The 230,686-nt window shown below is 44.3% G+C and carries 198 protein-coding genes, 9 tRNA genes, 5 rRNA genes, 1 other RNA gene, 1 riboswitch and 1 other annotated feature (2 of these 215 running past the window's edge); of the genes, 131 read left to right on the forward strand and 82 right to left on the reverse strand.

The window, feature by feature from the left end:
- From ACY8D0_RS08065 to tadA, 11 genes are all read right to left on the reverse strand, one after another.
- Positions 1-646, reverse strand: a 23S ribosomal RNA gene (locus ACY8D0_RS08065) (it extends 2,292 nt beyond the left edge of the window).
- Between the two features lie 84 nt (positions 647-730).
- Positions 731-806: transfer RNA gene (locus tag ACY8D0_RS08070), tRNA-Ala, on the reverse strand.
- Positions 807-823: 17 nt separating this feature from the next.
- A tRNA-Ile gene (locus ACY8D0_RS08075) sits at positions 824-900 on the reverse strand.
- A gap of 93 nt (positions 901-993) precedes the next feature.
- Positions 994-2,544, reverse strand: a 16S ribosomal RNA gene (locus tag ACY8D0_RS08080).
- Together the 16S and 23S rRNA genes with 2 tRNA genes alongside form the textbook arrangement of a ribosomal RNA operon.
- A 271-nt stretch (positions 2,545-2,815) precedes the next feature.
- A complete protein-coding gene (locus tag ACY8D0_RS08085) occupies positions 2,816-3,079 on the reverse strand; it encodes a pro-sigmaK processing inhibitor BofA family protein (protein ID WP_462410017.1) in 264 nt (87 codons plus the stop codon).
- 135 nt (positions 3,080-3,214) lie between these two features.
- On the reverse strand, positions 3,215-3,433 hold the full coding sequence (locus ACY8D0_RS08090) for a YaaL family protein (protein ID WP_462410018.1): 219 nt from the start codon (positions 3,431-3,433) through the stop codon (positions 3,215-3,217).
- 28 nt (positions 3,434-3,461) lie between these two features.
- Entirely contained in the window at positions 3,462-4,058 is a 597-nt protein-coding gene (gene recR / locus ACY8D0_RS08095) for a recombination mediator RecR (protein ID WP_462410019.1), read from the reverse strand.
- Between the two features lie 88 nt (positions 4,059-4,146).
- Positions 4,147-4,461 (reverse strand): YbaB/EbfC family nucleoid-associated protein, encoded by a 315-nt coding sequence (locus tag ACY8D0_RS08100; protein WP_462411323.1) that lies wholly within the window; start codon positions 4,459-4,461, stop codon positions 4,147-4,149.
- 65 nt (positions 4,462-4,526) lie between these two features.
- Entirely contained in the window at positions 4,527-6,218 is a 1,692-nt protein-coding gene (gene dnaX / locus ACY8D0_RS08105) for a DNA polymerase III subunit gamma/tau (RefSeq protein ID WP_462410020.1), read from the reverse strand.
- Positions 6,219-6,356: 138 nt separating this feature from the next.
- Positions 6,357-6,621, reverse strand: an RNA gene (ffs, locus tag ACY8D0_RS08110) — signal recognition particle sRNA large type.
- Between the two features lie 84 nt (positions 6,622-6,705).
- Positions 6,706-7,215: a tRNA adenosine(34) deaminase TadA gene (gene tadA / locus ACY8D0_RS08115; protein ID WP_462410021.1), complete on the reverse strand. Its 510-nt coding sequence runs from the start codon at positions 7,213-7,215 to the stop codon at positions 6,706-6,708.
- 255 nt (positions 7,216-7,470) lie between these two features.
- Here tadA and ACY8D0_RS08120 point away from each other — a divergent pair, with 255 nt between their 5' ends.
- The 3 genes from ACY8D0_RS08120 (at position 7,471) to ACY8D0_RS08130 (ending at position 10,330) form a co-directional block, all read left to right on the forward strand.
- Positions 7,471-8,754, forward strand: a complete 1,284-nt coding sequence (locus ACY8D0_RS08120) for a glycoside hydrolase family 18 protein (protein WP_462410022.1) — start codon at positions 7,471-7,473, stop codon at positions 8,752-8,754.
- Between the two features lie 217 nt (positions 8,755-8,971).
- Positions 8,972-9,619 carry a deoxynucleoside kinase gene (locus ACY8D0_RS08125; RefSeq protein WP_462410023.1) on the forward strand — a complete coding sequence of 216 codons (648 nt, stop codon included), beginning with the start codon at positions 8,972-8,974 and terminating at the stop codon, positions 9,617-9,619.
- A 15-nt stretch (positions 9,620-9,634) separates the two neighbouring features.
- A complete protein-coding gene (locus ACY8D0_RS08130; protein WP_462410024.1) occupies positions 9,635-10,330 on the forward strand; it encodes a deoxynucleoside kinase in 696 nt (231 codons plus the stop codon).
- A 102-nt stretch (positions 10,331-10,432) separates the two neighbouring features.
- On the opposite strand, the gene ACY8D0_RS08135 is transcribed toward ACY8D0_RS08130, so the two are convergent.
- The 6 genes from ACY8D0_RS08135 to guaB all read right to left on the reverse strand — a co-directional run bounded on the left by ACY8D0_RS08135 (position 10,433) and on the right by guaB (position 17,209).
- A tRNA-Ser gene (locus ACY8D0_RS08135) sits at positions 10,433-10,525 on the reverse strand.
- Between the two features lie 95 nt (positions 10,526-10,620).
- Positions 10,621-11,901, reverse strand: a complete 1,281-nt coding sequence (gene serS, locus ACY8D0_RS08140; protein WP_462410025.1) for a serine--tRNA ligase — start codon at positions 11,899-11,901, stop codon at positions 10,621-10,623.
- Positions 11,902-12,136: 235 nt separating this feature from the next.
- Positions 12,137-12,361 (reverse strand) — a binding site (T-box leader).
- Positions 12,362-12,427: 66 nt separating this feature from the next.
- On the reverse strand, positions 12,428-13,018 hold the full coding sequence (gene pdxT, locus ACY8D0_RS08145) for a pyridoxal 5'-phosphate synthase glutaminase subunit PdxT (RefSeq protein ID WP_462410026.1): 591 nt from the start codon (positions 13,016-13,018) through the stop codon (positions 12,428-12,430).
- A 99-nt stretch (positions 13,019-13,117) separates the two neighbouring features.
- Entirely contained in the window at positions 13,118-13,999 is an 882-nt protein-coding gene (gene pdxS, locus ACY8D0_RS08150) for a pyridoxal 5'-phosphate synthase lyase subunit PdxS (RefSeq protein WP_462410027.1), read from the reverse strand.
- Positions 14,000-14,164: 165 nt separating this feature from the next.
- Positions 14,165-15,529, reverse strand: a complete 1,365-nt coding sequence (locus tag ACY8D0_RS08155; RefSeq protein WP_462410028.1) for a D-alanyl-D-alanine carboxypeptidase family protein — start codon at positions 15,527-15,529, stop codon at positions 14,165-14,167.
- Between the two features lie 207 nt (positions 15,530-15,736).
- Entirely contained in the window at positions 15,737-17,209 is a 1,473-nt protein-coding gene (gene guaB / locus ACY8D0_RS08160; RefSeq protein ID WP_462410029.1) for an IMP dehydrogenase, read from the reverse strand.
- A gap of 107 nt (positions 17,210-17,316) precedes the next feature.
- Here guaB and ACY8D0_RS08165 point away from each other — a divergent pair, with 107 nt between their 5' ends.
- Complete coding sequence (locus ACY8D0_RS08165; RefSeq protein WP_462411324.1) at positions 17,317-18,261, forward strand: YaaC family protein; 945 nt, start codon at positions 17,317-17,319, stop codon at positions 18,259-18,261.
- Between the two features lie 278 nt (positions 18,262-18,539).
- Here the strand turns inward: ACY8D0_RS08165 and rrf are convergent.
- The 12 genes from rrf to dnaA form a co-directional block, all read right to left on the reverse strand.
- Positions 18,540-18,656 (reverse strand): 5S ribosomal RNA (rrf, locus tag ACY8D0_RS08170).
- A gap of 83 nt (positions 18,657-18,739) precedes the next feature.
- Positions 18,740-21,677: ribosomal RNA gene (locus ACY8D0_RS08175) — 23S ribosomal RNA — on the reverse strand.
- Positions 21,678-21,761: 84 nt separating this feature from the next.
- Positions 21,762-21,837, reverse strand: a tRNA-Ala gene (locus tag ACY8D0_RS08180).
- Between the two features lie 17 nt (positions 21,838-21,854).
- Positions 21,855-21,931 (reverse strand) — tRNA-Ile (locus ACY8D0_RS08185).
- A 93-nt stretch (positions 21,932-22,024) separates the two neighbouring features.
- Positions 22,025-23,575, reverse strand: a 16S ribosomal RNA gene (locus tag ACY8D0_RS08190).
- Positions 23,576-23,819: 244 nt separating this feature from the next.
- Entirely contained in the window at positions 23,820-26,345 is a 2,526-nt protein-coding gene (gene gyrA / locus ACY8D0_RS08195; RefSeq protein WP_462410030.1) for a DNA gyrase subunit A, read from the reverse strand.
- A 90-nt stretch (positions 26,346-26,435) separates the two neighbouring features.
- Positions 26,436-28,358 (reverse strand): DNA topoisomerase (ATP-hydrolyzing) subunit B, encoded by a 1,923-nt coding sequence (gene gyrB / locus ACY8D0_RS08200; protein WP_462410031.1) that lies wholly within the window; start codon positions 28,356-28,358, stop codon positions 26,436-26,438.
- Positions 28,359-28,415: 57 nt separating this feature from the next.
- Complete coding sequence (remB, locus tag ACY8D0_RS08205) at positions 28,416-28,664, reverse strand: extracellular matrix regulator RemB (protein ID WP_462410032.1); 249 nt, start codon at positions 28,662-28,664, stop codon at positions 28,416-28,418.
- 13 nt (positions 28,665-28,677) lie between these two features.
- Complete coding sequence (gene recF / locus ACY8D0_RS08210) at positions 28,678-29,796, reverse strand: DNA replication/repair protein RecF (protein WP_462410033.1); 1,119 nt, start codon at positions 29,794-29,796, stop codon at positions 28,678-28,680.
- A gap of 18 nt (positions 29,797-29,814) precedes the next feature.
- Entirely contained in the window at positions 29,815-30,030 is a 216-nt protein-coding gene (gene yaaA / locus ACY8D0_RS08215) for a S4 domain-containing protein YaaA (RefSeq protein WP_462410034.1), read from the reverse strand.
- Positions 30,031-30,156: 126 nt separating this feature from the next.
- Positions 30,157-31,293 carry a DNA polymerase III subunit beta gene (dnaN, locus tag ACY8D0_RS08220; RefSeq protein ID WP_462410035.1) on the reverse strand — a complete coding sequence of 379 codons (1,137 nt, stop codon included), beginning with the start codon at positions 31,291-31,293 and terminating at the stop codon, positions 30,157-30,159.
- A 196-nt stretch (positions 31,294-31,489) separates the two neighbouring features.
- Complete coding sequence (dnaA, locus tag ACY8D0_RS08225; protein ID WP_462410036.1) at positions 31,490-32,836, reverse strand: chromosomal replication initiator protein DnaA; 1,347 nt, start codon at positions 32,834-32,836, stop codon at positions 31,490-31,492.
- A 935-nt stretch (positions 32,837-33,771) separates the two neighbouring features.
- Between dnaA and rpmH the strand changes: the two genes are divergently transcribed.
- From rpmH to ACY8D0_RS08280, 11 genes are all read left to right on the forward strand, one after another.
- Positions 33,772-33,906 (forward strand): 50S ribosomal protein L34, encoded by a 135-nt coding sequence (gene rpmH / locus ACY8D0_RS08230; RefSeq protein ID WP_063255153.1) that lies wholly within the window; start codon positions 33,772-33,774, stop codon positions 33,904-33,906.
- A 141-nt stretch (positions 33,907-34,047) separates the two neighbouring features.
- Positions 34,048-34,398 (forward strand): ribonuclease P protein component, encoded by a 351-nt coding sequence (gene rnpA / locus ACY8D0_RS08235; RefSeq protein WP_462410037.1) that lies wholly within the window; start codon positions 34,048-34,050, stop codon positions 34,396-34,398.
- Between the two features lie 121 nt (positions 34,399-34,519).
- Positions 34,520-35,296 (forward strand): YidC family membrane integrase SpoIIIJ, encoded by a 777-nt coding sequence (gene spoIIIJ / locus ACY8D0_RS08240; protein ID WP_462410038.1) that lies wholly within the window; start codon positions 34,520-34,522, stop codon positions 35,294-35,296.
- The gene (jag, locus tag ACY8D0_RS08245; protein ID WP_462410039.1) at positions 35,293-35,916 is read left to right on the forward strand and encodes an RNA-binding cell elongation regulator Jag/EloR; all 624 of its coding nucleotides are present in this window, start codon (positions 35,293-35,295) and stop codon (positions 35,914-35,916) included. Before spoIIIJ ends, jag begins: the two co-directional genes overlap by 4 nt.
- A gap of 288 nt (positions 35,917-36,204) precedes the next feature.
- A complete protein-coding gene (mnmE, locus tag ACY8D0_RS08250) occupies positions 36,205-37,590 on the forward strand; it encodes a tRNA uridine-5-carboxymethylaminomethyl(34) synthesis GTPase MnmE (RefSeq protein WP_462410040.1) in 1,386 nt (461 codons plus the stop codon).
- A 45-nt stretch (positions 37,591-37,635) separates the two neighbouring features.
- The gene (gene mnmG / locus ACY8D0_RS08255; RefSeq protein WP_462410041.1) at positions 37,636-39,528 is read left to right on the forward strand and encodes a tRNA uridine-5-carboxymethylaminomethyl(34) synthesis enzyme MnmG; all 1,893 of its coding nucleotides are present in this window, start codon (positions 37,636-37,638) and stop codon (positions 39,526-39,528) included.
- A 92-nt stretch (positions 39,529-39,620) separates the two neighbouring features.
- On the forward strand, positions 39,621-40,337 hold the full coding sequence (gene rsmG / locus ACY8D0_RS08260; RefSeq protein WP_462410042.1) for a 16S rRNA (guanine(527)-N(7))-methyltransferase RsmG: 717 nt from the start codon (positions 39,621-39,623) through the stop codon (positions 40,335-40,337).
- A 128-nt stretch (positions 40,338-40,465) separates the two neighbouring features.
- The gene (gene noc / locus ACY8D0_RS08265; RefSeq protein ID WP_462410043.1) at positions 40,466-41,329 is read left to right on the forward strand and encodes a nucleoid occlusion protein; all 864 of its coding nucleotides are present in this window, start codon (positions 40,466-40,468) and stop codon (positions 41,327-41,329) included.
- 282 nt (positions 41,330-41,611) lie between these two features.
- Entirely contained in the window at positions 41,612-42,373 is a 762-nt protein-coding gene (locus tag ACY8D0_RS08270) for a ParA family protein (RefSeq protein WP_462410044.1), read from the forward strand.
- Positions 42,366-43,214 carry a ParB/RepB/Spo0J family partition protein gene (locus ACY8D0_RS08275; protein WP_462410045.1) on the forward strand — a complete coding sequence of 283 codons (849 nt, stop codon included), beginning with the start codon at positions 42,366-42,368 and terminating at the stop codon, positions 43,212-43,214. Before ACY8D0_RS08270 ends, ACY8D0_RS08275 begins: the two co-directional genes overlap by 8 nt.
- 89 nt (positions 43,215-43,303) lie before the next feature.
- On the forward strand, positions 43,304-44,017 hold the full coding sequence (locus tag ACY8D0_RS08280) for a DUF554 domain-containing protein (protein ID WP_462410046.1): 714 nt from the start codon (positions 43,304-43,306) through the stop codon (positions 44,015-44,017).
- Between the two features lie 42 nt (positions 44,018-44,059).
- On the opposite strand, the gene yyaC is transcribed toward ACY8D0_RS08280, so the two are convergent.
- Complete coding sequence (gene yyaC, locus ACY8D0_RS08285; RefSeq protein WP_462410047.1) at positions 44,060-44,674, reverse strand: spore protease YyaC; 615 nt, start codon at positions 44,672-44,674, stop codon at positions 44,060-44,062.
- A 275-nt stretch (positions 44,675-44,949) separates the two neighbouring features.
- Here yyaC and ACY8D0_RS08290 point away from each other — a divergent pair, with 275 nt between their 5' ends.
- The 3 genes from ACY8D0_RS08290 (at position 44,950) to ACY8D0_RS08300 (ending at position 48,119) form a co-directional block, all read left to right on the forward strand.
- Positions 44,950-45,831 carry a mechanosensitive ion channel family protein gene (locus ACY8D0_RS08290; protein ID WP_462410048.1) on the forward strand — a complete coding sequence of 294 codons (882 nt, stop codon included), beginning with the start codon at positions 44,950-44,952 and terminating at the stop codon, positions 45,829-45,831.
- 15 nt (positions 45,832-45,846) lie between these two features.
- On the forward strand, positions 45,847-46,044 hold the full coding sequence (locus ACY8D0_RS08295) for a DUF951 domain-containing protein (protein ID WP_462410049.1): 198 nt from the start codon (positions 45,847-45,849) through the stop codon (positions 46,042-46,044).
- Positions 46,045-46,112: 68 nt separating this feature from the next.
- On the forward strand, positions 46,113-48,119 hold the full coding sequence (locus ACY8D0_RS08300) for a molybdopterin-dependent oxidoreductase (RefSeq protein ID WP_462410050.1): 2,007 nt from the start codon (positions 46,113-46,115) through the stop codon (positions 48,117-48,119).
- A gap of 40 nt (positions 48,120-48,159) precedes the next feature.
- Here the strand turns inward: ACY8D0_RS08300 and ACY8D0_RS08305 are convergent, their stop codons facing one another.
- A complete protein-coding gene (locus ACY8D0_RS08305; protein WP_462410051.1) occupies positions 48,160-50,781 on the reverse strand; it encodes an SH3 domain-containing protein in 2,622 nt (873 codons plus the stop codon).
- Positions 50,782-51,092: 311 nt separating this feature from the next.
- On the opposite strand from ACY8D0_RS08305, the gene ychF reads away from it, so the two are divergent.
- From ychF to ACY8D0_RS08400, 19 genes are all read left to right on the forward strand, one after another.
- Positions 51,093-52,193: a redox-regulated ATPase YchF gene (ychF, locus tag ACY8D0_RS08310; protein ID WP_462410052.1), complete on the forward strand. Its 1,101-nt coding sequence runs from the start codon at positions 51,093-51,095 to the stop codon at positions 52,191-52,193.
- Between the two features lie 300 nt (positions 52,194-52,493).
- Positions 52,494-52,781, forward strand: a complete 288-nt coding sequence (gene rpsF, locus ACY8D0_RS08315) for a 30S ribosomal protein S6 (protein WP_462410053.1) — start codon at positions 52,494-52,496, stop codon at positions 52,779-52,781.
- Positions 52,782-52,831: 50 nt separating this feature from the next.
- Complete coding sequence (ssb, locus tag ACY8D0_RS08320; protein ID WP_462410054.1) at positions 52,832-53,338, forward strand: single-stranded DNA-binding protein; 507 nt, start codon at positions 52,832-52,834, stop codon at positions 53,336-53,338.
- A gap of 45 nt (positions 53,339-53,383) precedes the next feature.
- The gene (gene rpsR / locus ACY8D0_RS08325; protein ID WP_007088219.1) at positions 53,384-53,623 is read left to right on the forward strand and encodes a 30S ribosomal protein S18; all 240 of its coding nucleotides are present in this window, start codon (positions 53,384-53,386) and stop codon (positions 53,621-53,623) included.
- 175 nt (positions 53,624-53,798) lie between these two features.
- Positions 53,799-54,749 carry a YybS family protein gene (locus ACY8D0_RS08330; RefSeq protein ID WP_462410055.1) on the forward strand — a complete coding sequence of 317 codons (951 nt, stop codon included), beginning with the start codon at positions 53,799-53,801 and terminating at the stop codon, positions 54,747-54,749.
- A 107-nt stretch (positions 54,750-54,856) separates the two neighbouring features.
- Complete coding sequence (locus tag ACY8D0_RS08335; protein WP_462410056.1) at positions 54,857-56,830, forward strand: DHH family phosphoesterase; 1,974 nt, start codon at positions 54,857-54,859, stop codon at positions 56,828-56,830.
- The gene (rplI, locus tag ACY8D0_RS08340; RefSeq protein WP_462410057.1) at positions 56,827-57,276 is read left to right on the forward strand and encodes a 50S ribosomal protein L9; all 450 of its coding nucleotides are present in this window, start codon (positions 56,827-56,829) and stop codon (positions 57,274-57,276) included. Before ACY8D0_RS08335 ends, rplI begins: the two co-directional genes overlap by 4 nt.
- 443 nt (positions 57,277-57,719) lie before the next feature.
- Positions 57,720-59,072 (forward strand): replicative DNA helicase, encoded by a 1,353-nt coding sequence (dnaB, locus tag ACY8D0_RS08345; RefSeq protein ID WP_462410058.1) that lies wholly within the window; start codon positions 57,720-57,722, stop codon positions 59,070-59,072.
- A 179-nt stretch (positions 59,073-59,251) separates the two neighbouring features.
- On the forward strand, positions 59,252-60,544 hold the full coding sequence (locus ACY8D0_RS08350; protein ID WP_462410059.1) for an adenylosuccinate synthase: 1,293 nt from the start codon (positions 59,252-59,254) through the stop codon (positions 60,542-60,544).
- A 275-nt stretch (positions 60,545-60,819) separates the two neighbouring features.
- Positions 60,820-60,895: transfer RNA gene (locus ACY8D0_RS08355), tRNA-Lys, on the forward strand.
- Between the two features lie 15 nt (positions 60,896-60,910).
- Positions 60,911-60,982 (forward strand) — tRNA-Glu (locus tag ACY8D0_RS08360).
- A 62-nt stretch (positions 60,983-61,044) separates the two neighbouring features.
- Positions 61,045-61,121: transfer RNA gene (locus tag ACY8D0_RS08365), tRNA-Asp, on the forward strand.
- 18 nt (positions 61,122-61,139) lie between these two features.
- Positions 61,140-61,212, forward strand: a tRNA-Phe gene (locus ACY8D0_RS08370).
- 400 nt (positions 61,213-61,612) lie between these two features.
- On the forward strand, positions 61,613-63,067 hold the full coding sequence (locus ACY8D0_RS08375; protein WP_462410060.1) for a peptidoglycan DD-metalloendopeptidase family protein: 1,455 nt from the start codon (positions 61,613-61,615) through the stop codon (positions 63,065-63,067).
- A 358-nt stretch (positions 63,068-63,425) separates the two neighbouring features.
- Entirely contained in the window at positions 63,426-64,136 is a 711-nt protein-coding gene (gene yycF, locus ACY8D0_RS08380; protein ID WP_462410061.1) for a response regulator YycF, read from the forward strand.
- 6 nt (positions 64,137-64,142) lie between these two features.
- Positions 64,143-65,969, forward strand: a complete 1,827-nt coding sequence (gene walK / locus ACY8D0_RS08385; RefSeq protein WP_462410062.1) for a cell wall metabolism sensor histidine kinase WalK — start codon at positions 64,143-64,145, stop codon at positions 65,967-65,969.
- The gene (locus ACY8D0_RS08390; protein ID WP_462410063.1) at positions 65,966-67,288 is read left to right on the forward strand and encodes a YycH family regulatory protein; all 1,323 of its coding nucleotides are present in this window, start codon (positions 65,966-65,968) and stop codon (positions 67,286-67,288) included. The genes walK and ACY8D0_RS08390 overlap by 4 nt, the downstream gene beginning before the upstream one ends.
- Positions 67,275-68,075 (forward strand): two-component system regulatory protein YycI, encoded by an 801-nt coding sequence (locus ACY8D0_RS08395; protein ID WP_462410064.1) that lies wholly within the window; start codon positions 67,275-67,277, stop codon positions 68,073-68,075. The genes ACY8D0_RS08390 and ACY8D0_RS08395 overlap by 14 nt, the downstream gene beginning before the upstream one ends.
- Positions 68,076-68,081: 6 nt before the next feature.
- Complete coding sequence (locus tag ACY8D0_RS08400; protein WP_462410065.1) at positions 68,082-68,876, forward strand: MBL fold metallo-hydrolase; 795 nt, start codon at positions 68,082-68,084, stop codon at positions 68,874-68,876.
- A gap of 60 nt (positions 68,877-68,936) precedes the next feature.
- Here the strand turns inward: ACY8D0_RS08400 and ACY8D0_RS08405 are convergent, their stop codons facing one another.
- A complete protein-coding gene (locus tag ACY8D0_RS08405) occupies positions 68,937-70,265 on the reverse strand; it encodes an IS3 family transposase (protein WP_462410066.1) in 1,329 nt (442 codons plus the stop codon).
- Positions 70,266-70,666: 401 nt separating this feature from the next.
- Here ACY8D0_RS08405 and ACY8D0_RS08410 point away from each other — a divergent pair, with 401 nt between their 5' ends.
- The 8 genes from ACY8D0_RS08410 (at position 70,667) to ACY8D0_RS08445 (ending at position 78,278) form a co-directional block, all read left to right on the forward strand.
- Positions 70,667-71,905: a S1C family serine protease gene (locus ACY8D0_RS08410; RefSeq protein ID WP_462410067.1), complete on the forward strand. Its 1,239-nt coding sequence runs from the start codon at positions 70,667-70,669 to the stop codon at positions 71,903-71,905.
- Between the two features lie 136 nt (positions 71,906-72,041).
- Positions 72,042-72,200, forward strand: coding sequence for a CxxH/CxxC protein (locus ACY8D0_RS08415; RefSeq protein ID WP_462410068.1), 159 nt, complete (start codon positions 72,042-72,044; stop codon positions 72,198-72,200).
- 101 nt (positions 72,201-72,301) lie between these two features.
- Positions 72,302-72,781, forward strand: a complete 480-nt coding sequence (rlmH, locus tag ACY8D0_RS08420; protein ID WP_462410069.1) for a 23S rRNA (pseudouridine(1915)-N(3))-methyltransferase RlmH — start codon at positions 72,302-72,304, stop codon at positions 72,779-72,781.
- A gap of 466 nt (positions 72,782-73,247) precedes the next feature.
- Positions 73,248-73,919: a hypothetical protein gene (locus tag ACY8D0_RS08425; protein WP_462410070.1), complete on the forward strand. Its 672-nt coding sequence runs from the start codon at positions 73,248-73,250 to the stop codon at positions 73,917-73,919.
- Positions 73,916-74,809, forward strand: coding sequence for an alpha/beta hydrolase (locus tag ACY8D0_RS08430; RefSeq protein ID WP_462410071.1), 894 nt, complete (start codon positions 73,916-73,918; stop codon positions 74,807-74,809). Before ACY8D0_RS08425 ends, ACY8D0_RS08430 begins: the two co-directional genes overlap by 4 nt.
- 230 nt (positions 74,810-75,039) lie before the next feature.
- Complete coding sequence (locus ACY8D0_RS08435; protein ID WP_462410072.1) at positions 75,040-76,005, forward strand: quinone oxidoreductase family protein; 966 nt, start codon at positions 75,040-75,042, stop codon at positions 76,003-76,005.
- A gap of 206 nt (positions 76,006-76,211) precedes the next feature.
- Positions 76,212-77,168: an exonuclease/endonuclease/phosphatase family protein gene (locus tag ACY8D0_RS08440; protein ID WP_462410073.1), complete on the forward strand. Its 957-nt coding sequence runs from the start codon at positions 76,212-76,214 to the stop codon at positions 77,166-77,168.
- 129 nt (positions 77,169-77,297) lie between these two features.
- Positions 77,298-78,278 carry an exonuclease/endonuclease/phosphatase family protein gene (locus tag ACY8D0_RS08445; RefSeq protein ID WP_462410074.1) on the forward strand — a complete coding sequence of 327 codons (981 nt, stop codon included), beginning with the start codon at positions 77,298-77,300 and terminating at the stop codon, positions 78,276-78,278.
- 157 nt (positions 78,279-78,435) lie between these two features.
- On the opposite strand, the gene ACY8D0_RS08450 is transcribed toward ACY8D0_RS08445, so the two are convergent.
- Positions 78,436-78,891 carry a hypothetical protein gene (locus tag ACY8D0_RS08450; protein ID WP_462410075.1) on the reverse strand — a complete coding sequence of 152 codons (456 nt, stop codon included), beginning with the start codon at positions 78,889-78,891 and terminating at the stop codon, positions 78,436-78,438.
- 277 nt (positions 78,892-79,168) lie between these two features.
- Here ACY8D0_RS08450 and ACY8D0_RS08455 point away from each other — a divergent pair, with 277 nt between their 5' ends.
- The 4 genes from ACY8D0_RS08455 to ACY8D0_RS08470 all read left to right on the forward strand — a co-directional run bounded on the left by ACY8D0_RS08455 (position 79,169) and on the right by ACY8D0_RS08470 (position 82,921).
- Positions 79,169-79,648, forward strand: a complete 480-nt coding sequence (locus tag ACY8D0_RS08455; RefSeq protein ID WP_462410076.1) for a DinB family protein — start codon at positions 79,169-79,171, stop codon at positions 79,646-79,648.
- A gap of 431 nt (positions 79,649-80,079) precedes the next feature.
- On the forward strand, positions 80,080-81,276 hold the full coding sequence (locus tag ACY8D0_RS08460; RefSeq protein WP_462410077.1) for a class I SAM-dependent rRNA methyltransferase: 1,197 nt from the start codon (positions 80,080-80,082) through the stop codon (positions 81,274-81,276).
- 129 nt (positions 81,277-81,405) lie between these two features.
- A complete protein-coding gene (locus tag ACY8D0_RS08465) occupies positions 81,406-81,981 on the forward strand; it encodes an AraC family transcriptional regulator (RefSeq protein ID WP_462410078.1) in 576 nt (191 codons plus the stop codon).
- 469 nt (positions 81,982-82,450) lie between these two features.
- Positions 82,451-82,921 carry a DNA-binding response regulator gene (locus ACY8D0_RS08470; protein ID WP_462410079.1) on the forward strand — a complete coding sequence of 157 codons (471 nt, stop codon included), beginning with the start codon at positions 82,451-82,453 and terminating at the stop codon, positions 82,919-82,921.
- Between the two features lie 487 nt (positions 82,922-83,408).
- On the opposite strand, the gene ACY8D0_RS08475 is transcribed toward ACY8D0_RS08470, so the two are convergent.
- Both ACY8D0_RS08475 and ACY8D0_RS08480 read right to left on the reverse strand, forming a co-directional pair.
- A complete protein-coding gene (locus tag ACY8D0_RS08475) occupies positions 83,409-83,852 on the reverse strand; it encodes a hypothetical protein (protein ID WP_462410080.1) in 444 nt (147 codons plus the stop codon).
- 17 nt (positions 83,853-83,869) lie between these two features.
- Complete coding sequence (locus tag ACY8D0_RS08480) at positions 83,870-84,334, reverse strand: MarR family winged helix-turn-helix transcriptional regulator (protein ID WP_462410081.1); 465 nt, start codon at positions 84,332-84,334, stop codon at positions 83,870-83,872.
- A gap of 500 nt (positions 84,335-84,834) precedes the next feature.
- Between ACY8D0_RS08480 and ACY8D0_RS08485 the strand changes: the two genes are divergently transcribed.
- Positions 84,835-85,416 carry a hypothetical protein gene (locus tag ACY8D0_RS08485; RefSeq protein WP_462410082.1) on the forward strand — a complete coding sequence of 194 codons (582 nt, stop codon included), beginning with the start codon at positions 84,835-84,837 and terminating at the stop codon, positions 85,414-85,416.
- Between the two features lie 34 nt (positions 85,417-85,450).
- On the opposite strand, the gene ACY8D0_RS08490 is transcribed toward ACY8D0_RS08485, so the two are convergent.
- The 5 genes from ACY8D0_RS08490 to ACY8D0_RS08510 form a co-directional block, all read right to left on the reverse strand.
- Positions 85,451-86,023 (reverse strand): response regulator transcription factor, encoded by a 573-nt coding sequence (locus ACY8D0_RS08490; RefSeq protein ID WP_462410083.1) that lies wholly within the window; start codon positions 86,021-86,023, stop codon positions 85,451-85,453.
- Entirely contained in the window at positions 85,989-87,314 is a 1,326-nt protein-coding gene (locus tag ACY8D0_RS08495) for a sensor histidine kinase (protein WP_462410084.1), read from the reverse strand. Before ACY8D0_RS08495 ends, ACY8D0_RS08490 begins: the two co-directional genes overlap by 35 nt.
- 479 nt (positions 87,315-87,793) lie before the next feature.
- On the reverse strand, positions 87,794-89,389 hold the full coding sequence (locus ACY8D0_RS08500) for an acetolactate synthase large subunit (protein WP_462410085.1): 1,596 nt from the start codon (positions 89,387-89,389) through the stop codon (positions 87,794-87,796).
- A gap of 128 nt (positions 89,390-89,517) precedes the next feature.
- The gene (locus tag ACY8D0_RS08505; RefSeq protein ID WP_462410086.1) at positions 89,518-90,360 is read right to left on the reverse strand and encodes an aldo/keto reductase; all 843 of its coding nucleotides are present in this window, start codon (positions 90,358-90,360) and stop codon (positions 89,518-89,520) included.
- Between the two features lie 43 nt (positions 90,361-90,403).
- The gene (locus ACY8D0_RS08510; RefSeq protein ID WP_462410087.1) at positions 90,404-91,618 is read right to left on the reverse strand and encodes an MFS transporter; all 1,215 of its coding nucleotides are present in this window, start codon (positions 91,616-91,618) and stop codon (positions 90,404-90,406) included.
- A 204-nt stretch (positions 91,619-91,822) separates the two neighbouring features.
- Between ACY8D0_RS08510 and ACY8D0_RS08515 the strand changes: the two genes are divergently transcribed.
- The 3 genes from ACY8D0_RS08515 (at position 91,823) to ACY8D0_RS08525 (ending at position 93,591) form a co-directional block, all read left to right on the forward strand.
- Complete coding sequence (locus tag ACY8D0_RS08515) at positions 91,823-92,194, forward strand: winged helix-turn-helix transcriptional regulator (RefSeq protein WP_462410088.1); 372 nt, start codon at positions 91,823-91,825, stop codon at positions 92,192-92,194.
- A 334-nt stretch (positions 92,195-92,528) separates the two neighbouring features.
- Positions 92,529-92,798 (forward strand): CD3324 family protein, encoded by a 270-nt coding sequence (locus tag ACY8D0_RS08520; RefSeq protein WP_462410089.1) that lies wholly within the window; start codon positions 92,529-92,531, stop codon positions 92,796-92,798.
- Positions 92,799-92,946: 148 nt separating this feature from the next.
- On the forward strand, positions 92,947-93,591 hold the full coding sequence (locus tag ACY8D0_RS08525) for a FusB/FusC family EF-G-binding protein (protein ID WP_462410090.1): 645 nt from the start codon (positions 92,947-92,949) through the stop codon (positions 93,589-93,591).
- Between the two features lie 123 nt (positions 93,592-93,714).
- On the opposite strand, the gene ACY8D0_RS08530 is transcribed toward ACY8D0_RS08525, so the two are convergent.
- Positions 93,715-94,182, reverse strand: a complete 468-nt coding sequence (locus ACY8D0_RS08530; RefSeq protein WP_462410091.1) for a DUF8821 family protein — start codon at positions 94,180-94,182, stop codon at positions 93,715-93,717.
- Positions 94,183-94,204: 22 nt separating this feature from the next.
- Complete coding sequence (locus ACY8D0_RS08535) at positions 94,205-94,684, reverse strand: GyrI-like domain-containing protein (RefSeq protein WP_462410092.1); 480 nt, start codon at positions 94,682-94,684, stop codon at positions 94,205-94,207.
- Positions 94,685-94,781: 97 nt separating this feature from the next.
- Here ACY8D0_RS08535 and ACY8D0_RS08540 point away from each other — a divergent pair, with 97 nt between their 5' ends.
- Positions 94,782-95,744, forward strand: coding sequence for a helix-turn-helix transcriptional regulator (locus ACY8D0_RS08540; protein WP_462410093.1), 963 nt, complete (start codon positions 94,782-94,784; stop codon positions 95,742-95,744).
- A 178-nt stretch (positions 95,745-95,922) separates the two neighbouring features.
- Positions 95,923-98,580 (forward strand): transglycosylase domain-containing protein, encoded by a 2,658-nt coding sequence (locus ACY8D0_RS08545; RefSeq protein ID WP_462410094.1) that lies wholly within the window; start codon positions 95,923-95,925, stop codon positions 98,578-98,580.
- A 66-nt stretch (positions 98,581-98,646) separates the two neighbouring features.
- Here ACY8D0_RS08545 and ACY8D0_RS08550 read toward each other — a convergent pair whose 3' ends face one another.
- The 3 genes from ACY8D0_RS08550 to ACY8D0_RS08560 all read right to left on the reverse strand — a co-directional run bounded on the left by ACY8D0_RS08550 (position 98,647) and on the right by ACY8D0_RS08560 (position 106,621).
- Positions 98,647-100,626, reverse strand: a complete 1,980-nt coding sequence (locus tag ACY8D0_RS08550) for an oxidoreductase (RefSeq protein WP_462410095.1) — start codon at positions 100,624-100,626, stop codon at positions 98,647-98,649.
- Between the two features lie 189 nt (positions 100,627-100,815).
- Positions 100,816-105,489, reverse strand: a complete 4,674-nt coding sequence (locus ACY8D0_RS08555; RefSeq protein ID WP_462410096.1) for an OmpL47-type beta-barrel domain-containing protein — start codon at positions 105,487-105,489, stop codon at positions 100,816-100,818.
- A gap of 265 nt (positions 105,490-105,754) precedes the next feature.
- Positions 105,755-106,621, reverse strand: a complete 867-nt coding sequence (locus ACY8D0_RS08560; protein WP_462410097.1) for an AraC family transcriptional regulator — start codon at positions 106,619-106,621, stop codon at positions 105,755-105,757.
- A gap of 205 nt (positions 106,622-106,826) precedes the next feature.
- Here ACY8D0_RS08560 and ACY8D0_RS08565 point away from each other — a divergent pair, with 205 nt between their 5' ends.
- Positions 106,827-107,870, forward strand: a complete 1,044-nt coding sequence (locus ACY8D0_RS08565; RefSeq protein WP_462410098.1) for an ankyrin repeat domain-containing protein — start codon at positions 106,827-106,829, stop codon at positions 107,868-107,870.
- Between the two features lie 175 nt (positions 107,871-108,045).
- Complete coding sequence (locus ACY8D0_RS08570; protein ID WP_462411325.1) at positions 108,046-108,402, forward strand: nucleotide excision repair endonuclease; 357 nt, start codon at positions 108,046-108,048, stop codon at positions 108,400-108,402.
- Positions 108,403-108,448: 46 nt separating this feature from the next.
- Here ACY8D0_RS08570 and ACY8D0_RS08575 read toward each other — a convergent pair whose 3' ends face one another.
- From ACY8D0_RS08575 to ACY8D0_RS08600, 6 genes are all read right to left on the reverse strand, one after another.
- Positions 108,449-108,976 carry a ferric reductase-like transmembrane domain-containing protein gene (locus ACY8D0_RS08575; RefSeq protein WP_462410099.1) on the reverse strand — a complete coding sequence of 176 codons (528 nt, stop codon included), beginning with the start codon at positions 108,974-108,976 and terminating at the stop codon, positions 108,449-108,451.
- A 59-nt stretch (positions 108,977-109,035) separates the two neighbouring features.
- The gene (locus ACY8D0_RS08580; RefSeq protein WP_462410100.1) at positions 109,036-109,347 is read right to left on the reverse strand and encodes a hypothetical protein; all 312 of its coding nucleotides are present in this window, start codon (positions 109,345-109,347) and stop codon (positions 109,036-109,038) included.
- 216 nt (positions 109,348-109,563) lie between these two features.
- On the reverse strand, positions 109,564-109,704 hold the full coding sequence (locus ACY8D0_RS08585; protein ID WP_462410101.1) for a BA3454 family stress response protein: 141 nt from the start codon (positions 109,702-109,704) through the stop codon (positions 109,564-109,566).
- A gap of 24 nt (positions 109,705-109,728) precedes the next feature.
- Positions 109,729-110,268, reverse strand: coding sequence for a ribosome hibernation-promoting factor, HPF/YfiA family (gene hpf / locus ACY8D0_RS08590; RefSeq protein ID WP_462410102.1), 540 nt, complete (start codon positions 110,266-110,268; stop codon positions 109,729-109,731).
- A gap of 522 nt (positions 110,269-110,790) precedes the next feature.
- Positions 110,791-113,082, reverse strand: a complete 2,292-nt coding sequence (locus tag ACY8D0_RS08595) for an ArnT family glycosyltransferase (RefSeq protein ID WP_462410103.1) — start codon at positions 113,080-113,082, stop codon at positions 110,791-110,793.
- A gap of 66 nt (positions 113,083-113,148) precedes the next feature.
- Positions 113,149-113,832, reverse strand: a complete 684-nt coding sequence (locus tag ACY8D0_RS08600; protein WP_462410104.1) for a response regulator transcription factor — start codon at positions 113,830-113,832, stop codon at positions 113,149-113,151.
- Positions 113,833-114,220: 388 nt separating this feature from the next.
- Between ACY8D0_RS08600 and ACY8D0_RS08605 the strand changes: the two genes are divergently transcribed.
- The 3 genes from ACY8D0_RS08605 (at position 114,221) to ACY8D0_RS08615 (ending at position 117,602) form a co-directional block, all read left to right on the forward strand.
- Positions 114,221-114,907 carry a response regulator transcription factor gene (locus ACY8D0_RS08605; protein ID WP_462410105.1) on the forward strand — a complete coding sequence of 229 codons (687 nt, stop codon included), beginning with the start codon at positions 114,221-114,223 and terminating at the stop codon, positions 114,905-114,907.
- Positions 114,904-116,391 carry a sensor histidine kinase gene (locus ACY8D0_RS08610; protein ID WP_462410106.1) on the forward strand — a complete coding sequence of 496 codons (1,488 nt, stop codon included), beginning with the start codon at positions 114,904-114,906 and terminating at the stop codon, positions 116,389-116,391. Before ACY8D0_RS08605 ends, ACY8D0_RS08610 begins: the two co-directional genes overlap by 4 nt.
- A 350-nt stretch (positions 116,392-116,741) precedes the next feature.
- A complete protein-coding gene (locus ACY8D0_RS08615) occupies positions 116,742-117,602 on the forward strand; it encodes an alpha/beta fold hydrolase (RefSeq protein ID WP_462410107.1) in 861 nt (286 codons plus the stop codon).
- Positions 117,603-117,644: 42 nt separating this feature from the next.
- Here the strand turns inward: ACY8D0_RS08615 and ACY8D0_RS08620 are convergent, their stop codons facing one another.
- A complete protein-coding gene (locus ACY8D0_RS08620) occupies positions 117,645-119,102 on the reverse strand; it encodes an MDR family MFS transporter (RefSeq protein WP_462411326.1) in 1,458 nt (485 codons plus the stop codon).
- A gap of 154 nt (positions 119,103-119,256) precedes the next feature.
- On the opposite strand from ACY8D0_RS08620, the gene ACY8D0_RS08625 reads away from it, so the two are divergent.
- The gene (locus ACY8D0_RS08625) at positions 119,257-119,703 is read left to right on the forward strand and encodes a MarR family winged helix-turn-helix transcriptional regulator (protein ID WP_462410108.1); all 447 of its coding nucleotides are present in this window, start codon (positions 119,257-119,259) and stop codon (positions 119,701-119,703) included.
- A 39-nt stretch (positions 119,704-119,742) separates the two neighbouring features.
- On the opposite strand, the gene ACY8D0_RS08630 is transcribed toward ACY8D0_RS08625, so the two are convergent.
- Entirely contained in the window at positions 119,743-120,237 is a 495-nt protein-coding gene (locus tag ACY8D0_RS08630) for a CarD family transcriptional regulator (RefSeq protein ID WP_462410109.1), read from the reverse strand.
- Positions 120,238-120,433: 196 nt separating this feature from the next.
- On the opposite strand from ACY8D0_RS08630, the gene ACY8D0_RS08635 reads away from it, so the two are divergent.
- Together ACY8D0_RS08635 and ACY8D0_RS08640 are read left to right on the forward strand one after the other, a co-directional pair.
- Positions 120,434-120,823 carry a nuclear transport factor 2 family protein gene (locus tag ACY8D0_RS08635; protein ID WP_462410110.1) on the forward strand — a complete coding sequence of 130 codons (390 nt, stop codon included), beginning with the start codon at positions 120,434-120,436 and terminating at the stop codon, positions 120,821-120,823.
- Positions 120,824-120,871: 48 nt separating this feature from the next.
- Positions 120,872-121,711, forward strand: coding sequence for a sulfurtransferase (locus ACY8D0_RS08640; RefSeq protein WP_462410111.1), 840 nt, complete (start codon positions 120,872-120,874; stop codon positions 121,709-121,711).
- A gap of 76 nt (positions 121,712-121,787) precedes the next feature.
- Here the strand turns inward: ACY8D0_RS08640 and ACY8D0_RS08645 are convergent, their stop codons facing one another.
- From ACY8D0_RS08645 to yedE, 3 genes are all read right to left on the reverse strand, one after another.
- Complete coding sequence (locus tag ACY8D0_RS08645; protein ID WP_462410112.1) at positions 121,788-123,020, reverse strand: L-lactate MFS transporter; 1,233 nt, start codon at positions 123,018-123,020, stop codon at positions 121,788-121,790.
- A gap of 173 nt (positions 123,021-123,193) precedes the next feature.
- A complete protein-coding gene (locus ACY8D0_RS08650) occupies positions 123,194-123,373 on the reverse strand; it encodes a sulfurtransferase TusA family protein (protein WP_462411327.1) in 180 nt (59 codons plus the stop codon).
- 70 nt (positions 123,374-123,443) lie between these two features.
- The gene (gene yedE / locus ACY8D0_RS08655; RefSeq protein ID WP_462410113.1) at positions 123,444-124,673 is read right to left on the reverse strand and encodes a selenium metabolism membrane protein YedE/FdhT; all 1,230 of its coding nucleotides are present in this window, start codon (positions 124,671-124,673) and stop codon (positions 123,444-123,446) included.
- A gap of 349 nt (positions 124,674-125,022) precedes the next feature.
- On the opposite strand from yedE, the gene ACY8D0_RS08660 reads away from it, so the two are divergent.
- Together ACY8D0_RS08660 and ACY8D0_RS08665 are read left to right on the forward strand one after the other, a co-directional pair.
- Positions 125,023-125,841, forward strand: a complete 819-nt coding sequence (locus tag ACY8D0_RS08660) for an SGNH/GDSL hydrolase family protein (RefSeq protein WP_462410114.1) — start codon at positions 125,023-125,025, stop codon at positions 125,839-125,841.
- A gap of 378 nt (positions 125,842-126,219) precedes the next feature.
- On the forward strand, positions 126,220-127,407 hold the full coding sequence (locus ACY8D0_RS08665; protein ID WP_462410115.1) for an amidohydrolase: 1,188 nt from the start codon (positions 126,220-126,222) through the stop codon (positions 127,405-127,407).
- Between the two features lie 143 nt (positions 127,408-127,550).
- Here the strand turns inward: ACY8D0_RS08665 and ACY8D0_RS08670 are convergent, their stop codons facing one another.
- Together ACY8D0_RS08670 and ACY8D0_RS08675 are read right to left on the reverse strand one after the other, a co-directional pair.
- Positions 127,551-128,090, reverse strand: a complete 540-nt coding sequence (locus tag ACY8D0_RS08670; protein ID WP_462410116.1) for a GNAT family N-acetyltransferase — start codon at positions 128,088-128,090, stop codon at positions 127,551-127,553.
- A gap of 22 nt (positions 128,091-128,112) precedes the next feature.
- Entirely contained in the window at positions 128,113-129,096 is a 984-nt protein-coding gene (locus ACY8D0_RS08675) for a glutathione S-transferase family protein (RefSeq protein ID WP_462410117.1), read from the reverse strand.
- 263 nt (positions 129,097-129,359) lie between these two features.
- On the opposite strand from ACY8D0_RS08675, the gene hprK reads away from it, so the two are divergent.
- Together hprK and ACY8D0_RS08685 are read left to right on the forward strand one after the other, a co-directional pair.
- Positions 129,360-130,304 carry an HPr(Ser) kinase/phosphatase gene (gene hprK / locus ACY8D0_RS08680; RefSeq protein WP_462410118.1) on the forward strand — a complete coding sequence of 315 codons (945 nt, stop codon included), beginning with the start codon at positions 129,360-129,362 and terminating at the stop codon, positions 130,302-130,304.
- A 293-nt stretch (positions 130,305-130,597) separates the two neighbouring features.
- Positions 130,598-132,100, forward strand: coding sequence for a malate:quinone oxidoreductase (locus tag ACY8D0_RS08685; RefSeq protein WP_462410119.1), 1,503 nt, complete (start codon positions 130,598-130,600; stop codon positions 132,098-132,100).
- A gap of 79 nt (positions 132,101-132,179) precedes the next feature.
- Here the strand turns inward: ACY8D0_RS08685 and ACY8D0_RS08690 are convergent, their stop codons facing one another.
- Positions 132,180-133,355: an MFS transporter gene (locus ACY8D0_RS08690; protein WP_462410120.1), complete on the reverse strand. Its 1,176-nt coding sequence runs from the start codon at positions 133,353-133,355 to the stop codon at positions 132,180-132,182.
- Positions 133,356-133,435: 80 nt separating this feature from the next.
- On the opposite strand from ACY8D0_RS08690, the gene yeiL reads away from it, so the two are divergent.
- Complete coding sequence (gene yeiL, locus ACY8D0_RS08695; RefSeq protein WP_462411328.1) at positions 133,436-134,107, forward strand: transcriptional regulator YeiL; 672 nt, start codon at positions 133,436-133,438, stop codon at positions 134,105-134,107.
- A 193-nt stretch (positions 134,108-134,300) separates the two neighbouring features.
- Here yeiL and guaD read toward each other — a convergent pair whose 3' ends face one another.
- Positions 134,301-135,668 carry a guanine deaminase gene (gene guaD / locus ACY8D0_RS08700; protein WP_462410121.1) on the reverse strand — a complete coding sequence of 456 codons (1,368 nt, stop codon included), beginning with the start codon at positions 135,666-135,668 and terminating at the stop codon, positions 134,301-134,303.
- 202 nt (positions 135,669-135,870) lie between these two features.
- Positions 135,871-135,972, forward strand: a riboswitch (purine riboswitch).
- Positions 135,973-136,110: 138 nt separating this feature from the next.
- Here guaD and ACY8D0_RS08705 point away from each other — a divergent pair.
- Together ACY8D0_RS08705 and ACY8D0_RS08710 are read left to right on the forward strand one after the other, a co-directional pair.
- A complete protein-coding gene (locus ACY8D0_RS08705) occupies positions 136,111-137,478 on the forward strand; it encodes a nucleobase:cation symporter-2 family protein (RefSeq protein ID WP_462410122.1) in 1,368 nt (455 codons plus the stop codon).
- Positions 137,479-137,494: 16 nt separating this feature from the next.
- A complete protein-coding gene (locus tag ACY8D0_RS08710; RefSeq protein WP_462410123.1) occupies positions 137,495-138,508 on the forward strand; it encodes an aromatic ring-hydroxylating dioxygenase subunit alpha in 1,014 nt (337 codons plus the stop codon).
- A gap of 49 nt (positions 138,509-138,557) precedes the next feature.
- Here ACY8D0_RS08710 and ACY8D0_RS08715 read toward each other — a convergent pair whose 3' ends face one another.
- Positions 138,558-139,787 carry an MFS transporter gene (locus ACY8D0_RS08715; RefSeq protein ID WP_462410124.1) on the reverse strand — a complete coding sequence of 410 codons (1,230 nt, stop codon included), beginning with the start codon at positions 139,785-139,787 and terminating at the stop codon, positions 138,558-138,560.
- A gap of 256 nt (positions 139,788-140,043) precedes the next feature.
- Here ACY8D0_RS08715 and ACY8D0_RS08720 point away from each other — a divergent pair, with 256 nt between their 5' ends.
- Positions 140,044-141,939: a zinc ribbon domain-containing protein gene (locus tag ACY8D0_RS08720; protein ID WP_462410125.1), complete on the forward strand. Its 1,896-nt coding sequence runs from the start codon at positions 140,044-140,046 to the stop codon at positions 141,937-141,939.
- A 68-nt stretch (positions 141,940-142,007) separates the two neighbouring features.
- Here the strand turns inward: ACY8D0_RS08720 and ahpF are convergent, their stop codons facing one another.
- The 4 genes from ahpF to ACY8D0_RS08740 all read right to left on the reverse strand — a co-directional run bounded on the left by ahpF (position 142,008) and on the right by ACY8D0_RS08740 (position 146,147).
- Entirely contained in the window at positions 142,008-143,537 is a 1,530-nt protein-coding gene (ahpF, locus tag ACY8D0_RS08725; RefSeq protein ID WP_462410126.1) for an alkyl hydroperoxide reductase subunit F, read from the reverse strand.
- Positions 143,538-143,550: 13 nt separating this feature from the next.
- Positions 143,551-144,114, reverse strand: a complete 564-nt coding sequence (ahpC, locus tag ACY8D0_RS08730) for an alkyl hydroperoxide reductase subunit C (RefSeq protein ID WP_462410127.1) — start codon at positions 144,112-144,114, stop codon at positions 143,551-143,553.
- A 422-nt stretch (positions 144,115-144,536) separates the two neighbouring features.
- On the reverse strand, positions 144,537-145,241 hold the full coding sequence (locus tag ACY8D0_RS08735; protein ID WP_462410128.1) for a DUF421 domain-containing protein: 705 nt from the start codon (positions 145,239-145,241) through the stop codon (positions 144,537-144,539).
- A gap of 78 nt (positions 145,242-145,319) precedes the next feature.
- Positions 145,320-146,147, reverse strand: a complete 828-nt coding sequence (locus ACY8D0_RS08740; RefSeq protein ID WP_462410129.1) for a TetR/AcrR family transcriptional regulator — start codon at positions 146,145-146,147, stop codon at positions 145,320-145,322.
- A gap of 100 nt (positions 146,148-146,247) precedes the next feature.
- Here ACY8D0_RS08740 and ACY8D0_RS08745 point away from each other — a divergent pair, with 100 nt between their 5' ends.
- The 7 genes from ACY8D0_RS08745 to ACY8D0_RS08775 all read left to right on the forward strand — a co-directional run bounded on the left by ACY8D0_RS08745 (position 146,248) and on the right by ACY8D0_RS08775 (position 157,703).
- The gene (locus ACY8D0_RS08745; protein WP_462410130.1) at positions 146,248-149,331 is read left to right on the forward strand and encodes an efflux RND transporter permease subunit; all 3,084 of its coding nucleotides are present in this window, start codon (positions 146,248-146,250) and stop codon (positions 149,329-149,331) included.
- Positions 149,332-149,995: 664 nt separating this feature from the next.
- Positions 149,996-151,435 carry a GntP family permease gene (locus tag ACY8D0_RS08750; protein ID WP_462410131.1) on the forward strand — a complete coding sequence of 480 codons (1,440 nt, stop codon included), beginning with the start codon at positions 149,996-149,998 and terminating at the stop codon, positions 151,433-151,435.
- A gap of 52 nt (positions 151,436-151,487) precedes the next feature.
- On the forward strand, positions 151,488-152,273 hold the full coding sequence (locus ACY8D0_RS08755; RefSeq protein ID WP_462410132.1) for a 3-hydroxybutyrate dehydrogenase: 786 nt from the start codon (positions 151,488-151,490) through the stop codon (positions 152,271-152,273).
- Positions 152,274-152,399: 126 nt separating this feature from the next.
- Positions 152,400-153,833: a sigma-54 interaction domain-containing protein gene (locus ACY8D0_RS08760; RefSeq protein WP_462410133.1), complete on the forward strand. Its 1,434-nt coding sequence runs from the start codon at positions 152,400-152,402 to the stop codon at positions 153,831-153,833.
- A gap of 186 nt (positions 153,834-154,019) precedes the next feature.
- Positions 154,020-155,447: a L,D-transpeptidase gene (locus ACY8D0_RS08765; protein WP_462410134.1), complete on the forward strand. Its 1,428-nt coding sequence runs from the start codon at positions 154,020-154,022 to the stop codon at positions 155,445-155,447.
- A gap of 461 nt (positions 155,448-155,908) precedes the next feature.
- Positions 155,909-157,081, forward strand: coding sequence for an Alp7A family actin-like protein (locus ACY8D0_RS08770; protein WP_462410135.1), 1,173 nt, complete (start codon positions 155,909-155,911; stop codon positions 157,079-157,081).
- 13 nt (positions 157,082-157,094) lie between these two features.
- Complete coding sequence (locus ACY8D0_RS08775; RefSeq protein WP_462410136.1) at positions 157,095-157,703, forward strand: hypothetical protein; 609 nt, start codon at positions 157,095-157,097, stop codon at positions 157,701-157,703.
- A 152-nt stretch (positions 157,704-157,855) separates the two neighbouring features.
- Here the strand turns inward: ACY8D0_RS08775 and ACY8D0_RS08780 are convergent, their stop codons facing one another.
- Positions 157,856-157,981 carry a DUF4023 domain-containing protein gene (locus ACY8D0_RS08780; RefSeq protein ID WP_462410137.1) on the reverse strand — a complete coding sequence of 42 codons (126 nt, stop codon included), beginning with the start codon at positions 157,979-157,981 and terminating at the stop codon, positions 157,856-157,858.
- A gap of 86 nt (positions 157,982-158,067) precedes the next feature.
- Positions 158,068-159,450 carry an NADP-specific glutamate dehydrogenase gene (gdhA, locus tag ACY8D0_RS08785; RefSeq protein ID WP_462410138.1) on the reverse strand — a complete coding sequence of 461 codons (1,383 nt, stop codon included), beginning with the start codon at positions 159,448-159,450 and terminating at the stop codon, positions 158,068-158,070.
- A gap of 233 nt (positions 159,451-159,683) precedes the next feature.
- Between gdhA and pgaC the strand changes: the two genes are divergently transcribed.
- The 7 genes from pgaC (at position 159,684) to ACY8D0_RS08820 (ending at position 167,590) form a co-directional block, all read left to right on the forward strand.
- A complete protein-coding gene (gene pgaC, locus ACY8D0_RS08790) occupies positions 159,684-160,910 on the forward strand; it encodes a poly-beta-1,6-N-acetyl-D-glucosamine synthase (protein WP_462410139.1) in 1,227 nt (408 codons plus the stop codon).
- Complete coding sequence (pgaD, locus tag ACY8D0_RS08795) at positions 160,907-161,311, forward strand: poly-beta-1,6-N-acetyl-D-glucosamine biosynthesis protein PgaD (RefSeq protein WP_462410140.1); 405 nt, start codon at positions 160,907-160,909, stop codon at positions 161,309-161,311. Before pgaC ends, pgaD begins: the two co-directional genes overlap by 4 nt.
- A gap of 204 nt (positions 161,312-161,515) precedes the next feature.
- Positions 161,516-163,162 carry a hypothetical protein gene (locus ACY8D0_RS08800; RefSeq protein ID WP_462410141.1) on the forward strand — a complete coding sequence of 549 codons (1,647 nt, stop codon included), beginning with the start codon at positions 161,516-161,518 and terminating at the stop codon, positions 163,160-163,162.
- Positions 163,163-163,320: 158 nt separating this feature from the next.
- Positions 163,321-163,731 (forward strand): hypothetical protein, encoded by a 411-nt coding sequence (locus tag ACY8D0_RS08805; RefSeq protein WP_462410142.1) that lies wholly within the window; start codon positions 163,321-163,323, stop codon positions 163,729-163,731.
- Positions 163,732-164,108: 377 nt separating this feature from the next.
- A complete protein-coding gene (locus tag ACY8D0_RS08810) occupies positions 164,109-165,899 on the forward strand; it encodes a beta strand repeat-containing protein (protein ID WP_462410143.1) in 1,791 nt (596 codons plus the stop codon).
- A gap of 126 nt (positions 165,900-166,025) precedes the next feature.
- A complete protein-coding gene (locus ACY8D0_RS08815) occupies positions 166,026-166,550 on the forward strand; it encodes a hypothetical protein (RefSeq protein WP_462410144.1) in 525 nt (174 codons plus the stop codon).
- A gap of 83 nt (positions 166,551-166,633) precedes the next feature.
- Positions 166,634-167,590, forward strand: a complete 957-nt coding sequence (locus tag ACY8D0_RS08820) for a phosphotransferase family protein (protein WP_462410145.1) — start codon at positions 166,634-166,636, stop codon at positions 167,588-167,590.
- Between the two features lie 36 nt (positions 167,591-167,626).
- On the opposite strand, the gene pepT is transcribed toward ACY8D0_RS08820, so the two are convergent.
- Genes pepT through ACY8D0_RS08835 form a run of 3 tightly spaced genes read right to left on the reverse strand, consistent with a single transcriptional unit; the run spans position 167,627 to position 170,330 of the window.
- Positions 167,627-168,862 carry a peptidase T gene (gene pepT / locus ACY8D0_RS08825; protein ID WP_462410146.1) on the reverse strand — a complete coding sequence of 412 codons (1,236 nt, stop codon included), beginning with the start codon at positions 168,860-168,862 and terminating at the stop codon, positions 167,627-167,629.
- Between the two features lie 44 nt (positions 168,863-168,906).
- Positions 168,907-169,314 carry a hypothetical protein gene (locus tag ACY8D0_RS08830; protein ID WP_462410147.1) on the reverse strand — a complete coding sequence of 136 codons (408 nt, stop codon included), beginning with the start codon at positions 169,312-169,314 and terminating at the stop codon, positions 168,907-168,909.
- 11 nt (positions 169,315-169,325) lie between these two features.
- Positions 169,326-170,330, reverse strand: a complete 1,005-nt coding sequence (locus ACY8D0_RS08835) for a nuclease-related domain-containing protein (RefSeq protein WP_462410148.1) — start codon at positions 170,328-170,330, stop codon at positions 169,326-169,328.
- A 148-nt stretch (positions 170,331-170,478) separates the two neighbouring features.
- Here ACY8D0_RS08835 and ACY8D0_RS08840 point away from each other — a divergent pair, with 148 nt between their 5' ends.
- From ACY8D0_RS08840 to ACY8D0_RS08895, 12 genes are all read left to right on the forward strand, one after another.
- Entirely contained in the window at positions 170,479-171,102 is a 624-nt protein-coding gene (locus tag ACY8D0_RS08840; RefSeq protein ID WP_462410149.1) for a TetR/AcrR family transcriptional regulator, read from the forward strand.
- Positions 171,103-171,116: 14 nt separating this feature from the next.
- The gene (locus ACY8D0_RS08845) at positions 171,117-172,001 is read left to right on the forward strand and encodes an ABC transporter ATP-binding protein (protein WP_462410150.1); all 885 of its coding nucleotides are present in this window, start codon (positions 171,117-171,119) and stop codon (positions 171,999-172,001) included.
- A gap of 6 nt (positions 172,002-172,007) precedes the next feature.
- Positions 172,008-172,805, forward strand: coding sequence for an ABC transporter permease subunit (locus ACY8D0_RS08850; protein ID WP_462410151.1), 798 nt, complete (start codon positions 172,008-172,010; stop codon positions 172,803-172,805).
- 15 nt (positions 172,806-172,820) lie between these two features.
- Positions 172,821-173,618, forward strand: a complete 798-nt coding sequence (locus ACY8D0_RS08855; protein ID WP_462410152.1) for a DUF2705 family protein — start codon at positions 172,821-172,823, stop codon at positions 173,616-173,618.
- Positions 173,619-173,771: 153 nt separating this feature from the next.
- Positions 173,772-175,499, forward strand: coding sequence for an ABC transporter ATP-binding protein (locus tag ACY8D0_RS08860; RefSeq protein WP_462410153.1), 1,728 nt, complete (start codon positions 173,772-173,774; stop codon positions 175,497-175,499).
- Positions 175,500-177,347, forward strand: coding sequence for an ABC transporter ATP-binding protein (locus tag ACY8D0_RS08865; RefSeq protein ID WP_462410154.1), 1,848 nt, complete (start codon positions 175,500-175,502; stop codon positions 177,345-177,347).
- 422 nt (positions 177,348-177,769) lie between these two features.
- Positions 177,770-178,924 carry an MFS transporter gene (locus tag ACY8D0_RS08870; protein ID WP_462411329.1) on the forward strand — a complete coding sequence of 385 codons (1,155 nt, stop codon included), beginning with the start codon at positions 177,770-177,772 and terminating at the stop codon, positions 178,922-178,924.
- Positions 178,925-179,240: 316 nt separating this feature from the next.
- Positions 179,241-180,428 (forward strand): ABC transporter substrate-binding protein, encoded by a 1,188-nt coding sequence (locus ACY8D0_RS08875; protein ID WP_462410155.1) that lies wholly within the window; start codon positions 179,241-179,243, stop codon positions 180,426-180,428.
- A 75-nt stretch (positions 180,429-180,503) separates the two neighbouring features.
- Positions 180,504-181,385: a branched-chain amino acid ABC transporter permease gene (locus ACY8D0_RS08880; protein WP_462410156.1), complete on the forward strand. Its 882-nt coding sequence runs from the start codon at positions 180,504-180,506 to the stop codon at positions 181,383-181,385.
- Between the two features lie 12 nt (positions 181,386-181,397).
- Entirely contained in the window at positions 181,398-182,372 is a 975-nt protein-coding gene (locus tag ACY8D0_RS08885) for a branched-chain amino acid ABC transporter permease (protein WP_462410157.1), read from the forward strand.
- A complete protein-coding gene (locus ACY8D0_RS08890) occupies positions 182,350-183,126 on the forward strand; it encodes an ABC transporter ATP-binding protein (protein WP_462410158.1) in 777 nt (258 codons plus the stop codon). Before ACY8D0_RS08885 ends, ACY8D0_RS08890 begins: the two co-directional genes overlap by 23 nt.
- Position 183,127: 1 nt before the next feature.
- Positions 183,128-183,835, forward strand: a complete 708-nt coding sequence (locus ACY8D0_RS08895) for an ABC transporter ATP-binding protein (RefSeq protein WP_462410159.1) — start codon at positions 183,128-183,130, stop codon at positions 183,833-183,835.
- Between the two features lie 236 nt (positions 183,836-184,071).
- Here ACY8D0_RS08895 and ACY8D0_RS08900 read toward each other — a convergent pair whose 3' ends face one another.
- Entirely contained in the window at positions 184,072-185,880 is a 1,809-nt protein-coding gene (locus ACY8D0_RS08900; RefSeq protein WP_462410160.1) for a TIGR04190 family B12-binding domain/radical SAM domain protein, read from the reverse strand.
- Between the two features lie 403 nt (positions 185,881-186,283).
- Between ACY8D0_RS08900 and ACY8D0_RS08905 the strand changes: the two genes are divergently transcribed.
- The 5 genes from ACY8D0_RS08905 (at position 186,284) to ACY8D0_RS08925 (ending at position 192,423) form a co-directional block, all read left to right on the forward strand.
- Positions 186,284-188,149 carry a GAF domain-containing sensor histidine kinase gene (locus ACY8D0_RS08905; RefSeq protein WP_462410161.1) on the forward strand — a complete coding sequence of 622 codons (1,866 nt, stop codon included), beginning with the start codon at positions 186,284-186,286 and terminating at the stop codon, positions 188,147-188,149.
- The gene (locus ACY8D0_RS08910; protein WP_462410162.1) at positions 188,124-188,789 is read left to right on the forward strand and encodes a response regulator; all 666 of its coding nucleotides are present in this window, start codon (positions 188,124-188,126) and stop codon (positions 188,787-188,789) included. Before ACY8D0_RS08905 ends, ACY8D0_RS08910 begins: the two co-directional genes overlap by 26 nt.
- A 203-nt stretch (positions 188,790-188,992) precedes the next feature.
- Positions 188,993-190,405: a S8 family serine peptidase gene (locus ACY8D0_RS08915; RefSeq protein WP_462410163.1), complete on the forward strand. Its 1,413-nt coding sequence runs from the start codon at positions 188,993-188,995 to the stop codon at positions 190,403-190,405.
- 286 nt (positions 190,406-190,691) lie between these two features.
- On the forward strand, positions 190,692-191,168 hold the full coding sequence (gene ybaK, locus ACY8D0_RS08920; RefSeq protein WP_462410164.1) for a Cys-tRNA(Pro) deacylase: 477 nt from the start codon (positions 190,692-190,694) through the stop codon (positions 191,166-191,168).
- 154 nt (positions 191,169-191,322) lie between these two features.
- Positions 191,323-192,423, forward strand: coding sequence for a PRK06851 family protein (locus ACY8D0_RS08925; RefSeq protein ID WP_462410165.1), 1,101 nt, complete (start codon positions 191,323-191,325; stop codon positions 192,421-192,423).
- Between the two features lie 147 nt (positions 192,424-192,570).
- On the opposite strand, the gene ACY8D0_RS08930 is transcribed toward ACY8D0_RS08925, so the two are convergent.
- On the reverse strand, positions 192,571-192,726 hold the full coding sequence (locus ACY8D0_RS08930; RefSeq protein WP_462410166.1) for a hypothetical protein: 156 nt from the start codon (positions 192,724-192,726) through the stop codon (positions 192,571-192,573).
- A gap of 162 nt (positions 192,727-192,888) precedes the next feature.
- On the opposite strand from ACY8D0_RS08930, the gene ACY8D0_RS08935 reads away from it, so the two are divergent.
- Genes ACY8D0_RS08935 through ACY8D0_RS08945 form a run of 3 tightly spaced genes read left to right on the forward strand, consistent with a single transcriptional unit; the run spans position 192,889 to position 195,544 of the window.
- The gene (locus ACY8D0_RS08935; protein WP_462411330.1) at positions 192,889-193,551 is read left to right on the forward strand and encodes a DNA alkylation repair protein; all 663 of its coding nucleotides are present in this window, start codon (positions 192,889-192,891) and stop codon (positions 193,549-193,551) included.
- 18 nt (positions 193,552-193,569) lie between these two features.
- Entirely contained in the window at positions 193,570-194,454 is an 885-nt protein-coding gene (locus tag ACY8D0_RS08940) for a Cof-type HAD-IIB family hydrolase (RefSeq protein WP_462410167.1), read from the forward strand.
- A gap of 16 nt (positions 194,455-194,470) precedes the next feature.
- Complete coding sequence (locus ACY8D0_RS08945; protein WP_462410168.1) at positions 194,471-195,544, forward strand: PQQ-dependent sugar dehydrogenase; 1,074 nt, start codon at positions 194,471-194,473, stop codon at positions 195,542-195,544.
- Between the two features lie 249 nt (positions 195,545-195,793).
- Here the strand turns inward: ACY8D0_RS08945 and bshB2 are convergent, their stop codons facing one another.
- From bshB2 to pdxK, 3 genes are all read right to left on the reverse strand, one after another.
- Positions 195,794-196,459 (reverse strand): bacillithiol biosynthesis deacetylase BshB2, encoded by a 666-nt coding sequence (gene bshB2, locus ACY8D0_RS08950; RefSeq protein WP_462411331.1) that lies wholly within the window; start codon positions 196,457-196,459, stop codon positions 195,794-195,796.
- A gap of 64 nt (positions 196,460-196,523) precedes the next feature.
- Positions 196,524-196,871 (reverse strand): YojF family protein, encoded by a 348-nt coding sequence (locus ACY8D0_RS08955; RefSeq protein ID WP_462410169.1) that lies wholly within the window; start codon positions 196,869-196,871, stop codon positions 196,524-196,526.
- A gap of 144 nt (positions 196,872-197,015) precedes the next feature.
- A complete protein-coding gene (pdxK, locus tag ACY8D0_RS08960) occupies positions 197,016-197,828 on the reverse strand; it encodes a pyridoxine/pyridoxal/pyridoxamine kinase (RefSeq protein ID WP_462410170.1) in 813 nt (270 codons plus the stop codon).
- 471 nt (positions 197,829-198,299) lie between these two features.
- On the opposite strand from pdxK, the gene fdhD reads away from it, so the two are divergent.
- From fdhD to ACY8D0_RS09025, 13 genes are all read left to right on the forward strand, one after another.
- Positions 198,300-199,076, forward strand: coding sequence for a formate dehydrogenase accessory sulfurtransferase FdhD (gene fdhD / locus ACY8D0_RS08965; RefSeq protein ID WP_462410171.1), 777 nt, complete (start codon positions 198,300-198,302; stop codon positions 199,074-199,076).
- Between the two features lie 75 nt (positions 199,077-199,151).
- Positions 199,152-202,136: a formate dehydrogenase-N subunit alpha gene (gene fdnG / locus ACY8D0_RS08970; RefSeq protein WP_462410172.1), complete on the forward strand. Its 2,985-nt coding sequence runs from the start codon at positions 199,152-199,154 to the stop codon at positions 202,134-202,136.
- 2 nt (positions 202,137-202,138) lie between these two features.
- Entirely contained in the window at positions 202,139-202,969 is an 831-nt protein-coding gene (locus tag ACY8D0_RS08975; RefSeq protein WP_462410173.1) for a 4Fe-4S dicluster domain-containing protein, read from the forward strand.
- A complete protein-coding gene (locus ACY8D0_RS08980) occupies positions 202,962-203,681 on the forward strand; it encodes a formate dehydrogenase subunit gamma (RefSeq protein ID WP_462410174.1) in 720 nt (239 codons plus the stop codon). The genes ACY8D0_RS08975 and ACY8D0_RS08980 overlap by 8 nt, the downstream gene beginning before the upstream one ends.
- Positions 203,682-203,774: 93 nt before the next feature.
- Complete coding sequence (locus tag ACY8D0_RS08985) at positions 203,775-204,584, forward strand: formate dehydrogenase accessory protein FdhE (protein WP_462410175.1); 810 nt, start codon at positions 203,775-203,777, stop codon at positions 204,582-204,584.
- Between the two features lie 14 nt (positions 204,585-204,598).
- Entirely contained in the window at positions 204,599-205,198 is a 600-nt protein-coding gene (gene mobA / locus ACY8D0_RS08990) for a molybdenum cofactor guanylyltransferase (RefSeq protein ID WP_462410176.1), read from the forward strand.
- A 14-nt stretch (positions 205,199-205,212) separates the two neighbouring features.
- Positions 205,213-206,445 carry a molybdopterin molybdotransferase MoeA gene (locus ACY8D0_RS08995; RefSeq protein WP_462410177.1) on the forward strand — a complete coding sequence of 411 codons (1,233 nt, stop codon included), beginning with the start codon at positions 205,213-205,215 and terminating at the stop codon, positions 206,443-206,445.
- A gap of 12 nt (positions 206,446-206,457) precedes the next feature.
- Positions 206,458-208,380 (forward strand): molybdopterin biosynthesis protein, encoded by a 1,923-nt coding sequence (locus ACY8D0_RS09000; RefSeq protein ID WP_462410178.1) that lies wholly within the window; start codon positions 206,458-206,460, stop codon positions 208,378-208,380.
- A 12-nt stretch (positions 208,381-208,392) separates the two neighbouring features.
- On the forward strand, positions 208,393-208,860 hold the full coding sequence (locus tag ACY8D0_RS09005) for a molybdenum cofactor biosynthesis protein MoaE (RefSeq protein WP_462410179.1): 468 nt from the start codon (positions 208,393-208,395) through the stop codon (positions 208,858-208,860).
- Positions 208,853-209,086: a molybdopterin converting factor subunit 1 gene (moaD, locus tag ACY8D0_RS09010; RefSeq protein WP_462410180.1), complete on the forward strand. Its 234-nt coding sequence runs from the start codon at positions 208,853-208,855 to the stop codon at positions 209,084-209,086. The genes ACY8D0_RS09005 and moaD overlap by 8 nt, the downstream gene beginning before the upstream one ends.
- Positions 209,087-209,210: 124 nt before the next feature.
- The gene (locus ACY8D0_RS09015) at positions 209,211-210,230 is read left to right on the forward strand and encodes a thiazole biosynthesis adenylyltransferase ThiF (protein WP_462410181.1); all 1,020 of its coding nucleotides are present in this window, start codon (positions 209,211-209,213) and stop codon (positions 210,228-210,230) included.
- 364 nt (positions 210,231-210,594) lie between these two features.
- Positions 210,595-210,888 (forward strand): YwdI family protein, encoded by a 294-nt coding sequence (locus ACY8D0_RS09020; protein ID WP_462410182.1) that lies wholly within the window; start codon positions 210,595-210,597, stop codon positions 210,886-210,888.
- Between the two features lie 15 nt (positions 210,889-210,903).
- Positions 210,904-211,275 carry a DUF423 domain-containing protein gene (locus ACY8D0_RS09025; RefSeq protein ID WP_462410183.1) on the forward strand — a complete coding sequence of 124 codons (372 nt, stop codon included), beginning with the start codon at positions 210,904-210,906 and terminating at the stop codon, positions 211,273-211,275.
- Positions 211,276-211,436: 161 nt separating this feature from the next.
- Here ACY8D0_RS09025 and gerQ read toward each other — a convergent pair whose 3' ends face one another.
- Both gerQ and hemQ read right to left on the reverse strand, forming a co-directional pair.
- A complete protein-coding gene (gene gerQ / locus ACY8D0_RS09030) occupies positions 211,437-211,946 on the reverse strand; it encodes a spore coat protein GerQ (RefSeq protein ID WP_462410184.1) in 510 nt (169 codons plus the stop codon).
- A gap of 234 nt (positions 211,947-212,180) precedes the next feature.
- Positions 212,181-212,930: a hydrogen peroxide-dependent heme synthase gene (gene hemQ / locus ACY8D0_RS09035; protein WP_462410185.1), complete on the reverse strand. Its 750-nt coding sequence runs from the start codon at positions 212,928-212,930 to the stop codon at positions 212,181-212,183.
- A 270-nt stretch (positions 212,931-213,200) separates the two neighbouring features.
- Here hemQ and pta point away from each other — a divergent pair, with 270 nt between their 5' ends.
- On the forward strand, positions 213,201-214,172 hold the full coding sequence (gene pta, locus ACY8D0_RS09040; RefSeq protein WP_462410186.1) for a phosphate acetyltransferase: 972 nt from the start codon (positions 213,201-213,203) through the stop codon (positions 214,170-214,172).
- Positions 214,173-214,368: 196 nt separating this feature from the next.
- Positions 214,369-215,193 carry an octanoyl-[GcvH]:protein N-octanoyltransferase gene (locus ACY8D0_RS09045; RefSeq protein WP_462410187.1) on the forward strand — a complete coding sequence of 275 codons (825 nt, stop codon included), beginning with the start codon at positions 214,369-214,371 and terminating at the stop codon, positions 215,191-215,193.
- Positions 215,194-215,280: 87 nt separating this feature from the next.
- Here ACY8D0_RS09045 and ACY8D0_RS09050 read toward each other — a convergent pair whose 3' ends face one another.
- The gene (locus ACY8D0_RS09050; RefSeq protein ID WP_462410188.1) at positions 215,281-216,039 is read right to left on the reverse strand and encodes an RsfA family transcriptional regulator; all 759 of its coding nucleotides are present in this window, start codon (positions 216,037-216,039) and stop codon (positions 215,281-215,283) included.
- A gap of 361 nt (positions 216,040-216,400) precedes the next feature.
- On the opposite strand from ACY8D0_RS09050, the gene ACY8D0_RS09055 reads away from it, so the two are divergent.
- From ACY8D0_RS09055 to ACY8D0_RS09070, 4 genes are all read left to right on the forward strand, one after another.
- Positions 216,401-216,640 carry a YuzB family protein gene (locus tag ACY8D0_RS09055; RefSeq protein WP_462410189.1) on the forward strand — a complete coding sequence of 80 codons (240 nt, stop codon included), beginning with the start codon at positions 216,401-216,403 and terminating at the stop codon, positions 216,638-216,640.
- Between the two features lie 457 nt (positions 216,641-217,097).
- Positions 217,098-218,393, forward strand: a complete 1,296-nt coding sequence (locus ACY8D0_RS09060) for an HD domain-containing protein (protein ID WP_462410190.1) — start codon at positions 217,098-217,100, stop codon at positions 218,391-218,393.
- Between the two features lie 33 nt (positions 218,394-218,426).
- Positions 218,427-218,945: a YwgA family protein gene (locus ACY8D0_RS09065; RefSeq protein WP_462410191.1), complete on the forward strand. Its 519-nt coding sequence runs from the start codon at positions 218,427-218,429 to the stop codon at positions 218,943-218,945.
- A 122-nt stretch (positions 218,946-219,067) separates the two neighbouring features.
- Entirely contained in the window at positions 219,068-219,280 is a 213-nt protein-coding gene (locus tag ACY8D0_RS09070; RefSeq protein WP_462410192.1) for a hypothetical protein, read from the forward strand.
- A gap of 334 nt (positions 219,281-219,614) precedes the next feature.
- On the opposite strand, the gene ACY8D0_RS09075 is transcribed toward ACY8D0_RS09070, so the two are convergent.
- Positions 219,615-219,953 carry a 2-hydroxymuconate tautomerase gene (locus ACY8D0_RS09075; protein ID WP_462410193.1) on the reverse strand — a complete coding sequence of 113 codons (339 nt, stop codon included), beginning with the start codon at positions 219,951-219,953 and terminating at the stop codon, positions 219,615-219,617.
- A 130-nt stretch (positions 219,954-220,083) separates the two neighbouring features.
- Between ACY8D0_RS09075 and ACY8D0_RS09080 the strand changes: the two genes are divergently transcribed.
- Both ACY8D0_RS09080 and ACY8D0_RS09085 read left to right on the forward strand, forming a co-directional pair.
- Positions 220,084-220,734: a site-2 protease family protein gene (locus ACY8D0_RS09080; RefSeq protein ID WP_462410194.1), complete on the forward strand. Its 651-nt coding sequence runs from the start codon at positions 220,084-220,086 to the stop codon at positions 220,732-220,734.
- A 16-nt stretch (positions 220,735-220,750) separates the two neighbouring features.
- On the forward strand, positions 220,751-221,263 hold the full coding sequence (locus ACY8D0_RS09085; protein ID WP_462410195.1) for a YwhD family protein: 513 nt from the start codon (positions 220,751-220,753) through the stop codon (positions 221,261-221,263).
- Positions 221,264-221,416: 153 nt separating this feature from the next.
- Here the strand turns inward: ACY8D0_RS09085 and ACY8D0_RS09090 are convergent, their stop codons facing one another.
- Positions 221,417-223,486, reverse strand: a complete 2,070-nt coding sequence (locus ACY8D0_RS09090) for a transglycosylase domain-containing protein (RefSeq protein WP_462410196.1) — start codon at positions 223,484-223,486, stop codon at positions 221,417-221,419.
- Positions 223,487-223,868: 382 nt separating this feature from the next.
- On the opposite strand from ACY8D0_RS09090, the gene speE reads away from it, so the two are divergent.
- From speE to ACY8D0_RS09115, 5 genes are all read left to right on the forward strand, one after another.
- Positions 223,869-224,699 carry a spermidine synthase gene (gene speE, locus ACY8D0_RS09095; protein ID WP_462411332.1) on the forward strand — a complete coding sequence of 277 codons (831 nt, stop codon included), beginning with the start codon at positions 223,869-223,871 and terminating at the stop codon, positions 224,697-224,699.
- Between the two features lie 110 nt (positions 224,700-224,809).
- Positions 224,810-225,682 (forward strand): agmatinase, encoded by an 873-nt coding sequence (speB, locus tag ACY8D0_RS09100; RefSeq protein WP_462410197.1) that lies wholly within the window; start codon positions 224,810-224,812, stop codon positions 225,680-225,682.
- A gap of 220 nt (positions 225,683-225,902) precedes the next feature.
- Complete coding sequence (locus ACY8D0_RS09105) at positions 225,903-226,322, forward strand: YwiB family protein (RefSeq protein WP_462410198.1); 420 nt, start codon at positions 225,903-225,905, stop codon at positions 226,320-226,322.
- Positions 226,319-227,989, forward strand: a complete 1,671-nt coding sequence (gene argS / locus ACY8D0_RS09110; RefSeq protein ID WP_462410199.1) for an arginine--tRNA ligase — start codon at positions 226,319-226,321, stop codon at positions 227,987-227,989. Before ACY8D0_RS09105 ends, argS begins: the two co-directional genes overlap by 4 nt.
- Before the next feature lie 314 nt (positions 227,990-228,303).
- The gene (locus tag ACY8D0_RS09115) at positions 228,304-228,483 is read left to right on the forward strand and encodes an H-type small acid-soluble spore protein (RefSeq protein WP_462410200.1); all 180 of its coding nucleotides are present in this window, start codon (positions 228,304-228,306) and stop codon (positions 228,481-228,483) included.
- 116 nt (positions 228,484-228,599) lie between these two features.
- Here the strand turns inward: ACY8D0_RS09115 and uvsE are convergent, their stop codons facing one another.
- Both uvsE and cls read right to left on the reverse strand, forming a co-directional pair.
- Positions 228,600-229,559, reverse strand: a complete 960-nt coding sequence (gene uvsE, locus ACY8D0_RS09120; RefSeq protein WP_462410201.1) for a UV DNA damage repair endonuclease UvsE — start codon at positions 229,557-229,559, stop codon at positions 228,600-228,602.
- Positions 229,560-229,574: 15 nt separating this feature from the next.
- Positions 229,575-230,686 carry the 3' portion of a cardiolipin synthase gene (cls, locus tag ACY8D0_RS09125; protein ID WP_462410202.1) on the reverse strand. The gene runs 91 nt beyond the window's last position, so the window shows 1,112 of its 1,203 coding nt (coding positions 92-1,203); its start codon lies beyond the right edge, outside the window — the gene reads right to left on this strand; the stop codon is at positions 229,575-229,577.

Here is a 230,686-nt window from a genome sequence, read left to right on the forward strand (position 1 = left end):
TCGCATGCAATCGTAACTCGCCGGTTCATTCTACAAAAGGCACGCCATCACCCATAAACGGGCTCTGACTACTTGTAGGCACACGGTTTCAGGATCTCTTTCACTCCCCTTCCGGGGTGCTTTTCACCTTTCCCTCACGGTACTGGTTCACTATCGGTCACTAGGGAGTATTTAGCCTTGGGAGATGGTCCTCCCTGCTTCCGACCGGATTTCACGTGTCCGGCCGTACTCAGGATCCACTCAGGAGGGAACGAAGTTTCAACTACAGGGCTGTTACCTTCTATGGCTGGCCTTTCCAGACCGCTTCATCTACCCCGTTCCTTTGTAACTCCATGTTGAGTGTCCTACAACCCCGAAAGGCAAGCCTTTCGGTTTGGGCTGTTCCCGTTTCGCTCGCCGCTACTCAGGGAATCGCGTTTGCTTTCTCTTCCTCCGGGTACTTAGATGTTTCAGTTCCCCGGGTATGCCTTCAATACCCTATGTATTCAGGTAAAGATGCTGCCCCATTACGGGCAACGGGTTTCCCCATTCGGAAATCTCCGGATCAAAGCTTACTTACAGCTCCCCGAAGCATATCGGTGTTAGTACCGTCCTTCATCGGCTCCTAGTGCCAAGGCATTCACCGTGCGCCCTTTCTAACTTAACCTAAATGGTTTAAAACCTAAAATGGCGATTACTCGGTTTTACTTGGTTTCTTCTATACGATTATCCAGTTTTCAAAGAACGATTTTGGTGGAGCTTAGCGGGATCGAACCGCTGACCTCCTGCGTGCAAAGCAGGCGCTCTCCCAGCTGAGCTAAAGCCCCGTTATGAAAATATAAAATGGTGGGCCTAAATGGACTCGAACCATCGACCTCACGCTTATCAGGCGTGCGCTCTAACCAGCTGAGCTATAGGCCCACATTTAAACTATTGAGGATTGGTCCCTCAAAACTAAACAAACAAAACAGAGGTCAACGTCTTATCAGTCCGTAAGGACTGCATATTCCTTAGAAAGGAGGTGATCCAGCCGCACCTTCCGATACGGCTACCTTGTTACGACTTCACCCCAATCATCTGTCCCACCTTAGGCGGCTGGCTCCTTACGGTTACCCCACCGACTTCGGGTGTTACAAACTCTCGTGGTGTGACGGGCGGTGTGTACAAGGCCCGGGAACGTATTCACCGCGGCATGCTGATCCGCGATTACTAGCGATTCCGGCTTCATGCAGGCGAGTTGCAGCCTGCAATCCGAACTGAGAATGGTTTTATGGGATTGGCTTCACCTCGCGGCTTCGCTGCCCTTTGTACCATCCATTGTAGCACGTGTGTAGCCCAGGTCATAAGGGGCATGATGATTTGACGTCATCCCCACCTTCCTCCGGTTTGTCACCGGCAGTCAGATTAGAGTGCCCAACTGAATGCTGGCAACTAATCTCAAGGGTTGCGCTCGTTGCGGGACTTAACCCAACATCTCACGACACGAGCTGACGACAACCATGCACCACCTGTCACTCTGTCCCCCGAAGGGGAAATTCCTATCTCTAGGAGTGTCAGAGGATGTCAAGACCTGGTAAGGTTCTTCGCGTTGCTTCGAATTAAACCACATGCTCCACCGCTTGTGCGGGCCCCCGTCAATTCCTTTGAGTTTCAGCCTTGCGGCCGTACTCCCCAGGCGGAGTGCTTAATGCGTTAGCTGCAGCACTAAAGGGCGGAAACCCTCTAACACTTAGCACTCATCGTTTACGGCGTGGACTACCAGGGTATCTAATCCTGTTTGCTCCCCACGCTTTCGCGCCTCAGCGTCAGTTACAGACCAGAAAGCCGCCTTCGCCACTGGTGTTCCTCCACATCTCTACGCATTTCACCGCTACACGTGGAATTCCGCTTTCCTCTTCTGCACTCAAGTCCCCCAGTTTCCAATGACCCTCCACGGTTGAGCCGTGGGCTTTCACATCAGACTTAAAGGACCGCCTGCGCGCGCTTTACGCCCAATAATTCCGGACAACGCTTGCCACCTACGTATTACCGCGGCTGCTGGCACGTAGTTAGCCGTGGCTTTCTGGTTAGGTACCGTCAAGGTACCGGCAGTTACTCCGATACTTGTTCTTCCCTAACAACAGAGCTTTACGACCCGAAGGCCTTCATCGCTCACGCGGCGTTGCTCCATCAGACTTTCGTCCATTGTGGAAGATTCCCTACTGCTGCCTCCCGTAGGAGTCTGGGCCGTGTCTCAGTCCCAGTGTGGCCGATCACCCTCTCAGGTCGGCTACGCATCGTCGCCTTGGTGAGCCGTTACCTCACCAACTAGCTAATGCGCCGCGGGCCCATCTGTAAGTGTCAGCTAAAAACCGACTTTCAGCCTTTCCTCATGTGAGGAAAGAAATTATCCGGTATTAGCATCGGTTTCCCGATGTTATCCCAGTCTTACAGGTAGGTTGCCCACGTGTTACTCACCCGTCTGCCGCTAACCAAAAGGTGCAAGCACCTTAAGATTCGCTCGACTTGCATGTATTAGGCACGCCGCCAGCGTTCGTCCTGAGCCAGGATCAAACTCTCCAAGAAAGTTGATATAGCTCATAAAAGTTAAAACGTTGGCTTCGTTTCAAAAGAAACGAATGTTTATTGTTGACGTATTCGTTTGTTTAGTTTTCAAAGATCAATCTATCCATCGCAACCAGCGACTATACTAATATAACATTTCTACGTTGTTGTTGTCAACAACAATAGTTTGTTTAGCTGCCGTCCTTGTGACGACCTTTAATATATTACATGATATCCCTAATATCGTCAATACTTTTTTAAAAAAATAAAACCGCCGATTTAACAGCGGTCTTTATAAGACCCAATGCTGAATGGCGGCTAGGGCAAATACACCTGGAATTCCTAGAAATCCAGAAAGGACAGATGTAAACAAATTAATGGGAACATGAATGCCATATCTGTTTCCCACCGTATTTAAAAAGAATAATAATAAAGCCCCTATAACAATTTTTATTGCAGCCTGCCCAATAAACCTTAAGGGCTTAAAAGGAGCACCCGTGATTAATAACAAAAGAACTAACCCGCCTAAAACAGCAATGACAAGTACAGGTTCCAATAAACGATCCTCCTTCAAAGACGACTTTTATTAAAACCTATGTACAAGCCAGGACAAATAGACCAAAAAAGATGACTCCTGACAGCTTTCCTTGTGCTTAGAGTCATCTCTTTGTCGCATACTTGGTTTATTGGTTTACCTTCGCAAATTAACCTTCCGATATTTTGCTTCCTTTAACAGAAGAATATATTTTGCTTCGGCTATTTTTGTCTGGCAAATCACATCTTCAGAGGGATCGAGGCTTTTTTCCAGCAGGCTCTTTTCCTGTTGCCACTTTTCTTTATAATGGTTTAACTGTGATAATACCTTTTCATCAAATTCGTTACGCAGCCGTCCCTTGCGCCGAAAAAACATGGCCATCCCCCCGGCAAAAATTAATTTCTTATAATTCCCTTCGGCCTTCCAATGCCTTTGATAAGGTTACTTCATCGGCATATTCCAAATCTCCGCCTACGGGCAACCCGTGGGCAATCCGTGTTGTTTTAATGCCTGATGGCTTGAGCAAACGGGAGATGTACATCGCAGTAGCTTCCCCTTCAATGTTGGGATTTGTTGCTAGAATTACCTCTTGAACAGTTTCATCCTGCAGTCGTTTTAATAATCCAGGGATATTAATATCCTCCGGGCCGATTCCATCCATAGGAGAGATTGCCCCGTGGAGAACATGGTAAAGGCCGTTGTATTCCTTCATTTTTTCCATTGCTATCACATCTTTAGGATCTTGTACTACACATATTATGCTCTTATCACGCCGCATATCTTCACAAATATAACAAGGATCCTGATCCGTTATATGCCCGCAGACGGAACAATAGGTAAGTTTACGTTTAGCATCAATTAACGCCTTAGCAAAATCGAGGACAGTATCCTCTTTCATGCTTAAGACAAAAAAAGCCAGACGGGAGGCGGTCTTTGGTCCAATTCCTGGCAGCTTCATAAAACTGTCAATCAGCTTTGATATAGGTTCAGGATAATGCATGTTCGATTATTTCCTCTCTAAACAAGCAAGGGTGCCTTGACTCTAGCGCTATACACCTAAAGTCCCCAGACACCCCGCTAGTCATTTATTAGAATGGCAAGTTCATTCCCTTTGTAAATTGGCCCATTGTATTATTTGTCAGTTCATCTGCCTTCTTTAAGGCATCATTGACAGCTGCCAATACAAGGTCCTGCAGCATTTCAACATCATCTGGGTCAACCGCTTCGGGTTTGATTTGCACATCAACGATTTCCTTATGGCCGGTAACCACCACCGTCACCATACCACCCCCGGCTGTTCCCTCGACTTTCTCTTGGCCCAGTTGTTCTTGTGCCTCCTGCATTTGCTTCTGCATTTTTTGCATCTGCTTCATCATGCCTTGCATATTGCCCATATTACCCATTCCCATTCCACCGCGTTTCATTCCATTACCTCCAATTAGATTTCGTACTTTAACATATACAGTAATCAATCAATGATTTCCACAAATTCTTCCCCAAATAATTTTTTTGCTTCCATAATATGGGGTTCTTCTTCTTGTCCCTGGATCGGCCCTTCTTCCAACTCGCCATGGTGGCTGTTTAAGAAGTCTTCCCTAATGGATGACCACTGGTCTTCAGGAACACCTAACAGTGTAAGCCTTCTGCCTGTCAGTTTAAGGAGGGAGGCGGAGACTGCTTCGAGAAAATCATGTTTGTCCATCGCCATTTGGCAATGAATTTCATGTTTGAATTTTAATATAAATGCATTGTCCGAAGCGGCAACCGGTTCTGCTTCATTAATCAAGGCAGCATGGGATTTCAAGAGTCCCGTGCGCATTTCTCCCCAATTTGCTTTTATGATATTCAAGTCACCTTTGGTTGCATGCTTCAATACCTCATTTATTTTGCCTGTAGCCGGCTGGAAAGTCCGTTTTGATGGCCGTTGGGCTGCCCTTTGCTGTTGTGGGGCCGGTTCATGCCCGGGGCCTGAAACACCAGTTTCCTTCAGGTGGTGGAGTTCCGCTTCAAGCATCTCAATCCGGGATAACAGTTGCTCCGTCTGTCCCGGCGAGACCTGCTGCGCTTCCGCTTTTTGTTCCATCTGACACACCTTCACAATGGCTACCTCAAGGAAAATCCTCGGGTGGTTCGTCCAGCGCATTTCCTGTTGCGTTTTATTGAGCATATCGATCAAATCATAGATATGCCCGGCAGGTGTTGATTCTGCCAAATTTCGAAAATCATCATCAAGCATGACACGCTCAAGGGATTCCTCCAGATTCGGTGCTGTTTTATACAGGAGCATGTCACGGTAATATAATATTAAATCCTCAATAAACCGCGATGGGTCTTTTCCGTGATATAACAGCTCATGCAAGGATTCCAAACCGCTGGCAACGTCTTTCTCCCGAAAAGCAACAGCGATTGTATTTAAAAAGCCTTGAGAGACTGACCCAGTAACCGTTAATGCATCCTCCAGGGTCACCTGGTCCTGGCTGTAAGAAATCGCCTGATCGAGTAAACTTAAGGCATCACGCATTCCGCCCTCTGCTGCCCTGGCGATCATCTGCAAAGCAGACTCGTCGCAAGCAATTCCTGACTCTTCCACGATTAGCTTCATCCGATTGACAATCGATCCTGCTGTGATTCGCCTAAAATCAAACCTCTGACATCGGGAGATAATCGTTAACGGAATTTTGTGGGGCTCGGTTGTTGCCAAAATAAAAATAACATGCTTAGGCGGTTCTTCCAAAGTTTTTAACAGGGCATTGAAAGCACTAATCGACAGCATATGCACTTCATCGATAATGTACACCTTATAGTTGACGGATGTCGGGGCAAATTTTACTTTATCCAGTACATCCCGCATTTCTTCCACCCGTGAGTTGGATGCGGCGTCAAATTCCAATACATCCGAAATTGTCCCATCGGTAATACCCCGGCACGCCGCGCACTCGTTGCACGGCTCGGCTGTCGGAGCATGCTCACAGTTAATCGCCTTTGCCAGTATTTTAGCCGCGCTTGTTTTCCCTGTTCCCCGTGGACCGGAAAATAGATAAGCATGAGAAATCTTCTGCTGAAGCAGAGCATTCTGCAATGTCTTGGTGACATGTTCCTGTCCTACTACATCCATAAATGTTTGAGGCCGCCAAACACGGTATAATGCTTGATAAGACACGCGACACCGCTCCCTTCATTCTTTCTCATCTAATCCATTATAGCCCAACTATTTTCTAGATTTCAAAGCGTATCCTCTATGTTTATAAAAAAACTCATCCCTAAGCAAGAGATGAGTTTTATTATTCGATATGTACTGCCGTGCACCTTCCTTCGACTGACGCCCATAAGCGTTACTTAAGCAGTTAGCTCGGCCCAGGCACCCCTGCGGCACATGAGAGAGTCCACTTAATGCTGCTTCCTTCCGGACCTGACATGGTTCATGGATTCCCATTGCGCAGGACCCAGGCGTCAACACCACTTACTTAAGGCAGACCCTACAGGCCATCAGCCTCAGGAAGGGATTCAGTCCCGCTAGAGCGGATTGCGGGTACAGGGCACCGCTACCTCCCCACCTAGCACGGCAAAGTTGTGTTTCACGCGTCGTATCTGACGCCTTTTAAGTATACAAACAATCCATAAAAAAAGCAATTGTTATTGATTGTAAATTACTGTAAATCGTTCATAGCCTGTTCGTTGCGCAACTTCTTTTCCTGTTTCTTTCGTTGCCTTAGCTTTTGAAAAAAGTCCGACAGCATTTGGCCGCATGCTTCTTCCAACACCCCTTTTACAACCATGCATTGATGGTTAAACCGGGGTTCGTCAAGGAGATTCATCAGCGTCCCCGCGCAGCCGCCCTTAGGGTCTGACGCACCGTACACGACCCGCTCCACACGGGATAACATAATCGCGCCAGCACACATCGGGCATGGTTCAAGGGTGACATAAAGCGTGGTGTTCTCCAGCCTCCAAGACCCCATTTCTCTACAGGCCCCTTCAATGGCAAGAAGTTCCGCATGGGCAAGCGAATTTTGCTCAGTTTCCCGTAAGTTATGGGCTCTGGCAATAATTTTTCCATCATGGACAATCACAGCCCCAATTGGTACTTCATTTATTTCCTCAGCCTTTTTTGCTTCCTTTATTGCTTCCCTCATAAAAAGTTCATCCAAGTCATTCATCCCAATTGGCCCCTTCAAACCGCGCTTCTTTTAATTGTCCAGCTCCAGCGCCCTAATGCCTAGTGTCCTTCACTCTCCACAGGAAAGCATCGCAACATCCACATCGCACGAACAAAAAGCGATAGCTTTTTGGAGGAGGCCTGTCGAGCGCTGACCATGGCGCTTCCGCTTCTTTAAATTATTCTCATTATATCATGATTTATAACTGTGGCTCATAGAATGGTTGTAGCGCCAGTTTGCTAAGGAGGGATGAGAATGCAAATCCATGTCGTTAGACAAGGCGATACCGTGACAACCATTGCGAGAGCCTACCAAACCACCGTTAATGATATCGTGGAAGCGAATGACCTTCCAAATCCCAATAACCTGGTCGTTGGACAATCAATGGTGATCCCCATTGTAGGCCGGTTCCACTTCGTACAGCCCGGCGAGTCTTTAACCTCTATTGGGAGAAGGTATGGCATTTCTGCTCAAGAGCTTGCCAGAGTCAACGGTATTCCAGCCAATCAACAGCTTCAGGCCGGATTACGCCTGTATATTCCCCAAGGGACCAAACGGAATGCGGAGTTTAATGGATATGTAGAACCGCGCGGCACGACGGTTGCCCCGGCACTTGAACAGAGCGCACGTGAGGCCGCGCCATATTTGACTTATTTAGCCCCGTTTAGTTTTCAGGTGGGCCGCGACGGCACCTTAAAGGCTCCGTTGCTTAACAACTTTCCTGCTATCGCCAGAGCCAACCGAAATGTATTAATGATGGTCATCAGCAATCAGGAGAATGACCAATTCAGCGATGAGCTGGGACGGATATTACTGACCAATATGGAAATTCAAGACCGTTTCCTAAACAACATCGTTACCACCGCAAACCGGTATGGATTCCGCGATATTCACTTTGACTTTGAGTACCTTCGCCCAGCCGACCGCGAGGCTTACAACAACTTTTTAAGAAAAGCGAAACAAAAGTTTTCCCAGCAAGGCTGGTTTATATCAACCGCTCTTGCACCAAAAACAAGCGCCACGCAAAAAGGCAGATGGTATGAGGCCCATGATTACCGGGCCCACGGTCAAATTGTCGATTTTGTTGTCATCATGACGTATGAATGGGGCTACAGCGGCGGCCCTGCGATGGCTGTTTCCCCGATTGATCAGGTAAAAAAGGTTTTGGATTATGCGGTGACCGAAATCCCCTCCAACAAAATTTTGATGGGCCAAAATTTGTACGGCTATGATTGGACTCTGCCGTTTGTCCAGGGAACGGTGGCGAGGGCAGTCAGTCCGCAGCAGGCGATTCAACTAGCGGCCCAGCATAATGTGCCGATTGAATATAATACACGCGCCCAAGCCCCATTCTTCAGGTATCGGGCGGAGGACGGAAAGCAGCACGAGGTTTGGTTTGAGGATGCCCGTTCGATTCAGGCTAAGTTTGACCTGATTAAATCAATGAATCTCCGGGGGATGAGTTATTGGAAACTGGGCCTCGCCTTCCCGCAAAACTGGCTGTTGATCGTCGAAAACTTTAACGTCACCAAAAGATAAATAGGAGGATTTATTTAACTGCCGGGCGCCCGGCAGTTTTTTCATATATTAAATTTTCCATATCCCTTCCTGCCATAGATTATGATAAAATAACATTTGTGTCTTATAAAAATTTGTCGCATTCTGAGGAATTTTGTAAAAAATAAGAAGAAAAATGTCTCTCAGAAGATCGGCTTATTATAGAATGTACAGGCAGTTGGAGAAGGAGGAGCATCACATGGGGGAGACACCCTTTATTACCGTTGAAGGGCCGATTGGTGTGGGGAAAACATCTCTTGCAAAAGCCATTTCAGAACGGTTTCAATTCGCTCTTTTAAAAGAGATTGTCGATGAAAATCCATTCTTGGGGAAATTTTACGAAAATATCGAGGAGTGGAGTTTTCAGACAGAAATGTTTTTTCTCTGCAATCGCTTCAAGCAATTAGGGGATATCAACACCCATTACTTGAGCCAAAACAAAGCGGTTGTCGCTGATTATCATATTTTTAAAAATTTGATTTTTGCCCAAAGGACATTAAATGCGGCTGAGTACAAAAAATATTATAAAATCTATCAGATTTTAACAGAGGATATGCCGAAGCCGAATGTCATTATCTATTTAAATGCCAGTCTGGATACATTGCTAAACCGCATCCAGCTGCGCGGCCGGGAAATCGAAAAAAATATTAGTCCGCTTTATTTGGAGCAGCTTTCACTCGATTATGAACAAGCTCTCTCTATTTTTGAAAAAGAGCATCCGGACATTCCAGTTCTCCGCTTTAATGGTGATGAGTTGGATTTCGTCAAAAGTGAACAAGATTTGGACCATATTATCGAAAGACTATCATCAGCGCTTAAAGCAAGCAGCTGGACCAATATATTATAGAACTGGGGGATGTTTGTGAGTATCGTTATCGGTGGTATGATTGGCCTTGGGAAAACAAGCGTGGCTGATTTGTTAAAAGGCCACTTTCAACAAAAGGGAATGGACAGTAAGGTGTTTTATGAGTCGGTCGATGACAATCCGATTTTGCCGCTATATTATGAACTGACACCGGAAGAATTGGATGCCAAACGGATTCCATTCCTGTTGCAGCTGTTCTTTTTAAACAAACGGTTTAAAACGGTTAAGGACTGCGTTAACTGGAAAAACCCCATTTACACCATTCAGGATCGCTCCATTTACGAAGATTGGTACTTTGCTTATGTGAATAAGAACTTGGGCCGGATTTCCGAACTGGAATTTAAGATTTATGAAGACCTCGTAGATAATATGTTGGAAGAATTAAATGAACTTCCCAAAAAAGCTCCAGATTTAATGGTCTATTTAAAAGGCTCCTTTGAAACAGTAATCGACAGGATTATGTCGCGCGGACGCAGCTTCGAAATCAACCCAGAACTGAAGGAATATTACTTTGAAGTTTGGAAGGGCTATGATGAGTGGGTAACCAGCCATTATAATGCCAGTGAAGTGCTGGTCATCGATATGGACCATACCGATGTGGTTCAAAATCCTCACGATGCCAAGCGTGTTTGCCGTGAGGTTGAGGAAAAACTGAATGAAATCCTGTTCATTTCGAAAGCACATATTGGGTAATGGCCAATATGTGCTTTTCTATTCTTAGAAAAAAAAACCGCTGCAGAATCCTCTGCAACGGTTTTTTATCTCCAGTTTTTATGCGCGTGTTTAATGAATTGATGGCGGAGGAAGAGGGATTCGAACCCCCGCGCGGTGTAACCCGCCTGTCGGTTTTCAAGACCGATCCCTTCAGCCGGACTTGGGTATTCCTCCGTACAACAAATGATAATTTACCATATCTTTTTTATAATGTCAACATGGATATCGAATGGACGGGACTGTCCATTTTTGGACAGCCCCAATGCCGATTAATTCGGCTTAATAACCTCACGATTGCCCATATATGGACGAAGTACCTTTGGAATCACGACACTGCCGTCTTCCTGCTGGTAATTTTCCAAAATAGCAGCGACCGTGCGGCCTACCGCAAGGCCAGAACCGTTTAGTGTATGAACATGTTCCGGCTTGGCTTTCGGGTCGCGGCGGAAACGGATGTTTGCCCGTCTTGCCTGGAACGCCTCAAAGTTACTGCAAGAAGAAATCTCACGGTATATGCCATAGCTTGGAATCCAAACTTCAATGTCATACTTTTTCGCGGCTGTAAAGCCAAGGTCACCCGTGCACATGCTTAAAACACGGTACGGAAGCTCAAGCAGCTGAAGCACACGCTCGGCATCATGGGTTAATTTTTCAAGCTCCGCATAGGAGTCTTCAGGCTTAACAAATTTCACAAGCTCGACTTTATTGAACTGATGCTGGCGGATTAAGCCCCTTGTGTCACGGCCAGCCGATCCCGCTTCGGAACGGAAACATGCGCTGTAGGCCGCAAAGCGGATAGGCAGGTTCTCACCGCTTAAGATTTCGTCGCGGTAATAGTTGGTGACAGGCACCTCTGCTGTCGGAATCAAGAAATAATCTTCGCTTTCAATTAAAAAGGCATCCTCCTCAAACTTTGGCAACTGGCCTGTTCCTGTCATGCTGGCCCGATTGACCATGTATGGCGGAAGAATCTCGGTATAGCCATGCTCATCCACATGCAAATCGAGCATGAAGCTCATCAACGCACGCTCGAGGCGGGCCCCGAGGCCTTTGTAAAAGACAAACCGGCTTCCGGTAACTTTTCCGGCACGTTCAAAATCAAGAATTCCCAGCTGGTCAGCAATGTCCCAGTGCGGCTTTGCTTCAAAGCCAAACTCAGGAACCTCGCCCCATTTTCTAATCTCCACATTTTCTTCTTCAGTATCCCCAACCGGAACACTTTCATGCGGGATATTTGGAATGCTGAGCAATAATAGTTCGAGTGTCTCTTCTACCTCTCTTAGCTCCCCATCTAGCTTTTTGATCTGATCGCCGACTTCGCGCATTTCCAGTATGAGCTGTTCTGCATCTTGTTTCTCACGTTTCAATGCAGCCACTTGCTGGGTGACTTCATTTCTTTTTTTCTTCAGGTTTTCTGATTCGACAATCAGCTCCCGGCGTTTGACATCCAATTCTTCAAACCGGCCGAAATCAGTTAAATCTTCGCCGCGATGCTGCAGTTTTTCTTTAACTTCTTCAAAATTAGCCCTTAGATACTTTAGATCCAACATTTGAGACACTCCTGTTCTTTTTCAAAATAGACTGTGTAAAAACTTGGCATTTGATTTCTGCTCCGGGCACAAGCGGTTCGCGGGCGTTACGGGGAGCCTCCTCGGTGCTGAAGACCTGCGGGGTCTCCCCTGTTCCGTACTCCCGCAGGAGTCTTCGTGCCTTCCACTCCCATCAACTGGTTACAAAAAGCCCACATGATATTACAGCCAAAAAATAAAAAAATCCCGTCCCTAAAACAGGGACGAGATTTAACCCGCGATACCACCCTGGTTGACAGCAAGCTGTCCACCTTGAACCATTTAACGGTTTTTACCCGAAAGTACTTACTAACCTCATGAGCATGAGATATTCCGTACCTTGCTCGAGGAGGGATTCACAAGCCTTATCCACCGGTTCACACCCACCACCGGCTCTCTTTAGAATAAACATCCTGCTACTAGTTCCTCTCATTGCTTTAACGATATAACAGCGGTGATTTCCGCTTTTTTAATAATTTACTATAATTGTTAGCCAAAAGCAACCCATTTATACGGACTGCGTATTTTTTGCAGCTTTGACCATTTCCACAAAGTATGCCGTCAAGCGGTGGTCATCTATCAGTTCCGGATGGAATGAGCATCCCAAGAATTGCCCTTCCCTTGCGGCCACAATGCGCCCATCATGTTTGCAAAGGATTTCCACATTCTCTCCCGCTTCCACGATATGAGGCGCCCGGATGAATACCCCCGGAAAACTCTCCGCCACATCTTTAATCGCGAGGTCAGCCTCGAAGCTATCGACCTGGCGGCCAAAGGAGTTGCGTTCGACCGTAACGTCCATCACACCAATGTGCGGCTCACTGTAACCGACTAAATTCTTGGCCATTAGTATCAGGCCGGCACAGGTGCCAAACATCGGCTTGCCCTGCGCAGCAAAGTTTTTCAGCTCATCCATAAAGTCATATTTATCAATTAAACGCCGCATTGTGGTGCTTTCACCGCCCGGCAGAATCAGACCGTCCACCACTTGCAGTTCTTCCTTATGCTTGATAGCGAATGCCTCGACGCCGCACGCCTCTAATGATTGAATATGTTCACGGACTGCGCCTTGTAAAGCGAGAACACCAATTTTAATCATAAACATCACCTCTTTATTAGCTGGTTTCAGTCATGCTGTTAGGCTCCATGAGCTCCCCATAGAAGGCAGGTTTCAGTCTTATAGAATGTCTGTCTGCTATTACCAGCCGCGGTCTTGCATTCTTGCTTCAGGTGCCAGTGAGGAAATTTCAATCCCCTTCATCGGAGTGCCCAAGCCCTTAGAAAGTTCAGCAATCAGTTTGTAATCTTGATAATGTGTAGTAGCTTCCACTATAGCCCTCGCAAATTTGGCAGGGTTCTCGGATTTAAAGATACCAGATCCTACGAACACTCCGTCTGCTCCTAACTGCATCATTAGCGCAGCATCTGCAGGTGTAGCCACTCCGCCTGCAGCAAAATTTACAACCGGAAGCCCGCCGTTGCGCTTGACTTCCAGAAGGATCTCATAGGGTGCACCTAACAGTTTGGCTTCTGTCATCAATTCATCTTCGCTCATCGATACGACTTTGCGAACCTGTGCATTTACTTTACGCATATGACGAACAGCTTCCACGATGTTGCCTGTTCCTGGCTCACCTTTGGTACGAAGCATGGATGCCCCTTCACCAATCCGGCGGGCGGCTTCTCCTAGGTCACGACAGCCGCAAACAAATGGCACTGTATATTCTCTTTTATTTAAATGAAATTCTTCATCAGCAGGAGTCAGAACTTCACTCTCGTCAATGTAGTCCACACCCATCGCTTCAAGGACACGTGCTTCGACAATATGGCCGATGCGTGCCTTCGCCATAACCGGGATGGAAACAGCATTCATAACCTCTTCTACTATTCTAGGATCTGCCATTCTAGCAACTCCGCCGGCAGCACGAATATCAGATGGAACCCGCTCAAGCGCCATTACTGCGACTGCGCCTGCTTCCTCTGCAATCTTTGCTTGCTCCGCATTAACAACGTCCATGATGACGCCGCCTTTTTGCATTTCTGCCATACCGCGTTTTACTCGATCCGTACCAGTTTTCATTTCTTTAATCCCCCTTGTATTAAAAAAATTAAGAAAACTCTACTTATACATTGCAAAATCCGTCTAAATTAGTCGGAATTAGTAGATTCCATAAAATCATTAAGCAACAAAAACGGGCTCCTGTCAAGTTAGGAACCCGTTTCTAGGCTTACCAGTATTCACTTACTAGAACCAACCGCTAACAGTGGAGGAAATTCCATTCCAGACATCTCCAAAGAAGCCGCCGATACCTCTCATCATTAACACAAACCAGTTGGCTTTCTCAACACCTTGAGCAGCAACCACGTCTGCTTGCACTTTCTTTTGTCCTTCTTCTGTCAGGAAGCTGACTTTCTCGCCATTTTTCGGCACTAACTTAATGTAACCAACCTTTTCACCCTTTTTGATAGGGGCTGACAGTTGACCTTTTGCATTCACCTTGTCCTTATCAAGGACCAACACGGCTTTATAATTATCCTTTTCCCCATTAGGGATGACCATGTTGATGGCTGACTTGGTATAGATTTTAACCTGACCGTCTTTCCCTTTTGTTACAGGAAGGGTCTTTTTGTTTTTTACTTGATAATGCTTAGGGACAATTTGCTCTTTGGTCGTATTGGCAAAAGCATAGTCAAACATTTTCTTTGTTTCATCAAAACGCGCTTTATAACCACCTGAACCGCTGGCATCCTTGGCATTCTGGACAACTGTAATAAACCGTTTGCCATCACGCTCGGCTGTGCCAGTGAAGCAATAGCCGGCAAAATCAGTGGTGCCGGTCTTCAATCCGTCCACGCCTTTATAGCCATAATCCAATTCAGGAAGCATCCAGTTCCAGTTAATCATGTTAATTTGGTCAGTTGTTCCTTCGCGGAACGTCTTTTTAGGAGTGCTTGCGATTTTTAGCACATCAGGGTATTCGTTAATCAAATGGAAGGCCAATTTTGCTACTGCACGGGAGGACATGACGTTTTCTTCATCAGCCCCGCCCCCTTCCGGCTGCATGCCTTTATAATCGGCATTATTTAAACCAGTGGAATTGACAAATTTAAAATCCTTCAATCCCAATTTTTCAGCTTTTTCATTCATCATTTTAACAAAGTTTGTTTCCGACCCGCCAATCGTTTCCGCAATAGCAATGGTTGCCCCATTGGCGGAGTATATCGCCATCGCCTCATATAGTTCGCGGATTTTATAGGTTCCATCCGCTCTTAAAGGAACATTGGACAGGTCAGTTCTTTGAGAAATTTTATAAACAAGATCACTCACGTTATATTCCTGATCCCATTTTACCTTCCCGTGCTTAATCGCATCCAGCAAAAGATATTCGGTCATCATTTTTGTCATGCTGGCAATGCCTAGTACAGTATCAGCATTTTTTTCATACAACACTTTGCCTGATTGGGCATCAACCAGAATGGCTCCGTCAGCGTTTATATTTAATTGTGCTGCTGCTTGCGCTTTATCCAAACCGGCAATTGGGCTAAGTAACAGCAGAATAGCCAAGGCACCGGCTAACGTTTTCTTGAAAATTGATTTATTCACGATCATACGCCCTCCAACGAATTATTACACTTTGCATATTTTAACATAACTCACTGACAATTCATAGACAGAGCAATGAACCATCTTATTTCCAAAATTACTAGTTTTAAATAATAGGCATGGGACTTTCTGCTTACGTTCATTTCCTCCTATGCACTACTAGCGTTATTTCCCTGGTCATAAAAATAGGCTGACAAAGCGTCAGCCATTTTATTAGGATAATGAATAGTTTGGTGCTTCTTTTGTGATTTGCACATCATGAGGGTGGCTTTCCCTTAGACCAGCACCCGTCATGCGGATAAATTGTGATTTAGTGCGTAGTTCCTCAATATCCTTCGTTCCACAATAGCCCATGCCTGAGCGCAATCCTCCAACCAACTGATAGATGGTATCAGCCAACGGCCCTTTATATGGAAGGCGCCCTTCAATTCCTTCAGGCACAAATTTTTTGGCATCTTCTTGGAAATAACGATCCTTCGAGCCTTTTTCCATGGCAGCAACCGATCCCATACCGCGGTATACCTTAAAGCGGCGTCCTTGGAAAATCTCAGTCTCCCCTGGGCTCTCGGTAACACCGGCAAGCATGCTGCCAAGCATAACCGCATGTCCGCCTGCCGCTATTGCTTTTACAACATCACCAGAATATTTGATACCGCCATCCGCAATAATGGCTTTTCCATGCTTCATTGCTTCAGTCGCGCAATCATAAACAGCGGTAATTTGCGGGACACCGACACCAGCAACTACCCGTGTTGTGCAGATCGAGCCAGGTCCAATCCCCACTTTTACGACATCTACTCCGGCTTCAATTAATGCTTTGGTGGCTTCACCTGTTGCCACATTCCCTGCAATGATTGTTAATTCTGGATATGCCGCCCTGATCTCCCTGACAGTGTCGAGTACGCCCTTAGAATGGCCGTGTGCCGTATCGACAACAATAGCATCCACATTCGCCTTGACAAGGGCCTCAACACGTTTCATGGTGTCTTTCGTTACACCAACAGCGGCTCCAGCTAATAACCGGCCTTGACGATCTTTAGCGGAGTTAGGGAATTCAATGACCTTCTCGATATCTTTAATTGTGATTAATCCCTTAAGCACACCATTTTCATCCACCAAAGGCAACTTTTCAATTTTATACTTTTGGAGAATTTTTTCCGCCTCTTTTAAAGTGGTGCCGACAGGGGCCGTAATCAGATGCTCCTTGGTCATCACATCGGCAATTTTAAACGAATAATCTTGGTCCTGAATAAAGCGAAGATCCCGGTTTGTGATAATACCGATTAGCTTTTGCTCCTCGAGGTTATTGACGATTGGCACCCCGGATATCCGGTATTTTCCCATTAGATGCTCGGCATCAAAAACTTGATGTTCCGGTGTGAGAAAAAACGGATCAGTGATGACGCCACTTTCTGATCTTTTAACCTTTTCAACCTGTTCTGCCTGCTGTTCAATCGTCATGTTTTTGTGAATAATCCCCAGTCCGCCTTGACGGGCCATGGCAATTGCCATTTCCGATTCCGTTACGGTATCCATGCCGGCACTTATAATCGGAATATTAAGCTTAACATTAGGCGATAATTCAACCTGTAAACTGACATCTCTTGGAAGAACTTCAGACCTGCCCGGAATCAACAATACATCATCAAACGTTAATCCTTCTTTAGCGAACTTACTTTCCCACATTTTAACAGCCCCCAGGACAAAAAATTTTATTTGTAGGTTACCAATTGGACAAAATACTGTCAAGGAAGAAGCATTATATTGATTATTCTGAAAAAGGTGATTTAGCTGTGGTGACCTCTTATAAAGGCTGGAAAAGTTATGCTGGATTTTTCTCAGCCGAATACTGTCAACGTTTTCTAAAAAAATGCTATCAAAGACGCCAGATAGAACAGGCGGAATCCAAGAGCTATGAAAATGGCTATGCCTTTCTTTATTATCTGGAACATGGGCAAATTTATTATGAGCAGGCGGAAAAAGCCCCATTAATCATAAAACCCATCTTGCTTTTCTACGGTTTGGTGCATTTGATTAAGGCCTGTATCCTCACAGTGGACCCGTCCTATCCGGAGACGACAGCCGTATTGGCCCATGGGGTATCAACCCGTAAACGGAAGAAACAAAACTACCTGTTTTTTCAGGACGAGGTGAAGCTGCAAAAAAATGGTCTCTTTCCATTTATGTCGGAAAAGTTATTCATGATGAAACAAATGGATGGAGAAAAGGTGATTATGGAGGAGCTGTTGCAAGTCATTCCTGAACTAGATGACTTATTTTTCTTGCATACAGGAAAGCAGACCTTTAAAAACCTAGAATGGGACGGAAAACAATATACAATTCCGGATGATCTATTGGACCATTACCATATGACGGAGAATCGATTCCGGGATTTTCTTGCATCCAAATTCAGTGACGAAATTGAGATATCCGATCAAGGGCTTCGGATTCAGTTAAAGCATGACTTGTTATCGGAAGTGCCGCCATTAAAGTACAATCTGGAGGGGCAAGTGTGGGCATTCCCGTTGTCTAGGTCGAAATGGTTTCTGTTTCCTGAATTGTTGATTCATTATTTGCTGCTGTATAACTTAAGCATGATTGCCCGTTATGAGACAGAATGGTGGAGTGAACTCATCAAGATGATGCCGAATGGTGACTATCCGTTTATTTCCTCCTTTCTTCAAATTACTTTAGAAAAAGGGCCTTTTTTGGTTTATCAATATTTGATGAGGCAGTAGGGGAATGTTTAAATAAATTTCCCATGTAATTTTAATAATAGGCAAAGTTTCGTTTGTAATCCTGTAAAAATGTCCTTCATGGTGGTATGAAGGACATTTTGGCATGAATTCAAATCTGTTTTGACTTGTACGGTACACTTAACAGTTATTTTTTTTGAATAAAATGGCTCTCTATAGCGCACGCACGTATATTGCTTACCGGCGTTTTTGATTGGTTCACCGGCACTTCGCTATATATGCACAAAAAAGACAACCCATACAGGTTGCCTTTTCCTATTGCCTGGCAGCGTCCTACTCTCACAGGGACTTGCGTCCCAACTACCATCGGCGCTGAGAAGCTTAACTTCCGTGTTCGGTATGGGAACGGGTGTGACCTTCTCGCTATCGCCGCCAGACTATTTTATTGAGAAATCATTCTCTCAAAACTGGGTAATCAGAAGAAACTTTTGTAAAACGAGTTCGCATTTTCAAATATGACTTGGTTAAGTCCTCGATCGATTAGTATCAGTCAGCTCCACACGTCACCGTGCTTCCACCCCTGACCTATCAACCTGATCATCTTTCAGGGATCTTACTAGCTTGACGCTATGGGAAATCTCATCTTGAGGGGGGCTTCATGCTTAGATGCTTTCAGCACTTATCCCGTCCGCACATAGCTACCCAGCGATGCCTTTGGCAAGACAACTGGTACACCAGCGGTGCGTCCATCCCGGTCCTCTCGTACTAAGGACAGCTCCTCTCAAATTTCCTGCGCCCACGACGGATAGGGACCGAACTGTCTCACGACGTTCTGAACCCAGCTCGCGTACCGCTTTAATGGGCGAACAGCCCAACCCTTGGGACCGACTACAGCCCCAGGATGCGATGAGCCGACATCGAGGTGCCAAACCTCCCCGTCGATGTGGACTCTTGGGGGAGATAAGCCTGTTATCCCCAGGGTAGCTTTTATCCGTTGAGCGATGGCCCTTCCATGCGGAACCACCGGATCACTAAGCCCGACTTTCGTCCCTGCTCGACTTGTAGGTCTCGCAGTCAAGCTCCCTTGTGCCTTTACACTCTGCGAATGATTTCCAACCATTCTGAGGGAACCTTTGGGCGCCTCCGTTACTCTTTAGGAGGCGACCGCCCCAGTCAAACTGCCCACCTGACACTGTCTCCCATCCCGATAAGGGATGCGGGTTAGAATTTCAATACAGCCAGGGTAGTATCCCACCGACGCCTCCACCGAAGCTGGCGCTCCGGCTTCTCAGGCTCCTACCTATCCTGTACAAGCTGTACCAAAATTCAATATCAGGCTACAGTAAAGCTCCATGGGGTCTTTCCGTCCTGTCGCGGGTAACCTGCATCTTCACAGGTACTATAATTTCACCGAGTCTCTCGTTGAGACAGTGCCCAGATCGTTACGCCTTTCGTGCGGGTCGGAACTTACCCGACAAGGAATTTCGCTACCTTAGGACCGTTATAGTTACGGCCGCCGTTTACTGGGGCTTCGATTCAGAGCTTCGCTTTGCAGCTAACCCCTCCTCTTAACCTTCCAGCACCGGGCAGGCGTCAGCCCCTATACTTCGCCTTGCGGCTTCGCAGAGACCTGTGTTTTTGCTAAACAGTCGCCTGGGCCTATTCACTGCGGCTTACCGAGGCTATTCACCCCAGTAAGCACCCCTTCTCCCGAAGTTACGGGGTCATTTTGCCGAGTTCCTTAACGAGAGTTCTCTCGCTCACCTTAGGATTCTCTCCTCGCCTACCTGTGTCGGTTTGCGGTACGGGCACCTTTTATCTCGCTAGAGGCTTTTCTTGGCAGTGTGGAATCAGGAACTTCGGTACTCTATTTCCCTCGCTGTCACAGCTTGAGCCTTACGGTGAACGGATTTTCCTATTCACCAGCCTAACTGCTTAGACGCACATAACCAGCAGTGCGCTTACCCTATCCTCCTGCGTCCCCCCATCACTCAAACGATAAAGAGGTGGTACAGGAATATCAACCTGTTGTCCATCGCCTACGCCTTTCGGCCTCGGCTTAGGTCCCGACTAACCCTGAGCGGACGAGCCTTCCTCAGGAAACCTTAGGCATACGGTGGATGAGATTCTCACTCATCTTTCGCTACTCATACCGGCATTCTCACTTCTAAGCGCTCCACCAGTCCTTACGGTCTAGCTTCAACGCCCTTAGAACGCTCTCCTACCACTGACATCGAAGATGTCAATCCACAGCTTCGGTGATACGTTTAGCCCCGGTACATTTTCGGCGCAGAGTCACTCGACCAGTGAGCTATTACGCACTCTTTAAATGGTGGCTGCTTCTAAGCCAACATCCTGGTTGTCTAAGCAACTCCACATCCTTTTCCACTTAACGTATACTTTGGGACCTTAGCTGGTGGTCTGGGCTGTTTCCCTTTTGACTACGGATCTTATCACTCGCAGTCTGACTCCCACGGATAAGTCTTTGGCATTCGGAGTTTGTCTGAATTCGGTAACCCGATGGGGGCCCCTAGTCCAAACAGTGCTCTACCTCCAAGACTCTAACTTCGTGAGGCTAGCCCTAAAGCTATTTCGGAGAGAACCAGCTATCTCCAAGTTCGATTGGAATTTCTCCGCTACCCACACCTCATCCGCGCACTTTTCAACGTGCGTCGGTTCGGGCCTCCATCCAGTGTTACCTGGACTTCACCCTGGACATGGGTAGATCACCTGGTTTCGGGTCTACGACTGCATACTATTTCGCCCTACTTAAGACTCGCTTTCGCTGCGGCTCCGTCTCATCAACTTAACCTCGCATGCAATCGTAACTCGCCGGTTCATTCTACAAAAGGCACGCCATCACCCATAAACGGGCTCTGACTACTTGTAGGCACACGGTTTCAGGATCTCTTTCACTCCCCTTCCGGGGTGCTTTTCACCTTTCCCTCACGGTACTGGTTCACTATCGGTCACTAGGGAGTATTTAGCCTTGGGAGATGGTCCTCCCTGCTTCCGACCGGATTTCACGTGTCCGGCCGTACTCAGGATCCACTCAGGAGGGAACGAAGTTTCAACTACAGGGCTGTTACCTTCTATGGCTGGCCTTTCCAGACCGCTTCATCTACCCCGTTCCTTTGTAACTCCATGTTGAGTGTCCTACAACCCCGAAAGGCAAGCCTTTCGGTTTGGGCTGTTCCCGTTTCGCTCGCCGCTACTCAGGGAATCGCGTTTGCTTTCTCTTCCTCCGGGTACTTAGATGTTTCAGTTCCCCGGGTATGCCTTCAATACCCTATGTATTCAGGTAAAGATGCTGCCCCATTACGGGCAACGGGTTTCCCCATTCGGAAATCTCCGGATCAAAGCTTACTTACAGCTCCCCGAAGCATATCGGTGTTAGTACCGTCCTTCATCGGCTCCTAGTGCCAAGGCATTCACCGTGCGCCCTTTCTAACTTAACCTAAATGGTTTAAAACCTAAAATGGCGATTACTCGGTTTTACTTGGTTTCTTCTATACGATTATCCAGTTTTCAAAGAACGATTTTGGTGGAGCTTAGCGGGATCGAACCGCTGACCTCCTGCGTGCAAAGCAGGCGCTCTCCCAGCTGAGCTAAAGCCCCGTTATGAAAATATAAAATGGTGGGCCTAAATGGACTCGAACCATCGACCTCACGCTTATCAGGCGTGCGCTCTAACCAGCTGAGCTATAGGCCCACATTTAAACTATTGAGGATTGGTCCCTCAAAACTAAACAAACAAAACAGAGGTCAACGTCTTATCAGTCCGTAAGGACTGCATATTCCTTAGAAAGGAGGTGATCCAGCCGCACCTTCCGATACGGCTACCTTGTTACGACTTCACCCCAATCATCTGTCCCACCTTAGGCGGCTGGCTCCTTACGGTTACCCCACCGACTTCGGGTGTTACAAACTCTCGTGGTGTGACGGGCGGTGTGTACAAGGCCCGGGAACGTATTCACCGCGGCATGCTGATCCGCGATTACTAGCGATTCCGGCTTCATGCAGGCGAGTTGCAGCCTGCAATCCGAACTGAGAATGGTTTTATGGGATTGGCTTCACCTCGCGGCTTCGCTGCCCTTTGTACCATCCATTGTAGCACGTGTGTAGCCCAGGTCATAAGGGGCATGATGATTTGACGTCATCCCCACCTTCCTCCGGTTTGTCACCGGCAGTCAGATTAGAGTGCCCAACTGAATGCTGGCAACTAATCTCAAGGGTTGCGCTCGTTGCGGGACTTAACCCAACATCTCACGACACGAGCTGACGACAACCATGCACCACCTGTCACTCTGTCCCCCGAAGGGGAAATTCCTATCTCTAGGAGTGTCAGAGGATGTCAAGACCTGGTAAGGTTCTTCGCGTTGCTTCGAATTAAACCACATGCTCCACCGCTTGTGCGGGCCCCCGTCAATTCCTTTGAGTTTCAGCCTTGCGGCCGTACTCCCCAGGCGGAGTGCTTAATGCGTTAGCTGCAGCACTAAAGGGCGGAAACCCTCTAACACTTAGCACTCATCGTTTACGGCGTGGACTACCAGGGTATCTAATCCTGTTTGCTCCCCACGCTTTCGCGCCTCAGCGTCAGTTACAGACCAGAAAGCCGCCTTCGCCACTGGTGTTCCTCCACATCTCTACGCATTTCACCGCTACACGTGGAATTCCGCTTTCCTCTTCTGCACTCAAGTCCCCCAGTTTCCAATGACCCTCCACGGTTGAGCCGTGGGCTTTCACATCAGACTTAAAGGACCGCCTGCGCGCGCTTTACGCCCAATAATTCCGGACAACGCTTGCCACCTACGTATTACCGCGGCTGCTGGCACGTAGTTAGCCGTGGCTTTCTGGTTAGGTACCGTCAAGGTACCGGCAGTTACTCCGATACTTGTTCTTCCCTAACAACAGAGCTTTACGACCCGAAGGCCTTCATCGCTCACGCGGCGTTGCTCCATCAGACTTTCGTCCATTGTGGAAGATTCCCTACTGCTGCCTCCCGTAGGAGTCTGGGCCGTGTCTCAGTCCCAGTGTGGCCGATCACCCTCTCAGGTCGGCTACGCATCGTCGCCTTGGTGAGCCGTTACCTCACCAACTAGCTAATGCGCCGCGGGCCCATCTGTAAGTGTCAGCTAAAAACCGACTTTCAACCTTTCCTCATGTGAGGAAAGAAATTATCCGGTATTAGCATCGGTTTCCCGATGTTATCCCAGTCTTACAGGCAGGTTGCCCACGTGTTACTCACCCGTCCGCCGCTAACCAAAAGGTGCAAGCACCTTAAGATTCGCTCGACTTGCATGTATTAGGCACGCCGCCAGCGTTCGTCCTGAGCCAGGATCAAACTCTCCAAGAAAGTTGATATAGCTCATAAAAGTTAAAACGTTGGCTTCGTTTCGAAAGAAACGAATGTTTATTGTTGACGTATTTGTTTGTTTAGTTTTCAAAGACCAATTTTCCCGTCACTCATAAGCGACTTTATTAATATACCACCCGGTTCACTATAAGTCAACATCTTTTTGTGAATTTATATGATGATGATCTTACAAAGTGAATGGTATAAAAAAAGGAACATCCAATAGGATGTCCCTTTTTCATGTTTATTCCTCATTTTCCTCAGGTAAGTCGGATTGTTGGGTTTCTTCTGGTTTGTTTTCAGAAGGGAAATCCTCTTCATCCGATTCACTTTGTTCCTCTTTTTCCACCTGGGCAACGGTAGCAACGTATTCATTTTCATTTTCTCTTAGGCTAATGAGTTTAACCCCTTGCGTATTTCGGCCTAATTGGGAGATGCCGGCTACATCTATTCTGATCAGCACACCGCCGGTTGTAATTAACATTAAATCCTCTTCACCCGTAACCGCACGCATCGAAACGAGATTTCCGTTTTTCTCGGTAATGTGGCACGTTTTGATTCCCTTACCACCTCTGCCTTGAATCCGGTATTCCACTGCCGGGGTCCGTTTTCCGTAGCCGTTTTTGGTGACAATCAATACGTCATTGTTCTCTTCTAGCACTTCCATGCCAACCACTTCATCGTTTGCGTCAAGTGTAATACCTTTAACACCCGTAGCGGTACGGCCCATTGATCTTACATCCGTTTCAGGGAAGCGGATTAACATGCCATTTTTTGTGCCAATGATGATTTCCTTGCTTCCGTCTGTCATACGTACGGAAATCAACTCATCCCCTTCACGCAGACTTAAGGCAATAAGTCCGTTGTTGCGGATATGGGCAAATGAAGATAATGGCGAACGCTTGGAAATCCCCTCTTTTGTCGTGAAGAACAAGAACCAGTCATCAACAAAATCTTCAACAGGGATAATAGCATTGACCCACTCACCTTTTTCAATTCCGAGCAGGTTAATAATCGGGATCCCCTTCGCAGTCCGGCTGTATTCCGGAACCTCATAACCTTTGGAACGGTATACCTTGCCTTTATTCGTAAAGAACAAAATTGTATCATGTGTGGATGTTGTTATGAGATGTTCCACAAAGTCATCTTCATTCGTACCCATGCCTTGGATCCCTCTTCCGCCCCGTTTTTGAGCGCGGTAGGTGGAGACCGGAAGACGCTTGATATACCCGTTATGGGTTAGGGTAATGACAATATTTTCCCTTGGAATCAAGTCTTCATCCTCAATATTTTCGAAGCCTCCTGAAGCAATTTCAGTACGGCGTTTATCATTGAAGCGTTCTTTGATTTCGAGCAATTCTTCACGGATAATCTCAAGTACTTTTTCTTCATCGGCTAAAATCGCTTTTAACTCTGCAATTAAATTTACAAGCCCTTGATATTCTTCTTCAATTTTTTCCCGTTCCAAACCAGTTAACCGTTGCAGACGCATATCAAGAATAGCCTGTGCCTGCTTCTCGGAAAGGTTGAACTGGGTCATTAAGCCTTCACGGGCGATATCAGTTGTTTGGGAGTTGCGGATCAAACTAATGACAGCATCCAAGTTGTCTAACGCGACACGCAATCCTTCTAAAATGTGGGCACGTGCCTCTGCTTTACGCAGTTCAAACTCAGTTCTCCTGCGGATTACGACCTTTTGGTGGTCGAGGTAATGGCTGATGCACTGCTTCAGGCTCAATACCTTAGGATGTCCATTAACAAGCGCTAGCATATTGATTCCAAAGCTTGTCTGCAAAGCGGTTAGTTTATATAAATTGTTTAAAATGACATTCGCGTTGGCGTCTTTGCGGACCTCAATAACAATCCGCATCCCTCTGCGATCGGACTCATCCCTAAGATCCGTAATGCCTTCAATCTTTTTATCACGGGCCAATTCAGCAATTTTCTCAATCAGTTTTGCTTTGTTGACTTGATAAGGGATTTCGTGGACGATGATGGTTTCTTTCCCGTTGGACTTTTGCTCAATTTCTACTTTGGCCCTTAGTGTAATGGAACCACGGCCTGTTTCATAGGCCTTGCGGATACCGCTGCGGCCAAGAATAATCCCTCCGGTCGGGAAATCAGGACCCGGAATGATATCCATCAACTCTTGAGTGGTAATGTCAGGGTCGTGGCTTAATGCCAAAACACCATCAATGACTTCACCAAGCTGATGCGGTGGAATATTGGTGGCCATTCCAACTGCAATACCTGTTGTGCCATTTACCAACAGGTTAGGGAAGCGTGCAGGCAATACGACAGGTTCCCTCTCTTCACCATCATAGTTATCTTGATAATCAATCGTATCTTTGTTAATATCTCTTAATAATTCCATCGAGATTTTGGACATTCTGGATTCCGTGTAACGCATGGCGGCTGCAGAGTCGCCGTCCACAGAACCGAAGTTACCATGTCCGTCCACCAACATGTAACGCTGGTTGAAGTCCTGGGCCATCCGGACCATGGTTTCATATACCGCAGAGTCTCCGTGCGGGTGATATTTACCGATAACGTCCCCAACGATACGTGCCGACTTTTTATAAGGTTTGTCCGCATGAATTCCAAGATCGTGCATAGCATAAAGAATACGGCGGTGAACCGGCTTTAATCCATCCCGGACATCCGGAAGGGCACGAGAAACAATAACGCTCATTGCATAGTCAAGAAATGAAGTTCTCATTTCCTGACTAATATTAATTTCTTTTATTTGAGAACTTGGTGTTTCTGCCATCTTTGGTACCTCCTGATTGGATTCCCTTGTTAACTAAAAAAGAAAAGGAGGATAGTGGTCAACCCGCTACCCTTAATTTCTGTAGATGAATTATATATCTAGATTTTTAACGTACTGCGCGTTCTCTTCAATGAAGTTACGGCGTGGTTCCACTTTCTCACCCATAAGCATTTCAAAGGTTTCGTCTGCCTCTATAGCATCTTCGAGACTTACCTGAAGCATAGTTCTTGTTGCTGGGTCCATGGTTGTTTCCCATAATTGCTCAGGATTCATCTCTCCCAAACCTTTATACCGCTGAATATTTGGCTTTGGCTGGCTTGGCAGCTCGGCAAAAATTTTATCCAGCTCTTTATCATTGTAGGCATACTCAATGCGTTTGCCTTGCTGCACTTTATATAATGGAGGCTGGGCAATATAGACATAGCCGGCTTCTAAGATTTTACGCATGTAACGATAGAAAAAGGTCAAAAGAAGTGTGCGAATGTGGGCGCCATCCACATCGGCATCGGTCATGATGACAACTTTATGGTATCTGGCTTTGGCAATATCAAACTCTTCTCCTATTCCGGTTCCAATCGCCGTGATCATTGCCCTGACTTCGTTGTTGGAAAGAATTCGATCTAGACGCGCTTTTTCAACGTTTAAGATTTTACCGCGCAACGGCAAAATGGCTTGGAAGTGCCGGTCACGCCCTTGCTTTGCCGAACCTCCCGCTGAATCTCCCTCAACGATGTACAATTCACTTTCTTCTGGTTTTCTTGAAGAACAGTCAGCTAATTTTCCGGGCAAACTAGATACCTCAAGGGCACTTTTCCTACGTGTTAGTTCCCGTGCCTTTTTGGCTGCAAGTCTTGCCCTTGAAGCCATTAATCCCTTATCCACAATCTTCTTGGCCACTGAGGGATTCTCTAATAAAAATTTATCAAATGCAGTTGAAAAAACAGTATTGGTGATTGTACTAACCTCAGAGTTGCCGAGCTTGGTTTTTGTTTGTCCCTCAAATTGCGGGTCAGGGTGCTTGACTGAGATAATTGCAGTCAGTCCTTCTCGGACATCCTCACCACTGAGGTTGCCATCATTTTCTTTAATTAGGCCATTTTTTCGGGCATAGTCATTAATGACTCTTGTCAGGGCCGTTTTAAACCCGGATTCATGCGTTCCGCCTTCATACGTATGGATATTATTTGCAAAGGAATAGATACTTTCGGTATAACCCTCGTTGTATTGAAGGGCCACCTCAACGCTTATTCCGTCCCGTTCCCCGATTACATCAATCGGCTCTTCGTGAACGACCTCTTTTGTGCGGTTTAAATGCTCCACATAGGATTTAATTCCGCCTTCATAGTGGTACTCATGCTGTTTATTTTCTACCCGTTTATCTTCAATCGTGATTCTTAAACCACGGTTTAAGAAAGCCAGTTCACGGATCCTTGTCGCAAGAATGTCATAATCGTATACCAATGTTTCCGTAAAAATTTCAGGATCAGGTTGAAAATGGGTAATCGTACCAGTCTGGTCCGTTTCACCAATCACTTTTAAATCGGCAGCTGGCACACCGCGTTCATATTTTTGATAATAGACTTTTCCATCCCGATGGACATACACTTCCAGGTAAGTGGACAAAGCGTTAACTACGGATGCCCCTACACCATGAAGACCGCCAGAAACCTTATAGCCGCCGCCGCCGAACTTTCCTCCGGCGTGGAGCACGGTCATAATAACCTCAACAGCTGGCCGGCCCATTTTTTCTTGGATGTCTACTGGAATACCACGGCCATTATCCTTTACTGTAATGCTATTGTCTTCCTCAATCATGACATTGATTTCAGTACAGTAGCCAGCGAGCGCCTCATCAATACTGTTGTCCACAATCTCCCACACCAAGTGGTGCAGGCCTCTGCTGCTTGTCGAACCAATATACATGCCAGGCCGTTTCCGAACTGCCTCAAGGCCTTCAAGCACTTGTATCTGGCTTGCATCATACTCATGCTCCTGAACTGATTTTTGATCCATTGTCACTTGAATCACCTGCGCTTTCTGCCGAAATTACTCTATCAAAAATAAATAAACTTAGAATTCATTTATATAAATTTGGCTGGAACGCTTCTTCAAAGTACCGGAAGCGATCGGGGACAAATAGACTTTATCGAAGGTAATCACAATCGATTTATAAGGGTTTTTTGAAAGATTGATTACTTTTTTTTGGTGATGGTTGAGAAATTCTTCAACCAGCTCCGAATTATTGGCACTTTCTTTATCCAAAATAGCGATAATATCTTTTGCTCTAATATTGAGATCTTCCCCGATATGAAGATACATGTTCGTTCCCACCTCAATGAACTTTGTTGATTGTGCCTGCCGCCACTTCAAAAGTGGCTGCTTCCTTTAACGTTTGATGGTCAATGCCATCAACACTTGTGGTTGTCACAAAGGTTTGAACCTTCCCTTGAATGGTATTAAGCAAATGGGACTGACGGTAATCATCCAATTCTGATAAAACATCATCCAATAACAGAATCGGATATTCTCCCATTTCTGAATAAATCAGCTCAATTTCCGCCAGTTTAACGGACAAGGCAGTCGTACGCTGCTGGCCTTGCGAGCCAAACGTTTGGACATCCCGATCATTCACGAAAAACAGCAAGTCGTCCCGATGGGGGCCGAAAAGTGTGGTTCCTCGATCGATTTCTCTTGATTTTACTTTTGCAAATTTTTCTTCAAAGCTTGCTACCATTTTCGACAAATCTTGGTCTTCTAATACCTCCACCGAAGGTTTATAGCTGATTTCGAGTTTTTCCAGTCCTCTAGATATGCCTTGGTGGATGGGCTTTGCCCAATTTTCAAGCATGTAAAGAAACTCAAAACGTTTCCGGACAATTTTTACCGCCATCTGGATAAACTGTTCGGTTAAAATTTCGAGCATGGTCTCATCAGTCTGTTTTTTGATTTGCATCATCTTCAGGAAATGATTGCGCTGCTGGAGTATTTTTTGATATTGACTCATATCATGTAAGTAAATCGGTGATATCTGGCCAATTTCCATATCTATAAATCGCCTGCGGATCTGAGGGCTTCCCTTTACTAAATTAAGGTCTTCGGGAGCAAACATCACTACGTTCATATTCCCAACATATTGACTTAGTTTTTGCTGTTCAATATGATTCAACTTTGCTTTTTTTCCCTTTTTGGATATCACTAATTGCAGCGGCAAGGAACTGTGCTGTTTTTGAACCCTACCTTCTATTTTAGCATAATCCTGATCCCAGCGAATAAGATCTTTATCATTTGAGGTTCGATGTGATTTAGCCATGGCTAAGACGTAAATGGATTCCATGACATTTGTTTTCCCCTGGGCATTTTCGCCTAAGATGACATTTACTTTATTTTCAAATTCAATGGACAATTCCTCATAATTTCGATAATCAGTTAATGCTAGGCTTTCAATATGCATGCAGACGTCATCCTTTAATTACTGGGTAATCACGAACTCTCCATGGCCAGGAATTTTGATTTTATCACCGGCACGCAGTTTTCTGCCCCGTCTTTGGTCCTGTTCGCCATTAATAAACACAACATGTTCACTTAAAAACCATTTTGCCATTCCACCAGTTGAAATGACATCCGCGAGCTTTAAAAACTGCCCTAAAGTAATAAATTCGGTTTCGAGCTTTATCTGTTCAGGCAAATTGTCACCCTCATTTCTTTAAATGGTCTCAATACTTTATTTTACTAAAAATCTCGGATAGATACAAAGGGGAACTAAAAACAAAGCCACCAGCAGGGGTGGCTTATCTCACTTTGGTAATGTTTTCTAGTATGTTCTTACCGGCAAAATCAGCTGCAGGATGGTTTCATCATGAAGAGGACGGATGACAAATGGACGCATGGCTCCCGTGAAATTAATGCGGATGTCCTGTCCCTCAAGAGCTTTCAATGCATCCATCATAAATTTTGCGCTGAAGGAAATTTTTAAGTCTTCTCCTTCAATCGATTCGCTTTGGATTTCTTCGACAACCTTACCGATTTCTGGTGTATTCGACGAGATTTCGATAATGCCGCTGTCGATTGTCGATAGCTTGACCACATTATTTCTGCCTTCACGCGCTAAGAGCGATGCCCGATCAATAGCCTGAAGAAATTCCTTTGTGTTCACTGTAATATCGGTTTTACTGTCAGTAGGGATTAGCCGGGAAGTATCAGGATAGTTTCCTTCCAACAGCCTTGAGAAAAATAATAAATGTTTTGCTTTAAACAGAATTTGGTTTTCTGTAATGACAATATCAATAAAATCACTGGAATCATCAATGATTTTACTTAACTCATTCAGACTTTTGCCTGGAATGACCACATTGTAGCTTTCATCGTTCTCTATTTCGACCTTTGCTTTTCTGAGCGCCAAACGGTGGCTATCTGTTGCAATACAGGTTAACTCCCCATTCTCAATCTTCCAGTTTACACCTGTCAAGATGGGTCGTGTTTCTGAGGTGGACACTGCAAAATAGGTTTGGCGGACCATTGCCTTTAACAAGTCTGCTGCAATATGGAACTTATTGTTTTCTTCGATTTGCGGCAGGTGAGGGTATTCCTCTGCATCCAGCCCAATTAGATTGAACTCGGACTTACCGGATCTAATCACTGTTTGCAGGTGGTTCAATACTTCAATCTCCACCGAGGCCGTTGGCAGTTTTTTTACGATTTCACTAAAGAACTTAGCCTGTAAAACAATGGCACCTGGTTGTTTAATTTCAACAATTTCATTGCCAGCTTCCTCTTTTGGAATAAACGATTCAATTGAAATATCAGAATCACTCCCGGTTAATGTGACTCCTTCTGCAGTGGCGGTAATTTTGATACCGGTCAGAATAGGAATAGTCGTTCGTGAGGTGACTGCTTTCATGACATCTTGAACACTTTGTACCAGACGATCCCGTTGGATGATAAATTTCATTTTTTATATCCTCCGATTTAAGTAATTTTTTAAAGCCTATGGCATATATATTTATTTATTATTTTTTTAAAAAAAACAGTAGAAGTACTAGTAGGGTATGTTGATATGTGGATAACTATTAGTTAAACACGGAAACACAGCCTATCCACATGTGGACAGACTGTGCATGAATTGGTTTGAGTTATTCACATGTTGACTAGATTTTCAACAATTCATTTAGTTCTTTCATTTGCTTTTGCAGCTGCGGGTCCGTTTGGAGCAGCTTTGAAATTTTTTCATGGGCATGGATGACGGTTGTATGGTCCCTGCCGCCAAATTCTTCTCCAATTTTAGGGAGCGAGTAATCGGTCAATTCACGCGATAAATACATAGCGATTTGCCTTGGAAAAGCGATTGATTTTGTCCGTTTTTTAGCCTTAAAGTCCTCCAGCTTGATACTATAATGCTCGCCGACAACCTTTTGGATTTCGTGTATGGTAATCACTTTGGGCTTTGAGCTAGGGATAATATCTTTTAATGCTTCTGCTGCGAGATCGGCATTAATATCCTTGTTAATTAAGGATGAATAAGCGACAACACGAATCAATGCGCCTTCAAGTTCCCGAATGTTCGAGTCAATTTGATTGGCGATGTATAGCATGACCTCATTCGGGATATCCAATCCGTCTGCCTTTGCCTTTTTTCTTAAGATGGCAATCCTTGTTTCCAGATCAGGCGGAGTGATATCCGTAATCAGACCCCATTCAAACCGGGAACGGAGCCTGTCCTCCAATGTTGGAATTTCTCTTGGCGGGCGGTCACTGGAAATGACAATTTGCTTGCTTTCTTCATGCAGGCTATTAAAGGTGTGGAAGAATTCCTCTTGGGTGGATTCTTTTCCGGCCAAAAATTGAATATCATCTATCAAAAGGACATCCACGTTTCGATATTTATTGCGGAAATTCTCAGCCTTGTTGTCACGAATCGAATTAATAAATTCGTTTGTAAACTTTTCAGATGATAAATAAACCACTTTGGCGGATGGATTATGCTCCAGTACATAGTGCCCAATGGCATGCATTAAGTGAGTTTTCCCCAGTCCAACACCCCCATAGATAAATAGCGGATTATAAGCTTTTGCTGGTGCTTCCGCCACTGCCAAGGATGCTGCGTGGGCGAAACGATTGCCAGACCCGATGACAAATGTATCAAAAGTATATTTAGGAATTAAGACACTGGGTGGAAAATCAGTATGATCATCGTCTTTTTTACCCTTTTTCGCCGGCGCTGGGATTTCAAATTCTTCCTCTTTCGGATTTTGCGGAATAATGAACTTTACGGCAAGTTCTTCTCCGGTAATTTCGTAGAGGATTCCGGAAATCAATTGAGAATATCGCTCCTCCAGCCAATCCCGCGCAAACTCGTTGGGGGCTGTTACGACAAGCAGATCTCCTTGAAGGGAATGGGCTTTTGTGGATTTGAGCCAAGTATCAAAGCTGGGTTTGCTGATTTTTTTCTCAATATTGGCCAGGGCTGCATGCCAAAGATCCGCAATGTTTTCCAACTAGTATCCCTCCTTTAAAAAATGGCTAATATTTCTGTGGTTAGTTGATACTCCATCGATATTATTTCCGATATAAATAGTTTTTTCGCTGCTGCGCATTTTTATAAAAAGTAATGAAATAAGTGCTTTTTGCATATAATAAAGGCTATGAAATTATCATTATACGAAACAGTGATTGTGGAAAACATATAATAAGGAATAAAAGTGGAGTTTCGACAATATCCACCCCTTGTGGACAACTTTTTACAGAACCCCTGAATAAACTGTCCACATGTTATCCACAATCTGTGGATAACGAAGATGCCGGTTCAAGTTATTCAGAGTGAAAACACAAATATAATATCAAATAATACCGTGTCATGCAATGGTTTTTCAAAGTTTATCCACAAGTAATCTGGTTGTGAATAAAAATTGTCCACAGGTAGATAGTTTGTGAAAAACCTGTCAATATCTTGTGTGGATAACGAAAAAAATGTCGAAAAAATTATCCACAACCTCGAAAAGCGGAAGTGCCCTGGTCGGCGTCATATGACCTGGAGCGCTCCAACTGAGATAAGGTTAAACTTCAATCAGCGAATGTTTTTCTCGCTGATTGTTAGTTAAACCAATCGGGTTCTTACGGGCAGTTGAGAATCTACTGCCCGTTGAACGGGAAAAAGGAAACAAGTAGAGCAGAGATAGCCGATGCTGACTTATCGCAGGGAAATGCACAATGGACACTAGGCGCTGGGTGCTGTAGCTAGAAAATACTAAAAGAGCAGGAGCTTGGAGCAGTCAGGAAATTTTAAAAGAGGATCTAAATGGTTCCCGCTAAGGAAAAATTGGAAAAGGAACAATATCAGGACAGTGGTTGACAATTTCTAGTCTGCCTCTTTATAATATATAAGACTGTCTATTACAATTTGCACAGCAATTCCTCAGGGAGGTGTCATATAATGAAAAGAACGTATCAACCAAATAAGCGTAAGCACAGCAAAGTTCACGGTTTCCGCAGTCGCATGAGCTCAGCAAACGGACGTAAGGTTCTTGCTCGCCGTCGCCAAAAAGGAAGAAAAGTATTATCAGCTTAGACCACTGAAACGTCTCAGTGGTCTTTTTTTAAAGAAAAGCAGAAGCGCGCCCAGGTTTTCCTACTGGGCGCTTTGTCTAAACTAAACATAAGAAAACTATACCTACATAGAAAACCGTGACCAGACTGAAGGTGATAGATAGTGAAAAAAGAATTCAGGATCAAGAAGAATAATGACTTTCAGGCGGCATTCCAAAAGGGCCGTTCCTTTGCCAATCGGCAATTTGTAGTTTACTCCTTGCCGAAAGAAGACCAAGGGTATTTCCGGATTGGTTTGTCGGTCAGTAAAAAACTTGGCAACGCGGTAACGAGAAACAGGATAAAACGATACATAAGGCAAGCGGTTCAGGAGTTGCAGGATCAAATCACTTCCAATTATGATTACATCATCATTGCCCGAAAGCCTGCAGCTGATATGGATTTTTTTGAGGTGAAAGGCAGTCTAACGCACGTATTGAAAGTGGGAAAAGTGCTAAAGCGTTCCACTAAATAATAAAAACGATCATTATCGCAAGTGGCTGAAGACAAGCTTCTCTAGAAAATGGTAAAATAAAAAATATACATATGTCTGGGGATTCACTAGATCATACTGGAGACAGAGGAGGAAATTTTGGTTGAAAAAACGAATATTACTCTTATTCGGGACCCTTTCGGTATTCTTGCTGCTGGGTGGGTGCTCACAGGTAAATAAGCCGATAACGGCAGAAAGCACCGGCTTTTGGAATGAATACATAGTCTATCCGTTATCTTGGCTGATTGTCCACATGGCCGATTGGCTTGGCGGCAGCTTTGGCTTGTCGCTTATCGTCGTCACGATTATCATCCGGTCGATTATTTTACCGCTAATGATTAAACAGACGAAAAGCTCAAAAGCAATGCAAGCCTTGCAGCCAGAAATGGAAGCGCTCAAAAAGAAATACAGTTCAAAAGATCAAAAAACCCAACAACTGTTGCAGCAGGAAACCATGGCGCTGTTCCAAAAGCACGGCGTCAATCCGATGGCAGGATGTTTTCCGTTAATCGTGCAAATGCCGATTCTTATCGGTTTTTATCATGCTATCAGCAGAACCAGGGAAATTGCCCAAGATAGTTTTCTTTGGTTTGATTTGGGGGACAAGGACCCTTATTACATTTTACCGATTGTAGCAGGCATCACAACCTTTATTCAGCAAAAGATGATGATGGCCGGTCAGACGAACCAAAACCCGCAAATGGCTATGATGCTTTGGATGATGCCAATTATGATTGTTGTTTTTGCGTTTAATTTCCCGGCAGCCCTTTCCCTGTACTGGGTTGTTGGTAATATCTTTACCATTGTGCAAACATATTTCATAAAAGGACCGGAACTGAAGGCATCAGCCACCGGCAAAGCGGGAGGAGCAAAAAAGTGAAACAGGTAACTGCTACAGGACAAACAGTCGAAGAGGCAGTAGAATCAGCTTTAGCTCAACTAAATGCAACGAAAGAACGTGCGGAAGTCGATATTATCGATGAAGGAAAAAAGGGCATTTTCGGAATTTTCGGGTCAAGGCCCGCCGTTGTAAAAGTGACCTTAAAGACTGACCCAATCGATGAGGCAAAGAAGTTTATACAGGAAGTCAGCAAATCCATGGGAGCATCTGTTGAGATTGAGGTAAAACGGGAAGGCAAACAAGTCTATCTTGTGATGTCGGGTGATAAAATTGCTTTGATGATCGGGAAGCGGGGCCAAACGTTAAACTCGCTTCAATATTTAACCCAATTAGTGATTAACCGTCATTCTGAACAATTTTTGACTGTGATATTGGATGCAGAGGATTACCGGAACCGTAGAAGCGATACTTTGATTCAATTGGCTAACCGACTGGCTCAAAAGGCAGTGAGGACAGGAAAAGACGTGGCTTTGGAGCCGATGCCATCCTATGAGCGAAAAATTATTCACACAGCCCTTTCTGAAAACAATCGGGTAAAAACCCTCTCCGATGGTACAGAACCCCATCGCCATGTGGTCATAGCACCAATTAAAAAATAGTTGGAAATATAAATAGCAAGGAAAGACATCCTATCTATAGATAGGGTGTTTTTTTATGCCCACTTTTATTATTTAGTTTTTTCATTTTTGTTATCTACGGGAAAAAAGCTTATGAAATTCATCTTGTTGTTATTCACATGTGGATAAGTTAAAATAGAATCTGACATTTATTTCGCTGTGGATAAGTCAGTTTACTCCAAAAGCTGGCTTTTTTATGATATCTTTATATTTTGCAAAAAAAATTACTGTGTATATATAAATAAAATGTTGATTTGTGAGGTGAAGAAGATGGAGATGGATACGATTGCGGCAATCTCGACTCCGATGGGGGAGGGTGCAATTGCGATAGTCCGACTAAGTGGAGATGAAGCGATACCAATTGCAGACAAGCTGTTTAGCGGTGTAGGAGGTAAAAGGCTCATCGATATGGCATCGCATACGATTCACTATGGCCACTTGCATGATCCGAAGACAGGACAAAACGTGGAAGAGGTCATGGTTTCGATTATGAAAGGGCCAAAGACGTTTACGAAAGAGGACGTAGTGGAAATCAATTGCCATGGAGGAATCGTGTCCGTTAACAGGGTCCTCCAGTTGGTGTTAAGATCAGGTGCGCGACTCGCCGAACCAGGGGAATTTACGAAACGTGCATTTTTAAATGGACGAATTGATTTGTCACAGGCGGAAGCGGTGATGGATTTAATCCGTGCCAAAACGGATAAAGCGATGAATATGGCCCTAGGACAAATGGAAGGGCGTTTGTCGAGGTTGATTCAGCGGCTGCGTCAGGAAATATTGGAGGTCCTGGCACAGGTGGAGGTCAATATTGATTATCCTGAGTACGATGATGTAGAAGAAATGACCCATCGAATGATGAAGGAAAAAGCCCAATATGTGCGGACGGAAATTAATAAACTGCTGCAAACCTCGCAGCAAGGGAAAATCTTGCGTGAGGGCCTTTCGACTGTTATTGTCGGAAGACCTAATGTCGGGAAATCCTCTTTATTAAACAGCCTTGTCCAAGAAAATAAGGCAATTGTGACCGATATACCTGGTACGACCCGTGACGTAATTGAAGAGTATGTCAATGTCCGCGGCGTGCCGTTAAGGCTGCTGGACACGGCTGGTATCAGGGAAACAGAAGATATCGTGGAACGGATAGGTGTGGAGCGCTCGCGGCAGGTACTGAAGGAAGCGGATTTGATTTTACTTGTATTAAACTCCGCGGATAAACTGACCAAAGAGGATGAAAACCTATTTGAAGCAGTTGAAGGAATGGATGCCATTATCATCGTCAATAAAACCGATTTGCCACAGAAAATTGATTTGGACAGGGTCAGTCACCTCGCGCAAGGCCGCGCGGTGGTCACTACCTCACTCTTGGAAGACCAAGGTGTAGATCAATTAGAAGAAGCGATTGCTTCCATTTTCTTTGGCGGACAAATTGAAGCCAAGGATGTTACGTATGTTTCCAACAGCCGCCACATCGCGTTGCTGCATCAAAGCCTGCAAGCGATTGAGGATGTATTGGAAGGCGTGGAAATGGGAACACCGATAGATATTATACAAATTGACATGACGAGAACATGGGAATTGCTTGGGGAAATTATTGGTGAAACGGTCCATGAGAGCCTCATCAATCAGTTATTCTCGCAGTTCTGCTTGGGAAAATAGAATAGGAAGTTTTTCCGCAAGCTTGCGGAAAAGGAGGAAACACACATGCAATATGAAGCTGGAAATTTTGACGTTATTGTCGTCGGTGCCGGCCATGCTGGCTGTGAGGCAGGCCTCGCGGCGGCAAGGCTGGGAGCCAAAACGTTAATGATCACCATCAATTTGGATATGGTGGCCTTTATGCCATGTAACCCGTCCGTGGGCGGACCGGCCAAGGGAATTGTGGTCCGGGAAATTGATGCACTCGGCGGCGAAATGGGCAAGAATATTGATAAAACCTATATCCAAATGCGGATGCTTAACACCGGGAAGGGCCCTGCGGTCCGCGCCTTAAGGGCGCAGGCCGATAAATTTGCCTATCAGCATGAAATGAAGAAGACTCTTGAGGAAGAACCGAACTTGACTTTGCTCCAAGGGATGGTCGAACAGCTGATTGTGGAGGAAGGGGTTTGCACGGGCGTCATTACAAAAACCGGTGCAGTCTACCATGCCAAAACGGTGGTTATCACAACGGGGACGTTCTTGCGCGGCGAAATTATTATTGGTGAATTAAAATATTCGAGCGGTCCGAACAATCAGCAGCCATCTATCCGGTTATCGGAACATTTGGAAGAGCTCGGTTTTGATTTGGTCCGCTTCAAAACTGGTACACCGCCTCGGGTGAACAGCAACTCGATTGACTACAGCAAGACCGAAATTCAGCCTGGTGATGAGGAACCACGGGCATTTTCATATGAAACAACGAAATTTATCACCGATCAGCTGCCATGCTGGTTAACCTATACCAATGAGCGCACCCATCAAATCATCGATCAAAACCTGCATCGCTCACCGATGTATTCTGGAATGATTAAAGGAACTGGTCCGCGTTATTGCCCATCAATTGAAGATAAAGTGGTCCGGTTTAATGATAAACCGCGCCATCAAATTTTCTTGGAGCCTGAGGGCCGGAATACAAGAGAAGTGTATGTCCAAGGGTTATCCACCAGCCTTCCGGAAGATGTTCAAAAGGAAATCTTAAAAACAGTTCCCGGTTTGGAAAAGGCAGAAATGATGCGCGCCGGATATGCGATTGAATATGATGCGATCAAGCCGACCCAGCTATGGCCGACTTTAGAGACAAAAGTGGTTAAAAACCTTTATACAGCTGGCCAAATCAATGGTACTTCCGGTTACGAAGAAGCGGCTGGCCAGGGAATCATGGCCGGTATTAATGCTGGTTTAAGGTCCCTTGATCGAGAAGAACTGGTGTTAAGCCGTTCGGAAGCTTATATTGGTGTATTGATTGACGACTTGGTCACAAAGGGAACCAATGAACCTTACCGCCTGCTTACTTCCAGGGCAGAATATCGTTTATTGCTGCGCCATGATAACGCCGATCTTCGTCTGACGGAAATCGGCTACAAAATCGGTTTAATCCGAGATGACCGTTACGAGAAATTCTTGACAAAAAAGGCAGCCGTTGAAGCTGAAAAACAAAGACTGCAAGAAACGATCTTGAAGCCATCGGATAAAACACTGCAAGATTTAATTAAAAGCATTGGCGGCAGTGAATTAAAAGATGGCATCCGCGCCTCTGACTTATTAAAAAGGCCGGAAATGACGTATGCGATGCTGGAATCGATTACCCCTTCAGAAGTTTCGTTGGATGATGAAATCAAGGAACAAGTAGAGATCCAAATTAAATATGAGGGGTATATTGAAAAATCACTGCAACAAGTGGAACGGCTGAAGAAAATGGAAGATAAACGGATACCGGAAAAAATTGATTATGATGCGATTTCCGGGCTGGCAAATGAGGCAAAGCAAAAGCTGAAAAAAATCCAGCCATTAACCCTTGCACAGGCATCACGGATTTCCGGAGTGAATCCTGCTGATATCTCCATCCTGCTCGTGTATTTGGAACAGGGCAAGATTGCAAAAGTCTTTAATGACTAAAAAAACGAAAGTGTCTTCTAAAAATAACTTTGCATAGCGCCCCTTCCAAATTGCTGGGCGTTTTTGCAAAGTGAAGTAAGTGAGGAACAGGAATGAATAGCGACCAATTTGCGGCAAGTCTTCGGGAAAAAGGAATCATCCTTACCGACCGGCAGCTTGACCAGTTTGAAAAGTATTATGAGACACTGGTGGAATGGAATGAAAAAATTAATCTAACCGCGATTACCGAAAAAGGGGAAGTCTATTTAAAGCACTTTTACGATTCGATTTCGGCCGCATTCTATTTTGATTTTACAAAACCCATTCGTGTTTGTGATGTCGGTGCGGGGGCTGGTTTCCCAAGTATCCCGATTAAGATTGTTTTTCCTCAAATCAAAGTCACCATTGTCGATTCATTGAATAAGCGGATTCACTTTTTAGATCACCTTGCCGATGTACTGGAATTGGAAGATGTCGAATTCGTCCATGACAGGGCGGAAACCTTTGGAGTCAATCCAAAATATCGGGAGACCTATGATGTGGTAACCGCACGTGCCGTAGCCCGAATGTCCGTGCTTAGCGAGCTATGCCTTCCATTGGTAAAGCCGGGCGGGCACTTTGTCGCCCTAAAGGCGATAAATGCGGAGGAAGAATTGACGGCTGCCAAGAAGGCTGTCACAACACTTGGGGGAAAACTGGAAAATAAGTTTACCTTTACCCTGCCAATCGAGAATTTTGAACGGACGGTCATTTTAATTCATAAAGAAAAGCAAACCCCGAAAAAATATCCGCGAAAGCCTGGTACGCCTAATAAAACACCGATTGAATAGAAACAATTACAGGGATGCCGGTTTAAGGAAAAGGATGCTTTTACAAGAGAAAAATGATATCCTAGGCAGGAAGAATGTTTGAATATAGAGAATAAGTATTAGGGAGTTTCGTAAAGGTGGTGTTGGGGATGAAGAATTCGTTTACACGCTTTTTTGGTCTTGGCGAAAAAGAACAACAGACGGTCGAACTTGAAGATGAGTTAAATCTCGAAAAAAATGAGGAAATCCAAAAGATTCCGATTGACCGAATTGTTCCTAACCGGTTTCAGCCCAGAACTGTTTTTGATGAAGATAAAATCGAAGAGTTATCGAGAACGATTCACATACACGGAATTATCCAGCCCATTGTCGTCAGACAATTTGACCTGAATCAATATGAAATCATTGCCGGGGAACGCCGCTGGCGGGCCATGAAAAAACTTGGCTGGGTGGAAGCACCTGCCATTATAAAAAATTTAACGGATTCCCAGACTGCATCGGTGGCATTAATCGAAAACCTGCAACGGGAAGAATTATCGCCAATTGAAGAGGCAATCGCCTACGGCAAGTTACTAGAGCTGCATAACCTAACCCAAGAGGCATTAGCCCAGAGGTTAGGAAAAGGGCAGTCCACCGTTGCCAATAAATTGCGGCTGCTTAAATTGCCGCAGCCGGTTCAGGATGCTTTATTGAGTAAGTCAATTACCGAGCGGCACGCTCGGGCGCTCATTCCGCTGAAGGATCCGGAAAAGCAAGTGGCCCTGCTTGGGGAAATCATTGAGAAAAACCTGAATGTGAAGCAGACCGAAGAGCGAGTTGTGAAGCTTTTGGAACAAAAATCGGACAAGCCAAAGCCGAAACGGAAAGCATTCAGCAAGGATATGCGGATCGCGGTTAACACTATCCGCCAATCGTTAACTATGGTAAGCGATAGTGGAATCAATTTGGATTCTGAAGAACAAGAATTCGACGATTTCTACCAATTTACGATCCGAATACCCAAGAAAAAATAAATAATTCATCCAGAGGATGGCCTTTCTAGGTGATCCTCTTTATTTTTGCTGTAATCGGGCCAACTATTGCCTGGAAAATACCAATTTTATGAAAATGACCCGTTAATCAGGGGAATATTTTTCGAAAAAAAATTCCAAGCTTGTTTTTTCATGATAAAATAAAGGAATGGTATTTAATATTAAATCGTGTTGGCTAAAAAGTGACAAAAAACGCGATGTTTTTTAAAATTTACTAGAGTAGAAGTTTAAAATTTTTTGAGAATGGTAAGGGTAGGTGACATCGTGGGTAAGATCCTTTCTATCGCGAATCAAAAAGGCGGAGTCGGTAAAACGACGACGGCAGTCAACCTAGGCGCCTGCTTAGCTTATATAGGCAAAAGAGTCTTATTAGTCGACGTGGACCCGCAAGGCAATGCCACTAGCGGTGTCGGTATTGAAAAGGCAGAAGTTGACCAATGTATATACGATGTATTAGTCGATGATGTGGAAGCAAAAGAGGTCATCCGGCCTACAGTGATTGAAAATTTGTCTGCCATACCGGCCACCATTCAGCTAGCAGGGGCTGAAATTGAATTGGTGCCGACCATTTCAAGGGAAGTACGTCTGAAACGCGCCCTTGAAGAAGTCAAAAATCAGTTCGATTATATTATTATTGATTGTCCTCCTTCATTAGGCCTTTTAACGCTGAATGCCTTAACCGCCTCGGATTCAGTTATCATTCCGGTACAGTGTGAATACTATGCCTTGGAAGGTTTAAGCCAGCTGCTAAATACGGTAAGGCTGGTGCAAAAACATCTTAACCAGGATTTGAAAATTGAAGGTGTTTTGTTAACGATGCTGGATGCGCGAACGAATTTGGGGATTCAAGTCATTGAAGAAGTGAAAAAGTACTTTCAGGATAAAGTCTATAAAACCATTATTCCAAGAAATGTTCGTCTAAGTGAAGCTCCAAGCCATGGGGAACCTATCATTTCTTATGATGCAAGGTCCCGCGGAGCTGAAGTATATTTAGATCTGGCAAAGGAAGTGGTCGCAAATGGCTAAAGGTTTAGGAAAAGGCTTGAATGCTTTCTTTAGCATGGAACCTGGTAAAGAAGAAACCGTTCAGGAGATTAAGGTACAGGATCTCCGTCCTAATCCCTATCAGCCCAGAAAAACGTTTCAACAAGAGGCCATTAACGAATTAAAGGCTTCCATTATCGAGCATGGAATTCTGCAGCCTCTTGTTGTAAGAAAAAGTATCAAAGGCTTTGAAATAGTAGTTGGGGAACGTCGTTATCGCGCGGCAAAGGAAGCCAAGCTGGAAACCGTCCCCGCCGTGGTCCGCGAACTTTCTGAGCAGCAGATGATGGAATTGGCTGTGCTTGAAAACCTGCAGCGGGAAGATTTAAACCCGATTGAAGAAGGACAAGCTTATCAGACCTTATTGGAGAAACTGAAGCTGACTCAGGAAGAAGTGGCAAAAAGGTTAGGCAAAAGCCGGCCTCATGTGGCAAATCATATCCGGCTCCTCTCTCTTCCGCCGAAAATCCAAGGGCTGATTGCTGAAGGAAAAATCACCATGGGCCATGGGCGTGCCTTGTTAGGGTTAAGGCAGAAATCCATACTGCCAAGCTTGGTTGAAAAGGTCATGAAAGAATCGCTGAATGTCCGCCAACTGGAAAAATTGATTCAAGAAATCAATGAAAGTGTTCCACGTGAAACAAAAAAACCGGAAAAGAAAAAGGATGTATTTTTATTAGAGCGGGAGCATTCATTAAGAGAACGGTTTGGCACTACTGTCAATATCAAACAAAATAAAAATAAAGGCAAAATTGAAATTGAATTCTTCTCCCAGGAAGACTTGGAGAGAATTTTGGAAATGCTGGGACATGAAGAATCCTGATTGGCCATCTTATGGGTGGTTTTTTTTTTATATTTTTTCAATTTGTAAACAGAGAAGGCTTATTTTAGACAAAAGGGGAAACACACAGCATGTTTTTATTAGGAACACTAGTAAACGGGTTATTGATTATCATTGGTACCATGCTTGGCAAGTTGTTGAATCGGATTCCGGAGGGCATGAAGACAACCGTCATGTACGGAATTGGATTGTCTGTCATGGTATTGGGCCTGCAAATGGGGTTGAAATCGGAGAATTTCCTTATTGTGATCATCAGTTTGGTAGCCGGTGCTGTCATTGGGGAATGGCTTCAGTTAGAAGAAAAGTTAAATCAGTTGGGACTATGGCTGGAGCGGAAAGTCGGCTCAAGTGATAAAGGAAGTATTGCGGAAGGCTTTGTTACCGCCACCCTCATTTTTGTCATTGGTGCCATGGCGATTATCGGTGCCCTTGACAGTGGCATCCGCGGCGATCATGATGTTCTTTTTACCAAATCTGTTATTGATGGGTTTACAGCATTAATATTAACCACAACTTTAGGAATTGGCGTCATTTTTTCCGCTATTCCTGTCATGCTTTATGAAGGGTTGATAGCATTATTTGCCACGCAGATTGACAAGCTTGTGCCCAAACTGTTAATGGACCAATTCATTGTCGAAATGACCTCAGCCGGCGGGATTATGATCTTTGCCATCGGTTTAAATATGATTGGTTTGACGAAAATCAAAGTCGCTAACCTCCTGCCTGGGATTGTGGTTGTAGCTATCTGTGTGACAATTGTATATTTTTACCACTTAGCTGTTTAAAAAAACGGAGCATCTTAAAGAATGCTCCGTTTTTTAACAAGTTTAATTGGTCTTTTCCTCTTCTGCCCATTTTAACTCTTCCCATCTTTGCCTTTGATACAGCATGCTGGCCTCATAAATGCCATTGGAGATGGTTTTGGCCATGCGCATGACGAGATTTAACCTTGTGTTCTGCAATACAAAAAACTCCATAAATCCGCTGACATTGACGATTCCGGTAATATGCAGATCACCAACCGACGGCAGCTCCTTATTAACTCCAGCTCCAGGTTTAACGGGGCCAACCCCCAACTGGATCATTCCGACATTTTTGATGCGTCCCAGGCAGGCATCAATGCCAATAATATAAGGGTCGATGTATTTTGTTTGAATTTCTGTTAATTTATCTGCTAAATTTACAGCATGAATCGGTTCATCAAGTGTTCCATAAACGGAAAATCCATTAGGATTTTTTTCCTCTAATAATGTTCCAACAAGTGGCCCTAATGAATCTCCTGTGGAGCGGTCCGTGCCTATACAAATGAACACAATGGGCCGGCTTGTCACAGTTGGCAAATGCTCTAGCAGTTCGGCCGCAAGGCTTTCTGATGCATGAAATTCATCATGCATGAATTGGGCCTTGCCCCTCCGATCGAATAACCTGGGTTTGAGATTCATTAAGTCCACTCCTAACATTATATTTCCGGTAATATGCTTTAATAGTATACGGAAAATAATAGAATTCTATACATTGTTATGGAAGAAAAAGTAATTACACAATGCTACTCTCATTGATGAAAAATTGTTAAAATAGAAAAGAAAAGCGCAAGCGACCTGGTCAGTGCCGTCTGGCCTTGAGCTAGACAATTTTCAAAGAACTATATACGTTCTAATAATCTAAGAAAAGCGAAGTGCTTGGGCACCGGGCTAAACATTGGAAGGAAGGTGCTTACATGAGTTTTACAGAAAAGAGCATGCAGAAAATCCTCAATAAACTTCAGAATGAGGATACTTGGCTCAACTTGGGTGAGGGTCTGCTGAAAATCTTTATTATATTAATCGTCGCCAATATTTTGATCCGCTTTATAAAAATGGCGATACGTAACATTTTTAAAATCAGAAACCTATCCCCCCTCAGTACGAATGTCCGCCGCGAAGAAACACTGGCAAGATTGCTTGATAATGTCGTTGTTTATGTGGTTTATTTTATTGCCATCATGATGATCCTCTCTGTCATGAACATAGATGTAAAAGCTTTGCTGGCTGGTGCTGGGATTGTCGGCTTGGCAGTTGGTTTTGGGGCACAAAGCTTAGTAAAAGATGTGATTTCAGGATTCTTCATTATTTTTGAAGATCAATTTTCCGTGGGCGACCATATCCGCATTGCCCAATTTGAAGGAGATGTTGAGGCGATTGGGCTGCGCACGACGAAAATCAAAAGTTGGACAGGCGAGGTCCATATTGTGCCCAATGGCAGCATCGTTGAAGTCACTAATTTTTCTCTTCATAATAGTTTGGCAATCATTGACGTAGGGATTGCCTATGAAGAAGACATCGAAAGGGCCGAAAAGGTGATCGGTGAATTATTGGATACTTTACAGGATAAATATGAAGAACTCGTAAGGCGTCCAGACCTATTGGGCATTCAAAATTTGGGACCTTCCGAGATTGTCTTTCGGATTGTGGCTGAAACCTTGCCGATGAAGAATGGACCTATCGCAAGAAAGATCAGAAGAGATGTAAAACTATTTTTAGATGAACATGGCATTGAAATTCCTTATCCAAGAATGGTTATGCTGTCAAGAGAAGAACAATTAAAAAATACTGGTGTATAAAGGGGGATTTTACGAGTGGAGGAAAAGGAATTTGGAATCAATGATGTAGTCGAGATGAAGAAGCAGCATCCATGTGGAACCAACCGGTGGAAAATCATTCGCATGGGAATGGACATCCGTATAAAGTGTGAAGGATGTGGGCATAGCGTTCTAATCCCCAGAAAAGAATTTGGCCGAAAAATGAAGAAAATATTGGTGAAGCATGAGGAGTAGTTCATGCTTCTTTTTTTTTACCAATGGTAGTATCCTTATATAATAAACTGACTATAGGGGGTGAGGGTTTGGCGATAGTCCGCAAGGCAGCATGTCCGTTAAATTGCTGGGACAGCTGCGGTTTTCATGTAACGATAGAAAACGATCGGGTGGTGAAAGTGGAAGGCGACCCGGACCATCCAATTACGCAAGGGAAAATTTGCGCCCGTGGCCGGATGCTGGAGAAGAGAACGAACTCACCCGAGCGCCTGACTTCACCTTTGAAAAAAATAAATGACAGGTTTGAACCCATTTCATGGGAACAGGCCCTTGATGAGATAGCAGCTGAAATGCAGCGAATAAAGGAAACATATGGTTCAACAGCCGTTTTGCATAGCCATGATTATGCCAACAATGGGATTTTAAAAAACTTGGATCAGCGGTTTTTTAATGGCTTTGGCGGGGTAACCGAGCTTTATGGCTCACTATGCTGGGGTTCGGGGATTGAAGCCCAGAAATGGGATTTTGGCAATGCAAACAGCCATGCCCCAAATGATGTATTGAACAGTAAAAATATAGTGATATGGGGAAGAAATGTTGCTAGAACGAACATGCATTTCTATGAAAAGCTCTTGAATGCTAAGAAGCTTGGAGCCCGCTTATATGTGATTGATCCATTGTTTAATGCCACAGCTAAACTGGCGGACCAGTATATTTCCATTAAGCCCGGCATGGACGGAGTACTCGCAGCCGGCATCATGAAGGAACTGCTCCGTCTCGGACTCGAAGACAAGGAATTTATTGAGCAGCATACTCACGGTTTTGCGGATTTGCTCAATCTCCTGAACAGTGTCTCGCTTAAACGGATCTGTGAGTTGACTGAGGTGCCTGAAGAGGTAATCACCATGCTGGCCCATGTCTATGCTGATAAACCGGCCTCCACCTTTATGGGGCTTGGAATGCAGCGATACCAAAATGGCGGAAATACAATCCGATTGATTGATGCTCTCTGTGCCGTGAGTGGCAATATTGGGATCCCCGGGGGTGGGGCGAATTACGCCAATCTTCAGGTTGGCCAGAGTTTTGCCTTCGATGAGCTTGTCTTGTCCGGCCGCAAGCAAAACCATCGGCAATTTTCCATCATGAAGCAGGCGGAAGGGATTTTGGCCGCAAAAAATCCAGAAATCAAAATGATTGTCGTGACCTGCGGGAACCCGTTAACACAACTTCCGGACACCAATGTGGCCGAACAGGCATTTTCTTCGGCAGACACATTAGTGGTGATTGACCAATTTATGACAGACACGGCAAGACTGGCCGATTATGTTTTACCGGCAGCGACTGCCTTTGAGGAAGAAGATATTTATTATTCCTCGATGTATCATCACTATGTCAACTACGGACCACAGCTTGTTTCTCCTCCAGGCGAGGCGAAACCGGATTTGTGGATTTGGTCCCAATTGGCGGACAGGCTTGGATTTGGTGCCGATTTTCAGTTTACGAGGGAAGACTGGCTGAAAATGACGATGAAGCCATTAGCCGAGGAAGGATATACACTGGATAAATTGAAACAACAGCATACATTGGAATTGCCGGTGAATAAAATCCCGTGGCAGGATCGAAAATTTCCCACAAAAACAGGAAAGTTTGAATTCACTTCCTCTCTTGGTAAGGCCAAAACGGGAAATGGCCATTTAACATTGGCGGTTCCCAAGGAATCCAAATGGGAAAATCCTGCTCTGGCAAAACGATATCCATACAGCTTGCTTACGATTCATCCAATGCGTTCCAATCATTCGCAAAACTATCATTTGTTAGGTAACCATGTGAAACTGAAAGTGGAGATTGCCGCCAACATTGCCAATGAGCGGAACTTAAAAGACGGGGATGTTGTCAGGGTATGGAACGGCAGGGGCGAAATTAGGGGAACTGTTTCCGTGCTTCAGGCGGCCCATCCCAACACCATTAATATCGATGAAGGCATTTGGCGGAAATTTGGCGGTTCCGTCAATCAACTTACATCCAGTATGGAATCGGATAACGGTCTGGGAAGCACTTTATATGATTGCTTGGTGAATCTTGAAAAAATAGATTAATAGAAACAGGGCTCTCCATTTAGGATAGCCCTGTTTTTCATTATTTAAATTGTGGTATTTCCAGTACTAGCTTATAGGAATCTATTAAACTATATAAATTATATATTTGTGTCACCTGTTTTTCTGCCCAGCCGATATCCGATGCGTACTGATGGGAAGCGTAGCCTTTCTGCGAGGCAGAACTTGGATTCCATCTCATCTTATAAAGGGTATCCTGGCCTGCATTAATATAGCCATTGGCGATGAATTGTGCGCCGCCAATAATGGCCGCTTCTGGTGTAAACCATCCGGCATTATAGGCAAATTGGGCCCCGCTGGCAACAGCGCTATTATCATAGGCACCGATTCCGTACATATTGTAAACCGTTTTTCCGTTGTATGACACACCACTGGCAAGTGGAGACGAGCCGTTAGATGTTTCCAACAAGGCATGGGCGATTAAATACATTTCATTGACTCCGTATGTCATACCGGCTGTAATAAATGTAGCAGCCGTGCCTTGTAAAATGCCTTTTCCGGCCAATACCCGATTATTGACTTCATCTGCGTTTAAATTGGCGGTCACTGACAGTTTAAGGAATTGAAGTGAATCAACGGTGCTGTTTTTAAAATTATTCGGGTCGACATAGTAACTGACATCCTCCTGGCTGGCATTTACCCAGGTTTTATTATAATCCACTTGATACCACTTAACCCCATTGGCATCGGTCACAACAGCCTGAATGTTTAGTTGATCCTTGTTATTGACCTGCCCGACCACCCAATAATCGGTGCCTGCCCCTCCCCGCACGTTCCAGCCTGTCCCATTGACGATTCCAATTGCAGGGCTTATTAGCGTTACGGCATCAGCACGGATAAAGGTATTATAGGACTTGTCCGTTTGCGGGGTCACAGCCATTTGCAGCTTCACCATGTCACTTAAGCTGATATTATAATTTTCCACCACTGTTTCCATACTGCCGCCTGATGTATTTGGATTAAATGGTGCTGTATCAGAGAGGTATAACGCACTGACATAGCCAGTTTTGCCATTGGCTGTGACCTTAACCCAGCTGTTTTCCACCGATTCCACCGTCACAATGGTCCCGCGTGCCAGCTTTGTCACAATCGTGGCACTAGTGGAAGGATTGGTGCGCATATTTAGGCTCGAACCATAAATAACATTGACATATTTCGTAACAGCCGACGGTGTTGGCTGCTCCTGATTTTGTACAGGAGTGGCATTGGTCTCCGTGGCAGGAGTATCTCCCGTAGTTGCATCGGTGCTTGGCTGGGTTTCAGCTGCAGGAGCAGGGCCGGTCTCTGTGCTTGTACCCGTGCTTGGCTGAGTTGTATTTCCAGCTGCCGACCCAGGATTTTGGTCAGCCGACAGAAATTCAGAACTGACATAGCCAGTTTGTCCATAGGCTTCGATTTTTGCCCAGCCACCTGCTTCCGACAATACCTTGACTTCCAAACCTCTGGCCAATTTCACCAACACGGATGCATTGGCTGCCGGACTTTTACGCATATTTAAGGATGAGCCGGCTGTAACATTGACATACTTACTGACGGTTGCAGGCTGTTCCTGCTTTTCAGCCGATGTGCCGGTCTTGACTGATGTGAGAAATCCAGAGCTGACGTAACCTTCTTTTCCGTTTACTTGTACTTTGGCCCACCCATTTGTTTCAGAAATAACTTGGACTTCGGATTGAGAATCTAGTTTTCCAATGATAGCTGAACTGGTTGAGGCCGTCGCCCGGATATTCAAACTTGTGCCAGTATTGACATTCACATATTTGGTTGTCAACTGTGGCGCCGGTGTCGTGGAAACCGTTGAATTACTTGAATTTGGCGGTGTATCTGATAAAAACTCCGCACTGACATAACCTGACTTACCGTAGGCCTCTATTTTAGCCCAGCCGTTCGCTTCGGAATACACCTTGACTGCAGTGCCTTTCGCAAGCTTTACAATCACTGACGCACTGGATGAGCTGCCGTTGCGCATATTTAGTGAACCACTGGCAACATTCACGTACTTGTCCTTTACAACGGTTGGCGCTTGAACGGGCGCCGGAGTGGAATTTTGATTTTGTGATGACAAATAGCTTGTGCTCACATACCCCTCTTTTCCATTTACTTGTACCTTCGCCCAGCCGTTCGCTTCGGAATTGACATTTACCGCAGTGCCTTTAGCCAGTTTGGCGAGAACCGTCCCGTTTGATGCCGGACTTTGCCGTAAATTCAACGAACCACTATCTATATTGACATATTTTACTGTAGGTGCAGCCGGAGCCGTAGTTGTGTTAGTGACCGTAGAAATAAAAGCGGTGCTGACATATCCCTCAATGCCATTGACCAGGACACGTGCCCAGCCATTTGTTTCGGAATAGACGGTCAATGCTGTTCCGTTTTTTAACGATGTGAGAATCGCCGATCCGGCTGAAGCTGTTTTACGTACATTCAATGTCCCACTAGTGACATTCACATATTTAACGGTATTAGAAATTTGGCTGCCGACGGCCGAGGTGGAATTGGCTTCCGCAAAAACCGCTTCTTCAAAAGCAATCGTGGATAATACGGCAAAACAAAATGTAGGTATAATGGCTTTTTTTATTACCCCTTTGGGTTCGCGGGCAACCTCTTTTGGTTTGGCCCGCCGCAGTTCATTAGGCCCTCTCATTACTCTCCTCCAATATGTGATTTTTTCTATAAATATGTATGGTTTTTCCTTAATTAATGACAAAAGTAATGGTTTTTATAATAAATTTTACCATATTTACTAGAAAGATAGGGTAACTTTGTAGAAAATTGTTAAAATATTAGGCTTATTTGCATGAAAAATCCGATTGGGCCAGTCTTTTCAAAACATTAATTAGATGACCAATTCTTGTTTTTTCCTCGCCGAATGCCTATAATTGTGAAAGGCTTGTCTATATATTTATCGACAACTTATTTGTTAAAATAGATACTTTATTAAAGGAGTGAACGTGAATGGCATTAACAGCTGGTATTGTCGGGCTGCCGAACGTTGGTAAATCGACATTATTTAATGCAATTACCCAAGCGGGAGCGGAATCGGCGAACTATCCATTCTGTACGATTGATCCTAATGTAGGAATCGTGGAGGTGCCGGATGCACGCCTGCAAAAATTAACCGAGTTAGTTCAGCCGAAAAAGGTGGTTCCAACCGCATTTGAATTTACCGATATTGCCGGTATTGTAAAGGGTGCAAGTAAAGGGGAAGGATTGGGAAACAAATTCCTTTCCCACATTCGTGAAGTGGATGCCATCTGCCAGGTCGTCCGTTGCTTTGCGGATGAAAATATCACCCATGTATCCGGAAAAGTCGATCCAATTTCCGATATTGAAACCATCAATTTAGAGTTGATTTTGGCCGACATGGAAACGGTTGAAAAACGGGTTGGCCGTGTTGAAAAACTGGCAAAACAAAAGGACAAAGAATCGATGGCTGAGTTTGAAGTGCTATCATTGCTTCGCGAGGCATTTGAGGCGGAAAAGCCTGCACGATCAGTTGAATTTACCGAAGACCAATCTAAAATTGCTAAACATTTGCACCTTTTAACCATTAAACCGGTTCTTTATGTTGCCAATGTGAGTGAAGATGATGTGGCAGATCCATCTGGGAACGAATATGTTCAGCAGGTCCGTGAGTATGCCGCAAGGGAAAATGCTCAGGTTATCGTGATTTGTGCAAAAATTGAAGAAGAGATTGCTGAGCTTGAAGGGGAAGAAAAGGAGATGTTCCTTCAAGAGCTTGGTATTGAAGAATCGGGACTTGACCAATTAATTCGTGCTGCATACAGCTTGCTTGGTCTGGCTACTTACTTTACGGCTGGTGTGCAGGAAGTCCGGGCTTGGACCTTCAAAAAGGGTATGAAAGCACCACAATGTGCCGGAATTATCCACTCTGACTTTGAACGGGGTTTTATTCGAGCAGAGACAGTTTCCTACGATGATTTAGTGAATGCGGGAAGCCATCAGGCAGCTAAAGAAGCCGGCAAAGTACGCCTGGAGGGCAAAGAATACGAGGTAAAAGACGGAGACGTCATGCATTTCCGATTTAATGTATAAGAAAAGCGGAAGCGCCCTGGTCAGCGCCGTATGGCCTAGAGTACTCCAACTGAGATAAAGGAAACACGATGAGCCGGAGGCGAATCGATATTGACTTATTGTAGGGCGGAGTGCGAAGGACACTAGATGGAGCTAGACAATTCTCAAAGTCTGATATTTTATACTTCTTACCGTAAAATGAAAAACAGGAAGGCGACATTGCTTTTCCTGTTTTTTTGTGCTATACTTTCAACTTGTGAGTAATGAATAATTGCTCCTTGCCCATTTAAGGGCCGCTTAGACCAAAAGGAGGTGACTGTGATGAGTAAGTACGAAATCATGTACATCATCCGTCCAAATATTGAAGATGAAGCTAAAAAAGCTCTTGTAGAGCGCTTTAACAACATTCTTCTTGAAAATGGCGCGGAGACTGCTGAAAGCAAAGAATGGGGCAAACGCCGTCTTGCATACGAAATTAATGATTTCCGTGACGGATACTACCAACTAGTAAAAACGAATTCTCCTGCTTCTGCAGTACAAGAGTTTGGCCGTCTTGCCAAAATCAACGAAGATATCATTCGTCATATCGTAATTAAAGAAGAAGCTTAAGATAAATTTATGTTTCACGTGGAACATTTTGGAAAAAGGAGTTGATTCTGATGATAAATCGTGTCGTGCTTGTTGGCCGTTTAACCAAAGATCCGGAACTGAAATACACCCCTAATGGTGTTGCTGTTGCTACGTTTACTCTTGCTGTAAACCGCCAATTTCCGAATCAGAACGGCGAAAGGGAAGCTGACTTCCTCAATTGTGTCGTTTGGAGAAAAGCAGCAGAGAATGTTGCTAACTTCCTGAAGAAAGGCAGTTTGGCAGGTGTTGATGGCCGAATTCAAGTTCGTACTTACGAACAAGAGGGACGTCGCCAGTATTTTACTGAAATCGTAGCGGATAGCGTTCAATTCCTTGAGCCAAGGAACGCATCAGGCGGTGGCGGCAGAAGCAATGATTTTTACGGAGCTCCTCCGATGGAACCACAAGGGAATCCATTTGGCGGCGGCAATCAGAATCAACGTCCTAACAACAATCCGGGTTTTACAAAAGTAAACGACGATCCATTCGGCGGAAGCGGTCAAATTGACATTTCTGACGATGATCTTCCTTTCTAATGTAAGCCTAGAGTTCAGTTATAAAAAATAAAGGAGGGAAATTCCATGGCAGGTGGACGTAAAGGCGGCCGCGCAAAACGCCGCAAAGTTTGCTATTTCACTGCAAATGGCATCACTCGCATTGACTACAAAGATGTGGATTTACTTAAAAAATTCATTTCAGAACGCGGTAAAATTTTACCACGTCGTGTAACAGGCACTAGCGCTAAATATCAGCGTAAATTGACTGTTGCGATTAAACGTGCGCGTCAAATGGCATTATTACCATTCGTTGCAGGTGAATAATGAATACTTAAAAAGGCAGTTTGGGTATTGACCCGGCTGCCTTTTTTGTTTAGCTTTGGGCAGCTCCCGCAACTTTTATCTTGTGGTTTTTATGCTGTCACACGATTGTTAGTTGAATACATCAGGTTATCCAGATAAAATAAAGTGATACGTATTGATAATGTTTAGAGGTGAAATGGTGAAGAATACTCGTTTGTTGACTGAAGGAGCCATGCTCTTGGCAGTTTTTGCGGTTCTATTATTAATAACGATTTATGTACCACTTATTGGAATGATTGCTAACTTATTTTTAGCAGTCCCCTTCATTCTGTTTGCTGCAAAGAATGAATGGAAATTATCCCTAGTATTTTTTATTGCCTCCATATTGCTTTCGTTTATCCTTGGTTCGACCCTGTCACTGTCAGTTGCGTTTGGCTATGGCATGACAGGAATTGTTACCGGATATCTCATTCAAAAGAAAAAAGACAGGATCATCATTTTATTAGCTGGGACCCTTATATTCCTAGTCAATATGATTGGGACTTATGTTATAAGTGCCGTGTTTCTTCATTTAAATATAATGAAGGAAATGATGGATGTTATGCAGGATTCCTTAAACAGTTCTGCCAATATGTTAAAAAAATTGGGCCAGGAAGCACAAGCTGAGCAAGCTTTGGAACAATATAAGAAGACACTTTCTTTGATTAAGACATTATTTCCAACCTTGCTGGTCATAACATCCGCATTAGCCGCCTTTATGACTCAATTGGTATCATTTCCAATTGTCAAGAGGTTCGGAATTGAAATTCAAAAGTGGAAACCTTTTAAAGAACTCAGTTTGCCGAAAAGTATTTTATGGTATCTGCTCATCATTTTAACGGCAAGTTTATTGTTGAACCCAGAGCAGGGTACTTACCTCTATACCGCCCTGTTAAATTTGACTTATACCCTGCAGTTTTTAATGGTGTTTCAAGGTTTAACATTTCTGTTTTACTTTTTCGACTTGAGAGGAATGTCCAAATCGGTTTCAGTCTTGCTGGCTATTCTCTCTTTCATTATTCCGATTTTTCTTTATATTATAGGGATATTAGGTATAATTGATTTAGGGTTTGATTTACGTAAGAAGCTTGGGAAAGATAATCGTTAGAAAATCTATTTTGGTGTACATATACTGCCTAAATGTTGAGTTGAATAAGATATAGAAACATTTGAACCCTTTGTTTAACGACTACTGGATTTAGGAGCTGAAAAACTTTGCCTGCATTTTTAGAAAAACGATCCATTCGTTACCCATTCTATGGGTTAATAGGCGTTACAGTGACACTTATCATCGTCCTGTCCTTATACAATTGGATCTTAAGCCTCGCTGGTCTGTTATTCATGTTTTTTCCGCTCTATTATATGTTTGTTATTGAGCAGCGGCAAAGAAAAGAAGTGGAGGAGTATATCTCCACCCTTTCTTATCGGATTAAAAAAGTGGGTGAAGAAGCACTGCTTGAAATGCCAATAGGAATCATGCTTATTAATGATGACTATGATATTGAATGGAACAATCCATTTTTATCATCCTTTTTTAAGGAAGATACATTGGTAGGCAAGTCCCTGTATGATCTTGCGGATAATTTGGCACAGCTGTTAAAACAGGATACAGAGACCCACTTCATCACCTTAAACGACAGGAAATTCCGTGTAGTCCACAAACGCGAAGAAAAGCTCCTTTACTTTTTCGATGTAACCGAACAGGCTAAAATTGAAAAAAGGTACCAAGAAGACCGTACTGTAATTGCTATCATTTTTCTGGATAATTATGATGATTTGACACAAGGTATGGATGACCAAATGCGCGGAAGTATCAATAACTTGGTGACATCCATCCTTAATAAGTGGGCCAATGAAAATGGGATGTTTCTCAAGAGAATCTCATCGGAACGATTTATTGCTGTTTTTAATGAAAAGATTCTTAGCCTTCTTGAAAAGGGGAAGTTTACGATTCTCGATGAGGTAAGGGAACAGACTTCTCAACAGAATGTGTCATTTACCTTAAGTATCGGGGTTGGTTCAGGGGTATCCACTCTGCCGGAATTGGGGATGCTGGCCCAATCGAGCCTTGATTTAGCCTTGGGAAGAGGCGGGGATCAGGTGGCTGTTAAGCATCCAAATGGCAAGGTGAAATTTTATGGAGGAAAAACCAATCCTGTGGAAAAACGCACGAGGGTTAGGGCTAGGGTCATTTCCCATGCATTGAGGGATTTAATCATTGCAAGTGATAAAGTGATTATCATGGGCCATAAAAACCCAGATATGGACTCGATTGGTTCTAGCATTGGTGTCTATAAAGTGGCTCAGATGAATCAAAAAGATGCCTATATTGTCATTAATACCAATGAATTGGATACAGGTGTCACACGATTAATGGAGGAAATCCGCAGCCAAGAAAAGCTGTACTCAAGATTTATTAATCCGGAGGCGGCTCTGGAAATAGCCAGCGAAAAAACGTTGCTTGTCGTAGTCGATACGCATAAGCCCTCGCTTGTGATGGAGGAACGGCTGCTAAGGAAAATCGACAACGTTGTGGTGATTGACCATCACCGCCGGGGTGAGGATTTCATTGCGAATCCATTGCTCGTCTATATGGAGCCATATGCCTCCTCCACTTCCGAACTGGTGACCGAATTTCTTGAATATCAGCCAAAACGAGGTAAAATTGAAGTGGTTGAGGCTACTGCCCTGTTAGCGGGAATTATAGTCGATACCAAAAGCTTTACGTTGCGAACCGGTTCCAGAACATTTGATGCGGCCTCTTACTTAAGGGCGCACGGAGCTGACACCATTCTAGTTCAGAAATTTTTAAAACAGGATGTTAATACGTATATTAAACGGTCGAAGCTGATTGAATCGGTCAAGTTTTATCGTGATGGAATCGCCATCGCAACAGGCGTCGAAAGCGAGTATTACGACCAAGTCACTATCGCACAGGCGGCTGATACTTTGTTAACCATGGATAAAGTGCTGGCCTCCTTTGTCATCTCCAAACGGAGTGAGGAGATGATTGGAATCAGTGCCCGGTCACTTGGAAATGTCAATGTCCAAATCATAATGGAAAGCCTGGGGGGCGGCGGCCACTTAACCAATGCTGCTACCCAGTTGACCGGCCTTTCCGTTGACCAAGCGGAAAACCGCTTAAAATTGGCCATTGATGATTATTTTGAAGGGAGCAAACAAGAATGAAAGTAATATTTTTAAAAGATGTTAAAGGAAAAGGTAAAAAAGGTGAGGTAAAAAATGTTGCGGATGGGTATGCACATAACTTCCTCATTAAGCAAGGCTTAGCGGTTGAGGCAAACAATGCCAATGTCAGCAGTCTAGAAGGGCAAAAGAAGAAGCAAGAAAAGGCAGCTGCTGAGGAACTGGAAGAAGCAAAAAGATTAAAAGAAGTGCTCGATAAAATTAAAGTAGAATTATCAACGAAGGCCGGTGAAGGCGGACGGATCTTTGGTTCCATTACAACGAAACAAATTGCAGAAGAGCTGCAAAAGAAACACGGCATCAAAATTGATAAGCGGAAAATGGAACTCAATGATGCGATTCGTACACTTGGACATACAAAAGTTCCGGTTAAACTTCACCATGATGTTACAGCAACACTAACGGTGTCGGTGAAAGAAGTAAAATAAGATTACTGATGTATCTTAAATACAAGAATCTGTTAACCGAAATTTTGTAACTCTGTTGAATGGAGCAGATAAGTTCGACTCCTAGAAAACCCTATGCCATTTTCTTTGTGCGTGGGAGATATGATGATGAATTTCAATATCCTGCGGGAGTACGGAGGCGTTCGCTGAACTTTCTTCGCTGCCATCAACAGCCAATTTAACAAAACTAAATACAAAAAATTTGCCAGTTCAAATTTTGGTTAATCATGATAAAATGAAATAGAAAGTACATGGAGATGTGATCGGTATAAACTGGTCACTTTTTTCTTTGAATCTATTTTGGACACGCACTTACTTATGGTTTGTATTGATAACCATTAAATAAAACTCTACGGTCAGTGCGGCAGCGCTGACGTTTTCTTAATGCAGTATTATATACCCCTTCAATAGGAGGTTTTTGATAGATGAGTGATTTGTTTGCAGACCGCATGCCCCCGCAAAATATTGAGGCAGAACAGGCTGTTCTTGGTGCGATTTTTTTAGAGCCGTCGTCTTTGACACTAGCTTCGGAGACTTTAATACCTGAAGATTTTTATCGGGCGGCCCACCAAAAAATTTACCACATGATGCTAAAACTAAGTGACCAGGGACAGGCAATTGACCTTGTAACGGTTACGGAGGAGCTTTCAGCGGCAAAATTGCTGGAGGATGTTGGCGGAGTCAGCTATCTAAGCGAGCTGGCAGCAGCGGTGCCTACTGCCGCCAATATGCAGTATTATGTAAGAATTGTGGAAGAAAAATCCCTGTTGCGCAGGCTGATTCGGACAGCTACCACTATTGCCACAGATGGATATACCCGAGAAGATGAAGTAGAAACTCTGTTAAGTGATGCGGAAAAAAGTATCTTAGAAGTCGCACAGCGGAAAAACGCCGGTGCATTTAAAAATATTAAAGATGTATTGGTCAACACATACGATAATATTGAATTAATGAATAACCGTGTTGGAGATATTACCGGGATTCCTACGGGGTTTGCGGAGCTTGATAAGATAACAGCAGGCTTCCAGCGGAATGACTTGATTATCGTTGGTGCCCGACCATCAATGGGGAAAACGGCTTTCGCTTTAAATATTGCCCAAAATGTGGCGGTTAAAGCGGGAGAAACAGTAGCTATCTTTAGTCTTGAGATGGGTGCGGAACAGCTGGTTATGCGTATGCTCTGCGCCGAGGGCAACATTGATGCCCAAAGGCTCCGGACCGGTTCACTTACCGATGAGGATTGGGGCAAGCTGACCATGGCTATGGGAAGTCTTGCAAGTTCTGGGATTTATATTGATGATACACCTGGTGTACGGGTGAATGATATTCGGGCAAAATGCCGCCGTCTGAAGCAGGAACATGGCTTAGGAATGATTATGATTGATTATTTGCAGTTGATTTTAGGAAGCGGCCGGTCAGGGGAAAACCGCCAGCAAGAGGTTTCTGAAATTTCCCGTTCATTAAAGCAGATTGCCCGTGAGCTTCAAATTCCTGTTATTGCGTTATCTCAGCTTTCACGTGGTGTTGAGCAGCGTCAGGATAAACGCCCAATGATGTCCGATATTCGTGAATCAGGAAGTATTGAGCAGGATGCCGATATCGTTGCCTTCCTTTATCGTGATGATTATTACGACAAAGAGTCAGACAACAAGAATATTATTGAAATCATTATTGCCAAGCAGCGTAACGGCCCGACTGGCACCGTGCAATTGGCATTCGTCAAAGAATATAATAAATTCGTGAACTTGGAGACTAGATTTGATGCTCCAGGGGCTTAGTTTGGGAGTCAGCTTAGGCTGGCTCCTTTTCTATATTCATAGATTGCTATTGATACGAACATAAATAAATAGATTAATATAAAATGTTCGTGTTTAATTGATTTTTAAGGATGGAATTGGTAAACTATAGTGGTGTTGAATATTATTTAGTCGGAAGCAAAATATTTGGAGGTGCCTTTATGTCATCAGTTGTCGTAGTTGGTACGCAATGGGGAGACGAAGGAAAAGGAAAAATAACAGATTTTCTTTCAGAAAATGCAGAAGTCATTGCCCGCTATCAAGGGGGAAACAATGCAGGCCACACCATTAAATTTAACGGGGAAACCTACAAATTGCATTTGATTCCTTCAGGAATTTTTAATAATCAAAAAATCAGTGTAATCGGAAACGGCATGGTCGTCGATCCTAAGGCACTTGTTGAGGAACTTGCTTATTTGCATGAACATGGCATTTCAACAGATAATCTTCGCATCAGTAACCGTGCACATGTCATCCTTCCTTATCATTTAAAATTGGACGAGGTCGAGGAAACACGTAAAGGTGCCAATAAAATTGGAACCACGAAAAAAGGGATTGGTCCTGCTTATATGGATAAGGCTGCACGTGTCGGCATCCGCATTGCAGATCTGTTAGACCGTGAAGTATTTGAAGAAAAGCTGGAGCAAAACCTGGCTGAAAAAAATCGTTTATTTGAACGAATTTATGAAACAGAAGGCTTCAAAAAGGAAGATATCTTAGATGAGTATTACGAGTACGGGCAGCAATTCAAGCAATTTGTTTGTGACACTTCGGTCGTATTGAACGATGCTCTGGATGAAGGCAAACGGGTGCTATTTGAAGGTGCTCAAGGGGTCATGCTGGATATTGACCAAGGTACGTACCCATTTGTTACATCCTCCAATCCTGTTGCAGGCGGCGTTACAATCGGGTCAGGTGTTGGGCCATCAAAAATCACTCATGTTGTTGGGGTTTGCAAGGCCTATACTTCCCGTGTCGGCGACGGTCCGTTTCCAACAGAATTATTCGATGAGATTGGAAGTCAAATCCGTGAAGTTGGCCGTGAGTACGGCACGACTACAGGACGTCCACGCCGAATTGGCTGGTTCGACAGCGTGGTTGTCCGCCATGCCCGCCGTGTCAGCGGTTTGACCGACCTCTCCCTCAATTCAATTGACGTGTTAACTGGAATTGAGACGCTTAAAATTTGTACGGCATATCGCTATAAGGATGAGATTATCACCGAGTATCCAGCCAGCTTAAAGGTTCTATCGCAGTGCGAGCCAATCTATGAGGAGCTTCCTGGCTGGACTGAGGACATTACCGGGTGCAAGTCTTTGGACGAGCTGCCTGCCAATGCCCGCCACTACGTTGAGCGCGTGACCCAGCTTACCGGGGTTCCGTTGACCACCTTCTCCGTTGGCCCGGATCGCAATCAGACCAATGTCGTCCGCAGCCCTTGGAGACAGATCTAACACCATATTCATGCCCTCTAAATTAGAGGGCATGAGTATTTTTTATAACTTTTTTTAAAAAGATGTTGCACAATATGTCGAATTCATGGTATTATAAAAAACGTCGCTGAGACATAGCGATAAAGTAACGAGCCATTAGCTCAGTCGGTAGAGCAACGAGCATAGCATCCATGATTTTACAGCGAGTTGTACACGCCGAGCCGCTACTTGAATTTACTTCCTGAGGCGGGGACATCTGACTCTACAATTTTTATTGTGGGGACAAACTTAATAACGAGCCATTAGCTCAGTCGGTAGAGCATCTGACTTTTAATCAGAGGGTCGAAGGTTCGAGTCCTTCATGGCTCACCATTTAAATACTTCAATGGCCCCTTGGTCAAGCGGTTAAGACACCGCCCTTTCACGGCGGTAACACGGGTTCGAATCCCGTAGGGGTCATCGGCATTTGATTGTTGGCGAGTGACTGGCAAGGACGGTTTCCTTGCTGACAATCAATTTATGGTCTGGTAGTTCAGTTGGTTAGAATGCCTGCCTGTCACGCAGGAGGTCGCGGGTTCGAGTCCCGTCCAGACCGCCATATACATAAATGACAAATGGCTCAGTAGCTCAGTCGGTAGAGCAAAGGACTGAAAATCCTTGTGTCGGCGGTTCGATTCCGTCCTGAGCCATTAAAAACAGAAGCTTGCAATTGTGCAGGCTTCTGTTTTTTTATGCCTATTCTCCTTGCTGTAATATGGGTGTAACAAATGTGACTAAAATTTCCCATTTTGCTATCCACTTCGCACTATCCTGCAAAAACGTGAATCTCCATCTAATGGACCCACCAAACCCATAGAACGAAAGGGTTTCCCTGAAAAATACCCAAGTGAAATGCAGGTATATATTACTACAATATTTCGTGAAATGTTGAAAAATGTCAGCTATTATACATTTTTGTTACATTATAGAGATTTTTAAACTTTTTAAAAAATTTTATGATAAATTTAATACAGCTTAAAACTTGAATACCTTTTCATAAATAATTTTACTAGTTTGATAGGAATTTTTTCGTGGTTTAGGAGGGAAAGAATGTTTTCTTTCAATAATAGATTTTCATCAAAAAAGCAGGTCGTGTTAAAAACAGCAATCGCTTCCCTGTTGGCAGCATCGGTTATTGCCTTTAGTAATGGCCCGGTCGCAATGGCTACTTCATCAAAATTAACTACCATTTATCATGTATATGCAAATGGTACCTACCTAGGCAATGTCACTGATAAAGAAGTACTGGATAACCTGATAACCGAAAAGGTCGATTCTGCAAAAGAAACTTTTAAGAATGCAAATTTTAACATAAACTCACAAGTCCAATACATACCTGAACAAGTGTTTCGTTCATCATCTGAAGTGAATAACTTGGAGACTATCAATAATCTAAACAGCTCGTTTCAAATTCAAGCTGAGGCTGCAGCCATTGTTATTGATGGCCAGCCTGTTGTTTACTTGGATAATAAAGAAACAGCAGAACAGGTGATTCAAAACCTTAAACTTCAATACGTTCCTGCGGACCAGCTGCTTGAATTGGAAGCAAGAAAAGCCTCCTCGGATTCTCTGCCACCGCTCCAGGAAAATCAAACTCGTCTACTAGACGTTCGTTTTTCAAAAAATGTTTCAGTTGAAGACAGAAAAATTGCGCCTGAAAGTATTATGACCTCTGATGAGGCAATTGCCTATCTGCAGCGGGGGACGCTAGCGGAAAAGAAATATGCTGTTCAGACAGGGGATGCCATAGAATCCATCGCCCATCAGAATGGGTTAAAAACGAGTGAGCTGCTGGCGTTAAATCCTGGTTTGACCGAGGATTCACTTTTACAAATCGGACAGGAAATCAATGTGACGGCTCTGACACCATTTGTGGAAGTAGTGGTCGACAAGGAAACAAACCAAAGAGAAGAAATACCATTTGCTCAGCAAACCAAAGAAGACGCATCGATGGACAAGGGTGAAACAAAAGTAGAGCAACAGGGTCAGAATGGAGCGAAATCCGTTACGTATTCCATCTCTGAGCAAAATGGCGTTGCCATCAAAAAAGAACAAACAAGTGAGCAAATGATCCAGCAGCCGGTTGATGAAGTTGTTGTGAAAGGAACAAAAGTCATTCCTTCCCGCGGCGAGGGCAGCTTAGCCTGGCCAACCGTCGGCGGTTATGTATCCAGCCAAATGGGCTTTCGCTGGGGCAAAAAACATAAAGGAATTGATATCGCAAGGCCGAGCAGCCGAACTATTAAAGCCGCGGATAATGGCGTGGTCGTTTCTGCCGGCTGGGATAATGGCGGCTATGGCAATAAAGTCATTATTGACCATCAAAATGGAATGCGAACCCTATATGGCCATATGGAATCGATTAATGTGAAGCCTGGCCAGACGGTCTCAAAAGGGGCGAGCATCGGGGTGATGGGAGCCACCGGTGATGCCACGGGAGTCCATCTTCATTTCGAAGTAACCGTAAACGGCAGCTTGGTAAACCCGATGACTTATTTAAAATAGGCTCTTTTAAACGGTAAATTTTTTTAAAAAATCCTGTTGATTGGAGCGGAGGGTGCTCGACTCCTGCGGGTGCACGAGGCCGGGGAGGCTTCCCGGCACGCCTGCGGGTTCGCTGCAATCAACAGCCAAATTTAAAAGAACCTAAAAATAAGAAAGTCTCTAGCGATGCTAGAGATTTTTTTTGCATATGTATTTAACAAATGTTGCTAATAGGTGAAAATAGGCAGAAACAGTGGTAAAGTAAAATAGTATAGTTATGACTATTACCTGTTTAAAAGGACAGCAAGTGACCCACTGATAGTGCCTATCTAAGCAACTTATTAGCCAAAATGAAATAAAAGCGAAAAGGAGCAATGTTATGGAAAAGAAAATTCTTGTTGTCGATGATGAAAAACCAATTGCAGATATTTTACAGTTTAACCTAAAAAAAGAAGGTTATGACGTTTATTGCGCTTATGATGGAAACGAGGCTCTACGCCTTGTAGATGAAGTTCAGCCCGATTTAATTCTTTTAGATATTATGCTGCCAATGCGGGATGGCATGGAAGTTTGCCGTGAAGTCCGCAAGAAATATGAAATGCCCATTATTATGCTGACGGCAAAAGACTCGGAAATTGATAAGGTCCTCGGTCTTGAACTGGGTGCGGATGATTACGTGACGAAGCCGTTCAGCACACGGGAACTGATTGCACGGGTCAAAGCGAACTTGCGCCGCCATCAGCAGATTGCTGTGCAGAGTGAAGCGGAAAATGAAACAAATGAACTGGTGATTGGTTCACTTGTGATTCATCCCGATGCCTATATTGTCTCAAAACGTGGTGAGACCATCGAGCTGACTCACCGAGAGTTTGAGCTGCTGCACTATTTGGCTAAACATATCGGCCAGGTCATGACAAGAGAACATTTATTGCAAACCGTTTGGGGCTATGACTATTATGGCGATGTAAGAACCGTGGACGTTACCGTCAGACGCCTTAGGGAAAAAATTGAGGACAGTCCCAGCCATCCTGCTTGGATCGTAACACGCCGGGGTGTGGGCTATTATTTACGCAATCCTGAACAGGAGTAATTTTAAATGAACAAAGTTGGTTTCTTTCGTTCCATAAAAGTAAAATTTGTTCTCATCTATGTCCTCCTTATACTGGTGGCCATGCAGATCATCGGGGTTTACTTTGTCAGACAGCTGGAGGACACGTTAAGAACCAACTTCCAGACTTCCATTAAACAGCGGGTTGATTTGTTGAGCTATAATATCCGCGAAGAAATGGAAAAGCAAAGGACATCAGATGACCCCCCATTAGAAGAAGATATTAACAAGTTGTTAAAAGACTTTGATACCGGTGATATTTCCGAAGTGCAGGTGATTGAAGGCAGGTCGTTAAAGATCCTCGGCACCTCGCTGCCCGGAAACCAGGACATGGTTGGCCAAAGAACAACTGTCCTCCGGATCAAACAATCGATGGTAATGGAAGAGGATCAAAGCACCATTCAAATTAACCCGAAAACCGGGGAACGGGCATGGGTCCTTGCTACTCCGATAAAATCCGGCAAAAAGGTGATCGGGGCGATTTACCTGCATGCAAAAATCGAGAGTGTGTTTCAACAAATGAACACCATTAATAGGATTTTTGCCACAGGGACAGCAATTGCTTTGTCCATTACCGCCGTTTTAGGAATACTGCTTGCTCAGACAATTACTAAGCCAATTACCGATATGAGAAAACAAGCTTTGGCTATGGCAAAAGGCAACTTTTCCCGTAAGGTTAAAGTATATGGCCATGATGAAATTGGCACGCTTGCCATGACCTTTAATAATTTGACCAAAAAACTTCAAGAAGCGCAGGCCATGACGGAAGGGGAACGGAGGAAATTATCATCCGTGCTGTCCAACATGACCGATGGTGTCATTGCCACGGATCGGAAGGGACGGGTCATGCTCATCAACGAACCGGCAGCGGAGATGCTGGATGTTTCACGTGAAACAGTGATGTCGCAATCGATTATTTCCTTATTGGATTTGGATGATACCAATACCTTTGAGGATTTATTAGAAGAAAAGGAATCCATCATTTTGGATTACAGTACGAAATCCGAAGCCTATATCCTAAGAGCTCACTTTTCCGTGATTCAAAAGGAGACCGGGTTTGTCAACGGGTTAATTTGTGTGCTTCACGATATTACCGAGCAAGAAAAAATTGATGAGGAGCGCCGGGAATTTGTGGCGAATGTCTCCCATGAATTGAGAACACCGCTAACAACCATGCGGAGCTATCTTGAGGCATTGGCGGACGGGGCGTGGCGCGACGAAGAAATCGCTCCGAATTTCTTGGAAGTGACCAGAAATGAAACGGAAAGAATGATACGACTGGTAAACGACCTGCTGACCTTGTCAAAAATGGACGGTACCGATTATCAGCTGAAAGTGGAATGGGTCAACTTCGTGGATTTCTATAACCGAATCATTGACCGGTTTGAAATGGCCAAGGAGCAAAACGTCTCATTTAAAAGAGTACTGCCTGATCATGCCATATGGGTTGAAGTGGATGAGGATAAAATGACTCAGGTTTTATACAACATTATCTCCAATGCGCTTAAGTATTCCCCAGATGGAGGACAAGTCACATTCTCGATAGAAGAAAAGAAAGACCAAATCATGGTCAGTGTGTCGGACCAAGGTATGGGAATTCCAAAAGAGAGTATTGGAAAAATATTCGACCGATTCTACCGTGTGGATAAAGCTAGAACCCGAAAGATGGGTGGCACCGGTTTGGGTCTTGCTATTGCGAATGAAATTGTCAAAGCCCATGGCGGGAATATTTGGGCAAAAAGTAAAGAGGGGAAAGGAACAACGATTTCCTTTTTGCTGCCATATGAGTGGACTGAAGAGGATGAATGGTCATGAGTTATGAAAATAGCAAATCGATAATACTGGCGATTTTGGTTGCAATTAGTATTCTTTTGACTTGGAACCTTTGGACCTACCATCCCAATTATGAAAAACTTGAAAACAGCAAAGTTGTTGCGGAAGTCACCTTAAGCGAGAAACAAGAAGTACAAACCATTATCAAGCCGGATATGGTTTTATACCATGCAGATAGCGGCCTTTACGGCACCAATGATGCGGGAGAACTTGATAAAGTCATTAAGGAACTGGGTAAGTGGTCTTTTTTTGATTTGAAAAATTATCAAGTTGAAGAAGGAAAAGTAAAGGAATTACTCAACGGCAAAGGCAAGGCGGAAATCATTTTTTCGGATGATGTGCCAATTGAGATTTACCGCAGTGTGATAAAAATTGAGGAGAAAAAGGTACCTGCGTTTACCTTTGACCGAATGATTATCAATGTGGAGAATTCCGAAAACGATAACGGGGATGTTTATTTTGTCAACACAGAAACCGGACAGGCTTATATCAGCCACATCTCCCCCGCCAATTTAAACGGATTTAATAAGGAATTTTATAAAAATTCGGCGAGCCTTCCGCATTATTATGCCTTCGATGCTTCATCAAGCCGGACTATTTACCTGCCGGAGAGCGAAACAAAAATGAATACCTATAAGTATTTGCCGAAAACGGTGGACTCTGAGGAATTCAAGGAGGCTCTTTTCAGCGACCCAAGCTATGTCCAAAAAAGTACAGTTCCTCCTTATGAAGAGTATACCAACAACTCCAGCAAGTTGAGCATTAACCTAGAAACAAACATCCTTACCTATGTAAACCCGACCACTGAGGATAGGTATGTGGAGAACTCTTACGAATTGGTCAAGCGGAGCATCGATTTTGTCAATGAGCATGGGGGCTGGACAGACCCGTATCGGTTCGTTTCGAAAGATGAGTTTAACCGGTCAGTTACGTTTCGGCTATATACGACGGATGGCTACCCTGTGTTCAACGACCGCGGCCTCTCGGAAATTTCCGAGGCTTGGGGCAGGAATGAAATCACTACCTATACGCGCCCAAATATTTCACTGGAACTGCCTTTAACGACAGAAATGCAGATGGTGACCCTCCCGTCCGGACATGAGGCCCTATCTTATTTGCAAAGCAACAAGAACTTCAAGCCAGAGCTTTTGGAACAGTTGGTATTGGGCTACAGGATGGAACGGGAAGCCGAAGAAAACCGTTTAGTCCTGTTAGAACCTGCTTGGTTCTACCGCTACAATAATACCTGGGGCCAAATCACAATGGAAGAGCTGGGAGGTCCGGCAAATGGATTGGAGTAGAATTAAAACCATCTTCATCATCACCTTCTTAATATTGGATGTGTACCTGCTCTTTCAATTTATGAAAAGCCGAGATAATAATAATTATGAAGTGATAACGGAAGCCACAGCGGAACAAAAGCTAAAGGACGACCAGATTAGCTATGGGGAGCTGCCGACTGTCCAAATCAAGGCACAATATCTTAGTGCCAAACCAAAGGTATTTACGAAAACCGAGATCAGCAAATTAAAGAACCAGACGGCTTCCTTAAATGATTCGGGTACCACTTTGCAGGTTTCGCTGGACAAGCCTGTTCAATTAAGTGAGAAAATGGCGCCTTCCGAAGTACAAGACTTTTTAAGTGACAACGTACTGAATGGACAGGATTATCAGTATTGGGAAACCAATCAGAAAAAAAATGTGATTACCTGCTATCAGCAATATGAAAATTCTCCTTTATATCAAAATATCAACGGAATGATTACCCTGGATTTGAACGAGGAACACCAAATTGTCTCCTACCAGCAGACCTATCTTGGGGATATTCAGAAGATGTCAACCAAAAAGGAAGAAATCATCCAGGCCTTAAAAGCGATTGAAACACTGCATCAAAAGGGAGACATCAAATCTAAAAGCAAAATCACCAAGGTTGAACTTGGCTATTCGACCCTGGTTCAATTAGCCGCCTCCCAAGTGTTGGCGCCAACCTGGCGTATTGTCGTCAATAATAAGGAAAGTTTGTATGTGAATGCCTTTGAAGGCGAAATTATTAATTTTAACAGCGATGAAAATACGAGTGTGGAGTGAATTGCAATGTCATTACGATATAGTATTCTAGCGAGCGGGAGCACGGGGAATGCTCTCTATGTGGAATCGGATGAACATTCCTTCCTTGTGGATGCCGGTTTCAGCGGCAAGCAAATGGAAGCATTGTTCCAGCAGATTGACCGCGAGATTAGCAAGCTTTCCGCGATCTTTGTGACCCATGAGCACAGTGACCATATAAAAGGCATTGGCATTCTCGCCCGCAAATATAAGCTTCCAGTTTACGCCAATGAAAGAACGTGGCGTGCGATGGAAAGTAACGTTGGGGTGATCCCCACGGAGCAGAAATTTGTTTTTGATATGGAGACAGTGAAGAGTTTTGGTTCAGTGGATATTGAGTCCTTCGGCGTTTCCCATGACGCAGCGGAACCTATGTTTTATGTTTTCCATCAATCCGACAAGAAACTGGTTTTGATTACCGATACAGGGTATGTCAGTGATCGGATGAAAGGGATTATTTCCAACGCCGATACGTATATATTTGAGTCAAACCATGATGTGCAGATGCTGCGGATGGGCCGGTATCCATGGAACATTAAGCGAAGAATCTTAAGCGATGTTGGGCATGTGTCCAACGAAGATGCCGCCCTTGCCATCGGTGACGTTATCGGTGACCGGACGAAGCGGGTGTATCTGGCCCATTTAAGCCTTGATAATAATATGAAAGACTTAGCCAGAATGTCTGTAGCCCAGACACTGCAAACGCAAGGCTTAATGGTCGGCGAACAATTTGACCTGTATGATACCGATCCAAAGATTCCAACCATCTTAACAGCTGTTTAATGAACGTGGGGCCGTTATATTAAACTGGCACCCTTGTCAAGGACACTATAAAAAAAGAGATTAAGCAGCTAAAAGATGATCCCTATATTGAATAGGGGTCATTTTTTCTAAATTCCATTGATAGCGATAATTGTTATAGTAAACCATGTAATGATTTATTTTTGACTTCAGTTCCTTTAATGTTCTTGCAGATTTATAATCCACATCATCCTTCAGGTGGCCGAAGAAGGATTCTTGAGGGGCATTATCCCAACAGTTGCCTCTTCGTGACATGGATTGGCCCAAGCCATATTCCTTTAATAGCTTCTGGTATCTTGGGCTTGTATAGTGACTTCCTTGATCCGAGTGGATAAAGGCCTCTTCATGGATTGTAATTTTCTTGTTATTCATCAATTTATGGATTGTCTGGGTGGCGATGTCCAGTGTGATGCGATCAGACACATGGTAAGCTAGGATTTCATTGGTGGAGGCGTCTTTTACGGTCGACAAATAAGCCATACAATTCCCGTTATATGGAAGATAAGTGATATCCGTAAGTAACACTTTTCCAGGGATTCCTTGTTTGAATTCCCTGCTTAATTTGTTTGGGACAACTTGATGTTCTTTTGTTGCTTTTGCGATTTTTTTATAAGGATTGGGTTTTCGGTGAGGACAAACAATTCCATATTTCTTCATAATCCTCCGTATCTTTTTACGGCTGAAGTTAATATCAAACTCATTCTCCAAAATCATTTTAATGGACCGTGAGCCTTTCTTATATCCCCGCCGATTAAAGGCCTTTAGGATGATTTCTTTCGCTTCGAGGTCCAATTTTTCCCTTGCTTCCCTGGCAGAGGAAGCCTTTAAGTAGCTGTAAAAACCGGAACGTGAGACCCCTAGGAGATCACAGAAATACCTGGTCATCCCCTTGAATTCATGTTGGTCAATAGTCTCTTGGATTAAGTGATATGCTTTATTCGGGTTTAGATTTTCGCTTGCGTTTAGCAGCCTCCTTTCTGTCGTTTCGTACTTTTTTAACAGCTCCACCTGTCCTTCCAGCAGCTCGATTCTGGCTTTTTGCCTTTCAATCACTTCGGAGGGTGTGAGCTCACGCTTTAAGGGCCTGCCGGAAGCCGTTTTCCTCGAATCTGTAAGCCCAATCAAACCATTCTTATCATAAGCCTTTTTCCACCTGTGGGCTGATTGTTCAATTCGTTTTATTCCAATCATATCAACGTTGAAGCCGTTCTCCGCAAAAATCTGACGAGGGAGTTTGCCGGCCAAATATTCATCTATAAATCTATTCTTAAAATCGTCTGTATAGGTAATAGACCGCTCACTGACACGGTGTACATTTGGATTCTTTTTAAGTGTATTTATCTCTGTAATTGAAAAAGTTATTTTACTCATGTTGTCCCCTAGTCCCTTAATTCTGAAATTCAAGTATATAAAAAATACCTGCAGGTGAACACTCTTTTTTTCAAGTGTCCTACCTGCAGGTACCATTGTATATTGAGCCTCACGTTTTTTTTTTATAGATTCTGTTAATTTGACTGTTAATTTCCACTCCAGCCGCTCAGCAAACCTGCGGGCGTGCTAGGGAGACTCCTCGGCGCTAGAGGGCGCCTTTGGGGTCTCCCCAGCCCCGTAATTCCGCAGGAGTCCAATCAACAGAGCTATTGTATGCGAAAAGTTGTGTCTTATGGCGAACAAATGGCTTAAATTTTATTAAAAATTTTCCTCTGGAGTATAATGGTAATGACAAGCCAAAATATAGACTATGAATCATTTCGGAGAGAGGAATGGTGAATATGGGCTACTATGATGATTTTCCACAGAATCGTTATCAAGAACCAAAAAGGAAACGAAGAGGAATCTTTTTCGCCAGCCTAGTGGGGGCAATTGCAGGAGCCCTGCTGGTAATTATGGCAATACCTGCCCTTTCTGAAAGCGGGGTCTTGCCTTATCAAATAGAAACAGGCAGAAGCCAAAAAAAGACCGATAACAGCGGCCAAGGTCAGACCCAAACGGAAAAGCGGCAAATTTCCTATGATGTCCAAACGGATACAACGGATGCTGTTGAGAAGACGGCTGATGCTGTAGTCGGGATTACCAATATCCAGTCTTCATCAGGTTTTTGGTCGGGTACCACCGGGACTGAGCAAGAGGCTGGAACTGGTTCAGGTGTCATTTATAAAAAAGCAGACGGCAAGGCGTTTGTGGTCACCAACCACCATGTGATTGAAGGGGCAGCCAAATTGGAGGTCAGCTTGTCAGACGGCACCAAGGCACCGGCAACGCTGCTTGGCAGCGATATGTGGACCGACTTGGCAGTGCTCTCCATTGAAGATACAGATGTAAAAAAAGTAGCGGAGTTTGGGAACTCGGACAGTCTTAAGATGGGTGAACCGGTAATTGCCATCGGGAACCCGCTTGGTCCCACCTTTTCTGGCTCCGTCACGCAAGGAATTATTTCCGGTCTCAAACGGACCATTCCCGTAGATATCAATCAGGACGGTGTCGAGGACTGGCAGTCGGAAGTGCTACAAACGGATGCGGCGATCAATCCCGGTAACAGCGGAGGTGCATTGATCAATATGGCCGGGCAGGTAGTCGGGATTAACTCGATGAAAATATCCCAGGAGGCCGTGGAAGGCATCGGTTTATCGATTCCCATCAACTCCGCAAAACCGATTATTAATGACTTGGAAAGTTACGGAGCGGTCAAAAGGCCATATCTGGGTGTGGACTTAAGGTCGGTGGACGAAATTCCTGCTTATTATCAGGAACGGGCTTTAAAATTGCCTAGTGATGTAAATGATGGAGTAGCCATTCGTCAAGTGGTTTCTGGGTCACCTGCGGATGTTGCTGGGTTAAAGGAATTGGATGTGATTGTGGAGTTGGACGGCAAAAAGATCACCGATGTGATTGAACTCCGAAAGCATTTGTATCAGGATAAAAAGGTGGGCGAGCAGATGAAGGTGACCTTCTATCGAAGTGGCAATAAGCAGGAGGCAACCGTAAAGCTCACGTCAGAGGACACGGATTAGGCATTTTGGCAGGAAGGTTAGGCAACCTTCCTGTTTTTATTGTGTTATCATTATGAAGGTTGTTAGCTTGCATGGAATGACAATCGAAGAAACGTAAAAACTAAAGATAATATAAAAGATAAGGGTGGTTTGTGACATGATTAATTGCTGCGAAGAACATGTGGAACTTGCATTGGATGTGGTTGTGAATGAGTACGAAACTTTTCCGGTATTAACAAAAATAGATGTGGATAACTTATCAACAACGTGTGAATTTTGCCAAAATCAAGCTGTATATATGGTGGCGAACAAATGATTCCATACCAAATGTGGATAAAAATTGTGAATATGTGGATAACTTCTGTGGATATCTTGTTTGTAAACTGTTTGTAATTAATTTATAAAGGGCTGTGGATTGTGAATATCTCCATTATTACGGTTGGAAAACTGAAAGAGAAATATTTAAAACAGGGAATAGATGAGTATTTAAAGAGATTATCGGCCTATGCCAAGGTGGATATAATCGAAGTCGCCGATGAGAAAGCGCCGGAAGAACTGAGCGAGCTGGAAATGTTGCAGGTGAAACAAAAGGAAGGCGAACGGATTTTGGCAAAAATAAGCCAGGATACATATGTGATTGCGTTGGCGATTCAGGGGAAAATGCTATCATCTGAGGAACTGGCGGATACATTAGATAAGTTAGCGACATATGGAAAAAGCAAATTTTCGTTTGTAATCGGAGGATCTCTAGGGTTAAGTGATGAGGTAATTAAACGGTCCAACGAGCAGCTGTCGTTTTCCAGAATGACTTTCCCGCACCAGCTGATGCGGCTGATTTTAGTGGAACAGATTTATCGGGCATTTCGAATTAATCGGGGGGAACCTTACCATAAATAGGTGCAGTTTTTTTACAATATTAACCTTTATGATATTAAAGACATGAATACACTTTAGAATTAACTATTTCACTAGCTCAGTACTTAAACGCAATATTAGGGGATAACTTCTCTCATTTAGTTTACAGTTCTATTAAATAATACTAATTGAATTAATATCAAAGGTCCTATACGATGAAAAGTCGTATAGGACCTTCTCTTTTTGTTTAGATATTCAATGAGATGTATTATTTCTATTTTGAGAAGGATTTTTTATCTTCAGTTAGAAATATAATTATAGTAGAAATAGGTAATAAGAACTAAGGATAATCATTTGGTGATTGAAACGCTTCACACTAAATAAAAAGGATGGGGACCTTTTTAAATTAGCTAATGCATGAAATATTCTTGGGGTTTCATCTAAGGAATTTGTGGATTAATTTAGTGGAAAAAGCAATAAGATGATATATAAAGGGGGAATCAGTAGTATGTTTATCGGCCATTATTCAGTTAGCTATGCAATCAAAAAGAAGGAATCCGGGATTCCTTTATGGCACTTGTTTCTTGCCACTCAGTTTGTGGACGTTTTTTGGTGCGTATTCATATTTTTAGGAATAGAAAAAGCGGATACCCATACTGGTTTACCAGGTAGCCACATTCATTTGGAGTACATGCCATATACTCACAGTTTAATTGGCTCCTTCATTTTGTCTGTAGTAATGTTCTTCATCTATCGTTATCTTCCCACCAATCGAAACAAAGTTCGGATAACCACTAAATCACTGCTAATGGGCTGTGCCGTTTTTTCACATTGGTTATTAGATCTAGTTGCTCATAATAAGGATCTTCCTTTAGTAGGGAATTCATTTAAAGTTGGTTTTGGATTATATAACAGTGCTTTTTGGACTTTTACGGTTGAAGCCATTTTACTAGGAATCGCCATGCTGATTTACTCCTATTCTTCAAATCTCAAAAAAGGCTACCAGTTGCTAATATTTTACTTGTTTTTGTTGTTCTTGAATGCTGCAACTGTATGGGGACCTGCAGCACCAAATGAGAAGGTTGCAGCTGCGTTTCTTTTTATATGTTATATGTTATTTGCATTTATTTCTTCAAGAATTGAAAAGGTAAGTCAGCTGAGTATAAAGGTGAATGCATGAAAGCACGAAGAGTGTTAATTGGAATCCTTATAATATTACTTGTTCTTCTAATTCTCAATGGCTTTTCTTTTCAATCCTTAATTGATACGGTTTATTCTCCAAATATTAAAGAGCTTAAAATGAATAGCCCATCTATTAAAAAAGGCATGAAAGTGAATGTTTATATCCCACCCAATTACAGCACTAAAAAGAAATATCCTGTACTTTATTTACTTCATGGCAAAGATGGAAATCAAAATAGTTGGATGTATGGTTTTTTAGGAATAAGTGCAATAAATATACAGCAAAAAGCCGACAAACTGATTAAAGAACATAAAATACAGCCCTTAATCATTGTGTCTCCACAAATTGATAACAGTTATGGAGTGAATTCCTTATATGAAACAAAGGAGTACAAGGACTATAGTAAAGGTATGTATGAAGATTATATCGTTCATGACCTAATACCTTATATTGATAAACATTTTAGTACACTGACTACTCGGGAAAACCGCTTTATTGGCGGATTATCGATGGGTGGCTTTGCAGCATTACATATTGCATTTCGACATCCTGATTTATTTAGTAAGGTGGGAGGGCATAGTCCAGCTTTACGGAAGGATCCGGCTTCTGGAACAGATATCTCTTGGTTATTCCCCAGTCAGAAAGAGCGGGAAGAACGGGATCCATTATATTTGGCAAAAAACTTAAAACCAGGTGAGCTTAAAATATATTTAGACAATGGAGAAAAAGACCATGATTGGCTGATTGAAGGTAATGAAATATTAGTAGATACACTTAAACAAAAAGGAATAGATGTTCAATATAAAGAAAGCCCAGGTGGGCATGACTATAAGTATTGGTCATCACAGACTAAAAATTATCTTATGTTTTATGCTGGAAATCACTGAAGCGTCAATACTTCAATATTCCCTTTTAAAATCTCCCATATGGAGTCTTTCCTTGCTTTTTTCAAGAAAACGCCACTTAGATAGGTGCGGTGAACCTTATCATAAGTAAATAAGGTGTGTATCTCCCCCCTATCCTTCCAAAAGGGCAGAAACTGCGGATTACACTTCCAATTGCAATATTATTAAATTAAAAATGAATCGGAAAGTTTATTTAAGAGGAGGTCGTTCATTTGAAAGCACTTGTGTTTAATACATTTGGAGGACCGGAAGTGCTCGAATATCTTGAAATTGCGGATCCAGTTATCGGACCGGATGAAATATTGGTAAGGATGAAAGCCATTGGCTTGAATTTTGCAGATATTTATAGAAGAAAAGGGAACTATCATCTTTCTGGCACTCCCCCGTTTATTTTAGGTTATGAAGGAGCAGGAGTCGTTGAAAAGACGGGAGCTAATGTCCAAGAAATCAGCGTTGGCGACCCTATTGCATTTGCTGATGTCCCATATGCGAATGCGGAACTAGTGGCTGTTCCGAAGGAAAGAGCCATTCCTCTTCCAGAGACTATTTCATTTGAAGAGGCAGCTTCCGTTTTGCTGCAAGGCTTGACTGCCCACTATCTAACCAAGGATAGCTATTCGGTTAAGGAAAATGATATCATTCTGGTTCATGCGGCAGCAGGGGGCGTTGGACAGCTGCTCGTTCAAATTGCAAAGCTCCTCGGCGGCAGGGTCATTGGGCTAACCTCCTCTATGGAGAAGGCATCCGCAGCTAAGAAAGCTGGAGTGAATCAGGTTTACTTGTACTCGGATGATTGGAAAAGAGAAGTGTTGAAGGAAACAAACGGAAATGGTGTGGATGTAGTCTATGACTCAGTAGGCTCCACGCTCGAAGACAGTTTTGCAGCCACTCGCATTGGGGGAACGGTCGTGTTTTTTGGAATGGCAGGGGGAGACCCTGCTCCAGTTGACCCAAGAATGTTGATGGATACATCAAAGACTTTAACTGGCGGGGATCTTTGGAATGTCCTCACTTCCCATGAGGAAAGGGCAGCCCGTTCAGCTGAATTGTTTCGTTGGATAAAAGAGGGGAAAGTAAGGGTATCTGAGCCAACGATATTTGCACTGCGAGATGGCTGCAAAGCGCATCGTTTACTAGAAAGCCGCAAAAGCACGGGGAAAATCTTGTTAAGACCATAAAAAGATGAGCTATGTTAGTGAATAAACCTCATTTAGTTATGACACGGTGAACCGTACCATAAGTAAATGAGGTTTTCTATTCCCATTCTTATGAAACAAAAAGGTGAAAATGAGCTTTTACCCCATGAACTCTGTCTATACATAAACGAGCTTGTCTACATATCATACCTAGAAGGTTAATATTTAGAAAGAAAGCAGGTAGATTAATGGGACAAGATGTAAAAATCATGTCTTGGGATCTCTATCTTGGCGCTGATGCAACCATAATTATAGGGGCCGCTCCTGAACAAGTTCCGGAAATTGCCACAAAAATATACCGTCAAGTACAAGCTACGAATTTTCTGAAACGAGCAAAGGCGATCGCCAAACAGGTTTCCAAGAAACATCCTGACTTTATTTGTCTTCAAGAAGCAGTGATATGGCAGATATTATCTCCTCCTGGCTTTGAACCGGAGATTCACTTTGAGTATGATTTTCTTAAAATACTAATGGAGGCACTTGAAAATAGAGGTCTGAAGTATGAGGCTGTTGTGATTAATCAGAACCTAGATATTGTGGTGCCGACTAGTGAAGGGTTCCTTCTTCATTTAATAGATCGTAGTGTCACTCTTGTAAAGAAACATTCTGGTTTTACCATCTCTAATGCCAATTCCGGCCGATATCAAGCAGTTTTCCTAGCTCCCATTGGCGGCCAGTTTATCCCTATTCCCAGAGGCTGGGCATCTGTTGATGTAAGGAAAGATGGGAAGAGGTTCAGATTAATGACGACTCATCTCGACCATGATTCAGAGACAATACGCGATCAACAAGCAGCAGAGCTCGTACAGCTCACAAATGGGGTTGATCTCCCTCTGATTGTAACAGGGGAATTTGAATTTGATGCGGATAGCAGTCCCCCTCCTTCATCGTACCTTTTATTTCTAAATGCAGGTTTTGATGATGCTTGGAATATTGCAGGGGAAGGTCCTGGGTTTACATGCTGCCAGGATCCCGATTTATTAAACCTGGAATCGGGGCTTAGCTTTAGGCCGAATTTAATTCTTTTTCGTGGTGACTTGAATGTGAAAAGGATGGATCTCGTTGGGGAAAGCCAAAATGACCGCACTTCGAATGCTCTTTGGCCGTCTAATGCTGCGGGGCAATTCGCTAGATTTATTTACTAGATAAGAAAGAGTCAAAAAGCAAACTCAAAGTTTCAGAGGAGTGTTAACTGCTCTACCCCGAAATGCCAGGGAATAGCATGAATAACTAGAAGATCAATATATTTAATAAGAAAGTAGGTAGAAAGAGGAATGGGAGTAAGAGTAAAGGGACAACAAGTAAGAGTCATGACTTGGGATCTCTATTTTGGCGCTGATGCTGAAATCATCCTTAATACCACCCCTGAACAAGTCCCGCCAGCTGTTACAGAAATTTACCGGCAAATACAAGCTACAAATTTTCCTAAAAGAGCAAAAGCGATTGCCAAACAAGTTGAAGAGAAAAATCCTGATTTTATTTGTCTCCAAGACGCAGCGATATGGCAGCTATTTTCACCACCTGGATTTGAGCCCGTGATCCAATTTGAATACGATTTTCTTGATATTCTTCTGAAAGAGTTAAAACATAGAGGCTTGAATTATGAGGCCATTGCGTTTAATCAGAACTTAGACATCGATGTTCCGGCAAGTACCGGGTTTATCCTTCATTTCACAGATCGAAATATCATTCTCGCAAAGAAAGATTCAGATTTTGCCATCTCCAACATAAAATCCAGACAATATCAAGCTCATTTTCTAGCCCCCATTGGCGGCCAGTTATTTATCGAACCTAGAGGCTGGGTTTCTGTAGATGTAACAAAGGGTGGGAGGAAGTTCAGATTATTGACGACTCGCCTTGACTTTGATTCAGAGGAAGTACGGGAACAACAAGCTGCGGAACTTGTACAACTCACCAATGCGGCTGACCTCCCATTGATCATAACCGGGGATTTTGGATTTGATGCTACTATCAATCCACCACCGTACCTCTTATTTTTGAATGCAGGTTTTAAAGATGCATGGACCATTGCGGGGGAAGGCCCCGGGTTTACGTGTTGCCAGGATTTTGATGTCTTAAACCTGGAATCGATGCTTAGCAGAAGATCAGATTTCATTCTTTTTCGTGGCAACCTAGTTGTGAAAAAGAATGATATAGTTGGAGAAAGCCAGAATGATCGGACTCAGAATGCCCTTTGGCCATCTAATTCTGCGGGGCTCGTTGCTGATTTTTTGATTTTCAAAAAGAGGCATTAAAGAAAAATGAATGTCTTTGACCTTATTTCCATAAGTGCCAGGATAGCAGACAGGGGATTCCTTAAAAACCGGGATCCCTTGTTTTCCTATTTTTTTTGAGCCTATTTAGTAAAGAAAGTCCCATGCCCCTTCATTTAATGGGGGGACTATTTACTTTCTATAGTGTCCATAAGAAAAATATGTTATTATCATGATTTAATGCAAAGTTACACAACCCCCACACTTGAATGACAGCATTAATACTGTCTTCATTAACAGTAATCTCTTCGTAGGGGTAGTCATTTTGCATTTCACATAACCATTCTTTTGTTAATTCTTCAAGATCAGATTTTTTTAAACTGGAAAAATAGCTTATCCACTCATTGTTTATTAGAAAAAGTCCACAATCTTCTTGATCCACTAGAACTTCAAGATATTCGCTCAATAAAATAGCTTCTTGTTTGTTAAATTTTGATGCCGATATAGAAAGAGTATCTAGATCATCAGGAGATAAATGAAGAGATAAATCAGCACATTGAATTACGTTATTATGAAGTTTGCTAGTGTCAAACTCTTTCACTGCATCAATAATCTTTTCGTCGTTACCAACCAAAAATTCCATGATTAATCCCATGGATACCTTCACCGCATTTCTATATTTTTTATAATCCTACAATATAGAGTGGTGAAAAAGAAGCAATTATCTTTGTTCTTTTACTCAAACCTATAATAAAAAGGCAGTTTGTTTTAAAGAATAATAAAAGTCTTATTATCTGTCATGTTGGAGCCAATTTGCGGGTTCTCCAAGGGATATTGGCCTAGATAAGGATTCATGTTAAATGGAAAAACATCACTCACAGAGAGACAATACATAAATTTATCCGTAGCTTTTATAGAAGGTGGGATATTATATGAATAACGATATGGTGATAAGACAAGTGGAAGTAGTACGAGCCATTACGCTCCAAAGGGTAGAATCGATTACAGAAGATATGGCTGATATTATGCCTAAGGGATTTAACAATACAATTCGTTGGAACGTTGGTCATATATTAATTGTTCAGGAACAGCTTGCCTCGAACTTTGCAGGATTGCCGCAGCAACTTTCTCCGGAATTTGTCACCTTATTTGGCAACCGGACGAAACCAAGTGAATGGCAAGTAGAACCTCCAACATTGCAAACCTTATCCTATGAATTAAAAAAGCAAACGGCCTACATCAAGGAATCCCTGGGCAGCCGCCTGCAGGAAAAAGCAATAAAACCCTTTGTACGGCTTGGCTTTAAGATGGAAACAATCGGAGAAATACTCACATTTAGTTTACACCATGAAGGAATGCATACGGGAATTATTTACGCGATTCAACGGGCAATTGAAGGTTCCAACAATTAAAAATGCAGTGGAGGATGGCAAGCCATTCCCTTTTCTTGGTATTATTTTGAACGAATATAACTTAAAATAAGCGAGCAGCTCTATGGCTTTACTGTTCTGATATAAAGATGATTCCAACAATAAACACTTTTATTCGTTTTGCACAAGTTAGACGAGAAATTTATACCTGTGCCTATTCTTAAGGAGTACAGACAGTAAAGGGATATGATCAGTGGGGAAAATAACAAGTTTGTCTATTCAGCCATACGGTTATCCTGTTAGAAGCTGAACCGTATTTTTAAAGGAACTTTTATTAAAAACTGCTGGTTGGTGCGGGGAACCATACTATAAGTAAATGAGGTTTTAGGCATAACACCTTGTAAACTTAATATGGTTGACTTTCGAAATGATTGTATACAATATTGAATAAAAAAACTTGATAGGATGACAAAATGAAAAAAGATGTTTCTGTAACAGTAAAGGGAAAGTATGTAAATAAATATAAAGGCGGTTATCCGCTCATATCAAAGGAAGCTATCCTTAATTTGAACGAAGATACTATAGAAGGAACCATTATCCGTCTCGTTGATGAAAAGAACAGGTTCATTGCAAAAGGCTATTTTGGCAAACAAAATAAAGGGTATGGATGGGTCCTTAGTAGAAACGAGAATGAACAGATTGACCAAAGGTTTTTTGCGAATAAAATAAAGGCTGCAATCCAGTATCGAGAATCATTTTTTAAAAGCCCGGATACCAATGCCTTCAGGATCGTAAATGGTGAAGGGGATGGTTTAGGCGGATTAACGATAGAGTATTTTGATGGCTATTATTTAATCAACTGGTATAGCAAAGGAATCTACCACTTTCGGGAGTATATTATCAATGCTTTGAAAGAATTAGTTGAATTTAAAGCCATTTATCAAAAGAAAAGATTTGATGTCAGCGGGAAATATATAGAAGAAGATGATTTCGTAGCGGGAGAAAGAGGAACCTTCCCAATTATTGTAAAAGAAAACGGGGTTAACTTTGCAGTTTACTTAAATGAAAGTGCAATGGTGGGTGTATTTTTAGATCAAAGGGATGTCAGAAAAAGAATCCGCGATACTTATGCAAAAGGGAAGAACGTACTAAACACTTTTTCCTACACAGGCGCGTTTTCCGTATTTGCTGCCTTAGGAGACGCAGTTAAAACGACAAGTGTGGATTTAGCTAACAGAAGTTTAAACAAGACCATTGAGCAGTTCAGTTTGAATGGAATAGATGATGACTCACAGGATATCATTGTTGAAGATGTGTTCCATTACTTTAAGTATGCAGTGAAAAAGCAGCTAGAGTTTGATATGGTGATCCTGGACCCCCCAAGCTTCGCAAGGTCGAAGAAAATGGTATTCAGCGCTGAAAAGGACTATAAAAGTCTTTTAAAGGAAGCTATTTCTATAACAAAGGATGAGGGAATTATCGTTGCGTCCACCAATTCAAGCTCTTTTAATATGAAAAAATTTAAAAGTTTTATTGATCAGGCATTTAGAGAAACAAACAGGAAATATCAACTAGTTGAGGAATTTTCCCTTCCGAAAGACTTTAAAACAATAAAAGAATTCCCAGAAGGCAACTATCTTAAGGTTGTGTTTATAAAGAACTTATCGTAGAAAAGGCGAATCAAAAACTATTTAGTAAAAGGATTTATACTCATGACTCAAAATAGGACATTGCATCTATTAAACGGACAATCAATGTATAATTATTATAAAAGGACACAATTTTTGGGGGAAGAATTAATGATTCCTTTTAACGAGGCAATGTGTTATGGAGACACGTATGATGATCTATTTTCACCAAGATTCACCCAAATACGTGCTAAGGTTCATCACGTTACAATGGAGCAATATAATGAAATGACGCTAAAACCCTTGGATCCCCTTTTTTGTAAAAATTTCACTGATATTTCATTATGGTTTGATTCCGATATGTTTTGTCAAATCAATATTCTCACCATTCTTGCCTGGTTGGACAAGACAGATTATAAGGGTGATGTTGAACTACATATAGTCGGAGATTATTTTGAACCTATAGACCGTTTTACCCTGAAGGCTGAAGGGTATTTTTCAATCTACAAACAAGTGCTGATTCAAAAAAATTTTCCTGAGTTTATTTTTCCGGAACCTTTAAGAAGAGGAATTGAATTATATTTGAATTATCTTAATCATAATAGTGATCTTATTCGTTATATTAATAAGCACCGAGATATTTCAGAAGAAGAACTGGTATCCAAATTAATTGTAGATTTCCAACATTATGGGCTGGGCGATACTCAATATCTCGAGATTGTTAGATCATATCGTGAAAATAGATAAGGAAGGTAAAAAAAAACTGCCGCTTAAACGGGTGAGGAGAAGCTTGCCATAAGTAAATAAGGTTATTAGCCAAATGCCTCTCCTTAAGGTTGGGGAGGCTAGAACATAATAAAGAGTTTGCTTAACGGAAATAGAAATAGTAAAAATGGGATTGCAAAATATAAGAAAATAGATTGACAAAATTAATAATCCTATTAAACTAAAAATAAGTTCTATCCTCAAATTCTTCTCTTGACTTCCTTTTGATATTAGATACTCCGCAAGTCTTTATTTGCCTTTACTTTCTCCAATTGAAGCCACATTTAACCTCTTTTTTCACTCATTAACACTCATTAATTTTAAAAAATCTATCCGAAGTTAGAGAACATGCATGTAAAATTTGATAGTAGAAGAAAATTTAAATGATAGTTCACTATTAGTATAAAGGGTGCTGTAAAAGACATGACCATGGGATAGGGGAAGGGATGCTATGGGATTTGAAGAAGAGTATCAGGCCTTTTTGAATGCTCACTTGCAGGCAAGAACCGGTGAACGGCTACGTCGCTTACAAGAAGGTCACAATCAGGCTGAAATGTTGTTTTTGAAACAAGTGTGGTGGCCTTTATTTTACCATTTCAAGTATCTTCATCCAGAATATGAAGTCGATGATTTCAAGGATGGCAAAAGGTATTTGGATTTTGCTTATATTCGTCCCGCAATCCGAATTTGCCTTGAGGTCGACGGGTATGGCCCTCACCTAAAGAACATAAGCAGATGGCAATTTTCCGACAACCTGGAACGTCAAAACCAGTTGGTGATCGATGGATGGACCGTGATCCGCTTCTCTTATGACCAAGTGAAAGAGAAGCCTCGTCGATGCCAACAGATTGTACAGCAAGTGATTGGCCAATGGCTGGGTGATGAGCTGGACCAGACATCTTTGTCCTTTGCCGAAAAGTAAGTGCTTCGGCTAGCAATTCGAAAAGGAGAAGCCATATCCCCTAAAGAAGTCGAGGAATACTTGAAGCTAAGTGACAAGACGGTAAAAAAGGTACTTTCTCAACTAGTTGATAAAAAGATGCTAATTCCCGCATCTGGGATCAAGAGGGTCCGCTCTTATCAACTGGGGAATCAGGTTAAGCACCCGATCATATAAATAGTCGGAAAGAATTCGCCTAATTAGTAATTATCATTAAAAATAGCTTAAATAGACGGAGAGATTCCGCCTATTCACTCGAAAAGCGCGAAAATAGGGGATTTTGCTTCGCATAATCGGAAAACATCCCCTTATTTATCCCGAATTGAGCTCCATTCAGCATCTAAGCGAAAAACCTCCGCTTATTTACTTTCTCTGGTTATTTAATTAAGGACAAGAATTCTTATTGAATAGGAAGTGAGACAAAAACCATTGAGAGAAGGGCTCTTAACAAAAAGGGTGCCTTGATTTGTTAATGGATGAAGAAAATTCCCATGGTCGAAAGAATTAATATCCCAATTGAAATCATTTCTACTTTTTTATGGTCATTTTTTTGTTCCACGGTTCCAGCAGCAAACGAATTTCCAGTAGCCCTGTTTCTTAATCTAGCATCAATTGTTAGTTTTATCATGAAAAGAAGTACCAGAATAACGGATAATGCGGAAGAAAGCACCTGAAACTGATGGGTAACATTAATGGAGACCACTTGTGTTAGCAGCAACAGAATGGCAGCAATAAACGAGAATCGATTATAGGCATTCCAAACATGAATGTGTAAGGCTTCTAGTTCGTGGACAGCTTTCGATTGGGCCATAGCTTTAATAAATTGGGGGCGGAGACCGCCGCCTAATACGATTCCACCTCCAGCGATAATGGCCAGACATAACAGTTGGATACTCAGTAGGATATGATTCATTCTTTAACACTCCTTTATTAAATGAGATTTCTTTTCTTCAAAGCTTCGGCAGATGGATGGTCTTTAAAAACATCCACCAAGGCATCATGGAGAGTAAGGAGTTTTGCTGGATCAAAATTGTCTTCCATCATGTGGTACATTTTTTCCTCAATGGCTTCTATTTCTTTCCCTTTTTCTTTCCCAAGAGCGGTTAGATGAAGCGTGACATATCTCCGGTCTTGGCTGCTTTCCTTACGGGTAACGAGACCTCTTTCCACCAATGTGTTCACAAGTCTGGACGGACTGCCTGTTTCACAAATAAGCAGGGAACCCAGCTCTTTGAGTGACAGGGGTTCATGTCGCTCCAAAATATGAAGGACTTCTGCTTGTGAAGGGGTAATCCCGATGGATCGGGTTAAAACTTGCAGCATTCGTTCTCCCTCTCGTTGAGCTGCCAGAATTAAAAACCGGATTGCTTCCATTTTCTTTTGATCGAATTGCATTGTTTCAGCTCCTAACCTTACAATAGATGACATGTCATTTATATCTTCAATATACATGACATGTCATCTATTGTAAAGGAAAAATGTAAAAAAAACCCAAAAATTTCAGGGAAAAAGTAACCAACCGGTCGGGAATATGGAAGTGGAGAGTAATCAGAAACGATACTGATTTATTGGCTGCAGTACGTTAAAATTAATTTTTTACCAGATGGTCAAGAAAGAGAAGGTTCAGGCATCACTTCTATTCTGTTCCATCAATAAGATCGTTACCCACCCATTTGCAAGGAACCTAGGAGCATCTGGTACCAAGGTTAGATTATAGTACAGAGATAAATTTCATAATGATAAAAACTGCCAGTATAGTAGGTGTGGTGAACGGTAGCATTAGTATAGGGGTTTTTTAACATTTTGATTGGAGGGGGGTGAAAAAAGTTCATCCTCCCTTAAATTGTAAATTCTTCCTATAATCAAGTTGTAAATAATTATTAGGAGGAATAAAAATGAATGTACAAAAAGGAATTTCAGTTTTTGCGTTAGTGGGGATTTGCGGTGCGCTGCTTTTTGCAACGGTTCCACTATGGTATGGGTTATGGAAAGAAAACTTGTTCTTGTCAACTGTAGATATTACCGCACACACACTATTGTTAATCGGGATTATTGGGGTTTATTTTGCAAATGCCGAAAAGCTTGGAAAGTTTGGGTTGTTTACCGGAATGCTTATCGTTGCAGGATTTGTTTTTCAAATCTTTATGAAAGCGGCAAGTGGATTCTTTAAGCCCATCTTGTTTGAGTATGCACCTCAAGTTTTGGCGAATGGTGCTGTTCCATCACCATTAAATGAAATCATTACCTTTTCGACGGTTCTATTTCCTTTAAGTATTGTCCTCTTTGGAATTGCAATTGCCAAGTCTAAAATGGCACAACGGAAACTTGGATTTTTGCTTATGTTTAGTCCTTTTGGGTTTCTAGTCCCATTCGGAGTGTTTATCTCTCCTTTGTTGTTCTCGTTTATCATGGTCTCATTGGCTTATCCCATTGTTTCAAAGAAGAATAAAACTAGTGATCTATCTTTACAGTGTTAGAAAAAAAGGAACCTTACCTGGGGTTCCTTTTTGCTTATTTTCTTAACTTATCTCTAATGCTTCTCAACTGACTTTTAATCGTGTTAACCGACTTGTATAGCATTTCTGATATTTGCGTTTTATTGTAGCCTTGTTGTTTTAAGTCATAGATTTCACGTTCCATCGGTGTTAAGTCGGATAAGAAAATTTCATTGCGCATGATTTTTGCTGCATCGGAATGGATGGAGGAGCGGTTCTGGTGGGCCTCCCTAATGGCTGTTATGATATCTTGAAAACTTGATTTAGTAATGTAATTAACGGCCCCTTGTTTAAAGGATTGCATTACAATTTCTTTTTCATACAATGAAGTCAACATAATGATTTTAATAGAATGATTACCGGCATTTTTTACTTTCCTTGCTATTTCCAGCCCGTCTAAGTTGTTATCAGTTAAGTTAATGTCCATTAAAATGATATCCACTTCAAGGGATTTAAGTGTTAACAAAGCCTCTTCTTTCGTAGACACCACACTGACGACTTCGATATCCTCCTCCATTGCAAGGTCTTCACTAATATTTTTCTTCCAGTCCTCATCATCTTCTACTAGTAAGACCCGAATCTTTTGCATAAGAAGACCTTCCTTTCAGTTTTTGATTTACGTCTATGACTCTTTTCCTTGGGAACAGAAGTGCAATCGTCGTTCCGATGTTTCTCTTGCTTTCGACTACCATTATTCTGCCTTGATGTTTATTCATGACATTAAAGCAATAAGTTAAACCGAGGCCGTAATTTTTTGGTTTCTTTTTGGTTGTAAAAAAAGGTTCAAAGATTTTAGAAAAAGAATTTTTTTCAATCCCGCAGCCGGTGTCCTGAATCTCAAATACTAATTTTCTTTTAAGGTGTTTTATTCTTATGGTTATACAGCCTGTTTCTCCTTGGATGGATTCGATTGCATTTGAACAAAGGTTAGAAAGGACTTCATACAGATGGTGTGGATCGCATTGCAGGCTTCCTAGAAATTGATAATCTTTTATTAAGATAATGCCCTTCTTCTCTAAAATTGGTTGAAAGCCGCTTAAAACTTTATCTGTAAGGTCACAGAGGACAACCGTTTGTTCTGAGAGGGTGACTTCTTGCGTTTTTTCTTTCATTCTATCCACCATGTGCTGAAGATGGGAGGTAATGGACCCGATTTTATCGACGGACTGAAGGGAGGCCTCTTTATTTTCTAAATCGATGTGATGTTTGGCTCTTTCTAACATATACTCCACTTTTTGAATTTCATTTTTAATGGAATGATTAATAATCGATGTTCCTAAGGTTATCGAGGTCATCGAAGCATCAAGCCTATGTTTTTCAAATTTCAACTTAATGCCAAGAATACCATAACGAATACCATAGTAAAGAAGTAAGGTAATTAACCATAGATCAATATAATTGCTGTTCATCTTCCAATTCGTATTTTGCTCAAAAATAATTTCTTTTTCCGCAAGGGTCACACCATTTACGAATAGAAAATCCTTTAGATAGATTAGGGACATGATTGGGATAAATATAATACTAAGACGCAATGCATTGCTTTGTTCAGCCTGACTTTTGCTTTTAAAAATAGATGCTAAATAGAGTAGGCAGCCGCAAACCATATAAAGGCCGGACCAAATATGAAGCCTTTCGGTTGAAATCGTGGTCATCCTGTTTTGCCAGTCCATAAGTAGGAAAATAATCGAAGGGCACACCAAAAACCATGAAAGGAATGGCAATTTAACTTTTAATAAAGTTAAAGAACTGTTCAGAAAAACATATGGCAATAAGTAATAAAACATATCCATGAAAATAATGATGGATATGGAGATAAGGTCATTTTCAAGAGGAGACAAAATTTTTTGTGCCTGAAGATGGGGTTGGATGATCGTATGCATTAATGCAAAGTAACTTCCCCCTCCCCCAATAAATAGGAGGAAACAAATCCATTTTATATAGGGATCTTTCCGATTATAAAAATACATAATGATAGCTATAGGCCATAAAATGGGAAACAAGTTGAACCCCCTTAAGAGAAGCTTAATTACCAATATTTATGATATCACTAATCTTCTTAACACAGGAATAAATTTTGGTTTGGAACCGAGGGGTGTATTCTATAGCATGCCAATGAAGACGAACTACTTCATGCTCCGATTGATAGCAAGTGGTGGAACTGTGTTACGCTGTCATTGCTAGAAATATATCGGGGTCATTTATATAATGTCAGTTTGGATAAGTGGAATTGTAAACACTTTTGCTAAAAAACAGCAGGTTACATAGGTGTGGTGAACCGTATCAAAAATAAGGGGTTCTTAAACAAAGGGAGGTGCTTTTTTGCTCGCAAAGTAGAACACCTGCCCTTCTCTATTTGCTATTATATATTTGCTCCCATTTGAACATCTATTAGTGTCATTTCATTGGTCTGGTTTAAGGCATTTTTCAATTCTTGTTCAAACTCATTCAATTGCTTGGGTCGAACTCCTTTTATTCCAAAGCTTTCAGCAAGCTGCACAAAGTCAGGGTTTCCAAAGTCTGTGCCAAAGCTATTGCTGAATTTCTCTTGCATCATTTGTTTCTCTAATTTTAACGTTTTATCATTTAATACTATGATGATGAATGACAGACCAAGTCGTTTGGCTGTTTCTAATTCGGAAATATTCATTAATGCCCCTCCATCGCCAGTCATACAAATAACAGGAGAGTCCTGGAAAGCTAGTTTGGCACCAATCGAGCCAGGCAAGGCAATACCCATTGAGGCTAATCCATTGGAGATGATGAGACGTCCTGCCTGTTTGGGTTGATAGGTACGGGCAATAGAGACCTTGTGGGCACCCACATCAGAAATCACAATCGTCTTTTCCGTAGAGAGTTTTTCAGTAATGGTTAAGATATTCTCAATCGTAAGTGAAAGATTTTCATTCATATCTAAATCAATTTGATAATCAGTTTTCACCTTTTCCTTTAGATTTCCAATCGGGGCCCATGGCTTAGAGGGAATACCCAGTTCATTAAGGGCCTGAAAAGTCTCATTTAAATCACCAACCAATTCTCCCTTCACGGGATAGTGTTCATCCATTTCGGCTGGCAATGAATCGATATGTAAAATGGGGTGCATTCTTTTATTCCAATCCTTAGGCAGGCTTTCTACAAAATCATAACCAATGACAATTAATAAATCAGATTGCTCTATCAAAGGTAATACTTCATCCTTTTTCTTAAAACCAAATGTAAAATAATTTAGTGGATGGTTTTTGGGTAAAACTCCTTTTGCCATAAAACTATGGATGACAGGTGATTGTAGGTTCTCTACAAAAGTCTGGAGCCCGGACATAGCTTTTTGCCTAATTACTCCATTTCCCACTATGACAAGAGGTTTCTGGCTCTGGTCTATTAAGGTGCGAGCATCCTCTATGGATTGCGAAATAGGGGTGCTTTTTGGAATAGGCAACACGGGTAATGGTTGGGTTTGAACCATTTGTGGGGCTAAGTTCTCCGGTAATTCGATTAAAACAGCACCTGGCTTTTCCATTTGCGCTACTCTAAATGCCTTGCGAATGATGGTTGGTATAGTTTGCGAATCTTTAATTTGAATGCTCCACTTGGTAGCAGGTTCAAATATTTTAACGATATCTAAATATTGATGTGATTCTTGATGTTGCCTTTCAAAGCCAGCTTGCCCGGTAATGGCTACAACCGGAGAGTGGTCCAGATTGGCACTGGATATTCCGGTTAAAAGATTGGTCGCTCCAGGCCCTAAAGTGGCTAAGCAAACCCCCACCTTATGGGTTAGCCTGCCGTAAACATCGGCCATAAAAGCTGCACCTTGTTCATGACGGACATTGATGAACTGAATTTGTTTAGACTTAGACAATGAATCAATCAGGTCAAGGGTTTCCTTCCCCATGATGCCGAAAACATACTTAACCCCCTCATTTTCTAAGCACTGAACAAGTAAATCCGTTGCTTTCATAGTAAGCCCCTTTACAAATTGTATTTAGCTGTATTTTCCCCTTAAATCGAGAAATTTATTTTAGTAGACCAAAGAGACGCTGCCTAATTTTTAGGAAGCGCCTTTTGGGTAAACTATTTATACTTTCATTAGAAGTCAAAGTTATCGGGATCAGGACCCACTCGATGGTCTTGATTAAGCTGGTCAATTCGTTCCATATCTTCTTTTGAAAGTTCAAAATCAAATACATCTGAGTTTTCAACAATGCGATGTTCCTTCGTGGACTTTGGTATAGTGACCACGCCGTTTTGCAAATCCCATCGCAAGATAATTTGTGCAATTGACTTGTTATATTTAGTAGCCATTTCCTGCAGATCCGAATTCTCCAATAGATGACCTTGCATTAACGGCGACCAAGCTTCCAGTTGTATTCCTTGTCTTTGACAAAAGGACTGTAGGCTTTTTTGTGTTAATCGTGGATGATATTCTACTTGGTTCACCATTGGTTTAATTTCTGCTTCTTTTATTAATTCTTCCAGTTGGTGGATTTGGAAGTTGCTTACTCCAATCGCTTTTACTTTTCCTTCTTTATAAAGCGTTTCTAATGCGCGCCATGCCTCTTTGTATTTGCCTTCTACGGGCCAGTGAATCAGATATAAGTCCAAATAATCAAGGCCAAGTTTCTTTAAGCTTGTTTCATATGCCGCGATGGTGGATTCATAGCTTAAGTCAGTATTCCAAACCTTTGAAGTGATAAAAAGCTCCTCTCTGGAAACTCCTGTTTCTTTCATGCCAGCAAGGATGGCTTGGCCAACACTTTCTTCATTTCCATAAATGGCGGCTGTATCAATACTTCGGTAACCATGTTTAATGGCAAATTTAATGGCATTGACTAATTCCGGACCTTCCTCCACTTTAAAAACCCCAATCCCAAACCAAGGCATTTGGCTTCCATTATTCAGTATTGTTGTAGATTGTAAATTTTTTAACATAATCTAACCCTCCGTCATGTTTTTTTTGTAGACATAATGAAAATTAAGAGCACTTTTGGCCCAGCATCCTTACAGCTTCTTGATCTTTTTTTTCAAGGTTCCGGCTCCAGCCAGTCAAGAGAACGGCAGCTAAAACCATAAGTGAACCAATCCAAGTGGTATGAATCAGTCCGACTGAATCTGTAATAACTCCACCCAGGTAGGATCCAATGGCAATGCCTATGTTAAAGGCAGCAATATTGATTGCGGAAGCAACATCAACCGCAGTTGGAACAAACCGTTCTGCTAACATGACGACATATACTTGTAGTCCCGGAACATTCATAAAAGCAAGAAGGCCCATAAAGAAAACGGTGATCAGGCCGCCAAGTTTAAATGGTGCTGTGTACATGAAGATAAAAAGTACAATTGCTTGAACAATAAACATATAAAATAATGCTTTAAGCTGATTTTGATTAGATAATTTTCCGCCTATCATATTTCCAATGGCAATCGCTAGTCCATATAGAAGCAGTATCATAGCCACAGTGCCTTCTTTAAAGCCAGTTATTTTCTGCAGGATTGGGGATAAATAGGTAAAGACTACAAATGTTCCACCATATCCTAAGGCAGTAATGATAAACAAGAGCAGTAAACGTCCATTCTTAACCAATTTGAACTGATCACGGAATGCGACGTGAGTTCCTCTTTTTAAGTCAGCTGTAACAAGGATGCTGTTTGCAATCAGTGCCACGATCCCGACGGCTACAATGAGAATAAATGCCATTCTCCAGCCGAAATTCTGTCCGATGAATGTTCCCAATGGAACCCCTGTAACAGTCGCTGCCGTTAGGCCGGAAAACATGATGGAGATGGCACTGGCCCTGCGGTTTTCAGGTACTAAATCAGCCGCAATCGTTGAACCAATAGACATGAATACACCATGTGAAAAGGCAGAAACTACACGGGCCATTAGTAATACTCCAATACTGGCAGCACTAGCTGCCATACTATTGCCGACAATAAAAATGACCATTATCCAAAGTAATAAAGTTTTGCGCGACATCCTGGAAGTGAGCGATGTTAAGACCGGTGCCCCGAAGGTAACTCCTAAAGCGTATAGGGAAACAGTAAGCCCGGCGGTTGTAATTGGTACTTTTAAATCCCCGGCTATCAATGGCAATAATCCTACACTGATAAATTCTGTCGTTCCTATGGCGAATGCACTTGCAGCCAAGGCCAGAAGTGCAAATGTGCTTCGTTTTTTATCGATAGACATATGATTCCTCCTAATTATGTGAAATTGTATGAATGAACTTCCTTAAGGTTCATGATGTAAATAAATCCATTATCCATTTCAGCCGGTGAATGTTATTATGGAATATATCATAACTATTGGGAAGTACGTACTTTAAAGTATTATAGGAACCTAAAAGTACTATAGGTACTTTTTAGTGCCTATTGATTCAGGAGGAGTTAGTTGATGAAGAAAAAGAAATACAATATATCAGTTGAAGCGACTCTGGAAGTGATTGGGGGAAAATGGAAATGCGTAATTCTATGCCATCTGACACACGGCAAGAAACGGACCAGTGAATTGAAGCGCTTGATGCCAAATATCACTCAAAAGATGCTAACTCAACAATTGCGTGAATTAGAGGAAGATGGGATCATTAATAGAATTGTATATAATCAAATTCCCCCAAAAGTGGAGTACGAACTTAGTGAGTATGGCTCGAGCCTGACTGGGATTTTAGACTCCCTATGCGCATGGGGAGAAAAACATATTACGAAAGTATATGGCGATAAATTTATAGTTTTAGAAGAGAATGTTTTAAATGAACATTTGAAGTAATCTTGTCTATAGGAAACTTCATTATAAAATCGTAACGGTGAACCTTACCATTTGAATGGATTGTAAAAATGCTTATTACTTTTCTTGGAAAAAATGGAATAAAGTGATTCATGCGAACCGTAAATTACGTTATAATTTATTTTTAAAGGGGGTGCTTACAGATGGAGAATCACATACGATTGTCTGGTACTTCTTCCACTCATGCAAAGCCTATTATTGGAAGGGCGATACTTTGCATGGGGCGAAACAGATAATATATCGCTAAAAAGGCTTTTCTGATATTTTGGCTTTGCACCTTATTTTTTTCAAAATCAAAATAAGGGAGCGGGCAAACATGAAATATATTAATGCAAACCAGGTTTTACCTGAGAATCTCATCCTGGAAATTCAAAAGTATGTCCAGGGGGAGACTGTCTATATTCCAAAGCAGGAAACGGAGTATCGGAAATGGGGAACTTCAAGCGGAGGAAGGCAGCTGCTGGACGGCCGCAATGCCGCCATTAGACGTTCTTTTATGAGTGGGAGCAGTATCCGGCAATTGGCTGAGGAATATTACCTTTCAACTGAAACGATTAAGAAAATAGTTTATTCACATAAAAAGTAGGAGAACAGCACTGGTGAATATTTTTCATCAGTGCTGTTGTTATGTAAAAAACATTTCTAAGTCATTTTCTCCATTTTAAAAATTAACTGCACCGATTAAAATAAGTTTAGAGAGATAGGTGCAAATAATTGATAGGAGATAGATTGTGATGAAATTTATTAAAAATGAACAGTTAAATTTTATAAAAAAACAGATTGCTTTAATTAAGGACAGCAAACAAAAGAATGTACCCCAGAACATTTTGGCTGCTGTGATTGACTTAGCCAATGCCAAAATCCTGGACCTCTTTCCGAATGGATCCTTGGAGCAGCAAGAAATGCTGAACCTTTCCAAACTCAAAACAGATAACGAATATGAGCAATATATTCGGCGTCTTTCGGACTTTTTGCTGCCTTTCCCACAAATCACTGAGCAGCAACTCAAAAAAATGTTTCCGAAGCAAAAAAAATTAAAGCTGCCGGATTTAGAAAATATAGACCACAGCCGATTGACGTATTTGAGTTGGAACGACATCAGATCGAATAAAAAATTTATTGTATATGAACTAGATGGAAAAATGGCCGGCATGGAATGTGAAATGACACCAACCAATAAAAAAAATATTTGTTCTTTCTGTAATGGTTTTGGTGAGGTTGCCTATTTCTCCACCGTGACAAAAGCCAAAAAGCCCAAAAATCCGGATTATTACAAATCCATCGGCAATCTTATTTGCGCCGAGAGCAGCGAGTGTAATAAAAACATAACGAATGTCGACTATTTAACAACCTTCTTTAAAGATTCACTGGGAATATGACTAATATGGTAATTAAGTTTTTGCAAAAAAAGTAACAGCACCTCCTATTTTGATGAAAGGTGCTGTTACGATATTTAATTGTCCAGAAGTGTGTTTATTCATGATAGTTTGTTTGTGTTTGCCTTAATATTCTCCCTTAATGACAAAGTACGAGCCCCGAATGGTTCCAGCTAGTTTAGATTTTTGCCTGGCAAACTTAAACTTTCCTTCTAACTCCTTTGGCACTTCCATCCCTTCAGAAAGCTTAAAACCAACGGCCCGCTTCGGCTTAGGGCCATCAACCGTATACAAGACGTTGACCGAAAGACCATCCTCATAAAAGACGTAAGTCCAATCGATATTTTCCACTTGAAAACGCGACGTTTCCAAAGGTTTGGCTGCAAACTCAATATCACGTTCTTCTTTCAAAATCCTGTTCACATAATCAAGAGTCTCCCTGCTTTCACTAGCTGGGACGACCGTAAATTCATGCTTATATTTGTTCATAAAGTAACGTGCCTCATTAGCGCGCAGACCAGCAAGCGCCTCTGCTACTGGTGAAGACTCTAAACCAACCGTAGATACATTTTTAAAATCAACTGTATAGGACATTTCCATTCCTCCTATCAACCCTTTATTTCCTTACTACAGGAATCCACATTTCACCAAATACTAAGCCGTTTCGCTGCCCCATTTCAACCGTTGTATTGGGTCCGCCAACATAGGCAAAATTCTTTGCTTCCGGCAAAACTTGACCAAAGGCGATGCCAGAAAGTTTATTGCTTAACTCTTCAGCGGTCTTCGCTTCCCCTTTAACTACCAGGTATTCTCCCTTGGGAAATTGGATCACTCTGTGTTCTTCCGGTACCGTAGCCATTGTCATAACGCCGGCATAATGCATCATCTTGTTATTTACTGCCTCGTTTACGGCAAAGATGTAGTCATTTGTGGCAAGGGCCTTCAAAGTATCAAGCCTTCCATCTTGTTTAACGGCCTGCCAGAAGTCGGCCTTTTCCTTGTTAATGCCTGCATAATCCGTGTAGTTGCTCTTAAGCTCTGTCCCAATACCTAAAACGGTAAAACTGTCTTTCTCTTCTAAAGAATAATCTGCCATGTTCAAAACCTTCCTCTCAAATGATTTGTTTTTTCACCTGATAAGTTTATAATAACGTTAAATCGTGTCAAAAAATGATACTGTTTTAGGAGTCCAGATGAAAAAGGTTGAACGGATTAACATCATCATGCGGTATATCAATAACCGCTCCCACTTTACCATTTCTGAGATTATGCAGGAATTTAACATCTCTCGTTCGACAGCGATTAGAGATATAAGAGAAATTGAGGCCATGGGGATGCCGCTTGTCGCTGAAGTTGGAAGGGATGGGGGCTATTTTGTCATGCAAAACTCTGTCCTGCCCGTTGTCCGCTTTACCGATAATGAGGTCAAAGCTCTTTTTATTGCCTTTATGGCCACAAGAAACCAGCAGCTCCCTTATCTAAAGAGCCGTCAGTCTTTAGCTGAAAAATTACTGGGCCTCATCTCGGAAAACCAGCAAGATGACCTGGTTCATTTAAATGAAATCTTACTTTTTGAAGGGACTAATCCCCATAATCCCGACCTGCTTGAACTGTCAGACTTACCGCATCCCAGGTTAGAGAAGCTCATCCAGCTCCTTCTTTTAGATCGCTATTTATTGATTGCCATTGAAGAAGAGAAGGTAATAAAGGACTATCCTATTTATCTCTTGCACCTTTATCATGAAAAAGGTCTATGGCTGATTGAAGGCTTTGACCTAAAGGAAGAAAAGAGAAAGTTCTTTAATGTCGATCATCTCATTTATGTTGAACCCTGCCCGATGAAAAATAGAGTAAGTAAGAAAAAGATTTTAGAAAAAATGAGTAAGCAGGAAGAAGGAATCAACCTTGTTCTTGAGCTGGGTCCAAAAGCAATTGCCCAGTTCAAAAAATATCATCCTTTAAACGTTTCATTATCCTATACAAATCCTTACCAGACCACAGCCATTTTAAGGACTTTTATCCATGTAGATAAACCCGAAGAATTAACCGACATAACAAATTGGCTGCTTTTCCTCGGTGGAGATATCATGGTTAGGGAAATGCCAGAAGAAGTCTTAGAAGATATACAAAAGAGGTTAATATTATTCTGCCCATAAGCAGCGCCAGTTAAAACCAATGATGTATAATCTTCATTGTCCATTGGTAGATTAATTTTTTATTTAATTCATTGAACATAGTATAATTTCTTTTATAAACGTAATTTGATTCACCATGGAATAATAATGAATACAGATGGTTCACTGGAGGCCATTTTGAAAAGGGAGGAACAATTACATGTCAGAAGATTATCACTCTCGCACAGAGCGAAGAAAAATACAAGAACAGCAGCAACGGGCTTCAAAACAGCAAAAGGGTAAGAAAAATGGTAAAAGCGTTTGGAAAAAAATAGTCTATATTTGCCTTTCCCTGGCGCTTGTTATGATTCTAGTGGGAGCAGGTGCTCTTCTATGGATCATCAAAGATGCACCAAAATTTGACGAAACGTTATTAAAAGATCCATTATCATCTGAGGTCTATGCGGTTGATGGGAAAACAGTAATTGCCGAGGTCGGTAAAGAAAAGCGGGATGATATTACAATCAATCAAATACCGGATGTCCTCAAAAATGCAGTGTTGGCAACGGAAGACGCCCGTTTTTACGAGCATCACGGAATTGACGTAAAACGGACACTTGTTGCCATTTTCACGAATGTCACATCTGGCACTTCTCAAGGCGGAAGCACGATCACACAGCAAATTGTCAAAAACTCGTTCCTAACCACGCAAAAAACGGTTACACGAAAGGTGCAAGAGTGGTATTTAGCCATTCAATTAGAAAGACAGTTCACGAAAGATCAAATTCTCGAAATGTACTTTAACAAAAACTTGTATGGCAGTGATGTGTACGGAGTGGCCAAAGCGGCAGAACGATTTTTCGGCCTGGGCCCGGATGAGTTAAACAAATTAACACTCGAACAAGCGGCCCTCCTCGCGGGGATTCCGCAAAGCCCAAATAACTATATTCCTACTGTTGAAAGTAATCTTCCAAATGCGGAAAAACGGAGGAATTTGGTTCTGCAATATATGAACAGACACGGCTACATAACAAAAGCAGAAATGCAAAAAGCACAAAGCACACCGATTAAAGATACGTTGAATATTCAACAAAAACAAACAAATAAATACCAAGCATTTGTTGATACGGTGATACAGGAAGTGCAAACCAAAACAAAAGCAAATATTTTTGAAGACGGGCTAAAAATTTATACAACTATTGATCCGAAAATCCAGCAAATAACTGAAGATGTCCTATCAACCAATGAGTATATCAGCTATCCAGATAATGATAAATTGCAGTCAGCTGTTGTCATTTTGGATACACAAACCGGTGCCATCAAAGCAATTGGCGGCGGAAGAAATTATCAAACCGGGGGCTATAATTATGCCACAAAGATTAAACGCCACCCTGGTTCGACGATTAAACCGATTCTTGACTACGGTCCAGCCATTGAAAAATTCCAATGGTCGACCGGGCACATTATAAAGGACGAACCGTATAAATACTCGACTGGGACACCGATTCGCAATGCCAACCGTTCTTATGCTGGAGATAAAACCATAAGGGACCATTTGACATGGTCAAGGAATATTCCGGCGTTAAAAACGTATCAAGAAGTGGGAGCAGACGATGCGACGAAATTTGCCAATAGTCTTGGTTTCCCTATCACCGATACCCAAAAAGCAAATGAATCGAATGCCATTGGTGCTATTGATGCCGCCTCCCCGCTGAATATGGCGGGTGCCTATGCGGCATTTGGAAATGGCGGTTACTATATTGAACCATACACGGTTTCAAAAATTGTTTATGCAAATGGAACAGAGGAGAAATTGGCTTCAAGTAAAAAGAAAGTGATGGAGGATTATACGGCATTCCTCATTACAGATATGTTGCGGACGGTTGTGGACTCCGGTACAGGGACAATGGCCAATATTTCAGGTCTTGATTTAGCGGGAAAAACGGGAACAACCAGCTTTGATGAATCGGCCATAAAAACATATGGGTTACCGGGCAATGCAACGCGTGACGCCTGGTTTGTCGGATATACGCCGCAATACACCGGTGCGGTTTGGACAGGGTACACCGAGACGAAATCGAAAGATGACTATTTAGGAACCACAAGTGCGAACTTTTCTAAGTTAGTGTTTAAAGCGATCCTGTCACGGGCAGATGCCAGCACCGAAAAATTTAAGCAACCTAGCAGTGTGGCAAAATCCGGGAATGAATACTACGTAAAAGGCGGGGAAAAGCCGAAGCCGCCAAAACCGGATAAGCCGGCCGATGTGAAGGCAGCTTATGATGAAGCTTCAGACAGCATTCAATTAACATGGAATTACACTTCTGGCAATGATTCAGGGACTACTTTTGAAGTTTCTTATACAGTGGATGGAAAAGCTGCAAGCCTGCCGTCTACGGGTGATAAGAAAGCGGTACTGCAAGGCCCTGAGAAAGGAAAGACCTATGTATTTAATGTCGTAGCGGTTACGGGAGGCACAAAGAGTGATGCGGCTTCTGCATCCTTAACGGTTCAAGGTACGGCTGAAGCGCTAAAAAGTCCAAGTGGATTGCAAGCTAAATACGATAAAAATTCGAACCAAATTGCAATCAGTTGGAGCAACAATAATGCCAATTCCCAAAATGTGAGCTATGTAGTTGCTTTTACAGTAAATGGAACTACCCAAACTTTAGCGCCAACATCAGGGACATCTGCAACGTTGAGCAACCCGCTGCCAGGCCAAACCTATGTCATTAAGGTAGTGGCTTCCAATGATGCGGGAACGAGTGAACCAGCTACAGCTTCTGTTACAGTAGACAATACAGAGAATAACAATAACAACAATGGGAATGCTGGAGAGGGAGCAGCAGGAGCAGGAAATACGAAAACAAATCCTTAAAGTGAAGGAGACCGTCTAACTTTAGACGGTCTCCTTTTATGTGTCTTAACAATATGTTCTGTTGAATTAGACTGTTGCCCATTCTTTTACCTCGAGATTATAAGCTTCAGCAAAGCCTTCTCTCATAGCTTGAGCAATTTTCCTTGGGGTGTTAACGTCTCCCATTAATTTCACGTTGGCAAAGTTTGCTTTCATTTCATCGGCAATTTTATGGTTTGGCCGTACTCCAAGTGAAAGGACGACAGCATCAACTGAAGTTTCCACCATTTCGTTTGTATCCAATCGTTCTAGAATGAGGCCGTTGTCGATAATCTTGTGTAATTTATGGCCCGGATTTAAGCCAACCCCAAGTTTTACTAATTTAGTAGTGACGTCAATTAGATTTTGGAAATAGGCGCCAGGGCCAATCTTGTCAGCCATTTCATATACATTTACCGTATTTCCCTGTTCAGCTAACAGTTCAGCCGTCTCTAACCCGGTCATACCGGAGCCGATCACAGCGATATTTTTTCCACTTATATTGACATCTCCGTTTAAAATGTCAGTAGTGGTATAAACATTTTCCCGCTTAGCTCCGTCAATGCCAGGGATGAATGCATCGGCACCTGTAGCAACAAATACAGCCGATGGAGCTAACTTCCGGACTTCTTCCACTGTAGCCATTGTATTTAAGCGTACTTCCACTCCAAGCTGTTTCAATTGATTGTCCAAATACTCAATCAGCCAATCAATTTTCTCTTTTTGCGGCGGCTTGTTCGCCAATAACAGCTGGCCGCCTACTGTCGCTTCTTTTTCAAAAATGATAGGCTTGAATCCCCTCATTGCCAACACACGGGCACTTTCCATACCTGCAGGTCCTGCGCCAATGATGGCCACGGTTTGACCTTGGCCGACCAATTGCAAATCATCAAATTGTAATTCTCTGCCCATGCGCGGGTTCACGGCACATTCAAGGCCGCCAGCAAAAATGGATTCAAAGCAATGCAGGCAGGAGATACAGTTGCGAATATCACATTCCCGGCCTTCAGCTGCTTTATTAACCCATTCAGGGTCGGCTAACAGCCCGCGGCCGATTCCGACAAAGTCAATTGTATGGGATGACAGCAATTCCTCTGCAAATTCAGGTTTCCTAATGACATTCGCAGCAAGGACAGGGATGTTTACTGCTGCTTTGACAGCCTGTGATAAATGAGTCCTCCAGCCTTGAGGATAGGAAGTTGGTTCGACAATCGTATTCATCGTTTCATAAATGCCTGATGATACATCAATCGCATCAATGCCCAGTTTTTCAAGAGCTTGAACGATTTTAACGCCTTCCTCCAACACAATTCCCTGCTCAGGGGATCCAATTGTATTTAAAAATTCATCGACCGTCAATCTTACCATTAATGGATAGTCGCCACACTCTTGGCGGATGCCTGTAATGATTTCCGCGATAAAGCGCAGGCGATTTTCAAAGGAGCCGCCGTATTTGTCCGTCCGTTTATTAGTATAGGGGCTTAAAAATTGGTTCAGCAAGTAGCCGTGGGCAGCATGGAGCTCCACGCCATCAATTCCCGCTGCTTTAGCCCTTTTGGCACCGTTCACGAAATCCTGTACTAGGCTTTCCACTTCTTCTGTTGTGAGTGCCCGGGTTTCTTCCTGCATAAGCCCGCAAGGAATGGCGCTAGGTCCAACAACTGGCTGACCTCCAATGGCCGCAGAGGCATTTTGTCTGCCTGGGTGATGCAACTGCACAAATAGCTTTGTTCCGTATTGATGAATTCTGTCAGCAAACTTACTTAATGATTCGATATTTTCATCTCTGGACACACTCAATTGTGCATCGCTAGCCTTACCATGGTCATCGTTGACTCTTGTCACCTCTGTTACAATTAAGCCTACGCCGCCTTTAGCTCTTTCCTCATAATATTTAATAATCCGCTCTGATGGAGTTCCGTCGGGGTTGGCGAAACCTGTTCCCATTGCGGTCATAACCACTCTATTTTTTATTTCAAGGGTTCCAATTTTTCCAGATGTGAATAAATTTGAATATTTTTGGGACATTGTCTATTCCTCCCTATGAAAAAGTAATACTGCACATTAAGGGTAACGCTCATTTTTTAAAAAGTAGAGTGAGATTAATCACGAACAGAAACGATTTCAAAGTTTGTTCATAATTTCACATATATTTTGTAACAAGTTGAGAAAGTAAAACACCCCCTTCATAAGAAAGGGGGAGTAAAGACCTAAAATTTATTTATTGGAAAACAAGTAATCAGCATCCCGGATGAGATAATTAGCGTATTGTTCCGAGATATGCTTGCCACTTTGCGCCTGAACCTCGTTCTTAAATGCAGCCAAATTTCCTGCGTCAAGTTTGCTCTCCAAGCTATTGGCAATACCGTTATGATCGATCCATCCGGCTTCCGTAAAGCGTGTGATCAACTCCTGCAAGGATTGGATGCTTGTAGAAGTTTGGAACTTTACAACTTGGTTCACCATATTCCCGGCCAAATCATAGGTTGTTACACTATATTCATGCTGACCAAGCGGCAGGGTATAAAGAGGAATGGCTTTCCCGATTTCTATATTGCTGCCATCTAATGTTACCGTTGTTTTGGTGCTGTCGATTCCAGACAAATTGTCTTTGAGCTCAATAGCTGGATTGATATCCAAGGAATCACTGTAAATTTCGTCCAAAACGCCAGTTACATCAATAATGGGGGCAGTCCTATCTAGATGAATAGCCATCCTTTTTGTCTCTTCAAGATTTCCGGCATTGTCCGATGAACGATAGCATACATCATATACTCCATCCTGATTGACCGTTACCGGACCATTGTATGTTTGCCAGGTGTTCCCGCCGTCCAAGCTATACTCTGTCTTGTCCACACCCGAAAGTGTATCGGAAACGTTAAGACTTAACTGTACATCACTTACAAACCAACCGTTCAGCCCTTCCGGTTGAGCTGGCGTAACAGCAGCCGTTGAAAGAGGTGCCGTTTTATCAATCAGTACATGTTGATTTTGAGCCTTTTCAATATTTCCTGTTTTATCAACAGAATAGAAGGATATGGTATACTCTCCCTCAGAACTTATTGTAAAGGAAGTTCCATTAACATATTCAGACCCATCGACTGAATAGAAGGTTTCGGCGACACCGCTCTGGTTATCAGAAGCATCCAGTTTAACGGTTACGTCGTCTTTCGACCAGTCCGTTGGAGCATTGGACTTTGTGACTGGAGCGGTATGATCCAATAAATTCACTGTGATGTTATAAGTCTGAAACTGGTCTCCACTTTCGGATGACACTACCATTGTTATTGTGTTTGGGCCCTCTTTAAGCGTCAAGTTTACGGGACTTGCGTTTGAAAGTGATTGACCATTGAGAGCTATACTTACCGTGCTTCCGGAAGTGGCCGTTGCGTAGGTAAGGGTATGTTCAGCCTCCGATGTTGTACCTGCGGAGTAAGAAACGTCACTCTCTACAGGTTCTACCGCTTCAAACTCTGGGTTAAGCGTGAGCCCCGATAACTCCAGTGCGGTTAAATACGCAAGTATACTCCGATCTTGCTTGTAAAGATCAATGGTGTAAGTTTGTACTGTACCGTCTGCGGCAGTTATGGTAAGCGGTACTTCATTTTCTCCTGCCGACAAAGGCACCACAATATAATCGTTGTCGTCTATACGTCCAAGCTTCGTTCCATTTAGCGATACTTCTGCAAACGGACTTGATGGGGTCACATGTATTTTTACGCTATCATACTGATAAGGCACTTCCGAAGCCGATGTAAATGTCCGGTTGCCGGTGTTATAGCTAAGCGCACTGCCGCCCAGTTCATCCACCGTTACACTTGTTACATCCGAATCGTCTCCTTCCGGACTGCCTTCATATACCCATAGATAATCAACCAAGAAATCACCAAGATTGTTGGCACTGGCGAATATCTGAAAGTAATTAATGGCATTCCCCGCCGTGCGAAGCTGCGCTCCAGATTTCTTCAGCACCCCGTCAATGTAGAAATCGAAGGTGTCCGTATCCATGTTCACAACCATTTTGATATTGTACCACTGGTTCATGTTGTTTGAGAAAGTAGTAGTACCAGAGGAACCTCTTGTAGCGTGTGTAAAGATTTTGCCGCCGCTAAACCCGAAATCTGCCATAGGGGCGTTGATGGTCCCGCTGCTGTCTATCGATTCGCCACTGTAGATGGCAAATTGATTGGCACTGCTTCCGGCCGCTGTTCTCTTAATCCTGGATTCAATTGTAAATAGGCCGGATGCTTTCATGGCGGTTTTGTTCCAGACTTTTACCCCGTCGGCATTTGCCGTCTTGGCAAGCTTTAAAAATTTGTTGCCAGTCTCGTCTTGGACGATCTCTACCGTCCCGCCGGTACTGTTCACATTCCAAAGGTCGTTGCCGGAAAAGGCACCTGCATCATAATCAAAATTTTCCTTTAAGAAATAATGAAGCGCTTTGACAACCCGAGACATGGTGATATTCACTACAGTCGTATGGGCCGCCTGTACAGTGACATTATTTTGAATTCCGTCATAAAAGTCTTGTTTTTGAACCGTGACGGTATATCCGCTGCCCACAGGAAGATTATCAATAGTATAAGTTCCGTCATTGGCGGTCACTGCCTTCCCAACCACTTTCCCTGTACTGTCCGTCACAGCAACGGCTGCCCCTGCTGTATTCATCACATTCCCGGAAATGGCCCCGGTCGTCAGAGTGCTTGCCCCGAGTGTCAGGTTCAGCGCCGTCACATCCGCACCGAAAACCTGGACGGATGCCAGCCCCGAGCTTGCATAGTTCGCCGATGATGCCGTCACGGTCACTTCCGCTCCAGCAGGTATACCACTAATGGAATAAAATCCCCTCGAGTCCGAAGTGACGGTATAGGTTTGCCCGCCAGCCTGCGCCGTGACGGTTACTCCCGCTTTGATGTCACCGTAAGGATCGAATGTATATCCTCTCAGGTCTCCGATGGAAGAATTGGTTCCTTGAAATTCATAGATGCCGAGATCTGCACCGCCAGGGGAAATCGGATTTCCCGCAATGTCCGTAATGGTGCCGACGGGTATGGTTGTGTTGTCGTGGGATGTAATCGCCTTGCCTACACTGATAAGGGGTGAATCAGCTTGCAGTTCGAATCCGGAGAGATTCACGTCACTGCCTGCCCCTCCATTGACAGCCGATAGACCTTTGAATTTCGGGTCTGCCACGATGGCATCCGTATCTTCATCCGGAACAACCGAAACGTTATAGTAGTCATTGTGGCTATAAATGACGCTAGTACCGTCATCGGTCCTCGATAAAGTATTATTCGGGCTGTAAAAGATATTGTTAGACAAATAATTAAAGTAGTTTGAATCGTTCAGATACCGGTTCTTGTCTCCTGATGTGGAGACAAATGTCGCCGCCTTGCTGCTCGAATTATAAAAGATATTGTTGTAAACGTAATTGTGGCCTTTGTCGCCGTGAATATTCAAATATCGTTTGCTGCTATCACTGTCTTGTATCACGTTGTAGCGGACCACGGCGCTGCCGTAAATGAACCCGCACAGCAGGATGCCGTCGCCGTTTCCATGGAGATAATTATACTGGATTAGCGCATTTGTGGATGCTTTGTCCGGGTCGATGGCATTGGAGTCGGCACCTGTAGGCTTCTGTCTTGCGCCATAAACTTCATTCCATTCGACAGTTATGCTATCGGTAAAATACAGCTCAATGGCGCTTGTGCCGGCACCGTGCGAAACGTTGTGCCTAATCACTGAATTCTCTGTGCATGTGAGGTAGATGGTGTCGGCGGCATACTCGCTCCCATCATGATCTAGGTAATTATCCTCAATGGTGAAATTAGTATTCGGATACCATCCAGTATGATCATAAGCTGGTGCGCTTGCATCCTGTCGTTCCCCCCATGCCTGTAGCTGCTTGACAATGATGCCTCCAAAGGAGTTATCGATCAGCACGTTATTCTTAATCGTCACGTCCGAGAACCAGGTAGGCTGAAAGCCCGTTACGTTCACAGGGTTTGCAATCACAGGAAGGCCATTTTGGCCTTTTACGATGATTTCAAACAAGATACCGGCCGTACGCTTGGAAGGATCCCAGCCGCTGCCACTGACCCCGTTTGCTTCGCCCGCTACATCGTGAACATAAAGGTCATGAAGATAGAAGTCCTTCAGTTCCGTCTGAGTTGTGTTATTGCCGCCAACGATGTGGATTCCGCGCCTGTCCGCGCGCATAGCGGCTTGGGTAGAGGATTCCTGGCCGGTATAGCCGTCCGGCTTATTGCTGATGTCCAGGTCGCGTATTTCTATGTGTGCTTGGTTTTCAAGATAGATGGCGTCGGAAGCGTACCGCGTGCTGCCGTCGGTAAATGTCCAAGGAACCCCAATATTCTTAGCTGAAAATTTCGGCTTGGCCCCCGAGCCGTAGGCACCGATTACAATGGGAGTGCCTGCTTCGCCTGAACCTTTTGGATGAAGCGCCTCGGTGAGCTCCCAGGAGCTGCCCGCCTTAAACAGAATCATGTCGCCAGGGGAAAATGCCGTGGCATTTACCTTCTGAATGGACTTCCACGGGGTTTGCGGACTTGTGCCGTTGTTGTTGTCATTTCCATCGGGAGCAATATAATAGACAGTCCCTTTGGTGTTGCCGGGCTGGGTTGTGACGACTCTGGCATTGGCATCGTCGCTTTTGATACTTTCACCCAGTTGTTTCATCGTGTAATTGCCGGCTTGGGATACTACGCCTTGGTATGTATCGTTGTTAGAAATAGGAATAACCCCATCAGAACTATTTGTTCCGGAATTTGCCGCCCCAAAGGCAAGTCCAGGGCTTGAAAAAATCATTCCTAACAGTAAAAATAAGATAGATGTAATCGGATACATTTTTTTGTAAGAACGTCTAGCCATTTTTTCCCCTCCTGTTGTTTGATAGTCGCTATCAGCTTGTTAGGTTACAGACAAGCATTTCCCTGCGGAATTTCCCCCTCTCAAAAACAGACTCTTTATTCATAATACTTACTATTTTATATTTTCAGTTTCCTGATATTGGGCGATTTTTTTCTCTAATTGCTTTTCTATCATGTGCATGGATATTTTCCAACCACACTAAAAAAGACACACATCATTGCACTTAATGATGCGTGTCTTAATCGTCATGCTATAGACTATTTCGCTAGTTTTCACTTTCAGAATAATACTTATTTCTATAATTAGAAGGAGACATTCCCGTATATTTTTTAAATAACTTACTAAAATGGGATACATTTCTTATGCCAACTTGTTGACCAATGGACGTAATGGATTTATTGGATAACAGTAATTTCTTGGCTTCTTCGATACGTTTATTTTGTATATAATCTGAAATAGTATATCCTGTCACTTGCTTAAAACTATGGCACATGTAATGCTTATTCATATGAACATGAAATGAAATAAAGTCCAGGTTTATATCTTCGTTTATATTATGATTGATGACGGACAAGATTCGCTCTACATACATTTCCCGTTGTGATAAATGGCGAATTTCCTTTTTATCAGATAGAGTTTTTCGGTAGGCCTTTACTAATAAATCAAATAGAGTAATTGAAGCCAGTGTATCACTGCAAAACTCATCCTTATTTAATTCACTCTCCATTTTTGAAATTAATCTTTCTATCTCATATTGTTCACTTACATCCCAATGAATGATTTTTCCGTCACTCGGAAATAACTCAGAAATTATCGTATCTATTTGATGGGGGAACATCTCAAGACTACTATCTAAGAAATTTATAACACTTCGAATATAAGGGGCAGATTGGGATGGTCTAGGGATATGGGGGGTATCTCCTGGAATAAAGATCATATCGCCGCCTTTAGGGGAATAAACCTGATTTCCTATGATAAGTTTAACGTTTCCTTTATGGAATAAATAAACTTCATATCCCATATGTGTATGTATCTTTGCATTCCCATCAATCGTTTTCTTTTGATACTTGACAAACATTCCTTTTTTTTGAAGGTTATAGTCTGTGATAGGAGAGTCACCATAAATAAACAAGAGATCACCACTTTTTATAGTCCATGTTGTTTGAAGTTTTTAATGGATAAAATGTTTAATTTATAATAATATTTCGACAATTAATTCGAAATCACCTTCTAATAAATCAATTCCTTTAATTATGATAGGGATGCAAACCGTACAATAAATGAATGTGGATTAATATTATAAACATGCCCAAAGAAAGGTATGGAGGTAGGAATATATGAATAGCCTTGAAGATTTAGTAGACGCAATTTTTAATGAACCTATGCTAAGGGAAGGAACGTATTCCTATTTCATTTCAGGGACTAGGAATTCGTTTACCAGCGGGTATTTTGAAATCATTGGGGATAAAGGTTCATATAATGGTGAGATCACGATTGCTCTTTTTAATAAGTATGCTAACGAGATTAAGGCCTTCATGCAGGGACAGGGCATTCTCTGTATCAAAACAGATGCTGGTACATTAGTGGAGCATTGTATCGTGAGGGATATAAATCCTGAACTTTTTGATCAGGATATCTTTGAGTTGCTCAATTATCAAAGGTACGGTTTGGAACCGATGGATGAGGAAAGAAAAGAAGTCTTGCAAAAATCATTGAAAGCCGAAAAGATTAAACATACATTAGTCTTTGCATGTTATTTGAATGATATGGATCAAATCAGAGCGCTAGCCGCCTGTGCCAAAAAATCCGAATTGGACAAGGTTCTGGAGTATCGGGGCACTCCGTTGCAGTTTTGCAGTAAACACAATAATGTTGAGGCATTTCGACTAGTAGCGGAAAAAGGTGCAAACGTAGGAAAACGTGCTCTAGGACAAACGCCTCTTGAAATTGCTTTTACATACTCAAGCGATATCGTGAATTATATTCTTACGGAATATCCAGATATTTATGAGAAGGAGGTAAAAAAGAAGGGTTTTGGAATTGCTATTCATTGTCAAAATGAAGCCCTGCTCGAAAATATTTTAAAATTGGGCTGCGATGTGAACCAGGACAGAAAGCCATTCCCACCACTGCATAATTTTGCAGATTATAATAATATTGTTGGAATTAAATTCCTCCTCGAACATGGAGTTAATATTGAATGTAGGAATCAGTATAAACAAACAGCCCTGCACAGAGCGGTTAGGGCTGAAAATGTTGCAGCTATTGAAATGCTATTAAAATACGGTGCGGACATTCATGCAAAAGATTACAATGGAATGACAGTTTTGGATTTAGCGGAAACTTGCAAAAATAAAGTTATTCTTCATATGATGGTTTAATAGATTTTAAGATGACGATCAAGCGGGTGACGACACGCTGGAACACGAAGATGCACCTCATAAAAAATAAAAAATGCAGATAAGGAATAGGACGGAAATTAAAATACGTTTGATTGTAAAAACTATTGAAATAGGATAGCATGATAAAGCGATAATAAAGGAGGAAATGAGTCAAGTGATTAACATAACAATTCCAAAACCAAATGTTACGATAACTAAACAGAAGAATCCTGAGCAAAGCAATATATTTGGATTCACTGATTTCCATCTGATCCCTCGGGATAAGGGGGGAATCTTTATGTTTTACAACAATGATAAGGAGTTATTATTTGTTGGGAAAGCAAGGAAGTTACGGCAAAGAATTAAAAAGCATTTTGAAGACAATGTATCCCCAATTAAAATGCATCGAGAAGAAGTCACAAAAATTGAGGTATGTGTGATCGAAGATCCTGTTCATCGAGAAATATACGAAACGTATATTATTAATGAATTAAAGGCCAAGTACAATATTGATAAGGTGTTTTATAAATAAACAAAAAAGGGGCTGTAGGCCCCTTTTTTATTGAATCCATAAATGATTAATGTGCAGTTGATAGCTTTTTCTTATTGGAAAGCAACAATCCTCCCATAATAATGACAGGTACTATATTAACAGCTGCCAAAATTGTTCCTTGAAAGTCTGTTCCACTCATTAAACCATGTAGAGTAACTAGTATATAGAGGATGGGATTAAGGGCATGTAGTTTTCTCCATTTTTGATAACCTATCTTTTTTCGGAATTTTGAAGTGATAATGGTTAAAATCAAGAAATAAGTCGCAATTGTTCCCATGGCCATAGATAGAGTTTCATAGCCGCTGGCAAATGGGATTAAGATCTCAGACAGTTTAAACGGAAAGTAGGAGTCTATCAGCAAAACCCCTAGGTGACCGCAAGTGAGAATTAGTGACCAATCGGATAGTGCTTCATGAAGATGAAGCAGGTTGTTTACTTTCTTTTTTCGTTTCTTTTGAATCATGGAATAAAGTCCGGTCAGTACTGCTGCATATAACAATAGATAAGCAACCGTTCCAGTGGCCCGAATCGCATACCATTCAAATGACTCCATTTTATTTTCCTCCTCGACAAATCCATAAAATTTCTACCAGCACCCTAGCGCTTTTCTTATCAGGTCCCACCAGTTGTGGTATCAAAACCTCCATGTTGGCTAAACGATTGACCTTGTGAAGAAGATTGAGTATCAGATTGCTGTGACTCGCTGCTGTTACTGCTACTGCTGCTGCTTTGATCAGGGATCTCATAGGTGACAGAAGAATCACCACTCTGTGTTGAGTCCTGAGTTGTGACCTGTGCTTGAGCTGTTGTGGTTGTATTGCTGGTATTATCTTTGTTTGAAATTCCCAAGTATGACATCATCCCTGCTACGAGTGCAAGGCTGGCAAAGCTTATTCCCCAAGAGGTAAATTTCTTTTTTTCCATTGTTATTTCTCCTTTCGGTTATCCATCTATTTTTAAAACAATGTTCTTTTGTTCATGTATCTATCATGCGCCTTGAAGCTGAATTGGTTATGAAAGGCAGCTGAAGGTTTCCTGAAAGAATTGAAAATCTCTAATCCAGAATAAACGGTTGATTTAAATTGCTCTGAGAATAGGGGAAAGCCGCGAACTCGCGGCTTAGAATTGTACAGTACAAATCTATAAAGTGTTTGCCCATTGTTTCAATACTTGTTCTTTTCCAATCGAATAAATTTCTTCTTCCGATTGACCTTTGGCTGCTATCACATTGGTTTGATAGTTCTTTCCATTTATTGTTACTCTAATTGTATAAATACACATTGGTTTCTTTCTCCTCTCAAATGATTAACTCGCTTCGATTAATCCGTAACGCCCGTCCTTGCGTTTATAAACCACATGGGTACGGTTAGTATCGGCATCGGTGAATACATAAAAGCTATGACCAATTAAATCCATTTGCAGAATAGCTTCCTGGCTGTCCATTGGTTTAAGATCAAACTGTTTCGTGCGGACGATTTCTAAAGGCTCCTCTTTGTCATGATTTTCTTCGTCACTCATAAAGATGGCAGCATTTTCAGCCTTTCCGTGTGTTTTTCGATTAATCTTTGTTTTATATTTCTGGATTTGGCGTTCCAGCTTGTCCAGGACTAAATCGATGGCGGCGTACATGTCGATATTTGTTTCCTCTGCCCTAATCACGAGGTGGGGGTGTGTAATGGTTACTTCCACCTTTGATGTTTTGTCAGGATTGAATCGTAAATTCACATGTGCGTTTGTGTCATGTATTTTTGTCAAATATCGTTCAAGTTTGGATACTTTCTTTTCAACATATTGCCGAATGGCTGATGTAATCTCAATGTTCTCACCACGGATGTTAAATTTCATAAGGGAATTCCTCCTCATTAGATGAAAGTTGTATTTCTTTAAATCCATGTCTGTATTATGCAACTCCAAACTGAATTAAGCTTGAAGATAGGCTGAATGTTTCCTGAAAATCGTAAAGTCTGCAATCAGGCGATTAGTATGGAAAAGTAATCTAATAACTTGTCTGTTGATTTGTGCTCCCGGCGCTTTGCGGATCTTTGGACGTGCGGGGGGGGCCTCCTTGCCGCTACGCTGAAGGAGCTGAAAAAGTAACATTACTACAAGTGCTGAAGATATTATAATGACTGAGACGAAGGAAAAAGAGTCTTCAAGGGAAATAGCAAGGGTCCCTAATGACCGTGCTGAAAGAAAAAGGGTCTTCAGGGGTAATAGGAAGCTCTCCTAACGACCTTGCTGTAAATAAAAAAGCCTTCAGGGGAATTAGGGGATGTAGGAAATGAGCTTATTAAAATATAAAAGCTGACCCAAAAGAGTTGTCAATCAACTACCTTTTGAGTCAGCTTCTTCACAAAGACTAATGTTTTAAGAATTTGGTTGTGTCAAATCATAGACAGTGACTCCATCGACTGTTTTTGAAGTAAAGTTATTCTGAACCCAGGTGGAGATTTCCGAATTAGAGCCGCCCATTGGACCTTTTTGGAAGGTACCATCAGAGGCACTCTCTGTTGTTCCTACATTCGTGCTGCCATTTGCAGAATCTTCATTAGTCGTGCTGCTGCCCATAGGGTTAAAGTTACCACCACGGTTCATTCCGCCGCCACTAATAAAGTAATGGATTTTCCCTTCACTTACATATTTTTTAAATTGGGCAAGGGTCGGTGTTGGATCACTGCCCGTAAAGCCGCCGATGTCCATGATGGGTGCACCTGTCGCCAGTTGGTAAGGCGCAGAAGATTGTGATCCAACTGTGGCAGCTGCCCAAGTGTATTTTGAAGCATCCTGCTGCAGCAATTTCACGATATTCTCGCCAGGTGTGGCGTTGTCGTCAAAACCACTCTGTTTGGAATTCCCCGAAACAGTGCTGTCATTAGAGCCCGAGTTTTGTCCTGTAGACTGGTTAGATGTATCAGTCCCAGGAGGCATCTGACCGTTAAAGCCGGCGTTCCCGGATTGTCCCGTGGACGAACTGGAAGAATCAGTCCCAGGGGGCATTTGACCGCCAAAACCAGGGTTTCCAGATGGCCCTGTCGACGAATTGGCCCCAGGAGGCATCTGACCCTCTCCTGAACCACCACCGCCTGGAAAACCCCCGCCCCCCGTGGTTGGACCAGCAGTAGGCATTGAACCGGTATGCGGTGTGGCAATGGTTTGAATCGTAAAAGCAAACGGACCAGCCAAGCATGCAGCCAATCCAGCTGCGGCCACACCCATCATTAGCTTTCTGCCAAGCTTAGGCAGGAGCACCATACCGATGGCTGCTATAACACCAATTATTAATATAGCTGTACGAAGCCACGGGTGCCATGAAGATGAGCGATTGAGTAAAACAAAGGACCAAACAGCGGTCAAGGCAATTGCCGCCGCTAACCCTAAACGGGCAGACAGATGATCTTTACTAGCCCAAAGAACTTCGACAGAAATCCCGATCATGGCGCCAATGGCCGGAGCCAGGGCAACCGTGTAGTACGGGTGAATCGTCCCTTGACCAAAGCTGAACACCACACCGGTGACGAAGAACGTGCCACCCCACAAAAGCAGAGCTGGAACCGAACGATCACTTTTCCAATTTCTTCGCACTAGCCAAATAGCAACAATCATCAGAATAAGTGCTGCGGGAATCAGCCACGAAATCTGGCCTCCCATTTCGGAATTAAAGAGACGCCCTAAGCCGGTAGTGCCGCCAAAGTTTGCGCCACCGCCACCGCCGCCAGGTTGTCCCATAGCAGCCGCTCCGCTTGCCATGTCACTGCTGGATGCTCCCGTTGCAGTTGTTTGGCTGCTCATACCAGACTCATTACCGGTAAGCCGTCCCAAACCGTTGTATCCGAAGATTAAATCTAGAATGCTGTTGTTCTGGGAACTGCCGATATATGGGCGTTTCGAAGCAGGTATAAGCTCAACAATCGTTACCCACCAACCTGCGGACACCACTACGGTAATGGCGCTGATGACAATTTGCACCAAACGCCGGCGAACGGAAACTGGAGCAAAAAACAGATAGACGACCACAAATACCGGGATGACAAAGAAGGCTGCCAACATCTTGGTTAAAAAGCCAAAGCCAATGAGTGCAGAGGCCAATACGAGCCACTTTGTTTTCCCTTCCTCCAATGCTCTTGTGAAGGCGTAGGCACTTGCCGTAAGCAGCAGAATGAGGAGGGCATCAGGATTATTAAATCGGAACATCAGTACCGCGACTGGCGTCAGGGCCAGCACAGCCCCCGCAATCAAGGCCGCACCGGCGCTAAACCAGCGGCGAACGGACAAGTAGAGGAACCATACGGATGCAACACCCATAAGGGCCTCAGGAACAAGCATGCTCCAGGAATTCAGTCCGAATAGGCGGGCCGACAATTCCATGATCCACAAGGATGCGGGGGGCTTATCCACAGTTATAAAGTTTGATGCATCAATCGAGCCAAAGAAGAAGGCCTTCCAGCTTTTTGTCCCCGCCTGAACAGCGGCACTGTAAAATGAATTAGCCCATCCTGATTCGCCAAGGCCCCAAATATACCCGACCGCAGTCAATAACAGCAAAATCCACAGAGCAGGCCTTTCCCATGACGGTTCTCCCGGCCGGCCTGTAAGTAAAGCAGTGAGTTTCCCTTTTCTAGCTTCTAACGCATCTGAATGTTGTGTATTTGATTGATCCATAATCATCTTCCTTCCGTCTTGCAGTCTTTTCATCAGACCGCAATTAATATTTGGTTCATTTATTTATCAGGACACATCAAGCAGATAACCCGCACCACGAATGGTCCGGATTAAGAGCCTTTTATGATCGCCAAGCTTCTCTCTTAATAATCGAATATACACTTCCACGATATTTTCTTCTCCGGTAAAGTCAAAGCCCCAAACTCTATTTAAAATAGTAGATTTGCTTACGACGAGCCCATGATTGATGACTAAAAATCTCAAGAGTTCATATTCTGTTGGAGTCAGTGCCAGACGATCTTCATGAAACTGAATGTTTTTCAGACGGTCATCAATTTGAAAGGGGCCAATGGCGATATCTTCTGCAAGAATCGGAAATTGGTTTCTGATTCTTGCATGGATGCGTGCCACTAACTCTCCGAAACTAAATGGTTTGACCATATAATCGTCGGCACCTATATCGAGTCCTTTGATGCGCTGCTCCTCATCTCCCATTGCGGTAAGCATAATAACGGCAATGTTTCCTGATTTTTTGAGAATACGGCATACCTCAAAGCCATCCATTCCAGGCATCATCACATCCAGGATGGCAACATGGGGTTCAAAGCTTTTGGCTAGCTCGATGGCGGAAGTCCCGTTTTGCGCGGTTCTAACATCAAACCCTTCATCCATCAGCCCTAGTTCTAAAAATTGTAAGATTGAGATTTCATCATCAACTAAAAGTACCTTTACTCTTTTATTGGTCCGCATTCTTTCTCCTCGTTCCTCCGTAATTACTTATTCTTGATGTTCCTTTACATTTGATAAAACTTATATAAATGCTGTTTTAACCGTATTTTTCTGTTTCTCCATATTCATAACTCCTCTCAAATAAGGACTTTTGTTCAACTTCATGTCTGTATTGTGCATTACCAACCTGAAATATGCTTGAAGGAAAGCTGAATGTTTCCTGAAAATGAATCCAATCTTCCGTACTTAAAAGGAAAGACTTTTCGGTAAACAGGTGCTGTCGTTGTATAATAGGTAAATACAAATAGAGACAACATTTTTTCATTCATTAAGCTGATATTCAGATTTCATTCAGCTAATTTTAAGCTAATTAGACGAAAATAGATTTATTAGTATGGGAGGTAGAAACATGAATACAAAAGACGGTATTAAAATCTTGCTGGTCGATGACGAACCACATATCTTGCAATTTTTAGAGATGGGGCTGACAGGAGAAGGGTATGAGGTGAAAACGGCGTCAGATGGATTAACGGCGATTAATGCAGCGAAGGAATTTGAACCGCATATCGCGATATTAGATGTGATGATGCCGGGGATGGATGGCTTTGAAGTTTGCCGGATGATTAAAAAAAGCGGTGCACAGACCTCCATCATCATGCTTACTGCCAAGGATGAAGTGGAAGACCGGGTGAAGGGGTTAACCATTGGAGCGGACGATTATGTCATCAAACCATTCAGTTTTGAAGAATTACTGGCCAGAATCCAAGCCCGATTGCGCAATCAATTCCCCAATCTATTCAATGAAGTTACCTATGGCCCCTTTAAGCTGGACGACCGCAGAAAAGAGTTTAATTATAATGGAAGAGTATTGGGACTTTCTCCGACGGAATATGAGCTACTCAAGTTTTTGGTCATGAACCACGGGATTGTGATGAGCAAAGCCATGATATTAGACCGGGTTTGGGGTTATGATTTCTTTGGGGAAGAAAATATAGTCGAAGTGTACATCCGCTCGCTGAGAGACAAGCTGGGCGATAAGGAGCATCAGGTGATTCGTACCATAAGGGGTTCAGGATACAGGGTGGACTTCCCATGAGGAAATGGAAGGTGAAAAAATTCTTCTTCCCAAGCTCATTAAGATATCAACTTCTTGCACGGACGTTGATCATTTTGGCCTTTATTTTGCTGACCATTGGGATATCGCAGTACTGGGTCATGAAAGATTTTCTATATGACAATGAGGCAGAAACATTAAGTGCACGGCTGATGTCTTTGCCAAAAGACATTGGTTTTGAAGGTGAGAATTTTGACAATAAAAAGCCTGATGGCAGCATGGGGGAGGATACTCCATCACAGCCGAATCATAAGTTCTTCTTTTTGCAAGATATGTCGCTGGCGCTTATCGATCAAGACGGCAATTATCAGGACCTTTTAGAAAATAGCAGCATCGACGCTCCAGAACTTTCTAAAAAGGAATATCAAGCACTCGTGCAGGATACCTTAGATCAAAAGAATACACAATATCGGATTGATTCCAATTCAAAGGGAATTGAGCAGCTGATCGTGTTTAAGCCAGTGGGAGATTCGCCCGGCCAGATTTCCGAAATGCTGCAGCTAGGAACCAATACGGCACCGCTTAAGCATATACTACTTCAGCAATTATTCATTTTTCTCATCCTTTCCGCGTTGGCGTTAGCCGGTGGACTAGGAATTTATCTGCGGGTGCTAAACAGAACGCTTGTCCCTTTGTCCAATATTGTCAGGGCGGTTAAGAAAACCAATGCCGGCAACTTAGAAGAGCGCCTTCCAGTGGACCAGGGGCAGGAAGAAATTGACCGTCTAGCAGATTCGTTTAATGACATGTTAGGAAGATTAGAAGTATCCTTTGAGCATGAAAGAGAAACGAAGGAACAAATGAGACGTTTCATCGCGGATGCTTCTCATGAATTGCGCACACCGCTGACATCGATAAGCGGTTTTCTGGAAGTATTATTAAGGGGAGCGGCCAATCGTCCAGAGCAGCTGTATAAAGCATTAAACAGTATGCAGGGTGAATCGAAGCGGATTATTAAATTAGTAGAGGACTTGTTATTGCTTACTAAGCTCGATCGGGCTCCTGAATTGCAGGCTAGAGAGACGAATCTATCAAAGATGCTTGTGGAAATGGAGGCTCAATTAAAGATGCTGGCAGGGGAGCGGGCGATTCATTTTGACCTTGCTGACGACGTTGTGGGCTTCTATGAGCCAGATAAATTGAAACAAGTCATTCTAAATTTATTTAACAATGCGGTTCAACATACCAATCCAATATCTGGGGTGATTAAGGTTTCCCTTGCAGCAATTGATCGGTTTGCCAAACTTTCTGTTCAGGACAATGGTTTTGGGATCTCTGAAGAAAGCCTGCCAATGGTCTTTGACCGTTTTTATCGTGCCGATGTTTCCCGTGCTAGACGGACTGGAGGAGCAGGACTTGGATTATCGATCACTAAGTCGATAGTCGAAGCACATGGCGGGAGAATTGAAGTCGAGAGTCAACTGGAAGCTGGTACAATCTTTATCGTTTATTTGCCGTTAAAATAGGTGCCTGTCTGTGCCACATTTTGTTGAATCTTCAACATTATGGAGGTGTGACAGGCATTTTTTCTTATTTACTGTAAAACTTTCACAGAAGGAATCCTGTTTGTTTCAGTTCCTAGGTCTAGTGAATTTTTACTTTTTGAGGAAAAGCATCAAGCTTTTTATAGTTTCACGTGGAACAATGGAAAAAGTAAAAGAATTAAGTGCCCGCCTATATCCCCGAGTTTGACATTATTGGGGGCGTGACGGGTTATTTCAATTGTAAGAAAATCACAGTATTCTGTTAGTTTTCTGTAAGAGTGGCTCATTAAACTAGGATTAGTAAGAGAAACGAAAGGAGAGAAGAGGATCCTATGTCATTTAAAACAAAGGACGGGGAAGCCCTTTTTAATACTGCCTATGATCATAACTTAAAACAGTGGCCTGTTGCCTACGATTCTTTCACTGTTCCTACTTCATATGGTCAAACACATATTATTGCAGCAGGTGAAAAGCACCTTCCCCCCCTTATCATGCTCCATGGTGCTGGAATGGGGGCAACCGTATGGAGTCATAATATTGAAATTTTAAGTAAGAATCATCGGGTGTATTGTTTGGACGTTATGGGAGATATGAACAAAAGCGAACCTGTAAAGTCGTTTCATAAGGGGGAAGAGATAGGAAGATGGGTCTGTGAGGTTTTGGACGAATTAAGAATTGAGAAAACGGACGTCGTCGGTCATTCAGCAGGCGGTTATGCTGCATTAAACTTTGTTATTTATGCCCAGCATCGAGTCAATCGAGCGGTCTTATTAGCACCCGCCGCTTCTTTTATCCCATTTCATAAACAATTTTTTGTTCGGTTAGCGATGATCAATATTTTTCGAAGTAAAGCATTCATAGAACGTTTTTTCTGTAACTGGTTTGTGGCAAAAGGACATGTCATTTCAGGATACAGTTTTGAACAATTTATCTATGGTGTGTTTTATTATCAATTTAAAACCAAACCTGTGATACCAACTGTTATTCCAAAGGAAAAATTAACAACGATTCAAGTGCCAGTTTTAATGCTTATGGGGGAGGACGAGGTGATCTATAATCCTAAAAAAGCAGTGGCAAGTGCCAAAGAATGTATTCCCCATATTGATGTTAAAATGATAACCAATGCCAGTCATTGTTTATTCATTGAGCAGGCCGAATTGGTCAATCAGTATATGATGGACTTTCTTCAATAAAAATAAGTGCCTGCCACTGTCTGTGCAGGCACTTCTTCTTGGCTAATTCCGTATCGGTTCTGTTGTTTTCACCACAGCAGCCTGAGTCTTTTCCTTCACATCACTTGGTTTTCTTATAAAGAAAGAACAAATGAATCCAACTACTGAAATTCCAGTAATAAAATAAAAGGCATGTTTTACGCCAGCCGCTAAAATTTCTCCTTGGGAGGCATCTGGAACATCGATAACAAAACCATTTTGACCTGCAGTAAAAAGCGTAATCGCAACGGCAGTACCTGCTGCACCGGCCACTTGATTCAATGTATTCATTGCGGCTGACCCATCTGCGTATAGCTCACGCGGCAATTGATTAAGGGCGTTCGTTTGGGATGGCATCATGAACATCGATAACCCAAAGAAACAAACCATAAACGCTATAACGATTTGCCAAGTAGGTGTTTGGCTGGAAAGAACGGACACAAACATGAAATTCCCTATGACGATCATCATTGATCCCGTGATGACAAGGAAACGAGGTCCCCATTTATCAAATAATGTTCCAACAATCGGTGACATAATCACATTGACGGCATTGCCAGGCAATAATATCAAACCAGCTGCCGCAGCACTAAATAATAAAGCACCCTTTAAATAAAGAGGCAATAGAATAGCCGTTGATAAAATGACTAAAATACCAAGAACCATCATGAAAGATCCAAGTGCGAACATGGGATATTTAAAAACACGTAAATTTATCATGGGCTCGGGCCTTCTCATTTGACGCATGCCAAATAATCCAAGAGCAATCAACCCTACAAGTAATGTTGCCCATACTTTGGGAGAGGAAAAGGCTGCTTCAGCCATTGTGGCCAATCCAAAGATGAATCCCCCAAAACCTATGGATGACAAAAGAATCGACAAACTATCAACTTTGGGTTTGGTGATGTCTGAAACATTTTCCATTTTTGCTGCAGCAAAAATAGTTAATAACACATAGAAAATAGCGCTAATCCAGAAAATATAATGCCAGCTTAATGTACTAATAATAACCCCTGAAAGCGTTGGCCCTAAAGCAGGGGCCAGTGTAATCACTAAGCCCATAATCCCCATCACAACGCCGCGTTTATGAATCGGGAAAATAAGCAAGACAACATTCATCATGACCGGCAGCAGAAGCCCCGTTCCAAAGGCTTGGATTAAACGGCCAATTAATAATACGGAAAAGCTGGGAGACAACGCTGCTAAAATAGCTCCTAACAGCGAAATAACGATTCCACCGACTACTAATTGTCTTGTTGTAAACCATTTCATTAAAAGTGCCGAAACCGGCACTAAAATGGCTAACACTAATAAATATCCTGTTGTCAGCCACTGTGCGGCAGCGGCCTTGATTGAAAAGTCTTCCATCACATTGGATAAGGCCATATTTAAGGCTGTTTCGCCAAATAACCCGATAAAGGCACCTAACATTAAAATAAATGCCATTGTCTTAGGGTTTCTTACTTGAATTTGTGTTCCCATCATAATCCCCTTTGCTTTTTTTGAAAAAAAAGTATTGTCAACTAAGTTGACTAAATCATTCTACGATAAACTTGGGCTAAATGTCAACTGTGGTTGACAATAAAAAAGTTTTTTTGTATAGTAGGTGGCGAAACAATGAATGGAGTGAAAACGCTTGAATCCTGAATTAGAGTCCTTGGATTTAATTGACTTACTAAGTGAGCGTCATCTTTTACTTCGCAGGATTACAGAGAAACTGTGGAATAATAGCAGTGATATTCATATATCCAATTCTGAATGGTTTATCATGGCGAGAATTTACAAAAAGCAGCCGACCATTGCCTATGTTTCAAAAAATGTGGATATATCACGGCAGGCTGTCCATAAATTTATAAAAGGCCTGCAGTCAAAAGGATTAGCTGAAGTAATGAATGTTGAAAACAATCATAAAGAAAAATGCATAAAGTTAACTTCATTAGGTGTGGAATGTTTTGAGAAAAATGCAGCACTAAAGGCCTCGCTTGTGAATAAAATTGCAGATAAAATGGGAGAAAAGGAAATAGCATTTCTGATTGATTTATTAAAATCTGATTGGGGATTAGAGGAAGACTATAAAAGGTAAAGAGTTGGGGGATGATCGATGTCCTTCAACTCTTTTTGATTACTGTTTTATCAAGCTGTTTACCTGTTCAGCTATCTTTTCAAAAGTAGTATCCAAAGACATTGCTAATTCTTTAAACAATAAATTTTGGATCGGGTCTAATAATTTGCGGTCTTGATCAAACATCTTTTTGTTTTCAGAATGCAGTTCCTGATCTTTGCGCATTAAGGTATTGGCTATTTTAGCAAATTCCTTCCGGTCTCCTGTCCTTACTATATCATGGTAGCGGCTGTACCGTTGTTTTGAATTTTCGATCCAGCTGCTCCCCGGCTGTTTGAAGAATTGTAAGATTTCCTCCGCTTCTTCTGGTTCCATCATTTTTTGCATCATCACTTTATCACTGTCAACGGGTGCACTGATGGTTAGATTGGCCTGATCAAGAGGATGCAGAACATAGTACGTTTTGGTCACATTTGAAATCGTTTTTTCGCAAATATCATCAATTCTGCTCAAACCGTGTACGGAATAAATAACTAAATCTCCAATTTGAAACATTGCCAAGCCCCCTTATCTCTCAGTTGTAAACCTAGTTTACATTCTATGATACTCCTATTACCATGAATTGTCAACTTTGTTGACAATGTATGAATAACACCAAATCATATTCCAAAAATTGACTAAAGGTAACAGGTGCCTTAAACTTTTAATAAATTCTATGACAGAAAAATTTCAAAATGAAAGGACGATGGAAATGAGTACAGAAAATCAAATTCTCTCCCTCAAAGAGCAAGCCGTGTCCTTTTTAAAACTCGTGGCATCGGGGCAAGTCCGAGAAGCGTTTCAGAGACATGCAGGACAGGATTTTCGCCACCACAACCCTTTTTTTCGGGGAGATGCCGATTCGCTTATGACGGCGATGGAGGAAAATGCCGTCATGAATCCTCACAAAATTTTTGAGGTCAAGCATGCCATTGAAGAGAAAGAGATGGTTATGGTTCACTCCCATGTAAAACAGAATCCAGAGGACCTGGGAGGAGTTGTGGTGCATATCTTCCGCTTCCAGGATAATCAGATGGTTGAATTATGGGATATTGGCCAAGCCATACCAGAGAACTCCCCGAATGAGAATGGAGTATTCTAGCATTTAAACGGTTGCAGTAAAGATTTTTAATGGATGGGGATGGATAACGTGAATTTTGTTGTCGATAAAGAATGGTTGGCAGAACAATTAAATAATCCGCAGGTTAAAATGGTCGATTGCCGGTTTGACCTAGGAAAACCGGATAAAGGGGAAAAGCTTTATCATGAAAGCCATATCCCTGGTGCTTACTATTTTCATTTAGAAAAACAGTTATCGGCTCCTGTCTCAAAGCACGGTGGCCGGCACCCGCTTCCGGATATCAATCAATTCAAATTAGAAATTGAAAAAGCAGGAATTGACAATACCAAAATGGTAGTGGCTTATGACGGTGGAGAGGGACAGTATGCATCCCGCTTTTGGTGGCTGCTTTCCTTTTTAGGACATGTAAAGGTCTATGTGTTAAATGACGGCTTTAAAGGATGGGTGGAGGCTGGTTACCCAACGACGGTGGAAATACCTGAATCTGAATCAGCTAAATTTGAAGTGAACATCCAAGAAGAAATGCTGGCTTCTTATGAAGAAGTAAAGAAAGTTGTCGAACATAAGAAGAAGTCTCCTGTATTAATAGATTCAAGGGATGGGGACCGTTATGCAGGAAAAATGGAACCAATAGATAAAAAAGCCGGCCATATCCCCGGTGCGATCAATAAATTTTGGGCAGAAGGATTGGAACAAGGAACATTTAAAAACCACGAGGAACAGAAAAAGAGATTTGCTGGGCTTGACCAAGAGGAACCCATTATTGTTTACTGCGGGTCGGGAGTAACGGCTACCCCTAATTACATCGCATTAAAGATGGCAGGTTACCAAAATGTAAAGCTATATGCGGGAAGTTATAGTGATTGGGTCTCATATGACGAGAATGAGGTAGAAAAGGGGAAAGCGTAAAATAAATTCTTTATAAAAATAAGTGCCTGTCACCGCCAAGGCGCCACAGGCACTTTTCCTTCCTTTCCTATCCAACTCATGTGGTCGGAAGCATGCGGCGCAAGTTTTTTTCTTTCCCTTTTTCTTTTCTTGGAGCTCCGTGCCCCGGTGCCTTGATAAATAGGGCCAATACCCCTGAGATGATACTCAACACGGCAATAAGCATAAAGGTTGGCACAAAGCCTCCCAGTGCTGCGGCAATAATGGATCCGGCCAATGCGCCGATTCCAAATCCTTGATAAATAACGCCATAGTTTTTACTTTGATTTTTCAAGCCATAGAAATCGGCAACAATTGCCGGGAAGACGGTAATGTTTCCCCCGAAACAAAAAGCAATTCCCGCGACACAGGCGAAGAACAGAATGTAATTAAGTGTTACAAAGCTTAAAACAGATACGGCTGCCGCGGTAACCAACAAAGCGCCCGCCACCACTTTTAAACGGGCAACTTTATCGGACAGCGCTCCAAGGATAATCCGGCCAATGGTGTTGAAAATGGCTACTAGTGCAACGGCATTGGCTGCTGTTGCCGCATTTAACCCAGCTAAACTAACCCCGATATCTTTTACAATCCCGATAAGATATAAACCGCTCATACATGCAGTAAAGAACATAATAAACAATAAGTAAGCTTCTTTTGTTTTAAGCATTTCTTTGACTGTGTAATCTTTGGCAGGTTGCCTTTGATCCGACTGGTAATGACCTGTTTCGTGCGCCTCATGCACCAGGAATGAACCGCCCGCCACCATCAACATGACAATGATGCCCCAGTATAAAAAGGTGTAAGACACACCAACGTTTTGGATGAGAGAGCCGTTAATGTATTTGAATATTAAACTGCCTGTTCCATATGCCCCAACAGATACTCCTGAAATCAGCCCCTTTTTCTCCGGAAACCATTTAATCAGATTGGATAAGGAGGTGATGTAGGCAGTTCCGTCGGCAAATCCAACGACCACCCCAGCCGTGATGTAAAGCAGCCATAATGCAGATACTTGTGAACTGATGATTAATCCAGCCCCGAGGACAATTCCCGCAACTAAGATTAACCTTCGAATTCCCCACCCATCCTGAAGTTTCCCCGCAAATAGTGTGGAAATGGCTAAGGAAAAACTGGTAATGGAAAAAGTGATAGCGACTGAACTTAGCTGCCAGCCGAAGCGATCCACTAGTGGCTGATTATATAAGCTCCATGTATAAATAGTTCCCAGGCCCATTTGAACGATAATCGTTCCCAAAACAATCAACCTGCGATTTGTTTGTGAATGCATGTTATTCTTCCTTTCACATATAACGGGGGTGATGCTTTTTAGTTTGTGTTTGAAAGGAAAGCATAACTCCAAATAAATAAAGGAAATCTTTTTAGGAGAGGAATGGAAGGAAAATATAAAAAAGCACCTATAGGTAGACTTTTTGGCCTGCATAGGTGCTTTTTAAAGAACTTTTATTTAACAACTTTAATATAGAAAAAGATATCCTGACCGACTTTTTTCGGCTCGGTCACGAGCTGGTAGCCATGTTTGACGGATTCTTCCGGGACACTTCGAAACGATTGCGGACAGTCGGCGATGACTTGTAAGACTTCCCCAATTTTCATGGTTTTTAGCGCATCCAGCGCATAAATGACAGGATATGGTCAAGGCTCGCCGCGAATGTCTAACGTGTAATTGACATCCACCATCTGGGACATGAAGTTAAGCCTCCTTTGTAACGTGAGAAACCCGTTCCGTTTTTTGAAGCTTGATTCCTTTTCCGTAACGGAACCGCTTTTCCCACCAATTTGATAACAAGAACCAAGCAGCCAGCATGGCCATCGTTCCAAATAGGGCTCCCATAGGTCCCCATTGTTCGATTAAGTTTACTTTTGGCCAATTTTCCACAAGGGCATGATAGATGCCGAGATGATCCCAGCCATAAGCAAGAACTGTTGCTCCAACAATATTGCCTGCGCCTACGACCCAGAATAACAGTTGGCCTTCCATGGCTCGGTACATCATACCAGTCTCACAGCCTCCGGCAAGGACAATGCCAAATCCAAAAAGAAGTCCGCCGATTGCTGTGCTGGGAGCAGCCATTTTAATAAGGGCAACAGAGCCGTTTTGAATGTAGATGAATGTTATGATGACACTGATCATCATCCCAGCAGCAATCGCTTTGGACATCACGGCACGGCCGCTGACCCATAGATCACGGAAAGCAGAAGTGAAACAGATTTGCCCGCGTTCAATCAGAATCCCGAACAGGGCTCCGGCTATACAGGCAACCGCAAGAAGAGATTTGCCTGTTGCAAAAAAGTAAAGAATAAGCCCAAGATACAGACAGGCAAAAAGGAGACCTAACACCGGCTGGATACTCTTTTTTTGGACATTCTGGGTGGTAATCGGTTTCATCGCGCCTTTCGTCAAGGTTGGCTTTCCCAGCCACCATTTCGTATTCACGACTTTGACACCAAAGAAAGTTCCAATGGCAGTGGTGAACATAAAGATCCAGGAATGGAACGAGAACTGGGGTACACCTGTAAAAAAGGCTGCCAAGTTGCAGCCAAGGGCCAAGCGTGCGCCAAATCCTGCGATGATTCCGCCGATGAACCCTTGGATTAATCGCCGCTTTTGTCTCGGCACGCGGATTTTAAAACTGTTGCTCAGTAAAATCGTAATTAAAGCGCCAACCAGCATACCGATGACAATCCAGCCATCAGTTCGGCTGATAGGAGTCCCTTCAATGCCCACCAGTTGAAAATACGCCCATTGTGACACGTCGACTCCGAACCATTGTAAAATATGCCCGCCTAATCTGGTGAATTCCCCGGTTACGGCCCAAACCGTACCTGTGATCCCGAAGTATAAGGCACTGACAAGGCCAGCAATACTAATGGCTATGTAGGGATTCCAATATTCTTTGAAGACCTTTTGATAAAGATTCATGAAACTGATCCCCCTTTTTTGAAAGATGATAATTTTAAAAATTTCCATATACACACCAATATATCGGTTATTTCGTTACATAACAATTTGATTTATCGTTAACTAAGATTAAAAACAATCGATATAATCGATATGTTTGAGTTTTATTGGCTATCAAATAACTTTGTCTCTTTCTATTAGTCATTTGTTTCAATTGGAACAAATGGTAGGTCGTGACATTAATTTACATCATTGATTGTCCTTACGTCGTTTATGCTCATTTTTTGCATGAAAGTACGGAGAAAGTTATCTGACTAGTCCGAATATAATAGGGACGCATACCTATTTTTTAAAAGAGGAGGAATCAGTTATGAGATTCAAGCGTCTTTCTGTGATCCTTGTGTTCCTGTTATTTATGGGTACACTTGGAGCACCATTGGCGGCTGCCAAGACGGCACCTGCCCCAAAAGCAGGTCTGAACGTTGTGGCACTGGGTGATTCGATTACGTTTGGTTATCCCCCGCCATCCACAACGGCTTTCCCAGATTTGATTTCAGGGGCAAAAAGTGTCGTGAAATTTGGCGGGAGCGGGGCGACTTCTTCACAATTGTTGGCAGTCATTAACTCCAATCAAAAAGAATTCAATGCCGCCATCCAACAGGCCGATGTGGTTACCATCAATATTGGCAGCAATGATCTTCTGCAGGCAACCGGCGTTGCGGAACTTTTAGCCAAACTGCAGCCGCTCTTGCCTAACTTGGAGGCCAATCTGGCTAATGGAGAAGTGGCTAAAGCGGTCCAATCCACAACCCTTACATCACCGACACCACAACAACTGGCACTATATACGGCAAATCTGGTAAGAATTATCGCGTCCGTTAAGGCGAAAACCAATGCTCCCATCATTTTATACAACCTGTATAATCCAATTTATTTGAGTGATAATCCTGTACTGAATGAGTTGCTCTTGGGACCTTTACATACCTTCATTGAGGGTAATCTAATGGTTGTAAATGGCATTATCAGCCAAGTAGGAAAATTCACAGGAGTGTATGTAGCCGATGCCTATTCAACCTTTAAAGCAAACCCGGCCGCCTATATTATCCCTTTCGATATTCACCCGACACCGGCAGGCCATAAAGCCCTTGCATTATTGGCAGATGCCAAGCTGAAATCTTTATCAAAATAAATCAGAGTGGGTATTAATCATAAGGGTCTAAATAATAGAGCATACTTGATAAAATCAGGTGTGCTTTTTTTATTTAATGGCTCTGTTATGGTTCATTGTTGATTTCTGAACTCACATAAACGGAGGAATTCCGTTTATTTTGAAATAGTAGTCGTTAGGAAGGGAAATAGGCGGAGATTTTCCGTTTAATTAACAAAAAAGCCTTAAAATCCAAGGAATGTATAGATTAACAGAAAAAAATCCGCTTATTTGTAGGGAAATATGCGCATTTCCTGATTTAGCAGGAATCTTTCCGCCTATTTTTCAATCCATAAAGTCGACATTAACCTTTAACAGAGCCTATTTAATAAAAATCGAAGAAGCTAAAGGGGAGCCAAGATGAAAAAACGATTAATGGAAATGTTGGATTCACGCAAAGATGAAATGATTCAAATTCGCCGTCATTTACATGAAAATCCAGAGTTATCCTTTAAAGAAGAAAATACATCACAATATATATTAAACTTTTATAAAGGTAAGGATGTTGAAGTTCAATCTAATGTGGGGAATGGTTATGGGATTATCATAACTATTAAGGGTGGAAAACCGGGAAAAACGATAGCCCTTCGCGCCGATTACGATGCCCTTCCGATTTTTGAAGAAACGGAACTTCCCTTTAAATCAAAGAAGGCAGGCGTCATGCATGCATGCGCACATGACGGACATACGGCTTACCTACTGATCTTAGCAGATTGCCTGATTCAATTAAAAAATGAACTACCTGGCACCATCAAAATTATACACCAGCACGCCGAAGAGGTACCGCCGGGCGGTGCAAAAAGCATTATCGATTCCGGGGTGCTTAATGATGTTGAAAATATTTTCGGCATCCATTTGCTTCCCATGAATCCGGCTGGTGTTGTCGGGTATCACAGTGGTTATTCCATGGCCGGGAGAGCCTACTTAAAGGTGGGAATTCAAGGGGTTGGCGGACATGGCTCCTCCCCTGATAAGGCAAATGATGCTATTGTTGCCGGGGCTCATTTTGTTACAGCGGTTCAAACCATCATTAGCCGCCGCTTGAATCCATTTGATATGGGGGTCATTACCATTGGCTCCTTTGATGGGAAGGGAACTTTTAATGTCATTAGGGACCGTGTCGAGCTTGAAGGCGATATCCGTTATATGTCAGATGAAACAAAAGAGATTATTGCGAAGGAACTACGCCGCTTGGCAGATGGCCTGGAGGCTGAGTTTGGTGTTCAATGTGAGTTGACCTTTACCCCAGATTATCCGCCGCTTTATAACGACCCGGAAATGACGGGCTTAGTAAAAAGGAGTCTTGAAGGTGTGAATGACCCAGATATTAAAGAAGTGGTGGAATATCCGATGATGTCACCTTCTGATGATTTTGCTCATTATTTAGAGAAAATCCCTGGCTGTTATTTTTATATTGGCTGTACACCAAAAGGGGTAGAAAAACCATATTTCAACCATCATCCCAAATTTGATATTGATGAAGATGCCCTGATTGTGGCTGCAAAAGCAGTCGGCATTGTTGTTTGCGGGTACTATGGATTGGCGTAATGTTTGGGGCATGTGAGGAAGCGAGAAATATTAAGGTAAAAGATTGTGAAAAAAGAGGATGCCCGTGCTGAAGCAAAGAGGGCATCCTCTTCATAGTATCTGTAAACGAAATTCCTTTTTACTCTGTTGATTGGAGCTTAAAATCAACTGCCCAATTTTATAGAGCTTTTCATGAGTTTAAGTTGATAAGCCCTTACGACAATACCATCATCGGCTGGTTCGAAGTCTAACTGAGGCAATCGCTCAAAGCCAAACCTTTCATATAGACTGATGGCATTTTTCATATATTCCCCCGTATGCAGCCCAATGGCACTATACCCTTTCGACTCAGCGCGCTTTATACATTCACGAATAAGGGCCGACGCCACCCCTTTGCCCTGTGCATCTGGGGCTACCGCAAGCATGCGTATTTCGGGATAGTCTAATTCGCCGATATATCCTTCTTCATAAGCATTTGTTTCCGCAGGAAAAAGAACAACACTGCCGACTATTTTCTCCTGTATGCGGGCAACGATTAATTCTACTCCCTCCTGTTCAGCCACAGCCGAGGAAATAGACTTGGCCAAAGCCTCCCAGTGTTCTAATGGCAGAACGTCTTTGTATTGGCGATAAGCCTCAATTCTTTGTTCTCGAATAGACGGGTACATCTTTATTTCAGCATCATAGATTTCTATTTTTTCCATTTCATCCACATCTCCCTTTGATCTACTGAATAAGGAACTTTTCTTGTTTTCCGCTCAGTGCATCTCTATGATGTTCTGAATTCCACACGGATACGTCAGGACCTTTTGGCAGGATTTTTGGTTCTGGCTTCTCGGGAGAAATGGTAATAGATAAATGATAATGTTTTTTTATGGCATCAAAATCTGTTGTATCTCCGAAACCTGGTGTTTGGTAGAGGTCGCGCACATACCCCCATAAGTTCTGAAACTCACGAATTAAATTCCGGTTTGTATGGAAGGCCGTAAAATAAGCGGCATCGAAGCGGACTAATGTCGTGTATAACCTGACGTCTGAATCGGTTATGAAATCTCCCAATAAAAATCTCTGTTTCGATAAGCGTTGCTCAAATTCATCTAATCTATTAAATAACGCGTCATAGGCAGCTTCATAAGATTCTTGAGTTTGGGCAAATCCGCATTTGTATACCCCGTTGTTAACGTCCGTGAAAATAATCTCATTTAATGCATCTATTTCCTGACGGAGAGGCTCTGGATACAAATCAGGGGCATTTTCCTTATGATAGGGTTTCCAGGCTGTTTCTAAATAGTTGGTCAGCTTAAAATAATCGTTATTGACAACCTTACGGGAATGGATGTCGATGATGGCTGGAACAGTTGGCCGACCCGAATAGTTTGGATCGGTGTGGTGATAGATTTCACTCATGTATTGGAAACCTAAAACTTCATCTACCCCGTCTTTATTCAGTGAAAATTCCCAATCCACATGTGGAAGCCTTGGACGGATTGGACTAACAGTTCCTAAACTGATAGCTTCTTCTAATCCAAGAACTTTTCGTACAATGACAGAGCGATGGGCCCAAGGACATGCAGCAGACCATATGAGCCGATAGCGGCCCGCCATAACCGGGAGGTCCTGTGGTTGATTACCAAATGGTGTATTGAATCGATTTACTTGGCGCTTGAAAGAACCATCTACGCTGATTTCTGCTGTTTTTTGATTGGTCATTTTTAAAATCCTTTCTGAACTTCTTTTTTGATGTAGGAGGAAGAGTCCATAATCTAGAAATTCCACTTTCATTTTTAAAATCCTGTAAATTAATAAAAATCCAATTTTGTTTGTAAAAGGCTGCCTTTTAACGAAGTGACAAATTCTTATTACTATATTGGCGGATAGCAGCCTTTGAGGCTTTCGTCTGCTGATTGGTGACGTTCACAAAAATCTTAAGTATAATGGCAATTATATAGGATGAAATAGGACGTGAGTATAGAGTGAAGAATATAACGGTGGAAGACTTGGTTAAGAGGTTTTCATTGAAAGTACTCGCAGGCGAAGGGCAGATGCAAAATCTGATTACACAGCCGCGAGTGCATCGCCCTGGTCTGGAATTTGTCGGCCATTTTGACTTTTTTCCAACAGAACGGGTTCAAATCTTGGGAAAAAGGGAAATTACCTATTTACATAAGTTAACCAAAGAGGAACGGAAAATCCGCATTGGAAATGTGGTCCACTATCAGCCCCCATGTTTTATTGTACCTGCTGGTGAAGATGGACTGACCTACCTCATGCATCATTGCACAGAGCAGGGAATCCCTTTGCTGATAACGGACAAACCTGAGAAAACGTCAGAGTTTATCACCAAGTTGGAAGCATATTTGACAAAGCAACTGGCACCGGAAATGACGGTGCATGGGGTTTGCATGAATGTGTTTGGAATCGGCGTGTTAATCCGCGGCAATTCAGGGGTGGGCAAAAGCGAAACAGCCCACACTTTGATTGGACGCGGACACCGGTTGGTGGCGGACGATATCGTGGTTTTGAAGCAGCTGAGTACCCAAACCATATTGGGGACGCATAATGTGAAAAACAGGGAGTTTTTGGCACTTCGCAGCATCGGGTTGTTGAATGTGGTCCGTGTATACGGCCGAAAGGCGTTTCAAGATGAAACAAGGATTAGTCTTGATATCCACCTGACGAAATGGGAAAAAGATGCCTTGAATAATGATTTAGACAAGGAATTTGGTTATACCGAATATATGGGTGTCAAAATTCCTTCGATTGAAATCCAACTCCAGCCTGGACGCGATGTGGCGGGGTTAGTTGAGGCAGCGGCAAATAACTGGTATTTGAAGCAGGAAGGGTACAGCGCGGCGGAAGAATTCATGAGCCGAATCGAGGCAGAAATATTGAAATCCAGTATGGAATCAGATAAATAAGACCTGGCACACCCGCGGGTTTTCTGAGTGCCTGAAGCGGAAATCAACAGTCATTCTGACAGATCCTTTTTTACATAGTCATTTTAGTGCTCATGGAACCTTGTGGAAAGACTTTTCACTTTTTTAAAGTCTCTAAATAGTTTATAATTATCAGATAATAGTAGTATAATGATTTTAATCTATGAATCGTTCAAATTGAGACAGAATAGGTGCATATACGTGTCTTGCTTTTTTCACATCGAAGCAGGTCCACTTGCCCTTTTCTGCCAATATAGGGGATAAGGATGGATATCATGAGCAACGTAAAGGGGAAAACAGACGTTATACTAATTGGTGCGGGCATCATGAGCGCAACATTGGGGTCATTGCTGAAAGAGCTGGAACCAGAATGGGAAATTAAAGTGTTTGAGAAACTTGAAAAACCAGGTGAGGAAAGCTCGAACGAATGGAATAATGCAGGAACGGGGCATTCTGCGCTTTGTGAGCTGAACTATACCGTCGAAAAACCGGATGGATCCATTGATATCAACAAAGCGGTTAATATTAATGAACAGTTTCAGCTGTCAAGACAGTTTTGGTCCTATCTTGTAAATAGTAATCTAATCCGCAATCCGCAGGATTTTATCAAGCCATTGCCACACATGAGCCTAGTGCTGGGCGATAAAGATGTTACTTTTTTGCAAAAACGTTTTAAAGCGCTTTCGGATAACCCTCTGTTTCAAGGGATGGAGTATTCGGAAGATCCTGAAAAGCTGAAGGAATGGGTTCCGCTCATCATGGAAGGCCGAACATCTAATGAACCGATAGCAGCAACCAAAATCGACTCGGGAACGGATGTTAATTTCGGTGCGTTAACTCGCATGTTGTTTGACCACTTGAAAAGCCAAAACGTCGAGGTCAACTATAAACATAGTGTGGAAGATATTAAACGGACAGAGGACGGCTTATGGGAATTGAAAATCTGGAACATGGCAACGGGTAACATCGAACGCCATACGGCCAAATTCGTGTTTATCGGCGCTGGCGGCGGAAGCCTTCCATTGCTGCAAAAAACGGCAATCCCTGAATCAAAACATATTGGCGGATTCCCGGTAAGCGGATTGTTTATGGTATGCCATAATCCGGAAGTGGTGGACAAGCATCATGCAAAGGTATACGGCAAAGCCAAGGTGGGGGCTCCGCCAATGTCTGTTCCACATCTGGATACAAGATTCATTGATAACAAGAAAGCCTTGCTGTTCGGACCGTTTGCCGGATTCTCACCAAAGTTCTTAAAAACAGGATCAAATCTGGATTTAATCGGTTCTGTGAAACCGAATAACGTCCTCACGATGTTGGCAGCAGGCGTGAAAGAGTTGTCACTGACAAAATACTTGATCCAGCAAGTGATGTTATCGAAAGAACAGCGGATGGAAGAGCTGCGGGAGTTTATCCCGAACGCCAAGAGCGAAGATTGGGGTATCGTGGTGGCGGGCCAACGCGTGCAAGTAATTAAAGATACGGTGTCCGGCGGCAAAGGAACCCTTCAATTCGGCACGGAAGTCATAACTGCCCATGATGGATCAGTCGCCGCGTTATTGGGAGCTTCCCCAGGTGCGTCCACTGCGGTTCATGTCATGCTGAAAGTCTTGGAAAGATGCTTCCCGCAGCAAATCCAAGACTGGGAGTCGAAAATCAAACAGATGATCCCTTCATATGGCGAGTCATTGATGGACAACCCTGAACTGCTCGAGGAAGTTCATAAGACAACTGCGCAGGCGCTGGGATTAGTCGAAAAAGAGCTTGTTCATAATTAATACTTTGAATAGAAAAGATGAATAGATGTAAAAAAGACCCTTTCAATAGTTTGAAAGGGTCTTTTTTCATGGCCGCTTTTTATTTTGCCAGTAACGGTGGGTTCCTTACCTCATCCGCTTTACGATAAACAAGCGCCAAAAGCATGGATGGAATTGAACAGGCAGCCATGCCGATAAAGGCGTATCTTGGCTCGATTTCAAACAAGTACCCGCCGAAAATCGTGAACACGGCCGTACCCCAGCTAAGGGCCAACGCAGAATACAATCCTTGCGCAATCGGGATTTGTTCATGCGGAATATTTTTAATCAAATATTTCATAAACGCATAATGTCCCATCGCAAATGAGAAGGAATGCAAGATTTGCGCAATACAGAACACCATCACATTTGGAAAGGCAAATACCAAAATCCACCGTACGGTTGAACCAAGCGCGGCCAGCGTCAACAGTGAGCCTGCGGAAAATCTTTGAAACATCCGGTCGGCGACGGAAAAGAAAATGATTTCCGCCAGTACGGCAATGTTGAGGATCACGCCAATTAAATATTTAGGAGCGTTAATGTCCTGTAAAAACAGATAGCCGTAGTTATAATAAGAAGCATGTGCCGACTGCAGCAAAATGACGATGACGAGTACCATGCCAAAATGTTTAATGCGGAACAATTTTAGCATGCTGGGTTTTTCTGTTTGCTGCTTTTGCGGTTTTTCAGATAATACCAAAGGAGCACGCAGGAAGCCAAGACACACAAATACCACTATTCCAAGCAACAATGCCCATAGAATCACATCATCCCCCAGTTTACCGGTAAAGACGGTTAAGATCATACCTGCCACGACAAACCCGAGCGACCCCCATGAGCGGCTTTTGCCATAGTGTTTTAATTGCTTGCTTTGTACAAGGACACCGGCGGCGCTATCCAATGCCGGCATCAATGTCGGGTAAATAATATGGAGAAGCAAGGTGACCCCAAGTAATCCGTTGAACGAGTGCACGGGAATATAGAAAAGAGTGGTAATCAGCGTAGCGATGGCCATTCCGTTTAATAATGCCTTGCTGCTGAATTTCCCCGATAAGTAAGGATACGCAAATAAGGTGGAAAGTCCCCTGGCAACCAAGCCCAAACTCATGATCAAGCTGACTTGTGAAATGGAAATCCCTTTTGTATCGACCATCCACCCCGTCCAATAGGGCAAAAAGATGCCCCAAGTCATATAAAAAGTGAAAAACTGCCGGCCCATCCAGCGTTGTGTATTCATTTTTGTTTCCCCCCAATGATTGCATGATATCATGGAGACAGGTACGATAATAGGAGATATCTCATATTCTGAGGTGGATGATGGAAATTTACAAAAATGAAAAAAGGCGGCTTTTTTTGGAACAGCATTCTATTACTCATTTATTTTCCTTTCCGATTGAAGAATTTATGGAAGTCCATGAATATAAACGCGATGAATGGATCATTCAGGAAGGCATGCGCCCGGATTTTCTTTTTTATGTGATTGAGGGCAAAGCGAAAATTTATATGACCCATTTAAACGGCAAAGTATCCTTAATTAATTTTATTAACCCAAATGATTATATCGGAGAAATGGAATTGTTGAATGATGTGTATTATACAAAAGGAATCCAAACCTCCACGAAAACAGTTTGTTTGGCCATTCCATTTAACCGCTGCCGGGGGCTGTTGCTCGAAGATGTGAAATTTTTGCGAGAACTGACCCGTTTTTTAAGTGTAAAGTCTACCACCATGGCAGCGAAATATGCGCAAAGCCTTGCCTTCCCGCTTGAAAACCGGCTGGCTGATTTTATTTTACAAACAGCGGATAATCAAGTGTATAAGGAAAAACATGTAATGGTTTGTGACTTTTTAGGGGTATCTTACCGGCATTTACTGCATGTCCTGGGGCAATTCTGCGAAAAAGGGTATTTGGAGAAGGATGGGCGGCACTATCATATTCGAAGGCCGGAAGTATTGCGGGAAATCGCTGGAATGTTAAGGAATGAGTAAAGGCCTGACAAATCCTTGTCAGGCCTTTTTCAAATAGTATGAGGGGAAAACCAGCAGGAATACGCCTGTTTTTACAGCCTGCGGGAATGGATTAGCTTGTCAATCGCAAGTAAAAGCTGTCTATCCGCCCCAATAGGCTTGTGTTATGCGCAAGTTGTCCTACTCTTTCCGTAAGTCAGCCTGCTTTAGCAAGCTAAAGTTGCCTATCCGCAACCTTTTCACCCTGTACCCAGACCTCCCGTATATTTTCTGGGCGAACGTTATACATAATTTTTTGGAAGATGTCGTATAAATTTTCATTAGAATCAAAGATGGGAAGCTTTGCAGTTGGCACTTTGGTGTCAATCACCTGAACATCCCATGCATAGTTTTCTTGGATACGTCCAATTGGCAGGCTAAGGCTTTCCCCGCCGCCTGCTGTCGCAAAATAGAAGGCCTCGTTAAGGGTAATGCGTGAATTTGCCGCGCCGCGTTCTTCAGCCGGAAGGGCAGTATGGACACCGTCCTCGAGCATTCTCGAAGCCACAACCGCTTGCTTAGCATTATCATAAAGGCTTGGCGTGGCACCGGCGGAAATGTCTGTTCCTAGTCCGATATCCACTCCCATTTCCTGAAACCGTGCAATCGGGATCACGCCATTGGCAAAGTAGGCATTTGACAAAGGACAATGGGCAATCGCCGTACCAGTTTCAGCGAATAATGCAGCATCATCATCCGAAAGGTGATTGCAGTGGGCCATGACCGATTTTTGGCCGAGCAAGCCAAAGTCATTTAATGCAAAAGCATCATGCTTCGAAAATCGTTCTTGGACATAATGGTGTTCCCAGTCGCTTTCACTGCAATGGGACTGAACATGTACATGGTACTTCGCGGCAAGGGCACCCAGCCCTATTAGGGCTTGATCAGTACAGCTGGGTATAAACCGCGGCGTCACAACCGGATATACCCCTTGTTTCGCCTGTTTCCCTAATTCTTTGACTGCCTGGATAAATTCTTCCGTATTCCGTAAGGCCGTTTCTGTATCATAATCCCGATAATAGGATGGATTTTGTGCAGGGTCATCCATGACGACTTTTCCTACTAACCCACGCTGCCCCTTTTGGGCGCAAATTTCGGCAAGCAATAAACTGGCTTCTTTATGAACCGTTGCAAAATACAGCACTGTCGTGGTTCCGTTTGCCAGTAAAGTACTCACCAAATCTTCATAGACCTCTTTTGCAAAGTCCAAGTTTGAAAATTTAGCTTCAAGTGGAAATGTGTAACTATGGAGCCAGTCATGGAGCGGAAGGTCAAGGGCTGTTCCATTTTGTGCCCATTGCGGGGCATGAACGTGCAAATCAACAAAACCCGGCAATAAATATTGGCCTTCAGCTAAGCGATGGAAATTTTCTTTGCCTTCATAGGATTCTAGCAAAAGTTGATACTCCGCACATTCCGGCGAAACCACTTTTTCAATCGTCCCGCTTGAATTCACACAGAATAAATGATCTTTTAATATGTCCACCTTTGAAGGGGACTGGCTGGTAAAAGCTGTTCCTTTAAAAATTAACGTATATTCCACCTAAATCAACACCATATCGTTCGTATTTTTAGTTCATTATAGGGCATAAAAGTGAGCTAGTCCATAAAAAACACGGAAAAATTTTATGTAGTGGAAATTCTTATTCTAAGCCCCTTTTGTGGGCTATTTGTCCTATTTACCGTGTTATGATTTGTAACAATATACTTGCAATTAGTAATGTTCATGCTATACTTACTTCATTCAAAAAATAAATATGATTTTTCATATAATCGCGGGGATAGGGCCTGCAAGTTTCTACCGGTTTACCGTAAATGAACCGACTATGAAAAGCAGAGAGAAAAGGATCCTTTTCTTTCGTATTTCGAAGGTAAGAGCTCGGGGTACATGCTTTTCGGTGTTGTGGAAAGCGTGTGCCCTGGGCTTTTTTTCATGGTGGCTTTGGTTATATGAATAAATACTAAAACGAACAGGGGTGTTTTTAATGGAAAGTACCGCTAGAAAGCTGGAAAAGGGGAAGGTTCACAAGAATGTTAGTGAAAAATCGCAAGATATCTCAATCTTGCAATCTGTCTTTTTAGGGCTTCAGCATGTTTTGGCTATGGATCTTTTTATTCCGCCAATTATTTTAGCCGGTTTATTATCGTTTTCAGTAGGCGATAGTGCTCTGTTAATTCAAATGACTTTTATTGCTTGCGGGGTTGCCACAATTATTCAAGCCGGGTTTGCGATGAGGCTTCCTGTTATGCAGGGGCCGTCCTTTGTTCCGTTAAGCGCGCTTGCGGCGATTGGGACCACATCCGGTGTGGGAGCGATGATTGGGAGCTTAATCCCAGGGGCCCTGCTATTGTCACTATTGGGCTATCCACTCCGTGTCTTCAGTAAAGCGGTCAGGAAGTTTATTCCGCCGATTGTAGCGGGTACCGTCATTGTTATTGTGGGGATTTCCCTTATGCCTAGTGCGATTAATTCCATTTATACTGCCCCAGGGAACTTTAATACAAATATCTTTGTAGCGTTTGTGACCGCCGCGGTCCTTGTGGTGTGTATGTATGTGGGGGAAAAAGCAAAAACAAAATTAAAATATATCAAAGTGGCAGCTGTTATTTTTGCCCTTGGTATCGGGTCAATCACTGCTTCGTTTTTTGGTTTAGTAGATTTCTCCTCGGTAGGGAAATCAGCGTGGTTTCAGATGCCGGCCATCTTTGGATTTGGAACACCAAAATTTGATTTAAACGCCATTTTGATCATGCTGGCCATCTATTTCATCGTAATGGTTGAAACAACTGGCACATGGTTTACAGTCAGCAAGGTAACGGATGAGAAGTTGGATGATAAACGATTAAATGGCGGGGCGCTTGGTGAAGGGATAGGCTGTTTTATTGGTTCTTTCTTTGGGGGAACACCTGTTACCGGTTATTCCTCCAACGCTGGTATCATCGCGATTACGGGTATAAAAAGCCGTAAACCGATTCTTGCCGGTGGTGTAATCTTAATCTTGCTGGGGATGATGCCGAAACTGATGAACGTTATTGCCAGTATCCCTTCTGTTGTGGTGAATGGCGTATTTGCGATTCTTTGTGTGGTCATTATGATGAACGGGTTTAAAGTCATTAAGGCAGTTCCATTCACTGAAAGAAATATGCTTGTGATTGGAGTATCGATTATGGTTGCCATGTTTGCGGTGATGATGCCAGCGAATATTTTAAACGGGCTGCCACATTTAGTTACCTATTTAATGTCTTCAGGTACGGCAATTGGAGCGATTACGGCATTAGTACTCAATTTAGTGCTTCCGCAAAAGCTTGAAGACAGCAGCTTACCGGGTGAAGCGGGCGTGAACTTAAACTAAAAGGAGTCGATTTATAATGCAACAGGACAGTTTATGGAATCAGTGGCATCCAGTCTGTATAGCAGCGGATTTGTCGGAAGATCCCAAACAGGTATTTGTCCTTGGCGAACGGGTGGTTATTTTTCGTAATGAAAAAGGGGTACATGCGTTTAAAGACCTATGTATCCATCGGGGCGCAGCGCTATCGCTGGGAAAGGTAAAGAACGGGAATTTAACTTGTGCCTACCATGCCTGGGAGTATGATTGTGAAGGGACATGTGCGAGAATCCCGGCGCTGCCAGCGGGCCGGGCCATTCCCAAAAAAGCGAGGGCTGTCGTGTATCATTGCCAGGAACAATATGGTCTAATCTGGGTCAACCTAGGTGAAAATCCAGAGCCGGTTATTTCATATCCTGAATATGATAAAGACGGGTATCACACAGTGATTTGCGGACCTTATGAAGTAAAAGCCAATGCACCAAGACTGATTGAAAATTTCCTTGATGTTTCTCATCTTATGTTTGTTCATGAAGGGATGTTAGGTGACGAAGACCATGCGGAAGTGGCCGATTATGAGGTTAAGTTTGTCGATAACCGGTATATTACTAGTTCAATCCCTGTGTACCAGCCGAATCCGGATGGACGGTCAAAGGGAGGGTATGCCAATTATGTGTATGAAATCTTGAATCCATTAACATCACGGTTTACCAAAACGACAGATGGATTGGATGAGGCATTCACCATTTTGGCTGTTGTCAACCAGGAAGATGAAGAACGTTCGACGGCCTTTATGCTGTTAACGAGAAATTATGACTTGGATAAGCCTGATGAACCGTTCATTGAATTTCAAGATATGATCTTTAATCAAGATTTAGCGATTGTGGAAAGCCAAAAACCAGAGCTTCTCCCATTAGACTTGCAAGCTGAACTGCACCTTAAATCGGATGCGCTGGCTATTGCCTACCGCAGATGGCTGGATGAGCTTGGGGTGGAGACCGGCACTGTCCCGATCAGTGAGGAAAAGCAAAAGAAAACGTTTGTAAATTCATAAAAAAAACACCATGAAAAAAGGGCAGAAAATCCTGCCCTTTTTTATGTCTTTAGATAACCGTCTCTTTTTGGGTCCGCAGCATTTTGTATAAAAATATACAGCAAAATGAACAGAGCAACGCCATTGCAGCAATAAATACATAACCTGCTTGAAGGCCGATAAGTTCGCTCCCAAGGGTTTTTCCAAAAAACTTATTCACAAAATCAATAATGAACCCGATGAGGAAATTCCCAAGCACACTGGCAATGCCCATAAGAGTGACTGTAAAGGTAATTGCTGTACCGACCCCTTTGGCATGACGTTTAGCAAGCAGCGCCATTACGGTAGGATAGATAGGGGCAATTCCGATTCCAGCAATGGCAAATAGAATGGCCCCGGTTTCTCCAATGACAATGGCAGCTAAACTGCAGATGCCGGAAAAGGCGGAAAACAGCATGATGGAAAGCGTGTAGCCCAGTTTGTCCGTAATGGGTCCTGCAAACAAACGGGACAAGGTAAAGAATAGGAAAAATAGGGAAAGCATGCCTGATGCTTTTTTTAAAGACCAATCATAGGCATGTTCCAAAAAATAGACCAGCCAGCTTCCTACAGCCAATTCAGAAACCACCCCAAACGAAAGCACAAGCACAATCAGCCAGGCAATCGGATCCCGAAACAGGCCGCGGAAGGATGTTGTTTCCGCTGTGCTTTGATGTTCTCCAGGGAACTTTCCCGCAAGAGAGGGGATAATCGGCAAAATGGATAAAGAAAGAATAGCCAAATACATCCCCCGCCATCCAAGCTCATGCCCAAATGTGTGCCAGCCCATCATGGCGGCCCCCACGATCGGTGCCCCAATAGAACTGAGGCCGTAAAAAAAGTGGGCCAAATTCATCATGGTTCCGGTGTTTTTAGTGAATATGCGGGCAGCCATGATTCCAAGGCCAATCTCGAGGATCCCGTTCCCTAAATAAAGCAAAAAGTAGGAAGCGGTTAAGGATAGATAACCTTGGGACAGATACATGAAGAAGCCAGCCAAGGCCATCGAGGCAAAGGCGAGAATCCCTGTATATTTAATGCCGATACGATCGGCAAGGATAGAAGTAAACGAGCATGCCACCAAATATCCTAGTGAATTAAGGGCAAGCAGGGCACCAAGCTGGGACTCATTCAGAGAGAATTCCGATTGCATGGCCGGCAGCGCGGGCCCCTTGATATTTTCCGATAAGCCAAAGATAAGAAAACCGCCAAAGACGACGATTAATAAGATGAAATGATTGATTTTCTGATTGTTTTTCAAAACATTCCTCCAGATGGTGACTTGTGGTGACGATGGTGTTCTTTTGTCATTTATTGTCTTGGAAACTTTTAAGCTATTATTTAATAAATGGAACATATTTCTATTTATTGTTAAGACCTATGCTGGTAAAATAGCCTGTGGTAAAACTAGTACATTTTTCTTATTTACCCAAAGTTTATAGTTTTAATTACCTATTGTTGGATATCTTTTTTCCATCAACTATTATAGCAAAATACACCATGGGGGAATCACAAAAATGAAATATTGTAAGGAATGCGGCAAAGAATTGAATTTGCATGCGAAATTTTGCAACGGATGCGGCACCCCGGTTGAAGTCACGAATGCCGACGTTGATTTGCCGGAAAATACATACCACACTCCTGTAACACAAAAGGAGTCAAGAAAGCCGCTGAGCAGAAAGGCAAAAATCGCCATGATTGCCTCAGGAACCGCATTGGTTGTTTTATTTGGTGGATATCAGGCGTTGTCGGCCTTTACCTCAAAAGACCGGTTAATTGATCAATTTCACACTGCGCTTATCGATAACGACGCTAAAAAGGCAGCCAGCCTATTGAGTTCTGACGACCCAAAAGCGAAAATAGACGAGAATTCCGTTAAAGGTCTGTTAAAATACTACAAAGAAAATCCTGATGAGATAAATGATCTTTTCCAAGACTTAAGCATGCAAGCCAAACTCTATGACCAAAATGATAACTCCCCAGGACAAGGGCTAACCGATTTGGCCAGTGATTTTCTCAACCAAGATATGATCGGCCTCGACAAAGATAGCAAACTTTTATTTTTTAATCGTTATAAATTAAATGTCAACACGGTCTATTTGAACGTAAGCACAAATTATAAAAATACAAAACTATATGTGGATGGAAAGAAAGTCGGCGAGGCCAAATCCCAAGACTATCAAACCACAGTAGGGCCTTTTCTTCCTGGCATTCATGAAGCCAAAGCGGATTTAAAATCCAAATTCGTTGACTTAAAGACCAAGAAAGAGATTAAACTGATTAACACTGGGAATAAGGCATCGGTCGATTTAACACTGGATGGCCAAGATGTCACGATTGATCTCGGACAAAGCGAAGGCGGGTCGGGCCGGGACTACAAGGGAAAATTGTACATAAACGGAAAAGACGTTGGTATTAACCCTTTTAAAAATTACACCTTTGGTCCAGTTTTAACGGATGGTTCGATGAAATTATCTGTATCGGCCGAAATGCCATGGGGTAAAGTGAAAACGGAAGAAGTGCCTATTAAGGGATCGGAAGTGTCCCTTAGTTTAGTAAGTGATGATTCTACAAGAAAAGACATTATGGACCAAATTGTGAAGTACAAGCAGGAAGAACTTCAAGCCTTAGTCAATGATGATGTAACGAAGTTTACTACGGTAACCGACGACTGGAAAGAGGACAGGGCGGAAAATATTGATGAATTCGTATCGTCAGGGAGCTTATACCAAGGCACATTTAAAGCCATGAAGTTCGATTTAAATAGTTTTACCACGGCATATGAAGAGGGTCTCTGGAAGGTAACAGTCAATGCGGAGGGAACGTTTAATGAGAGCACCTATGAAACGGGAGAAACGCCTGAATTGGAAGACACGACGGATGATTTTACATTCACGGTCGTATATGATGAAAAGACCAAAAAATGGCTAGTCAATCACGGAAAAGACACGTATTCATTTAATGATAAAAAAATAAAGGAGATTACCGTGGAGAATCCGGTTCAATATACATCAAGCGGAACGACGGAGGCAGCCGGGGGAACGGATGATGCTTCCATGCTTGAGGATTTTATTAAAGAGTATTTTGAAACGAGCGTAGATTCCTATAATAGCAATAGATTTACGCTGGCTGAACCTTATTTGGATCCCAATGGTCTGCAATATAAAAGTCAAAAAGACTACACCTCCTATATTTATAATAAAAACATTAAGGAGAAATTGTTGGGTGTAGAGGATATTTCCGTCACGCCAAATGGGGATAATACCTATAATGTTGCATCACAAGAAACTTTTGAAATCACTTATGACGATGGCTCTGTAACAAATAAAACATTTAAGAGCAATTATCTGGTTGTCATCAATAATGGAAAACCACAGATTAACAAGATGTTATCGGATGAGCAAGTCAATTAATCTAGCTTAAGTATATATAAAAAGGGCTGCCTAAACTTAAACGGCAGCCCTTTTTATATGAGGATGATTTAATTGCGGATCAGATAATCGAAAGCGCCTAAAGCTGCGGTCGCACCTGATCCCATAGAAATAATGATTTGCTTAAAGGGGCTATTTGTACAGTCACCTGCGGCAAATACACCAGGAATGCTGGTCGTGCCACGGTTATCGACAACAATTTCCCCCATTCGAGTGCGTTCAAGCGTGTCAGCTAACCATTCGGTATTTGGTACAAGGCCAATTTGAACAAATACACCTTGCAATTCAACATGATGTTCTTCTCCTGTTTCACGGTCAATGTAGGTAATCCCGTTAACTTTGTCAGTTCCGGTAATTTCCTTTGTTTGAGCATTCTTGACGACCGTTACATTAGGAAGGCTGTACAGGCGATCTTGCAGGACAGAATCGGCTTTCAACTCTGGGGCAAATTCAATCACAGTTACATGCTTGACTATGCCTGCGAGGTCAATGGCCGCTTCAATCCCGGAATTACCGCCGCCGATAACAGCTACGTCTTTACCAGTGAACAGTGGGCCATCACAGTGAGGACAGTAAGCCACGCCTTTGTTCTTGAACTCGGCTTCGCCAGGGACGCCAATATTGCGCCAGCGGGCACCGGTTGAAAGGATGACAGTTTTACTCTTTAGAACAGCGCCGTTTTCAAGTTCAACTTCAATCAAGTCTTTCTTTTCTAAACGGGCAGCACGCTGTGAATTCATGATATCCACTTCGTATTGTTTTACATGTTCTTCAAGGGTAGCTGCAAGCTTAGGACCTTCTGTATATTTTGTGCCAATAAAGTTCTCAATGCCGAGTGTGTCAAGGATCTGGCCGCCAAAGCGCTCAGCCACGATACCTGTGCGGATGCCTTTACGTGCCGCATAGATCGCTGCACTAGCACCGGCAGGTCCGCCGCCGACAACCAATACATCATATGGTTCTTTATCGGTGAACTCTGATGCATCTGGGGCATTTCCCAGCTTAGAAAGAATTTCATCGAGTGTCATCCGGCCGCTGCCAAAGTTTTCACCGTTTAAGAAAACAGTTGGCACTGCCATGATGCCTTTGTTTTCGACTTCTTCTTTGAATGCACCACCGTCAATCATGGTATGGGTAATACCAGGGTTGAGCACGCTCATGACATTCAGAGCTTGTACCACGTCAGGACAGTTGTGGCAGGTTAAGGATACATACGTTTCAAAGTGATATTCGCCTTTGATGGCTTTCACACGGTCGATTAAGCTTTGGTCAACTTTAGGAGCTCTGCCGCCTACTTGAAGCAGGGCTAAAACAAATGAGGTGAACTCATGTCCAAAAGGAAGACCGGCAAAAGCAATTCCCGTGTCTTCGCTAGGGCGATTGACACTAAAGCTTGGCGTTCTTTGAAGAGTAGCATTTTCTACTTTTATTTTGGAGGACATGGCAGCTAGCTCATCAGCTAGAGCTAGCATGTCCTTTGATAGTTCATCTGTGCCGGCACTGACTTTAAGCAATACCTCGTTTTCTAAAAGTTGGAGATATTGTTGTAATTGTGCCTTAATATCTGCTTCTAATATCATTTATAGCACTTCCTTAAATTTTACCTACTAGGTCAAGGCTTGGCTTAAGTGTTGCAGCTCCTTCTTTCCATTTAGCAGGGCAAACTTCGCCAGGATTGTTGCGCACATATTGTGCAGCTTTGATTTTATCAACTAATGTGCTAGCATCACGGCCAATGCCGTCTGCGTTGATTTCAACAGCTTGGATCACGCCGTCTGGATCGATGATGAATGTACCGCGGTCAGCAGCGCCTTCGCCTTCTCTTAACACTTCAAATTGAGTGGAAAGAACATGGGCAGGGTCACCAATCATGCCGTAAGTCACTTTGCCGATAGCCTCTGAAGTTTCATGCCATGCTTTATGAGTGAAATGAGAATCCCTTGATACGGAGAATACTTCAGCGCCAAGCTCTTGAAGGGCTGGGTATTGATCTTGAAGATCCTCAAGCTCAGTTGGGCAAACAAATGTAAAGTCTGCAGGGTAGAAGCAGACAACAGTCCAATGGCCTTTAAAATCTGCATCCGTTACCTCGATGAATTCACCGTTTTTGAATGCTTGTGCTAAAAATGGTTGTACTTCTTTGCCGATTAAAGACATTATGAAATTCCTCCTATAAGATGATATTTAATATAATAGATAGCTTGACCACTACCGTTAGTACTAGTATGGACCAGCTTATCTAAAATTATTATTAATTTATATTAGTTATTATAGATATCCTATATTGTTTTTGTCAAATAAAAAGATAGTTATTTTAAATAGATATAAACTATAAAAAACTAAGCGTTTTTTTGAAAACGCTTTAATATAAATGGTATACTCATATAATGATAAAACGAAGAGTACCGTGTGTTCTCGCTTGATAAGCGGGAAACGGGATATTTATGGTTTCATTGCGCAGTCCAATATGAATTTGTGTATAGTTACTGTTTAAATAGTGTAAATGAGAATTATCCATGTAAATGATAACAATCTCATTATCAACAACAAGGCCGCTGTGTTTTGTTTGCTGCCTCCCCTTATTTATAGAAGAAAACCTTTAAATTATTTCCATTATCTAGAGTGGCAAGCAAAACATTATGTACTTCAGTCTGATATTCGTATTGCAACGTGGAGATGACCCATTCCTTGGTTTTTGGAGACTGGTTTAACTCCTCCGTTATGATTTTCCCTTCCTTAATGACCGTCCGCGGCAAGCTGAAAGGTTCTGTTTCTATTTTACAGGCATTTGGGGTAATAGGTTCATACTTTGGGTCAAGGAACACAGAGATTTTTCCATTTGCCTCGAAAATCGCCAAAGCCACTTTTTTGATATCTTCCGCCTTTTGCTCCCGCAACTGTTCCAATAATAAGTCAAGGGATATCCTAGCCTTCTTTAATCCGTGATAAAGGATTTTTCCATCCTTGACAACCGTAATGGCTGGAGGGGTAATCAGTTTCCTGATACCAGGAAACTTTAAAACAAGATAGATGCCAATAAGGTATAAAACCACCAGCACACATGTTGTGATCATGGCCCCTTTAAAACTATGTTCTTCGTTTGATAACGGGTGGGCTATCACATCCCCAATCACCAAAGCAATGACAAAATCAAGCAGCCTCAATTGGGAAATGGCGCGCTGGCCTAAAATTCTTGCAATCACCATTAAAAAGACAAATCCAACTACGGCCCGTAGTACCCACTGGATGACAGTAAGCGATTCTTGGCTTTGAATGAAGTTCATTCAAGACACATCCTTTTACCGGGTTAAACTACCCATAGTTTAACCCGAAGGTTGTGAATTAACCTAAGGGTCCCTGCCTCACCCCAAGTGTTGGCGGAGCAGGAAGGCGAGCCATTTACAGTGCGGGTGGTTTTGGATGTTCTTTAGAAGTCCTGCTATGATGGCGGGAGGAAAGGCCGGTTCCCCTAGATGGTCTTTTAAAAGGATGAGTGATTCTTTTTCAATTGATTCTTCCAGTTCCTCCACTTTTTGCTCCAATAATATCAGCAGCTGGTCTTTGGTTATTTTATCCTCCATGGGTTGTCTGATCATGTGATTCATTTCTTTAGAGATGAACGGTATGGTTGTTTGCAGTGCCAACAGGTTTGTTTTTTCCACTAGTGAATTGGACAGCAAGGTAATATCAAACGGCAGATTATAGAATAGGAAAAATTGTGTGTAAGTATTCATAAATCCCTTGATGCAATACATTAAATCATATTTGATATCTTCAATTGCTTCTCCGTACAGCCGTTCCACCATCGATAAAATGACGCTTTCCATCAATCCGTCATAATAACGCATTTTTAAAAACAATTCTTTATTGAATGTATGGGATTGCTCTTTCATAAGTATTTTCGCAAAATCAGAGTGCTTTTGAAACGAATCGAAGGTGGTGTAATAAAAACGGAATAAAAGCATATCATTATCCGCGCCTCTGACTGAGCAGTCAATATCAGAAATGAATTCACTTAAGAAATAATCTATTAAAGCGAAAATCAATTCATCCTTTGATTTAAAGGATAAGTAGAAAGCCCCTTTGGAAATACTACAATAATCGGTTATTTGTTGGACGGATGTCGCTTCAAATCCCTGCTTGGCAAAGAGCTCCAACGCTTTCTCCATAATTAACTGTTTTTTCATCATCGTAAACATCTGCTCCTATAGTCCTTTAATTGACAAATGACTGACTGGTCATTATTATAGGTAATTGAGTGCAACAAGTCAATCAAGGGTAGGTGTAATAGTGAAAGGGTTAGTCAATTTTGTTTTGAAAAATAAACTGGCAGTCTGGCTGCTTACCATTATTATTACGGTATCGGGCATTTATTCGGGTACCCGCATGAACATGGAGACGATACCAAATATATCGATTCCATATTTAATGATAATGGATGTGTATCCGGGTGCCACCCCTGAAAAAGTAATGAATGACATTTCGATGCCGATTGAAAAGGCAGTCGAAGGACTTGAGGATGTGAAAGCTGTTTATTCCAATTCCTATTCCAACATGTCAAGCCTCCAGGTGGAATATGAGTATGGAATCGACATGGATGAGGCGAAGCGGGCATTGGAATCGGCGTTAGATGCTGTCAAATTGCCGGACGGTGCCCAAGAGCCGAAAATAACCGCCATCAGCATGAATATGATGCCGGTTGTTGCTCTTAGTGCCAGCAGCTCCAAAGAAGATATTGTCGAACTGACTTCGACAGTAGAAGATATTCTGCTTCCTAAAATTGAAAAAATTGATGGTGTAGCTTCTGCTGCGATTACCGGGCAGCATATTGAAGAAGTGGATCTTACTTATGATGAGGCCAAAATGGCCCAGTATGGACTGACGGAAGATAAAGTCAAACAGATGATTCAGGCAAGCAACATGGCTGTTTCCTTAGGATTGTATGAGTTTAAGGAGGGGGAACAGGCAGTATCGATTGACGGGAAGTTTATGACCATCGATGAATTGAAGAACATGATGATTCCGGTTACCCCATCCGCTGCGAATCCGTCACCATTTATTAAGTTAAGTGATATTGCAAAAATTGAAACGGTCGGCAAAGTACAGTCTGTTTCACGGACGAATGGCAAGGATGCGATTGCGATTCAGATTGTGAAAGAGCAGCAAGCCAATACCGTGGATGTGGTCAACAAAGTAAAAGATTTGATTAAAGACCAAGAGTCAAAAATCGCCGGGTTAACCATTAATGTAACGCTTGATCAGGGAAAGCCGATCCAAGACTCCATTTCTACCATGGTAGAAAAGGCAGTATTCGGCGGTCTGATTGCCGTGTTAATCATCCTGCTGTTCTTACGGGATGTGAAATCAACGATTATCTCAATTATCTCGATTCCGGTATCAGTGTTCATGGCCTTCCTGCTGCTGCACTGGCTGGATATTACCTTAAATATCATGACACTTGGAGCGGTTACCGTGGCCATTGGCCGGGTTATCGACGATTCCATCGTGGTAGTGGAAAATATTTATCGCCGCCTGCACCTGAAGGGAGAAAAACTGAACGGCAGGGCCTTAATTCGTGAAGCGACAATCGAAATGTTCAAGCCTATCTTGGCATCGACATTAGTAACAGTTGCCGTATTTGCCCCACTTATTTTCGTTGGCGGGATGGTCGGCGAGCTGTTCGCCCCATTTGCTTTAACGATGACGTTTGCGCTGGGCGCTTCGCTGCTTGTGGCAATTACCGTTGTTCCTGCATTGGCACACGGTTTATTTAAGAAAAAATTATATGGCGTCAAAACAGAATCCAGCCATAAGGAAGCCGGTAAACTGGCGAAATGGTATAAAGGAGTGCTGGAAAAGGCGCTTAACCATAAAGTGATCACTTCTGTTCTGGCCATTGTTTTATTGGCAGGCAGTTTAGCCTTAACGCCGGTAATTGGTTTCAGCTTCATGGGCAGTGAGGAAGAAAAGGTCATGTACTTGACCTATACCCCTGGAACCGGTGATCTGAAAGAAGATACGTTAAAGAATGTTCAAGCTGTGGAAGAGAAGATGTTAAAAAGGGAAGATATTGATATTGTCCAAATGTCCGTCACAGAAAGCGGCGATCCGACAGCAGCGATGATGGGCGGGGGCGGAGATGGCGCGTTAATGTACCTCATCTTTGATCCTGACATGAAGAACTTCCCTGAAGTCCGCAAAGAAATCGAGGACTATGTGACCAGTCTCGGCCAGTCCGGCAAGTGGAAGAGCCAAAACTTCTCTTCTATGTCGATGAATCAAAATGAAGTCAGCTACACCTTCTATAGTGAAGACCTGGATAAACTGACTTCATCGGTTAAAAAGGCTGAAGATATTCTGAAGAAGAATGATGGTTTGGAAAAGGTGACCTCGAGTCTTGAGGATCCTTATGTGGAGTATACGTTTAGAACGGACCAAAATGAATTGATGAAATATGGTTTGACAACGGGTCAAATCGTCATGATGTTAAGTCCGGACAACACAAAAGATGTGCTGACCACCGTTGAAAAAGACGGAGAATCGCTGGATGTGATTGTTCAGCAAAAACAATCAGCGCAGCCGAAATCCATTGATGACATTTTGGATACGCCGGTACCGACAGCCCTTGGCAATACGATGCCGTTGTCGGAGCTGGTGACCGTTAAGAAAGGAACCACCTTAAATACACTGGCACGCAGCAAAGGTGAGTACTATGCAAGTGTTTCCGGTACCGTCAAAGGTGACGATATTTCGAAAGTCACTTCTGAAGTAGGTAAGAAGATTGATAACTTAGATTTGCCAAAAGGTGTGACTGCGGGAGTTGCTGGTGTCCAGGCGGATATGACAGAAACATTTACACAGCTTGGCATGGCCATGCTTGCCGCAATTGCGATTGTCTACTTTATTCTAGTAGTGACTTTTGGTGAAGGGCTTGCGCCGTTTGCCATCCTGTTCTCGTTGCCGTTTGCGGTCATCGGTTCGTTTGTCGGATTGCTAATCGCCGGTGAAACCATATCTGTATCGGTCATGATGGGTCTGTTAATGTTGATTGGTATCGTCGTTACCAACGCCATAGTGCTGGTGGACCGGATTATCCATATGGAACGTGATGGCTTGAGCATGCGTGAGGCGATTCTGGAAGCCGGGGCAACCCGTCTGCGGCCAATCCTGATGACTGCCATCGCCACCATCGGAGCGTTGATTCCATTAGCTTTGGGATCCGGAGGCAGCGGCTTAATCTCCAAAGGACTCGGCATCACTGTTATCGGCGGTTTGACCAGTTCTACCCTGCTGACCCTGATTATTGTTCCAATCGTTTACGAGGTGCTGTCTAAACTATTTAAAAAGAACCGCAAAGAAATCCAAGAAAACTAATGCACTGTTAAGTGCGTGGACAATTTTGGTTTTACCTATAAGATAGTATGCTAAGAGGTTGAGTGGATAACTCGGCCTCTTTTTTTTGAGGTATTTATTGATTTACCAGTTTATCAATATAAAGAGGGAAACCGGTCACTGAGCAGGTAGGTGCTTAGTGACTGAAGGAGGACGAAAATAGGTATCACGGTCATTTTGGCGAGGTCTTAGTGACCGAAAACCAACCAAATAACGGGAAGCGGTCACTAGGAGGAGTACTTAATGCCCGAAAATGAACCTAAAGGGAGCCAATGGTCACTAAGAGAGGTGTCAATAATTCTTGTCAGGTAACTTCATGTATAGACCTGGCAGAGCTCACTATGGATGGGTTACCATTGGAGGTGGTCTAGGTAATGAAACGATTGTTGCGGACCGGTAAAATGCTTCCGAAAAACCGGAAAATTCCGCAATTCCGGAAATGAAAAACGGAATGATATTCCTGAAAACTGGAAAAGGATACAGCTTTTCCAGAAGGAAAACCCTATAAAGATAAGGTAAACCTCAGTAAGTTCAGCCCTAAACCTTTTGGCATGAAACTTGCAAACTATAAAAACAAAGGCAATTTTATTCTTTGTAAACGCTTACTAACGGATTTGCCTTTTTAATAAATGCGAGGGGGATGTGTATGGATTTATTCGTTATCTTATTAGCGCTGGGATTGTTAATGTTTGTGGCTTACCGAGGCTACTCCGTCATTTTATTTGCGCCAATTTGTGCGCTCCTGGCTGTCTTGTTGGTAGCCCCAAGCCATGTACTGCCGTTCTTCTCCGGCGTATTCATGGAAAAAATGGTTGGATTCATTAAATCTTATTTTGCCGTTTTCTTATTAGGTGCCATTTTTGGAAAGGTTGTTGAAATGTCAGGCATCGCTGAATCCATCGCCAAAACCATCGTTCAATGGCTGGGCGCAAAGCGGGCCATGTTGACCATTGTGTTACTGGGTGCCATCCTAACTTACAGCGGCGTCAGCTTATTCGTGGCAGTATTTGCGATTTATCCATTTGCTGCGCAAATGTTTAGGCAAGCCAATATCCCGAAACGGTTAATCCCGGGTACCATCGCTCTTGGTGCATTTACCTTCACAATGGACGCATTGCCAGGTACGCCGCAAATTCAAAATGTAATCCCAATTTCATTTTTTAAAACGGATATCTATGCCGCTCCGACACTTGGAATCATTGGCGCGATTCTCGTTTTCGGTACAGGCTTGTTCTATCTCGAATCCAGAAGGAAAAAGGCTGAAAAGGCTGGAGAGGGCTATTATGGGTTTGGGGATGAGGCAGCATCTGCTTTGGAGAAAGAAAAGCTGGCTGACAACGAGCCATCTGTTCCGGACCTAACAGCACAGCAATCGTTAGCAAGACAGATTCTTGCCTTTGTTCCGCTGATTCTCGTGGGGATTTCCAATAAATTCTTTGTGACCTATATCCCGAAATGGTATCCCGAGGGCTTTGATTTTAAGGCAATTGGCTTGCAGGCGTATACTGTCGATGTCGCCGCGTCCGCTTCAATTTGGGCGATCATTATGGCGTTAATTGTCGGGATTGTTACCTCCATTGCTTATGATTGGAAGCGGGTTAGCGCAGGTTTTAAAGAAGGAGTCAATACCGCAATCGGCGGTTCGCTGCTGGCTACCATGAATACAGGCGCGGAATACGGTTTTGGCGGGATCATCGCTGCGCTCCCTGGCTTTGCTAAAATCAGCGACGGTATCTCGGGCACGTTCACCAATCCGCTGGTAAACGGCGCGGTTACGACCAGCACGCTTGCCGGGATGACGGGATCGGCTTCCGGAGGTATGGGAATCGCCTTAGGCGCCATGGCTGAAAAGTACAACCAGGCCATTGCGGCCGCAAACATCCCTCCAGAAGTCATGCACCGCGTAGTGGCAATGGCCTCTGGCGGAATGGATACCCTGCCCCATAACGGAGCGGTCATCACATTGCTCGCCGTAACAGGACTAACGCATAAACAGTCTTATAAAGACATTTTTGCCATAACGATTATTAAAACATTAGCTGTATTTGTGATTATTGCTATTTATACATTATTTGGAATCTCTTGATAGAATGACAGATTACGAGAAAGCAAGGTTGATATTTTAGGAGGATAATAGCATGAATAAAGCATTGGCAGGAAAAACAGCCTTTATTACAGGCTCAGCCAGCGGGATTGGCTTGGAAATGGCCAAAACCTTTGCCTTGGAAGGCGCCAGCGTGGTGATTTCCGACCTGAATGCGGAAAAAAGTGAGCAGATTGCTTTAGAGCTAAGAGAGCAGGGTATTGCAGCATTTGCCGCTCCTTGTGATGTCACGGATGAGGAAGCTTATAAAAATAGCCTGGAATCGGCCCGCAGCCACTTTGGAAAACTGGACATCCTGGTTAATAATGCCGGCCTGCAATATGTAGCTCCGTTAGAAGAATTCCCGACGGAAAAATTTGAGCTATTACTAAAAGTGATGTTAACCGCACCCTTTATCGGCATTAAGCATGTATTCCCGTTCATGAAGGAGCAGGGCTTTGGCAGGGTGATCAACATGGCGTCCATAAACGGTCTTGTCGGCTTTGCGGGAAAGGCCGCATACAACAGTGCCAAGCATGGAGTCATTGGTCTGACCAAGGTCGCCGCACTCGAAGGCGCCCAGCACGGGATTACCGTAAATGCTTTATGCCCAGGCTATGTGGATACCCCGTTAGTCAGAGGCCAGCTGGCTGACTTGGCAAAAACAAGGAACGTCAGTCTTGACCAGGTAGTGGAAGAAGTCTTATTGCCGCTTGTTCCGCAAAAAAGATTGCTATCTGTTTCAGAAATTGCCGATTATGCGGTATTTCTCGCAAGTGATAAAGGCCGGGGCATAACAGGGCAGGCGGTTGTAATGGATGGCGGATATACCGCACAGTAAGGCCAACATTTTTTGCAGCTGTAATAATGAGAATCCTATTTTATAATGGGATTCTCTTTTGTTTGAATACACATAATTTTCCAAAATGTTTTGCTATAATGGACTTATCAATCAAGGGGTGATGGGATGAACCGGGCATTTGAACAAGTTCCCAAAAGCTGGCACGAGCAAATTATGAATCTATTAGCAGAACGATTGGTCATTGTGGATCACAATGGGATCATTTTATACATAAATGAGGGATATTGTGAATTTATCGGGACCACAGTTAAAGAAGCGGTGAACCGTCCGGTACAGGATGTGATTGAGAACTCCCGCATGCACATTGTGGCCCAGTCAGGACAAAAGGAATTGGCAGCAGTCCAAAAAATCAACGGCAGCGAAATGATTGCCAACCGGTTTCCGATATTTGAGAATGGAGAACTTGTTGGTGCAGTAGGTAGTGTGATGTTCCGCAACCCTGAGGAGTGGCTGATGTACAAGACCAAAATCCAGAATCTAGTGGAGGAACTTAACTATTACCAGGCGAAGGTCCAAAGGGATTTACGCAGTAAATATTCCTTCAATGATTTAATCGGAAGCAGCCCCGCCTTCCTGGCGGTCAAGAAACTGGCTGAACGGGTATCCGGTAGCAATTCATCGGTGCTGCTAAACGGTGAATCCGGGACGGGGAAGGAGTTATTTGCCCATGCCATTCACAATAGCAGTGTGAGGGCTTCCTCACCGTTTGTGGCGATTAACTGTTCATCCATCCCAGAACATTTGCTGGAATCTGAGTTGTTCGGCTATGAGGAAGGAGCATTTACCGGAGCGAAAAAGGGCGGCAAGATGGGCCAGTTTGAAATCGCCAATGGTGGAACTTTGTTCTTGGATGAAATTGGTGACATGCCTCTATCCATGCAAAGCAAGCTGTTAAGGGTTCTGCAGGAAATGGAGCTCCATCGTGTTGGCGGTCATAAGCCAATACCGGTTGATGTACGAATTATTGCGGCTACCCATCGGGACTTGGAAAAACTGGTGGAAGAAGGGGATTTCCGTCAGGATTTATATTATCGCCTGAATGTCATTAAAATGGATATCCCCCCGCTAAAGGAACGGAAGGAAGATATTCCGTACATAGCGAAGGCATTATTGGAGAAACTCGAGCCTAAATTTTATCGAAAGGGTCTGGAGATTTCTGATGCGGTCATGCAGCGGCTAATCCAGCACTCATGGCCGGGGAACATTCGGGAATTGGAAAATGTCTTGGAACGATCCATCAATGTACTGGATGGAAAAACGGTTCAACTGATCCATCTCCCCTTATATCTTAGAGATCATGAATCGAAAGAGAAAGAAGAAAATGATGGACCATCCTGCGCGAACTCGCTGTTCAGTCCGAATCCATCCTCTATCCCTTTGGCTGTCCAGCCGTTAAAAGAAACACTGGCTCAGGTAGAAAGGCAGGCAATTATAAAGGCGCTTGCCCAGGCCAATGGCAATAAAATTGAAGCGGCAAAACTGCTGAAGGTCAGCAAAACCAGTTTTTATGACAAATGCAACTTATATGGCATTCAATAAGCCCAAATCGGATAATGATCATGTGTAAAAACACCTAAATAATATAGTTTAGGTGTTTTTACATGGAACTTTAGATGATAAGTTTAAAAATACAAAATTATTACAGGTTTGCGATAAAATATGACAAAATATTCCTCTGGAAAATGTTATTTTTTAATTAAAAACAACATAATTGGGGAGATCAATATGAAGAGATTATCGGCCATCATCATTTTGTTGCTCAGTTTCTTTATTTATGCCGGACAGTCCGAGGCAAATGGCGGTTCCCAAATGATTATTATTAATAAAAAAACCAACACTCTAGCATTCTATGATAACGGGACCTTGGTAAAATCATTCAGAGTGGCAACGGGCAAGTCAAGGTCACTAACGCCTGAAGGAAAATTCAGGATTGTCACCATGATTAAAAATCGGCCTTATTATAAACATAACATTCCCGGCGGCGACCCCCGCAACCCGTTAGGGGACCGCTGGATGGGGTTGGAGGTGGGAGGCACTTACGGCACCACCTATGCGATACACGGCAATAGTAATGAAAGTTCGATTGGCAAATATGTGAGCGCGGGTTGCGTGAGAATGCACAACGCAGAAGTTCGCTGGCTGTTTGACCAAGTGCAAATGAATACGCCGGTCGTCATTACCTACTCGGCAAGCGGCTTTGATGAACTTGCTATGGCAAATGGCTATGGGGTGGCCGTTCCTGCGAGTGCCAGTGTAGCCGGGGTAACCGCACCGGCAGACGGTTGGATGCAGTCAGGCGGGAAAAAGTTTTATTATAAAAACGGAACGGCAAGTACCGGCTGGCAAACGATTGATAACAAAAAGTATTTCTTTGATAATCTCGGAGCGATGAAGACAGGCTGGGTAACCAGCAATGGCAAAAAGTATTACCTGGATAGTGATGGCGTGATGAAGACGGGCTGGGTAGAAGTCAAAGGAAAGCGCTATTATCTGGATCCGGAGGGTGTTATCAAAACTGGTTGGCTTGATGACAGCGGATTAAAGTTTTTCTTGGGTCAGGACGGGGCAGCGACAACGGGGTGGCTCGAAGATAATGGCCAAAAATATTATTTTGACGAGACAGGGACCATGAAAACCGGCTGGGTCGAAGATAACGGATTGAAATACTATCTGGGCGCAAACGGAGTGATGAAGACAGGCTGGCTAACGGATGCCGGCAATAAGTACTATCTGGATCCCAATGGGACCATGAAAACAGGCTGGTTGGAGGAAAATGGCCGTAAGTACTACTTTGATTCAAATGGAGCGGTAAAGACGGGCTGGTTGGAACAGGACGAACAATGGCACTATTTTGACAAGGCGGGAGTCATGAAAACTGGTTGGGTGAATGACTCGGGGAAATGGTATTATATCCAATCAACAGGGGCACTTAAAACGGCGTTTTCTCCTATAGAATCAGGAGAAGCCGGCAGTCCGCTTCAGGAAGGATTAAGAACCGGCTGGGTCGATATATCCGGAAGCACTTATTATTTGGGTGAAAATAGCGCTACCGTTCCTGGGTGGGTGAATTATCAAAATAAATGGTACTATCTCTACGTCGGTGTGGATATGGCGACCAAATCTATGGATGATGTAAAGGTTGCGGGTCTCTAAAGTCTCCTATTAAAGTTATATGTCATTAGAACAAAGGCACCTTCAAAGGGTGCCTTTGTTTTTTAAAAAAAGTTTTTAATGGCAGGGATAACCGTAAAACGGATTGTTCTATATATTGAACAAACGGTTGTGACGAGACTGTTTTTTTGAATGTAAACAAAGCTGTATACATTGTATACGTATTTGTTTACATGTATACAATTTGTGTACGTGTTGTTTACAATCGTGTTTACTTGTAAACAAAGTTGTATACATAGCGTTATAACAACATGTATACAACTTTGTGTTGGATGTTTACAAAAGTGTTTACAGTTTCGCTGATGTTTACACATTGTTTACAATTTTACACCTGTGTTTCTTTTTTTCAGTAATTATTGAACAATCTAGTAATCTCCTTTAACATTAATAATAGAAATAAACCTTTTTACATAAATCTATTAATCGGGAAAGGAATGAGAGTTTTGACTAAATCTAGAATTGCCGCTGTTGATGTGGGGAATGACTCCATTAAAGCAATTTTCGGTGAATTGGAATATGAATTAAATATCCCAAACATTATTGCGAGGGATACGGAGGACAGGCCTGTTATCGGGATTGAGGAGCTCGATTCGAAAAATCCACTGGACGGGATTCATATTAAAGTCCACTCCCCTGCTTTAAAAGACAATAATGCCATTTATCGAGTTGGCCAGTTGGCAACGAAAAACAATAATGCGACGGAACTAGACCCAGGTTCAAGTAAGTCGGAAGAAGACCAAACCCTGGTCATGCTGTTTGCTACCCTTGCCCTTGATGCTGTGAAGGATGAAAACGGGCAAATTTTCCCGCGCAACAAGAATGTCATTGACGCGAACTATACATTGGGAACAGGCCTCCCGCTTCGTGAAGTAAAGGAAGGCAAAGATGCCGGATACCGTTCTAAATTGGTTTCATCGGTACATCAAGTGGAATTTTTGGTTACCCCAAAATATCAAGGATTGAAAGTAAATATTAAATTTAATGAAGTGAAAGTATATCCAGAAGGCTTTGCCGCCTATATTAATTTGGTCATGGACAATAATTTGAAAATTATCAACAAAGACTTAATTGATAAGCGAATCCTTATCCAAGACATCGGTGGTTTGTCGACAGATATTGCCGTCATTAAAAACCGGAATGTTGACGATGATAAAGCGCAAGGTTTCAACCTTGGGGTATCGGAATCATTAGAAGCCATCCGCGAGGAAATCCGCAAGAAGCATGGGGTTGAACTTGACAGCCGCCGCGATGTGGTAGAAATCATTACCAGGAAAAATGATCGCAACCATATCATGGTCAAAGGCAGCCGCACCAGTGTCCACGACATTACGGACCGCATCTTATTGGAACTGGCCAAAAAGCAATATCGCCTGCTGCGCAATGTTTGGCAAAGGAACTCCCAGTCGGAAATTTGCTATTTTGTCGGCGGCGGTGCCCATGTCCTGAAAGATTATATTAAAACCTTGAATAATAATTTGGATGGGTACAATATTGAGTTTTTTGAGGATGATAAAGAAAGTATCTGGATGATGGCAAATGCCTACTATAAGCTAATCATGGATTATGTCCGTAAACAAGAGAAGCCAAAAGCCGACAAGCAGCCAGTGAAAAATTAATTAAGGTGATCCCATGAAAAAGTCTGCCGCAAGTGAAATCACGAGGGGGCAAGCTATCTCCTTTCGGCTCCCCTCCGATACACCCGATCACCTGTTAAAACAGTTGCAAAAAATAAAAGAAACAGAACGAAGGAATTTTTCCAGCACCATTGCGGAATATGTTCTGCAGGGAGTCGGCCAATCCTTTTCACGTGAAAAGGAAACCATCACGATTCCGCTGCCGAGGAAATTGACCAAAGCACAGCGGGATTGGCTGAAGCATGAGCACTCGGAAGCTCTGTTGGGAAGCATTTTATACCAACTAATTGCCGACCCTGTCCGTTCCACCTCTTTACTGGCCTCATTAACCAGCAACGCGGTAGATATTGATGAGGCTTTATATCTGCAGGAGAATTTTTCTAATGGGCAAACTCACATCGATGAGACGCCGGTTGAAGAAGTTGAGGTTAGCCAAGAGCAACCCCCCTCCCCTCCCGATCAGGATATTATCGACGATGATGACCTAAGTATGTTTGATTGGGAAACTGCCGTCAAAGAGACCTCAGCTGCCGAGGAACAGGATGAGGAAGAATTGGATGCGGATGACCTGCTTGGCGGATTTCTAGCTAACATGAATAAATAAGAAAAGCGGAAGCGCCCTGGTCAGCGCCGTATGGCCTGGAGCTGGACAATTCTCAAAGCCTAAAATTATATACTTTTTCTATTTAATGAAAAGCCCCGCTCCATTCGGTGCGGGGCTTTCTGATGTGTTTTTTTAGACCTTCGACCGCCAGATTAGTGCTGTTTATTCGGCAGCTTTTTGCTGGGCGTGTTGCTCCCTTGATTCTGGCGGTTCTTTTGGTCCTTTGCTTGTTTGTCGTGGATTTTTTCCACAAACTCATGTGTGCTTTCTTGATCCATCCGGCTAAACCCTCCTTATCCATTGGACAATCGTTAATGTGTCCAATAAGACGGGATATCATGCGGGGCCGGCAAAATCCAATTAGTTAAATAATTCCATGGGCTACCATATTGTCTGCGACTTTTAGGAAACCGGCGATATTGGCACCGACCACTAGATTGCCTGGATGGCCGTACTCTTCTGCTGCCTTCATACTGGTTTGATAAATGTTTGTCATAATTTGATGTAACTTTTGGTCAACCTCTTCAAAGGTCCAAGCTAGTCGGGCGCTATTTTGGGCCATTTCCAATGCCGATACAGCTACCCCGCCGGCGTTGGCCGCTTTAGCAGGAGCAAACAAAACGTTATTTTTCAGAAAGACTTCAATCGCCTCGAGTGTGGAAGGCATATTGGCTCCCTCTCCAACTGCTTTTACCCCGTTTGCCACCAACAATTCGGCTGCTTGGGTATCAATTTCATTTTGGGTGGCGCATGGCAAGGCGATGTCGCATGGAACCGACCAGATGCCCGAGCAGCCTTCGAAATATTGGGCTTCCGGATGATAGGTGACGTACTCGCTAATTCTCTTGCGCTCTACTTCTTTGATTCTTTTAACTGTTGCTAAATCAATGCCATGTTCATCAATAATATAGCCGTTGGAGTCACTGCAGGCCACCACGGTTGCCCCAAGCTGGGCCGCTTTCTCGATGGCATAAATTGATACATTCCCGGAACCCGAAACGACCACTCTGCTATTTTCAAAGGACAAGCCTTTGGATTTTAGCATCTCTTCGACAAAATAAACAGTTCCGTACCCGGTTGCTTCGGTACGGGTGAGGCTGCCTCCATAACTAAGGCCTTTTCCGGTTAGCACACCTGCTTCAAAGCCGCCGCGAATTCTTTTATACATCCCAAATAGGTAGCCGATTTCTCTGGCCCCTACTCCGATGTCCCCCGCAGGAACATCCACATCGGGTCCGATATGGCGATATAGTTCGGTCATAAAGCTTTGGCAGAACCGCATGATTTCACCGTCGGATTTCCCTTTAGGGTTGAAATCGGAGCCCCCCTTCCCGCCGCCAATAGGCTGGCCGGTTAAGGAGTTTTTAAAAATTTGCTCAAACCCGAGAAACTTGATAATGCTGGCATTAACGGAGGGATGGAGCCTTAAGCCGCCTTTATAGGGTCCAATAGCACTATTGAATTGGACGCGGAATCCGCGGTTTACTTGAACCTTTCCGGAGTCGTCCACCCATGTCACCCGAAAGATAATAAATCGTTCCGGCTCTACAATCCGTTCTAGGATTGCCTGTTGCCGGTAGACAGGATGCTTGTCAAACACAGGGACAAGAGAATCAAAAATCTCTTTAACGGCCTGAAGAAACTCCGGCTCATGGGGATTCCGCTGCTTCACTGTCTCAAACACCTGATTTACATAAAACCTTGCAGACGACTCATCTAATTGCTCATCATAATCAACCAATTGCATAAACTCACCCTCACACTTAATCGAATTTTCAATCTTTTTATTTTATAATTGTATAATATTTAAACCATATTAAGCAATAATGGAGAAAGCCCCTGCCTTAGGTTTCTGTCAGTTTTTGTTGAATGAAAGACTTCCATTTTACAACATTTTTGTTTATATTCGACTTAATCCGATATATAATAAATTAAATTAATATAGTTAAAAAGTCCTGTTATTAGAAAGGTGGCAAACCTTTGATATTTAAATTGTTCTCTGCTTTTGTTTTTTGGTACCCGTTAGTGATGTGCACTCTGTGGATAATTGGCGGGTTATTATTTTATTATCGGCGAGAAAAACAAGGACCGCTTCCTCTATTAGAAACTCCCATGGTCTCCATTTTAGTGCCCTGCTTTAATGAACAAGACACAATTGTTGATACAATTAATCGATTATCTGATTTAAACTACCCGAATTATGAAATCATAGCCATAAATGATGGAAGTGTAGATCGAACATCCAATATTCTTTCAAAACTTTGTATGGAAAATGCTCTTTTAAGGGTTATCGATCTAAAGGAAAACTCAGGAAAGGCAAATGCGCTTCATCTAGGTCTCCTAGCCTCTAAAGGAGAAATACTGGTCTGCGTGGATGCTGATTCTTATTTAGATCGGGATGCACTAAGGTATTTTGTCCCTCATTTTACTACCAAGAAAAATGGTGAACGAGTTGGTGCGGTTACAGGCAATCCGAGAGTCCGGAACCGGAGCTCACTGCTGGCAAAGGTGCAATTGTGCGAATTCTCTAGTATTATTGGTCTGATCAAAAGGTCTCAAAGAATTTTAGGAAAACTAATGACAGTATCAGGTGTGGTGGTTGCCTTTAGGAAAAGGGCTTTATTGGATTGCGGTTTATGGGACAGGGATCTCATTACAGAAGATATCGGAGTGACCTGGAAACTGCAAAAACGATTTTGGGATGTCCGCTATGAGCCGCGCGCTATTTGCTGGATGCTTGTTCCAGAGACGCTAAGCGGATTATGGAAGCAAAGGGTGCGTTGGGCACAGGGGGGCATGGAGGTCATCATTAGGCATTGGGATATATTTTTCGATTGGAGACATAGGCGGCTGCTGCCCATCTATCTTGAGCAAATTACCAGTATCATATGGGCTATTACCTGGTTTGCATTATTGGTAATAAGCCTATTGGATATGGCCATCACCCATAATTTATACTGGCCTTTATTTTGGTCAGGTGCCTATTTATCCGTCCTTTGCCTGATTCAGTTTGGCACAGCCATGTTAATTGAAAGAAAGTATGATCATAATCTATTAAACTACTATTTATGGGCCATCTGGTATCCTAGCTTTTACTGGTATTTTAATGCATTAGTTGTGATACGCGCGTTGCCAAAAGCCATTTTTAAAAGCAAATCAAAAAAATTGGGAGTCTGGGATAGTCCGGACCGAGGTATCAATCTATGAATATAATTGATGGCAGACAAAAGAAACGGTGGAAGGTTGCCGAGATGATGGCTACCATTTTTGGATGGTTAGTGATGATCGGGCTATCTATACAAATATTTACTTCCCTATTGCTATGGGCTTTTAATAGTACTTATATTTACAACGAATTATTTATTTTTGGATCAATTAAGGACACAGTCTTTATCTTTTCTATGACGCTCTTCATATCGGTTGTATCCTTTATCGTCCTGTTTGCCTGGGGAAAATATAATTACCATCGATATGGAAAATTAGACCGGAGAGGCTTTCCAGATCACGTATCTCAAGAAGAACTCGCACAATACTTTCAGTTACCTCCAGTGGAAGTGGAAAAGTATCACTCTGACAAATATATACTAATAGAAAAGAACTTTTTATAACTGACGATACAATCCCCCATAGCTCTGGCATGTGGGGATTTTCTTTTTTTAAAAAAGTAAGAAACTGGCAGAAAAATGAAGTAAAACGAACAAAATGTGTTCTTTATTGTGAATTTTGTGGAAAATTGCCTGTTTTATTATTTTTTACTGTTCAATATAATGAACATATCATTCGAAATAAAACAAAATGAAAGGAGGGAAAAGATGCTTAAAAAGCTTGTACTATCCATTTTCTTACTATACTCCCTTACAACAGGATTTACCGGAGGATTGGTCCATGCCGAAGAAATAAACGGCATTGTGCAGGAAGCAATGCCAAATTCGGTACAAACTCCGAATGATTTGCAAAGTCAAGTTGAAAGCCAGGCATCTCCCAATAATAACGAACAAATAGGAATTGATAATCAATCCGAAGAAGCCCTATCGGAGGACAACCAAGGAAACGCTGCCGAGGAAAGTAGGGACAATACGGATGAAAACGCCCAAAAGGAAACCAATTCCGAAAAGGCCACCAACCAAGATCAATCTACGGATGCCAGTGTAGAGCAAAATCAGAATGTACAAAGTGAAGCAGAGGTAACCCAGGATCAGTTTGCTGACGGGGGAATTTGCCAAGAACAATATGTAAGTGTGCAAGCTTCCTGCCAGGATGATAGTCAAGATAATCAAAATGGCCAGGCTTCACAAAGCCAGGAGACCAGTATTGAAACTGGTCAATTGCAGAATGTCACAGCCCCTGGCCCAACCTCAACAGAGCAGAGTCAGGGCACTGAAATTAATGCCGGACAAACCCAGGAAGTGACACTTTCAGACGATGAAACCCTCTCTCATAGCCAAAGTTCGGACGTTTCAACCGGTCAATCACAGAGCGCTGGTTTTGATGGTGATGGTTTTATTTTTCAACATCAGCTGACAGAAGTGAATCAAAAACTGGATCAAGAAGTGAAGGAAGATGGCGCTGCCAAGGATAAACAGCAAGCCAACATTGACGCTATACAAACCCAGCACATGAGCTCTTCAGGCTCTGCTGCAGCAGAACAAACCCAACAGGCTGAAGTAAAGGGCAGCATTGTGGATGCATTGAAAAGAGCAGTCGATGTGGGCGTGAATGTCACATCCAGAAACTACGTGGAAATCGTCAAGGACTCCGTGAAAAGCATTGTTAAAATCTTTCAGGAAATTAAGGTGAATGACGAAGTTGTCGATGTATTCTCTAATGAGTACACATTAGAAGAATTGGAAAATGGATCCCACCATCAAAAATTTGAAAAGCAATATGATTGGGGAAATCTCATTGTCACTAACTTTGCCAAAGTAAGCTTTAATGAAACGTTGCAGCAGTTTGAGACGACGATGTCGAGTTTCCTTGGTCTCGGGTTCTTAATGGAAAAGGAAACAGAAGGCAAGCCAACGAATGATGGTCCGGTGACACCGCCAGTGGATGGAAATGATGATCCGGTAACACCGCCGCAGGATGGAAACCAAGGCGATGATCCAGTGACGCCTCCAGCTAACGGCAACGAGGACCCTGTAACACCACCGCAAGATGGAAACAGCGGTGAGGGTCCGGCGACACCACCATCTAATGGAAATGAAGGGACTGTAACCCCGCCGCAAAGTGAAACACCGGTGCCAACCGCGAGCCAGCAGCCACAGCCTGTTCTTAATATTGAACATGTGAGCAATCCAACACCGGCGGCAAATACAAATTCCCAAACGGCTTCGGCTAATACGGTAAAAGCCAATACACTGCCAGTAACCGCTTCTAATATTTACAATTACCTTTTAATCGGCAGCTTGATTGCTGCCGGAGGATTAATGTTGCGGTTCAGGCGTACTAAGTCTAACTAGTTTTCTTTCAATGGGCTGTCCAACAAGGGGTCTGGCGCCACGCCAATACCAATATATAGGAAGTTTTTCGAAAAATACCTCTATATATTGCGTTGTGGTTCCAGAGCCCTTTTCCTATTGGAGAGCTCTTTTATCTGAAAAAAAGGAGTTGAATAGGGTTGAAGAACAATATTTTTATAGCGGTATGCATCACCATCACCATCAGCTTGTTGTTTGCCTGGTCGGAGCGCTGGTCTGAGGGACCTAAACAAACACAAAAGGATAACAATACCGACATTATTATTTATCACAAAAAAGATAATTGGGCCAATCAGAGCTGGGTTGTCATTTACGGAGTGGATGGCTCCCAAAGTTATTATGGAACAGAGAAACCTGCCACAACTGATAAGGAGCCCGCCTTAATAGAGAAAGCCAGAGAAACCTTAACCTATACTTGGTTTGGCCTTACCCTATTATTTTTATTTTTAAGTGTTTTTGGCTTGCTCAATAAACTGATACCAATGGAACGCAAAAAGGCAGCAAAACAGCCTGATAGGCCTATTAAAACAAGCATAGGATACCATAACTAAAAGTTTTTTGAGTCCCATTCATTGGGACTTTTTTACTTTGGGATTGTGAAAGGACTTTTTAACTCTGTTGATTGGAGCGGAAGGTGCTTGAATCCGGATCGGGAAGAATTCAGGTGCTCCAGCACTCCTGCGGGTTTGCTAGTTGTCTGGAGCTGGAATCAGCACCCGAATGGAACAGATATCTTTACTAAAAGACCAGAAAAATGAAAAAAAGTAAAAAAGTGAGAAAAACAGAGGAATAACTAAATAAAGAACAATAATTGTTCGTTATTAAGAAATTTTGGCTGATTTTACGGTTTTCCTAATAGTTTCCAGTCATCGTATACTAAGCGTGGGAAGAAAATTTCCAAAAAAAAATCAAGTGGAGGTCATAGAAATTGAAAAATTTCAAAGATGTTAGAAACGTACTCAACATGAAGAAATTCGTCAGTGCAGCGGTCGCAGCAGGAACTATTTTAGGTGCCACTTCCGCATTTGCATCCTACGGATACAACAGCAGCAGCTCCGATGCAACTAAGCAAAATGTTCAATTCCAAAGAGCATTTGGCGGAACTGTTTTCCAATTGCAAGGCGATAGTGACAGTGTCCATCAATTCCAAGGTACACTAGGATATAAAAATCGTCAAAACCAAGACCTCAGCATTACTAAATTCCAAGGCCAAGTTGGCGCTGGTGCGTTAATTGCCCAATTACAAGGTTCAGGAAGTGCTGCTGACCAGTTCCAAGCAGTATCTGGCAAAGCGAATCAACAGGACTCGGCTGCCAGCAATACTGACGTTCAATTACAAGGAGCACTTGGCGTATTAATCGGCCAATTGCAAGGTTCTGCTAACAGCAATGGCCAAGGCCAATCTGCAAGTGGCAGCTACAATAACCAAAAGCAAGATGCTGATAACAGCACAAGCCAAGGTCAAGGCGCTTTGGGCGTATTAATCGGCCAGCTGCAAGGCTCTGCCAATACGAATAACCAAGACCATGCTACCAGCGGCAAAGCAAATACACAAAACCAAGATATTGACAATAATACTAATCAAGGACAAGTTGGAGTCGGTGTCCTAATCGGCCAGCTGCAAGGTTCTTCCAATACAAATACACAAGCTCAAACTTCTGCAGGAGAATACCTTGGCCAAGACCAGGATATCGACAATGATCTTGACCAAACCCAAGTGGCTGTTGGTGCATTGATCCTTCAAGGTCAAGGCTCATCAACTACTTCTACTCAGGGTTCTGAAGCATCCGGCGTTGGCAGTGATGTTAATCAAAGCGTCGATAACGATACAGCTCAATCTCAAGTGGGCGTAGGGGTACTTATTGGACAAAGCCAAGATGCATCTAAGACAGCTGAACAATCTGGCGACGCATCTGGTGTTCATAACGATGTTAACCAAAACGTAGATGCGGATTCTGACCAAACTCAAGTCGGTGCTTCTGGCGCTTCTCAATCCCAGTCTTCTGATGCCTATGCAGGTCAGGGAGCTGCTGCAGCCGGATCTTATAACGATGTCGATCAAGTAGCCGATCAAGGAACAGTTCAAACTCAAACAGGCGGCGCAGGTTCTGACCAATCTCAAGCTGCTGCTAATGGTTCTTTACAATTGGCTGACGCTGCCGGTACGGGTAATGCTGTTGAGCAAGAAGTTGTAACGGATACTACTCAAACTCAAGCCGGTACAGGTGCAACACAAGCTCAAGATTCAGCAAACAGCACAGAGCAATTGGGTGCTTCAAGTGGCACTGGCAATGCTGTTGAGCAAGCTGTAGAAGACACAACAACTCAAGCTCAATCAGGATCAGCTGGCGCTGACCAAGCTCAAGCAGCAGACAATAGTGTGGCTCAAAGTGGGGAAGCTGTCGGAACTGGCAATGCTGTTGCCCAATCAGCTGAAAACACCACAACTCAAGCTCAATCAGCTGCAGGTACAGCAAATCAGTCCCAAGCGGCTTCAACTGATACAACATCTGTTGCAACTGCTGCAGGCACAAACAATACTGCTACTCAAAGTTCTGATAACAACATTGCCCAAACACAAGCTGCCGCAGGTAATGCAAACCAAGCTCAAACAGCTTCCAATACGACATCTCAAAATGCAGCTGCTGTCGGTACGAATATTACTCAAAGCCAATCTTCAAGCTTTACGGTTGTTCAAGGCCAAACCGCAGCTAACTAATAACGATTTAACACTTTCAGCTCCATCTAGTCATATGCTGGATGGGGCTTTTTGTTTAAGTGTTCTCTAATAAGAACAATATTTTCGTAATAAGTATACCACATTTATTTTTGGAGGAGTTGTAGCATGATTAAGAAATCAATCGGATCTTTATTAGCAGTTTCCGCTTTAGGAATTGGACTTTTCAGCACTCAAGCTTTTGCGGCACAGTCGGCTAGTCCTTCACTGTCCCAAACTCAAAATGCCAGCGGTTGGGCAAGCTTTTATCAATTTCAAACGAAAACTGTAAATTCCACATCCGGCCAAGCAGGCAGCTCAGGCGGTTCGGCCCAGGGCCAAGCGGCTGTTGCCAGTGGATCCCAAGTGCAAAGCGGCACTTCAAATGGTTCGGGAACGGCTCAAGCTTCTCAAACCCAGGATACAGCTATTAATGCCAGCCAAACTGGAGCAACGGGAACCCAAACGACTAATGTTGCAGGTTCCAGCGGGCAGTCCACATCAACTACTTCTGCCGGTTATTCGGTTCTAGCCCAGCGGAGCACAGCCGTTACTTTCCAATTTGAAGGCTCTGTTGCTGGAGGACTTTCTGTTCAGAAACAAAAAACACAAGGATACACTAATCAGTTCTCCTCTACTATTCCAAATCCATAAACGGGAAGGTATAATAGGTGGGATCAATACAGGGCCAGTCTCGCATCGGACTGGCCCCTATGCTAATAAAGGGTTGTGTCCAAATGGTACTTCCGAAGAATATAGTCAACGCAGACGGAACATTAAATGATCGACTCGTCATGAAACGGGAGATTCTTTATAAGGGAATGAACGGCAAGTATGTGGAACGCTTCTATTTGACAGAAGCGGAATCCTATATTTTTAAGCCATTAACCAACGAGCAGCAATTTGGCCGGGAATCTTGGGTGAACGAGCACATACTGGCAGGTTTTCCTGCTATTTTTCCAAAAATTCTCGACCAATCTGAGGGAAACCGTCCGGAATTAAGCTGGATGATTCTCGAAGATGTCGGGTCCCTTTCCCACGTGGCGGATGAAGCCGCTATGTTGGCCGTGACCAAACTGATGGCTTGGTGGCACTCCCTACCGGTTGAAACTTTTGTGGACCTTCCGGTAAACGGTCTGAAGCCGCGCATCGAAGATATCATATCGGAAGTCAGGACAGGCAAGGAAGAATGGCTCGATACGTTGCCCAAGTATGGAATGAAGAAAGCGTGGATCCAGTCTATCTTTTCCTTAATTGATAGTTTCATATTTTCAAAGAAACAGGTGCTGTCGCATGGAGATTTGCATGCGGGTAACTTTGCCTTTGCCACCGACGGACGGATGATCGTTTTGGATTGGGAACATGCCCATCTCAATACACCCCATTGGGATTTATACCATGTGTTGGACTTATCTCATCCCCTCTTTCCTAAACAAATGACTGACGGGTTAAGAAGGCGCGTGTTAAATTTATATCTCGATGAAGTCAAGGTTGAGGTGAACCGCGAGGCGTTTATCCGAGAATACTATTTGTTTTCTTCCTTGTTTTCCATGTGGATGCTGGGGTTGATCAAAAAGGACCTTCAGGCCGATGCTGGAATATGGCCAAGGGAACGGTTGGAAAATCAGTTGCAGGAGACGGTTAGGGTACTAAGCCAATGCACTGAGGCCCTCTACTGTTATGAAAAAAACTAACCCAGGCTGGCAGCCCAAGTTAGTTTTTCCGGAATGTTATTGTGCCTTTTGTTCAAACAGCTTGGTAACTTCGATGATGGTTTGGGTGGCTTTAACCATGTTTTCCACGGAAATAAATTCGAATTTCCCGTGGAAGTTTTCGCCGCCGGTAAAAATGTTTGGCGTCGGAAGCCCCATGTAAGATAGCTGGGATCCGTCTGTACCGCCGCGGATTGGCTGGATGATTGGCGTGATGCCTAGGTTCTCCATTGCCTGATGGGCAATATCCACGATTTCTTTCACCGGTTCAATTTTTTCTCGCATGTTGTAATATTGATCTTTTAAATCAAGCTGAATGGTGTCTTGGCCGTATTTTTCGTTCAGCTCATTGACGATGTTTTCAATAGTTGTTTTGCGGTTATTGAAGTTTTCCCTGTTATGGTCACGAATAATATAGTAAAGTTTAGTTTGTTCGACTTCGCCATTGAATGAGATGAGATGGTAGAAGCCTTCATAGTTTTCGGTATACTCCGGCGCTTCTTGTGCGGGCAGTTTGCTATGTAATTCCATGCCGATTTTCATCGAGTTGACCATTTTGTCTTTGGCTGAGCCTGGGTGAATGTTGTTTCCTTTAATGGTGATTTTGGCTGCAGCGGCATTGAAGCTTTCGTATTCCAACTCCCCTAATGGACCCCCGTCCACGGTGTACGCGTATTTGGCGTTGAAGGCTTTGACGTCGAATTTATGCGGTCCTCTGCCAATTTCTTCGTCTGGCGTGAAGGCAACGCGGATTTTTCCATGTTTGATTTCAGGGTGCTGTATCAGGTAGGCCATGGCGGTCATGATTTCGGTGACGCCTGATTTGTCATCGGCTCCCAACAAGGTGGTGCCATCGGTGGTGATTAAGGTATGGCCCTTGTAGTTTTGCAGGTTTGGAAAATCTTTTGGTGACATGACCACTTTTAGTGCCTCGTTTAAAACGATATCCCCGCCATCATAGTTGTCGACGATTTGCGGATTGACGTTTTTGCCGGTAAAGTCGGTGGCGGTGTCAACGTGGGCGAGGAAGCCGATGGTTGGCACGTCTTTATTGGTGTTGGCTGGCAATGTTGCCATCACGTAGCCGTTCTCATCGATAGTCACTTCTGCCATGCCGATTTCTTTGAGTTCGTCGACCAGCATGCGAAGCAATGTCCACTGCCCTTCTGTCGATGGGGTGGTTTCGCTGTTTTCGTCGGACTGGGTCTCGACTTTTGCATAGGAAGTAAATCTTTTGATTAATTCATCCTTCACTGTAGCACACTCCCTGTGTTCTGATTTTTTACATGATTATCATATCACTTTATGGCGATGGCTACACTTTTTAGTGATAAGAATAGGGTAACTGTCGGATGGCGTGCTGCAACTGTCGTATAAGGAGGCGCCACTGTCGTTAGGCGAGCTACTGTCGTTAAGCCAGCAACTGTCGGATAAGCGAGCTCAACTGTCGTATGAGGAGGCGCCACTGTCGGATAGGGCAGTCCAACTGTCGTTAAGCGAGCAACTGTCGGATAGGGCAACTCAACTGTCGTATGAGGAGGCGCCACTGTCGGATAGGAGAGCTCAACTGTCGGATAGAGTAGGCCAACTGTCGTTAAGCGAGTAACTGTCGGATAAGCGAGCTCAACTGTCGTATGAGGAGGCGCCACTGTCGTTAAGAGAGCAACTGTCGGATAGGGCAACTCAACTGTCGTATGAGGAGGCATAAATAAGATATCTATTTAATAATATAAAAACTATCAAAATCCATTATATATTTCAGATGCCTAAACTTCCCTTCTGTTTGCCAATTCATGCTTTGTAAAATACGCTTTGCAACCTGGATATCGCTTATCCCCAAAAACTCCCTGCACTCCCTATTGGTAATACTTCTCTTAATCAGCAAAAACCAATCTAGCAAATTTTTTTCGTGAGCCAACTGGTCATTTGCCCCGCAAAACGGGCAATGCCATGTTCTTGGCAACTTAATCATGCCAATCCTGCCGCATGTAAAACAGCGCGATCCAGGCTTGAAATTGCCTGCCGGTATTCCGTACGTCTCAGAAATGGGTTTCGGAATAAAAGGGCGATGACTGTGAAGAAGCTCCTGTGAAAGCCAGTTGAAGGTTTCAAGATCTAGCTTGTTGTTTTGCCGTGGAATACTTTTAATAAAAGAAGGAATCGAACTGGGGAACAGCACCTTCGTTTTTGCCGGGGCTACAGAGACAATTTGCTTAGGATAAGCCACCACAACAGCCCCATAGATTGGCAGCCTTATGCTGTGGCGTGCGTTCCAATTACGCAGCAATTCACAATTCCGTTCCAATTGGGCGGCTGGACTCTCAAACCCATCCCGCTGGCCATCCTCCCTCGTCCGAATTAACTGTGGAGGATTATCGTGAAACTCCAAAATGCCAGCAATATTTTTTGCCTCCAATACCAGCCCGAACCATGGAGTATAAACATAAGTGTCCATCTGAAAACACTCATCAGAAGAAGGGGATAAATCGTGGAAAATATGATGCTCAAACGGTATGGAGCACTTGCGAAGAGCTTCAGCTACCCTCTCCTCTCCGCCAATCCCGGCCTCCACCGCCGACTGCTTAGCGGCCAAAACCGGAACAAGCGGATGCCCCGCTGCTAACCGGGCTTGTCCGGCCCTCAATCCTTGCAGCTTCAAAGACGGATCTCTTTCTTTTACAGCACAAATAACAACCACCTCCCAAAAATAAGCTTTCACCATGCATCGTAGCACATCCCAACACCCGTTACTATGAAGGGCGAAGCAGTTTCATAATTTTGTAAAATACGCCTATTGACCACTGTGGTCAGCGGAGTTAAAATGTGATTGACCCAGTTGGTCAATAATTAAAAAGGAGGCAACCATCAAGTTGTTTTCAAAATTTTTTAGCCTGGAAGAGGAAAAACAAACCCGAATCATCAACGCAGCCATCAAAGAATTCGCCCAAAACGGATACGATAAAGCATCAACCAATGAAATGGTGAAGGAAGCGGGCATCTCGAAAGGCTTGCTGTTTCATTACTTCCAAAACAAAAAGAAACTTTTTCTGTTTTTATTTGACTATTGCATCCAAATCATTACCGATGAATTTTATAAAAAAATCGACTTAACGGAGACGGACTTTTTTGCAAGAATGCGCCGGTCCGTCATGATCAAAATGGAGCTGCTCAGCCAATATCCGGATATCTTTAAATTTATCGAAGAGGCCATCTTGGATGACTCAAAAGAGATTAAAGCCGACATCGAAAATAAGACCAACCAACTCAATGCAAGCAACTTTGGGAAAATTTATGAAGGCATCGACTTTACCAAATTCAGGGACGACATCGACATTCAAAAAATCTTGAAAATCATCACATGGACGCTTGAAAAATTAAGCAATGAGGAGCTGGCTAAAGCCAAATTAATACCCGGCCATGACATTGACTATTCAAAAATCCAACAGGAAGCCGAAGGTTACTTTGAAGTCTTAACAAAGTTGTTTTATCGATAAGGGAGGCCTTACCCATGAATGTGATTGAAATCAAAAACCTGACCAAAACCTACGGCAAGTCAAGAGGCATCAGCGACATCAGCTTTACCGTCGAGGAAGGGGAAATTTTTGGGTTCATTGGACCGAACGGGGCCGGCAAATCCACCACCATTCGCACCCTGCTATCGCTCATCTACCCGACCAGCGGCAGCGCCGCGATTTTTGGAAAGGATTGCATCCAATTTGCCCAGGAAATAAAGAAGGAAATTGGTTATTTGCCTTCTGAAGTTTTTTACTATGACAATATGAAGGTGAAAGACCTATTAAACTACTCCGCCAGTTTTTATAAAAAAGATTGCCGCAAGAGAATCAAAGAGTTGGCAGAAATCATGGACCTCGACCTCCATAAAAAAATCGATGACCTGTCGTTGGGAAATAAGAAAAAGGTCGGGATCGTCCAGGGGCTGCTTCATGAACCCAAATTGATCATTCTCGACGAGCCGACCAGCGGCCTCGACCCGCTGATGCAGCAGAAATTCTTTGAGCTATTAGAGGCGGAAAATAAAAAAGGTGCGACGATTCTATTTTCCTCGCACATCCTCAGCGAGGTACAGCGCTTGTGCAACCGGGTGGCGATTATTAAAGAAGGAAGAATTGTCGCTGTTGAAAAAATCAGCACATTGCAAGAAAACAACTATAAGAAGTTCAAAATACAGACCAAATCGCCGATTCCACAAGATTATTTCCAACAGGAAGGCGTCAACAATTTGACCATAAGCGGCCATACGACCAGCTTTATGTTCCGCGGCGACCTCAACCACATGATGAAAAAAATTGCCGAACTGGAGATTGCTAACCTGTGGGTGGAGGAACCGGACCTCGAGGAGATTTTCCTGCACTATTACGAAAAGGAGGGGTAAAGAGCCATGAACATCTTCCTTCATGAGCTAAAAGCCTACCGGAAGTCTACCATCATCTGGTCACTTTCGTTAGTCGCGGTCATCATCCTGTTCATGTCCTTTTATAGTTCTTTTTCAAAAGACGCCGAGGAGTTTACTAGACTGCTAGCCAACTATCCGGAAGCCATCAGGCAGGCATTCGGCATCAACCTGGACAATTTCTTTTCAATCATTGGTTTTTACAGCTATCCGCTTAGCTTTATCACCCTGTGTGGCGCGATTCAGGCGATGAATCTCGGAACGGGCATCATCAGCAAGGAGACTCGAGAAAAAACCGCCGATTTTCTGTTAACGAAACCCGTCACCCGCACACGGATTTTAACAGCTAAGCTGCTGGCGGCGCTGGTATCGCTTGTGATCACGTTTGCCGTTTATGCGGCAGCGGCTGGCATCACGGCCTTGCAAGTGCAGACAGAGGATTTTAGCATGAAAACCTTCTTCTTGCTGTCCCTTACCGTGCTGTTTATCCAACTGATTTTTCTGGCCAGAGGAATCATCGTGTCGGTGCTGGTTTCTAAAATAAAGTCTGTCCTGACGGTGTCTTTGGCCACGGTTTTCGGGTTCTACTTTCTAGGCATGTTCAGTGCCACAACCGGTGATGAAGCGAAACGGTACCTATCGCCGTTTAAATACTTTGACAACGCCTATATTATGGAACACGCAGGCTATGAAGCTTCCTATTTGCTGACGGGTTTGGCCATTATCGTGCTGGCCATTGCGGCGAGCTATCTGGTGTATGTCAAAAAAGATATCCATGCGGTTTAGCGGGAGGAACCAACCATGAATATATTTTTAAAAGAATTAAGGTCGCACCGGAAATCGCTGATTTTTTGGTGCATTGGTGTGTTCCTGATGGTGGTGTCCGGCATGGGCAAATATGAGGCGTACTCCTCTTCGGGCCAGTCCATGGATGATTTGCTGGCCGACATGCCGAAGTCATTGGCGGCGGTGCTCGGATTCAATGACTTGGATGTCTCCAAGCCGAGCGGCTACTACGGATTGTTATTTCTCTACTTATTACTGATGGCCACCATCCATGCGGCCATGCTGGGCGCCACGATGATCGCCAAGGAAGAACGCGACAAGACATCGGAGTTTTTATTTGTTAAGCCGGTGTCGCGGACGCGGGTTATCACCGCTAAGCTGTTGGCCGCGTTCGTGAATATTGTCCTCTTCAATCTAGTAACCTATGGGTCTTCCGTTGTCATAATGGGGCGGTATGCCAAAGGCGGGGACATGAACGGCGACATTGGCATCACCATGGCGGGAATGTTTATTTTACAGGTTCTGTTTATGTTAATTGGCTGTGCGATTGCCGCAGTCAAAAGGAAGCCGAAATCGGCGGCGTCCCTTGCCACGGCTATCCTGTTGCTGACGTATGTGTTGTCGGTGGCGATAGATTTGAATGAGGACATCGAGCCCTTAAAATACCTGACCCCGTTCAAATACTTTGAAGCGAAAAATGTCATGTACGGCGGCGGGCTGGATATAGTTTTCGTCACTCTCTCCATCGTAATCACCGCGTCCCTTACAGCCATCACGTATGTGTGTTATCGGAAACGGGATTTAAACATATAAGATAAATGCAAGAAGTGCGGACATTTCCCAAAGACCGGCGGCCCCTGCCCCGGTCTTTTTCTGCCAATAAAAACCCAAGCTTTATTAGTTGTTTATTCGGAACCGACAAACCTATAATACAGATATTCAGAATGGAAACACCGGGGTGAGACAATGGCGTTTTTAAAAAAGTACATCAAAAAATATTGGAAGTCGTTTAGTGTTGCGGTTTTTTTCCTCACAATTGAGGCGGTTTGCGATTTGCTGCAGCCAACCGTCATGGCCCATATTGTCGATAAAGGTGTCGCCAATAAGGATCTGCATTATGTGTTAAAAATGGGCGGTTTGATGCTTGCGGTTACCGCGCTTGGCGCCGTGGCCGCCTCGACGCGGAGCATTACGGCCAGCATTACGTCGCAAGGCTTTGGCACGGACCTGAGAAGCGATTTGTTTAAAAAAATCCAAACCTTATCATTTAAAAATATCGATAAGTTTGAGCGGGCCTCTTTGATTACAAGGCTGACCAACGATGTCACCCAAGTGCAGGTGTTTGTCAACGGACTGATGCGGATTTTCGTGAAGTCGCCGCTGCTCGCGATAGGCGGGCTGATTATGGCTTCAAGGCTGAATCTGCACCTTGCAGTTGTCCTTGCGGTCGTGGTGCCGATTGTTGCCATCATGATCGTCCTCAACATGAAATTTGGTTTCCCGTTATTCTCCAAGGTACAAAATGCCCTGGACCGGGTCAACCTCGTGATGCGGGAATATTTGTCGGGCGTCCGGGTGGTCAAGGCGTTTAACCGGTTTGGGGTTGAGGTGGCGAAGTTTTCCCAAGTGAATGAACAGTTTAAGAATCAATCGATTGCGGCGAGCCGCGTGATGGCGGTATTCAGCCCGACCATCATGCTGACCGTTAATATGGGAATCGTCGCCGTGCTTTGGCTAAGCGGGCTGGGCGTCGAATCAGGCAAGGTTCAAGTGGGGCAAACCATTGCATTTATCAACTATATGACGCAAATCTTGTTCTCCCTGATGATGATTTCCATGGTGTTTAACATGTTTGTCAGAGCCCGTGCATCGGCCGAGAGAATCGGCGAAGTGTTTGCCGAACAGGATGATTTTTCTTGGACAAAAGAAACCCTTCCCTCCACGGCGGAAACCGGAAGAATTGATTTTGAAAATGTCAGCTTTTCCTATGACACGAATGGCGAAGAACCGGTCTTGAAAAAAATCAATTTGACCATCCTGCCTGGGGAAACGGTCGGCATCATCGGCTCGACGGGCTCGGGGAAAAGCTCCTTGGTTAAGCTCATACCCCGGTTTTATGATGTGGTAAGCGGCTCAATTAAAGTCGACGGGGTCGATATCAAGGATGTAAATCCAAAGGCACTCCGGGAAAGGATCGCTTTCGTGCCGCAAAAAAATATCTTGTTCACTGGAACGGTAGCGGAGAATATCCGCTGGGGCAAAGAGGATGCCTCTCTTCCTGAAGTGGAGGCGGCGGCAATGATTGCCTGTGCCGATGAGTTTATTGCCGCTTCTCCGGAAGGCTATGAAACAAATATTGGCCAGGGCGGTGTTAATTTTTCCGGCGGGCAAAAACAGCGGCTGGCGATTGCCCGTGCCTTGGTGAAGAAACCGGAGATTTTGATATTAGATGACAGCACGAGTGCAGTCGACGTGGCCACGGAAGCAAAAATGAAGCACGGATTAAAAACCTATGCCAGCGGAATAACCTGTATCCTGATTGCCCAGCGGATCACTTCGATGATGGATGCGGATAAAATTGTCGTCTTGGACCATGGGGAGATTGCCGGCGTCGGGACACATGAACAATTAATGAAGGAATGTACAGTCTATCAGGAAATCTATCGTTCGCAAATGGGCAAGGAGGTGGTCTAAATGGCAAATGGAACAGCGCAGAGAAACAATCCCCCAGGGCCGCCGCCGCTCCGTCCTGGCGGGCCCCATCAGCGCGGGCCGGTGGTCAAACCCAAGAATTTCAAAGGCACGCTGAAGCGGTTATGGAATTATTTTGGCAAAGAGCGAAAAATGCTGTCCATCGTCTTTGTATTTATCGTCATTGACGCGGTCCTCGTACTCATGAATCCCTATTTGATTGGTAAGGCGATTGACGCAATGAGCCCCACGAAAGGGTCGGTCAATTTCAGCTTTTTGGAGATCATGATGATCGTGTTGGTCAGCGCCTATGCGTCAAGTGCTGTCCTCAACTTTTTGCAGGGCTGGCTGATGGCCGGTGTCGCCCAGCGGATTGTTAAGGAACTAAGAGATTCCCTGTTTAAAAAGCTGCAGCGGCTGCCGGTGGCCTTTTTCGATGCCCGGGCACACGGCGAATTGATGAGCCGGCTGTCGAATGATGTGGATAACGTCAGCAGCACAATTTCCCAATCAACCACCCAGCTGATGTCCGGGCTGATTGGGATTGTCGGCTCACTTGTCATGATGCTGGTGCTAAGTCCTATTTTAACGGTAGCCAGCTTAATCACCGTCCCGCTTGTCTATTTGCTGACCCGGACGATTGCGAAGCGGACCAGTGTCTTGTTTAAAAACCAGCAAGTCCAGCTGGGAAAATTGAACGGGCAAATCGAAGAAACAATCTCCGGAATCGAAGTGGTCAAGGCCTTTAACCATGAGGACAAGGTGATTGAAGAATTTGAAGAGGTCAACACCAAGCTGCGCGAGGTCGGCCTCAAGGCACAAATTTGGTCGGGGTTTTTGATGCCAATCATGAATGTCATCGGCAACCTTGGCTTTACAATAGTGGCCATAGTCGGCGGTGTGCTCGCGGTCAAGAGCCTGATTACGGTCGGGGCAATTGCCAGCTTCATCACCTATTCGCGGCAGTTTGTCCGCCCGCTCAACGATCTTGCGAATATTTTTAATATCCTTCAGTCCGGTGTGGCCGGTGCCGAGCGGGTGTTTGAGGTGATGGATGAGCAGGAGGAACCGGATGACGCGAAAGGTGCGGTACGGCTTGAGAATCCGCAAGGCAACGTCGTGTTTGACCACGTCAGCTTTGGATACCGGCCGGATGTGAAGATTTTAAAAGATGTCAGCTTTGAAGTGAAGGCGGGCACCAGTATTGCCTTGGTTGGCCCGACTGGTGCGGGAAAAACCACTGTGGTGAATCTTCTGACCCGGTTTTATGATGTGACGGAAGGCAGCATCCAGTTGGATGGCCGCGATATTCGCGATTATACGAGAGACAGCCTGCGGCGCTGTTTCGGGTTTGTGCTTCAGGATACGTACTTGTTCACCGGCTCGATTAAAGAAAATATTAAGTACGGGAAACCAGATGCAACGGACAAGGAAATTGTGGCGGCGGCGAGAATGGCCGGGGCAGACGCGTTTATCCGACGGCTTCCCCGCCAATATGAAACCTTGTTATCAGAAAATGGCGGGAACTTAAGCCAAGGGGAGCGCCAGCTGTTGGCGATTACCAGGGTCATCCTGGCAAAACCGGCTTTGTTAATTCTCGATGAGGCCACCAGCAGTATTGATACCCGGACTGAGCTCCATATTCAAAAGGCATTGCTTGCGCTGATGGAAAATCGCACCAGCTTTATTATTGCCCACCGGTTAAACACGATCCGCGACGCCGATGTCATTATGGTGATCGATCACGGCGAGGTCATCGAAGCCGGCAACCATGAGCAGCTGATGGCCAAACAGGGAAGATATTATCAGATGTTTTCCAGCCAGTTCAAAAATACCGAAACAGCCAGTTGAAAAAGTTTGGCCACTGACAGAGCGCAGTGGCCATTTTTGTTTTTTTTTACATTTTTAGTAAGGTGTCCTATTTCCTGATAAAGGGGTTATTTTCCTGATTTATTGAGGATTTTTACCGATATATTTAAAATTTTCCCGATATCCTCTAAATTTTCACCGATATCCTCGTTTTCTCGGAAAAACCAGAAGTTGTTCGCGGAACTCCTTTTTTAATGACAACTGTCAAGACACCTGTTAAACTAGTCCGTAGATTGTTTTTTCCTAGTGAACTCTTTTTTGGGGAATGCTAAAAATATCATTTTGAAAAAAATGGGGGAATGAAGATGAGCGGGACGAAACAGGCTGCAGGCGGCCAAGTCTGGGGACGAAAGAAGGACAGATCGGGAACTGCCTCCAATCGAAAATTATTGGGTATCGCCGGTATGGGCTGGATGTTTGATGCCATGGACGTCGGGATGCTGTCGTTTATTCTCGCGGCATTGCAGGCCGAGTGGCAGCTGACCCCGGGGCAGATGGGCTGGATTGGGAGCGTCAACTCCATCGGGATGGCCGCCGGGGCGTTTATTTTTGGAATCATGGCTGATAAGGTCGGGCGCAAACAGGTCTTTATCATGACGTTATTACTATTCTCATTGGCAAGCGGGGCTAGTGCCTTTACCACCACGTTCACTGCCTTTATCATACTAAGGTTTCTCATCGGCATGGGCTTGGGCGGGGAACTGCCAGTTGCCTCGACGCTGGTGTCGGAAAGTGTCCCTGCTGAAAAGCGGGGCCGGACGGTCGTTCTTCTGGAGAGCTTTTGGGCCGGCGGCTGGCTGGCAGCGGCTGTGATTTCGTATTATATTATTCCGAGGTATGGCTGGCAGCCGGCGCTGATCATTAGTGCGCTCCCTGCCCTGTACGGATTGTATTTACGTATCGGCCTGCCGGACTCCCCGAAATATAATGAAATTCAGGACCGGCAGAAGCCAACAGTCCTTCAAAGCCTAAAGGATTTATGGTCCAAGGGCCATGCCCGGCAAACGGCCGTGTTGTGGATTGTCTGGTTTTGTGTTGTATTCTCTTACTACGGAATGTTTTTATGGCTGCCGAGTGTGATGGTGATGAAAGGCTTCAGTTTAATCAAAAGCTTTCAATATGTGTTAATCATGACGCTGGCCCAGCTGCCGGGTTATTTTACCGCCGCTTGGTTCATTGAAAAAATCGGCCGGAAATTCGTATTAGGGGCTTATCTGATTGGGACAGCCGTGAGCGCCTATTTCTTTGGAACGGCCGACTCGCTTGCTCTGTTGATGGCAGCCGGCATCTTGCTGTCATTTTTTAACCTCGGAGCTTGGGGCGGTTTGTACGCCTACACGCCGGAACAATATCCGACATCCATCAGGGCAACCGGGACTGGCATGGCAGCCGCAATTGGCCGGCTTGGCGGGGTGCTGGGGCCCTTGCTGGCCGGGTATTTTGTGGCCCGAGATCTATCCGTGACCATGATTTTTACGATCTTCTGCGTATCGGTCCTGATTGGCGCTTTTACTGTCCTGTTTTTGGGAAAAGAAACGAAAAACCAAGAATTAGCATAATTATTGACGGAATGGGATTCCCTGTAGAGGGGATCTCTTTTTTTTATCGTAAAAAAGTGAATGATATCCAAACAAAGTTTTTTATGGGAAAAATTATCTTTCAGGCAGGTGATGGCTTTTGTGCTTTATTGGATTAACACTTTAAAGATGTTAAATATAATAATATTCATTATTTTCAAAATTATTTTAAAAAAACAAATATTATGACTGGACGAACGGCCTATTATTATGTACAATGTTTTCAGAATATTATATCTTTTAAGACAACTAGGGATTATAACTTGGGAAAATTTTAATAAAAACAGGGGGTAAAAACATGCGAAAGAGAAAATTAGCTGGTATTTTCATGTCGCTTATGGTAGCGGCAGGCGTGATTGCCGGCTGCAGTTCATCGAGTTCAGGTGGCAGCGGCGGTGACAGTGATGGCGGCGGTGAGATCAAGATTGGGGCCAACCTGGAATTGTCCGGTGGTGTGGCATCCTATGGTCAGTCAATTAAAGAAGGTATTGATTTGGCACTCGAGGAAATCAACAAAGATGGCGGCGTGGACGGCAAAAAGCTAAAGCTTGTAACGTTTGATAACAAATCAGAGGCTCCGGAAGCCATTAACGGCGCAACCAAGCTGATCAGCCAGGATAAAGTGGTAGCCATTATCGGTTCAGCGACGAGTGGAAATACGAAAGCACAGGTTGAAATTGCCCAAAGTAATAACATTCCAATTATTACACCGACTGGGACAGCGGAAGATGTGACGGTGAAGGGCGGAAAGTTGAACGACTATGTATTCCGTACTTGCTTCATTGACCCATTCCAGGGTACAGTTGCTGCCCAGTTCGCTGCCAAGGATTTAAAGGTAAAGACAGCGGCTATCTTTATTGACAGCTCCAGTGATTATTCAAAAGGGTTAGCGGACTCCTTTAAAGAGAAATTCGCGAAAGAAGGCGGCAAGGTCGTATCCGAAGAAGCCTATGTGGCTAAGGATACTGACTTCCACTCCCAGTTAACGAATATCAAAGGAAAAAACCCTGATTTCGTGTTTATTCCTGGCTATTATGAAGAAGTGGGACTGATTGTTAAACAAGCCCGTGAAGTCGGCCTGGATGTTCCGTTAATGGGTGCGGACGGCTGGGATTCCCCAACATTGGTTGACCTTGCCGGAAAAGATGCGCTCAACAATACATTCATCACCAACCACTATTCTTCAGGTGATGATGACCAAAAGGTACAAGATTTCGTAAAAGCCTTTAAAGCCAAATACAAAGATAAGTCTCCAGACGCATTCAACGCATTAGGATATGATACCGCTTATTTCTTATCGGATGCGATTAAGCGTGCCGGCTCAAGCGATCCTAAGAAAATCCAAAAAGCGCTTGCTGAAACAGATGGCCTTGAATTGATTACTGGATCTATGAAGCTTGATAAAAATCATAATCCAATCAAAGCTGCCGTTATTCTTGGATACGAAAACGGAGAACAAAAGTTTAAAGCAAAGGTTAATCCTTAATAGAATACTAGTTGAATAGGGAGAGTGCATTCTCCCTATTCGTTTTTAAAGTCCTTTCTAAGGAGTGTTTTGCAAATGGAACAATTTATTCAGCAGCTGGTCAACGGTATTTCCTTGGGGAGTATTTATGCGTTGATTGCCCTTGGCTATACGATGGTATACGGGATCGTCAAATTGATTAACTTCGCCCATGGGGACGTGTTCATGGTCGGTGCATTTATTGGTTTTTATTCCATTACTATTTTACATTTGGGAATTTTCCCAGCTTTGTTGATTTCCATGGTAGCCTGCGCCATCTTTGGGGTTTTGATTGAGCGGATCGCCTACAAACCGCTGAGGAACGCGACCCGGATTGCCGCCCTGATCACGGCGATAGGGGTTTCGCTATTCATCGAATACGGAACGATTTATATCCGTGGTGCGCAGCCGGAAGCCTACCCTAACGATGCTGTTCCATTAAAAAGCGTCGACCTTTTCGGTGTGAAAATCAGCGGGCAATCGATCCTGATTTTAGCCGTATCAATTATCTTAATGGTCATCCTGCAGTTCGTCGTTCATAAAACCAAGATCGGCAAAGCCATGCGTGCTGTATCCCATGATATGGATGCCGCGAGACTGATGGGCATCAATGTCAACAACACGATTTCCGCCACCTTTGCCATTGGTTCCGCTCTTGCGGGGGCCGCCGGTGTCATTTTTGGCATGTATTATACAAAAATCGAACCGCTTATGGGGATTATCCCAGGCTTGAAGGCATTTGTTGCTGCCGTTCTGGGCGGCATCGGCATTATTCCCGGGGCGATGGCCGGCGGACTGTTATTGGGTGTCATTGAGGCCCTCGTCAGTGCGGTCGGCGGTTCCCTTTGGCGGGATGCCGTCGCCTTCATTGTTCTCATCTTGATTTTGATTTTCCGCCCTGCCGGCCTATTTGGCAAAAATGTCAGGGAAAAGGTGTAGGGGGCGAGAGATATGGCGAAGAGTGTGAAAAAAGTAAAAGGTTTCTGGGGCACGATGGTGTTGGTTATCCTATTGTCTGTCGTCATCCAATTTCTCATCAACGGGGGCACGTTAAACCCGTTTTATGTGAATACCTTATATTCAATCGGTATTAATATCATCCTTGCGGCCAGCCTGCATTTGATTATTGGGATTACTGGCCAGTTTTCCATTGGCCATGCTGGCTTTCTGGCCGTCGGTGCCTATGTTTCGGCCATCGTGACCATGAAATTGGCGTTGCCATTCCCAATAGCCATTGTGGCCGCAGGGTTGGCCGCAGCGGTTGCCGGTTTGATCATCGGGATTCCGACATTGCGGCTGCGCGGCGACTATTTGGCCATTGCCACGCTGGGTTTTGGCGAGATTGTCCGGATTGCCTTTTTAAATATTGAATATGTCGGCGGTGCCAGCGGGATGACGGTGTCCCACCTGATATCCTGGCCGGTGTTGGCTGCCTGCGTGCTGATTACCATCGTCGTGATTGTCAATTTTACCAACTCCACCCACGGCCGCGCCTGCTTGGCAATCCGCGAGAATGAGATTGCGGCGGACGCGATGGGGATTAATACTACTTATTATAAAGTCATGGCGTTTGCCATTGGCGCCTTTTTTGCCGGTGTGGCCGGTGCCCTGCATGCCCATAACTTTTATATTATCCAGCCGGTTAACTTTGGCTTTTTAAAATCATTTGATATCTTGATTTTTGTGGTGCTCGGCGGGCTGGGAAGCATGTCAGGCTCCGTTATTGCTGCCATTTTATTAACGATTATCTCCACCTTCTTGTCCAGTTACCCAGAGGTGCGGATGGTCATTTACAGCCTTGTGCTGATAGTAATGATGCTGTTCCGACCGCAGGGACTAATGGGGACCAAGGAGATTACCGCATTCTTTAAGGCAGGCCGCACGGCAAAAGGAGGCATGCAAGATGACAAACACACCGTTGCTTAAAGTGGACCATGCCGGAATCCGGTTTGGAGGTTTAAAGGCTGTGTCCGAAGTGAATATGGAGCTGAAAGAAGGCGAATTGGTCGGGCTGATTGGGCCAAACGGTGCTGGGAAAACGACCTTTTTCAACTTGTTGACGGGCGTGTATGTGCCGACAGAAGGCAGCATTCTCCTCGATGGAAAAAAACTGAACGGCCTTGCCCCCTATAAAATCACGAAAAAGGGCATCAGCCGGACGTTTCAAAACATCCGGTTGTTTAGCGATTTGTCGGTGCTGGATAATGTGAAAGTTGCCTATCACTCGCTGGCAAGGCATTCGATTGCAAGTTCGATTCTAAGGCTCCCCTCCCATTTCTCGGGGGAGAAAGAAATGGAACAAAAGGCGATTGAGTTTTTAAAAATCTTTAAGCTTGATGGCGTGATGCATGAGCAGGCCAAAAACCTGCCGTACGGCCAACAGCGCCGCCTGGAAATCGCCCGCGCTTTGGCCGCAAACCCGAGGCTCTTGCTTCTTGATGAACCGGCGGCGGGGATGAATCCACAGGAAACGGAAGAGCTGATGAATCTGATCGCGTTAATCCGTGAAAAATTCTCGCTGACGATTTTGCTGATTGAGCATGATATGAATCTGGTAATGGGAGTTTGCGAGCGGATATATGTACTGGACCATGGCCAATTGATTGCCGACGGCACACCGGAGGTAATCAGAAACAATCCAAAAGTTATTGAGGCGTATCTCGGCGAGGAGGTATCATAACATGCTGAAAGTGAACGATATCAATGTCTATTATGGCAATATCCATGCCTTAAAGGGTGTGTCGCTGGACATTAATGCCGGTGAGATTGTCACACTGATTGGGGCCAACGGTGCTGGAAAAAGCACTCTGTTAAAAACCATTTCCGGTTTATTAAAACCAAAAAAGGGCGAGATCCTGTTTGAAAATGAGCATGTGGCCGGCAAAGTGCCGCAGTTGATTGTGAAACGGGGAATCTCGCAGGTTCCGGAAGGGCGCCGCGTGTTTGCGAACATGTCGGTGGAAGAGAATTTGGAATTGGGCGCGTTCTTGCGCAAGGATAAAAAAGGCATTCAGGAGGATTTCGAAAAAGTCTACCAACTCTTTCCCCGCCTCCTCGAACGCCGCAAGCAGCAGTCCGGCACGTTGTCAGGCGGCGAGCAGCAGATGCTGGCCATGGGCCGTGCGTTGATGGCGAGGCCGCGGCTGCTTTTGCTGGACGAACCTTCCATGGGCCTTGCCCCTTTGCTGGTGAAAACCATTTTTCGGATTATCGAGGAAATCAATCAAACGGGGACTACGATTCTATTAGTAGAACAGAATGCCAATATGGCCTTATCGATTGCCAACCGCGCTTACGTTATTGAAACAGGTAAAATTGTTGCCTCTGGTACGGCGGCGGAACTGGGCGAAAGTGACCAAATCAGGAAAGCTTATCTGGGAGGGCATTAATTAGAAAAGCAGAAGCGCCCTCGGAACAAGCACAAAACGCTTGTTCCTGCGAAGTCTATTCTAGGAAGCCTTCCTTATTGGTCAGCGCCGTATGGCCTCCTCTAACGTTTTCCTTCGTACGATGTCGATGCTGTCGAAGCCTTCCTTGTGGAGTCAGACAATTCTCGAAATCAAGATTTTTATTATACATGGTTTCTTCTAAAAAAGGGATTGGCTTTGGCCAATTCCCTTTTCTTTTATATATTGGCTTTCCTTTGTTCAGGGTCAAGCTTAAATTGGTAGCGGTGCTGCGGCTGGAACAGGTGCTTGAATTTAATCTTATATTCCTCATACAATTGTTCCAATCCAACCAATGAGAGGGAGAAGAAGTTAGCGTAATTCTTTTGCACTTCCCACTTCAATTCGTTCTTGCCGCAAATGCTGTATTTATTAAGCTGCTCAATTTCCTCTTGGAGCAGGTCGAGTTCCGGCTTTTGCTGCTCTTCAGGCAGGGCTAGGATAGTATCAATTTTCTCGATATACGCCTGCGATTTTTCAATCTTGTCCTTGATCTCAAGGTACCCTGCTTTATCAATCAAGTTATAGTGCAGCTTAAAATCATTCAGCTTCTGGGCCGCTTCATAAGTGGAATTGACGATGTCGTCCCTGGTCATTTCTTTTGTCTCGAAGCTTAACATATGCTTCCACGATGGCTGGCAGATCGCCTTGCGGTGGTCTTCAAGCGTGTGGCAGAACTTTTTGTAGCCATAAACTTCCGGATGCTCAAATGCCGGGCTGGCTGGGTCAAGGAACGGCGCAAGCGGCGCGACAAAGTAGAATATTCTTGTGTCCTTGTTACAGGCCAAATGAATTTGCTCACAGAAATCAATGTTGTCCACGGCGCTTTGGAAAGTCTGTCCCGGCACTCCGACCATGAAGAACAGGTCAATTTTTTTACAGCTGTGCTTTAACGCAAAATTTAAGGTTTCGATGACCTTTTGGTTGGTGCAATTGAATTTCCCGTTAAACCGGCGAAGTTTTTCCTCGTACGTTTCCAGGGTGATTTCAATGCTGTATTTCGGGCAGCTGTCCTCCATCATTTTAAAGAACTCTTCATCGGCATATTGAAACAGTTCAAAAACGATTTCATTTTTCAACTGGAGTTCTTTTAGCCGGCTGAAAAATTCGCTGACATACTCGCGGCCGCCCTGCCGCAGGTCATGCAGGATAAAGATGGGCGCGCGGCTGAACCGGGAAATGAATTGAATATCCTCGACTAGCTTTTTCGGTGACCGCAACGCCAGTCGGCTGCGGTTGCAGTTCTGGTCGTAGGCGTCACGGGAACCGCCGCAAATGAGACAGTTTTGCGTGCAGCCGCGAGCCGTCAACAGGGCGGTGTTCGGGTATTGCAGCCAGCCGTTGTATGGCAGCGGGTCCAAGAAGTTACGGTACTTAAACACCGACCGTACGGTGTAACGGTATCCGGGAACGTCGACATCGTCCAAATCGGATGGCACGTAGGTAATCGGGTTATAACCGATTTCACTGCCTTTTTTCCAGGTCAGGTTCGGAATGTCCGCATAATGGGTGTTTCCTGTCTCAATTTTGTTCATGAGCAGCAGCATCAGCTTTTCCGTGGAATCGCCGCGCATGACAAAATCGATAAACGGGTAGTCGATTAATTCTTTATGGTAGTAGGTGGACGACAATCCGCCAAAGATGACAGGCGTTGTCGGGTGCAGTTCCTTCACCAGTTTGGCGAGTTCAATGCTCCCGTGGGCATGGGGCAGCCAGTGCAGGTCAATTCCGAACGCACGTGTTTTAATGTTTTTCAGTTTTTTCTCCACATCAAAGTTGTCGCTCATTAACATCCGGTTGGCGATATTGATGATTTTCACCCGCAGCCCGTACCGTTCCAGGTAATCAGCGATAGAGGTCAGGCCGATCGGGTACATTTCAAATACGGGCGATGATGGCACGACATCACTGATGGGTCCGGCTAGGAGAGAATTTTTCCGGAAATCGTAAACACTCGGCGCATGCAGCAATACTAAATCATATCTCATGGCTTCTCACTCCAAATCTTATTTACTAAGACAATCATTTATATAATCATTGAATGACATATTTTGTGAAACAATTCACATGCTGGGTTAAATGACATTACCAAATTCGGTATGTTGCTAATTACAATCGATTATCCTTGTTGATTCTAGTTTACTATAATGAAAGTTTGCTATATTGGCGTAACATTGACGAATTTTCGTTAATTTTGTGGAAATTCTGTGGAAATAGATGGATTACCCAGGTGTTTATTTGTGTTTTGGAAAGCCCCTGCATTTTATTGGGAAAGTTTTTGATCATAACCAAAGCCCTCCCATACACTCATATTGTTTTCGGCAGTTGAATAAAGTACACTTTAATTAACAGAATATTTGATGATTTTACATTTTTATGGAGAGGTTGGGAATGGAAAATCCAGGTGTTTGGCAAAAAAGAGAACAGCTATCGCGGGCCATCCTGCTGGTGACAACCATCATCGGTGCTGGGTGTTTTCTTGAATTTGGTTTGTTTCGAATAACCAATCCCAGCCATCCGATGATATTGACCCTTTTGGTGTTTTTTTTGATGGTGGTCGAGTTGTTTCCCTTGCCGATTTGGAAGGGAACAGTAACCATTTCATTTCCGCTGGTTTATGTCATTTATATCATCAGCGGACTCGCATTTACGCTTGTGGCCTTAGGGACGGTTGCTACAGCGGTGAATTTCCTGCAAAGGCGTCCGCTCCGGATTGTGCTGTTTAACCCGGCCTTGTTAATCATCAGTTTCCTTTGTGCCTACTGGCTGACCGAGTGGCTGTTTCCTTTGCTGCCTTTCGATGGGGGATCGGGAGTCGTAAACGGGATTGCGCATGTCAGCCTGATTATGGTTCCGTTTTATTTAATCAATAACTTGCTCGTTGACCTTGTGCTAGTGACCAGGCCGCAACATTACAGTATTCAAGCTTGGAAGCGTAAGCTGATTCAGGAAATCAATAGTTTTCTTGTTTCTTTTGGTTACTTGGCCTTGTTTGTGGTCGTGGGAAGCCAGAATCGTGGAATTATCGATGCTTTTTCCTACTTTTTCTTTTTCTCCCCCCTCGTTTGTTTTGCTCTGCTCAGTTCGATTATTGCCAATCTGAAAAAAGAAAAGGCAAAGCTAAAAGCGCTTTTCAGTATTTCGTCCGAGTTGAATAAAAAAATTGCCTCTCCGGATTGGCTGACATTTTTAACAGAAAATCTTCAGGAATTTATTGATGTAGAAGCATGGATTTTATGGAAACGGCAGAAGGACGGCTGGAGTTTGTGCTTCGCCTCGGGACTGGACAAGGGGGGTGGAGAATTGATGGACAGGCCCCCGGAGAATTTGGATAGGGTAAAAAATTTGACGGTGTATCCCGACACGGCGATGTCCGCTGGTCCCGCAGGGGAATTTTTTGCAAAGGAAATCCGCTCGCTGATGTACGCTCCGTTAATTTTAGAAGATGAATTGATGGGAATGTTTGTGTTTGGCCGCAGCAGGACTAAAAGCTTTAGAGAGGAAGACATGCAGGGTGCGGCCACACTGGCTAATCAACTGGCTGTGTTGATGAAAACCAAGCGGCTGTTCGCTGAGCAGGAGAAACGTTTGATTTTGGAAGAAAGAAACCGACTTGCCCGCGATATCCATGACGGGATCGCCCAATCGCTTGCCGGTGCGGTTATGAACTTGGAGACCGCTCAGCGGAGATTTCTGAAACAGCCGGATGATGCATTCCGGCTGGTCCAAGAAAGTACAGAAAAATTGCGCGGCAGCCTGAAGGAGGTCAGGCAATCCATCTATGCCCTCCGTCCCTATCCGACAGAACGGGTGGGCCTTAAATCGGCGATTTCCTCCAAAATCACAAACGTCATGAAGGAAACCGGCTTGCAAGTCTGTCTGGAGACACGGGGGCCTGAGTTTCATTTAAGCTCGATGGTAGAAAAAATATTATTCGACATCTGCCAGGAAAGTGTCCATAATGCGGTTAAACATGCGCAGGCTTCCCAAATAGACATTCTGTTAAGCTACCAGAAAGAAAATGTCTTGTTAAAGGTCAAGGATAACGGCAAAGGCTTTTCGCTGTTCCAAGCGATGATAAAGGCACGGACAGACCCACATTTCGGGATTTTGCACATGAATGAAGCGGCGGAAAAAATCCACGCATCGCTGCAAATCGACAGCAAACCGGGGGCGGGGACGGAAATTACGTTAACGGTGCCAAGAATGGGGATTGAAGGGAGGGATTGGCTTGATCAATCTTATGTTAGTCGATGACCACGCTGTCCTTCGGGATGGGCTGAAAAATATTATCGAAATGGAATCGGATATCCAGGTGGTGGCGGAAGCGGTCAATGGGAACGACGCGATTGCCAAAGTAAAAGAGTCACAGCCGGATGTGATTTTGATGGATATCAATATTCCGGAAAAAAACGGGATTGAGGCAACGGGTGCCATTAAACAGCTTAACCCGGAAATTAAGATTATCATTCTAACGATGTTTGACCATGACGAATACTTTATGTCCGCCATCCGCGAAGGGGCAGACGGTTATTTGCTGAAGGATGCCCCTTCACAGCATGTCATCGATGCGATTCGCGGGGTGGCCAATGGGCAGTCGGTGATTCACTCGGCGATGACGAAAAAGTTTTTAGGCTTTTATCAGCCCAAGCCCATATTGGAGCAGGAACCAGTACTGGCCGAAGAGAGGCTGGATTTGCCGCTGACGGACCGCGAGAAGGAAGTCCTGTTATGCCTGGTGAAAGGGATGAATAACAAGGATATCGCCCAAGCGCTTTATATCAGCGATAAAACCGTGAAAATCCATGTCAGCAATATTTTTAAAAAGCTCGGCGTCAAGAGCCGGTCTCAGGTCGTGATTTATGCTGTGCAGCATCAGCTTGTGCCTTTGACATAAGCATTTGGGGTAACAGGCACCATTTCCTAATAAGGATTTGGTGCCTGTTTCTTTTGTGCTGGTGCTCTGTCATTTTAGACTAGTGGAAGGATATAACTTTAGTAGAATGGAAAATAGTACCAGTTATACAACCTTTGCCGAATAGTATTTTCAAGTGATTTTTTAGACAATGAATCTACTAAATCGGAAATGGGGAATGGACTGTGAAAAAGTGGTTGACAGGGATACTCATATTGGGATTACTCGTTTCGCTTATTATGCCGAATCTATCAAAAGCGGAGGCAGAAATTAATCCGGCGATGGTAGATTTGAATTTGCTTCAGGTGCTTAAAACCGCAACGTCGCCTGTACAAGTGATTGTCACTTTTGATGGCGACGGTGCCCCGACCAGGGAAAACCTGAACTTATTGGAGAGTTTGGGGATTGGCAAAGGAAAGGTATTAACTGCCCTGCCGATGGTGGGTACTTTGGCAACGAAGGACCAGATTGAAAAATTAGCCAGCAAGCCTGGGGTCAAGTCGATATATTTGAACCGCAAATTGACTTACTATAATGCAGATGCGACCGAGCTGACTGGAGTGGACAAGGTCAGGGCCGATGCGGCGATGACCCAGGCCAATGGCGGAATTCCTCTGACCGGTAAAGGGGTCGGGGTGGTCATTAACGACAGCGGAGTGGATGGAACGCACGGTGATTTGCAGTACGGATCGCATCTCGTCCAAAATGTTATGGCCAATCTCAATTTGAATTCATTGACTTCGGGGCTGGTGCCGATCAGCTATATTGAAAACGTTCCGAATACGGATACCAGCTCGGGTCATGGCACCCATGTGGCGGGGATTGTTGGCGGCACGGGTGCGATGTCCGGCGGGAAGTATGAAGGGGTAGCGCCAGGGGCGGATTTAATCGGGTATGGATCCGGTGCGGCGTTATTTGTCCTAGACGGGATTGGCGGGTTCGATTATGCGATGAAGAACCAGGCAAGATACCATATTCGGGTCATTACGAATTCTTGGGGCTCTTCCGGCGACTTTGACCCGTATGATCCGATTAACATCGCAAGTAAGGCAGCATATGATCAAGGGATTACGGTCTTGTTTGCGGCCGGGAATGATGGGCCGGCGGAAAATACCCACAATCCTTATGCGAAAGCCCCTTGGGTGATTTCGGTGGCAGCCGGGGCAAAGGACCATACGCTTGCGGATTTCTCGTCTCGGGGGACAAAAGACGGTGGTGGCACATTTGAGCTCGATGGACGGACGTGGACTTGGAAAGATGAGCCGACATTGACGGCGCCTGGAGTGGACATTATTTCGACCCGTACGTTATCACCGGTTCCGCTCTTGGGGATTTCGACGGATTTGCAGACCATAGAGCCGACAAATCTGCCGTTTTACACGACGATGAGCGGCACCTCGATGGCCACACCGCATGTGGCCGGCATCGCTGCCCTGATGCTCGAGGCGGACCCGGATTTGTCGCCGGATGGAATCAAGCAAGTCCTGTCTTCGACGGCCGACCCGATGCCGGGTTATGAGTCGTGGGAGGCCGGTGCGGGGTATGTCAACGCCTATCATGCGGTGAGTGCAGTCCTGTCTGGGGCCGGCGTACATTAACTGTTGGAGGAGAGTTCTTTTTAAAAAGGCTCTCCTTTTATTATTGGCTGAAACGCCGGTAAAGTGTCAGAAACGGTTGATAAAGGGGGGAAATGTGGTGATAAGAGTCTAATCTAGGTTGATAAAAGACCAAATTAGGTTGATAGGAGGTTAAGTTTGGTTGATAAACAAATTACCGAAACGATAAAGGATAGAAAAACGTTGATAAACAGTAACCCACACACACTAGAATAGGGGCCAAAGCTATTGCTATAATAACGATAGCTTATAAAAAGGGATGATCAATATGGCGCAATCCAAAACAAATGCGATGCGGATTCTTGATTCGCATAAAATTGACTACGAAATGCTGACATATGATAACAAAGACGGCAAAATCGACGGCGTGTCGGTGGCTGAAAAAATCGGCCGCGACCTGAAGGAAGTCTATAAAACACTTGTCACTCAAGGGGCCAGCAAGAACTTATATGTGTTTGTCATACCGGTTGAGGCCGAACTGGATTTGAAAAAAGCTGCCAAAGCGGCAGGCGAGAAAAACATTGAAATGATTCATGTAAAAGACATTCAAAAATTTACGGGCTATATCCGCGGCGGCTGCTCTCCCGTCGGCATGAAAAAACAATACAAAACCTTCATCGACGAAACTTGTCACGGGATCAATTCCATCATCGTCAGCGCCGGCAAAATTGGCATGCAAATGGTACTGACACCCGATGAACTCCAGCAAGTAACGGGCGCCGACATATCTGACATCATCAAGTAATTCGGTTGGCAGAAATTATTCCATGGGCATTCACCTATAAACTTACCCCTGCATAGGTTAGGGTAGAAACCAATTCCTGCATGATCTGGCCATCATAAAAATTTGCCAAAGAGGGCCAGGTGCAGTTGATTCGTTAAAAAGGGAGAGTTGATGAATGGCAGGAAAAATTAAGAATTATTACGCGGGCGGCAACACAGCCAGAGGATTCCATAATCTTTATGATTCCAACCTCCAAGGTCTAGACCGTTTGTTTATTTTAAAAGGCGGGCCAGGGACTGGTAAATCATCGTTAATGAAAAAAGTGGGCCACGAGTGGGCCGAGAAAGGGTTCAATATTGAATTCCTCCACTGCTCTTCAGATAACGATTCGATCGATGGAGTGCTGATTCCGGCTTTGAAGGTTGGCATTGTCGATGGCACCGCCCCTCATGTCATTGAACCAAAGGCACCGGGGGCAGTGGAAGAGTACATTAATTTGGGTGAGGCATGGGATGCCAAAACCCTTAGCTTCCATAAAAAAGCGATTCAAAAGCTAACCGGGCAAATCGGCGAATCGTTCCAAAAGGCGTATGACACGTTTAAGGAAGCGCTAGACATCCATGATGATTGGGAAAAGATTTATATTAACAGCATGAATTTTCAAAAGGCGGACCGGTTGACCAGCAAATTGGCGGATTCGTTTTTTGGAAAAATGAAGTTGAACAAACAGGCGGATGTCCGCCATCGATTCCTTGGCGCAGCGACACCGAAGGGTGCCGTCGATTTTGTTCCAAATCTCACGGAAGACATCCAGAAACGGTACTTTATTAAAGGGCGTCCTGGCTCCGGCAAATCCACCATGCTGAAGAAACTGGCGGCAATAGCGGAGGAGCGAGGCATTGACACAGAGGTCTATCACTGCGGATTTGACCCGCACAGCCTTGATATGCTGATTTTCAGGGAACTGGGGATTGCCATTTTTGACAGTACCGCTCCCCATGAATATTTCCCGAGCCGTGATGGCGACGAAATCATCGATATGTATGAACTGCTGATTGAACCGGGAACCGACGAAATATTCGCCGATGTCATCAGCAAAATTTCCACCAACTACAAAAACAAAATGAACCAAGCCACCAGCCACCTGGCCCGTGCCAAACAACTCCACGACGAACTCGAAGAAATCTACGTCGCCGCCATGGACTTCACCAAAGTAGAACAAATCCAACAAAAAATCGCCGAACAAATCAACCAACTAGCAGGCGTCGAAGCATAGATAAGAAGAAGCAGTGGGGTCAAGACCCCACTGCTTTAACACGTTACTGTACTGGGGGTCAGTCCCCCGCCACATTAACGCTTTACTACGCCGGGGGCCTGACCCCCACCGCGTTAATGCGTTACTACAAGTGGGGCCTGACCCTTTTTATTTGTGTGGGTTGGTTTTGCTTTGTTGGCTTTTGTTGCGTTTGTTGCCTTTGCTGTTGTCGCCGCTGGAGAATTCGGTGGCGAATTCAGCTTCGGCATGGCCGGCTTTTGGTGAGTTTTGGTTCAGGCTGCCTTTGTTGTTTTTCTTTGTCATTGGGATGCTCCTTTCGTTCGGTTACATGGATAGTTTGGCATCGTGCAAGGGGTTTATTCATGGTGCAATTATTCGCAAGTGGAAAGGAAAAATTGGTAAATATATGGTAAACTAAACGAAGGAATATTACCGGGGAAAGGATGAGCCAATGTGCCAGTAAAAATGGATTTGCTGACCAAGCTGTTTGAAGAAAACCGCAATCCAGCCAATGCGGAACCGATGGCCAATTACATGAAAAACCATTTTCCGTTTCTCGGGATCAAAAAACCAATACGAACCCAGCTGGAAAAACAATTTTTCCAGGAAACGGGAATCCTCAAGCAGCCATTTAGCGCCGAGTTTGTTAGGGCGCTTTGGGACAAGCCCGAACGGGAGTACCAATACACAGCCTTGGTCTACTTAGAAAAAATGATGAACTCGCTGGAAAAGCAGGATTTACCGTTTATGGAGAAACTCATTACCACGAAATCCTGGTGGGATACAGTAGATGCCATTGCCCCCAAGCCAGTGGGAACGATGGCTAAGAAGTATCCGGAAGTAATCGAGGAAACCATTGATCAATGGGTCGTCGATGAGGTTTTATGGCTGCGGCGCGCCGCGATTCTTTTTCAATTAAAATATAAGCAGGAGACCAATGAACAGCTCCTTTACCGATACATAGACAAAAACGCAGAGTCAAAGGAATTTTTTATCCAGAAGGCCATCGGCTGGGCCTTAAGGGAGTATTCCAAGACAAATCCAGCTTCCGTGAAGAGATTTATCGAAACCCATGCCCTCGCTCCGCTGAGCGTGCGGGAAGGCAGCAAGTACTTAGACAAGTCATAACAGGGGAATCATGGTAGAATGGCAAAAAAGCAGAAAGGTGTGGCAGCAATGATTAGATGTATCGCAACGGACATGGACGGAACGTTATTAAATACCATGCAGGAAATCACGGAGGAAAACCGCCAGGCAATTTTACAAGCGCAATCGCAAGGGATTGAGGTCGTGGTGGCGACCGGCCGGTCCTATGAAGAGGCGATGTTTGTGTTAGAAGAAGCGGGGTTATCGTGCCCGGTGATTTGCGCCAATGGGGCCGAGGTCCGTTCTAAACAAGGGGAAGTGATTACGGCCCTTCCGATTCCTCGGGAACTGGCGCGTGAAGCGGCAAAACGGCTAAAGGAAAACGATGTGTATTATGAGGTTTACACCGATAATGGAGCTTATACCGTTGATAGCGACCGTGCCGTTTCTGTAATGGTCGACATTGTCCTCAGTGTAAACCCGGATGTGAACAAAGAGGAAGTAACATACGCAGCAGGGGCAAGACTGCGGGATGGGCTGATTCATCCTATCGAAGATTATGAGACACTTTTTTCGGATGAAACCTGTCGGATTCTTAAATTGCTTGCTTTCTCGTTTGAAGATGACAAACTGGAAGCCGCAGGCCGGTCGATAGCCGATATGGAGGAATTGACCGTGACAAAATCAGGAATCGAAAACATTGAAATCATGGCCCGGGATGCGCAAAAAGGGATTGCCCTTGAGGCATTCGTCCGGTCACAAGGAATCGCTTTATCAGAAACAATGGCGATCGGGGATAATTTCAATGATGTCTCCATGTTGGAGCGGGCCGGTATTTCGGTGGCGATGGGCAACGCCAGTGACACCATCAAGTCGATGTGCGACCGGGTGACCGACACCAATGAACAAAGTGGAGTGGCCAAAGCGATATTGCAAGTATTATAGGAGAGGAAGGGGATTCATGTACCGGTACGGTTCTATTTTACTCATGTTCATGCTGCTTTTGTCTGGATGTTCCTTTTTTGAAAAAAAGAAGGATGAAGAACAGGGGGATGAAGCGTTTGTTCTCCAGCCTGATGTCGAAGTGGTCGCGGACCATTTATTTGTGCCATGGTCGATCAATAAGTGGAATGAAACATTTTACATCAGTGAACGGACAGGAAGCATTGTGATGATTAAAAATGGAATTGTAGAACGCCAGCCGGTATACCTCGAACACAAGCTGGCGCAGGCAGCCGAAGCCGGATTGTTGGGGTTTATTTTGAACCCTGATTTTTCAAAAAACCACAAGGCGTATGCCTATTATACGTATACCGATGAGTCGGGCGGTCAATATAACCGCGTCGTCACGTTATATACGAACGGTGCAGGCTGGTCGGAAAATGAAGTATTGCTGGATAAAATTCCAAGTGCCGCCTACCATCATGGGGGCCGTTTGAAAATTGGGCCTGACGGCAAGCTGTATATCACATCGGGTGATGGAACGAATCCGGAAACCGCCCAAGATTTGAGCTCGTTAAACGGAAAAATCCTGAGGATGAATTTAGATGGCACGATACCAGAGGATAATCCGGGTTCCGGTTCCTATGTTTACAGCTACGGCCACCGCAATCCGCAGGGGCTGGCGTGGGTCGGGGATGTGCTATATGCTAGTGAGCACGGCCAGTCAGCCCATGATGAAATCAATCGAATCAAACCGGGAGCCAATTACGGTTGGCCGGTGGTCCAGGGGAATGAAAAGAAAACGGGGATGGTGACTCCGTTATTTCAATCCGGTGAGGAGACGTGGGCCCCTTCCGGGATGGCCGTACATGAAGGCAAGCTGTATGTGGCGGCGTTAAGGGGAAATGCGGTCCGCCGGTATGATTTGGAGAAAAAGCAAACGGAAGCGGTGATTACCGGCCTTGGCCGGATTCGCGATGTGCTGGTGGACGGGGAATATTTGTATTTTGTCAGCAATAATCTTGATGGCCGCGGCACGCCGGATTCTAACGATGATAAATTGTATCGGGTGTTGTTGAGCAGCTTGAAATAGTGAAGAGACATCGACAGTAGACCCGTGCCATCCGACAGTTGGATGAAGCTAGGCGACAGTTGACGGCTGGTAAACGATAATTGGAGTGGATTGCACGACAGTGGGTAACAATGCCGACAGTAGAACACTTATATCCGACAGTTGCCGAGTTTATGCGACAGTTGGGTGTTACTATCCGACAGTAACGCCAACTTTCTCCCATGACCCTGGTCGATTCAAAAAAGAAAAGCCTTCCAAGTTGGAGGGCTTTTACCATTTATATGTCCAGAACCGTTCAAGGTTGACGCGCGCCAACACCTGCGGATCCTGGTTCTTCAAGTTTTCTTCCATCACCTTCATCATCGCTTCCGTCTGCGAACGGTGCGCTTTAATCGCAGCAAGCTTTTGGCTGGCCACGGCACTGATGTCGTTGATGATATCTGCTTCCCCAAGCTTCTCGACACAGTCATTGGAGAATGCAACACAGTGTAAGGTTGGCCGTGCGGCGGCCGGAAGCTTCGCGACGGCTCGGATGACAGCCGCACCGGTGGCATCATGGTCAGGATGTACCGAATAACCTGGATAGAAAGTGATAATCAGTGACGGGTTCACCTCTTCAATGATCTCTAACATTCTGTTGGCCAGTTTTTCATCATCCTCAAACTCCACTGTTTTATCGCGGTAACCGAGCATGCGAAGATCTTGGATCCCTAATGCATTGGCTGCATTTTTTAATTCTTCCCTCCTGATTTTCGGAAGGTTCTCCCGATTGGTGAAGGGAGGATATCCTAGGTTGCGCCCCATTTCCCCAAGGGTCAAGCAGGCATACGTAACCGGTGTGCCATTTTTTACATGAGTGGCAATCGTTCCGGACACTCCGAAGGCTTCATCATCCGGATGTGGGAACACCACCAAGACATGCCGTTCTTTCTTTATCATCCCTACTGCTCCTTTCAGATTGATTTTTAAAAAAAGTCATCCAGCTTTGGCGGACAACGGTTTATTCAAATGGAGTCTTGCTAATTTCTAAAGCAACCGCTAATTTACCGTCAAAACCATGGCCGGCCATCAGCAGTCTGCCTTGCTCATCCACTTCAAAATGCGTGATTCCTTCCGCATAGACCCAGCCAAGATTGATTTTCAAGCCAACCCGGTACGGGCCTGGACCGGTGATCTTGCCGATTTCATAACGGACAAGGGCATTGCGGATATAGGCTCCCGCCGAAAAGAAAGACTGATCGTTATGGGAGGCATAGGCCCCGTTCGTCGTTTCGAGATGAATATAGACATCTTGATTGGCAAATTGATTGATCGCTTCCTGGACCTGTTTTACGTCAACTAAATCCACGCCTGCTCCTCCTTCCCTTCCATACACTGGAAAATGAAATAAATTAATAATGCTATCATACTAAAATCAGTCAAAAAATGCGAAATCCATGCTTTAGGCTAGTTCAAAAAAGATGCCCCTGCTGCACAGGAGCATCTTTGGAGTTTATTGATGAAGTTTGCTGCGGTAAGCACCGTGCCAGGTTGGGCCAACGTACTCGTTTAAGCGGAACCCTTGCTCAATCGCTGCTGAGACAAAGTCTTTGGAAACTTGCATCGCTTGGTAGACGTCATTGCCTTTTGCCAGTTCGGCCGCAATCGCTGCAGAGTTGGTGCAGCCAGCCCCGTGGGTGAAGGTTGTCTCAATTTTTTCGGATTCGTAAACTTTAAACTCTTTTCCATCATAAAGCAGGTCAAGTGATTTATCTTCGGTTTGCAGTTTGCTGCCGCCTTTGATGACCACATTTTTGGCGCCTAAGTCCACGATTTTCGCCGCGGCTTGCTTCATTTCATCCAATGTTTTAGGTGTCTTCATGCCGGCAAGCTGTCCTGCTTCAAACAAATTCGGAGTGATAACTAAAGCACGCGGGACTAACAGTTCACGCATCGCATCAGCAGTTTCTGGGTTTAGCACCTCGTCTTCCCCTTTGCAGACCATAACAGGGTCGATTACCACTCGCTCGAGTTTGTGCTCATCGATTTTTCTGGCGGTTAATTCAATAATGTCAACAGTTCCGAGCATCCCAGTCTTCATGGAGTCGATACCGACTGATAAAATCGTATCCAGCTGTTTCTCGACAAGAGCGGTCTCAATTGGTGCCACATTGTGGTGCCAGCCATTTGGATCCATCGTGACAATACAGGTAATCGCAGTCAACCCGTAAACGCCAAGCTCCTGAAATGTTTTTAAATCGGCTTCCAAACCGGCGCCGCCGCTCGAATCAGAACCCGCAATCGTCAACGCTTTTCTAATCGTCATATGTCATACCTCCTATAGGTGAAAATAAAACTCCTCTATCTATTATAAAACAATGGCTAAATTATATCAGATTTCCAGCCCCAATTAGAATATTTTTGCAATAACATCTTCTAAAAGTGGGGGGCTGTCCCCACTGCGGTGAAGTATTAACGCAGCGGGGGCCTGTCCCCCACTGCAGTAAAGTGTTAACGTGCTGGGGGACAGGCCCCCTTGTGAGAAATATTACATACAAAATGTTTCGGGGAATTTACAATTACGATTGGTTGATCTTTGGCCTGGGGAAGTTGCACTAATTGTGACCGCTTACATCATTTTCATGGAGTTCACAAAAGTGTCGACATTTTGTTACGAATTTGCTATGAAACTGTCAATTCTTTGGGATTTATGATAGGGAATAAGTTTTAAAATGTAATTACAAGGTATATTCAAGAAACATCTGTTTTTGGAATGAGGGAAAAGGAGGGGAATACCATGAACCACAAAGGTTGTCCTGATGAATATCCCATCTCGCTGGTCATCAACGGTTACGAAATTGCCATTTTCCAACTGACCAAATCCGATTTGGAGGATTGGGCGTACGGTTATTTATATTCGGAAGGATTTATTCACAATCCCTGGGATATTGAAGCCATCTCTATCAAGGAAGAAATGGGGAGCATTCATGTGACACTCCGATCTGATTTTGATGACGAGCAATTTTTTTCAAAGAAAAAACACTATACTGCAGGATGCGGCAGGGGCGTCACATTCTTCTCCATGACCGATGTCAAGCAATTTGAAAAAATTGCTTCCGATAAAAGTTATAAACTTAGCTATCTATTAAAAAAACGCAGCGAATTTGCCCAGAACTCTCCGTTCTACTTGGAAACGGGCGGCATGCATGGGGCTTGCGTCGTGGAAGGTGATGGTACCATCACAATCCGCGAAGATATTGGCCGCCACAATGCCGTGGATAAAGTTATTGGTTATTCTTTAAGGAAACAATTGGACCCAGAGCGGGCCATCCTTTTGACTACGGGAAGGGTTTCCTATGAAATGCTCTCCAAAGCAGCCAAATTCGGCTTTCCTGTCATCGGCTCGCGCACGGCCGCCACGAAACAGGCGCTCCAGCTGGCCAAGTACTTAAATATAGAAGTGATCGGCTATTTAAGAGGGAAAATGGCCATGATTTATACCTCTGCAGGCAGGGTACAGAATGACGTTAGCATAGAGCCGGTTTACGAAATGAGCCTTGAAGGGGGGAATTAACAACAGCCAAACCTTACGAAATAGAGAGAAAATCAAATTGGGATGTCTATTCAATTTAAGGGAAGGAGAATAGTGATGGTTGAATTAAACTTAAACCGCCGGCAATTTTTGAAACTTTCAGGCGCCACCGCCGTGACATTGGCTGTTGCGGAACTGGGCTTCAATGAGAAAAAAGTTTATGCCAAATCCAAAGAACTCAAAATTGCCAAAGCTACTGTAACACCAACCATTTGCTGTTTCTGCGGTGTCGGATGCGGAATTCTCGTCCATACCAAAGACAATACTGTGGTTTATACGGAAGGGGATCCGGATAACCCGATTAACGAAGGAAAACTGTGCAGCAAAGGGACGACATTACGACAACTCTACACTTCTGAAAAACGGCTCACCAAACCGCTTTATCGCGCACCAGGCAGTGATAAGTGGGAAGAAAAAGATTGGAACTGGATGCTCGACACCATCGCCAAACGGACAAAAGACACAAGAGACGCATCGTTTGTCGAAACGGAGAACGGCATCACCGTCAATAAAACCGAAAAGATTGCCAGCCTTGGCGGCGCGGCACTGGATAATGAAGAAACCTATTTGCTCTCAAAACTCATGAGAGGGCTTGGTGTAACCTATTTAGAGCACCAGGCACGCATATGACATAGTTCAACGGTTGCCGGTCTGGCACCTACATTTGGACGCGGAGCAATGACTAACCATTGGAATGATCTGCAGCATACCGATTGTGCGTTGATTATTGGCGCTAACCCTGCGGAAAATCATGTCATCAGCTTTAGATGGCTGACAAAAGCAAGAGAAAACGGCGGAAAAATTATCTCCGTTGACCCACGGTTCACCAGAACTTCGTCACAGGCCGATGTTTATGCCGCACTACGTTCCGGTACAGATATTCCGTTTGTCGGCGGTATGATTAAATATGCGCTGGAAAACAATCTCATCCACAAAGAGTATGTTGCTAACTATACAAATGCTTCCTTTATCGTCAAAGAAGGCTATGAATTTAGGGATGGCCTATTCTCTGGCTATGATGAAGCAAAACGCAGCTATGATAAAACAAAATGGGCTTTGGAAGCAAACCCGGACGGAACACCTGTCAAGGATATGACCTTAGAGCATCCGCGCTCGGTATTCCAATTAATGAAAAAACATTATTCCCGCTATGACGTGGATACGGTTACAGCGGTAACAGGAACACCGAAGGAAGACTATTTAAATGTATGTAAAACCTTCTGTGCGACAGGAAAAACTGGAAAATCAGGAACCATCATGTATGCGATGGGAGCCACTCAGCATACGGTCGGCTCGCAAAACGTCCGGATTTACGCCATTCTGCAATTGCTATTGGGCAATATCGGCATCCCTGGCGGCGGCATTAACGCGATGCGCGGCGAGTCCAACGTCCAAGGTTCAACGGACTTTGGATTACTATATGATAACCTCACTGGCTACCTAGCTTCACCAAAAGCCACTGTGCCTGAACATGCTACATTGGCCGGCTATTTGGCAAAAGAAACACCCGTCTCGGGTTACTGGAGCAATAAACCTAAATTTGTCGTCAGCCTGTTGAAATCATGGTACGGCGGCAATGCGACGAAAGACAATGAATTTGGCTATCAATTCCTGCCAAAAGGCAACAAAAACTATTCACATATCAATCTGTTTAAAACAATGTACGAAGGCGGGCTGGACGGAGCGTTCTTCTTCGGCACCAACCCCGTAGTCGGCGGCCCGAACGCTGGTAAGGAAAAAGAAGCGTTAGGCAAATTAAAATGGCTCGTTGCCATTGACCTGTGGGAAACCGAAAGTTCAGCATTCTGGCAAAAAGCTGCCGGAAGCAGCCCATCAGACATCAAGACAGAGGTATTCCTGCTCCCTGCTAGTGCCTCTTTTGAAAAAGAAGGCAGCATCTCCAACAGCTCGCGCTGGATGCAATACCGCTGGAAAGCCATTGATTCCAGAGGTGAAGCAAGACCGGACCTGGATATCATCCATGAACTGGCATTAAAACTGAAAAAACTATATGCCGGAAGCAGCAAATCGGCGGACAAACCGTTTTTGGCGCTTGATTGGAATTATGGGACCGGTGAAGCTCCAGACATTGATCTTGTCGCAAAAGAAATCAATGGCTACGACCTGACAACAGGAAAACTCCTGCCTGGTTTCGGCGCCTTGAAAGATGACGGAACGACTTCAAGCGGAAACTGGATTTATTCGGGCTTCTATCCTGAAGAAGGTAAGAATAAATCGAAGAACCGTGATAATAAAGACACTGGCGGCCATCACTATTTGAACTGGTCATTCGCATGGCCAATGAACCGCAGGATTATCTACAACCGCGCTTCCGCGGATGCAAACGGCAATCCATGGAGCAAGGAAAAAGCCGTGATTTGGTGGGATGCTCTTCAAAACAAATGGGTCGGCAATGACGTGCCTGACTTTAAAGCAGATACCGCTCCATCGGCCCCTGGCGGCACGGGTGCGTTTATGATGAACAAAGACGGTATGGCGTTATTGTTTGCGCCAACGTTGAACGACGGTCCATTCCCTGAACACTATGAACCATATGAGAGCCCTATGCCAAATGCCTTCTCAAGCCAGGAAATTAACCCGGCGATTACTCTTTTTGAAGGAGACTTCAATAAGCGCGGCTTCAAGGTGGATTACCCGATTGTAGCCACCACTTACCGGGTCAGTGAACACTGGCAGTCGGGCACGATGACACGGAACCAGGAATGGCTGTCTGAGCTTGCCGGCTACATGTTTGTCGAAATCAGTGAGGAACTGGCCAAGGAAAAAGGCATTAACAATAAAGACAAAATTGTTGTCACTTCAGCCCGCGGCGAAATCGAAGCCTATGCGATGGTAACGAAGCGGTATAAACCATTTAAGGTAAGAGGAAAACAAGTCCACCAAATCGGGATGCCATGGCATTTCGGCTATAAGGGATTTGCGACAGGAGCGACGGCCAACCGCCTGACTCCGCATATCGGGGATGCCAATACGATGATTCCTGAATATAAAGCATTCCTCTGCGATGTCAGGAGGGCGTAACGATGACCAAATATATAAAGTACGTCGATGTAACCAAATGCGACGGCTGCCGCGCCTGTATGGTGGCGTGCAAAAACTGGAACGACCTGCCGGCAGACCCGCAGGATTTCCAGGGCAGTGTCCAGTCCCATCCGAAGGTATCGGCTGACACATGGAATGTCATGCAGTATATCGAGCATGAAAATGGCAAAGGCGACTTGGAATACCTGTTCCGCCATTCCGCCTGCTTCCATTGTACTGATGCGGCCTGTGAAAAGGTCTGCCCGGAGAATGCCATCAGCTATTCGAAATACGGCACGGTTGTCATTGATCATGACAAGTGTGTCGGCTGCGGCTACTGTGTGCAAAACTGTCCGTTTGAAGTTATCTCGTTAAAAGAATATGTCGATAAAAACGGCGATAAATACAAAAAATCGCAAAAATGCACCATGTGTACCGACCGCTTGGAAGAAGGCCTGCAGCCTGCCTGCGTGACTACCTGCCATACCGGTTCCCTGGAATTTGGTGAAGAGTCCGCTATGCTCAAAAAAGCACAGCAGCGAGTGGCAGAAATAAAAGACCGGTTCCCGAATGCGCAAGTTTACAACCCGCAAGGAGTGGGCGGCACCCATACCATTTACGTTTTGGCAGAAAAGCCATCCGTTTACGGGCTTCCTGAAAATCCAAAGGTGCCAACTTCCGCAGTAATTTGGAAGGATTATGCACAGCCAATCGGAAAAATGATGATTGGGGCCACCACCATGGCAGTGGTCGGTGCGTTCATTACCAACAACATCATCAGCAAGCGCAACAATAAAGGCCTGAAGGAAGATAGGGGTGAAAGCAATGAGTAATGAACAAAAGCACCCAGAAGCGAGTACAAAGATTCGCCGCTTTCCTAAAGCATTTGTATGGGCACACAGCATCAATGGAATAGCATTTTTTGCCCTGTATATTACAGCCCTGCCAATGTATACCGAATTTTTTGACTGGCTGTATCCTGTTTTTGGCGGACCGGAAGGCGCACGGCTTTTACACCGGATCTTCGCCGTCATCTTCATATTGCCTACCTTCATCTTGGCGGTATTTAGCCCAAAATTTCTGGTAATGTGGACGAAAGAATTAATCACTTGGAAAAAGCGTGACCTTGCCTTTTTCGGCAATTTCGTGAAAGAATTATTCGGCTTCAAGTTTGATCACGTGAAACAGACATTCTTTAACGCCGGTGAAAAAATTAACTCGATTCTACAGATTTTCTGTGCCATCCTGGTGATTGCTTCAGGTTTCACGATGTGGTTTCCGCAATTCTTCCCAAGAGGCTTGGTGCAATGGGGATACGTCCTTCACAACATTGGTTTTGGGTTAGGGATAGCTGTTATTGTCGGGCACGTGTACCTGTCTGTTGTCCACAGACATTCAAGACCTGGCTGGTCAGGCGTAGTGACCGGAAAGGTTCCTGCTTGGTGGGCAAAAGGCCATTATTCAGATTGGTATGATGAAGAAGTGAAAAAAGGTAAATTCCCTAACTTGGATGATTCTGATCCTGGTCATAAAAAGGGTGCATAACTGCTAGTCATGATGATAAGAGAATGGCTGTCGACTTGACAGCCATTCCTTTTAAAAGACGTGCCATTACTTAATAAAAGAGGTGCAGCAACGATGATAAAATCCGTTGTTTCAAAAGAATACCAGGAGCTGCAAAAAAGAATCGTTAAATTGCAGGAACAGTGGAAGCAAATGATTGACCCTGAGACGATTCGGCCTAGCCTGGATCAATCGGCAATTACGGCAGGGGTACCGGCCGTGTCGCTGACGGCCATTGATTTTGATATTTCACTATTCTTACAGTGGATAGAGGAGTTGAGTGATGCGCTATGCAGTGACAATCCTGAACTCGGACCAAAGCTGGCTTCCGCTCGCAGTGTATGGACTGAAAAGACTGTGATCCGCTGGATTGAAGAGGCCTATTCCTTCAACCATGCCTATTTCGCAAAATTTGCAGAGGAGCAAGGCTTGGAACCATGGATACCGGCATTTTTAGCAGAAACTGCCCTCCGTCCTTATCTTCAGCTGACCGCTGAAAAAGTGCAGCCTGAAATAACCCATGCGGTACCCGGAGCTGGCTGTCCGGTTTGCGGTGAGCCTGTCCGCCTGGCCACACTGGATCAGGAAGGCAAAAAGGTGGTGCAATGTCCGCGTTGTCTCGCCCATTGGAATGCCCGCCGCTTGGAGTGCTCGCACTGCGGCAGCACCGATCATGAAAAAATGCACTTCTTGACAGTAGAAGGTGATCATGTCTCGCAAATCCAGGTTTGCGATGAATGCAATGGCTATATTAAAATAATTGATACAAAGCAATATATTGAAAAGCCGTCCGCGGCGCTGTTGGATTTAAACTCAATCCACCTTGATTATGTGGCACAGGAACAAGGCTACTCTAGCATTGGTGAAAAAAAGCAGACAAATTAAGCAGGTGTTAAAACATGAAAGCTGGGGCAATTATTTTATCCGGCGGAAAATCAAGCAGAATGGGCACCAATAAGGCCCTGCTGAAAATTAACGATAAACCGAACATCGAGAGAATCAAAGACGAGTTAAAGGGATCCTTTCATGAAATGATTCTAGTAACCAATGAGCCTGAAAGCTATGAATTTTTAGGCTTAACAATTACTTCCGATCACTATCCCGGCATGGGACCGCTTGCCGGCCTTCATGCCGGTCTGATGGCGTCCGGTTCTGATGCTAATCTACTGGCCGCCTGCGATATGCCATTTGTGTCGGGAGAGCTGGCAAGTGCCTTGGTGGAACGCTGCCAGGGCTATGATGCCGTCATTCCCATTACCGGCGGCCAGCAGCATCCGTTATTTGCGGTCTATCATAAAAGAGTAGCGGATGTGGCGGCATCCTGTATCGAAACAGGAAATCTTCGGATGAAACACCTATTGGACCGAATAAACGTGTTATACTTAACAGAGAAAGAACTTGGCAGTTTTAGCCAGTTGAATATAGAGAAAATTTTTTTCAACATGAACCATCCCAATGAATATGAGGATGCGAAACAGCAGGCTGAAAGCGAACGTTAGGGAGATGGGGAACCATGCAATTTTTTAAAGTAAAAACAGTGGAAGAAACCTTTGCTTTAATTGACGAACAGGTATCGGCCCTTGAGCTTTCCGAGGTCAGGGAGCTTTCCGAGGCGCTGCACTATATTCTCGCGGAGCCGGTCACGGCAAGAGAAAATGTTCCGGGGTTCGACCGTTCCACTGTAGACGGCTATGCAGTCCGCGCCAGAGATACGTATGGTTCATCTGAATCCATGCCCGGCTTTGTGACGGTCGCCGGTGAGGTGAAAATGGGCGAGGTCCCGCCGGTGCGGGTTGGCCCGGGACAAGCTGTTTATATTCCTACAGGCGGGATGCTTCCCGCAGGCAGTGACAGCGTTATCATGATTGAACATTGTGAGGACGCGGACGGCTTGTTGAACATGTACAAGCAAATCGCGCCAGGGGAAAATGTCATCCGTGCCGGAGAAGATATCCGCGCCGGCGAGGTGGTCCTCGATAAAGGGACAAAACTGCGCCCCCAGGAATTAGGGGCACTGGCCTCACTGGGTATTTCCCAGGTAAAGGTGTACCGGAAGCTAAAGGCCGGTTACCTGTCCTCGGGTGATGAAATCGTCCCCTACCAAACCGAAACGCTTCAGATGGGGCAAATCCGTGACATCAACCATTTAACGATTTCGGGGCTAACCAATGAATGGGAGGTCGAGATGGTCTATGGCGGCATTGTCAAGGATGATTATGAGGAGTTTAAGCGGCAGGCCCGCGAGTTGTATGAACAAGTCGATTGTTTAATCCTTTCTGGAGGCAGTTCGGTCGGGGCCAAGGATTACACAACCGAGGTGATTCAGTCATTGGGAGGCCCTGGCGTGTTTGTCCACGGCATCTCGATTAAGCCCGGCAAGCCGACGATTCTTGCGATGGCCGACGGCAAACCGGTGATTGGACTGCCAGGGCATCCGGCCTCTGCAATGATCATTTTTCAACTATTTGGGTCGCGGGTTTTCCGCAGGCTAAAGGGTGAAAAAATCGAGCGCAAGCCGGACCGGATTTTTGCGCGCGTCACAAAAAATATCGCTTCCTCGATGGGCAGGGCCGACTACGTCCGCGTCCGCTTGTCCGAGCGGAACGGGGAATGGTGGGCCGAGCCGATTATCGGAAAATCGGGCCTGATCACCACGCTGGTGAAAAGCGATGGGATTGTCGAAATCCTTTCAGAAAAAGAAGGAGTATCACAGGGGGAATATGTTCCTGTGATTCCGTCGAGATAGGGGAGCGCAAGCATGGAACAACAAAAATTCAAGCGAAAAGTGTATTTGGAAGATAAGCCGCGGGACGCAGCCAGGGAAGAACTGCTGGCCGCCTTCGATGTGACCCCTGATATCGAGTCAATCCCCGTTACAGAGGCCTTGGGCCGGGTTACGGCGGAACCGATTTTTGCCAGGATGTCGACGCCGCACTATCATGCATCGGCGATGGATGGCGTCGCAGTTGTCGCAGAGAGCACCTATACGGCCCATGAACAAAACCCGCTTTATCTGAAAAACGGCAGCCAGTTTGTTTATGTGGATACAGGAAATGCGATTCCTTCGCCGTTTAATGCGGTGATTATGATTGAGAACGTCCATGTCGTCGATGACGAAACCATTGAAATCATCGAGCCTGCCACGCCTTGGCAGCATATCCGCCCGATTGGCGAGGACATCGTCCAAGAGGAAATGCTGTTTCCTCAAGGGCATGTGTTACGCCCTGCTGACTTGGGGATCTTACTGGCTTCTCATGAACTCATAGTACGTGTGGTAAAAAAACCATTCGTGACTGTCATTCCTACAGGCAACGAGTTGGTGGAAGCTGGCTTGGAACTGCCCCCAGGAAAAATCGTGGAATTCAACGGAACCGTGTTCAGCGGCTTTATCAAGGATTGGGGCGGCGAGCCCCATCTGCATTCGATTGTCAGGGACGAACCGGAACTGATTAAGCAGGCGCTTTTGGAAGCGGCCCAAACCTCCGATATGATCGTCATCAATGCCGGCTCGTCGGCAGGCAGGAAGGACTTCACGGTCCACATCATCGGCGAATTGGGAACCGTGTATACCCATGGGGTCGCCGCAAGGCCTGGCAAGCCAGTTATTTTAGGGAAAATAAACGGCACCGTCGTCGTCGGAGTGCCAGGCTACCCCGTTTCCGCATACTTGGCGTTGGAATGGTTTGTCCGGCCGCTGATTTGCACGTATCTGGGGATTCCTGAACCGATGCGGCAAACCGTAAGGGTGAAACTGGGCCGGCGCATCGTATCCTCCATGGGTGCGGAAGACTTTGTCCGGATGAATATCGGCTATATAAACGGTGAGTATGTGGCCAATCCGCTGACAAGGGCAGCTGGCGTGACCATGTCCTACGTGCGGGCTGACGGCCTGTTAATCGTTCCTCCAGATGTGATTGGCTACGAGCAGGGGGATATGGCCGAAGTGGAGCTGCTCCGCCCGCTTGAGGAAATCCGCAATGCGATTATGTGCACCGGCAGCCATGACATGACGATTGACCTGTTGTCATCGCAGTTGAAGCGGGTGCGGACCGATATGAAAATGGTCTCCTCCCATGTCGGCAGCATGGCGGGCATCATGGCCATCCGGAAAGGCGAGGCCCACGTAGCGGGCATTCATTTATTGGATCCGGAAACGAAGCAATATAATATATCTTATGTGAAAAAAATGCTCTCAGGAGTCGATGTGGTGCTGTACCCGTTTTTAAAGCGGAAGCAGGGCTGGATTCTTCCGGCGGGAAATCCGCATGGCATTGAATCGGTCCGTGATTTGACCCGGGTCGGCGCTAATTTTGTCAACCGGCAAAAAGGGGCAGGAACCCGTATCCTGTTTGACATGCTTCTCGAAGAAGCCAGCATGGATGCAGACGAGATTACCGGTTATGAACGGGAGATGTTTTCCCATTTGGCGGTTGCAGCGGAAGTAAAAGGCGATTCCCATGGAGCCGGTCTCGGGATTTATCCGGCCGCAAAAGCGATGGGCCTGGATTTTGTTCCGGTAGCCGATGAAGAGTACGATTTGCTGATGACACGGGCTTTTTATGAGAGTGAACAGGGCCGGCTGCTGATCAGCATCATTCAGTCACCTGTTTTTAAAGCGCAGGTGGAAAACATCGGCGGCTATCAAGTGGTAGAAAACGCCCAGCCCAAAAGCTTGGACTAAGAGGTGATAGGATTGAAGTTCTACGAAGTTTCGAAAGAACCTATTAATATACAAGAAGTAATTGATAAAGTGGTCCAGCGCGAAGCAGGTGCGATTACCACGTTTATCGGCACGGTCCGGGAATTGACCTATGGAAAAAAGACGTTATTTTTAATTTATGAAGCGTATGAATCAATGGCGGTGAAAAAGCTTGAGCAAATCGGCCATGAAATTGAGGAGCGCTGGCAAGGTTCCAAGGTGGCGATTACCCACCGGGTCGGGCGCCTCGACATTACCGACGTGGCGGTGGTGATTGCCGTGTCGACACCGCACCGCGCTGATGCCTATGAAGCCAACCGCTATGCGATTGAGCGGATTAAGGAAATCGTCCCGATTTGGAAAAAAGAGCATTGGGAAGACGGCGAGGAATGGGTTGGCAACCAACTTGAGACAGTCTCCTATCCTAATGGCAAGCCAGAGGAGGATGATTTGCATGAATAAGGTATTATTTTTTGCCCATCTGCGTGATGCGGTTGGAGAAGAGTCTTTGACGCTGGATGCGGGCGGGAAAACCGTAGCCGAACTGAAAGCTGATTTGGCTGCAATTTATAACCTGCCAAAGATGGATACTGTCATGACGGCAATCAACGAAGAGTTCGCTTCGAACGATGAAGTGATTCGTGACGGCGATGAGATTGCGTTTATCCCGCCGGTCAGCGGCGGCTGATTTTTGGGCGTTTGACGATTCGCAAATAAAAGCTTTAGATTGGCTGAACGGACAATTATGATGAATGAAAGTGTCCTGATATGCTCGCCTTATGGCGGGCTTTCTTCAAAGGGGGGAAGTCACAATGAACGAACGCTATTCACGGCAAACTCTCTTTCCCGGAATCGGCCAAGACGGCCAAGAAAAGATTCGCAGGAAACATGTCCTGATTATTGGTGCGGGTGCGCTGGGGTCAGGCAGTGCGGAGGTACTGACACGGGCCGGGGTCGGCAAAATCACCATCGTGGACCGGGATTATGTGGAAGAGAGCAACCTGCAGCGCCAACAGCTTTATACCGAGCAGGATGTCGCTGAAAAATGGCCAAAAGCGGCGGCGGCGGAAAGGCGCCTGCGGGAGATCAATTCCGATGTCGACATTCGTTCTGTTGTCGCGGACGCCACCCCGGAATTGCTGGAGGAACTCATCTCCGGCGTTGACTTGATGTTGGATGCCACCGACAACTTTGAAACCCGGATGATGATGAACGATGCTGCGCAAAAGTACAACATCCCTTGGATTTACGGGGCGTGTGTCGGCAGCTTTGGCATGAGTTTTTCGATTATCCCGGGGAAAACACCTTGTTTAAATTGTCTGCTCCGGTCGATTCCGCTCCAGGGTATGACTTGCGATACCGGGGGGATTATCGCGCCCGCTGTCCAGATGGTGATTGCCCACCAGACGGCGGAAGCACTCAAGATGCTGGCCGGGGATTGGGAGGCCGTGCGCACCTCGTTTGTCAGCTTTGATTTATGGAGAAACCAATATACTAGTTTGAAAATGTCCAAGGCGAAGTTTGCCGGCTGCTTATCTTGCGGGGAGGAACGGACCTATCCATACCTCGATCGTGAAAATATGACCAAGACGTCGGTGTTATGCGGCCGCGATACCGTCCAAATCCGCCCGACATCTAAAGGGGAGATTTCGCTGGAGCAGCTTGCCGGTCAGCTGGGTTCGCTTGGGCTTTCCGTCAAAGGCAACCCGTACTTGATTTCTGTCGAAATGGGAGACCAGCGGATGGTCATTTTCCAAGACGGACGTGCTCTGATTCATGGAACGAAGGATATCACCCAAGCAAAAACGATTTATCAAAGGATTTTGGGATAAAGAATAGTACCCGTACCCCATTTGGTGGTGCGGGTTGTTTTTATTAGGAGTAGCTGGCGGAGATAGGTTGTGTTTTATGGGAGTTCGACTAATAAGTGGGGGCTATTCTACGAAATTGGGAATGAATCAACAAAGTTGGGGAGGGATTCACCAAAATTTTGCGGGATTCAACAAAATGGCGAGAGTATTCTGCAAACATTGGATAATAATGGATATTTTTGAGGGTGCTGTGTCCGATTCGACATGTTTCACGTGAAACAATGAAAATTTTGCCAACTACTCAAGAAGGGCAGTTTAATTTTTTGAAAAAAACCGATACTCATGTAGAATAGAATGAGACTGATCAATTGGGGTGCCGAATATCGTGAATATATCCGTACAAAAGCTTTTGTCAAAAATAGACGAAGAGTTAAAACAAGCCCGATCCACCCAACAGGAAGAAAGCTTGCGGGAGAAGGTTTACTCTATTAAAATACTATGCGAATTGATTTTGGAAGAAAAACCAGCGGGGAGTGCTAAACCGGTTCAGGCAGCGCCGACCTTTCAGCCCGCTGTGTCTTACCAAGCTTATCCGCAGCAGCAGCCGGCCGCTTTGAACCAGCCCAAAAAACTGAAGCTTGGGGATGAAGCAAATGGCGATTCGCTGTTTGATTTTTAAAAAGGGGGAGATTAGATGAAGTTATTCATTATTCTGGGTGCCGTCAACGCCTTTTTAGCCGTCGCCTTAGGGGCGTTCGGGGCACATGGGTTAAAGGATAAGCTGGATGCCCATTACCTTGATATTTGGCAAACGGGTGTCCACTATCAAATGTTTCATGCAGCCGGCCTGTTGGTCATTGGCCTGCTGATTGGGAAAATGGCAGCGAGCCCATTGTTTACCTGGTCCGGCTGGCTGATGCTGGTGGGGATTATCCTGTTTAGCGGCAGCCTTTATGTGTTAAGCCTGACCAAAATAGGTGTATTGGGAGCCATCACACCGCTTGGCGGGGTCTGTTTTTTAGCAGCATGGGTGATGATGATTTTGGGAGCGGCAAAGTATTTATAGAATAGCGAAAGCGCCCTTTGGAACAGGCATAAAACGCTTGTTCCTGCGAAGCCTATCTAGGAAGCTTTCCTTGGTGGTGCTGGACAATTCTCAAAGACTAGAAATAAATTCTAATAGTGTAAAAAAGGTATTGGGGAATGTGTCCCAATACCTTTTTTCATTTAGCGTGGCGCATATGTCCCTAGGTTAGGGCCCGCGACATATGGATATTCGTACTCAATTTCCTCGGCAAAGGTAATGTAATCGACGGCCACCATTGGAATCAAATACCTGGTGCCAGATTGCGGGTCACTCAGGATGACATGGTCTCTGCCTGCCGCTTCAATAATGCCGGTGAATTCCTTGGAGTTCCATTGCGTGCTGCCTTCAAAGGTCGCAAACAAATGAACAAGCTTGCCTTTGTTTAACCGCAAGATATTCTCGATGTACGATTGCTCAATCGGAAGCATGCCAGGCACTTGGCTGGCGGCCCCGCCTGTAGGAGAACCCGTAGACCCAAAACCAGCCGTGCCTGACGGCGGGAATTGTGGAAATCCGGTTGTTTGCTGAGGATACATACCTGCGGCGCCAATCGGTCCTCCCATAGAACCTACCGTCGGCTGGCCTGCCTGCTGCCCTGCTGCCCCGCCTGTAAAAGGCTGCATACCTTGGGGATTGTAAAATTGGTTCATTTTTTTCCCTCCTAAAAAATGAATAAATGAATCAATGGCCCAACAATGTATTCATACTCCCGGAAATGCAAATGGTGACGGTTTGAAAGAAATTTTCTCACCTCACTTGCGAGGGGGAAATTTTCAAAGATTCGCTGTTTAAATAGTATGAAGGGAGGGAGTCATATATGCCATTATTCATTGCGTGGGAAAGTAAAAAGTTCCCAGGGGTGCTGGGAACTTTTTTAAAAAATATTAAACATGAAGGAATTGCGTCACCCGTTCTTCTTCTAAAAGGCTGCCGACAAAGAAAGAACCAAACTCGCCGTAGCGGGCGCTGACTTCATCAAAACGCATTTCATAAACGAGCTTTTTGAACTGCAGGACATCTTCAGCAAACAAAGTGACGCCCCACTCGTAATCATCGAAACCGACTGAGCCAGTGATGATTTGTTTGACTTTCCCGGCATAGGAACGGCCAATCATCCCGTGGCTGCGCATTAAACTGCGGCGCTCTTCCATCGGCAGCATGTACCAGTTGTCATTGCCCTCGCGGCGCTTGTCCATTGGGTAAAAACAAACATATTTGGCTTTCGGAAGAATCGGGTACAGGCGCGAACGGACATGAGGATTTTGATAAGGATCCTCTTTGGAATCGGATGGCAGATAGTTACTCAATTCCACTACGGAAACATAGGAATGGGCTGGAACCGTAAATTCTGCCAATTTGGATTTATTAAATTCAGTTTCAATCTCATTCAATTCTTCCATCGTCGGACGGAGAATCATCATCATGAAATCGGCCTTTTGGCCCACAATTGTATATAAAGCATGGCTGCCTTCATTGCTCTCTTGGGTGGTGTTCCATTTTTCAACCAATCCTAAAAATTCATGGATGGCGGCTTGGCGCTCGTCACTTGGGAGCATCTTCCAAGTGGTCCAGTCAACGGTCCGGAAGTCATGCAGACAATACCAGCCATCAAGTGTTTGTGCGGCTTCGCTCATTATAATCACTCCTATGTAATTATTCTTCTTAAATATCATACCAACTATAACATAGTTTGACCAACAGATGCCTTTATGAAACTCCCGTTCACGTCGAAAAATGTCAGTCAACGGATATTCTTCTTTAAAAATGAGAATAGTAACAGAGTGAGAGAAATTTTTGCAATTGATTGACTTTTTGTTGTAAACGCTGTCTGTGACTTTGTTTGCTTGAAATTTTAGCATGGTAAAGTATCCTAATAGAGGAGCATTATTTAGGAGGGTTACATAGTGAGTGATTTATTCGAAGGATTGAAGCAGAAAATTTCCGGCCGCGACCTGCGGATTGTATTTCCGGAAGGTTTGGACGAGCGGATTGTCAAAGCCTGCGGCCGCTTGGCTGAAGAAAAATTAATCACGCCAATCTTGATTGGCAATATGGAGCAAGTTCAGGCCAAAGCTAGCGAGCTTGGGGTTTCCTTGGAAAATGCTGAGATTTATGATCCGGCAAGCTATGCGGGAATGGATGAAATGGTAGCCGCGTTTGTGGAGCGCCGCAAAGGAAAAGCAACCGAAGAGGATGCCCGCAAAATGCTGCTCGATGAAAACTACTTTGGCACAATGCTTGTTTATCTAAACCAAGCAAACGGTTTGGTCAGCGGCGCGGCTCATTCAACCGCTGATACGGTACGCCCGGCATTGCAAATCATCAAAACCAAGCAAGGCGTGAAGAAAACTTCAGGCGTGTTTATCATGGTTCGCGAGGACGAGAAGTATGTGTTCGCCGATTGCGCAATCAATATTACGCCAGACAGCTTAGATTTGGCTGAGATTGCCATTGAAAGTGCCAAAACCGCGCAAATGTTTGATATCGACCCGCGTGTGGCCATGTTGAGCTTTTCAACAAAGGGTTCTGCGAAATCACCTGAGACAGAAAAAGTGGAAGAAGCTGTGGCAGAGGCAAAACGCCGCGACCCTGAGCTAGTGCTTGATGGCGAATTCCAATTTGACGCAGCGTTTGTTCCGTCTGTTGCAAAAAGCAAGGCACCTGGTTCCGTGATTCAAGGGGATGCCAACGTGTTCATCTTCCCTAGCTTGGAAGCTGGAAATATTGGCTATAAAATCGCTCAGCGCTTAGGCGGCTTTGAAGCGGTCGGCCCGATTTTACAAGGTTTGAACCGTCCGGTGAACGACCTGTCCCGCGGCTGTAATGAAGAAGATGTGTACAAGCTGGCGTTAATTACTGCGGCACAAGGTTTATAATGTATTTTGGGGAGCTGGTTCCGTTGGGGAGCCGGCTCTTTTTGCACTTTTGCGGAATCTTTGGTAAAGTCCGCGGAATCCGGAGGTAAACAAGCGGAGTCGGCATTAGGAATGCTGGCTCTAGCTCCCTCGAGTAGAAAGTCACAAGCTGTTTTTGATAAAATAAACCTATCAAATTGTACGAGGAGTTATTAAAATGGAAAGTTTATTGCGCCAGCCTGAATGGCGGATTATGGACCAATCCTCCGTCGGGCCGCATTTTCAGGCATTACAGTCATTTGGAATCGATGATACGTTGTGTGCCTCGGTGGGGTCGGGCCTCGCTCCGGCCACCGCTCGCACTTGGGTCCATCACAACACGATCGTTCTTGGAATCCAGGATACCAAGCTGCCATTTTTACAAGACGGCTTGAAATTTTTAAAAGCGGAGGGCTGGCAGCCAATTGTCAGAAACTCCGGCGGGCTGGCCGTGGTGCTAGATGAGGGGGTTCTTAATCTATCGCTGATCTTGCCAGAATCGGAAAAAGGCATCGATATAAATCGCGGCTATGATACGATGTGGCTGTTAATCCGGCAGATGTTTGCCGATTTCCCCCAGGAGATTGAGGCACGGGAAATTGTCGGGTCGTACTGTCCAGGCAGCTATGATCTTAGCATCGGAGGGAAAAAGTTTGCTGGCATCTCGCAGCGGAGGCTAAAGAAAGGGGTGGCCGTGCAGATTTATCTTTGTGTCAATGGCAGCGGAGCGGAACGGGCGGAACTGGTCCGGGAATTTTACCATCTCGCCAAACGGGAGCAGGATACCAAATTTGAATACCCGGAAATCGAGCCCGAAGTGATGGCATCATTATCAGATCTGCTTGGTGTCCCGTTCACCATCGGCGACGTCATGCTCCGGCTGTTAACCCAGCTGAAAGCTAATAGCGATCGTCTTTACGCCGGCCAGCTGAACGAAACGGAACTTGAGCTGTTACCGGGCTATTATCAACGAATCGTGGACCGAAATGAGAAATTCTTGTAATGTCCCAAACATCAAAAAGCCGCAAATCTTGTGATTTACGGCTCTTTTGGTAGGATGCTGTTAGAGTCTCCTCTGTTTCCCTGCCCGTTATTCTGCTACCTTTTCCAGGTTTCCATTGCGGTCCATTTTGAATTTGGTGGCAGGTCTTTCTTCTTCTTCAAACAGGACGAGTTTGCGGGCGCGGTTCATGATTTTCATTAAGGTCTCGTAATCTTCCTGCATGGTTTCGGAGTTTTCTTCGAGGCTCTTGACTTTCTCGTCCAGTACTTCATTTTGTTTCTTCAGGTCAGCAATTTCCCGCTTCAATCTTTCATTCTCGGTTTTTAATACTTCATTTTGCAGATTGGAATGTTTGAAGTTTTCCAAGAAGGCAATCACGCTGTCCATCGTCAAACCAGATGTGGAAACGACCGGACGATATACTTGTACGGTAGGCTGTACAAAGGTTTCTTCCGCCATTTCGGTGCTCAAGTCGACGCTTTCCAGCATTTCTCCTGATTCTGGTACCAGTTCCAGTTCCAATTCGGTTTGAATTGGCAGTGCTTCCAAATCAGACGCTTGTGGTGCAGGTGGCTGGTACAGCAGTTTTTTCTTTCCGCCTTGGTCCCTTCCCAGGATTCTTTGTCGTTGTTTCCGCTGCTTTTTGGCCAGAGCCAATGCTTTTTCATATTGATGGCGGACGACGGCATTCCATCGGAACCCACAGGCGGCGGAGGTGCGGTTGAGCTTGTCCCCCACTTCCTCAAACGCGTTCAGCTGGGTGCTTCCTTCCCTCACATGACGGAGGACCGTTTCAGCCAAAAGCAGGTCATTTTCTTCTGTCCATGCATCTTGACGTACTTTCATTTCTTTCATCTCCCTAACTAATTTTCAAATAATTGGCCAGAACAGATTTCTGACTAAATTTTTAAAAAGTTCTAGTCTTATGATGGACAAGTTTGGGAGGCTTTATACCAAATTGGTTAAAAGGATAATAGATTTTTTTATGTTTTAGAAAATTATAGTTTCATACCCGTGTTATATTAATACACTCAATGGATTGCTAAAGATTGCAACTTGATTTACCCCATGAGAAACTGTAAAATACCTAAGGAGTTAAAACGGCCAATATTTTTCAATATCGCTTTTTTAAAAATAGATGAAAGTCCGCCAACTTGGTGGGTTACACTTATGATAAATAGATTGACCTTAGAAAGGGTTGTACCAAATGTCCAATGAATTTCGCGTTTGCGACGATTGCCAGGCGGTGAATTTAAAGACATTGATCCCTCGATTGAAAGAAATCGATCCGGATGCCGAAATCAAAATTGGCTGCCAGTCTTATTGCGGACCTGGCCGGAAAAAGACCTTTGCCTTCGTGAATAACCGTCCATTAGCCGCACTGACCGAAGAAGAACTAATGGAAAAAGTCAACAAAAAATTAAAAAAGGCAGATGCGCCAGTCTAACGGCTAAAGCTGTCTAACGAATCACCTTCCGGCACCACTAAAAGGTGATTTTTTCTTTGGTCCCACGGTTGGGAAGTGTCTGCGGGAATTGTGTTGGCTTCGATATTTGTCCAGCTCCAGCGCCCTAGCGCCTAGTGTCCTTCGCTCTCCGCCCTACGATAAGTCAACATCGAATCGCTCCGCTCTTCGTGTTTCCTCTATCTCGGTTGGAGCGCTCCACAAGGAAGGCATCGACAGCATAAACATCGCACGAACAAAAAGCGTTAGCTTTTTGGAGGAGGCCATACGGCGCTGCTCAGGGCGCTTGCGCTTTTCTTAATTGTCGAAAAATGCTGTGGAATTTTGCTGAACTGTGGGCCGGTTTTGGGATATAATAGAAAAAAAGTGCTTGGTGATTAGCAGCGGATTGTCACAGAATCCGGCGTTGACCGGGTAAAGGAAAAGGAAGAGGAAATGCATGGTTTATGCGGCAGAAAAACTAAGCGAAGAGAAAGTATTTAAAGACCCCGTCCATCGCTATGTCCATGTTCGTGACCGCGTGATTTGGGATTTGATCGGAACCAAGGAATTTCAGCGTTTGCGGCGGATTAAACAGCTGGGCACGACGTTTTTAACCTTCCACGGGGCGGAACACAGCCGGTTTAACCACTCACTTGGCGTGTATGAAATCGTCCGCAGAATTATTGACGACGTGTTTGCCGGCAGGCCGGAATGGAACGACGAAGACCGCCTGCTCACGCTTTGTGCGGCCCTGCTTCACGACCTCGGACACGGCCCGTTTTCCCATGCGTTTGAAAAAATATTTGATCTCGACCATGAGGAATTCACCCGGAAGATTATTTTAGGAAACACAGAAGTGAACCGGGTTCTCGCACGGGTTGGGGCTGATTTTCCCAAAAAAGTCGCCGAAGTGATCGCGAAAACATCGGAGAAAAAACTGGTCGTCAGCATGATTTCGAGTCAAATCGATGCCGACCGGATGGACTATTTGCAGCGGGATGCTTATTTTACCGGGGTGAGCTACGGCCAGTTTGATATGGAACGGATTTTGCGCGTGATGCGGCCGCGGGAAGACCAAGTCGTGATTAAAAAAAGCGGCATGCACGCGGTCGAGGATTACATCATGAGCCGTTATCAAATGTACTGGCAAGTGTACTTCCACCCGGTATCCCGCAGCGCAGAGGTGATTTTGACGAAAATCCTCCACCGCGCGAAGCAGCTATACAAGGAAAACTACACGTTCAAATACGAACTGGTGCATTTTACGTCTTTGTTCCGCGAACAAGTGACATTGGAAGACTATTTAAAGTTGGATGAATCGGTAATCATGTACTATTTTCAAATCTGGCAGGAAGAGAATGATCCGATTTTGAGCGATCTGTGCAAGCGGTTTGTCAATCGGAATCTGTTTAAGTATGCGGAGTTTGACCCGGCTCGTGAATATAAAAAGCTGGCCCAATTGACCTCACTGTTTGCGAAAGCCGGATTAGACCCTGAATATTACTTGGTGGTCGATTCCTCCTCCGATCTTCCATATGATTTTTACCGTCCAGGCGAGGAAGAAGAGCGGCTGCCGATTCATTTACTGATGAAAAGCGGCGAGTTGCGGGAGCTGTCGCGTGAATCGGAGATTGTCGACGCGATTTCCGGAAAAAGAAGAACCGACCATAAGCTGTACTACCCGGCTGATTTTATATACGACGACACAACGGAAGCTGAATGGAAAAGGCAGATACGGAGCCTATTAGAATAGAGATTGTGAAAGTACTGAGGGGGATGACAAACATTGCTAAATGACCATGCGAAGCTGATGCAGGCAATAATGGTGTCCGGAGAAATTGTTGGCAGAAAAAAGCTGCAAAAGATGATTTATATTGCGAAAAAAATAGACTTTCCGTTCCAGGACCGGTTCCAATTCCATTTTTACGGCCCTTACTCAGAGGAGCTGACGACTCGTGTCGAGGAGTTGTGCAATATGGGCTTTCTCAATGAAGTCAAGGAAAAGAAGGGCGGTTATTATCAGTACCGCTACACATTGACAGAAGAAGGCAAGGAGTTTTTGAGCCTGAATCAAGTGGAAATGCCCCATCTGGAGAACATTTTAACGGATATGAACGGTCAGAATGCTAGATTCCTTGAGCTGGTGTCAACGGTATTGTATTTTGATAATCTTTCAAAGGAAGAAGTGGCCGACAAGGTGTTTACCTTAAAGAGCAGCCAGCGCTATACGCTCGAAGAGATTGAACAGGCCTATCAATATATTGAGGCATTGAAAGGCAAGACGGCAACTGTAGAAGTGAACTAACTTTAACGGACGCTTGGACCTGATAGGGGTCCGGCGTTTTTTTTGTGGAATAAACCATTTACTAATTTTTCCAAAAATCTGATATCATAGAACTATGAGGTTAAGATTAGGGGGATATTGCAATGATAATAGGAGCAATCGCGGTTTGTATACCAATTGTAGCGATTTTGACGGCCCATTTTCAGAAGCTGGCCAAGGTAAAAGCAGAAATGCTCAAGGATCAGCTGGAGCTCGAGCGGCTGAAACAACAAAACTATCTGATTGAAACAGAGAAGATGAAACTGGAACTGCAAAAAATGACCCTGGACCAGCCCAAGAATGAGTTTAAGTTTTAAGCTCTGTTCATTGTTGATTTTCAAGTAGGTATGGGAATTCATAGACGGAGAATTTCCGGCTAATGTATATAGCGGAGCATAAATAACAGATATAAGCGGAGGTATTCCGATTAGCTTCTCTAAAAAGGTCAAAATCCAAAGATTTGGATCATATAAACGGAAAAACTTCCTTTATTTTCAGGGAAATATGGGTATTTCCCGATTTAAACGGAATTTTGCCGTTTATTTTTCAAAACAGTGAAATCTTCGATCAGATATATCTGAGCCAAGTTATATGTGCGGGAGGACAAAAAGAGTGTGAACGGGCGAAGTTCACACTCTTTTATAGGGTAGATTATTTGTCGCTTGCCCTGACGCCGGCAACCGCATAATGGTTTTTGGACATTTCCTCAATAAACACCGTAATTTTTTCCTTTGGTGCGCCCGTTGTCTCGCTGACCGCATCGGTTACTTTTTCAACAAGTGCCCGCTTCTGGTCGTCGGTACGGCCCTCTAACATTTTCACTGTCACATATGGCATGATAAATCCCCTCCTTGATTGAATGGCATGAGACTTCTGGCGATGAACTAGTATGTATGCCCAAGCCTCTGCTTTCCTCTGTAGTGTTCCACAAAAGACGGAAAAGTGCAATAACCGGCAGCACATATATTTTCTTTTTAGAACGGTAATCATGTATACTGAAAGAAAAGCGCAGGCGCCTGGTTAGCGTCGCAAATTGGAACCAGCCAGCGTTAGTGGGAGCTTGAACTAAAAAGATAGACAAAAGAACAAGAGAGAATCCATTTCGGGAAGGAGAAACCAAATGGAACAATTTTTAGTATACCCGATTAGATTGATTCCTTATGTCGCGATCACGTTGATATTTGCATTCACGTTTCACGAATTTGCCCATGCCTTTATGGCGTATAAATTTGGGGATATGACCGCCAAAAACCAAGGGCGGCTGACATTAAATCCAGTGAAACATCTTGACCTGATTGGCACAATCTTAATTTTTGTTGCCGGCTTTGGCTGGGCTCGTCCGGTACCGGTAAACCGGTTTTTCTTTAAAAGACCAAGGCTCGCAGGTGTCCTGGTTTCCGTCGCGGGACCGTTGTCCAATCTGGTTTTGGCCTGTATCGGCCTGACCGTTGGGTATGCATCAGAAAAATACGGAATCCTAACTTCAGATACTTTTTCAATATTTATCACTGTATTTATCAATCTTAATGTCATGTTGTTTATATTTAACTTACTCCCATTGCCGCCGCTCGATGGCTACCGAATTATTGAAGATTTAGTTCCCAATCATATCAGGGCAAAATTAACACAGTATGAACAGTACGGGACTTTGATTTTCTTAATATTAGTGATAACACCGTTAAGCCGTTACACGATTGGGCCATTTTTTGATATCGTGATTCCGTGGTTCAAATATGGGTTAAGTACTTTTTTCTACTCTTTATTTTATTAGGAGGTTTTAAGCGTCAATGGAAGAAAAAAAGAAAAAACTCGGATTTAATATTATCAAGCCGGAAGACCCGATGAAGGGCCATAAAGGCTATGGAGCGGGTGTCCTGAGCTTGGACAATATCTCGCCAGTTATCATCGATGTAGAGGCCGGAGAAGCGGAGATTGATGTCGGCGCGATGCATGCCCGCAGTGCCGTGGAAAAGGGAATCAAGTTCTTGCCGAACCAGGAAGACGTTCCTAACGGCAAACCATATTGGCTCGTTTGGGTGACGATTGACCGCGTCGAGCAGGGGCCTTATTACGCCGGCGTAACGGCCTGCTACATGACGGTCGACCGCTCCATCCGCCGCGGCTACAAGTCGCTTCCGGAGCACGTCAACCGGATGGATAAGTCGCTCAAGCGCCAGATCATGGTCGACCATATGGATGAAAAATCGAAGCGGATATTGGCTGAGTTTTTACAGAATCATAATGAGGAACTTTGGAACAACTCGACAGACGAACTGAAAAAAGGACTGCTCGGAGAGTGAAAATTTTTTTACGAAAATAAACAAGTCCAATTACTTGTAGTTTTACAAAAACATGGTACTATATAAGCAGTGTGAAAGCACTGTAAAACTAGGACAGGAAAAAGCTCCGGAGAATTCTCCGGAGCTTTTTCCGTTATTATAGCAGCAATATAGTTATCCCCATGGGAATACCCGCTTGTACCATGGAATCATCTTATCCTTGTCAGGTTTGACCTTTGATTTATCGTTATGGTCACGGATATGCTCGGTGCAATAGTCGGTCGGCTCTGTGCCTTTTTCGAAATAGGTGAAGCGCCGGATCGGACAATCCTTCGTGGCCAGCTTGCCATTTGCCGGGTCGACATAAACGCCGATGACCCCAGCCTTTGGCGGCTTGAACGACTTGACCGGCTTGCCGTCGAGGGCTTCCTCCATGAAATGGGCCCAAACGTTTTTGGCATAGGTTTTGTCTGTTGAGGCTTCAAGCGGCTTGTTTTTGTCAAAGCCAGCCCACACCGCGGTCACGAGCTGCGGCGAATAGCCGATCATCCAACTGTCGGTTTCAGTTGAACCGGATTTGCCGGCATACGGCCTTGTTAATGTATCAAGGATGGTGCTGCCCGTAACACTGGCATAGCCGTTCAGCTTCGGGTCAAACACGCCGGTCAGCATCTCGGTCATGACAAACGCTTTTGCCTCATCCAAGACCCGCTCGGACTCGGGTTTATTTTCATAAATCACATTGCCATTATAGTCCTCGACTTTGGTAATCAAGTCCGGGCTGACTTTTTTTCCGCCATTGGCCAGCAGGCTGTACGCATTGGCCATTTCGATGACCCTGACACCTGACGTGCCCAGGGCGAGCGATGGCACTTGTTCCATTTTGGTCGACAGCCCAAACCTCTTAGCTGTCTTAATCAAGGTGTCTTCGCCTAAAAACAAATGCGTTTTGACAGCAAAAATATTATCGGATACGGCGAGGGCTTGGGCAAGCGTGATTTCCCCGTCCGCGTATTTATTATTAAAATTATGCGGCGTATACTCGGATTGGCCATCGTCAAACTGGAACGTCGTGGATTCACTCCGCATCGTCGATGAGGGGGTGAAGCCGTGCTCGAGTGCCGCGTAGTACAGCAATGGTTTAATGGTAGACCCCGGCTGGCGGATGGCCTGAACGGCCCGGTTGAACGGACTTTTGTCATAGTCCCGGCCCCCAACCATGGCCTTCACTTGGCCGGTTTTCGGGTCCATGGCGACAAGGCCGATTTGGATTTCAGACGAGTCGGATGCATATTTTTGGACCTCGCGCTCCGCGGCCTTTTGCTGCTTCATATCCAGCGTCGTGTATACTTTGAGTCCGCCCAAGGCGATCGTGCGGTCATCCAGCCCGAGTTTGGTTTTGAGTGCGTTTTTGACGGCATCCTGAAAATAGGGAGCGACTTTTTCGCTTTTGACGGTGGGTTCGCCCGTTAAATGGAGCGGCTGCCGGGCCGCTTGCTCAGCTTTATTTTTTGATATATAACCGTTTTTGACCATGCTTTGTAAAATAATCTCCTGCCGGGCTTTGGCTTTTTCCATCGAATTGAATGGTGAATAGATGCCAGGACCCTTGGGGATTCCGGCCAGCATGCTAGCCTCGCTGAGCGTGAGCTTGGACGCTGGTTTCCCAAAGTAATACTTGCTGGCAGCTTCCGCACCGTACGTGCCATTGCCGTAGTAGATGGTATTTAAGTAGCCTTCTAGAATTTGCTTTTTCGGATAGCTCATTTCGAGGCGGATCGTGTAAAACGCCTCAAGCAGCTTGCGCTTCCATGTTTTATCGTGCTCGAGAAATAGGTTCCGCGCGTACTGCTGGGTGATGGTGCTGGCCCCCTGGACCTTCGCCATCGCCTTGATGTCGGCAAGCACCGCCCCTCCGACCCGTTTATAGTCAAAGCCGTGATGGTTGTAAAAATTTTTATCTTCAATGGAAATGGTTGCGTCGATTAAGTCCGGTGAAATGTTGTCAAGTTTGGCCCAATAGCGTTTTTGGCCATTGTTCGATTCACCGATCAAGGTTCCGTCGTCTGAGAAAAACAGTGTCGACTGCGGAACGGCCAATGGCGGCGCCCCTAGTATTTTGGCGTAGCCAAGGACGCCCATGATGAGTATGAACAGACAAATCATGCCAATCAAACTGATGAAAAAAAGTGCGCGCAAATATTTGACTGTCTTCCGGAACCCGTGATTCGTCATGATTTCCATGCTGTTCTCCCGCCCCTCTTTTGAGATGATTAGCACCCCGGCCGGCATTTGCTTTCCTTTCCGGCGGTATCTGGTCATTTTTAAAAATAAAGATAGTAATAGTATTGAAAAAAGAAGAGCGTTTTAAACACTTTTTGGATAAAAATCAAATATTTTTCTTAAATATTGCTAGACTTTTTTCTGTGTTTGTAATTCAATAGTTTGGGTAGTATAAAAGAAAAGCGGAAGCGCCCTGGTCAGCGCCGTATGGCACGGGCAGTACCTTTTCAAAATCGATACTGCCTGCATAACAAGCGGAAGCCCGGTCAGCGGTGTATGCCTAGAACTCTTCGTGTTCATTGTTTCATGCTTTAAAATCTGGAATGAAAGAGGGAAGACGAGTATGGGTGGACTTTGGTTTACTGAGAAGCAGACCGAAAACTTTGGCATTACGATGAAAGTGAATAAAACCTTACATACAGAGCAAACGGAGTTTCAGAAGCTGGATATGGTCGAAACAGAAGAATGGGGCAACATGCTGCTGCTGGACGGCATGGTCATGACGTCTGTCAGGGATGAGTTTGTCTATCACGAAATGGTTGCCCATGTTCCATTGTTCACACACCCCAACCCGGAGAACGTCCTGGTGGTCGGGGGCGGTGACGGCGGCGTTATCCGTGAAGTGCTGAAGCATCCGGAGGTCAAGAAGGCCACCCTTGTGGACATTGACGGGAAAGTCATCGAGTACTCGAAGAAATACCTGCCGGAGATTGCCGGCAAACTGGATGACCCGCGCGTCGACGTGCGTGTTGATGACGGGTTTATGCATATCGCCAAAAGCGACGGGGAATATGACGTCATTATGGTAGATTCCACTGAGCCAGTCGGCCCTGCGGTAAACCTTTTCACCAAAGGTTTCTATGCTGGAATCTCTAAAGCCTTAAAGGAAGACGGTTTGTTCGTGGCCCAGTCCGACAACCCATGGTTTAAGGCCGATTTGATCCGCAACGTCCAGCGTGATGTCCGTGAGATCTTCCCAATCACCCGCTTGTACCTGGCCAACATCCCGACCTACCCAAGCGGCCTATGGGCATTCACCATCGGATCCAAAAAATACGACCCGCTGGCAGTAACTTTCAACAGCTTCCACGAAATCGAAACCAAATACTACACCAAAGAAATACACAAAACAGCCTTTGTCTTACCTAAATTTGTAGAAGACTTAGTGAAATAAACGGGGAAACAGTCTACACTGCAGTAGTGCGGTAAAGCGATGGGGGACAGGCCCCCACCATGGTAAAGCGTTAAAGCAGTGGAGGGAAGGCCCCGAGAGGAGTTGGGTTTATGCGTTTTGAGGAGACGTATTCAGGGAATGTGTTTATTAAGAGTCATCCTGTGTTTGAGGAGAGCCGTGTGGTTCTTTATGGGATGCCGATGGATTGGACGGTTAGTTTCCGTCCGGGTTCACGGTTTGGTCCTACACGGATTCGCGAGGTGTCGCCTGGTCTGGAGGAGTATAGCCCGTACCTTGACCGTGAACTGGATGATGTAAAATACTTTGATGCAGGCGATATTCCGCTGCCGTTCGGCAATGCCCAGCGCAGCTTGGATATGATTGAAGAGTTTGTCGACCGGATTATTGATGCCGGCAAGTTTCCGCTTGGCATGGGCGGCGAGCACCTCGTGTCTTGGCCGGTCATGAAGGCGGTATATAAGAAATATCCCGATTTGGCGATCATCCATTTTGATGCGCATACGGATTTGCGCGAACAATATGAAGGCGAACCACTGTCGCACTCGACGCCAATCCGCAAGATTGCTGAGCACATCGGGCCAAAGAATGTTTATTCATTTGGCATCCGGTCCGGCATGAAGGAAGAGTTTCAGTGGGCGAAGGAAAACGGCATGCATATCAGCAAGTTTGAGGTCTTGGAGCCATTAAAAGAGGTTCTGCCGCAGCTGGCCGGCCGTCCGGTATACGTCACAATCGATATCGACGTGTTGGACCCGGCCCATGCGCCTGGAACCGGCACAGTCGATGCCGGCGGGATTACTTCGAAGGAGCTGTTGGCTTCAATCCACGCGATTGCTCGTTCCGAGGTCAATGTAGTCGGTGCTGACCTGGTCGAAGTGGCACCGGTTTGGGACCCGTCCGAACAAACCGTCAATACAGCCAGCAAAATGATCCGCGAAATGCTGCTTGGCTGGGTAAAATAAACAAGAAGCATAGAAGACTGGTGCCTGTCCTATAAACGGACAGGCACCTTTGCTTTACGCAGACTCTATGTATATAATGTGTAAGTATGCATGGACGGGCAATCGTCAATGATAGAGACATCATATAAATAGTAGAATGGCTGGATGGTTTAGACACTAGCGACCCTGGTGTTAACGAAAAAGCAAACAAACCGTCCCCATGGCACAGGAGGGGTTCTGCTTGGCATTGGCGGAAATTCCGGTGAAGATTAGTGTGAAGACAACCATTGACCAGGAAGAGACGATTGAGTTGATGGTGTTTGGCCGCTATTACCAAAAGGAAAAGGCGTCTTTCTTGCAGTATGAAGAAGCAATGGAAGCGGGCAGTGTCCGGACGATTGTGAAGATGACGCCGGATGAGGCATTGATTCTGCGCAGCGGTGCAGTGAAAATGCGGCTGCCGTTTACTCTGCAAAAGAAGCTTCGGGGCAGCTATGAAATGCCGTTTGGCGTATTTGAAACAACGACCAATACGAAAAGTTTGACCTTTACTTTTGAAAATGGCAAAGGCTTAATGGATATTTTATACGAATTCGCTATGCAGGGCGAACATGCCGGTACATATCATTTAGAAATCAGTTTTCAGGAGGACCGAACATGAATATTGTTGAACAAACGCAAAGCAAATTAAAGGAAGAGATTCGCGCCGCCGTGCTGAAGGCTGGGCTTGCAACAGAGGACCAGATTCCTGATGTGATCCTCGAAGTCCCTAAGGAAAAAGCGCACGGTGACTATTCTACGAACATGGCGATGCAGCTGGCCCGCGTGGCCAAAAAGGCGCCGCGCATGATTGCCGAAGCCATCATTGAAAACTTTGACCGCTCCAGAGCTTCTATTGAAAAAATGGAGATTGCCGGTCCTGGCTTTATTAACTTTTTTATGAACAACGGTTATCTGACAGACTTGATTCCAGCCATCCTTGAAGCCGGGGAAAAATACGGCACAACCAATGTCGGCGGCCAGCAAAAGGTCCAAGTCGAGTTCGTTTCGGCCAATCCGACCGGTGACCTTCACCTAGGACATGCCCGCGGTGCGGCGGTCGGCGACTCGCTGTGCAACATTTTGGACAAAGCAGGCTACGAAGTTTCCCGTGAATACTATATTAACGACGCTGGCAATCAAATTAACAATCTGGCACGTTCGGTCGAGGCCCGCTACTTCCAAGCCTTAGGTATGGAAAAAGACATGCCGGAAGACGGATATCATGGCGCAGATATCGTGGGAATCGGCAAAAAGCTGGCAGAGGAATACGGCGACAAATATGTAAACCAATCAGAAGAAGAACGGTTCGAGTTTTTCCGTGAATATGGCCTGAAGACGGAAATGGCCAAACTGCAGCGCGACCTTGAGGACTTCCGTGTCCGCTTTGATGTTTGGTTCTCCGAAACCTCATTATATAAAAATGGCCAAATTGACAAGGCACTGGAAGCACTTCGGAAAACGGGCTATATTTACGAGCAGGATGGGGCTACCTGGCTGCGGTCCACCGATTTTGGTGACGACAAAGACCGTGTGCTGATCAAGCAGGACGGCTCTTATACGTACTTGACTCCGGATATTGCTTATCATAAAAACAAACTGGACCGCGGTTTTGAAAAATTAATCAACATCTGGGGCGCGGACCATCATGGCTATATTCCAAGGATGAAGGCAGCCATTCAGGCGCTCGGTTATGACCGCGAGGCGCTCGAGGTGGAAATCATCCAGCTGGTTCACCTTTATAAGAACGGCGAGAAAATGAAGATGAGCAAGCGGACCGGAAAGGCCGTCACGATGCGGGATTTGGTCGATGAGGTCGGCCTCGATGCCACCCGTTACTTTTTCGCGATGCGCAGTTCCGATACCCACTTGGATTTTGATTTGGATTTGGCTGTGTCGCAGTCCAATGAAAACCCGGTTTACTACGCACAATATGCCCATGCCCGGATTTGTTCCATTTTGCGTTCTGGCGAAGAACAGGGTGTAAAGGCAGATAATAATGCTGATTTCTCATTGGTTGGGGCCGAAAAGGAAATAGATTTACTGAAAAAATTAGGCGAGTTCCCTGCGGCGGTCGGTGAGGCGGCTCTGAAGCGTGTGCCGCACCGAATCACCAACTATATCAATGAATTGGCAGCAGCGTTCCACAGCTTTTACAATGCTGAAAAGGTACTCGACCTCGAGCATCCGGAACGCACTAAGGCCCGCCTTGCGCTGGTAAAAGCGGTGCAAATTTCTCTGAAGAACGCCTTGGCGTTAATTGGGGTTTCTGCTCCGGAAAAAATGTAAGCTATTATGAAGCTCTCCCATTAGAAATGGGAGGGCTTTTTGCATGATATATGAAATGGGGATGGGTCCAAACTTAGCCTAACTACGCTAAAGGGTGATTTATCGGGAAAAAATCGAATATATCGGCAAAATTTTAAATATATCGGGAAAAAATCCAATATATCAGTAAAAAGTGAGCAAATATCGGGAAAAGCAAATGATGGGCTAAATGCGCCCAACCCAAAATAGCCCTCGAAAAGTTCCTAGAACATGAATACCATCCAAAAAAATGCAAATATTAGTAAAGACTTTTCAGTGAGGAGTGGACCGCACGCATGAATGTAGGAAGAGCAAAAGAAATCCTGGAATCTGCTGACATGATCAACGTGACCTATGAAGGAACACCCGTCATCATCCAGCACATAGACGAAGCCGCCAAAATGGCCCGCATCTACACAAGGAAAGACCCCGAAAACGAACAAGACGTCCCAGTACTATACCTCATCGAAGAATAAAACAAGTCTCCGAAACCAGCTCGGAGACTTTATTTTTTCGGGCATGTCCCCCGCCGCGTTAAAGCGTTACCTGAGTGGGGGACAGGCCCCCGCCGCTTTAAAGGGAGAAAGTCCTTTTATTTGATGGTGATGGCGCCGCCGCTGATGCGGGTGATGCCTCGGGTTTTGCTTAGGTCTTGGATGAGTTTTAGCAGGGCTTGGTCTTTGGCTTTGGCTTCGATCATGAAGTCGACGTCGCGGCCGATTTGTTTTAACAGTGTGATTAATGGCATGATGAATTCGGGGTCGACGAAGTCGGCGTGGGACCGGAATTCTTTCTCTGTCTTGGGCGATGAGATATGGATTTTCGGCACTAATTCAGGCCGCACCGCCCACGTCGCAAACACCCGCGGCAGCAGTTCTTCCAGCCCCGCTTCCGACAAATTGGCCATATGGTGATGGTAATCGAACATAAGCGGGATGCCCTCTTTTTCACACACCGCCAACGTTTCTTCCGTGGTGTACGTCTTATCATCATTCTCCAACGTCATAATCTTCTTAATCGGGGCAGGCAGTGACTTCAAATTTTGGTGAAACCGGGCCACCGCCTTTTCCTTGTCCCCATAAGCCCCGCCAATATGGATATTGATCAGGCTCTCCTGCACGATGCCCATCGCCTCCAGCATCCCGTAATGGTACTTCATGTCGCCCACCGCGTTCTCCGTAATCTTTTTCTGCGGTGAAGTGAACAGCGTAAACTGATTGGGGTGGAAACTCACCCGCAGGTTGTTTTTCCGCACCAACTCGCCCAGCTCCTGCCACTCCTCCCGGAACGGCGTCGTGAAATCCCAAAGCACCTCCGGATGGGTCGCCAGCGGGACAATCGAGCTTGAAAGCCGGTACAGTTCAATCTCGTGGGCTAAATTATAGTACAGCATCCGCCGGGTGTGATTGAGATTTTGCTTGGTTACCTCAAGCAGTTTCTCCGCACGTTCCTGCTCGCCCAGCTGCTTGTACCGGGTGAACGTCACCGTTTTGGCCGGTGAAGCATCCCACAGGCTGATGGCGTGGGAAACATAGCCGAAACGAATCTTCATGGGCATAGCCCCTTCCTATAAGAAAAAGGATAAAGCTCTGGCAATCACTTCTTTGACAGAACGGCTGAAATTCGGCCTATTGAGCGTCTTCAGCAGCATCGGCTTGGAGTCCTCGATGTCTTTCTTTAACACCCTCATGAGGCGTTCAATAAATCCGCTGTCATAGATATAGCAATTGATTTCTTTATTCAGAAATAAGCTCCGGTTATCAAAATTGGCCGTCCCCACATCGCAAACCTTGTCATCGACCACAATCACTTTTGCATGATAAAAACCGTTTTTGTATTGGTATACCTGAGCCCCTTCCCGAAGCAGGATCCGTAAAAACCGGTAGGAGGCCTCCTGGACCAACACATGGTCGGCCGTATAAGGCGTAATCACCGTAAGGCCGACCCCGCGCCGCAACGCTTCCCTCAGCTCGCTGAATAATTTTTTGCTGGGGATGAAATACGGGCTCCCGATGGTAATTTCCCGCTCGGCCTGGCGAATCAGCTTGATTTGCATAGGTTCCAGGTGGCCGGCCTCCGTCGGCATCAGCCGGTGGCGGATGCGGCCCTGCGGAAGCTTAGGAAAATAGGCCGCGTCCCGCTGCAAATTCTCTCCCGTGGCCAGCCGCCAATCAATGAAAAACTCACTCTGCAAAAAATTGACGCCCTCACCAGACATTTTCAAATGGTAGTCGCGCCACGGGCTAAGCTTTGGGTCCTGGTCAATGTATTCTTTGCCGATATTAAACCCGCCTAGGTAGCCGATTTTTCCATCAATAATGGAGATCTTCCGGTGGTTGCGCACTTGCGCCGTATAAAATAGAAACGGAAATCTGATCCGGTTGCAGTAGGAAAACCGGACTCCCGCCTGTTTCAAGGCTTGAATCTCAGATTTTTTTACCTTCAAGCCGCCGAGACGGTCTAACAGCAGCCGGACTTCGACACCCTGACCCGCCTTTTCTTTTAACAATGAAAAAAATTCCAGACTGAACGAGTCATTTTTGATAATATAAAATAGAACATGTACATGATGCTTGGCAGCACGGATTTCGTCAAAGTAGTCCGTGAACATTTTTTTCCCATGCGGAAGAATATCAAAGTCGCCATGAAGGATTGGGGTTTCGGTTTGGGGCGCGGAAG

The sequence above is a fragment of the Neobacillus camarae genome (genome assembly GCF_054950115.1).

Bases quoted from the DNA above. Each gene is read 5' to 3' on its own strand.
- ACY8D0_RS08900 (WP_462410160.1), bottom strand. From the start codon at position 185,880: ATGAGATATGATTTAGTATTGCTGCATGCGCCGAGTGTTTACGATTTC.
- ACY8D0_RS08305 (WP_462410051.1), bottom strand. From the start codon at position 50,781: ATGAGAGGGCCTAATGAACTGCGGCGGGCCAAACCAAAAGAGGTTGCC.
- yeiL (WP_462411328.1), top strand. From the start codon at position 133,436: ATGGAAATTTACAAAAATGAAAAAAGGCGGCTTTTTTTGGAACAGCAT.
- ychF (WP_462410052.1), top strand. From the start codon at position 51,093: ATGGCATTAACAGCTGGTATTGTCGGGCTGCCGAACGTTGGTAAATCG.
- ACY8D0_RS08710 (WP_462410123.1), top strand. From the start codon at position 137,495: ATGCAACAGGACAGTTTATGGAATCAGTGGCATCCAGTCTGTATAGCA.
- ACY8D0_RS08350 (WP_462410059.1), top strand. From the start codon at position 59,252: ATGTCATCAGTTGTCGTAGTTGGTACGCAATGGGGAGACGAAGGAAAA.
- remB (WP_462410032.1), bottom strand. From the start codon at position 28,664: ATGTATCTTCATATCGGGGAAGATCTCAATATTAGAGCAAAAGATATT.
- ACY8D0_RS08525 (WP_462410090.1), top strand. From the start codon at position 92,947: ATGAAATTTATTAAAAATGAACAGTTAAATTTTATAAAAAAACAGATT.
- ACY8D0_RS08575 (WP_462410099.1), bottom strand. From the start codon at position 108,976: ATGGAGTCATTTGAATGGTATGCGATTCGGGCCACTGGAACGGTTGCT.
- ACY8D0_RS08280 (WP_462410046.1), top strand. From the start codon at position 43,304: ATGTTTTTATTAGGAACACTAGTAAACGGGTTATTGATTATCATTGGT.
- ACY8D0_RS08635 (WP_462410110.1), top strand. From the start codon at position 120,434: ATGAGTACAGAAAATCAAATTCTCTCCCTCAAAGAGCAAGCCGTGTCC.
- yedE (WP_462410113.1), bottom strand. From the start codon at position 124,673: ATGAATCTTTATCAAAAGGTCTTCAAAGAATATTGGAATCCCTACATA.
- ACY8D0_RS08510 (WP_462410087.1), bottom strand. From the start codon at position 91,618: ATGTCTATCGATAAAAAACGAAGCACATTTGCACTTCTGGCCTTGGCT.
- ACY8D0_RS08620 (WP_462411326.1), bottom strand. From the start codon at position 119,102: ATGGGAACACAAATTCAAGTAAGAAACCCTAAGACAATGGCATTTATT.
- ACY8D0_RS08610 (WP_462410106.1), top strand. From the start codon at position 114,904: ATGAGGAAATGGAAGGTGAAAAAATTCTTCTTCCCAAGCTCATTAAGA.
- pdxT (WP_462410026.1), bottom strand. From the start codon at position 13,018: ATGATTAAAATTGGTGTTCTCGCTTTACAAGGCGCAGTCCGTGAACAT.
- speE (WP_462411332.1), top strand. From the start codon at position 223,869: ATGGGTGGACTTTGGTTTACTGAGAAGCAGACCGAAAACTTTGGCATT.
- gdhA (WP_462410138.1), bottom strand. From the start codon at position 159,450: ATGCAATTGGTTGATTATGATGAGCAATTAGATGAGTCGTCTGCAAGG.
- ACY8D0_RS08615 (WP_462410107.1), top strand. From the start codon at position 116,742: ATGTCATTTAAAACAAAGGACGGGGAAGCCCTTTTTAATACTGCCTAT.
- gerQ (WP_462410184.1), bottom strand. From the start codon at position 211,946: ATGAACCAATTTTACAATCCCCAAGGTATGCAGCCTTTTACAGGCGGG.
- ACY8D0_RS08290 (WP_462410048.1), top strand. From the start codon at position 44,950: ATGAGTTTTACAGAAAAGAGCATGCAGAAAATCCTCAATAAACTTCAG.
- ACY8D0_RS08545 (WP_462410094.1), top strand. From the start codon at position 95,923: ATGTCAGAAGATTATCACTCTCGCACAGAGCGAAGAAAAATACAAGAA.
- ACY8D0_RS08760 (WP_462410133.1), top strand. From the start codon at position 152,400: ATGAACCGGGCATTTGAACAAGTTCCCAAAAGCTGGCACGAGCAAATT.
- gyrA (WP_462410030.1), bottom strand. From the start codon at position 26,345: ATGGCAGAAACACCAAGTTCTCAAATAAAAGAAATTAATATTAGTCAG.
- ACY8D0_RS08535 (WP_462410092.1), bottom strand. From the start codon at position 94,684: ATGGCAGATTATTCTTTAGAAGAGAAAGACAGTTTTACCGTTTTAGGT.
- ACY8D0_RS09075 (WP_462410193.1), bottom strand. From the start codon at position 219,953: ATGATTACCGTTCTAAAAAGAAAATATATGTGCTGCCGGTTATTGCAC.
- ACY8D0_RS08755 (WP_462410132.1), top strand. From the start codon at position 151,488: ATGAATAAAGCATTGGCAGGAAAAACAGCCTTTATTACAGGCTCAGCC.
- ACY8D0_RS08485 (WP_462410082.1), top strand. From the start codon at position 84,835: ATGAATGTACAAAAAGGAATTTCAGTTTTTGCGTTAGTGGGGATTTGC.
- ACY8D0_RS08905 (WP_462410161.1), top strand. From the start codon at position 186,284: ATGGAAAATCCAGGTGTTTGGCAAAAAAGAGAACAGCTATCGCGGGCC.
- ACY8D0_RS08940 (WP_462410167.1), top strand. From the start codon at position 193,570: ATGGCAAAAAAGCAGAAAGGTGTGGCAGCAATGATTAGATGTATCGCA.
- ACY8D0_RS08540 (WP_462410093.1), top strand. From the start codon at position 94,782: ATGAAAAAGGTTGAACGGATTAACATCATCATGCGGTATATCAATAAC.
- pdxK (WP_462410170.1), bottom strand. From the start codon at position 197,828: ATGACGATTAGAAAAGCGTTGACGATTGCGGGTTCTGATTCGAGCGGC.
- ACY8D0_RS08565 (WP_462410098.1), top strand. From the start codon at position 106,827: ATGAATAGCCTTGAAGATTTAGTAGACGCAATTTTTAATGAACCTATG.
- ACY8D0_RS08415 (WP_462410068.1), top strand. From the start codon at position 72,042: ATGATTAATTGCTGCGAAGAACATGTGGAACTTGCATTGGATGTGGTT.
- ACY8D0_RS08800 (WP_462410141.1), top strand. From the start codon at position 161,516: ATGCTTAAAAAGCTTGTACTATCCATTTTCTTACTATACTCCCTTACA.
- mnmE (WP_462410040.1), top strand. From the start codon at position 36,205: ATGGAGATGGATACGATTGCGGCAATCTCGACTCCGATGGGGGAGGGT.
- dnaN (WP_462410035.1), bottom strand. From the start codon at position 31,293: ATGAAATTTATCATCCAACGGGATCGTCTGGTACAAAGTGTTCAAGAT.
- ACY8D0_RS08410 (WP_462410067.1), top strand. From the start codon at position 70,667: ATGGGCTACTATGATGATTTTCCACAGAATCGTTATCAAGAACCAAAA.
- ACY8D0_RS08465 (WP_462410078.1), top strand. From the start codon at position 81,406: ATGATTCCTTTTAACGAGGCAATGTGTTATGGAGACACGTATGATGAT.
- ACY8D0_RS08925 (WP_462410165.1), top strand. From the start codon at position 191,323: ATGGCAGGAAAAATTAAGAATTATTACGCGGGCGGCAACACAGCCAGA.
- ACY8D0_RS08450 (WP_462410075.1), bottom strand. From the start codon at position 78,891: ATGGGATTAATCATGGAATTTTTGGTTGGTAACGACGAAAAGATTATT.
- ACY8D0_RS09055 (WP_462410189.1), top strand. From the start codon at position 216,401: ATGTCCAATGAATTTCGCGTTTGCGACGATTGCCAGGCGGTGAATTTA.
- yycF (WP_462410061.1), top strand. From the start codon at position 63,426: ATGGAAAAGAAAATTCTTGTTGTCGATGATGAAAAACCAATTGCAGAT.
- ACY8D0_RS08605 (WP_462410105.1), top strand. From the start codon at position 114,221: ATGAATACAAAAGACGGTATTAAAATCTTGCTGGTCGATGACGAACCA.
- ACY8D0_RS08275 (WP_462410045.1), top strand. From the start codon at position 42,366: ATGGCTAAAGGTTTAGGAAAAGGCTTGAATGCTTTCTTTAGCATGGAA.
- ACY8D0_RS08430 (WP_462410071.1), top strand. From the start codon at position 73,916: ATGAAAGCACGAAGAGTGTTAATTGGAATCCTTATAATATTACTTGTT.
- ACY8D0_RS08405 (WP_462410066.1), bottom strand. From the start codon at position 70,265: ATGAGTAAAATAACTTTTTCAATTACAGAGATAAATACACTTAAAAAG.
- ACY8D0_RS09045 (WP_462410187.1), top strand. From the start codon at position 214,369: ATGGAAAGTTTATTGCGCCAGCCTGAATGGCGGATTATGGACCAATCC.
- guaB (WP_462410029.1), bottom strand. From the start codon at position 17,209: ATGTGGGAAAGTAAGTTCGCTAAAGAAGGATTAACGTTTGATGATGTA.
- ACY8D0_RS08155 (WP_462410028.1), bottom strand. From the start codon at position 15,529: ATGATCGTGAATAAATCAATTTTCAAGAAAACGTTAGCCGGTGCCTTG.
- ACY8D0_RS09015 (WP_462410181.1), top strand. From the start codon at position 209,211: ATGAACGAACGCTATTCACGGCAAACTCTCTTTCCCGGAATCGGCCAA.
- ACY8D0_RS08475 (WP_462410080.1), bottom strand. From the start codon at position 83,852: ATGAATCATATCCTACTGAGTATCCAACTGTTATGTCTGGCCATTATC.
- pdxS (WP_462410027.1), bottom strand. From the start codon at position 13,999: ATGAAAACTGGTACGGATCGAGTAAAACGCGGTATGGCAGAAATGCAA.
- recR (WP_462410019.1), bottom strand. From the start codon at position 4,058: ATGCATTATCCTGAACCTATATCAAAGCTGATTGACAGTTTTATGAAG.
- ACY8D0_RS09050 (WP_462410188.1), bottom strand. From the start codon at position 216,039: ATGAAAGTACGTCAAGATGCATGGACAGAAGAAAATGACCTGCTTTTG.
- ACY8D0_RS08775 (WP_462410136.1), top strand. From the start codon at position 157,095: ATGAAAAAGTCTGCCGCAAGTGAAATCACGAGGGGGCAAGCTATCTCC.
- ACY8D0_RS08975 (WP_462410173.1), top strand. From the start codon at position 202,139: ATGACCAAATATATAAAGTACGTCGATGTAACCAAATGCGACGGCTGC.
- hemQ (WP_462410185.1), bottom strand. From the start codon at position 212,930: ATGAGCGAAGCCGCACAAACACTTGATGGCTGGTATTGTCTGCATGAC.
- ACY8D0_RS08985 (WP_462410175.1), top strand. From the start codon at position 203,775: ATGATAAAATCCGTTGTTTCAAAAGAATACCAGGAGCTGCAAAAAAGA.
- ACY8D0_RS08425 (WP_462410070.1), top strand. From the start codon at position 73,248: ATGTTTATCGGCCATTATTCAGTTAGCTATGCAATCAAAAAGAAGGAA.
- ACY8D0_RS08885 (WP_462410157.1), top strand. From the start codon at position 181,398: ATGGCGAAGAGTGTGAAAAAAGTAAAAGGTTTCTGGGGCACGATGGTG.
- ACY8D0_RS08125 (WP_462410023.1), top strand. From the start codon at position 8,972: ATGGGGGAGACACCCTTTATTACCGTTGAAGGGCCGATTGGTGTGGGG.
- ACY8D0_RS08600 (WP_462410104.1), bottom strand. From the start codon at position 113,832: ATGCGGACCAATAAAAGAGTAAAGGTACTTTTAGTTGATGATGAAATC.
- ACY8D0_RS08455 (WP_462410076.1), top strand. From the start codon at position 79,169: ATGAATAACGATATGGTGATAAGACAAGTGGAAGTAGTACGAGCCATT.
- ACY8D0_RS08685 (WP_462410119.1), top strand. From the start codon at position 130,598: ATGAGCAACGTAAAGGGGAAAACAGACGTTATACTAATTGGTGCGGGC.
- ACY8D0_RS09025 (WP_462410183.1), top strand. From the start codon at position 210,904: ATGAAGTTATTCATTATTCTGGGTGCCGTCAACGCCTTTTTAGCCGTC.
- ACY8D0_RS08595 (WP_462410103.1), bottom strand. From the start codon at position 113,082: ATGGATCAATCAAATACACAACATTCAGATGCGTTAGAAGCTAGAAAA.
- speB (WP_462410197.1), top strand. From the start codon at position 224,810: ATGCGTTTTGAGGAGACGTATTCAGGGAATGTGTTTATTAAGAGTCAT.
- ACY8D0_RS08375 (WP_462410060.1), top strand. From the start codon at position 61,613: ATGTTTTCTTTCAATAATAGATTTTCATCAAAAAAGCAGGTCGTGTTA.
- yyaC (WP_462410047.1), bottom strand. From the start codon at position 44,674: ATGAATCTCAAACCCAGGTTATTCGATCGGAGGGGCAAGGCCCAATTC.
- ACY8D0_RS08855 (WP_462410152.1), top strand. From the start codon at position 172,821: ATGAATATATTTTTAAAAGAATTAAGGTCGCACCGGAAATCGCTGATT.
- ACY8D0_RS08580 (WP_462410100.1), bottom strand. From the start codon at position 109,347: ATGGAAAAAAAGAAATTTACCTCTTGGGGAATAAGCTTTGCCAGCCTT.
- ybaK (WP_462410164.1), top strand. From the start codon at position 190,692: ATGGCGCAATCCAAAACAAATGCGATGCGGATTCTTGATTCGCATAAA.
- fdhD (WP_462410171.1), top strand. From the start codon at position 198,300: ATGAACCACAAAGGTTGTCCTGATGAATATCCCATCTCGCTGGTCATC.
- ACY8D0_RS08890 (WP_462410158.1), top strand. From the start codon at position 182,350: ATGACAAACACACCGTTGCTTAAAGTGGACCATGCCGGAATCCGGTTT.
- ACY8D0_RS08935 (WP_462411330.1), top strand. From the start codon at position 192,889: ATGGATTTGCTGACCAAGCTGTTTGAAGAAAACCGCAATCCAGCCAAT.
- ACY8D0_RS08460 (WP_462410077.1), top strand. From the start codon at position 80,080: ATGAAAAAAGATGTTTCTGTAACAGTAAAGGGAAAGTATGTAAATAAA.
- ACY8D0_RS08845 (WP_462410150.1), top strand. From the start codon at position 171,117: ATGAATGTGATTGAAATCAAAAACCTGACCAAAACCTACGGCAAGTCA.
- ACY8D0_RS08445 (WP_462410074.1), top strand. From the start codon at position 77,298: ATGGGAGTAAGAGTAAAGGGACAACAAGTAAGAGTCATGACTTGGGAT.
- ACY8D0_RS08665 (WP_462410115.1), top strand. From the start codon at position 126,220: ATGAAAAAACGATTAATGGAAATGTTGGATTCACGCAAAGATGAAATG.
- ACY8D0_RS08090 (WP_462410018.1), bottom strand. From the start codon at position 3,433: ATGTTTTTTCGGCGCAAGGGACGGCTGCGTAACGAATTTGATGAAAAG.
- ACY8D0_RS08555 (WP_462410096.1), bottom strand. From the start codon at position 105,489: ATGGCTAGACGTTCTTACAAAAAAATGTATCCGATTACATCTATCTTA.
- ACY8D0_RS08670 (WP_462410116.1), bottom strand. From the start codon at position 128,090: ATGGAAAAAATAGAAATCTATGATGCTGAAATAAAGATGTACCCGTCT.
- ACY8D0_RS08550 (WP_462410095.1), bottom strand. From the start codon at position 100,626: ATGTCCCAAAAATATTCAAATTTATTCACATCTGGAAAAATTGGAACC.
- ahpC (WP_462410127.1), bottom strand. From the start codon at position 144,114: ATGTCTTTAATCGGCAAAGAAGTACAACCATTTTTAGCACAAGCATTC.
- ACY8D0_RS08630 (WP_462410109.1), bottom strand. From the start codon at position 120,237: ATGTTTCAAATTGGAGATTTAGTTATTTATTCCGTACACGGTTTGAGC.
- ACY8D0_RS08470 (WP_462410079.1), top strand. From the start codon at position 82,451: ATGGGATTTGAAGAAGAGTATCAGGCCTTTTTGAATGCTCACTTGCAG.
- ACY8D0_RS08690 (WP_462410120.1), bottom strand. From the start codon at position 133,355: ATGAATACACAACGCTGGATGGGCCGGCAGTTTTTCACTTTTTATATG.
- ACY8D0_RS08505 (WP_462410086.1), bottom strand. From the start codon at position 90,360: ATGTTAAAAAATTTACAATCTACAACAATACTGAATAATGGAAGCCAA.
- ACY8D0_RS08660 (WP_462410114.1), top strand. From the start codon at position 125,023: ATGAGATTCAAGCGTCTTTCTGTGATCCTTGTGTTCCTGTTATTTATG.
- ACY8D0_RS09085 (WP_462410195.1), top strand. From the start codon at position 220,751: ATGGAAGAAAAAAAGAAAAAACTCGGATTTAATATTATCAAGCCGGAA.
- ACY8D0_RS08480 (WP_462410081.1), bottom strand. From the start codon at position 84,334: ATGCAATTCGATCAAAAGAAAATGGAAGCAATCCGGTTTTTAATTCTG.
- recF (WP_462410033.1), bottom strand. From the start codon at position 29,796: ATGCATATTGAAAGCCTAGCATTAACTGATTATCGAAATTATGAGGAA.
- pgaD (WP_462410140.1), top strand. From the start codon at position 160,907: ATGAATATAATTGATGGCAGACAAAAGAAACGGTGGAAGGTTGCCGAG.
- ACY8D0_RS08850 (WP_462410151.1), top strand. From the start codon at position 172,008: ATGAACATCTTCCTTCATGAGCTAAAAGCCTACCGGAAGTCTACCATC.
- ahpF (WP_462410126.1), bottom strand. From the start codon at position 143,537: ATGATATTAGAAGCAGATATTAAGGCACAATTACAACAATATCTCCAA.
- ACY8D0_RS08515 (WP_462410088.1), top strand. From the start codon at position 91,823: ATGAAGAAAAAGAAATACAATATATCAGTTGAAGCGACTCTGGAAGTG.
- ACY8D0_RS08895 (WP_462410159.1), top strand. From the start codon at position 183,128: ATGCTGAAAGTGAACGATATCAATGTCTATTATGGCAATATCCATGCC.
- uvsE (WP_462410201.1), bottom strand. From the start codon at position 229,559: ATGAAGATTCGTTTCGGCTATGTTTCCCACGCCATCAGCCTGTGGGAT.
- ACY8D0_RS08100 (WP_462411323.1), bottom strand. From the start codon at position 4,461: ATGGGTAATATGGGCAATATGCAAGGCATGATGAAGCAGATGCAAAAA.
- ACY8D0_RS08330 (WP_462410055.1), top strand. From the start codon at position 53,799: ATGGTGAAGAATACTCGTTTGTTGACTGAAGGAGCCATGCTCTTGGCA.
- ACY8D0_RS08395 (WP_462410064.1), top strand. From the start codon at position 67,275: ATGGATTGGAGTAGAATTAAAACCATCTTCATCATCACCTTCTTAATA.
- tadA (WP_462410021.1), bottom strand. From the start codon at position 7,215: ATGAATGACTTGGATGAACTTTTTATGAGGGAAGCAATAAAGGAAGCA.
- ACY8D0_RS08120 (WP_462410022.1), top strand. From the start codon at position 7,471: ATGCAAATCCATGTCGTTAGACAAGGCGATACCGTGACAACCATTGCG.
- ACY8D0_RS08750 (WP_462410131.1), top strand. From the start codon at position 149,996: ATGGATTTATTCGTTATCTTATTAGCGCTGGGATTGTTAATGTTTGTG.
- ACY8D0_RS08930 (WP_462410166.1), bottom strand. From the start codon at position 192,726: ATGACAAAGAAAAACAACAAAGGCAGCCTGAACCAAAACTCACCAAAA.
- ACY8D0_RS08645 (WP_462410112.1), bottom strand. From the start codon at position 123,020: ATGCATTCACAAACAAATCGCAGGTTGATTGTTTTGGGAACGATTATC.
- ACY8D0_RS08780 (WP_462410137.1), bottom strand. From the start codon at position 157,981: ATGGATCAAGAAAGCACACATGAGTTTGTGGAAAAAATCCACGACAAA.
- ACY8D0_RS09000 (WP_462410178.1), top strand. From the start codon at position 206,458: ATGGAACAACAAAAATTCAAGCGAAAAGTGTATTTGGAAGATAAGCCG.
- ACY8D0_RS09060 (WP_462410190.1), top strand. From the start codon at position 217,098: ATGGTTTATGCGGCAGAAAAACTAAGCGAAGAGAAAGTATTTAAAGAC.
- ACY8D0_RS08875 (WP_462410155.1), top strand. From the start codon at position 179,241: ATGCGAAAGAGAAAATTAGCTGGTATTTTCATGTCGCTTATGGTAGCG.
- ACY8D0_RS09115 (WP_462410200.1), top strand. From the start codon at position 228,304: ATGAATGTAGGAAGAGCAAAAGAAATCCTGGAATCTGCTGACATGATC.
- ACY8D0_RS08440 (WP_462410073.1), top strand. From the start codon at position 76,212: ATGGGACAAGATGTAAAAATCATGTCTTGGGATCTCTATCTTGGCGCT.
- ACY8D0_RS08870 (WP_462411329.1), top strand. From the start codon at position 177,770: ATGGGCTGGATGTTTGATGCCATGGACGTCGGGATGCTGTCGTTTATT.
- noc (WP_462410043.1), top strand. From the start codon at position 40,466: ATGAAGAATTCGTTTACACGCTTTTTTGGTCTTGGCGAAAAAGAACAA.
- rsmG (WP_462410042.1), top strand. From the start codon at position 39,621: ATGAATAGCGACCAATTTGCGGCAAGTCTTCGGGAAAAAGGAATCATC.
- ACY8D0_RS09070 (WP_462410192.1), top strand. From the start codon at position 219,068: ATGATAATAGGAGCAATCGCGGTTTGTATACCAATTGTAGCGATTTTG.
- ACY8D0_RS08765 (WP_462410134.1), top strand. From the start codon at position 154,020: ATGAAGAGATTATCGGCCATCATCATTTTGTTGCTCAGTTTCTTTATT.
- ACY8D0_RS08705 (WP_462410122.1), top strand. From the start codon at position 136,111: ATGGAAAGTACCGCTAGAAAGCTGGAAAAGGGGAAGGTTCACAAGAAT.
- rpsR (WP_007088219.1), top strand. From the start codon at position 53,384: ATGGCAGGTGGACGTAAAGGCGGCCGCGCAAAACGCCGCAAAGTTTGC.
- walK (WP_462410062.1), top strand. From the start codon at position 64,143: ATGAACAAAGTTGGTTTCTTTCGTTCCATAAAAGTAAAATTTGTTCTC.
- rpmH (WP_063255153.1), top strand. From the start codon at position 33,772: ATGAAAAGAACGTATCAACCAAATAAGCGTAAGCACAGCAAAGTTCAC.
- ACY8D0_RS08945 (WP_462410168.1), top strand. From the start codon at position 194,471: ATGTACCGGTACGGTTCTATTTTACTCATGTTCATGCTGCTTTTGTCT.
- gyrB (WP_462410031.1), bottom strand. From the start codon at position 28,358: ATGGATCAAAAATCAGTTCAGGAGCATGAGTATGATGCAAGCCAGATA.
- ACY8D0_RS08675 (WP_462410117.1), bottom strand. From the start codon at position 129,096: ATGACCAATCAAAAAACAGCAGAAATCAGCGTAGATGGTTCTTTCAAG.
- rplI (WP_462410057.1), top strand. From the start codon at position 56,827: ATGAAAGTAATATTTTTAAAAGATGTTAAAGGAAAAGGTAAAAAAGGT.
- rpsF (WP_462410053.1), top strand. From the start codon at position 52,494: ATGAGTAAGTACGAAATCATGTACATCATCCGTCCAAATATTGAAGAT.
- ACY8D0_RS09090 (WP_462410196.1), bottom strand. From the start codon at position 223,486: ATGGAAATCATGACGAATCACGGGTTCCGGAAGACAGTCAAATATTTG.
- ACY8D0_RS08830 (WP_462410147.1), bottom strand. From the start codon at position 169,314: ATGCCTCCTCATACGACAGTTGAGTTGCCCTATCCGACAGTTGCTCTC.
- ACY8D0_RS08880 (WP_462410156.1), top strand. From the start codon at position 180,504: ATGGAACAATTTATTCAGCAGCTGGTCAACGGTATTTCCTTGGGGAGT.
- ACY8D0_RS08490 (WP_462410083.1), bottom strand. From the start codon at position 86,023: ATGCAAAAGATTCGGGTCTTACTAGTAGAAGATGATGAGGACTGGAAG.
- ACY8D0_RS08980 (WP_462410174.1), top strand. From the start codon at position 202,962: ATGAGTAATGAACAAAAGCACCCAGAAGCGAGTACAAAGATTCGCCGC.
- ACY8D0_RS08530 (WP_462410091.1), bottom strand. From the start codon at position 94,182: ATGTCCTATACAGTTGATTTTAAAAATGTATCTACGGTTGGTTTAGAG.
- ACY8D0_RS08860 (WP_462410153.1), top strand. From the start codon at position 173,772: ATGGCGTTTTTAAAAAAGTACATCAAAAAATATTGGAAGTCGTTTAGT.
- moaD (WP_462410180.1), top strand. From the start codon at position 208,853: ATGAATAAGGTATTATTTTTTGCCCATCTGCGTGATGCGGTTGGAGAA.
- ACY8D0_RS08390 (WP_462410063.1), top strand. From the start codon at position 65,966: ATGAGTTATGAAAATAGCAAATCGATAATACTGGCGATTTTGGTTGCA.
- ACY8D0_RS08500 (WP_462410085.1), bottom strand. From the start codon at position 89,389: ATGAAAGCAACGGATTTACTTGTTCAGTGCTTAGAAAATGAGGGGGTT.
- hpf (WP_462410102.1), bottom strand. From the start codon at position 110,268: ATGAAATTTAACATCCGTGGTGAGAACATTGAGATTACATCAGCCATT.
- ACY8D0_RS09080 (WP_462410194.1), top strand. From the start codon at position 220,084: ATGGAACAATTTTTAGTATACCCGATTAGATTGATTCCTTATGTCGCG.
- ACY8D0_RS08815 (WP_462410144.1), top strand. From the start codon at position 166,026: ATGATTAAGAAATCAATCGGATCTTTATTAGCAGTTTCCGCTTTAGGA.
- serS (WP_462410025.1), bottom strand. From the start codon at position 11,901: ATGTTGGATCTAAAGTATCTAAGGGCTAATTTTGAAGAAGTTAAAGAA.
- ACY8D0_RS08585 (WP_462410101.1), bottom strand. From the start codon at position 109,704: ATGTGTATTTATACAATTAGAGTAACAATAAATGGAAAGAACTATCAA.
- ACY8D0_RS08735 (WP_462410128.1), bottom strand. From the start codon at position 145,241: ATGAACTTCATTCAAAGCCAAGAATCGCTTACTGTCATCCAGTGGGTA.
- ACY8D0_RS08720 (WP_462410125.1), top strand. From the start codon at position 140,044: ATGAAATATTGTAAGGAATGCGGCAAAGAATTGAATTTGCATGCGAAA.
- ACY8D0_RS08820 (WP_462410145.1), top strand. From the start codon at position 166,634: ATGGTACTTCCGAAGAATATAGTCAACGCAGACGGAACATTAAATGAT.
- ACY8D0_RS08495 (WP_462410084.1), bottom strand. From the start codon at position 87,314: ATGCATACGATCATCCAACCCCATCTTCAGGCACAAAAAATTTTGTCT.
- mobA (WP_462410176.1), top strand. From the start codon at position 204,599: ATGAAAGCTGGGGCAATTATTTTATCCGGCGGAAAATCAAGCAGAATG.
- mnmG (WP_462410041.1), top strand. From the start codon at position 37,636: ATGCAATATGAAGCTGGAAATTTTGACGTTATTGTCGTCGGTGCCGGC.
- ACY8D0_RS08520 (WP_462410089.1), top strand. From the start codon at position 92,529: ATGAAATATATTAATGCAAACCAGGTTTTACCTGAGAATCTCATCCTG.
- dnaB (WP_462410058.1), top strand. From the start codon at position 57,720: ATGAGTGATTTGTTTGCAGACCGCATGCCCCCGCAAAATATTGAGGCA.
- ACY8D0_RS08400 (WP_462410065.1), top strand. From the start codon at position 68,082: ATGTCATTACGATATAGTATTCTAGCGAGCGGGAGCACGGGGAATGCT.
- argS (WP_462410199.1), top strand. From the start codon at position 226,319: ATGAATATTGTTGAACAAACGCAAAGCAAATTAAAGGAAGAGATTCGC.
- ACY8D0_RS08865 (WP_462410154.1), top strand. From the start codon at position 175,500: ATGGCAAATGGAACAGCGCAGAGAAACAATCCCCCAGGGCCGCCGCCG.
- ACY8D0_RS08740 (WP_462410129.1), bottom strand. From the start codon at position 146,147: ATGATGAAAAAACAGTTAATTATGGAGAAAGCGTTGGAGCTCTTTGCC.
- ssb (WP_462410054.1), top strand. From the start codon at position 52,832: ATGATAAATCGTGTCGTGCTTGTTGGCCGTTTAACCAAAGATCCGGAA.
- ACY8D0_RS08995 (WP_462410177.1), top strand. From the start codon at position 205,213: ATGCAATTTTTTAAAGTAAAAACAGTGGAAGAAACCTTTGCTTTAATT.
- ACY8D0_RS08835 (WP_462410148.1), bottom strand. From the start codon at position 170,330: ATGGTGAAAGCTTATTTTTGGGAGGTGGTTGTTATTTGTGCTGTAAAA.